The sequence below is a fragment of the Rhodanobacter terrae genome (assembly GCF_042657005.1).
Lineage (GTDB): Bacteria > Pseudomonadota > Gammaproteobacteria > Xanthomonadales > Rhodanobacteraceae > Rhodanobacter > Rhodanobacter terrae.
Genome location: NZ_JBHSNG010000003.1, coordinates 114,548 through 334,419 on the forward strand (window position 1 = coordinate 114,548; position 219,872 = coordinate 334,419).

At 65.1% G+C, this 219,872-nt stretch carries 198 protein-coding genes, 6 tRNA genes, 2 other RNA genes and 1 pseudogene; 128 read left to right on the forward strand and 79 right to left on the reverse strand.

Features of this window, described 5'->3' with window-relative positions:
* Window positions 1-143: 143 nt before the first annotated feature.
* The 4 genes from ACFPPB_RS04160 to cdd form a co-directional block, all read right to left on the reverse strand.
* Complete coding sequence (locus ACFPPB_RS04160) at window positions 144-977, reverse strand: AraC family transcriptional regulator (RefSeq protein WP_377324700.1); 834 nt, start codon at window positions 975-977, stop codon at window positions 144-146.
* 90 nt (window positions 978-1,067) lie between these two features.
* Window positions 1,068-1,979: a 5'-3' exonuclease gene (locus ACFPPB_RS04165; protein ID WP_377325044.1), complete on the reverse strand. Its 912-nt coding sequence runs from the start codon at window positions 1,977-1,979 to the stop codon at window positions 1,068-1,070.
* A complete protein-coding gene (locus ACFPPB_RS04170; RefSeq protein WP_377324702.1) occupies window positions 1,976-2,545 on the reverse strand; it encodes a nitroreductase family protein in 570 nt (189 codons plus the stop codon). The genes ACFPPB_RS04165 and ACFPPB_RS04170 overlap by 4 nt, the downstream gene beginning before the upstream one ends.
* 62 nt (window positions 2,546-2,607) lie before the next feature.
* Window positions 2,608-3,021, reverse strand: a complete 414-nt coding sequence (gene cdd / locus ACFPPB_RS04175) for a cytidine deaminase (protein WP_377324704.1) — start codon at window positions 3,019-3,021, stop codon at window positions 2,608-2,610.
* A 137-nt stretch (window positions 3,022-3,158) separates the two neighbouring features.
* Here cdd and ACFPPB_RS04180 point away from each other — a divergent pair, with 137 nt between their 5' ends.
* On the forward strand, window positions 3,159-4,259 hold the full coding sequence (locus ACFPPB_RS04180; RefSeq protein WP_377324707.1) for an NAD(P) transhydrogenase subunit alpha: 1,101 nt from the start codon (window positions 3,159-3,161) through the stop codon (window positions 4,257-4,259).
* Window positions 4,260-4,318: 59 nt separating this feature from the next.
* Here the strand turns inward: ACFPPB_RS04180 and ACFPPB_RS04185 are convergent, their stop codons facing one another.
* The 3 genes from ACFPPB_RS04185 to ACFPPB_RS04195 are packed head-to-tail and all read right to left on the reverse strand — an operon-like array spanning window position 4,319 to window position 5,820.
* Window positions 4,319-4,813, reverse strand: coding sequence for a DUF3106 domain-containing protein (locus ACFPPB_RS04185; protein WP_377324709.1), 495 nt, complete (start codon window positions 4,811-4,813; stop codon window positions 4,319-4,321).
* Between the two features lie 3 nt (window positions 4,814-4,816).
* Window positions 4,817-5,224, reverse strand: a complete 408-nt coding sequence (locus tag ACFPPB_RS04190) for a hypothetical protein (RefSeq protein WP_377324711.1) — start codon at window positions 5,222-5,224, stop codon at window positions 4,817-4,819.
* A complete protein-coding gene (locus ACFPPB_RS04195; protein ID WP_377325045.1) occupies window positions 5,221-5,820 on the reverse strand; it encodes an RNA polymerase sigma factor in 600 nt (199 codons plus the stop codon). Before ACFPPB_RS04195 ends, ACFPPB_RS04190 begins: the two co-directional genes overlap by 4 nt.
* Window positions 5,821-5,969: 149 nt before the next feature.
* Between ACFPPB_RS04195 and ACFPPB_RS04200 the strand changes: the two genes are divergently transcribed.
* Together ACFPPB_RS04200 and ACFPPB_RS04205 are read left to right on the forward strand one after the other, a co-directional pair.
* A complete protein-coding gene (locus ACFPPB_RS04200; RefSeq protein WP_377324713.1) occupies window positions 5,970-6,275 on the forward strand; it encodes an NAD(P) transhydrogenase subunit alpha part 2 in 306 nt (101 codons plus the stop codon).
* On the forward strand, window positions 6,275-7,753 hold the full coding sequence (locus tag ACFPPB_RS04205; protein WP_377324715.1) for an NAD(P)(+) transhydrogenase (Re/Si-specific) subunit beta: 1,479 nt from the start codon (window positions 6,275-6,277) through the stop codon (window positions 7,751-7,753). Before ACFPPB_RS04200 ends, ACFPPB_RS04205 begins: the two co-directional genes overlap by 1 nt.
* Window position 7,754: 1 nt before the next feature.
* Here ACFPPB_RS04205 and ACFPPB_RS04210 read toward each other — a convergent pair whose 3' ends face one another.
* Window positions 7,755-8,207 (reverse strand): hypothetical protein, encoded by a 453-nt coding sequence (locus ACFPPB_RS04210; RefSeq protein ID WP_377324717.1) that lies wholly within the window; start codon window positions 8,205-8,207, stop codon window positions 7,755-7,757.
* A 241-nt stretch (window positions 8,208-8,448) separates the two neighbouring features.
* Here ACFPPB_RS04210 and sufT point away from each other — a divergent pair, with 241 nt between their 5' ends.
* Window positions 8,449-9,006, forward strand: a complete 558-nt coding sequence (gene sufT / locus ACFPPB_RS04215) for a putative Fe-S cluster assembly protein SufT (protein ID WP_377324719.1) — start codon at window positions 8,449-8,451, stop codon at window positions 9,004-9,006.
* 42 nt (window positions 9,007-9,048) lie between these two features.
* Here sufT and ACFPPB_RS04220 read toward each other — a convergent pair whose 3' ends face one another.
* The 4 genes from ACFPPB_RS04220 to wrbA form a co-directional block, all read right to left on the reverse strand.
* On the reverse strand, window positions 9,049-9,537 hold the full coding sequence (locus tag ACFPPB_RS04220) for an asparaginase domain-containing protein (RefSeq protein WP_377324721.1): 489 nt from the start codon (window positions 9,535-9,537) through the stop codon (window positions 9,049-9,051).
* Window positions 9,538-9,822: 285 nt separating this feature from the next.
* Window positions 9,823-11,463 (reverse strand): acyl-CoA dehydrogenase family protein, encoded by a 1,641-nt coding sequence (locus tag ACFPPB_RS04225; RefSeq protein WP_377324723.1) that lies wholly within the window; start codon window positions 11,461-11,463, stop codon window positions 9,823-9,825.
* 60 nt (window positions 11,464-11,523) lie between these two features.
* Window positions 11,524-11,868 (reverse strand): DUF2069 domain-containing protein, encoded by a 345-nt coding sequence (locus tag ACFPPB_RS04230; protein WP_377324725.1) that lies wholly within the window; start codon window positions 11,866-11,868, stop codon window positions 11,524-11,526.
* Entirely contained in the window at window positions 11,865-12,467 is a 603-nt protein-coding gene (gene wrbA, locus ACFPPB_RS04235; RefSeq protein WP_377324727.1) for an NAD(P)H:quinone oxidoreductase, read from the reverse strand. Before wrbA ends, ACFPPB_RS04230 begins: the two co-directional genes overlap by 4 nt.
* A 121-nt stretch (window positions 12,468-12,588) precedes the next feature.
* On the opposite strand from wrbA, the gene ACFPPB_RS04240 reads away from it, so the two are divergent.
* The 3 genes from ACFPPB_RS04240 to ACFPPB_RS04250 are packed head-to-tail and all read left to right on the forward strand — an operon-like array spanning window position 12,589 to window position 14,640.
* On the forward strand, window positions 12,589-13,866 hold the full coding sequence (locus ACFPPB_RS04240; RefSeq protein WP_377324729.1) for a YihY family inner membrane protein: 1,278 nt from the start codon (window positions 12,589-12,591) through the stop codon (window positions 13,864-13,866).
* The gene (locus ACFPPB_RS04245) at window positions 13,863-14,345 is read left to right on the forward strand and encodes a TlpA family protein disulfide reductase (protein WP_377324731.1); all 483 of its coding nucleotides are present in this window, start codon (window positions 13,863-13,865) and stop codon (window positions 14,343-14,345) included. The genes ACFPPB_RS04240 and ACFPPB_RS04245 overlap by 4 nt, the downstream gene beginning before the upstream one ends.
* A 13-nt stretch (window positions 14,346-14,358) precedes the next feature.
* The gene (locus tag ACFPPB_RS04250) at window positions 14,359-14,640 is read left to right on the forward strand and encodes an acylphosphatase (protein WP_377324733.1); all 282 of its coding nucleotides are present in this window, start codon (window positions 14,359-14,361) and stop codon (window positions 14,638-14,640) included.
* A 3-nt stretch (window positions 14,641-14,643) separates the two neighbouring features.
* Here ACFPPB_RS04250 and ppk2 read toward each other — a convergent pair whose 3' ends face one another.
* From ppk2 to hemA, 4 genes are all read right to left on the reverse strand, one after another.
* Window positions 14,644-15,417, reverse strand: coding sequence for a polyphosphate kinase 2 (gene ppk2 / locus ACFPPB_RS04255; RefSeq protein WP_377324735.1), 774 nt, complete (start codon window positions 15,415-15,417; stop codon window positions 14,644-14,646).
* A 16-nt stretch (window positions 15,418-15,433) separates the two neighbouring features.
* A complete protein-coding gene (locus ACFPPB_RS04260; RefSeq protein ID WP_377324737.1) occupies window positions 15,434-17,539 on the reverse strand; it encodes an O-linked N-acetylglucosamine transferase, SPINDLY family protein in 2,106 nt (701 codons plus the stop codon).
* Between the two features lie 44 nt (window positions 17,540-17,583).
* Window positions 17,584-18,666, reverse strand: a complete 1,083-nt coding sequence (gene prfA, locus ACFPPB_RS04265) for a peptide chain release factor 1 (protein WP_377324739.1) — start codon at window positions 18,664-18,666, stop codon at window positions 17,584-17,586.
* Between the two features lie 65 nt (window positions 18,667-18,731).
* Window positions 18,732-20,003, reverse strand: coding sequence for a glutamyl-tRNA reductase (gene hemA / locus ACFPPB_RS04270; protein WP_377324741.1), 1,272 nt, complete (start codon window positions 20,001-20,003; stop codon window positions 18,732-18,734).
* A gap of 93 nt (window positions 20,004-20,096) precedes the next feature.
* On the opposite strand from hemA, the gene ACFPPB_RS04275 reads away from it, so the two are divergent.
* From ACFPPB_RS04275 to ychF, 8 genes are all read left to right on the forward strand, one after another.
* On the forward strand, window positions 20,097-21,854 hold the full coding sequence (locus tag ACFPPB_RS04275; protein ID WP_377324743.1) for a tetratricopeptide repeat protein: 1,758 nt from the start codon (window positions 20,097-20,099) through the stop codon (window positions 21,852-21,854).
* Window positions 21,851-22,456, forward strand: coding sequence for a lipoprotein insertase outer membrane protein LolB (lolB, locus tag ACFPPB_RS04280; protein WP_377324745.1), 606 nt, complete (start codon window positions 21,851-21,853; stop codon window positions 22,454-22,456). Before ACFPPB_RS04275 ends, lolB begins: the two co-directional genes overlap by 4 nt.
* Window positions 22,457-22,535: 79 nt before the next feature.
* Window positions 22,536-23,978: a 4-(cytidine 5'-diphospho)-2-C-methyl-D-erythritol kinase gene (ispE, locus tag ACFPPB_RS04285; RefSeq protein ID WP_377324747.1), complete on the forward strand. Its 1,443-nt coding sequence runs from the start codon at window positions 22,536-22,538 to the stop codon at window positions 23,976-23,978.
* A 46-nt stretch (window positions 23,979-24,024) separates the two neighbouring features.
* A tRNA-Gln gene (locus ACFPPB_RS04290) sits at window positions 24,025-24,101 on the forward strand.
* Between the two features lie 50 nt (window positions 24,102-24,151).
* Window positions 24,152-25,093 (forward strand): ribose-phosphate diphosphokinase, encoded by a 942-nt coding sequence (locus ACFPPB_RS04295; RefSeq protein WP_377325047.1) that lies wholly within the window; start codon window positions 24,152-24,154, stop codon window positions 25,091-25,093.
* 146 nt (window positions 25,094-25,239) lie between these two features.
* Window positions 25,240-25,932, forward strand: a complete 693-nt coding sequence (locus tag ACFPPB_RS04300) for a 50S ribosomal protein L25/general stress protein Ctc (RefSeq protein WP_377324749.1) — start codon at window positions 25,240-25,242, stop codon at window positions 25,930-25,932.
* Window positions 25,933-25,985: 53 nt separating this feature from the next.
* Window positions 25,986-26,591: an aminoacyl-tRNA hydrolase gene (gene pth / locus ACFPPB_RS04305; RefSeq protein WP_377324751.1), complete on the forward strand. Its 606-nt coding sequence runs from the start codon at window positions 25,986-25,988 to the stop codon at window positions 26,589-26,591.
* Window positions 26,592-26,650: 59 nt separating this feature from the next.
* Entirely contained in the window at window positions 26,651-27,739 is a 1,089-nt protein-coding gene (gene ychF / locus ACFPPB_RS04310) for a redox-regulated ATPase YchF (protein ID WP_377324753.1), read from the forward strand.
* A gap of 24 nt (window positions 27,740-27,763) precedes the next feature.
* On the opposite strand, the gene ACFPPB_RS04315 is transcribed toward ychF, so the two are convergent.
* On the reverse strand, window positions 27,764-28,153 hold the full coding sequence (locus ACFPPB_RS04315; protein ID WP_377324756.1) for an STAS domain-containing protein: 390 nt from the start codon (window positions 28,151-28,153) through the stop codon (window positions 27,764-27,766).
* Window positions 28,150-30,462 (reverse strand): SpoIIE family protein phosphatase, encoded by a 2,313-nt coding sequence (locus tag ACFPPB_RS04320; protein ID WP_377324758.1) that lies wholly within the window; start codon window positions 30,460-30,462, stop codon window positions 28,150-28,152. Before ACFPPB_RS04320 ends, ACFPPB_RS04315 begins: the two co-directional genes overlap by 4 nt.
* A gap of 135 nt (window positions 30,463-30,597) precedes the next feature.
* On the opposite strand from ACFPPB_RS04320, the gene ACFPPB_RS04325 reads away from it, so the two are divergent.
* From ACFPPB_RS04325 to ACFPPB_RS04565, 49 genes are all read left to right on the forward strand, one after another.
* The gene (locus ACFPPB_RS04325; RefSeq protein ID WP_377324760.1) at window positions 30,598-31,086 is read left to right on the forward strand and encodes an acyl-CoA thioesterase; all 489 of its coding nucleotides are present in this window, start codon (window positions 30,598-30,600) and stop codon (window positions 31,084-31,086) included.
* A gap of 103 nt (window positions 31,087-31,189) precedes the next feature.
* Window positions 31,190-31,275 (forward strand) — tRNA-Tyr (locus tag ACFPPB_RS04330).
* A 38-nt stretch (window positions 31,276-31,313) separates the two neighbouring features.
* A non-coding RNA gene (locus tag ACFPPB_RS04335) (RtT sRNA) lies at window positions 31,314-31,455 on the forward strand.
* 38 nt (window positions 31,456-31,493) lie between these two features.
* A non-coding RNA gene (locus tag ACFPPB_RS04340) (RtT sRNA) lies at window positions 31,494-31,636 on the forward strand.
* 18 nt (window positions 31,637-31,654) lie between these two features.
* Window positions 31,655-31,728, forward strand: a tRNA-Gly gene (locus ACFPPB_RS04345).
* 85 nt (window positions 31,729-31,813) lie between these two features.
* Window positions 31,814-31,889: transfer RNA gene (locus ACFPPB_RS04350), tRNA-Thr, on the forward strand.
* Window positions 31,890-31,967: 78 nt separating this feature from the next.
* Window positions 31,968-33,158 (forward strand): elongation factor Tu, encoded by a 1,191-nt coding sequence (tuf, locus tag ACFPPB_RS04355; RefSeq protein ID WP_377324762.1) that lies wholly within the window; start codon window positions 31,968-31,970, stop codon window positions 33,156-33,158.
* A 93-nt stretch (window positions 33,159-33,251) separates the two neighbouring features.
* Window positions 33,252-33,327, forward strand: a tRNA-Trp gene (locus tag ACFPPB_RS04360).
* 81 nt (window positions 33,328-33,408) lie between these two features.
* On the forward strand, window positions 33,409-33,804 hold the full coding sequence (gene secE, locus ACFPPB_RS04365) for a preprotein translocase subunit SecE (protein ID WP_377324764.1): 396 nt from the start codon (window positions 33,409-33,411) through the stop codon (window positions 33,802-33,804).
* A 7-nt stretch (window positions 33,805-33,811) separates the two neighbouring features.
* Complete coding sequence (nusG, locus tag ACFPPB_RS04370) at window positions 33,812-34,372, forward strand: transcription termination/antitermination protein NusG (RefSeq protein ID WP_377324766.1); 561 nt, start codon at window positions 33,812-33,814, stop codon at window positions 34,370-34,372.
* Window positions 34,373-34,568: 196 nt separating this feature from the next.
* Entirely contained in the window at window positions 34,569-34,997 is a 429-nt protein-coding gene (gene rplK / locus ACFPPB_RS04375) for a 50S ribosomal protein L11 (RefSeq protein WP_072759980.1), read from the forward strand.
* A 3-nt stretch (window positions 34,998-35,000) separates the two neighbouring features.
* Window positions 35,001-35,708 (forward strand): 50S ribosomal protein L1, encoded by a 708-nt coding sequence (gene rplA, locus ACFPPB_RS04380; RefSeq protein WP_377324769.1) that lies wholly within the window; start codon window positions 35,001-35,003, stop codon window positions 35,706-35,708.
* Window positions 35,709-36,055: 347 nt separating this feature from the next.
* On the forward strand, window positions 36,056-36,589 hold the full coding sequence (gene rplJ / locus ACFPPB_RS04385) for a 50S ribosomal protein L10 (protein WP_377324771.1): 534 nt from the start codon (window positions 36,056-36,058) through the stop codon (window positions 36,587-36,589).
* Window positions 36,590-36,634: 45 nt separating this feature from the next.
* Window positions 36,635-37,003 carry a 50S ribosomal protein L7/L12 gene (gene rplL, locus ACFPPB_RS04390; protein WP_072757775.1) on the forward strand — a complete coding sequence of 123 codons (369 nt, stop codon included), beginning with the start codon at window positions 36,635-36,637 and terminating at the stop codon, window positions 37,001-37,003.
* A gap of 231 nt (window positions 37,004-37,234) precedes the next feature.
* A complete protein-coding gene (rpoB, locus tag ACFPPB_RS04395) occupies window positions 37,235-41,398 on the forward strand; it encodes a DNA-directed RNA polymerase subunit beta (protein WP_465269346.1) in 4,164 nt (1,387 codons plus the stop codon).
* Between the two features lie 25 nt (window positions 41,399-41,423).
* Window positions 41,424-45,638, forward strand: coding sequence for a DNA-directed RNA polymerase subunit beta' (gene rpoC, locus ACFPPB_RS04400; protein WP_377324775.1), 4,215 nt, complete (start codon window positions 41,424-41,426; stop codon window positions 45,636-45,638).
* Window positions 45,639-45,815: 177 nt separating this feature from the next.
* Window positions 45,816-46,190 carry a 30S ribosomal protein S12 gene (rpsL, locus tag ACFPPB_RS04405; RefSeq protein WP_056386848.1) on the forward strand — a complete coding sequence of 125 codons (375 nt, stop codon included), beginning with the start codon at window positions 45,816-45,818 and terminating at the stop codon, window positions 46,188-46,190.
* 78 nt (window positions 46,191-46,268) lie between these two features.
* Window positions 46,269-46,736, forward strand: a complete 468-nt coding sequence (rpsG, locus tag ACFPPB_RS04410; RefSeq protein ID WP_072757771.1) for a 30S ribosomal protein S7 — start codon at window positions 46,269-46,271, stop codon at window positions 46,734-46,736.
* A gap of 182 nt (window positions 46,737-46,918) precedes the next feature.
* On the forward strand, window positions 46,919-49,036 hold the full coding sequence (gene fusA / locus ACFPPB_RS04415) for an elongation factor G (protein ID WP_377324778.1): 2,118 nt from the start codon (window positions 46,919-46,921) through the stop codon (window positions 49,034-49,036).
* A gap of 113 nt (window positions 49,037-49,149) precedes the next feature.
* Entirely contained in the window at window positions 49,150-50,340 is a 1,191-nt protein-coding gene (gene tuf / locus ACFPPB_RS04420; protein WP_377324762.1) for an elongation factor Tu, read from the forward strand.
* Between the two features lie 441 nt (window positions 50,341-50,781).
* Window positions 50,782-51,093: a 30S ribosomal protein S10 gene (rpsJ, locus tag ACFPPB_RS04425; protein WP_007082173.1), complete on the forward strand. Its 312-nt coding sequence runs from the start codon at window positions 50,782-50,784 to the stop codon at window positions 51,091-51,093.
* Between the two features lie 20 nt (window positions 51,094-51,113).
* Window positions 51,114-51,755, forward strand: a complete 642-nt coding sequence (gene rplC, locus ACFPPB_RS04430; RefSeq protein WP_377324781.1) for a 50S ribosomal protein L3 — start codon at window positions 51,114-51,116, stop codon at window positions 51,753-51,755.
* Between the two features lie 11 nt (window positions 51,756-51,766).
* On the forward strand, window positions 51,767-52,384 hold the full coding sequence (gene rplD, locus ACFPPB_RS04435) for a 50S ribosomal protein L4 (protein WP_377324783.1): 618 nt from the start codon (window positions 51,767-51,769) through the stop codon (window positions 52,382-52,384).
* Window positions 52,381-52,674 carry a 50S ribosomal protein L23 gene (gene rplW / locus ACFPPB_RS04440; RefSeq protein WP_007082176.1) on the forward strand — a complete coding sequence of 98 codons (294 nt, stop codon included), beginning with the start codon at window positions 52,381-52,383 and terminating at the stop codon, window positions 52,672-52,674. The genes rplD and rplW overlap by 4 nt, the downstream gene beginning before the upstream one ends.
* A gap of 17 nt (window positions 52,675-52,691) precedes the next feature.
* Window positions 52,692-53,516 (forward strand): 50S ribosomal protein L2, encoded by an 825-nt coding sequence (rplB, locus tag ACFPPB_RS04445; RefSeq protein WP_007808200.1) that lies wholly within the window; start codon window positions 52,692-52,694, stop codon window positions 53,514-53,516.
* A gap of 12 nt (window positions 53,517-53,528) precedes the next feature.
* Window positions 53,529-53,801 (forward strand): 30S ribosomal protein S19, encoded by a 273-nt coding sequence (gene rpsS, locus ACFPPB_RS04450; RefSeq protein ID WP_056386835.1) that lies wholly within the window; start codon window positions 53,529-53,531, stop codon window positions 53,799-53,801.
* A complete protein-coding gene (gene rplV / locus ACFPPB_RS04455; RefSeq protein ID WP_072757742.1) occupies window positions 53,801-54,136 on the forward strand; it encodes a 50S ribosomal protein L22 in 336 nt (111 codons plus the stop codon). The genes rpsS and rplV overlap by 1 nt, the downstream gene beginning before the upstream one ends.
* 15 nt (window positions 54,137-54,151) lie before the next feature.
* Window positions 54,152-54,904 (forward strand): 30S ribosomal protein S3, encoded by a 753-nt coding sequence (rpsC, locus tag ACFPPB_RS04460; RefSeq protein WP_377324785.1) that lies wholly within the window; start codon window positions 54,152-54,154, stop codon window positions 54,902-54,904.
* An 11-nt stretch (window positions 54,905-54,915) separates the two neighbouring features.
* Window positions 54,916-55,329: a 50S ribosomal protein L16 gene (gene rplP / locus ACFPPB_RS04465; RefSeq protein ID WP_072757738.1), complete on the forward strand. Its 414-nt coding sequence runs from the start codon at window positions 54,916-54,918 to the stop codon at window positions 55,327-55,329.
* On the forward strand, window positions 55,329-55,514 hold the full coding sequence (rpmC, locus tag ACFPPB_RS04470; protein WP_377324787.1) for a 50S ribosomal protein L29: 186 nt from the start codon (window positions 55,329-55,331) through the stop codon (window positions 55,512-55,514). Before rplP ends, rpmC begins: the two co-directional genes overlap by 1 nt.
* Before the next feature lie 12 nt (window positions 55,515-55,526).
* The gene (gene rpsQ / locus ACFPPB_RS04475) at window positions 55,527-55,817 is read left to right on the forward strand and encodes a 30S ribosomal protein S17 (RefSeq protein WP_377324789.1); all 291 of its coding nucleotides are present in this window, start codon (window positions 55,527-55,529) and stop codon (window positions 55,815-55,817) included.
* Window positions 55,818-55,831: 14 nt separating this feature from the next.
* Window positions 55,832-56,200 (forward strand): 50S ribosomal protein L14, encoded by a 369-nt coding sequence (gene rplN / locus ACFPPB_RS04480; protein ID WP_007513359.1) that lies wholly within the window; start codon window positions 55,832-55,834, stop codon window positions 56,198-56,200.
* A 14-nt stretch (window positions 56,201-56,214) separates the two neighbouring features.
* Window positions 56,215-56,529 carry a 50S ribosomal protein L24 gene (rplX, locus tag ACFPPB_RS04485; protein WP_056386827.1) on the forward strand — a complete coding sequence of 105 codons (315 nt, stop codon included), beginning with the start codon at window positions 56,215-56,217 and terminating at the stop codon, window positions 56,527-56,529.
* Window positions 56,530-56,537: 8 nt separating this feature from the next.
* A complete protein-coding gene (gene rplE / locus ACFPPB_RS04490; RefSeq protein WP_377325049.1) occupies window positions 56,538-57,080 on the forward strand; it encodes a 50S ribosomal protein L5 in 543 nt (180 codons plus the stop codon).
* 14 nt (window positions 57,081-57,094) lie between these two features.
* Window positions 57,095-57,400 (forward strand): 30S ribosomal protein S14, encoded by a 306-nt coding sequence (gene rpsN / locus ACFPPB_RS04495; RefSeq protein WP_377324791.1) that lies wholly within the window; start codon window positions 57,095-57,097, stop codon window positions 57,398-57,400.
* 225 nt (window positions 57,401-57,625) lie between these two features.
* Window positions 57,626-58,021: a 30S ribosomal protein S8 gene (gene rpsH / locus ACFPPB_RS04500; RefSeq protein WP_072757730.1), complete on the forward strand. Its 396-nt coding sequence runs from the start codon at window positions 57,626-57,628 to the stop codon at window positions 58,019-58,021.
* An 11-nt stretch (window positions 58,022-58,032) separates the two neighbouring features.
* On the forward strand, window positions 58,033-58,560 hold the full coding sequence (rplF, locus tag ACFPPB_RS04505) for a 50S ribosomal protein L6 (RefSeq protein WP_377324793.1): 528 nt from the start codon (window positions 58,033-58,035) through the stop codon (window positions 58,558-58,560).
* A gap of 91 nt (window positions 58,561-58,651) precedes the next feature.
* Window positions 58,652-59,005, forward strand: coding sequence for a 50S ribosomal protein L18 (rplR, locus tag ACFPPB_RS04510; protein ID WP_377324795.1), 354 nt, complete (start codon window positions 58,652-58,654; stop codon window positions 59,003-59,005).
* Window positions 59,006-59,114: 109 nt separating this feature from the next.
* Window positions 59,115-59,624: a 30S ribosomal protein S5 gene (gene rpsE / locus ACFPPB_RS04515; RefSeq protein ID WP_072759978.1), complete on the forward strand. Its 510-nt coding sequence runs from the start codon at window positions 59,115-59,117 to the stop codon at window positions 59,622-59,624.
* Entirely contained in the window at window positions 59,617-59,814 is a 198-nt protein-coding gene (rpmD, locus tag ACFPPB_RS04520) for a 50S ribosomal protein L30 (RefSeq protein WP_377324797.1), read from the forward strand. Before rpsE ends, rpmD begins: the two co-directional genes overlap by 8 nt.
* 5 nt (window positions 59,815-59,819) lie before the next feature.
* Window positions 59,820-60,251, forward strand: coding sequence for a 50S ribosomal protein L15 (rplO, locus tag ACFPPB_RS04525; RefSeq protein WP_377324799.1), 432 nt, complete (start codon window positions 59,820-59,822; stop codon window positions 60,249-60,251).
* Window positions 60,252-60,257: 6 nt separating this feature from the next.
* On the forward strand, window positions 60,258-61,571 hold the full coding sequence (gene secY, locus ACFPPB_RS04530) for a preprotein translocase subunit SecY (RefSeq protein ID WP_377324801.1): 1,314 nt from the start codon (window positions 60,258-60,260) through the stop codon (window positions 61,569-61,571).
* Window positions 61,572-61,697: 126 nt separating this feature from the next.
* Window positions 61,698-62,054, forward strand: coding sequence for a 30S ribosomal protein S13 (gene rpsM / locus ACFPPB_RS04535; RefSeq protein WP_149364222.1), 357 nt, complete (start codon window positions 61,698-61,700; stop codon window positions 62,052-62,054).
* Between the two features lie 84 nt (window positions 62,055-62,138).
* Window positions 62,139-62,525 carry a 30S ribosomal protein S11 gene (rpsK, locus tag ACFPPB_RS04540; protein ID WP_007513384.1) on the forward strand — a complete coding sequence of 129 codons (387 nt, stop codon included), beginning with the start codon at window positions 62,139-62,141 and terminating at the stop codon, window positions 62,523-62,525.
* Between the two features lie 11 nt (window positions 62,526-62,536).
* Entirely contained in the window at window positions 62,537-63,163 is a 627-nt protein-coding gene (gene rpsD / locus ACFPPB_RS04545; protein WP_072757720.1) for a 30S ribosomal protein S4, read from the forward strand.
* A 15-nt stretch (window positions 63,164-63,178) separates the two neighbouring features.
* The gene (locus ACFPPB_RS04550; RefSeq protein ID WP_056714883.1) at window positions 63,179-64,177 is read left to right on the forward strand and encodes a DNA-directed RNA polymerase subunit alpha; all 999 of its coding nucleotides are present in this window, start codon (window positions 63,179-63,181) and stop codon (window positions 64,175-64,177) included.
* Between the two features lie 255 nt (window positions 64,178-64,432).
* The gene (rplQ, locus tag ACFPPB_RS04555; protein ID WP_377324804.1) at window positions 64,433-64,816 is read left to right on the forward strand and encodes a 50S ribosomal protein L17; all 384 of its coding nucleotides are present in this window, start codon (window positions 64,433-64,435) and stop codon (window positions 64,814-64,816) included.
* Window positions 64,817-65,001: 185 nt separating this feature from the next.
* Window positions 65,002-65,505, forward strand: a complete 504-nt coding sequence (locus ACFPPB_RS04560) for a disulfide bond formation protein B (protein ID WP_377324806.1) — start codon at window positions 65,002-65,004, stop codon at window positions 65,503-65,505.
* Between the two features lie 29 nt (window positions 65,506-65,534).
* Window positions 65,535-66,905, forward strand: a complete 1,371-nt coding sequence (locus ACFPPB_RS04565) for a class II 3-deoxy-7-phosphoheptulonate synthase (protein ID WP_377325051.1) — start codon at window positions 65,535-65,537, stop codon at window positions 66,903-66,905.
* 79 nt (window positions 66,906-66,984) lie between these two features.
* On the opposite strand, the gene ACFPPB_RS04570 is transcribed toward ACFPPB_RS04565, so the two are convergent.
* Window positions 66,985-67,113 carry a hypothetical protein gene (locus tag ACFPPB_RS04570; RefSeq protein WP_377324808.1) on the reverse strand — a complete coding sequence of 43 codons (129 nt, stop codon included), beginning with the start codon at window positions 67,111-67,113 and terminating at the stop codon, window positions 66,985-66,987.
* A 221-nt stretch (window positions 67,114-67,334) separates the two neighbouring features.
* On the opposite strand from ACFPPB_RS04570, the gene ACFPPB_RS04575 reads away from it, so the two are divergent.
* Together ACFPPB_RS04575 and ACFPPB_RS04580 are read left to right on the forward strand one after the other, a co-directional pair.
* On the forward strand, window positions 67,335-68,096 hold the full coding sequence (locus tag ACFPPB_RS04575; RefSeq protein WP_377324810.1) for a c-type cytochrome: 762 nt from the start codon (window positions 67,335-67,337) through the stop codon (window positions 68,094-68,096).
* The gene (locus tag ACFPPB_RS04580; RefSeq protein WP_377324812.1) at window positions 68,093-69,382 is read left to right on the forward strand and encodes a c-type cytochrome; all 1,290 of its coding nucleotides are present in this window, start codon (window positions 68,093-68,095) and stop codon (window positions 69,380-69,382) included. The genes ACFPPB_RS04575 and ACFPPB_RS04580 overlap by 4 nt, the downstream gene beginning before the upstream one ends.
* A 150-nt stretch (window positions 69,383-69,532) precedes the next feature.
* On the opposite strand, the gene ACFPPB_RS04585 is transcribed toward ACFPPB_RS04580, so the two are convergent.
* Window positions 69,533-70,054 carry a mismatch-specific DNA-glycosylase gene (locus ACFPPB_RS04585; RefSeq protein WP_377324814.1) on the reverse strand — a complete coding sequence of 174 codons (522 nt, stop codon included), beginning with the start codon at window positions 70,052-70,054 and terminating at the stop codon, window positions 69,533-69,535.
* Entirely contained in the window at window positions 70,038-70,745 is a 708-nt protein-coding gene (locus tag ACFPPB_RS04590) for a Dph6-related ATP pyrophosphatase (RefSeq protein ID WP_377324815.1), read from the reverse strand. Before ACFPPB_RS04590 ends, ACFPPB_RS04585 begins: the two co-directional genes overlap by 17 nt.
* Before the next feature lie 135 nt (window positions 70,746-70,880).
* Between ACFPPB_RS04590 and rng the strand changes: the two genes are divergently transcribed.
* Together rng and ACFPPB_RS04600 are read left to right on the forward strand one after the other, a co-directional pair.
* Window positions 70,881-72,359: a ribonuclease G gene (gene rng, locus ACFPPB_RS04595; RefSeq protein WP_377324817.1), complete on the forward strand. Its 1,479-nt coding sequence runs from the start codon at window positions 70,881-70,883 to the stop codon at window positions 72,357-72,359.
* Between the two features lie 21 nt (window positions 72,360-72,380).
* Window positions 72,381-76,280 carry a YhdP family protein gene (locus ACFPPB_RS04600; RefSeq protein ID WP_377324819.1) on the forward strand — a complete coding sequence of 1,300 codons (3,900 nt, stop codon included), beginning with the start codon at window positions 72,381-72,383 and terminating at the stop codon, window positions 76,278-76,280.
* A 24-nt stretch (window positions 76,281-76,304) separates the two neighbouring features.
* Here the strand turns inward: ACFPPB_RS04600 and ACFPPB_RS04605 are convergent, their stop codons facing one another.
* A complete protein-coding gene (locus tag ACFPPB_RS04605) occupies window positions 76,305-77,510 on the reverse strand; it encodes a sterol desaturase family protein (protein WP_377324821.1) in 1,206 nt (401 codons plus the stop codon).
* Between the two features lie 132 nt (window positions 77,511-77,642).
* Here ACFPPB_RS04605 and tldD point away from each other — a divergent pair, with 132 nt between their 5' ends.
* On the forward strand, window positions 77,643-79,082 hold the full coding sequence (gene tldD / locus ACFPPB_RS04610) for a metalloprotease TldD (protein WP_377324823.1): 1,440 nt from the start codon (window positions 77,643-77,645) through the stop codon (window positions 79,080-79,082).
* Between the two features lie 592 nt (window positions 79,083-79,674).
* Here tldD and ACFPPB_RS04615 read toward each other — a convergent pair.
* The 3 genes from ACFPPB_RS04615 to ACFPPB_RS04625 form a co-directional block, all read right to left on the reverse strand.
* Window positions 79,675-81,258 (reverse strand): HNH endonuclease, encoded by a 1,584-nt coding sequence (locus ACFPPB_RS04615; RefSeq protein WP_377324825.1) that lies wholly within the window; start codon window positions 81,256-81,258, stop codon window positions 79,675-79,677.
* 604 nt (window positions 81,259-81,862) lie between these two features.
* Entirely contained in the window at window positions 81,863-82,417 is a 555-nt protein-coding gene (gene yjgA / locus ACFPPB_RS04620; RefSeq protein WP_377324827.1) for a ribosome biogenesis factor YjgA, read from the reverse strand.
* A 29-nt stretch (window positions 82,418-82,446) separates the two neighbouring features.
* Window positions 82,447-82,689 (reverse strand): DUF1653 domain-containing protein, encoded by a 243-nt coding sequence (locus ACFPPB_RS04625; RefSeq protein ID WP_377324829.1) that lies wholly within the window; start codon window positions 82,687-82,689, stop codon window positions 82,447-82,449.
* Between the two features lie 106 nt (window positions 82,690-82,795).
* Here ACFPPB_RS04625 and pmbA point away from each other — a divergent pair, with 106 nt between their 5' ends.
* The 3 genes from pmbA (at window position 82,796) to ACFPPB_RS04640 (ending at window position 85,008) form a co-directional block, all read left to right on the forward strand.
* A complete protein-coding gene (gene pmbA / locus ACFPPB_RS04630; protein ID WP_377324831.1) occupies window positions 82,796-84,178 on the forward strand; it encodes a metalloprotease PmbA in 1,383 nt (460 codons plus the stop codon).
* A 142-nt stretch (window positions 84,179-84,320) separates the two neighbouring features.
* A complete protein-coding gene (locus ACFPPB_RS04635) occupies window positions 84,321-84,725 on the forward strand; it encodes a DUF4870 domain-containing protein (protein ID WP_377324833.1) in 405 nt (134 codons plus the stop codon).
* A 127-nt stretch (window positions 84,726-84,852) separates the two neighbouring features.
* Window positions 84,853-85,008 (forward strand): DUF805 domain-containing protein, encoded by a 156-nt coding sequence (locus ACFPPB_RS04640; RefSeq protein WP_377324835.1) that lies wholly within the window; start codon window positions 84,853-84,855, stop codon window positions 85,006-85,008.
* 51 nt (window positions 85,009-85,059) lie between these two features.
* On the opposite strand, the gene ACFPPB_RS04645 is transcribed toward ACFPPB_RS04640, so the two are convergent.
* The 5 genes from ACFPPB_RS04645 to ACFPPB_RS04665 all read right to left on the reverse strand — a co-directional run bounded on the left by ACFPPB_RS04645 (window position 85,060) and on the right by ACFPPB_RS04665 (window position 89,428).
* On the reverse strand, window positions 85,060-85,959 hold the full coding sequence (locus ACFPPB_RS04645; protein ID WP_377324837.1) for a polyprenyl synthetase family protein: 900 nt from the start codon (window positions 85,957-85,959) through the stop codon (window positions 85,060-85,062).
* Window positions 85,943-86,200: an exodeoxyribonuclease VII small subunit gene (locus tag ACFPPB_RS04650; RefSeq protein WP_377324839.1), complete on the reverse strand. Its 258-nt coding sequence runs from the start codon at window positions 86,198-86,200 to the stop codon at window positions 85,943-85,945. The genes ACFPPB_RS04645 and ACFPPB_RS04650 overlap by 17 nt, the downstream gene beginning before the upstream one ends.
* 76 nt (window positions 86,201-86,276) lie before the next feature.
* Window positions 86,277-87,578 carry a tRNA lysidine(34) synthetase TilS gene (gene tilS / locus ACFPPB_RS04655; RefSeq protein ID WP_377324841.1) on the reverse strand — a complete coding sequence of 434 codons (1,302 nt, stop codon included), beginning with the start codon at window positions 87,576-87,578 and terminating at the stop codon, window positions 86,277-86,279.
* A 10-nt stretch (window positions 87,579-87,588) separates the two neighbouring features.
* Window positions 87,589-88,329 carry an NYN domain-containing protein gene (locus ACFPPB_RS04660; protein ID WP_377324843.1) on the reverse strand — a complete coding sequence of 247 codons (741 nt, stop codon included), beginning with the start codon at window positions 88,327-88,329 and terminating at the stop codon, window positions 87,589-87,591.
* 142 nt (window positions 88,330-88,471) lie between these two features.
* Entirely contained in the window at window positions 88,472-89,428 is a 957-nt protein-coding gene (locus tag ACFPPB_RS04665; RefSeq protein ID WP_377324845.1) for an acetyl-CoA carboxylase carboxyltransferase subunit alpha, read from the reverse strand.
* A 157-nt stretch (window positions 89,429-89,585) separates the two neighbouring features.
* On the opposite strand from ACFPPB_RS04665, the gene ACFPPB_RS04670 reads away from it, so the two are divergent.
* Window positions 89,586-89,963: a YajD family HNH nuclease gene (locus ACFPPB_RS04670; protein WP_377324847.1), complete on the forward strand. Its 378-nt coding sequence runs from the start codon at window positions 89,586-89,588 to the stop codon at window positions 89,961-89,963.
* 11 nt (window positions 89,964-89,974) lie between these two features.
* Here ACFPPB_RS04670 and dnaE read toward each other — a convergent pair whose 3' ends face one another.
* The 15 genes from dnaE to rpsB all read right to left on the reverse strand — a co-directional run bounded on the left by dnaE (window position 89,975) and on the right by rpsB (window position 108,761).
* Window positions 89,975-93,547 carry a DNA polymerase III subunit alpha gene (gene dnaE, locus ACFPPB_RS04675; protein WP_377324849.1) on the reverse strand — a complete coding sequence of 1,191 codons (3,573 nt, stop codon included), beginning with the start codon at window positions 93,545-93,547 and terminating at the stop codon, window positions 89,975-89,977.
* A gap of 385 nt (window positions 93,548-93,932) precedes the next feature.
* Window positions 93,933-94,613: a ribonuclease HII gene (rnhB, locus tag ACFPPB_RS04680; protein ID WP_377324851.1), complete on the reverse strand. Its 681-nt coding sequence runs from the start codon at window positions 94,611-94,613 to the stop codon at window positions 93,933-93,935.
* Window positions 94,606-95,868, reverse strand: a complete 1,263-nt coding sequence (lpxB, locus tag ACFPPB_RS04685; protein ID WP_377324853.1) for a lipid-A-disaccharide synthase — start codon at window positions 95,866-95,868, stop codon at window positions 94,606-94,608. The genes rnhB and lpxB overlap by 8 nt, the downstream gene beginning before the upstream one ends.
* A gap of 93 nt (window positions 95,869-95,961) precedes the next feature.
* Window positions 95,962-96,735 carry an acyl-ACP--UDP-N-acetylglucosamine O-acyltransferase gene (gene lpxA, locus ACFPPB_RS04690; RefSeq protein ID WP_377324855.1) on the reverse strand — a complete coding sequence of 258 codons (774 nt, stop codon included), beginning with the start codon at window positions 96,733-96,735 and terminating at the stop codon, window positions 95,962-95,964.
* The gene (fabZ, locus tag ACFPPB_RS04695) at window positions 96,732-97,205 is read right to left on the reverse strand and encodes a 3-hydroxyacyl-ACP dehydratase FabZ (protein ID WP_377324857.1); all 474 of its coding nucleotides are present in this window, start codon (window positions 97,203-97,205) and stop codon (window positions 96,732-96,734) included. The genes lpxA and fabZ overlap by 4 nt, the downstream gene beginning before the upstream one ends.
* The gene (lpxD, locus tag ACFPPB_RS04700; RefSeq protein WP_377324859.1) at window positions 97,198-98,232 is read right to left on the reverse strand and encodes a UDP-3-O-(3-hydroxymyristoyl)glucosamine N-acyltransferase; all 1,035 of its coding nucleotides are present in this window, start codon (window positions 98,230-98,232) and stop codon (window positions 97,198-97,200) included. The genes fabZ and lpxD overlap by 8 nt, the downstream gene beginning before the upstream one ends.
* A gap of 120 nt (window positions 98,233-98,352) precedes the next feature.
* A complete protein-coding gene (gene bamA, locus ACFPPB_RS04705) occupies window positions 98,353-100,770 on the reverse strand; it encodes an outer membrane protein assembly factor BamA (protein ID WP_377324861.1) in 2,418 nt (805 codons plus the stop codon).
* A 198-nt stretch (window positions 100,771-100,968) separates the two neighbouring features.
* Window positions 100,969-102,315, reverse strand: coding sequence for an RIP metalloprotease RseP (gene rseP / locus ACFPPB_RS04710; RefSeq protein ID WP_377324863.1), 1,347 nt, complete (start codon window positions 102,313-102,315; stop codon window positions 100,969-100,971).
* A 36-nt stretch (window positions 102,316-102,351) separates the two neighbouring features.
* On the reverse strand, window positions 102,352-103,527 hold the full coding sequence (locus ACFPPB_RS04715) for a 1-deoxy-D-xylulose-5-phosphate reductoisomerase (protein WP_377324865.1): 1,176 nt from the start codon (window positions 103,525-103,527) through the stop codon (window positions 102,352-102,354).
* Window positions 103,528-103,543: 16 nt separating this feature from the next.
* Window positions 103,544-104,359: a phosphatidate cytidylyltransferase gene (locus tag ACFPPB_RS04720; RefSeq protein ID WP_377324867.1), complete on the reverse strand. Its 816-nt coding sequence runs from the start codon at window positions 104,357-104,359 to the stop codon at window positions 103,544-103,546.
* A gap of 8 nt (window positions 104,360-104,367) precedes the next feature.
* Window positions 104,368-105,111 (reverse strand): polyprenyl diphosphate synthase, encoded by a 744-nt coding sequence (gene uppS, locus ACFPPB_RS04725; protein ID WP_377324869.1) that lies wholly within the window; start codon window positions 105,109-105,111, stop codon window positions 104,368-104,370.
* A 132-nt stretch (window positions 105,112-105,243) separates the two neighbouring features.
* A complete protein-coding gene (gene frr / locus ACFPPB_RS04730) occupies window positions 105,244-105,801 on the reverse strand; it encodes a ribosome recycling factor (RefSeq protein WP_377324871.1) in 558 nt (185 codons plus the stop codon).
* Window positions 105,802-105,882: 81 nt separating this feature from the next.
* Window positions 105,883-106,605 (reverse strand): UMP kinase, encoded by a 723-nt coding sequence (pyrH, locus tag ACFPPB_RS04735; RefSeq protein WP_377324873.1) that lies wholly within the window; start codon window positions 106,603-106,605, stop codon window positions 105,883-105,885.
* 300 nt (window positions 106,606-106,905) lie between these two features.
* Window positions 106,906-107,790 carry a translation elongation factor Ts gene (gene tsf, locus ACFPPB_RS04740; RefSeq protein WP_377324875.1) on the reverse strand — a complete coding sequence of 295 codons (885 nt, stop codon included), beginning with the start codon at window positions 107,788-107,790 and terminating at the stop codon, window positions 106,906-106,908.
* Window positions 107,791-107,888: 98 nt separating this feature from the next.
* Window positions 107,889-108,761, reverse strand: a complete 873-nt coding sequence (gene rpsB, locus ACFPPB_RS04745) for a 30S ribosomal protein S2 (protein ID WP_377324877.1) — start codon at window positions 108,759-108,761, stop codon at window positions 107,889-107,891.
* Window positions 108,762-109,085: 324 nt separating this feature from the next.
* Here rpsB and map point away from each other — a divergent pair, with 324 nt between their 5' ends.
* From map to ACFPPB_RS04805, 12 genes are all read left to right on the forward strand, one after another.
* Window positions 109,086-109,850: a type I methionyl aminopeptidase gene (map, locus tag ACFPPB_RS04750; protein ID WP_377324879.1), complete on the forward strand. Its 765-nt coding sequence runs from the start codon at window positions 109,086-109,088 to the stop codon at window positions 109,848-109,850.
* Window positions 109,851-110,002: 152 nt separating this feature from the next.
* Window positions 110,003-112,648 (forward strand): [protein-PII] uridylyltransferase, encoded by a 2,646-nt coding sequence (gene glnD / locus ACFPPB_RS04755; RefSeq protein ID WP_377324881.1) that lies wholly within the window; start codon window positions 110,003-110,005, stop codon window positions 112,646-112,648.
* Window positions 112,649-112,727: 79 nt separating this feature from the next.
* Window positions 112,728-113,177 (forward strand): CopD family protein, encoded by a 450-nt coding sequence (locus ACFPPB_RS04760; protein WP_377324883.1) that lies wholly within the window; start codon window positions 112,728-112,730, stop codon window positions 113,175-113,177.
* A gap of 264 nt (window positions 113,178-113,441) precedes the next feature.
* Window positions 113,442-115,343 carry a threonine--tRNA ligase gene (gene thrS, locus ACFPPB_RS04765; RefSeq protein WP_377324885.1) on the forward strand — a complete coding sequence of 634 codons (1,902 nt, stop codon included), beginning with the start codon at window positions 113,442-113,444 and terminating at the stop codon, window positions 115,341-115,343.
* A 44-nt stretch (window positions 115,344-115,387) separates the two neighbouring features.
* Complete coding sequence (infC, locus tag ACFPPB_RS04770; protein ID WP_072757647.1) at window positions 115,388-115,912, forward strand: translation initiation factor IF-3; 525 nt, start codon at window positions 115,388-115,390, stop codon at window positions 115,910-115,912.
* Between the two features lie 267 nt (window positions 115,913-116,179).
* A complete protein-coding gene (gene rpmI / locus ACFPPB_RS04775; RefSeq protein WP_072757646.1) occupies window positions 116,180-116,377 on the forward strand; it encodes a 50S ribosomal protein L35 in 198 nt (65 codons plus the stop codon).
* A gap of 16 nt (window positions 116,378-116,393) precedes the next feature.
* Entirely contained in the window at window positions 116,394-116,753 is a 360-nt protein-coding gene (gene rplT / locus ACFPPB_RS04780) for a 50S ribosomal protein L20 (RefSeq protein ID WP_072757645.1), read from the forward strand.
* Between the two features lie 189 nt (window positions 116,754-116,942).
* Window positions 116,943-117,938 carry a phenylalanine--tRNA ligase subunit alpha gene (pheS, locus tag ACFPPB_RS04785; RefSeq protein ID WP_377324887.1) on the forward strand — a complete coding sequence of 332 codons (996 nt, stop codon included), beginning with the start codon at window positions 116,943-116,945 and terminating at the stop codon, window positions 117,936-117,938.
* A 21-nt stretch (window positions 117,939-117,959) separates the two neighbouring features.
* Complete coding sequence (gene pheT, locus ACFPPB_RS04790; RefSeq protein WP_377324889.1) at window positions 117,960-120,389, forward strand: phenylalanine--tRNA ligase subunit beta; 2,430 nt, start codon at window positions 117,960-117,962, stop codon at window positions 120,387-120,389.
* Between the two features lies 1 nt (window position 120,390).
* Window positions 120,391-120,690 carry an integration host factor subunit alpha gene (gene ihfA / locus ACFPPB_RS04795; protein WP_007804491.1) on the forward strand — a complete coding sequence of 100 codons (300 nt, stop codon included), beginning with the start codon at window positions 120,391-120,393 and terminating at the stop codon, window positions 120,688-120,690.
* Window positions 120,671-121,027, forward strand: a complete 357-nt coding sequence (locus ACFPPB_RS04800; protein WP_056386704.1) for a MerR family transcriptional regulator — start codon at window positions 120,671-120,673, stop codon at window positions 121,025-121,027. Before ihfA ends, ACFPPB_RS04800 begins: the two co-directional genes overlap by 20 nt.
* Before the next feature lie 71 nt (window positions 121,028-121,098).
* Window positions 121,099-121,175, forward strand: a tRNA-Pro gene (locus ACFPPB_RS04805).
* Window positions 121,176-121,327: 152 nt separating this feature from the next.
* On the opposite strand, the gene serA is transcribed toward ACFPPB_RS04805, so the two are convergent.
* On the reverse strand, window positions 121,328-122,560 hold the full coding sequence (gene serA / locus ACFPPB_RS04810) for a phosphoglycerate dehydrogenase (protein ID WP_377324891.1): 1,233 nt from the start codon (window positions 122,558-122,560) through the stop codon (window positions 121,328-121,330).
* A 121-nt stretch (window positions 122,561-122,681) separates the two neighbouring features.
* Here serA and ACFPPB_RS04815 point away from each other — a divergent pair, with 121 nt between their 5' ends.
* Both ACFPPB_RS04815 and pip read left to right on the forward strand, forming a co-directional pair.
* Entirely contained in the window at window positions 122,682-124,073 is a 1,392-nt protein-coding gene (locus tag ACFPPB_RS04815) for an FAD-binding oxidoreductase (protein ID WP_377324893.1), read from the forward strand.
* A 62-nt stretch (window positions 124,074-124,135) separates the two neighbouring features.
* Window positions 124,136-125,092 (forward strand): prolyl aminopeptidase, encoded by a 957-nt coding sequence (gene pip / locus ACFPPB_RS04820; protein WP_377324895.1) that lies wholly within the window; start codon window positions 124,136-124,138, stop codon window positions 125,090-125,092.
* A 119-nt stretch (window positions 125,093-125,211) separates the two neighbouring features.
* Here pip and upp read toward each other — a convergent pair whose 3' ends face one another.
* From upp to ACFPPB_RS04835, 3 genes are all read right to left on the reverse strand, one after another.
* Window positions 125,212-125,856, reverse strand: a complete 645-nt coding sequence (gene upp, locus ACFPPB_RS04825) for a uracil phosphoribosyltransferase (protein ID WP_377324897.1) — start codon at window positions 125,854-125,856, stop codon at window positions 125,212-125,214.
* Window positions 125,857-125,973: 117 nt separating this feature from the next.
* Window positions 125,974-126,342, reverse strand: coding sequence for a PsiF family protein (locus ACFPPB_RS04830; RefSeq protein WP_377324899.1), 369 nt, complete (start codon window positions 126,340-126,342; stop codon window positions 125,974-125,976).
* Between the two features lie 155 nt (window positions 126,343-126,497).
* Window positions 126,498-128,015, reverse strand: coding sequence for an aminotransferase class III-fold pyridoxal phosphate-dependent enzyme (locus tag ACFPPB_RS04835; RefSeq protein WP_377324901.1), 1,518 nt, complete (start codon window positions 128,013-128,015; stop codon window positions 126,498-126,500).
* A gap of 295 nt (window positions 128,016-128,310) precedes the next feature.
* Here ACFPPB_RS04835 and ACFPPB_RS04840 point away from each other — a divergent pair, with 295 nt between their 5' ends.
* The 9 genes from ACFPPB_RS04840 to secF all read left to right on the forward strand — a co-directional run bounded on the left by ACFPPB_RS04840 (window position 128,311) and on the right by secF (window position 137,707).
* Window positions 128,311-129,240 (forward strand): ABC transporter ATP-binding protein, encoded by a 930-nt coding sequence (locus ACFPPB_RS04840; protein ID WP_377324903.1) that lies wholly within the window; start codon window positions 128,311-128,313, stop codon window positions 129,238-129,240.
* 1 nt (window position 129,241) lies between these two features.
* On the forward strand, window positions 129,242-130,030 hold the full coding sequence (locus tag ACFPPB_RS04845) for an ABC transporter permease (RefSeq protein ID WP_377324905.1): 789 nt from the start codon (window positions 129,242-129,244) through the stop codon (window positions 130,028-130,030).
* 19 nt (window positions 130,031-130,049) lie between these two features.
* Entirely contained in the window at window positions 130,050-131,276 is a 1,227-nt protein-coding gene (locus ACFPPB_RS04850) for a sensor histidine kinase (protein ID WP_377324907.1), read from the forward strand.
* Between the two features lie 52 nt (window positions 131,277-131,328).
* Window positions 131,329-131,931 (forward strand): response regulator transcription factor, encoded by a 603-nt coding sequence (locus ACFPPB_RS04855; RefSeq protein ID WP_377324909.1) that lies wholly within the window; start codon window positions 131,329-131,331, stop codon window positions 131,929-131,931.
* A gap of 66 nt (window positions 131,932-131,997) precedes the next feature.
* Complete coding sequence (gene queA / locus ACFPPB_RS04860; protein WP_377324911.1) at window positions 131,998-133,029, forward strand: tRNA preQ1(34) S-adenosylmethionine ribosyltransferase-isomerase QueA; 1,032 nt, start codon at window positions 131,998-132,000, stop codon at window positions 133,027-133,029.
* 50 nt (window positions 133,030-133,079) lie between these two features.
* A complete protein-coding gene (gene tgt, locus ACFPPB_RS04865) occupies window positions 133,080-134,234 on the forward strand; it encodes a tRNA guanosine(34) transglycosylase Tgt (RefSeq protein WP_377324913.1) in 1,155 nt (384 codons plus the stop codon).
* Window positions 134,235-134,412: 178 nt separating this feature from the next.
* Window positions 134,413-134,748, forward strand: coding sequence for a preprotein translocase subunit YajC (gene yajC, locus ACFPPB_RS04870; RefSeq protein WP_377324915.1), 336 nt, complete (start codon window positions 134,413-134,415; stop codon window positions 134,746-134,748).
* 103 nt (window positions 134,749-134,851) lie between these two features.
* Complete coding sequence (gene secD, locus ACFPPB_RS04875; protein WP_377324917.1) at window positions 134,852-136,735, forward strand: protein translocase subunit SecD; 1,884 nt, start codon at window positions 134,852-134,854, stop codon at window positions 136,733-136,735.
* Between the two features lie 9 nt (window positions 136,736-136,744).
* Window positions 136,745-137,707, forward strand: a complete 963-nt coding sequence (gene secF / locus ACFPPB_RS04880) for a protein translocase subunit SecF (RefSeq protein WP_377324919.1) — start codon at window positions 136,745-136,747, stop codon at window positions 137,705-137,707.
* Window positions 137,708-137,882: 175 nt separating this feature from the next.
* Here the strand turns inward: secF and murU are convergent, their stop codons facing one another.
* The 3 genes from murU to ACFPPB_RS04895 all read right to left on the reverse strand — a co-directional run bounded on the left by murU (window position 137,883) and on the right by ACFPPB_RS04895 (window position 140,056).
* A complete protein-coding gene (gene murU, locus ACFPPB_RS04885) occupies window positions 137,883-138,587 on the reverse strand; it encodes an N-acetylmuramate alpha-1-phosphate uridylyltransferase MurU (protein ID WP_377324921.1) in 705 nt (234 codons plus the stop codon).
* Window positions 138,584-139,627: an aminoglycoside phosphotransferase family protein gene (locus tag ACFPPB_RS04890; RefSeq protein WP_377324923.1), complete on the reverse strand. Its 1,044-nt coding sequence runs from the start codon at window positions 139,625-139,627 to the stop codon at window positions 138,584-138,586. The genes murU and ACFPPB_RS04890 overlap by 4 nt, the downstream gene beginning before the upstream one ends.
* 90 nt (window positions 139,628-139,717) lie before the next feature.
* A complete protein-coding gene (locus ACFPPB_RS04895) occupies window positions 139,718-140,056 on the reverse strand; it encodes a P-II family nitrogen regulator (protein ID WP_377324925.1) in 339 nt (112 codons plus the stop codon).
* Window positions 140,057-140,298: 242 nt separating this feature from the next.
* Between ACFPPB_RS04895 and ACFPPB_RS04900 the strand changes: the two genes are divergently transcribed.
* The 10 genes from ACFPPB_RS04900 (at window position 140,299) to ACFPPB_RS04945 (ending at window position 149,043) form a co-directional block, all read left to right on the forward strand.
* Entirely contained in the window at window positions 140,299-140,760 is a 462-nt protein-coding gene (locus tag ACFPPB_RS04900) for an SUF system Fe-S cluster assembly regulator (RefSeq protein WP_377324927.1), read from the forward strand.
* Window positions 140,761-140,768: 8 nt separating this feature from the next.
* The gene (gene sufB / locus ACFPPB_RS04905) at window positions 140,769-142,235 is read left to right on the forward strand and encodes a Fe-S cluster assembly protein SufB (protein ID WP_377324929.1); all 1,467 of its coding nucleotides are present in this window, start codon (window positions 140,769-140,771) and stop codon (window positions 142,233-142,235) included.
* A complete protein-coding gene (locus ACFPPB_RS04910) occupies window positions 142,232-142,738 on the forward strand; it encodes a transthyretin-like family protein (protein ID WP_377324931.1) in 507 nt (168 codons plus the stop codon). The genes sufB and ACFPPB_RS04910 overlap by 4 nt, the downstream gene beginning before the upstream one ends.
* Window positions 142,739-142,740: 2 nt before the next feature.
* Complete coding sequence (gene sufC / locus ACFPPB_RS04915) at window positions 142,741-143,493, forward strand: Fe-S cluster assembly ATPase SufC (RefSeq protein ID WP_377325053.1); 753 nt, start codon at window positions 142,741-142,743, stop codon at window positions 143,491-143,493.
* Window positions 143,490-144,812 carry a Fe-S cluster assembly protein SufD gene (sufD, locus tag ACFPPB_RS04920; RefSeq protein WP_377324933.1) on the forward strand — a complete coding sequence of 441 codons (1,323 nt, stop codon included), beginning with the start codon at window positions 143,490-143,492 and terminating at the stop codon, window positions 144,810-144,812. Before sufC ends, sufD begins: the two co-directional genes overlap by 4 nt.
* A 124-nt stretch (window positions 144,813-144,936) precedes the next feature.
* Window positions 144,937-146,181: a cysteine desulfurase gene (locus ACFPPB_RS04925; RefSeq protein WP_377324935.1), complete on the forward strand. Its 1,245-nt coding sequence runs from the start codon at window positions 144,937-144,939 to the stop codon at window positions 146,179-146,181.
* Between the two features lie 83 nt (window positions 146,182-146,264).
* On the forward strand, window positions 146,265-147,179 hold the full coding sequence (locus ACFPPB_RS04930) for an acyltransferase (protein WP_377324937.1): 915 nt from the start codon (window positions 146,265-146,267) through the stop codon (window positions 147,177-147,179).
* A gap of 3 nt (window positions 147,180-147,182) precedes the next feature.
* On the forward strand, window positions 147,183-148,118 hold the full coding sequence (gene panE, locus ACFPPB_RS04935) for a 2-dehydropantoate 2-reductase (protein ID WP_377324939.1): 936 nt from the start codon (window positions 147,183-147,185) through the stop codon (window positions 148,116-148,118).
* A 65-nt stretch (window positions 148,119-148,183) separates the two neighbouring features.
* Complete coding sequence (locus tag ACFPPB_RS04940; RefSeq protein ID WP_377324941.1) at window positions 148,184-148,732, forward strand: GNAT family N-acetyltransferase; 549 nt, start codon at window positions 148,184-148,186, stop codon at window positions 148,730-148,732.
* Complete coding sequence (locus tag ACFPPB_RS04945; RefSeq protein ID WP_377324943.1) at window positions 148,729-149,043, forward strand: non-heme iron oxygenase ferredoxin subunit; 315 nt, start codon at window positions 148,729-148,731, stop codon at window positions 149,041-149,043. Before ACFPPB_RS04940 ends, ACFPPB_RS04945 begins: the two co-directional genes overlap by 4 nt.
* Window positions 149,044-149,071: 28 nt before the next feature.
* Here the strand turns inward: ACFPPB_RS04945 and ACFPPB_RS04950 are convergent, their stop codons facing one another.
* Both ACFPPB_RS04950 and uvrA read right to left on the reverse strand, forming a co-directional pair.
* Window positions 149,072-149,560 carry an acyl-CoA thioesterase gene (locus ACFPPB_RS04950; protein WP_377324945.1) on the reverse strand — a complete coding sequence of 163 codons (489 nt, stop codon included), beginning with the start codon at window positions 149,558-149,560 and terminating at the stop codon, window positions 149,072-149,074.
* Entirely contained in the window at window positions 149,557-152,499 is a 2,943-nt protein-coding gene (uvrA, locus tag ACFPPB_RS04955; RefSeq protein WP_377324947.1) for an excinuclease ABC subunit UvrA, read from the reverse strand. Before uvrA ends, ACFPPB_RS04950 begins: the two co-directional genes overlap by 4 nt.
* Before the next feature lie 328 nt (window positions 152,500-152,827).
* On the opposite strand from uvrA, the gene rplU reads away from it, so the two are divergent.
* The 3 genes from rplU to cgtA all read left to right on the forward strand — a co-directional run bounded on the left by rplU (window position 152,828) and on the right by cgtA (window position 154,763).
* Window positions 152,828-153,142 carry a 50S ribosomal protein L21 gene (rplU, locus tag ACFPPB_RS04960; RefSeq protein WP_377324949.1) on the forward strand — a complete coding sequence of 105 codons (315 nt, stop codon included), beginning with the start codon at window positions 152,828-152,830 and terminating at the stop codon, window positions 153,140-153,142.
* An 18-nt stretch (window positions 153,143-153,160) separates the two neighbouring features.
* Window positions 153,161-153,418 carry a 50S ribosomal protein L27 gene (gene rpmA / locus ACFPPB_RS04965; protein ID WP_377324951.1) on the forward strand — a complete coding sequence of 86 codons (258 nt, stop codon included), beginning with the start codon at window positions 153,161-153,163 and terminating at the stop codon, window positions 153,416-153,418.
* Window positions 153,419-153,683: 265 nt separating this feature from the next.
* Complete coding sequence (gene cgtA / locus ACFPPB_RS04970; protein ID WP_377324953.1) at window positions 153,684-154,763, forward strand: Obg family GTPase CgtA; 1,080 nt, start codon at window positions 153,684-153,686, stop codon at window positions 154,761-154,763.
* Window positions 154,764-154,774: 11 nt separating this feature from the next.
* On the opposite strand, the gene ACFPPB_RS04975 is transcribed toward cgtA, so the two are convergent.
* The 3 genes and pseudogenes from ACFPPB_RS04975 to ACFPPB_RS04985 all read right to left on the reverse strand — a co-directional run bounded on the left by ACFPPB_RS04975 (window position 154,775) and on the right by ACFPPB_RS04985 (window position 158,172).
* The gene (locus ACFPPB_RS04975) at window positions 154,775-156,382 is read right to left on the reverse strand and encodes a carboxyl transferase domain-containing protein (protein WP_377324955.1); all 1,608 of its coding nucleotides are present in this window, start codon (window positions 156,380-156,382) and stop codon (window positions 154,775-154,777) included.
* 172 nt (window positions 156,383-156,554) lie between these two features.
* Window positions 156,555-156,824 (reverse strand): annotated as a pseudogene (locus tag ACFPPB_RS04980) (hypothetical protein); the annotation flags it as partial.
* Between the two features lie 163 nt (window positions 156,825-156,987).
* Window positions 156,988-158,172 carry a thiolase family protein gene (locus ACFPPB_RS04985; protein ID WP_377324957.1) on the reverse strand — a complete coding sequence of 395 codons (1,185 nt, stop codon included), beginning with the start codon at window positions 158,170-158,172 and terminating at the stop codon, window positions 156,988-156,990.
* A gap of 269 nt (window positions 158,173-158,441) precedes the next feature.
* On the opposite strand from ACFPPB_RS04985, the gene ACFPPB_RS04990 reads away from it, so the two are divergent.
* A complete protein-coding gene (locus ACFPPB_RS04990; protein ID WP_377324959.1) occupies window positions 158,442-161,183 on the forward strand; it encodes a S8 family serine peptidase in 2,742 nt (913 codons plus the stop codon).
* A gap of 67 nt (window positions 161,184-161,250) precedes the next feature.
* Here ACFPPB_RS04990 and agaR read toward each other — a convergent pair whose 3' ends face one another.
* From agaR to ACFPPB_RS05005, 3 genes are read right to left on the reverse strand one after another with little or no spacing between them, the layout of a single operon-like run.
* Window positions 161,251-162,048: a transcriptional repressor AgaR gene (gene agaR / locus ACFPPB_RS04995; protein ID WP_377324961.1), complete on the reverse strand. Its 798-nt coding sequence runs from the start codon at window positions 162,046-162,048 to the stop codon at window positions 161,251-161,253.
* 12 nt (window positions 162,049-162,060) lie between these two features.
* Window positions 162,061-163,302: an amidohydrolase family protein gene (locus ACFPPB_RS05000; RefSeq protein ID WP_377324963.1), complete on the reverse strand. Its 1,242-nt coding sequence runs from the start codon at window positions 163,300-163,302 to the stop codon at window positions 162,061-162,063.
* 21 nt (window positions 163,303-163,323) lie between these two features.
* Window positions 163,324-164,241 (reverse strand): class I fructose-bisphosphate aldolase, encoded by a 918-nt coding sequence (locus ACFPPB_RS05005; protein WP_377324965.1) that lies wholly within the window; start codon window positions 164,239-164,241, stop codon window positions 163,324-163,326.
* A 57-nt stretch (window positions 164,242-164,298) separates the two neighbouring features.
* On the opposite strand from ACFPPB_RS05005, the gene ACFPPB_RS05010 reads away from it, so the two are divergent.
* The 10 genes from ACFPPB_RS05010 to ACFPPB_RS05055 all read left to right on the forward strand — a co-directional run bounded on the left by ACFPPB_RS05010 (window position 164,299) and on the right by ACFPPB_RS05055 (window position 182,762).
* A complete protein-coding gene (locus ACFPPB_RS05010; protein ID WP_377324967.1) occupies window positions 164,299-165,498 on the forward strand; it encodes an SIS domain-containing protein in 1,200 nt (399 codons plus the stop codon).
* A complete protein-coding gene (locus tag ACFPPB_RS05015; RefSeq protein ID WP_377324969.1) occupies window positions 165,495-166,418 on the forward strand; it encodes a carbohydrate kinase family protein in 924 nt (307 codons plus the stop codon). The genes ACFPPB_RS05010 and ACFPPB_RS05015 overlap by 4 nt, the downstream gene beginning before the upstream one ends.
* Window positions 166,415-167,344, forward strand: a complete 930-nt coding sequence (locus ACFPPB_RS05020; RefSeq protein WP_377324971.1) for a 1-phosphofructokinase family hexose kinase — start codon at window positions 166,415-166,417, stop codon at window positions 167,342-167,344. Before ACFPPB_RS05015 ends, ACFPPB_RS05020 begins: the two co-directional genes overlap by 4 nt.
* Window positions 167,345-167,529: 185 nt before the next feature.
* Window positions 167,530-170,613, forward strand: coding sequence for a TonB-dependent receptor (locus ACFPPB_RS05025; protein ID WP_377324973.1), 3,084 nt, complete (start codon window positions 167,530-167,532; stop codon window positions 170,611-170,613).
* A gap of 137 nt (window positions 170,614-170,750) precedes the next feature.
* On the forward strand, window positions 170,751-171,995 hold the full coding sequence (locus tag ACFPPB_RS05030; protein ID WP_377324975.1) for an RICIN domain-containing protein: 1,245 nt from the start codon (window positions 170,751-170,753) through the stop codon (window positions 171,993-171,995).
* A gap of 345 nt (window positions 171,996-172,340) precedes the next feature.
* Window positions 172,341-174,404: an alpha-galactosidase gene (locus ACFPPB_RS05035; protein WP_377324977.1), complete on the forward strand. Its 2,064-nt coding sequence runs from the start codon at window positions 172,341-172,343 to the stop codon at window positions 174,402-174,404.
* Between the two features lie 83 nt (window positions 174,405-174,487).
* Window positions 174,488-176,251 carry an alpha-L-fucosidase gene (locus ACFPPB_RS05040; protein WP_377324979.1) on the forward strand — a complete coding sequence of 588 codons (1,764 nt, stop codon included), beginning with the start codon at window positions 174,488-174,490 and terminating at the stop codon, window positions 176,249-176,251.
* 464 nt (window positions 176,252-176,715) lie between these two features.
* Window positions 176,716-178,413, forward strand: a complete 1,698-nt coding sequence (locus ACFPPB_RS05045) for an RICIN domain-containing protein (RefSeq protein WP_377324981.1) — start codon at window positions 176,716-176,718, stop codon at window positions 178,411-178,413.
* Between the two features lie 193 nt (window positions 178,414-178,606).
* A complete protein-coding gene (locus tag ACFPPB_RS05050; RefSeq protein WP_377324983.1) occupies window positions 178,607-180,835 on the forward strand; it encodes an alpha-N-acetylglucosaminidase in 2,229 nt (742 codons plus the stop codon).
* A gap of 61 nt (window positions 180,836-180,896) precedes the next feature.
* On the forward strand, window positions 180,897-182,762 hold the full coding sequence (locus ACFPPB_RS05055) for a beta-galactosidase (protein ID WP_377324985.1): 1,866 nt from the start codon (window positions 180,897-180,899) through the stop codon (window positions 182,760-182,762).
* Between the two features lie 84 nt (window positions 182,763-182,846).
* Here the strand turns inward: ACFPPB_RS05055 and ACFPPB_RS05060 are convergent, their stop codons facing one another.
* From ACFPPB_RS05060 to ACFPPB_RS05135, 16 genes are all read right to left on the reverse strand, one after another.
* Entirely contained in the window at window positions 182,847-184,004 is a 1,158-nt protein-coding gene (locus tag ACFPPB_RS05060; protein WP_377324987.1) for an isovaleryl-CoA dehydrogenase, read from the reverse strand.
* Window positions 184,005-184,130: 126 nt separating this feature from the next.
* Window positions 184,131-185,234, reverse strand: a complete 1,104-nt coding sequence (locus ACFPPB_RS05065; protein ID WP_377324989.1) for a Glu/Leu/Phe/Val dehydrogenase dimerization domain-containing protein — start codon at window positions 185,232-185,234, stop codon at window positions 184,131-184,133.
* Between the two features lie 328 nt (window positions 185,235-185,562).
* The gene (locus ACFPPB_RS05070) at window positions 185,563-188,385 is read right to left on the reverse strand and encodes a TonB-dependent receptor domain-containing protein (protein WP_377325055.1); all 2,823 of its coding nucleotides are present in this window, start codon (window positions 188,383-188,385) and stop codon (window positions 185,563-185,565) included.
* A 740-nt stretch (window positions 188,386-189,125) separates the two neighbouring features.
* Entirely contained in the window at window positions 189,126-192,035 is a 2,910-nt protein-coding gene (locus tag ACFPPB_RS05075) for a TonB-dependent receptor (protein WP_377324991.1), read from the reverse strand.
* 231 nt (window positions 192,036-192,266) lie between these two features.
* Window positions 192,267-194,228, reverse strand: a complete 1,962-nt coding sequence (locus ACFPPB_RS05080; protein ID WP_377324993.1) for a glycoside hydrolase family 127 protein — start codon at window positions 194,226-194,228, stop codon at window positions 192,267-192,269.
* Between the two features lie 371 nt (window positions 194,229-194,599).
* Entirely contained in the window at window positions 194,600-195,799 is a 1,200-nt protein-coding gene (locus ACFPPB_RS05085; protein WP_377324995.1) for a glycoside hydrolase family 27 protein, read from the reverse strand.
* A 36-nt stretch (window positions 195,800-195,835) separates the two neighbouring features.
* A complete protein-coding gene (locus ACFPPB_RS05090; protein WP_377324997.1) occupies window positions 195,836-198,199 on the reverse strand; it encodes a twin-arginine translocation signal domain-containing protein in 2,364 nt (787 codons plus the stop codon).
* Window positions 198,200-198,445: 246 nt separating this feature from the next.
* Window positions 198,446-200,032, reverse strand: coding sequence for an APC family permease (locus ACFPPB_RS05095; RefSeq protein WP_377324999.1), 1,587 nt, complete (start codon window positions 200,030-200,032; stop codon window positions 198,446-198,448).
* Window positions 200,033-200,218: 186 nt separating this feature from the next.
* Complete coding sequence (locus ACFPPB_RS05100) at window positions 200,219-201,982, reverse strand: DUF885 domain-containing protein (RefSeq protein WP_377325001.1); 1,764 nt, start codon at window positions 201,980-201,982, stop codon at window positions 200,219-200,221.
* A 24-nt stretch (window positions 201,983-202,006) separates the two neighbouring features.
* Window positions 202,007-203,227, reverse strand: coding sequence for a M24 family metallopeptidase (locus tag ACFPPB_RS05105; protein ID WP_377325003.1), 1,221 nt, complete (start codon window positions 203,225-203,227; stop codon window positions 202,007-202,009).
* Window positions 203,224-204,819, reverse strand: coding sequence for an aldehyde dehydrogenase family protein (locus ACFPPB_RS05110; RefSeq protein ID WP_377325005.1), 1,596 nt, complete (start codon window positions 204,817-204,819; stop codon window positions 203,224-203,226). Before ACFPPB_RS05110 ends, ACFPPB_RS05105 begins: the two co-directional genes overlap by 4 nt.
* A 3-nt stretch (window positions 204,820-204,822) precedes the next feature.
* On the reverse strand, window positions 204,823-205,728 hold the full coding sequence (locus ACFPPB_RS05115; RefSeq protein WP_377325007.1) for a dihydrodipicolinate synthase family protein: 906 nt from the start codon (window positions 205,726-205,728) through the stop codon (window positions 204,823-204,825).
* Window positions 205,725-207,020 carry an FAD-dependent oxidoreductase gene (locus ACFPPB_RS05120; RefSeq protein WP_417715089.1) on the reverse strand — a complete coding sequence of 432 codons (1,296 nt, stop codon included), beginning with the start codon at window positions 207,018-207,020 and terminating at the stop codon, window positions 205,725-205,727. The genes ACFPPB_RS05115 and ACFPPB_RS05120 overlap by 4 nt, the downstream gene beginning before the upstream one ends.
* A gap of 4 nt (window positions 207,021-207,024) precedes the next feature.
* A complete protein-coding gene (locus tag ACFPPB_RS05125; protein WP_377325011.1) occupies window positions 207,025-207,276 on the reverse strand; it encodes a (2Fe-2S)-binding protein in 252 nt (83 codons plus the stop codon).
* Window positions 207,273-208,379: an NAD(P)/FAD-dependent oxidoreductase gene (locus ACFPPB_RS05130; RefSeq protein ID WP_377325013.1), complete on the reverse strand. Its 1,107-nt coding sequence runs from the start codon at window positions 208,377-208,379 to the stop codon at window positions 207,273-207,275. The genes ACFPPB_RS05125 and ACFPPB_RS05130 overlap by 4 nt, the downstream gene beginning before the upstream one ends.
* A 19-nt stretch (window positions 208,380-208,398) precedes the next feature.
* Window positions 208,399-209,346: a proline racemase family protein gene (locus tag ACFPPB_RS05135; RefSeq protein WP_377325014.1), complete on the reverse strand. Its 948-nt coding sequence runs from the start codon at window positions 209,344-209,346 to the stop codon at window positions 208,399-208,401.
* Between the two features lie 148 nt (window positions 209,347-209,494).
* Here ACFPPB_RS05135 and ACFPPB_RS05140 point away from each other — a divergent pair, with 148 nt between their 5' ends.
* On the forward strand, window positions 209,495-210,235 hold the full coding sequence (locus tag ACFPPB_RS05140) for an AraC family transcriptional regulator (RefSeq protein ID WP_377325016.1): 741 nt from the start codon (window positions 209,495-209,497) through the stop codon (window positions 210,233-210,235).
* Between the two features lie 25 nt (window positions 210,236-210,260).
* On the opposite strand, the gene ACFPPB_RS05145 is transcribed toward ACFPPB_RS05140, so the two are convergent.
* The 3 genes from ACFPPB_RS05145 to ACFPPB_RS05155 form a co-directional block, all read right to left on the reverse strand.
* Window positions 210,261-210,620, reverse strand: a complete 360-nt coding sequence (locus ACFPPB_RS05145; protein ID WP_377325018.1) for a YXWGXW repeat-containing protein — start codon at window positions 210,618-210,620, stop codon at window positions 210,261-210,263.
* 122 nt (window positions 210,621-210,742) lie between these two features.
* Window positions 210,743-211,066: a YXWGXW repeat-containing protein gene (locus ACFPPB_RS05150; protein WP_377325020.1), complete on the reverse strand. Its 324-nt coding sequence runs from the start codon at window positions 211,064-211,066 to the stop codon at window positions 210,743-210,745.
* Window positions 211,067-211,180: 114 nt separating this feature from the next.
* Window positions 211,181-211,978, reverse strand: a complete 798-nt coding sequence (locus tag ACFPPB_RS05155; RefSeq protein WP_377325022.1) for a M48 family metallopeptidase — start codon at window positions 211,976-211,978, stop codon at window positions 211,181-211,183.
* Between the two features lie 107 nt (window positions 211,979-212,085).
* Between ACFPPB_RS05155 and ACFPPB_RS05160 the strand changes: the two genes are divergently transcribed.
* From ACFPPB_RS05160 to ACFPPB_RS05190, 7 genes are all read left to right on the forward strand, one after another.
* The gene (locus tag ACFPPB_RS05160) at window positions 212,086-212,700 is read left to right on the forward strand and encodes a TetR/AcrR family transcriptional regulator (protein WP_377325024.1); all 615 of its coding nucleotides are present in this window, start codon (window positions 212,086-212,088) and stop codon (window positions 212,698-212,700) included.
* 11 nt (window positions 212,701-212,711) lie between these two features.
* Window positions 212,712-213,644 (forward strand): alpha/beta hydrolase, encoded by a 933-nt coding sequence (locus tag ACFPPB_RS05165; RefSeq protein WP_377325026.1) that lies wholly within the window; start codon window positions 212,712-212,714, stop codon window positions 213,642-213,644.
* A gap of 218 nt (window positions 213,645-213,862) precedes the next feature.
* The gene (locus tag ACFPPB_RS05170; RefSeq protein ID WP_377325028.1) at window positions 213,863-217,561 is read left to right on the forward strand and encodes a methylmalonyl-CoA mutase family protein; all 3,699 of its coding nucleotides are present in this window, start codon (window positions 213,863-213,865) and stop codon (window positions 217,559-217,561) included.
* A gap of 187 nt (window positions 217,562-217,748) precedes the next feature.
* Window positions 217,749-218,030 (forward strand): type II toxin-antitoxin system RelE/ParE family toxin, encoded by a 282-nt coding sequence (locus ACFPPB_RS05175; RefSeq protein ID WP_377325030.1) that lies wholly within the window; start codon window positions 217,749-217,751, stop codon window positions 218,028-218,030.
* Between the two features lie 16 nt (window positions 218,031-218,046).
* Entirely contained in the window at window positions 218,047-218,337 is a 291-nt protein-coding gene (locus tag ACFPPB_RS05180; protein WP_377325032.1) for a HigA family addiction module antitoxin, read from the forward strand.
* 222 nt (window positions 218,338-218,559) lie between these two features.
* On the forward strand, window positions 218,560-218,763 hold the full coding sequence (locus ACFPPB_RS05185) for a 2-oxoisovalerate dehydrogenase E1 subunit beta (protein ID WP_377325034.1): 204 nt from the start codon (window positions 218,560-218,562) through the stop codon (window positions 218,761-218,763).
* Window positions 218,764-219,102: 339 nt separating this feature from the next.
* The gene (locus tag ACFPPB_RS05190; RefSeq protein WP_377325036.1) at window positions 219,103-219,786 is read left to right on the forward strand and encodes an RDD family protein; all 684 of its coding nucleotides are present in this window, start codon (window positions 219,103-219,105) and stop codon (window positions 219,784-219,786) included.
* The last annotated feature ends 86 nt before the right edge of the window (window positions 219,787-219,872 follow it).

Below are 219,872 nucleotides of genomic sequence, written 5' to 3' on the forward strand. Positions count from 1 at the left end.
ACGTCCCAGGGCGGCCCCGGCGAGCGTAGCGAGGCATTCAGTGACTTTCACTCTGGCGTGTATCGTCAGCGCCACAGGCGAGCCCGGTCGCGTAAACCTTCAAAGGGGCGAAAGGCACCGGGCCCCAATCCCCCCCCGGCGAACTACCCCCGCAATGCACGCTGATACGCCGCCGGCGTCACCCCATAACGACGCGCGAACGCCCGCGTGAGATGCGCCTGGTCAGCGAGCCCCACTGCGGCCGCCACCTGGGCGGGCCGTTCGTTGCGGGAGAGTTGCCGTTTCGCCTCGGCCAGCCGGAACGCCATCAACATCTGCTGGGGCGTGGCGTGATGTTGCGCCTGGAACCGGCGCAGGAAATGGAACGGACTGAGCCCCGCTACCGCGGCCAGTTCACCCAATGTAAGTCGCTGCGAGAGATGAGCGTGCAAATACTCCACCACTGTTGCGAAACGCGCGGCGCGTTCGCCAGGGGCGGCGCGCGGCGTGCGTGCATGGCGACGGAACTGCGTCAGCAGCTCGAACAGCAGGCTGTCGAAGGCCAGCGGCTCACGCGACTGCCACAGCGCATCCAGCAGCGAGGTGACGCGCCGTGCGCTCGGCGGGTCTTTGCGCACCACCTCGCCGAACCACCAGCCCGGCTCGCCGGTGACCTCGGCCACCGCCGACGGTTCGATGTACACCATGCGGTAGTGCCAGCCACCCTCGGTTTCAGCGCGTCCGGTATGCAACTCATCGGGATTCATCATCACGATGGAATCGGGTGGCGCGAGATGGTCGGCGCCGCGATAGCGGAAACGCTCCACACCCGACTCGATCGCACCCAAGCCGAAGCCATCATGCGTGTGTGGCTGGAACGCATGGCGCACGATATGCGCGCGATACAGCTCCACGCCCGGACGATGCGCTGCCAGCCGGAACTCCGCGGTGTCGCGTTGGGATGAAAGCTGGGAGGGGACGCCTTGCATGTTGGTCATGCTACCGCGCACCGGTCGCGCATAGAGTGCATCCCTACAAAAAAGCGTGCTCTTCCGTAGGAGCGCACCCCGTGCGCAACGCGCTTCGTCTCAGTCCTGAACCAGCAACGCTTTCAAGCGCGTCCGCGTCAACGGTCCGAACCGCAGCCGCTCGCACAACGCATCCAGCGCTGCGGCCTCGCCGCGAAGACGGCGCAAGGCATCAGCCTCTGTGGCCACCGGTGCGTCCAGCGCAATGCGCGTAAGCCGCCGGTAGAGCCGGGCCTGCTCCCCGTGCTCGCGCAACTTCGCCGCGCAACTGGCTGCGCCACGCAGGCGCAGGAAGGGCACCTCGTCGACGCGATCCAGCAAGGCATCCAGACTACCGAAATGCGTCAGCAGGGCGGCGGCGGTTTTCGCGCCGATGCCGGGCACGCCGGGAATGTTGTCCACCGCATCGCCGCACAGCGCGAGATAGTCGGCTACCTGGTGCGGATGCACGCCGAGTTTTTCGTGCACGCCGGCCGGACCCCAGCGCAGGCCGCGGGCATAATCCCACTGCTCGTCGTGCTCACCCAGCAACTGGCCGAAATCCTTGTCGGCGGACACGATCACGCTGCGCCGGCCATGCGCGCGCAGGTTCCATACGGTGCTGCCGATCAGGTCGTCGGCCTCGAAGCTGTGGTCGATCATCAGATGGATGCCGAGCGCCTCGGTGATTGCGCGGCACTGCACGAACTGGCGCTCCAGATCCGGCGGCGGCAGCTCGCGGTTGGCTTTGTACGGCGGGTAGATCGCATTGCGGAACGAACTGGTCAGCGAGGCATCGAACGCCACCGCGATGTGCTCGGGTTGCGCGCGCTCCAGCAGCTCGCACAGGAAGCGGGTGTAGCCGTGCACGGCGTTGACCGCATGGCCGTCCGTATCGAAGAATTCGTTCGGCATCGAATGCCAGGCGCGGAATACGTACAGGCTGCCGTCGACCAGATGGACAGCTGGAAGTCCGTTCGCCGGCGTGTTCACGGCGTCCATGTGCCGAGCAGGTCGGCCAGCGCCGGGCGATCGCGATCGGGCACCTCGATCTGCGGCGTACCCAGGTGCACGAAACCGACCACGTGTTCGTGTTCGGCCAGTCCGAGTATCGCCGCCGCCTCGCGGTCATAGGCCGCCCAGCCGGTCAGCCATTGCCCGCCGTAGCCCAGTGCGTGCGCGCCGAGCAGGATGTTGTAGGCGACGTTGCCGGCGCACAGCTTCTGCTCGATCTCCGGCACCTTGCTGTCGGCATGCAGGCGGGCCACGACCACCATGACCAGCGGCGCGAAGGTGTAGCGAAGGCGCTCCTTCTCCTGCTTGGCCTCGGACATTTCCGGACTGTTGCGTATCGCGATCGCGGCCAGCCGTTCGCCGAAGCGCAGCTTCGCCGTGCCTTCCAGCCGGATCAGCCGGAACGGCACCAGCTTGCCGTGGTCGGGCACGCGGATCGCCGCTTCGAGCAACATCTGCAACGTGGCCTCGTCCGGTGCCGGCTCGCCCAACTGGCGCGAAGGGACGGAATGGCGTTGCTGGAGCAGGGACAGGGCAGCGGGCATGAATCAATTCTTCGGACGCGGAGACGCCCATGCTAACCGGCGGGTCGACGGCGCGCGAACGGTCACGTCGGCGGCAGCTTGAACGAGTCGGGCAGCAGTGCGGCCACGGTGGCCTGCTGCGTGTCGCCGCGCAGATTGGCCATCAGCACCGGCATGGCGCCGTCGCACAGCTCGGCCATTACCTGGCGGCAGGCGCCGCAGGGGCTGACCGGACTGTCGCCATCGGCGATGACGGCGAGTGCGGCAAAGTCGCCGGGCCGGCAACCGGCGGCAACCGCGCTGAACAGCGCGGTTCGTTCGGCACAGTTGCACAGGCCGTAGGACGCGTTCTCCACGTTGCACCCGCCGAACCGGCGGCCGTCGCGAGTCAGCAGTGCGGCACCGACCCGGAAGTGCGAATACGGCGCGTAAGCGTGATCGCGCGCGCTGCGCGCCAGTGCCAGCAAGTCGGTGAACATGTTGGTGGATACGGGCATCGGAGTCTCCGGCGAGGACCCCGGGTGGCACGAGCCGCGTGCGCCGGCGGGCCAGCTTACCCTTTTCGGCCGATACGGATCAAAACCGGCACGGCAAGCCGCTAAGATGTGGCAATCATTGTCGAGGGGACTGCACCATGCCGATCACCGTAGCCGCTTTGCGTGAGACCGCCGCCGGGGAGCGCCGCGTGGCGATCACGCCCGAGATGGCGAAGAAGCTGCGCGGCAAGGGCTTGCGCGTCCTGCTGGAACACGATGCGGGTCGCGCCGCCGGGTTTCCGGACAGCTCCTATGCAGAGGCCGAGTTCGCCGACGCTGCCGGCGTGCTGGCGCAGGCCGATCTGCTGGCTTGCGTGCTGCCGCCGGACAACGCGGTGTTCGCCGGCTTGCGCGAGGGAAGTGTGGTGGTCGGTCAACTGCGGCCCTACGGTGCGGCCGATCGGGTGGCCGCGCTGGCTGCGCACAAGCTGACCGCGTTTTCTCTGGAGCTGCTGCCGCGCACCACGCGGGCGCAGGCGATGGATGTGCTGAGTTCGCAGGCGGCGGTGGCGGGTTATCGCGCCATGCTGATCGCCGCCGAGGCCTCGCCGAAGTTTTTCCCCATGCTGACCACCGCCGCCGGCACGATCCGGCCTTCCAAGGTGCTGGTGATCGGTGCCGGCGTGGCCGGGCTGCAGGCGATCGCCACCGCGCGTCGTCTGGGTGCGCAGACAGAAGGCTACGATGTGCGCCCGGAAACCCGCGAACAGGTCGAATCGCTGGGCGCGAAGTTTCTCGAACTCGGCGTCAGTGCGGCCGGCAGCGGCGGCTATGCGCGCGAGCTGTCGGCGGAGGAGCGCGCGGCGCAGCAGCAGGCGCTGGCCGAGCATCTGAAATCGATCGACGTGATCGTCACCACCGCGGCGGTACCGGGACGGCCGGCACCGAAGATACTCACGGCAGCGATGGTCGATGGCATGAAACCGGGTGCGCTGATCGTCGATCTGGCCGCCGAGGGCGGCGGCAACTGCGAACTGACCCGGCCGGGCGAGCGGGTCGAGCATGGCGGGGTGGTGATCCTGGGGCCGCTGAACCTGCCGGCGGGCGCACCGCTGCATGCGTCGGAGATGTATGCGCGCAACGTCTTCAACTTCGTCGAGCTGCTGGTGCACGACGGCGCGTTGCAGCCGGATTTCAACGACGAGCTGGTCGCCAGGAGCTGCCTCAGCCACGCCGGCGAAACCCGCTTCAGCGCGTAAGCGGCCGAATCACTTTCTTCCGGAACAAGCCGTCCCGCGCAAGGCGGGGCGGCGCCGGGTCATGGCTGGCCGAAAGGCGGGTGGCCGTGGCCGGGGCGACCCCATTGCAGGCGCTGCGCGGGGGGCAGGGCATGCCATTCACGTATCAGTTTTTCGCGCTGTGCCGGCGGCAGTTGCTGAAAGCGTTCGAAGGTCTTGTGCAACTGTCGGCGCTGCTCCGGCGGCAGCTGATTGAACTTGCGGATGTTTTCGCGCGCCTGCTGGCGCTCTTGCGGCGTCATCTGTTGCCAGCGGGCAATGCGCTGACGAACTTCCTCGCGTTTTTCCGGCGGCAAGGTGACCCAGTGCTCGGACCGCTTCAGCATGTGCGCCTGCTTGCGTGGCGGCATGCTGTCCCACTCCTGCCGCAACGGCGCCAGCACCTCGCGCTGGGCCGGATCGAGGCTGCTCCACGGGTGCGCCGGCGCATTCTGCGCATGCAGCGGCATGACCGCGACAGCGCCAAGCAGCGCGGCCAGCAGCGGAAGGAGGAGCGGACGTAGCGGTCTGGTCATGGCTCAGCGGTTTGCCGGATGGCTGTCGGCGGTAGCCAGCCAGCCATAGAAGTCGAGGTTCTGATAGAGGTTCGGATCGGCCTTGTCGGCATCCGGCGGCAGATCGCTGTCGAGGTCGGCCGTCGAGTCGGCGCTGCCGTTGAGGGCTGGTGCGGACGCTGCTTCATGATGCTGCGGCAATGGATGCCACACCATCATCGCGGCCAGTGCGATCACGGCGAAGGCGCCGGTCGGGATCAGCCAGCGAACGGGGTGGTGTGCCGGTGCCTGCGCCGCCTCCAGTGCCTGCCGCCGTGCCGCGCGCAGACGTCCGGCGGTGGCCGGGTCGATGCGCTGTGCGGCTTCGTGCCAAAGCTCGCGGGCACGCTGTTCGACGTGTTTGTCGGGGCGGTTCTTTTTGGACGAGGTCATCGCCAGTCCTCCAGTAGATCGCGCAGATGATGCATCGCTCGTGACAAATGCGTTTTCACGCTGCCTTCGGAACAGCCCATGGCCCGGGCGGTTTCCGCCACGTCCAGCCCTTCCAGCACGCGCAGCATGAAGGCTTCGCGCTGGCGTTGCGGCAGTTGGCGGACGGCCGCCGCCATGTCGGCGTAGGACTGCGTGTCATGCAGCCGGTCGAGCGGCCCCGGGCCCTGGTCCGCGGGTTCCCACGAAGGCAGTTCGTCGCCGTCGTCGTCGCGCCCGCCGCCGAGCCAGCCCACCACGATCGAGCGCACCTTGCGACGGCGCTGCAGATCGACGATGCGCCGGCGCAGAATGCCCCAGAACAGCGGCGACCATTCCAGCGCGGGTTTGTCGCGGTAATGCTTGACCAGCCGCAGCATGGCGTCCTGCACCGCGTCCATGGCGTCCTCGCGCTGGCGCAGTTGCAATTCGGCCATGCGGAACGCGCGCCGTTCGACCTGCGCCAGAAAAGCATCCAGCGTGGCGGGCGTCTCGCGGGTATCGCTCAGCAGGCCTTCGGCCAGCATGTCCGCGTCGAGCGTACCGGCCACGCTGCTCATGGCCGTCTCGTCCGCATCGTCGAATGGCGCATCCTCGGGCTCCATCGGTTCGGTTCCCGTAATCAACGCAGCAGGCTCGCACGGGTTGACCTGCACCCGTATGATGCGAAGACAACGTCCTGGCGGGCGGTTCTCATAGGGGATGGGTCATGATCGATGGTTTCCTGGCGCTGTATATCTTCATGCTGGCCGCGTTTACCGGCTACGAAATCATCGCGCGGGTGCCGGTGATCCTGCACACGCCGCTGATGTCCGGTTCCAATTTCGTGCATGGCATTGTGCTGGTTGGGGCGATGATCGCGCTAGGCCATGCGCAGACGCGGTTCGAGATCGTGATCGGCTTCATCGGCGTCCTGCTGGGGGCTGGCAACGCCGCAGGCGGCTACGTGGTGACCGAGCGGATGCTGGAGATGTTCAAGCCCAGCAAGCCGGGCACCGGCAAGGGAGCTCACTGATGAGCTGGCTGCCGATCGCGATCAAGGCTTGTTACTTCCTTGCCGCACTGCTGTTCATCCTGGGCCTGAAACGCATGAGTTCGCCGCGTACGGCGCGCGGCGGCATCGTCTGGGCCGGTTACGGCATGTTGCTGGCGGTGCTGGCCACGTTCTTCCTGCCGGACATGCAGCATCGCGGGCTGATCGTCGCCGCCGTGCTGATCGGTGTCAGCGCCGCCTGGTGGAGCGGCAAGCGCGTGGCGATGACCGCGATGCCGCAGATGGTGGCGCTGTACAACGGCATGGGCGGCGGCGCGGCGGCGGCGATCGGCGCGGTCGAGCTGATCGGTTACGTACGCACGCTGGCGATCCTGCATCCGGCGGGCATTCCGGATACCTCGCCGTTGCGCCCGGAGAGCTGGGCGATCAATGCGCTGCCGCCGATATCGGCGCTGGTTGCGCTGTCGCCGGTCGAACTGGCGCTGGGCGTGCTCGGTGCGCTGATCGGCGCGGTGAGTTTCTCCGGTTCGTTGATCGCGTTCGCCAAGCTGCAGGGCTGGCTGGACAAGCGCTTCGTGTTTCCGGGCCAGCGCGCGGTCAACCTGTTGCTGCTCGCCGCGGCGGTGCTGATCGGCGTCCTGCTGGCTTGCGGCCACGCCAGTTTGCCCTTGATCGTGGTGTTCTTCGCGCTGGCGCTGCTGTTCGGGCTGATGATGACGTTGCCGATCGGCGGCGCGGACATGCCGGTGGTGATCTCGCTGTACAACGCGTTCACCGGTCTGGCGGTGGCGTTCGAGGGTTTCGTGCTGGGCAACGAGGCGATGATCATCGCCGGCATGGTGGTCGGCGCCGCCGGCACGCTGCTGACCCAGTTGATGGCCAAGGCGATGAACCGTTCGCTCGGCAACGTGCTGTTCGGCAGCTTCGGCGCCGCCGGCGGCGAGGCGCAGGCGATCGAGGGCGCACAGAAGCCGATCGACGCGGCCGATGCGGCGGTGATGATGGCGTACGCCGAGCGCGTGGTGATCGTGCCCGGCTACGGTCTTGCCGTGGCGCAGGCGCAGCACAAGGTGTGGGAGTTCGCCCAGCTGCTGCTCAAGCGCGGGGTGAAGGTAAAATTCGCGATTCACCCGGTGGCCGGCCGCATGCCCGGCCACATGAACGTGCTGTTGGCCGAGGCCGGCGTGCCATACGACCTGATCGCCGACATGGACGACATCAATCCGGAGTTTCCGGCCACCGACGTGGCGCTGGTGATCGGGGCGAACGACGTGGTGAATCCGCTGGCCAAGACCGACCCGGCTTCACCGATCTACGGCATGCCGATTCTCGACGTGAGTGCGGCCAAGCACGTGATCGTGATCAAGCGCGGCAAGGGCACCGGCTTTGCCGGTATCGAGAATGCGCTGTTCTACGCCGACAATACCCGCATGCTGTACGGCGACGGACAGGCGGCGGTGGGCGAACTGGTGACGGAGCTGAAGGCGATCGACGCCTGAGTCACTTGCCGCTCGCCATGGCGCGCGCGGGCTTGCGTGGCGCGCGCCACGCAAGCCACGCCGCCAGCAGCGTGGCCAGTGCGGTCCAGCCGACATCCGCCGGCGACCAGGCCATGCGCGCCAGTTGCCACAGCATGCCGGTGCCGGCCGTACGCAAGGTCGCGATCAGATCCATCCCCATGTTGCCGGCGATCAGTACGCCGGCGATCAGCATGTTCACGTAGATTGCCGCCAGCACCGTGGCCCACGCGGCCAGCAGCCCGGCACCGATGCCCGCCGATCGCACATAGCCGCGGATGGCCCAGGCCAGCAGCGCACCGATCGGAACGGCCAGCCACGGCAGCGGCTGACGCAGATACAGCGTGGCGACCATCCATACCGCACCGGCGGCCAGCCCCAGCATGGCGGCGCTGAACAGCGCGAACGCGAACATCAATACGTTGCGCACACTCATCGGTGACGGCACGGCGGGGTGGCTGGGAACATGCGTTTGTCCATCAGGCAAAGCAGTCATCATAACGTGATGCCGGCAGCCGACGCCGGCAACTGCATTCCGGCATCCCCTTGAGTTCAACGATTCCGGCCTGATCTGGGACAAGCGGAGCCGCGCGGCGGACGGCATAATGGACAACCTGGGTTCGACGCGTGGTCGCGCCCGCAGGTACAAGCCCACAAATACAGGATTGGCGAGTGGCATGAGTGGTTTCAGTCTGAGCAGCGAACCCTTCACCTTGTTGCGCGATTGCAGCGCCGTCATGGTGCCGCAAGGCGACGTGGTGAGCCTTCCTGCCGGCCAGATCGGCTACATCACCCAGGCGTTGGGCGGCAGTTTCACCGTGTACGTGGAAGGCAACCTGTTCCGCGTCGCCGGCAACGACGCCGACGCGCTGGGCAAGGAACCGCCGGCTCCGATCGAGGTGCCCGATGACGCCACCAATGCCGATGTGGAAAAACTGGCGTGGGATCAGCTGCGCACCGTGTTCGATCCGGAGATTCCGGTCAATGTGGTCGAGCTGGGGTTGGTCTACGACCTCAGCCTGGAGCAGACCGAGTCGGGCGAGCGCAAGGTCTACGTGAAGCTCACCTTGACTGCGCCCGGCTGCGGCATGGGCGACATCCTGGTGGACGACGCGCGCACCAAGCTGGAAATGATTCCCACCGTGGCCGAAGCGGACGTGGATCTGGTGTTCGATCCGCCGTGGACCCATTCGATGATGTCCGATGCCGCCAAACTCGAGACCGGCATGCTGTGAGCTTTTGCCCGCCCTCCCCGCGGTGAGGGCGGGCGGCTGCGCTCAGCCCGCTTCCTCGAAGCGGTTGGCGTCGCGGTTCTTGCGCACCTTCGCCGGATCCCATACGCGGCCGTTCATGGTGATGTAGACGCCGTCGGGCAGGGTCTGCACCGCGGCCACGGCGCAGCCGATGTTGAACACGGCATCGGAACCCTGGAAGCGTGCGGGGTTCAACGCGCCGGTCAACACGATCACCTTGCCCTTGATGGTGGCCAGTTCCTTGGCCGTCTCCACCATGGTGTCGGTGCCGTGGGTGACCAGCACATGGCGATGCGGCTGGGCCTCGATCGTCGAGCGCACCAGCGCACGGTCCTCGGCACCCATGTGCAGGCTGTCCTTGCGCAGGATCGGAATCACGTCGAACTGAAACGCCACGCCGAGCTGGCCGAGGATCTCGCCGATCTGCGGCGCACCGATCTTGTAGTCCGACTTGTCGTCGAAATAGATCTTGTCGATCGTGCCGCCGGTGGTGACGATGGTGAGATGCTGCATGCGCGTGGCCGAGGAGGGGGACGGGGCATTTTAGCCTGTGCCCACCTGGAGCGCTCGCCGCCCCGGTTTATCGTTGTTGTTGCTGTTGCTGTTGCTGTTGCTGTTGCTGTTGCTGTTGCTGTTGCTGTTGCTGTTGCTGTTGTTGCTGTTGTTGCTGTTGCTGTTGTAGGAGCTCGCTCGCGGGCGATGCGGTTGCTTTGATGTCGGATAGGAAAAATCAGAACAACCGCATCGCCCGCGAGCGGGCTCCTACAACAGCAACAACAAGAACGATCAGCGAAAAGGTCATCCCAGCAACAGGGCGGTGTCGCCGGCATCCGGCGTCACCAGCCGGTCGAGGCCGTGGCCGACGAAGCGCCGCAGCGCTGCCGCCGGACGTTGCTCGCCGTGCCGGCGCGACCAGCTGGCTTGGCGCGCCAGCAGCGCGGCGCTCGCACAGCGGGCCAGGGTGAAGGCGAGGCCGCGTGCGCCGGCCTCCCGCGTGTCGCGCGCGATCGCGTGCTGGTCGAGCCAGCGCGCGGCGGCGTCCAGCGTCTGCCGGATCGCGCTGGTCGCGTGCATGTCGTCGTTGCCGTCCAGCCAAATGGCGCTGGATGCGCGCAGAGCTGCGAAACTGTCGCCAGTCAGCGCGCGCAGGCTGTCCAGCGACAGCACATTGGTGGTGCCTTCCCAGATGGCATACACCTGTGCGTCGCGCAGCAGCTGGGGCAGACCGGTATCCTCGATGTAGCCGGCGCCGCCGAAACACTCCAGCGCCTCGGAGCACAGCTTCACCGCCAGCTTGCCGGTCCACAGCTTGGCCAGCGGCGTGAGCAGGCGCAGCAGTGCGGCTTCCTGCGGAGTGGCGGCGTCATGCTCGACGCGGCCGAGCAGGTGGGCGATCTCGAACGCCAGCGCGAACGCGGCCTCGAACTCGGCCTGCATGTCGGCCAGCGTCTGCGCATGCAGCGGCTGCTCGATCAATGGATGGCCAAACGCCTGCCGACGCATCGCGTAATCGCGCGCCAGGCCGATCGCGCGCGCCATGCTCGCGACCGCGCAGACCGCGTTCCAGGTGCGGGTGACATTGAGCATCGACGCCACCTGGCGCACGCCGTGGGCGAGCTCGCCCAGCGGCCAGGCAGGCAGCCCCTCCAGATGGATTTCCGCGGTGGGCAGTTCGTGCGTGCCGAGTTTGTCCTTCAGGCGATCGATCACGAGTTCCGGCTTGCGCCGCTCACCGTCCATCGTCTCGACATAGAACAAGGCCAGCGCCGCGGCGCCGACCGCTGCGCCTTCCGGCCGCCCCAGCGCCAGCGCGGCCTCGCCGACCACCGCCGAGCTGAACCACTTGCGCCCGTACAGTCGCCATTGGCCGCTGGCGTCCTCTCGTGCAACGGTTTCGGTGTTGCCCACGTCGGAGCCGCCGGTGTTCTCGGTCATCCACTGGCCGCTGAGCCAGAAGGTCGAAGCGTCGCGGCTGAGGAAATGCGGCAGCGCGCGTTCGATCAGCCAGCGATTGCCGGAGGCCTTGAGCGCGGTGGCGGCGCCGTCGGTCATCGCCAGCGGGCAGGTATAGAACTCGCTGGCGAGGTGATACAGGTAGACGCGGGCGAACTCTTCCAGCCGCGCATGTTCGCTGTCGCCATGGCCGGCGGCGAGCACGGCATGCCGAGTCGTTATCGCCGCGCCTTCCTGCCAGGCTGGCGTGAGCTCGACGCGGTCGACCCGCTGCCCCCACGCATCCCACTGCGTCAGCACCGGCTTGCGCCGCGTCGTCGTGCTCGCGCGCCGCCATGCCATCTGCGCGTAATCGCCCAGCGCGTCGAGGTCGGCATCCAGCGCGGCTCGCCGGTCGGCCGGAAGCGCGCGATCGAGCAAGGCCAGCAGCGAGCGATCGTTGCGATACGGGTGCGGCAGTTGCGGCGCGTCCTGCAGGAATCCCATGAGAAGCTCTCCCCCGCTGCGATTCTCCCGAGTATAGGCAACCGGGCTATACAGGATTGGTTAACTGTGTTGTTTGCGCTTCACGCCGGCTCCCAGCGTGCCGATCAACAACAGGGTGAGCGCGATCTCGGCCAGCGCCAGCCCGCGTTCGGCGGACGAACTCCAGCCTTCGGCGATACCGTGGCAGAAATAGAACAGGCTGAGGATGCCGACCCATAGCAGGGCGCGGCGTGGACCGCGGATCGCCAGCAGCGGCAGCAGCAGCGGAATGACAGTGATCGCCAGCACCAGCCACAGGGGAGTGGTTGGCGGCGGGAACAGCCAGCCGTGCCACAGCAGCTGCAGCACGACCAGCGCGGCCCAGGCGAGCAGGCCCAGTCGTTGTTCTGTCGGCAGCGTGCTCATGCGGTGCCGGCCAATTTGCGTGCCGTGACGGCGAGCCGGCGACCCAGCGCGCGGGCCAATTCGCGTTCATGTTCGGTGATCGGGTTGTCGCCCTTGGCGCCGGCTACATGGCTGGCGCCGTAAGGGGTGCCGCCGCTTTGCGTGGCGGTCAGCGCCGGTTCGGTGTACGGCACGCCCAGCACCAGCATGCCGTGATGCAGCAGCGGCAGCGCCATCGTCAGCAAGGTGGATTCCTGGCCGCCGTGCATGGTGCTGGTCGAGGTGAACAGGGCGGCCGGTTTGCCGACCAGCGCGCCGCTGGCCCATTCGGCGCCGGTCGAGTCGAGAAAATATTTCAGCGGCGCGGCCATGTTGCCGAAACGGGTGGGGCTGCCCATCGCCAGTCCGATGCAGTCGAGCAGATCCTGTTTCTGCGCGTAGGGTGCACCGTCCTCGGGTTCGGGAGGTTGTGCCGTTTCGGTCACCGGCGCCACCGGCGGCACCTGGCGCAGGCGCGCACGCATGCCGGGGACCTCCTCGATGCCGCGCGCTATCAGTCGCGCCATCTGCGCGGTGTGGCCGCTGCGGCTGTAGTACAGGACCAGGATTTCGTGGCTCATGCGCTGGAGCTCATGGAGATGGGGCTCATGTGTTTGGGAGATTCATCGGCGGTACGCTAGTGTAACGACCGATACCCACGATGGTTGGCCGCGGCACAGTGCCGCCCGCGCAAGGATACCGATGGTCCGTCGTTTCAATCGCGATCGTACGGCGAGTTTCAGCCGCTTCATCTGGCAACGCTTTGTCGACGACAAGTGTTTCGAGACGGCGGGCGCGCTGTCGTACACCACGCTGGTGTCGCTGGTGCCGCTGACGGTGGCGGTGTTCGCGATGTTCTCGGTGTTTCCGGTTTTCCAGGCGGCGCGCGATACGCTGATCGACTTCGTGTTCGACAATTTCGTGCCGTCGGCGGGCGAGGCGGTGCAGAACACCATGCTCGGCTTCGCGGCCAATGCCAGCAAGCTCACCGGCATCAGCATCCTGGTGATGCTGTTCAGTGCGGTGTCGATGATGATCAGCATCGAGGATAGGCTGAACCGGATCTGGCGCGTGCATCAGCCGCGCAACTGGGGATCGCGCCTGCTGCTGTACTGGGCGGCGTTGACGCTGGGGCCGATTCTGGTGGTCGGCGGCATCGCGGTGACGTCCTATGTGACTGCGGCGCCGCTGCTGCATGGCGCCGCGGACCAGCTGGGCGGCATCGCCCGCGGCCTGCTGGGCATACTGCCGTTCCTGGTGACATTTTTCACGTTGTGGCTGATGTATTCGGTGATCCCGAACTGCAAGGTGTCGCGCCGCGACGCGGCGATCGGCGCGCTACTCGGCGCGGTGCTGTTCGAGATCGCGCGCTGGGGTTTCACCGTGTTCGTGCAGCACGCGCAGACCTACCAGCAGATTTACGGCGTGCTGGCGGCCATCCCGATCTTCCTGCTGTGGATTTACCTGTCATGGGTGATCGTGATCCTGGCCGCGTCGGTCGCGGCCTCCGCGTCCGCGTTCGAATATCACGCGCCGATGGAGACGTTGCCCGAAGGTTCCGAGTTCCTGGGACTGCTGGTGGTGCTGCGGCATTTCGTGGAAGCCCAGCGGGCCGGCGGCTGTGTGGACCCCGCCGACGTGCATGCCAAGGAACCGTACCTGCGCAGCGCGCTGATCGCGGCCTATTTCGAGGACCTGCGCGAGGCCGACCTGATCCGGCGCGGCGAGGCCGGCGGCTGGCTGCTCTGCCGCAGCCTAGATTGCACCGACCTGCTGCGCGTATACCGGCATATCGACTATCCCCTGCCGTTGCAGCCGGTGCAGGAGGCCAGGGCACTGGGCATCGAACTGCCGGCGGAATTGCTGACCATGCTGGCCGAACTGGCCGAAGTACTGGCAGCGAAGCTGGGCCTACGGCTCGACCAGATCTACCCCGTGAGGACCGGCCCCACGGCCGACACCGAGGAACTACCCGCATGACCTTGTTCTCACTCATCGCCACCCCGGTGGTCGCGCTGGCCGCGGCATTGGCGTTCGCTGCACCTGCGCAGGCCGCCATGCCCGCGCGGCCGGCACTGCATGTCACCACCCTGGACGGCAAGACGTTCGACCTGGCCGCGCAGCGCGGCAAGTGGGTGATCGTCAACTACTGGGCGACCTGGTGCGTACCTTGCATCAAGGAAATGCCGGACATCTCGCATTTCGTCGCCACGCACAAGAACGTCGCGGCGATCGGCCTGGCCTACGACGACAGCGAACCAGCCGACATCAAGGCATTTCTCGCCAAGCATCCGGTGGTCTACCCGGTCGCGCAGGTCACGCTGGACAAGCCGCTGAAAGATTTCGACGAACCGCGCGGTCTGCCCACCACCTATCTGATTCGCCCGGACGGCACGGTCGCCAAACATATTGTTGGTCCGGTCACCGCGGCAGCGCTGGCGGCTATGATCGGGCCCTGATCGGAGCGAGGCGATGCCGAGCGCGAGATTCATCGTCAGCGGCAGGGTGCAGGGCGTGTTCTACCGCGCCAGCACCCGCGAACAGGCGTTGCGCCTCGGCGTGGCCGGGCATGCGAAGAACCGGTTCGATGGAAGCGTCGAAGTGCTGGCCAGCGGCGACGCGGAGGCGCTCGATGCGCTGGAGCGCTGGCTGCAGCAGGGGCCGCCGGCGGCACGCGTCGAGACGGTCGATCGCGAGGACCTGCCCGAGCATGATCCGTCTGGGCGCGATCTGCGCGGATTCCATACCGGCTGAGGATCAGAACGTATCCGGCACCAGCACGGCCTTGTCCGTGATGTGCTCGGTTTTCGGCTTGCCCTTGAGCCTGGGCAGCTTCACGTCGGCGATCGGCTTGTCTTCGAACGGCACCTGCTGCAGCAGGTGCCGGATCAGGTTGATGCGGCCGCGCTTCTGGTCGTTGAAATCGACGACGAACCATGGCGCGTTGACCGTGTGCGTGCGTTCGATCATCGCGTCGCGCAGCTTGCCCATCTCGGCGTATTTCTGCCGCGCGGCCAGATCGACAGGCGAGAGTTTCCAGCGCTTGAGCGGATCATCGGCGCGCTCGGCGAAGCGCGTTTCCTGCTCGGCCTGATCCACCGCCAGCCAGTACTTGAGCAGGATGATGCCGTCGTCGGTGAGCAGCTTCTCGAACGCCGGCACCGCCTTGAGGAAGGTTTCGTATTCCGGCTGGCTGCAGAAGCCCATCGCCGGTTCCACCACGGCGCGGTTGTACCAGCTGCGATCGAATAGCACGAACTCGCCGGCGCAGGGCAGGTGGGCGACGTAGCGCTGGAAATACCACTGCGTGGCCTCCCGCTCGCCCGGTTTGGGCAACGCGGCGACGCGATAATCGCGGGTATCCAGGCTCTCGGTGATGGCCTTGATGGTGCCGCCCTTGCCTGCGGCATCACGGCCTTCGAAGATCACCAGCAACCGCTTTCCGCAGGTGCCCAGGCCGCGTTGCAGCCGTATCAATTCGAGCTGCAGTTTTCCCAATTCCTTGCGGTAATGCTTGGCGTGCTCACCCATTGCGGCACCTGATAGTTTATTGAATATCTATATCGGCCGCCGGGCGCCCGATCCGTCGCCTAGTTGCCATCGCCTGTACCGCGCGTCGGAAATCCGAGCTGTAGCCGTCCATGTCGAACAGGCTGCCGCTGGTCCGTTGCTGCTCTAGATGTTGCCGCAATAGCTGCAAGGCTTCGTGATTTCCGCCCAGGCTCACTGCCAGCGTAACGAACGCGGTTTCATCCGCGGCCACCAATTCGGGCAGGCCCGCGTGTCGCAGCAGGCTGGCGGCTACACGACCGGCAAAGGTTTCGCCAGCGCAGGTAAGCACTGGGCAACCTGCCCATAGTGCATCGGAAGCGGTGGTATGGGCATTGTAAGGCAGCGTGTCGAGAAACAAGTCGACGTGCTGGTAACGGGATAAGTACTCGGCATGCGGCAGCTTGGGCATGAAGATTAGTCGCTCTGCAGCGATGCCAACCTGCAACGCCTGGTCACGCAAGCGCTGATTGGCGCCTTCGGGGCTGCTCAGAAGCCACAGCACGCTGCCCCTGGTTTGCGCAAGGATGCTCGTGAAACGGCTGAATGCCTGCGGGTTGATCTTATAGCTGGCGTTGAAGCAGGCGAATACCGTGCCTTGTGCGGGCAGGCCGCAGTGCTCGCGCGCGGGCGCCGGCACGAGCGCCCGACTGGTGTCGCTGGGTTGGAAGCAGCGCGGCAGCCGCACCAGTTTTTCGCTGCTTGTTGCGCGCAGGTGGTCTGGCTGGACTACGGCATCGGCGAGCATGTAATCCATCCAGGCGGCCCCGGAAGTGCCCGGGTAGCCCAACCAGTTGACTTGTAATGGTGCCGGGCGCAGGGCAAACAGCTTTGGATTGGCGCCTTCACAATAAACACTTAGATCGATCAATACCTCGATGCTGTCGGCGTGGATACGCTGCGCCTGCGCTGCGTGATTCATGCCGGCGACCTCGTGCACGGTGCAAGCGGCTTCCAGGCGTTGACGGATTGCGCCGCCGTCATTTGGAGCGGTAGCGTAGAGATGAATCTCGAGGTCGCTGGATTTGAGCGCCTCAAGCATGGCCACGATGAGCAAGCCGGTCGCGTGTTCGCCAAACCCGTTGGACACGAAGCCGACCCGAATGGGAGCATTGGCTGCGGGCACGGCATGAGTGAAGGCCAACTGCCGGCGCAGTGACGCCATCTGCGCGTCAATGGCAGTGGCAAAGGTCTTGGCGCAGTGACATTGTTCCTCCGCCGAGGCATCTTCGGCCAGAAGGCCGAACGGGGTGATCCCGCTCGCGTCCCGGGCCACGGCCGCCCGCAGACGTGCGCTCAGGAGGTCGAGCTCGCTCCAGTCGCACAGTCGGCGCAAAGTGAAGACGCGCTGGCTGAGTGCGGCGCCGTTGTTGTTATTCAGCTGAAGCGCACGTGCATAAGCTTTCTGGGCATCGTCCAGCCGATCCAGGTCATCCAGCGCGAGTGCGGCATGGTAGGGATGTTCGCTCTCTGCGGGCTCCAACTGCTCCGCGCGCAGGAAAGCCTGTGCCGCTTCCGCATACCGGCCGCGCCGGCGATAGGAATGTCCCAGCATGGCATGAGCGCCACCCATAGCTGGTGCAATCTGCAGCGCCTCTTTGGCGTGAATGGCGCATTGTTCGGGATGGCCGATTTCGAGTTCGGCCGCGGCGAGATTGAGGCGCAGTCCCGGATGGTTGGGGGCGCCATGGGTTGCCATGGAATAGGACTCGCGCGCATGTGCGTAGCGTGCGGCTGCCATCAGTGCGTTGCCAAGGATCAGCAGGATCATCGGACTGCCGGGTGCACGTCGCAGCGCAGCGCGCATACGCTCGATCGCCTCGTCAGCATGGCCTTCGGCAATTTCCAGGCTGGCCAGATTGCACTGCACCTGCAGGTTATCGGGGCTGAGCTTTTCGGCCCGATAAAGCACCCCGAGGGCATCTTCGCGGCGGTCGATCTGGTGCAGCGCGATGGCATATATCCGCAGCAGTTCGGCCGAGTCGGGAAAACGCGGCAACGCATCTTCAGCCAGTTCGGCGGCCTCTGCGTAGGCGGTGGTTTCGATCAGGCTGGTCAGGCGCTCCAGCAGGACGTCGAGCGAGAGGTGGGATGCGGCATTCATCCGCCCACGCTAGCGTATGGCCGCAGCGTCGCCAAGCACCGGCGTCAGCCGCCGACCGTCAGCGATCTCAGTTCGTCGGCCTGGTGCTCGCGGGTCAGCGCGTCGATCAGTTCGGCCATGTCGCCCTGCATGATCTCGGGCAACCGGTACAGCGTGAGGTTGATGCGGTGGTCGGTGATCCGGCCTTGCGGGTAGTTGTAGGTTCGGATGCGCTGGCTGCGGTCGCCGGAGCCGACCTGCAGCCGGCGCGCCTCGGCCTGTTCGGCATTCTGCTTGCTGCGTTCGGTGTCGAGCAGGCGGGCCTTCAGCAGGCTCATCGCGCGGGCGCGGTTCTTGTGCTGGCTGCGTTCTTCCTGGCACTCCACCACCGTGCCGGTCGGCAGATGGGTAATGCGGATCGCCGAGTCGGTCTTGTTGACGTGCTGGCCGCCCGCACCCGACGCGCGAAACGTGTCGGTCTTCAGGTCGGCCGGATTGATCTCGATCTCGTCGATCTCGTCGAGTTCCGGCAGGATCGCCACGGTCGCGGCCGAGGTATGGATGCGGCCTTGCGATTCGGTCTCCGGCACCCGTTGCACACGGTGGGTGCCGGACTCGAACTTCAGCTGCGAGTACGCGCCGGCACCTTCGACGCGGGCCACGATTTCCTTGTAACCGCCATGTTCGCCGGCGTGCTCGCTGAGGATCTCGACGTGCCAGCGACGCGCTTCGGCGTAGCGCAGGTACATGCGGAACAGGTCGCCGGCGAAGATCGCGGCCTCGTCGCCGCCGGTACCGGCGCGCACTTCCAGATACAGATTCGCCTGGTCGCGAGGGTCCTTCGGGAGCAGCAGCAGCTGCAGTTCGCCGTCGAGGTCGAGCAGGCGCTGCTCCAGCCGGCGCACGTCTTCGAGCGCCATCTCGCGCAGCTCGGGATCGTCCAGCATGGCGCGCGTTTCGGCCAGTTCGCGTTCGGCCTGGTCGTGCTCGCGCAGCGAAGCGGTGACTGGATCGAGCTGGGCATATTCCAGCGAGAGCTCGCGGAAGCGGGTGTTGTCGGCGTGCACGCCGGGCTGCGACAGCAACAGGCCGATTTCCTCGTGGCGTTCAGCCAGTGCTTCGAGCTTGCGACGGATCGATGGAGTCATGGTCGAGGAGTGAGTGGAGAGGAGTGAGAAAAGAGTAAAGACAGAGCGATGCTTTCTCTAACTTCTCACTCCTCTTCACTCACTTCTTGATCCGGTCCGTACAGCCGGCTCGCCGCGTGCAGCAGATCCAGATCGCCGCTCAGCGCCGCCTCGCGCAGGCGCGCGCTGGGGTGGTGCAGCAGCTTGTTGGTCAACGTGTTGGCGAGAAACGCCAGCGCCTCGTCGGCCGGCTTGCCGTTGGCCAGCATCGCGCGGGCCTTGCCCAGCACTTCGTCACGGTAGATTTCCGCGTGATGGCGCATGTCCATCGCGGGATTCTTCAGGGTCAGCGCCCGGCGCCAGGCCATGTAGCGGTCCACCTGTAGATCGATGATCGCTTCGGCGTCTTGCGCGGCGGCGGCGCGCGAGCGCAGGTTCTCATCGATCACCTGGCGCAGGTCGTCGATGCCGTACAGATAGACGTCGGACAGCTCGCCCACGCCGGCCTCGATGTCGCGCGGCACGGCGATGTCAACCATGAACATGGGCTTGCGCCGGCGCGCCGCCATCGCCTGCTCGACCATCGGGCGAGTCACGACAGGCTGCCGCGCGGCGGTGGAGGAAATCACGATGTCGACTTCGGCCAGATGCTGCGGCAGGTCGGCCAGCGCGATCGCGTAACCGCCGTAGCGGCCGGCGAGCTCCTGCGCGGTTTCCAGGGTGCGGTTGGCCACGATGATGCGGCGCGCCTGTTTCTCGGCCAGGTGCCGCGCGGCCAGCTCGATGGTGTCGCCGGCACCGATCAGCAACACACAGGCCTGCCGGAGATCGGCGAATACCTGCTCGGCCAGCCGTACCGCGGTGAACGCGACCGAGACCGTATGCGCGCCGATGCGGGTGTCGGTGCGCACGCGCTTGGCCACGGCGAAGGTTTGCTGCATCAGCCGGTCCAGCGGTGCCTTCAAAGTCTGCGCGCCGCGCGCCTGCTGGTAAGCCTCCTTCACCTGGCCGAGGATCTGCGGCTCGCCCAGCACCATCGAGTCGAGCCCCGTAGCGACGCGGAACACGTGGCGCACGGCGTCGTCTTCATCGTGCCGGTACAGGAACTCATCCAGTTTGCCGGGAGTCAGACGATGATGACGACTCAGCCATGCCAGCGGAATGTCCTCGGCACCGGCCACCACGCCGACATAAAGTTCGGTGCGGTTGCAGGTGGACAGAATCATCGCCTCTTCCACGCCGGGTTCGCGGGTCAGCTCGAGCAGGGCTACGCCCGCGGCGCCCGTATCGAACGCCACCTGTTCGCGCAGGCTGACCGGCGCGGTGAGGTGATTGAGCCCGAGGGCGATCAGCGGCATGGTGGGGAGAACATCTCGGCGGCAGGAATCCGGCGGCGTAGGCTAAGCTTGCAGAATTGTCGTCATGCGATGGGCAGTGCGATCGGAACAGGCATGTGGATGGAGAGTAGTGTGCGGAGCGGGGCGAGCAAGTTCAAGCAACTGCGGCATTTTACGGCACCTGCGCTGCTGGCGCTGGGTCTGGCCGCCTGCGCCGGTACGCCGCTGCGGCCTGTGCAGAAAGCCGCCGGCGCAGCCCAGCCGCTGGCGCACCTGGTGGTGGCCACGCCGGACGCCGAACATGACGTAATGGCGCAATTGCTGGCCGGCGAGATGGCGCTGGGCCATGCCGACCTGAAGGAGGCATCGGGCCATTACCAGAAGGCGATGGCGCTGAGTAACGATCCGGCGGTGGCTGAACGGGCTGCCGGCCTGGCGATCGCGGTGAATGACGATGCGGCCGCCCAGCGCGCACTGGACCGTTGGCAGGCACTGGGTGCGAAGCCGGCCGGAATGGCGCAGGCGCGCGCCGAGCTGGCGCTGAATCGTGGCAATGCCGGTGAGGCACGGCGCCAGTTGGAGCTGCTGACCGACAGCGGCGACAAAGATGCCTGGCGTCAGTTCGGCCGGGTGCTGGTGGGTGCTCGCGATCAGGCCCAGGCCGCGCGTCTGCTCGAGGCTCTGGCGACCCCGCAGCGCCTGCCGGGCGAGACACAGGCCTGGCTGGCGATGAGCGAACTGGGTGAGAAGTTCGGCCGGCATGCTTATGCCGTGAAGATCGCCGACGCGGCGGTGCAGCGTTTCAGGAATGCCGAAACCTACGCCTGGGCGGCGCAGATGAAGTTCAAGGACGGCGATCGCGCAGGTGCCCGCGTACTGTTGCAGAAGGCGCTCGCCAAGACACCGAAGGATGCCAGGCTGCGGCTGGCCTATGCCGGCTTGCTCAGCCAGGCCGGTGACTACGCCGGCGCGGCCGGACTGCTCGAACAGGGGCCGCAGAACGCCGACATCTACGCGATGCGCGCGGGCCTGGCGGCGCACGAAAAGAACGCCAAGGCACTGGCGGCGCTGTATCAGGAGTTGCAGAAGGCGGCGCCTGCCGTACGTACGGCCAATGCCTATCTGCTGGGGCAACTGGCCGAGATGCAGCATCGCGACGGCGAGGCCCTGGCCTGGTACGAGCAGGTGGGCGACGACGACATCCACGCATTCGATGCCGACCTGCGCAGCGCGCTGCTGCTTCATTCGCAGGGCCGGGTGGCCGAGGCGCATCAGATGCTGGAGCAGATGCAGCTGAGCTACCTCAATCAGCCGGCACAGCTGCGTCAGGCCTGGCAGGCCGATGCCGAGCTGTATCTGCGTGAACAGAAATATGCGAAGGCCGAGGCTGCCTTCAGCCACGCCCTGCAGGTGGTGCCGGATGATCCGGGGCTGCTGTACGACCGCGGCCTGACCTATGCCCAGGCGGGCCAGATCGATCAGGCGGTGCAGGATTTCCAGCGCCTGCTGAAGATCAAGCCGGGCGATGTCGACGCCAGCAACGCGCTCGGCTACACCCTCGCCGACGCGAACCGCGACCTGCCCGAAGCCAAGCGCTTGCTCAGTGCCGCCCGCGCCGCCAAACCGGACGATCCCGCCATTGCCGATTCGTGGGGCTGGCTGCAATACCGCATGGGCAATCTGGATCAGGCGGCGCAGACCCTGCGCGGCGCGTGGCTGGCCCGCAAGGACGCCGACGTCGGCGTGCATCTGGGCGAAGTGTTGTGGAAGCTGGGACGTACGCAGGACGCGCAGCGCGTCTTCGACGAAGTGCGCAAGCTCGATCCGCACAGCAGCAGCCTGCAGGAAACCTTGAAGCGGTTGCATCCATGAAGCGAAATCTGCGTTTTCTCGCAGCCGCGCTGCCGCTGCTGCTCGCCGCCTGCGTGCCTGCAGTGCGCATAAAGGGCGACGCCGGACTGCTCAACGCCCAGGTTCAGCGCGAGCAGGCGCTGGCGCATGCCGATCACTGGACGCTGGAAGGCCGGCTCGGTGTTTCCGATGGCAAAACCGGCGGCAGCGGCAGTTTCAGCTGGACCCAGAATGGCGACCGATACGAGTTTGTGCTGCGCGGGCCCGCGATCTCGGGCATGAATTTTCGCCTCAGCGGTGGTCCCGCCAGCGCGTTGCTGGAGGGGTTGAACGGCGGTCCGTTGCGTGGGCCGGATGCCGAGGCGCTGATGCACAAGGCGCTGGGCTGGGAAGTGCCGCTGCACGACCTGCGCGCCTGGGTGCTGGGCCTGCGCGCCGACAGTGGCCCGGCCGAACTGAGTTTCGGCGCGGATCGGCTGCCTTCGCTGCTGCAGCAGGATGGCTGGGCGGTCGACTATCGCGAATGGGATGCCGCGCGCCAACCGCCGCTGCCGAAGAAGGTGTACGCCGAGAAATTGCCCTACAAGGTGAAGCTGTCGATCGAGTCGTGGCAGTTCCAGTAGGCGCCGGCGTCGTACCGGTTGGGTTAGGCTTTGCGCCCTCTGACGGCAAAGCAGTCGTTGCGCGGATGGCGGGACCACGATGTCATTCCTGATCGAACGTGCCGACCCGAGCCAGATCGATGCCTTGTGCGCGATCGAGCGCAAGGCGGTGCAGCTGTTCCGCGGTCATCCGGCGTGGGCGAGTTACTCGGCCATCTCGATTCCGCCGGAACTGCTGCAGCAGGCGATCGGTCGCGGCCTGGTCTGGGTGGCCTTGAACGAGGCGGCGGTACCGGTCGGCTTTGTGTGGCTGGATACGGATGCCGGCGATTCCGTCGCCGGTATCGCCGAAATCGACGTACTGCCGGATCACGGCCAGCGCGGCATCGGTGCGGCCCTGCTGGAGCATGCCTGCGCGTGGGCGGGCGCCGCCGGCTACCGGCGGGTCGATCTGGGTACGCTGGCCGACGTGCGCTGGAATGCGCCGTTCTACGCGAAACATGGTTTCGCCGTGGTCGACAAGGACGGTCCGGCGTTTGCGTACGCGCGTGAGCGGGACCGCGAGAATGGGTTTCCCGATCATTTGCGCGTGTTCATGAGCCGGCCTCTTTCGGCACCGGGCCGCGGCGAATGGACGGTGTGGCCGGCACCGGCCAAGTTGAACCTTTTCCTGCGCATCACCGGGCGGCGGCCCGATGGTTATCACGAACTGCAGACCGTGTTCCGCCTGCTCGACTGGGGCGACGAGGTCCGCCTGCGCCTGCGTGACGACGGTGAGGTTCGGCGGCTGGGCGGGATACCCGGCGTGCCCCCGCCCACCGACCTGGCAGTGCGCGCGGCGCAGTTGCTGCAGCGGCACGCCCGCGCCGCGACCGGCGTGAATATCGAGCGCGCAGGCGTTCCGCCCGGGGTGGATATCGAGGTGACCAAGCGCATTCCGATGGGCGGCGGGCTGGGCGGCGGCAGTTCCGACGCGGCGACCGTGCTGGTGGCGCTGAACCAGCTGTGGCGGCTGGACCTGACCGAAGACGTGCTGGCCGAACTGGGCCGCCAGCTCGGCGCCGACGTGCCGGTGTTCGTGCGCGGCCGCTCGGCCTGGGCCGAAGGCATCGGCGAGCAGCTCACCCCGCTGAGCCTGCCATCGCGGCACTACGTGGTGCTCGACCCGCACGAGCCGGTGCCGACCGTCGCGCTTTTTCAAGCGCCTGAATTGACACGAAATGCGCCGCGGGCGACAATTTCATCCTTTGTTTCCGGTGAAACGACAGAAAACGCCTTCGCACCGGTAGTACGTGCGCGGCATCCGCGGGTCGCTGCAGCGCTGGACTGGCTGGGCGGTTTCGGTCAGGCGCGGCTTTCCGGCAGCGGTGGCTGCGTGTTTCTGGAAGCGAAGTCATTCGATCGGGCGACGGCGATTGCCGCGCGATGTCCGGTGGCATTCACGGCGCAGGTAGCCATGGGTGTCGACGTTTCGCCCCTGCGCGATGCATTGGCGCGCCATCGCGGCGCGGAGCGGGCGACACGGACAACAGGCGGCCGCTGACGGTCAGGCAAGGACAGCGGCAGATACAAGCGAACACAAATATTACTGGGGCGTCGCCAAGCTGGTTAAGGCACGGGATTTTGATTCCCGCATACGCAGGTTCGAATCCTGCCGCCCCAGCCATTTCATGATGGTCTTTGTTTCGAGGAAGCACCGTGGACACGTCCACCCCGATGATGTTGTTTACCGGTAACGCGCACCGTGCGTTGTCCGAGGATGTCGCCCATCGTCTGGGCGTGCCGCTGGGCAAGGCCCAGGTCGGCACGTTCAGCGACGGCGAAGTGCAGATCGAGATCGAGGAAAACGTCCGCAAGCAGGAAGTGTTCGTGCTGCAGCCGACCGGCGCGCCGAGCGCGGTCAATCTGTTCGAGCTGCTGGCCCTCGCCGATGCGCTCAAGCGCGCCTCGGCGACCAGCGTCACCGCGGTGATCCCGTATTTCGGTTACGCCCGGCAGGATCGCCGGCCGCGCTCGGCGCGGGTGCCGATCACCGCCAAGCTGGCCGCCCGGATGATCGGCGCCGCCGGCGTCGACCGGGTGCTGACGGTGGATCTGCATGCCGACCAGATCCAGGGTTTCTTCGATATCCCGGTCGACAACGTGTATGCCTCGCCGGTGCTGCTGGCCGATATCTGGCGCAGCCACAGCATGGACGACCTGATCGTGGTCAGTCCGGACGTGGGTGGCGTGGTGCGTGCCCGTGCCATCGCCAAGCGGCTGGACGACGCCGATCTGGCGATCATCGACAAGCGCCGGCCGCGTGCGAACGTGTCCACCGTGATGAACATCATCGGTGACGTGGAAGGCAAGACCTGCGTGATGGTCGACGACATCGTCGACACGGCCGGCACATTGTGCGCGGCCGCTGCGGCTCTCAAGGAGCGCGGCGCCCGCAAGGTGGTGGCCTACTGCGTGCACCCGGTGCTGTCGGGTGCGGCGATCAGCAATATCGAAGGCTCCCAGCTCGACCAGTTGGTGGTCACCAATACCTTGCCGCTGCGCCCGGAAGTGCAGGCCTGCGCCAAGATCCGCCAGCTTTCGGTCGCCGAGCTGCTGGCGGAAACCATTCGCCGCATCGCCTTTGGCGAGTCGGTGAGTTCGTTGTACGTGGATTGATAGTTGAAAGTCCGCCCAGGATGGGCGGTTTTGATGTCCAGCTTTTCGCGGCACGGATGCCGCGTGGAAGTAACCGGCTTTTCTGGTCGCGGAAAAGTCACGAAACCGCCGCGAGGCGGTTCTTCAAAACCCAAGGTAATACTGAAATGGCCAAGACTCATGAAATCAAGGCGCAGAGCCGCAAGGACGAGGGGAAAGGTGCGAGCCGCCGCCTGCGTCATGCCGGCTTCGTGCCTGCCGTCGTATACGGCACCGGACAGGATCCGCAGAGCATCCAGATCGAGCACAACACCATCCTGCTCGCCGCCAAGCACGAGTGGTTCTTCTCCTCGGTGCTCGACCTCAACGTCGACGGCAAGGTAGAGAAGGTGCTGGTGCGCGACTGGCAGAAGCATCCATACAAGCAGCTGATGATGCACATGGATTTCCTGCGCATCGACGAGAACGCCAAGGTCCGTGTGAACGTGCCGCTGCACTTCCTGAACCAGGAATCGTCGACCGCCGGCAAGACCTCCGGTGTGGTGATCTCGCACAACCTGACCGAAGTGGAAATCAGCTGCCTGCCGAAGGACCTGCCCGAGTTCATCGAGCTGGATCTGGGCAAGCTCGAAGCGGGCGAGATCATTCACCTGTCACAGCTGAAGTTGCCGCCCAACGTCGAGCTGCCGGCGCTGCAGCTCGGTGAGGCGCATGACATCCCGGTGGTCACGGTGAATATGGTCAAGGAAAGTGCCGAGGACGCGGCCGAAGACGCCGCTGCCGAAGCCGAGGCCGAGGCCGCCAAGGCCGCCGCTGCCAAGCCCGCCAAGGCCGCTGCCAAGCCTGCAGACAAGAAGTAAGTCATGCCGACCCGCGCTCGCGTCGAGCGCGGGACTCGCATGGCTGGCTGACCATGGCTGGACTGCAACTCATTGTCGGACTGGGCAATCCCGGTGCCGAATATCTCCGAACCCGGCACAACGCCGGGTTCTGGTTTGTTGATGCTCTGGCCGCCGGGCAGGGCGAGCGTTTCGGTTTCGACGGCAAGCTGCACGGCGAAACCTGCCGGGTGCGCATCGGTGGCCAGCAGGTATGGCTGCTCAAGCCCGCCACTTTCATGAACAAGAGCGGCATCGCTGTGGTTTCGGCGTTGCGCTACTACAAGATCGAGCCGGAACAGTGCCTGGTTGCGCACGACGATCTGGACCTGCCCGCCGGTACCGCGCGGATGAAATTCGACGGCGGCCACGGTGGCCAGAACGGTCTGCGCGACCTCATGGCGCATCTGGGTCACGGCAGGTTTCATCGCCTGCGCGTGGGCATTGGTCATCCCGGCCATCGCGATCAGGTCACGCCGTGGGTGCTGGGCCGACCCTCGGCGCAGGACGAGGACGCGATCCTCGACGGCATCGCCCGCGCGCTGGACGTGCTGCCGCTGGCAGTCGACGGCCAGTTCGACAAGGCGATGCAACAGTTGCATACATCCGGGAATCGGGAATCGGGAATCGGGAATCGCTGAGCGTTCCTCGACCTGCTTTTCCGAATCCCGATTCTCTATTCCCGATTCCCGGAGTTCACATGGGTATCAAATGCGGCATCGTCGGTCTGCCCAACGTCGGCAAGTCCACCCTGTTCAACGCGCTGACCAAGGCAGGCATCGCTGCGGCGAACTTTCCGTTCTGTACGATCGAGCCGAACGTAGGCGTGGTGCCGGTGCCGGATCCACGTCTCAATGCGCTGTCCGCCATCGTCAATCCGCAGAAGGTGATCCCGACCGCGGTGGAATTCGTCGATATCGCCGGCCTGGTTGCGGGCGCGTCGAAGGGCGAAGGTCTCGGCAACAAGTTTCTCGCGCATATCCGCGAAGTGGATGCGATTGCCCATGTGGTGCGCTGTTTCGAGGGCGATGTGATCCATGTCGCCGGCAAGGTCGATCCGATTTCCGACATCGAGACCATCGACACCGAACTGGCGCTGGCCGACCTGGAATCGGTCGACAAGGCGCTGAACCGCGCCGAACGCGCGGCCAAGGCGAACGACAAGGAAGCGCTGGCGAAGAAGCCGGTGCTGCAGAAACTGTCGGCTGGCCTCAATGAAGGCAAATCCGCACGCAGCCTGGGCCTGGACGAGGAAGAGAAGGCGCTGGTGCGCGACCTGTTCCTGCTTACCTTGAAGCCGCTGATGTACATCGCCAACGTGGCCGATGATGGCTTCGAGAACAACCCAATGCTGGATGCGGTACGCGCTCGCGCCGTCACCGAGGGTGCCGAGGTGGTGCCGGTGTGCGCGGCGATCGAGGAGGAAATGGCGCAGTTGGAAGACGCCGATCGCGACGAGTTCCTGAAGGACATGGGCCTGGACGAGCCGGGTCTGAACCGGGTGATCCGCGCCGGTTACAAGCTGCTCGACCTGCAGACCTACTTCACCGCGGGCGTGAAGGAGGTGCGCGCGTGGCAGGTGAAACGTGGTGCCACCGCGCCGCAGGCGGCCGGGGTGATCCATACCGATTTCGAACGCGGTTTCATCCGCGCCGAGACGATCGGTTACGACGACTTCATCCAGTACAAGGGCGAAGCCGGCGCCGGCGCGGCCGGCCGGCTGCGCAAGGAAGGCAAGGATTACATCGTCAAGGACGGCGACGTGCTGCACTTCCTGTTCAACGTGTGAAACGCCGGCGGCGTGCTGAGCTGATCAGGCCTCGCTATCGCCTTCGGTGATCTGCCGCTGCATGCGGTCAAGGTAGGCGTCGAGCTCCTGCGTACTGGTGAAGACTTCGCTCACCGGCACCGCCTTGACGATGTCGAATACCTTGCGCACCTGCGGCTGCGGGTTGAGCAGCAAAGTGTGGCCGCCGCGGGCACGCATGCTCTTGCGGATCTTGGCGAAACTGCGCAGTCCGGCGCTGCTGACGTATTCGAGGCCGGCCAGGTCGATCACCACGGTGCCGCCATCGTCGAGTCGCCGGAGCAGGGCCAGTGCGGCTTCGTCGAGTTCGCCGAAGGTGATCGCATCGAGGCGACCACCGACTTGCAGGATGGCACGATCGGGCGCAGGGAATTCACTGTGCAGACGGAGTGTCATGGCGATGCGTCCTGGTTCGGGTAGATGAAGCGAAGCAATAGACGGTTGCGGTGCGCTTCCCGCGTGTAGCGCATCTCGCTGGTCAGGGTGCGGGCGAGGTGAATGCCTAGGCCGCCGACTTCCTCGCGGTCGGCGAGGTCGCCGGGAAGGTCCGGGTGGGCGGATTGCAATGGGTCGAATGCGATGCCGTCATCGATCAGCTCGATCGTGACCGCGTCCGGACCGGGGTGCAGCAGGATACGGATCTGGCCGTGTCCCCCCTCGGGATAGCCATACTCGACCGTGTTGACCATGAGTTCTTCCAGCACGAGACGCATATCGCTGCGCAGCGAGGGTGGGACTTCGGCTTCGCGCAGCAGGTGCTCACAGCGATCGAGTGCGTCGAATACCTCCGGCAGTTGGATGCCGATGCACATATCGGTACCCGGCGGCATGGCGCCGTGCCAGGTCAGCGCCAGCAAGGTGATGTCATCGGCTTGCGCGGCGTCCGCCACGAATCGATCCACATCCCCCAGCAATCGTTCGATATAGCCTGCCGTAGGGGTCGTCGGCGAGACCTGCCCGAGGCTTTCCATGGTGCGCTCGATGCCGTACATCTGCTGCCCCTGATCGCTGGCCTCGGTGATACCGTCCGTATACATCAGCAGAGTCTCGCCCCGGCGCAGACGCAGGCGATGTTCCGGATAGTCGGAGTCCTCGTACAGCCCCAGTACCGCCCCGGTAGGGAAGTCCAGCAGTTGCGGCGCGTCGCGGCCGCACAGGACGGGCGGTTCGTGTCCGGCGCTGGCCAGCACCAGGGTGCCGTTGCCGGTGTCCAGCAGGCCGCATAGCAAGGTGACGAACATGCAGCTGTCGTTGCCGCGGCAGAGCTCCAGGTTGAGCAATCGCAACAGGTTCTGTGGCGTCTGCGCGCGCGGCGCCAGTGCCTTGGCCAGGGTGATGGTCTGCGCCATGAACAGGGCGGCCGGGATGCCCTTGTCGGAGACGTCGCCGACCATGACGAAGAAACGTTCAGGATCGAGCATGAAGTAGCTGTAGAGGTCGCCGCCGACCGCCCTGGCCGGACGCAGCGCAACGTGCAGCTCGAAGTGGGCGCAGACGGCATCGAGGTAGTGTTCGCTGGGGAGAAGGCCGATCTGGATCTGGTGGGCGATTTCCAGCTCACTGGCCAGCCGCTGCTTTTCCCGCGCCCCTCGTGCCAGATCCTCCAGATGTAACGCGAGTTCATGGCGCATCTGGTCGAAGGACTGGGTGAGGCGTCCCACCTCGTCCTGGCGAGTGGTCGGCGGCAGTTCGAAATCCAGTTCGCCGCGGGCGACATGTTCGGCACGGTCGGCCAGCACGCCTAGCGGCGCCATCGTGCGACGGATAGTCAGCAACGTGAGCAGGGCCACCGTCAGCAATGCCAGCATGCCCAGCGCCAGGCTCCACAAGAAGACACGGCGCACCCCGGCATAGATCTGGATCTCCGGTACTTCCAGGCCGAGCCGCCAGTGGGTGCCTTCGATCGGCACGGAATAAATCCACACCGCACCCCGTACCCGGGAATTCTGTGCAACCGGCAGGCGCACCGACACGGCGCGGTCGCCGGCCAGCGCGTCAAGCAGCGCCGGCGCGCCGCGCTTGCCTACCAGAGCGGGATCGTCGTGCGCCAGGTAGTCGCCATCGCTGTCGAGCACGAAGGCATAGGTACCTTCCGGTTTGTTCAGATGCCCCAGGATCTGATGCAGCCAGTCGAGCGTCACGTCGGCGTTGATGATGCCGACAGGATGTCCCTCGCGGCTGATGGCGACCGAATAGTTGACCAGCTGGCGCCGCCGCGACAGCGAAAGGAACGGCCGCTGCCAGCATCCGGACGAACAGCCCAGCCCGCCCAGGAACCAGTTGCTGTCCCCATAGGGATTGGTGTCGTATGAGAGGTCGCGACTGACCAATGTGCCGTTATCCAGGCGGCGGACGAATGGCGAGTAGGGGCGGCCATCGCCCGGCGCTGACGGAGGCTTAAAGGCGGCAGCCAGCCCGTCCATGTCTCGATCGGCCTGCAATGCGTCGCGCAACAACGGCTCGGTGCTGTCCTGGCGGGTAGCGACGATCGTCGCGAGCATCTGCGCCGAAACCGCGACGCGGTCGATACGGGCCTGGATCTGGCTGCCTGCGCTGGCGGCGAGGGCGGCGGCTTCGCGATGGGTGTGCTGCAGGATCTGGGCGCGAGTGAGGCTGAATAACAGGGCGCCGACGGCTGCGAGCACAAGGGTCGAGCCAGTCAGGACCCACAGCGCCATTCGGGATGCAATGCTGCGCACGACCATGCCGGTCTCCCCTCTGTTCCGCATCTAGCCACGAAGCCCTGCCGTCCGCAAGGCGGCAGGTGCGGCGACTGCGACGTAGTCGGCAGTCGAGGCATAATCATGTTTCCGGACTTTCACGCAGGCAGCTACAGACCCATGTCAGGACAACAGCAAGAAGTCACTTTCCGTTTTCTCGCCGAGCCCACCGATGTCAATTTCGGCGGCAAGGTGCATGGCGGGATGGTGATGAAATGGATCGACCAGGCCGGTTATGCCTGTGCGGTGGGTTGGAGCGGGGCGTATTGCGTCACCGCCTCGGTCAGCGGGATCCAGTTTGTCGCGCCGATCCTGATCGGCGACATGGTCACGGTGCGGGCGCGCCTGATCCATACCGGCACCTCCAGCATGCATTTGGCCGTGGACGTCCTGGCACGTGACCTGCGCACGGACGAACACCGGCTGGCGACCAGTTGCGTGATGGTATTCGTGGCGCTGGACCGCCCCGACGGAAAGCCCACGCCGGTGCCGTACTGGGAGCCGCATGACGACAACGAACGTCGCCTGCAGGCGCAGGCGAAACAATTGCTGGAGTTGTCCAAGGGAATGGAGAAACTGGTCGACCTGCGGGCCGCTTCGCTGAGCTGAGACGGGTATCGAATTTCGCGGGAAATTCAGTCCCGCATTCGAATTTGGCGCCGCAAGGTGTTGACAGTTTGGGGCCCGGTCCACACAATACGCGTTCTTTGTTGGAGGGATACCCAAGCGGCCAACGGGGGCAGACTGTAAATCTGCTGGCTTACGCCTTCGGTGGTTCGAATCCACCTCCCTCCACCAGCTTGAGTGCCGACGGTAGTCAAGTTGCGGAGATCTGACAAGCAGGGCTGCGGAGGTGGATGAGATCCACCGTCGTGGTTCGACAAAATCGCCTGGAGCGATTTTGAACGCGACGCGAAAGCGGCGCGGCCCGGAGGGGCGGAGGGCAGGATGCCCGGAGTAATCCACCTCCCTCCACCAGCTTGAGTGCCGACGGTAGTCAAGTTGCGGAGATCTGACAAGCAGGGCTGCGGAGGTGGATGAGATCCACCGTCGTGGTTCGACAAAATCGCCTGGAGCGATTTTGAACGCGACGCGAAAGCGGCGCGGCCTCGGAGGGGCGGAGGGCAGGATGCCCGGAGTAATCCACCTCCCTCCACCAGCAAGAGTTCCGCGCAGGGCGGGAGTAGTTCAATGGTAGAACATCAGTTTTCCAAACTGATTACGCGGGTTCGATTCCCGCCTTCCGCTCCATTGCTCTGCTTTGATTTGAAGAGTCCGGCGGGAAGCTGGTCTTGATTTTTCCATCATGGAGGATGGCTGAAGTACACCCATACACGCTCATGTAGCTCAGTCGGTAGAGCACTTCCTTGGTAAGGAAGAGGTCACAGGTTCGATTCCTGTTATGAGCACCATCTTTTCGACCGTTACGGTTACCGCCCCGAAAGGGCTAGTTCCTTCCAACTCATTGACTCCATCGGGGTTTAGCGCGCATGGCAAAGGGTAAATTCGAACGCACCAAGCCGCACGTCAACGTCGGCACGATTGGTCACGTGGATCACGGCAAGACGACGCTGACGGCAGCGCTGACGAAGGTCGGTGCGGAACGTTTCGGTGGCGAGTTCAAGGATTACAGCTCGATCGACGCGGCGCCGGAAGAGAAGGCGCGCGGTATCACGATCTCGACCGCCCACGTGGAATACGAGTCGCCGCTGCGCCATTACGCGCACGTGGACTGCCCGGGGCATGCGGATTATGTGAAGAACATGATCACGGGTGCGGCGCAGATGGACGGCGCGATCCTGGTGTGCTCGGCCGCGGACGGCCCGATGCCGCAGACGCGCGAACACATCCTGCTGAGCCGTCAGGTCGGCGTGCCGTACATCATCGTGTACCTGAACAAGGCGGACATGGTGGACGACGCCGAGCTGCTGGAACTGGTCGAGATGGAAGTGCGCGAGCTGCTGACCAAGTACGACTTCCCGGGCGACGACACGCCGATGATCCACGGTTCGGCCAAGCTGGCGCTGGAAGGTGATCAGAGCGAGATCGGCGTGCCGTCGATCATCAAGCTGGTGGACGCGCTGGACAGCTACATCCCGGAGCCGGTGCGCACGATCGACAAGCCGTTCCTGATGCCGGTGGAAGACGTGTTCTCGATCTCGGGCCGCGGCACGGTGGTGACCGGCCGTATCGAGCGGGGCATCATCAAGGTGGGCGACGAAATCGAAGTGGTCGGCATCCGCGACACACAGAAGACCACGGTGACTGGCGTGGAGATGTTCCGCAAGCTGCTGGACCAGGGTCAGGCGGGCGACAACGCCGGTCTGCTGCTGCGCGGCCTGAAGCGCGACGACGTGGAGCGCGGCCAGGTGCTGGCCAAGCCGGGCACGATCACCCCGCATACGGACTTCGAGGCCGAGGTGTATGTGCTGTCCAAGGACGAGGGTGGCCGTCATACGCCGTTCTTCAAGGGCTACCGTCCGCAGTTCTACTTCCGCACGACGGACGTGACCGGTGCGGTGACGCTGCCGGAGGGCGTGGAGATGGTGATGCCGGGCGACAACGTGAAGATGGTGGTGAGCCTGATCCACCCGATCGCGATGGACGAAGGCCTGCGTTTCGCGATTCGCGAAGGCGGCCGTACCGTGGGCGCCGGTGTGGTGGCCAAGGTCATCAAGTAAGATACGAGTGGTGCGCTTCGGTGCACCGCTCGAAGTTCACGGAGGCGAGCGGATTCAAGCCGCTCGCCGTCGTGTTTCAAGTTCAAGCCATGTACGCCAGTAGCTCAATTGGCAGAGCAGCGGTCTCCAAAACCGCAGGTTGGGGGTTCAAGTCCCTCCTGGCGTGCCACTTCCCCGAGGATCGAGACGGGTGACGATGGCAAGGTCGGCCGCAAGGCACGGCATGCTGCTGGCACCTGGTCATTAGTGCATGAATACCAAGGCAGAACAGCCCAAGGGCACGAACGCCGCCGACATCGGCAAGCTGGTACTGGCGGTGCTGGTGCTGGCTGCCGGCATCTTTGCCTATTCCTGGCTGGGCAGAGACGGCAACATTTCCTCTTCGGTACGCCTGCTGGGCGTTCTGGCCGCGCTGGTGCTGGCGCTGGCGATCGCCGCGTTCACCGCGCCGGGTCGGCGCATGCGGAATTTCATCGCCGAGTCGCAGTTCGAAATGCGCAAGGTGGTCTGGCCGACTCGCGACGAGACGATCAAGACGACCGGCGTCATTATGTTGGTGGTGGTGGTCTTGTCGCTGCTGCTGGGTCTGATCGACCTGGTCCTGAAGTCGGTCATTCTCGACTGGCTGCTGAAGTTGGGTGGCTGAGGTGAGCATGAGCAAGCGCTGGTATGTGGTGCACGCCTATTCGGGCTTCGAGAATCAGGTGAAACGTTCTCTCGAGGAACGCATCAAGCGTGCCGAGATGGAAGAGAAGTTCGGCGAAGTGCTGGTGCCGACCGAGGAAGTGATCGAAATGCGCAGCGGCCAGAAACGGCGCAGCGAGCGCAAGTTCTTCCCCGGCTACGTGCTGGTGCAGATCGAGACGAATACCGAGGGCAAGGCGCCGCGGATCGACGACGAGTGCTGGCATCTGATCAAGGAAACCCCGAAAGTGATGGGTTTCATCGGCGGTACCGCCGATCGCCCGCTGCCGATCAAGGACAGCGAGGCCGATGCCATCCTCAGTCGCGTGCGCGAAGGCGTCGAGAAGCCCAGGCCCAAGGTGCTGTTCGAGCCGGGCGAGATGGTTCGCGTCACCGAAGGCCCGTTCAACGATTTCAATGGCGTGGTCGAGGAAGTCAACTACGAGAAGAGTCGCCTGCGCGTCGCGGTGCTGATCTTCGGTCGTTCGACCCCGGTCGAGCTGGAATTCGGTCAGGTCGAGAAGGCCTGATTCGGCTGGTTGCTTCATCTTGGCACGGGGCTTGCTGAAAGCCTGACCAATCTCTATACTGCGCGGTTCACGCTGGATCTTTTTGATCCGGCGTGCCCGCGTTTCGGGATCCGCACGAGGCGGATCCGTTCCTTTCATCCACGGATCGGTGCACAGCGAGGAGCCGCAAGGCGCCTGGACTCGCGAGGAAAATCCCATGGCAAAGAAAGTTGTCGGTTACATCAAGTTGCAGGTCAAGGCCGGCCAGGCCAACCCGTCGCCGCCGGTGGGCCCGGCCCTCGGTCAGCGCGGTCTGAACATCATGGAGTTCTGCAAGGCGTTCAATGCCGCCACGCAGAAGCTGGAGCCGGGTCTGCCGATTCCCTGCATCATCACCGCGTACTCCGACCGCAGCTTCACCTTCATCACCAAGACCCCGCCCGCCACGATTCTTCTGAAGAAGATCACCGGCGTCGCCAAGGGTTCGCCCAAGCCGAATACCGACAAGGTCGGCAAGGTCACCCGCAAGCAGCTGGAAGACGTTGCGAAGCAGAAGGAGCCGGATCTGACGGCTGCCGATCTCGACGCCGCGGTGCGCACCATTGCCGGTAGCGCCCGCAGCATGGGTCTTGTGGTGGAGGGTTAAGACATGGCAAAGCTCACGAAGCGTATGAAGACGGCTACGGCCGCCGTGCAGCCGGGCAAGTTCTACGGCCTGGAAGAAGCACTGAAGATCGTCAAGGACAACGCCACGGCGAAGTTCGCCGAGTCGGTGGATGTGGCCGTGCGTCTGGGCATCGACGCCAAGAAGTCCGACCAGGGCGTACGCGGTTCCTCGCTGCTGCCGCACGGCACCGGCAAGACCGTCAAGGTTGCCGTGTTCTGCCCGCCGGGCGAGAAGGCCGAGGCCGCCAAGGCCGCCGGTGCCGATGCCGTCGGCATGGACGACCTGGCTGAGCGCATGCAGGCCGGCGATCTCGACTTCGGTCGCGTGATCGCCACGCCGGACGCAATGCGCGTGGTCGGCAAGCTCGGTCAGCTGCTCGGTCCGCGCGGCCTGATGCCGAACCCGAAGGATGGCTCGGTCACCGCCGACGTCGCCACCGCGGTCAAGAATGCCAAGGCCGGCCAGGTGAAGTTCCGTAACGACAAGGCGGGCATCATCCACGCCACCATCGGCAAGGCCAGCTTCGATGCGGCCCAGCTGGCGGACAACCTCAACACGCTGATCGCCGACCTGCTGAAGGCCAAGCCTTCCACGGCGAAGGGTCAGTTCCTGCAGAAAGTGGCCTTGTCCAGCACGATGGGCGTCGGCGTCGCCGTCGATACCTCGTCGCTGAACATCGCTGCCAAGTAAGACTCAAGTCCTGCATCGGCGGTTTCGTCGATGCAGGCAAGTTTTTGAAGGCAGCCCCGGCCGCGTAGGCCGGAGCAGCCGTCAAAGACCGCAGGCGCGATCAGCGCGCGATGACGACGGGCAGGAAGCTCGCACTGGCAAGGAATCGCCGTCGTCGCCAGCGGGATCGCTTAATCGGGTTTCTCGCGAATCCGGCCTGCGCAGATGGTGCTGCCCGATCTGGAATTGTTCGATCTGTTCTGGAAAGGCCAACACCCGGGACACCCAGTGTCCCCGACGTCAAGGACGGCGTCGCCCAGGACCGCAAGCGGCAGGAGCCGTGAGCGGAGTTCATTTGGAGGAGTGCAATGGCTCTAAATCTGTCTCAGAAGCATGAAGTAGTCGCCGAACTGGCAGAAGTTGCCGCGAAGGCTCACTCCTTGATCGCTGTCGAGTACGCGGGCACCACGGTCGAGCAGATGACCGCGATGCGCAAGAAGGCTCGCGAATCCAAGGTGTTCCTGAAAGTCGTCAAGAACACGCTTGCTTCGCGCGCCGTGGTCGGTACCGAATTCGAGGTCGTCAAGGACGTCCTGGTCGGTCCGCTGCTGTACGCGTTCTCGATGGAAGAACCCGGCGCCGCCGGGCGTCTGATCAAGGAATTCGCCAAGAGCAACGACAAGCTGAAGGCGAAAATCGTCTCGGTGGAAGGCAAGTTGCTGCCGGCTGAGCACGTCGACGTGCTGGCCTCGTTGCCGACCCGCGAACAGGCTCTGGCCATGCTGGCACGTTTGCTGGCCGAACCGGCCTCGATGTTCGCCCGCGCCGTCAAGGCTGTGGCCGACAAGCAGGGTGGTGGCGAAGTCGCCGCCGAAGCCCCGGCCGAAGCCGAGCCCGCCTAAGTTCGTCGTCTATCAAAACTGAATCCATTTCCAGAGGTAAATCAAATGTCCCTGTCCAACGAACAAATCGTTGAAGCCGTAGCCGCCAAGTCACTGATGGAAGTGATGGACCTGGTCAAGGCCATCGAAGAGAAGTTTGGCGTCTCCGCTGCCGCTCCGGTCGCCGCTGCCGGCCCGGCTGCTGCTGCCCCGGTTGCCGAAGCGCAGACCGAATTCGACGTCATCCTGAAGAACGCCGGCGCCAAGAAGGTCGACGTGATCAAGGCCGTTCGCGCGATCACCGGCCTGGGCCTGAAGGAAGCCAAGGACCTCACCGAGGCCGGCGGCGTCCTGAAGGAAGCCGTGTCGAAGGAAGATGCCGAGAAGTTCAAGAAGGACCTCGAAGCTGCCGGCGCAACGGTCGAACTGAAGTAATCGGCGCCCTTGCGCGCTGTCAGTTTGATCTAGCGTCAAGCAAGCCTGGGGGCGCGAGCCCCCGGGCTTTGCCTGCTTTAAGCGGGAATGGGGAATGGAGAATCGGGAATCGTCAGAAAGCACGTGCCTGCCGCTCTGGACGATTCCCGATTCTCGATTCCCAAATCCCCGATTTTTTTCATTCAGCCGGTGTGTGCACCACCGGCGTCACTGCGAACCGAGGCGCTACCGATCATGGCCTACTCGTTTACCGAGAAGAAACGCATCCGCAAGGATTTTGGCAAGCGTCCGCCCGTACTGGGCGTGCCGAACCTGCTGACCATCCAGACCGATTCCTACCGGGAGTTTCTGCAGGAGCACGTCGCGCCCAAACAGCGCGGCGAGAAGGGTTTGCATGCGGCACTGAAATCGGTCTTTCCGATCACCAGTTATTCGGGCAATGCCGCACTGGAATACGTCGATTACCGGCTCGGCGAGCCGGCGTTCGACGAGCGCGAATGCCGCAACCGTGGCATGACCTACGGTGCGCCGCTGCGCACCACCGTGCGCCTGGTCATCTATGACAAGGACAGCCCGGCCTCGAAGAAGGTGGTCAAGTACATCAAGGAGCAGGAGGTCTACATGGGCGAGATTCCGCTCATGACCGAGACCGGCACCTTCATCATCAACGGCACCGAGCGCGTTATCGTCTCGCAGTTGCACCGTTCGCCGGGCGTGTTCTTCGATCACGACCGCGGCAAGACGCACAGCTCGGGCAAGCTGCTGTTCTCGGCTCGCGTGATCCCCTACCGCGGCTCCTGGCTGGACTTCGAGTTCGACCCGAAGGATGCGCTGTTCACCCGCATCGACCGTCGCCGCAAGCTGCCGGTGACCGTGCTGCTGCGTGCGCTGGGCTACAACAACCAGGAGATGCTGGGCATCTTCTTCGAGCACAACGTGTTCCACCTCGGCAAGAAGGGCGGCACCACGCTGGAGCTGGTGGCCGAGCGTCTGCGCGGCGAAACGCTGAGCTTCGATCTGGCGATCGGCGGCAAGGTGCTGGTGGAAGCCGGCAAGCGCATCACTGCGCGTCACGTGCGCCAGCTGGCGGCCGAGAACATCACCGCGCTGGAAGTGCCGGACGACTACCCGGTCGGCCGCATCGTGGCCACCGACATCGTCGACAGCAAGACCGGCGAGCTGCTGGCCTCGGCGAATGACGAGATCACCGCCGAGCAGTTGGATAACTTCCGCAAGGCCGGTATCGAAGTCGTGCCGACGCTGTACGTCAACGACCTCGACCGCGGCGCCTACATTTCGCATACCCTGCGCATCGACAACACCAAGACGCCGCTGGAAGCGCTGGTGGAAATCTATCGCATGATGCGTCCGGGCGAGCCGCCGACCAAGGATGCCGCGCAGAATCTGTTCTTCAACCTGTTCTTCACCTTCGATCGCTACGACCTGTCGGGCGTGGGTCGCATGAAGTTCAACCGTCGCGTGGGCCGCAAGGAAATCCTCGGTCCGGGCGTGCTGTACGACCACAAGTATTTCAGCGAGCGCAAGGAAGAAGAATCGCAGCGACTGGTCAAGGAGCAGGGCGAGACGTCCGACATCCTCGACGTGCTGAAGGTGCTGATCGACATCAAGAACGGTCACGGTACCGTCGATGACATCGATCACCTGGGCAACCGCCGCGTGCGTTCGGTCGGCGAGATGGCCGAGAACACCTTCCGCATCGGTCTGGTGCGCGTCGAGCGTGCGGTGCGCGAGCGCCTGTCGCTGGCCGAGGCCGATGGCCTGACTCCGCAGGACCTGATCAACGCCAAGCCGGTCGCGGCGGCGGTGAAGGAGTTCTTCGGCTCGTCGCAGCTGTCGCAGTTCATGGATCAGAACAACCCGCTATCCGAAGTGACGCACAAGCGCCGTGTCTCCGCGCTCGGGCCGGGCGGCCTGACCCGCGAGCGCGCAGGCTTCGAAGTGCGCGACGTGCATCCGACCCATTACGGCCGTGTCTGCACCATCGAAACGCCGGAAGGTCCGAACATCGGCCTGATCAACTCGCTGGCCGTGTACGCGCGCACCAACTCGTATGGCTTCCTCGAGACGCCGTACCGCAAGGTGGCGAACAGCAAGGTGACCGACAAGGTCGACTACCTGTCCGCGATCGAGGAAGGCGACCACGTGATCGCGCAGGCGAACTCGCCGCTGGACAAGCACGGCGGTTTCGTCGAGGACTTCGTGTCCTGCCGTTTCCGTGGCGAGTCCGAGCTGCGTCCGGCCGCTGAAGTCGACTACATGGACGTCTCGCCGATGCAGACCGTATCGGTCGCGGCGGCGCTGGTGCCGTTCCTGGAGCACGACGATGCGAACCGAGCCCTGATGGGTGCGAACATGCAGCGTCAGGCCGTGCCGACGCTGCGTTCGCAGACTCCGCTGGTGGGTACCGGCATCGAGCGCGCCGTGGCGCGCGACTCCGGCGTCATCGTTTCCGCCAAGCGCGGCGGCGTGATCGATCAGGTCGATGCGGCCCGTATCGTGGTGCGCGTGAACGAGGAAGAGGTCGGCGACAACGATGCCGGCGTCGATATCTACACGCTGACCAAGTACACCCGCTCCAACCAGAACACCAACCTCAACCAGCGTCCGCTGGTCAACGTGGGTGACGTGGTGGCGGTGGGCGACACGCTGGCCGACGGTTCGTCGACCGATCTGGGCGAGCTCGCGCTCGGCCAGAACATGCTGATCGCCTTCATGCCGTGGAACGGCTACAACTTCGAAGACTCGATCCTGCTGTCCGAGCGCGTCGTGCAGGAAGACCGCTATACCTCGATCCACATCGAAGAGCTGTCCTGCATCGCGCGCGACACCAAGCTGGGCGCCGAGGAAATCACCGCCGACATCCCGAACGTGGGCGAACAGGCGCTGGCGCGTCTGGACGAGTCGGGCATCGTCTACATCGGTGCCGAGGTGAAGGCCGGCGACATCATGGTCGGCAAGGTCACGCCGAAGGGCGAGAGCCAGCTGACCCCGGAAGAGAAGCTGCTGCGCGCGATCTTCGGCGAGAAGGCGTCCGACGTGAAGGACAGCTCGCTGCGCGTGCCGCCGGGCATGGACGGCACCGTCATCGACGTGCAGGTGTTCACCCGGGACGGCATCGAGAAGGACAAGCGCGCCAAGCAGATCGAGGAGACCGAGGTCAAGCGGATCCGCAAGGATCTGGACGATCAGTTCCGCATCCTCGAAGGCGCGATCTACAGCCGCATGCGTACCCAACTCGTCGGCAAGTCCGCGATGAGCGGTCCGGGCGGTCTGAAGCGCGGCGCCGAAATCACCGACGCCTATCTGGACGGCCTGAAGAAGGACGACTGGTTCAAGATCAACGTCAAGGACGAGGAAGTCACCGAGTTCCTCGAGCGCGCGGCCGATCAGGTCAAGCGCCACAAGGAGGAGTTCGACAAGCGCTTCAAGGAGAAGCAGGGCAAGATCACCCAGGGTGACGATCTGGCGCCGGGCGTGCTGAAGATGGTCAAGGTGTTCCTGGCCGTCAAGCGCCGCATCCAGCCGGGCGACAAGATGGCCGGCCGTCACGGCAACAAGGGCGTGGTCTCCAACGTGGTGCCGGTCGAGGACATGCCGTACTCCGCCGACGGCGTGCCGGTCGACATCGTGCTGAACCCGCTGGGCGTGCCGTCGCGCATGAACATCGGCCAGATTCTGGAAGTCCATCTGGGCTGGGCAGCCAAGGGCCTGGGCAAGAAGATCCAGAAGATGCTCGAGGCGCAGGAGAAGGTCGGCAAGATCCGCGAGTTCCTCGACCAGATCTACAACACCCATGTGGCAGGTGCCGTGCAGCACGTCGACCTGAAGTCGCTCACCGACAAGGAGATCTTCGCGCTCGCCACCAATCTGCAGGAAGGCGTGCCGATGGCGACGCCGGTGTTCGACGGTGCGGAAGAGACCGAGATCAAGGCGATGCTGAAGCTTGCCGACCTGCCGGAATCCGGTCAGACCATGTTGTTCGACGGTCGCACCGGCGAGTCGTTCGATCGCCCGGTCACCGTCGGCTACATGCATTACCTCAAGCTCAACCATCTGGTCGACGACAAGATGCACGCCCGCTCCACCGGCCCGTACTCGCTGGTCACCCAGCAACCGCTGGGCGGCAAGGCACAGTTCGGCGGTCAGCGCTTCGGCGAGATGGAAGTGTGGGCTCTGGAAGCCTACGGCGCGGCCTACACCTTGCAGGAAATGCTGACGGTGAAGTCCGACGACGTGCAGGGCCGTAACCAGATGTACAAGAACATTGTCGACGGTAACCACGAGATGACCGCAGGCATGCCGGAATCCTTCAACGTGCTGGTGAAGGAAATCCGCTCGCTTGCCATCGACATCGATCTGGAAGAGATCAAGTGATCCGCGCAGTCACCGGAGATTTCGAATGAAAGACTTGCTCAATCTGTTCAACCAGCAGCGCGCGACGCCGGATTTCGACGCGATCAAGATCGCGCTGGCCTCGCCGGAGCTGATCCGTTCATGGTCGTACGGCGAAGTGAAAAAGCCGGAAACCATCAACTACCGCACCTTCAAGCCGGAGCGTGACGGCCTGTTCTGCGCCGCCATCTTCGGTCCGGTGAAGGACTACGAGTGCCTGTGCGGCAAGTACAAGCGCATGAAGCATCGTGGCGTGGTCTGCGAGAAGTGCGGCACGGAAGTGACACTGGCCAAGGTGCGCCGCGAGCGCATGGGCCACATCGAGCTGGCCAGCCCGACGGCGCACATCTGGTTCCTCAAGTCGCTGCCCTCGCGCATCGGCCTGATGCTGGACATGACGCTGCGCGACATCGAGCGCATCCTGTACTTCGAGGCCTTCGTGGTGATCGATCCGGGCATGACCGCGCTCGAGCGCGGTCAGCTGCTCAGCGAAGATCAGTACCTGGAAGCGACCGAAGAGCACGGCGACGAGTTCGACGCGCGCATGGGCGCAGAAGCGGTGTTCCACCTGCTGAAGTCGCTCGACCTGCCGGGCGAAGTGATACGCCTGAAGGAAGAGATCACCTCCACCAACTCCGAGACCAAGCTGAAGCGGCTGACCAAGCGCGTCAAGCTGATCGAGGCGTTCCTGGAGTCCGGCAACAAGCCGGAGTGGATGGTGCTGACCGTTCTGCCCGTGCTGCCGCCGGACCTGCGTCCGCTGGTGCCGCTGGACGGTGGCCGTTTCGCCACCTCCGATCTGAACGATCTGTACCGTCGCGTGATCAACCGCAACAACCGACTGAAGCGTCTGCTCGAGCTCAATGCGCCCGACATCATCGTGCGCAACGAGAAGCGCATGCTGCAGGAATCGGTCGATGCGCTGCTCGACAACGGCCGCCGCGGCCGTGCCATCACCGGCACCAACAAGCGTGCGCTGAAGTCGCTCGCCGACATGATCAAGGGCAAGCAGGGCCGCTTCCGCCAGAACCTGCTCGGCAAGCGCGTGGACTATTCCGGTCGTTCGGTGATCGTGGTCGGTCCGACCCTGCGCCTGCACCAGTGCGGTCTGCCCAAGAAGATGGCGCTGGAGCTGTTCAAGCCGTTCATCTTCGCCAAGCTGCAGGCGCGTGGCGAAGCCACCACCATCAAGGCGGCCAAGAAGCTGGTCGAGCGCGAAGAGGCCCAGGTGTGGGACATCCTCGAAGAGGTGATCCGCGAGCATCCGGTGCTGCTGAACCGCGCACCGACGCTGCATCGTCTGGGCATCCAGGCGTTCGAGCCGAAGCTCATCGAAGGCAAGGCGATCCAGCTGCATCCGCTGGTGTGTACCGCGTTCAACGCCGACTTCGACGGTGATCAGATGGCCGTCCATGTGCCGCTGTCGATCGAGGCGCAGCTGGAAGCGCGCACGCTGATGATGTCGTCCAACAACATCCTCAGCCCGGCCAACGGCGAGCCGATCATCGTGCCGACCCAGGACGTGGTGCTGGGTCTGTACTACATGACCCGCGAGCTAATCAACGTCAAGGGCAGCGGCATGGTGTTCTCCGGCATTGCCGAGGCGCGGCGTGCCTACGACAACCGTGCGGTTGAACTGCACGCCAAGGTCAAGGTGCGCCTGAAGCTGGTGCACATCGCCGAGGACGGCACCCGCACGCACGAGACCAAGATCGTCGACACCACCGTCGGCCGCGCCCTGCTGGCGGAAATCCTGCCGGAAGGCCTGCCGTTCGAGCTGGCCAACACCGAGCTGACCAAGAAGAACATCTCGCGCCTGATCAACTCCAGCTACCGTTTGCTGGGCTTGAAAGAGACCGTGGTCTTCGCCGACAAGCTGATGTACACCGGCTACCGTTTCGCCACGCGTGCGGGCATCTCGATCGGCATCGACGACATGCTGATTCCGGCCGAGAAAAAGCCCATTCTGGAAGAAGCCGAGAAGGAAGTCGTCGAGATCCAGCAGCAGTATCAGTCGGGTCTGGTCACCGCCGGCGAGCGTTACAACAAGGTGGTCGACATCTGGTCGCGCACCAGCGAACTGGTCGCCAAGGCGATGATCGACGGCATCGGCACCGAGAAGGTGATGGATGCCGACGGCAAGATGGTCAACCAGAAGTCGATGAACTCGCTCTACATCATGGCCGACTCCGGCGCCCGCGGCTCGGTGGCGCAGATTCGTCAGCTGGCCGGCATGCGTGGCCTGATGGCGCGTCCGGACGGCTCGATCATCGAGACCCCGATCAAGGCCAACTTCCGCGAAGGCCTGAACGTGTTGCAGTACTTCAACTCGACCCATGGCGCTCGCAAGGGCCTGGCGGATACCGCGTTGAAGACTGCGAACTCCGGTTACCTGACCCGTCGACTGGTCGACGTGGCGCAGGACGTGGTCATCACGATGGACGACTGCGGTACCGAGGACGGCGTGATCATGCAGCCGATCGTCGAAGGCGGCGACGTGGTCGAGCCGTTGCGCGAGCGCGTGCTGGGCCGTGTGGTGGTCGAAGACGTCTACGCCCCCGGCGACGACGACCAGCCGATCGTCACCCGCGACACCTTGCTCAACGAGGCGCTGGTCGAGAAGCTCGACAAGGCCGGCGTGCAGATCATCAAGGTGCGTTCGCCGATTACCTGCGCCGCCGCCCATGGCGTGTGCAAGCTGTGCTACGGCCGCGATCTGGCCCGTGGCCACCTGGTCAACATGGGCGAGGCCGTGGGCGTGGTCGCCGCGCAGTCGATCGGTGAGCCGGGTACCCAGCTGACCATGCGTACGTTCCACATCGGTGGTGCGGCTTCGCGTGCGGCGGCGGTGGACAACGTGACGGTGAAGACCACTGGTTCGCTGAAATACAACAACCTCAAGTCCGTACAGCATAAACAGGGACACATGGTCGCTGTGTCACGCTCCGGCGAGCTCAGCGTGATCGATGCCAGCGGTCGCGAGCGCGAGCGCTACAAGGTGCCGTACGGTGCCATCATCGCAGTCAAGGATGGTGCATCGGTCAAGCCTGGCCAGACCGTCGCGAACTGGGACCCGCATACCCATCCGATCGTCACCGAAGTGGCCGGCGTGGTGCGCTTCATCGACTTCCTCGATGGCGTCACCGTGCAGAGCCAGACCGACGAACTGACCGGTCTGGAGTCGGCGGTGGTCACCGATCCGAAGCGTCGCGGCGCGCAGGCGAAGGACCTGCGTCCGATCGTGCGCCTGGAAGACGCCAAGGGCAGGGAGCTCAAGCTGCCGGGTACCGACATCGCGGCGCAGTACTTCCTGCCGGCCGGTGCGATCGTGTCGATCCAGAACGGTGCCGAAGTGGGCGTGGGCGACGTGGTTGCCCGTATTCCGCAGGAGACCTCGAAGACCCGCGACATCACCGGCGGTCTGCCGCGCGTGGCCGATCTGTTCGAGGCACGCAAGCCGAAGGAGCCGGCGATCCTCGCCGAGCGCTCCGGCATCATCAGCTTCGGCAAGGACACCAAGGGCAAGCAGCGCCTGATCATCAAGGACGTCGACGGCAACGAGCACGAGGAACTGATTCCGAAGTGGCGTCAGGTCATCGTGTTCGAGGGCGAGCATGTGGAGAAGGGCGAAACCGTCGTCGACGGCGAGCCGAGCCCGCATGACATCCTGCGTCTGCTGGGCGTGGAGCCGCTGGCCTCGTACCTGGTCAAGGAAATCCAGGACGTGTACCGCCTGCAGGGCGTGAAGATCAACGACAAGCACATCGAGGCGATCATTCGCCAGATGCTGCGCAAGGTCGAGATCGTCGAGCCGGGTGACAGCCATTATCTGCGCGGCGAGCAGATCGAGCGCGTACGCATCAATGGCGAAAACGACCGTGCGGTAGCCAAGGGCGAACGTCCGGCCGAGTACCAGTCGATCCTGCTGGGCATCACCAAGGCATCGCTGGCGACCGAGTCGTTCATTTCGGCGGCCTCGTTCCAGGAAACCACCCGCGTCCTTACCGAGGCGGCGGTTCGTGGCACGCGCGACACCTTGCGGGGCCTGAAGGAAAATGTTATTGTCGGCCGTCTTATTCCGGCAGGTACAGGTCTGGCGTACCACGCAGCGCGTCGTCGCCAGGGCGGTTTGTCCGCTTCGGATCTGGAGACTCTCTCCGGTTCCACGCCTGCAACCTCGTTCGCCGAGGCCCCGGTCGGTAGTGATAACGATGTCGAGTGAACCCGTTCAGGGTTCCATTCGCTGACATACGAAATGAGGTGCATGGACGCACCTCGTGTTCGGGTCATGGACGGCAGAGCGCTGGCTTGCCTCTGGCAGGCTGCTCATGTTAAATTCCCGCTTCTTGGCAGACCGAACTTGATCGGGCTGCCTTTATGTTTTCAGGAACAGCTTCGCATGACGACAGTCAACCAATTGGTGCGCAAATCCCGCAGCCCCAAGACCTACAAGAGCGGCTCGCCGGCACTGCAGAGCAGCCCGCAGCGTCGTGGTGTCTGCACGCGCGTTTATACGACCACCCCGAAAAAGCCGAACTCGGCGTTGCGCAAGGTCGCCAAGGTGCGCCTGACCAACGGTTTCGAGATCATCAGCTATATCGGCGGTGAAGGTCACAACCTGCAGGAGCACTCGGTGGTGCTGATCCGAGGCGGTCGCGTCAAGGATCTGCCCGGTGTGCGTTATCACACAGTACGCGGCAGCCTCGATTGCGCTGGTGTCACCAAGCGTCGTCAATCGCGCTCGAAGTACGGCGCCAAGCGCCCGAAGAAGTGATCTTATTGAAGAGTGCGGCCAGGATGGCCGCTTTTCTGGCGGGCAGGGATGCCCGCAAAAAAATAACGGACAAAAAACATGTCGCGTAAAGGTTCACATCCCGCCCGTCTGATCCTGCCGGATCCCAAGCATGGCAGCCAGCTGATTGCCCGCTTCATCAACATGGTGATGAAGAGCGGCAAGAAGTCCGTGGCCGAGAGCATCGTCTACGGTGCACTGCAGCACATCGGCGAGAAGAACGCCGAGCCGGTGGCTCTGGTCGAGAAGGCGCTCAACAACATCGCTCCGGCGGTCGAGGTGAAGTCCCGCCGGGTCGGCGGCGCCACTTACCAGGTGCCGGTCGAAGTGCGTCCGGGTCGCCGCATGGCGCTGGCCATGCGCTGGGTCATCGATGCCGCGCGCAAGCGTGGCGAGACGTCGATGCCGCGCAAGCTCGCAGCCGAACTGCTTGAAGCTTCGGAGAGCCGCGGCGGTGCGGCCAAGAAGCGCGAAGAGACCCATCGCATGGCGGAAGCCAACAAGGCCTTCTCGCACTACCGCTGGTAATTGTTTTGCCGTCCTCCGCGACGGCAAAGAAAAAGCCCGCCGTCCAAGGCGGGCCATTGAGGTTCAAGCCGTTGTTTCCGACGGCAAGAACGATCCGGCGCCCATGCCGGACTTTTCATTAGAAGCGCGGCCCGGACGGCTGTTTCGAAGCAGGGCAGGTAGCCCGACACAGGTATATACCCATGGCACGCACCACTCCAATCGACCGCTATCGCAACTTCGGCATCATGGCTCACATCGATGCCGGCAAGACCACGACCACGGAGCGCATCCTGTTCTACACGGGCGTCAGTCACAAGATTGGCGAAGTGCACGACGGTGCGGCCACGATGGACTGGATGGAGCAGGAGCAGGAGCGCGGCATCACCATCACGTCGGCGGCGACGACGGCGTTCTGGAAGGGCATGGATGGCTCGATGGAGCAGCATCGCTTCAACATCATCGACACCCCGGGACACGTCGACTTCACCATCGAAGTCGAGCGTTCGTTGCGCGTGCTCGATGGCGCCGTGTTCGTGTTGTGCGCGGTGGGTGGTGTGCAGCCGCAGTCCGAGACGGTTTGGCGCCAGGCCAACAAGTACAAGGTGCCGCGTCTGGCCTTCGTCAACAAGATGGACCGCACCGGCGCCAATTTCGACAAGGTGATTGCGCAGCTGAAGGCGCGCCTCGGCGCGCATCCGGTCCCGATGCAGGTGCCGATCGGTGCCGAAGACGGCTTCGAGGGCGTAGTCGACCTGCTCAAGATGAAGGCGATCATCTGGGACATGGAATCCCAGGGCATGAAGTTCGAGTACCGCGAGGTTCCGGCCGAGCTGGCCGACAAGGCTGCCGAGGCACGCAGCTACATGGTCGAGTCCGCCGCCGAAGCCACCGAAGAGCTGATGACCAAGTATCTCGAAGGGGGCGACCTCACCGAGAGCGAGATCATCGCCGGTCTTCGCATGCGCACGTTGGCGAACGAAGTCATCCCGACCTATTGCGGTACGGCGTTCAAGAACAAGGGCGTCCAGGCGATGCTCGACGCGGTGGTGCAGTTGCTGCCGTCGCCGTCCGACCGTCCGCCGGTCGCCGGTATCGACGAAGACGACAACGAGGCCACGCGCAAGGCTGACGACGCTGCGCCGTTCTCCGCGCTCGCGTTCAAGATCATGACCGATCCGTTCGTCGGGTCGCTGACGTTCTTCCGTGTCTATTCGGGCACGCTGAACTCGGGCGACGCCGTGTACAACCCGGTCAAGAGCAAGAAGGAGCGCATCGGCCGCATCCTGCAGATGCACGCGAACGAGCGTCAGGAGCTGAAGGAAGTCCGTGCCGGCGACATCGCCGCCGCGGTCGGCCTGAAGGACGTGACGACCGGTGACACGCTGTGCGCGCAGGATCACATCATCACTCTGGAGCGCATGACGTTCCCCGAGCCGGTGATCTCGATGGCGGTCGAACCGAAGACCAAGTCGGACCAGGAAAAGATGGGTGTCGCCCTCGGCCGTCTGGCCGCGGAAGACCCGTCGTTCCGCGTGCGTACGGACGAGGAGTCGGGCCAGACGATCATCTCCGGCATGGGCGAGCTTCACCTGGACATCCTGGTGGACCGCATGCGTCGCGAGTTCAACGTCGAGGCCAATGTCGGCAAGCCGCAGGTGGCTTACCGCGAGACGATCCGCTCGTCGGACGTCAAGTCGGATTACAAGCACGCCAAGCAGTCCGGCGGCAAGGGTCAGTACGGTCACGTCGTGATCGAGCTGTCCCCGATGACCGAGGCCGATCGTGCCGATCCGAACGTGAAGAACGATTTCCTCTTCGTCAACGACATCACCGGCGGCGTGATTCCGAAGGAATTCATCCCGTCGGTCGAAAAAGGCCTGCGCGAGACCATCACCAGCGGTCCACTGGCCGGCTTCCCGGTCGTGGGCGTGAAGGTAAAGCTCGTGTTCGGTTCCTATCACGACGTCGACTCGTCCGAAATGGCGTTCAAGCTCGCCGCGTCGATGGCGTTCAAGCAGGGCTTCGCGAAGGCATCGCCGGTGTTGCTCGAGCCGATCATGAAGATCGAAGTGGTGACGCCGGAAGATTACGTCGGCGATGTCATGGGCGACCTGAGCCGCCGTCGTGGTTTGCTGCAGGGCCAGGACGACACGCCGTCGGGCAAGACCATCGATGCGATGGTTCCGCTCGGCGAGATGTTCGGTTATGCGACGACCATTCGTTCGCTGACCCAGGGCCGCGCCACCTTCACGATGGAATTCGACCATTACGCCGAGGCGCCGAACAACGTTGCCGAGCAGGTCATAAAGAAGGCCTGATAAGGCCGACTTTTCCATGCTTAATTAGTGCGATCGTCCCTGATCGCGAAGATCAAAAGGCGGCCTTCCATGGCCGCACTAATTAACAAGTTCTTTTATAGAGGTTCAGAGTCATGGCAAAGGGTAAATTCGAACGCACCAAGCCGCACGTCAACGTCGGCACGATTGGTCACGTGGATCACGGCAAGACGACGCTGACGGCAGCGCTGACGAAGGTCGGTGCGGAACGTTTCGGTGGCGAGTTCAAGGATTACAGCTCGATCGACGCGGCGCCGGAAGAGAAGGCGCGCGGTATCACGATCTCGACCGCCCACGTGGAATACGAGTCGCCGCTGCGCCATTACGCGCACGTGGACTGCCCGGGGCATGCGGATTATGTGAAGAACATGATCACGGGTGCGGCGCAGATGGACGGCGCGATCCTGGTGTGCTCGGCCGCGGACGGCCCGATGCCGCAGACGCGCGAACACATCCTGCTGAGCCGTCAGGTCGGCGTGCCGTACATCATCGTGTACCTGAACAAGGCGGACATGGTGGACGACGCCGAGCTGCTGGAACTGGTCGAGATGGAAGTGCGCGAGCTGCTGACCAAGTACGACTTCCCGGGCGACGACACGCCGATGATCCACGGTTCGGCCAAGCTGGCGCTGGAAGGTGATCAGAGCGAGATCGGCGTGCCGTCGATCATCAAGCTGGTGGACGCGCTGGACAGCTACATCCCGGAGCCGGTGCGCACGATCGACAAGCCGTTCCTGATGCCGGTGGAAGACGTGTTCTCGATCTCGGGCCGCGGCACGGTGGTGACCGGCCGTATCGAGCGGGGCATCATCAAGGTGGGCGACGAAATCGAAGTGGTCGGCATCCGCGACACACAGAAGACCACGGTGACTGGCGTGGAGATGTTCCGCAAGCTGCTGGACCAGGGTCAGGCGGGCGACAACGCCGGTCTGCTGCTGCGCGGCCTGAAGCGCGACGACGTGGAGCGCGGCCAGGTGCTGGCCAAGCCGGGCACGATCACCCCGCATACGGACTTCGAGGCCGAGGTGTATGTGCTGTCCAAGGACGAGGGTGGCCGTCATACGCCGTTCTTCAAGGGCTACCGTCCGCAGTTCTACTTCCGCACGACGGACGTGACCGGTGCGGTGACGCTGCCGGAGGGCGTGGAGATGGTGATGCCGGGCGACAACGTGAAGATGGTGGTGAGCCTGATCCACCCGATCGCGATGGACGAAGGCCTGCGTTTCGCGATTCGCGAAGGCGGCCGTACCGTGGGCGCCGGTGTGGTGGCCAAGGTCATCAAGTAAGAACTGTCATCCCGGCAGCAAGCTGCCGGGATGACTTCCGCCGTTGATCCGGCCTGATGGTCGGATAACGCCGGAGGAGGATACGTGGTTTTGCCGCTGAACCACTTCCCTGTAGGGAAATTAGCAGATATACTTCGCAGCTCACTTGTCGATCAAAGCCTAGGCTCTGACCGATCTACCGCGAAATGAGGCGCAGGATGTGCTTCGAGTTCGCGGGCCGGGATGGCCCATCGCAATGGAATATTTCGCAGGCCCTGTCTGCCGACAATGTTTCGTTGCGCGATGCAGATTCTGTCCAGGCGAGCCGAATAGTGCTCGCCTGGCCTTTTCGAATTGGGGTCGGGGAATATTCACGGCTCCCGATGTGGTGCAAAAGGTTGTGCGAGGCGGTGAGAAGCCGTTTCGTTTCACATTACGTTCTTTCGACAACAGGACACGGTTATGGCGAACCAGAAGATTCGGATTCGGCTGAAGGCGTACGATCATCGTCTGATCGACCGCTCGGCCAGTGAGATCGTCGAGACGGCCAAGCGCACTGGCGCAACGGTACTCGGCCCGATTCCACTTCCGACGAAAATCGAGCGTTACACCATCCTGACGTCGCCGCACGTCGACAAGGATGCACGCGACCAGTACGAGACCCGTACGCACAAGCGTGTGCTCGACATCGTCGACCCGAACGACAAAACCGTGGACGCGCTCATGAAGCTTGATCTCGCCGCTGGCGTCGATGTTCAGATCAAGCTCGGTTGAGCGACAGACAGGATACGAAGATGAGTATCGGATTGGTTGGCCGCAAATGCGGCATGAGCCGACTCTTCACTGAAGATGGCCGCTCGATTCCGGTGACGCTGATTGAAGCGACGCCGAACCGCGTGACCCAGTTGAAGACGGACGACAACGATGGCTACAGCGCCGTCCAGGTTTCGGCGGGCAGCAAGCGCGCGAACCTGCTGGCGCAGCCGCTGAAGGGTCATTACGCGAAAGCGAAGGTCGAGCCGGGCCGCGGCTTGTGGGAATTCCGCGTGCCCGCCGAGGATCTCGGCAAGTACACCGTGGGTGGCGAGATCAAGGCTGACGACGTGTTCACCGTCGGCCAGATGGTCGACGTTGCGGGCGTGTCGAAAGGCAAGGGCTTCCAGGGCACGATCAAGCGCTGGCACTTCAAGATGGGTGACGCTACCCACGGTAACTCGCTGTCGCATCGCGCGCCGGGTTCCATCGGTCAGCGCCAGACCCCGGGCCGCGTGTTTCCGGGCAAGAAGATGTCCGGCCACATGGGTGCGGTGAATCGCACCCAGCAGGGTCTGGAAGTGGTCAAGGTGGACGCCGAGCGTCATCTGATCGCGGTGAAGGGTGCGGTGCCGGGTGCAACCGGTGGCGACGTCATCATCCGCCCGACGACGAAGAGCTGAGGAGAGACGCCATGGAACTCAATGTTATTGGCGCGTCATCGCCTACCAAGCAAGCGCTCAGCGTGTCGGACGAGGTGTTCGGCGGTGAGTACAAGAAGGCCCTGGTCCACCAGGTCGTGATCGCCTACCAGGCGGCCGGCCGTGCCGGCACCCAGTCGCAGCTGTCGCGCGGCGAAATGTCCGGCACCACCAAGAAGTTCAAGAAGCAGAAGGGCGGCGGCGCCCGTCACGGTGATTACCGTGCGCCGATCTTTGTCGGTGGTGGTCGCACCTTCGCGGCCAAGCCGCGCAGCTACGAGCAGAAGGTCAACCGCAAGGCCTATCGTGTCGCGATCCGCTCGATTTTTTCCGAGCTGGTTCGTCAGGGTCGCCTGAAGGTCGTCGAGAGCTTTGGCGTCGAGACGCCGAAGACCTCCGCGATGGTGGCCAAGCTGGCCGAGCTGGAAGTATCCGGTCGCGTGCTGCTGGTGTCGGAAGATGCTTCCGAGTCGGTGTTCCTGGCCGCACGCAACATTCCTTATATCCATGTGCTGGATGTGATGGGCCTGAATCCGGTCAGCCTGGTCGGTTCCGACCACGTGGTGGTCACGGTTGACGCGGTGAAGAAGATCGAGGAGTGGCTGGCATGAACAACGAACGCATTCTCGATACGCTGCGCGCGCCGCATATTTCCGAGAAATCGGCGCGTCTGGCCGAGCACAACCAGTACGTATTCGTGGTCGCCCCTGCGGCAACCAAGGCCGATGTCCGCGCTGCCGTGGAAAAGCTGTTCGACGTCAAGGTCGAGCAGGTGAACCTCGTCAATACCAAGGGCAAGGTCAAGTCCTTCCGTTTTCGTGCTGGCAGCCGCCAGGGCAAGCGTAAGGCCTACGTGCGTCTTGCCGATGGCCAGACCATCGACGTGTCCGCCAAGGCCTGAGCCAGGAGTTCTGTGAGATGGCACTAATCAACCACAAGCCGACCTCGCCGGGCCGCCGTGACGCAGTCAGCGTCAAGACGGAAGGTCTGTACAAGGGCGCGCCGTACGCGGCGTTGACCGAGTCGCAGTCCCGCACCGGTGGTCGCAATCATCATGGCCGCATCACCGTGCGTCATCGCGGCGGCGGTCACAAGCAGCATTACCGCATCATCGACTTCAAGCGTGACAAGGAAGGCATCGCCGCCCGCGTCGAGCGCATCGAGTACGATCCGAACCGCACCGCACATATCGCGTTGCTGTGCTATGCCGATGGCGAACGTCGTTACATCATCGCGCCGAAGGGCGTGCAGGTGGACGATCGCCTGGTGTCCGGCCGTGATGCGCCGATCAAGGCCGGAAACTGCCTGCAGTTGCGCAACATTCCGATGGGCAGCACGATCCATTGCATCGAGCTGCGTCCCGGCAAGGGTGCGCAGATCGCCCGCAGTGCCGGCGCTTCGGTGCAGCTGGTGGCGCGCGAGTCCGGTTACGCCACGCTGCGTCTGCGCTCCGGCGAGATGCGCCGCGTTTCGGTCGACTGCCGCGCTACCATCGGCGAAGTCGGCAACGGCGAGCACAGCCTGAAGAAGCTGGGCAAGGCCGGTGCGAAGCGCTGGCTGGGTATTCGTCCGACCGTTCGCGGTGTGGTGATGAACCCGGTCGACCATCCGCATGGTGGTGGTGAAGGCAAGACTTCAGGTGGTCGTCATCCGGTCAGCCCGTGGGGCACGCCGGCCAAGGGCTACAAGACCCGTAACAACAAGCGCACGCAGCAGTTCATCGTGCGTCGTCGTACCAAGTAACAGGAAGCCGACATGCCTCGCTCTTTGAAGAAAGGTCCGTTCGTCGACCTTCACCTCGTAAAGAAGGTGGAAGCTGCGGTTTCCGCCCACAACAAGCGTCCGATCAAGACCTGGTCGCGCCGCTCGATGATCCTGCCGGAAATGGTTGGCTTGACCATCGCTATCCACAATGGCCGTCAGCACGTACCCGTACTGATCAACGAGAACATGGTCGGGCACAAGCTCGGCGAGTTCGCGGTGACCCGTACGTTCAAGGGCCATGTCGGCGACAAGAAGGGCAAGTGATGAGCACTGAAGCCAAAGCGATCCTGCGTGGCGCCCGCATTTCGGCGCAAAAGGCACGCCTGGTGGCTGATCTGGTCCGCGGGCTTCCCGTCGGCCGGGCCAGCGACGTGCTCACCTTCACCAACAAGAAAGCCGCGCTCCTTGTCCGCAAGGTGCTGCTGTCGGCCGTCGCCAACGCCGAGAACAATCTCGGTGCCGACGTCGACGAGCTGAAAGTGGCCAGCATCTTCGTTGATGAAGGTCCGGCGATGAAACGCATGCACGCCCGCGCCAAAGGCCGCGGTTCGCGCATTCTCAAGCGCACCAGCCACATCACTGTGGTTGTTGGTAACTGACCGAGGATATAGACGATGGGTCATAAAGTTCATCCCACCGGTATCCGCCTCGGCATTGCCAAGGATTGGAACTCGAAGTGGTTCGCCAACAAGCGTGATTACGCGAAGTATCTCGTGGCCGACATCAAGGTCCGCGACATGCTGAAGAAGAAGCTGGCTGCTGCCGGCATCTCGAAAATCCAGATCGAGCGTCCGGCCAAGACCGCACGCGTGACGATCCACACGGCCCGTCCGGGCGTGGTGATCGGCAAGAAGGGCGAGGATATCGAGAAGCTGCGCAAGGAAGTCAGCGACATGATGGGCGTTCCGACGCACATCAACGTCAACGAAGTGCGCAAGCCCGAACTCGATGCGCAGCTGGTGGCCGAGTCCATCGCGCAGCAGCTCGAGCGTCGCATCATGTTCCGTCGTGCGATGAAGCGTTCGGTCGGCAACGCGATGCGTCTGGGCGCGCTGGGCATCAAGATCAACGTGTCCGGTCGTCTGAACGGTGCCGAGATCGCCCGTTCCGAGTGGAGCCGCGAAGGTCGGGTGCCGCTGCATACGCTGCGCGCCGACATCGACTACGGCTTTGCCGAGGCGCATACCACCTACGGCATCATCGGCATCAAGGTGTGGGTCTACAAGGGTGAGATTTTCGACCTGGCAGCGGCATCCCAGGAGTCGAAGGACGAACCGTCGCAGCCGCGCCGCGAAGGTGGCGAAGGTCGTCGTAACGATTCGCGTCGCGAGGCCGGTGACGGCCGCCGCGAGCGGTCTGCGAAGTAAGGAGAGTTGCCATGTTGCAACCGAAGCGAACCAAATACCGCAAGCAGTTCAAAGGCCGTAACGACGGTTTGGCCCAGTGTTCCAACCTCGTCAGCTTTGGCGAGTTCGGCCTGAAGGCCATCACGCATGGCTCGCTCACCGCGCGCCAGATCGAGGCGGCCCGCCGCTGCATCACCCGCTACGTCAAGCGCGGTGGCAAGCTGTGGATCCGCGTGTTCCCGGACAAGCCGATCACCAAGAAGCCGATCGAAGTCCGCATGGGTGCCGGCAAGGGCAGTGTGGAGTTCTGGGTCGCCCAGATCCAGCCCGGCCGCATGCTTTACGAGATCGAGGGCCTCGACGAGGTCACGGCACGTGAGGCGTTCCGTCTGGCGGCAGCGAAGCTGTCGGTGCAGACCCAGTTCGTGACCAGGGCGGTGATGTGATGGCCAGCAAAGATACCAATAACCAGTCGGCCGACGAGTTGAAGCAGCACCTGCTGGACCTGCGCAAGGAGCAGTTCAATCTGCGCATGCAGAAAGGGTCCGGCCAGCTCACTCAGCCGCACCAGCTTCGCCGCGTTCGGCGTGACATCGCCCGCACGAAGTTTGTGCTCGGCGGCAAGAAGTAAGGGACGGCCGATATGAGCGCTGACAAGATTCAAGAAGCACAGGTTCAAGCAGAAAAGAAGCAGGCGCGCACCCTCGAAGGTCGCGTTACCAGCAACAAGATGGACAAGACCGTGACCGTGCTGGTCGAGCGTCAGGTTCAGCATTGGCTGCTCGGCAAGATCATCCGCCGTTCGACCAAGCTGCACGCGCAGGACGACCTCGGAGCGAACGAGGGCGACCTCGTACGTATCGCCGAATGCCGTCCGTTGTCCAAGACCAAACATCACCGCGTGGTTGAAATCATCACGCGCGCCAACGTCTAAGGGAGGGTGCAGCCATGATCCAGATGCAGAGCACGCTTTCCGCAGCGGACAACAGCGGCGCGAAGGAATTGATGTGCATCAAGGTGCTCGGCGGCTCCAAGCGCCGTTACGCCGCGATCGGTGACGTCATCAAGGTCACCGTGAAGGATGCGATTCCCCGCGGCAAGGTAAAGAAGGGCGAGGTGTACAATGCCGTGGTGGTGCGTACCGCCAAGGGTGTACGCCGTCCCGATGGTTCGCTGATCCGTTTCGACGGCAATGCAGCGGTCCTCCTCAACAACAAGCTCGAGCCGATCGGTACCCGTATTTTCGGGCCGGTTACCCGCGAGCTGCGCAGCGAGAAGTTCATGAAGATCGTCTCGCTCGCGCCCGAAGTGCTCTGAGCGGAGATCACAAAATGAACCGTATCCGTAAGGGTGATCAAGTCCTCGTGATCACCGGCAAAAACAAGGGTCAACGCGGCGATGTGCTGCGTGTTGCAGACGATCGCGTGTTCGTCTCCAACGTGAATCTGGTCAAGCGTCACACCAAGCCGAATCCGCAGGCCAACCAGGCCGGCGGTATCGTCGAGCGTGAAGCCTCGATCCATCTCTCCAATGTGCAGCTGTTCAACCCCGCCACGAACAAGGGTGAACGCGTCGGCACCAAAACGCTCGAAGATGGGCGCAAGGTCCGCGTGTTCCGTTCGACTGGCGAGGTCGTGGACGCGTAAGGAACACGATCATGACGCGCCTTGAAACATTTTATAAAGAGCAGGTAGTTGCCAAGCTCACCGAGCAGTTCGGCTACCAGAACGTGATGCAGGTTCCCCGCATCACCAAGATCACGCTGAACATGGGCGTGGGCGAAGCTGCGGGCAACAAGAAAGTGCTCGAGAACGCCGTGGCCGATATGGCCAAGATCGCGGGCCAGAAGCCGATCACGACCAAGGCGCGCGTTTCCGTGGCCTCGTTCAAGATCCGCGACGGCTGGCCGATCGGCTGCAAGGTCACCTTGCGCCGGGCGCAGATGTTCGAGTTTCTCGACCGTCTGATCAACATCTCGCTGCCGCGCGTCCGCGATTTCCGCGGTGTGTCGGCCAAGGCGTTCGACGGTCGTGGCAACTACAACTTCGGCATCAAGGAACAGATCATCTTCCCGGAGATCGATTTCGACCAGGTCGATGCGTTGCGTGGCATGGATATCTCCATCACCACCACCGCCAAGACCGATGATGAAGCGAAAGCCCTGCTGGCAGCGTTCAGCTTCCCGTTCCGCAACTGATAGGCGCGTAATCCATGGCCAAGACATCAATGGTGAACCGCGATATCAAGCGGACCAAACTCGTCGAGAAGTTCGCCGCCAAGCGCGCTGGACTGAAGGCGATCGTGCTGAGCCCCACCGCCTCCTACGAGGAGAAGATGGAGGCACAGGCCAAGCTGCAGAAACTGCCGCGCGATGCCAGCCCGGTGCGCCAGCGCACGCGCTGCGCCTTGACCGGCCGCCCGCGTGCCGTCTACGCAAAGTTCGGCCTCGGCCGCAACAAGCTGCGTGAAGCGACCATGCGTGGTGATGTACCTGGCCTGCGCAAGGCCAGCTGGTAACAAACGACTTGCAGGGTCGGTCGATGACGCCAAGGCTTCATTGACCGATTCACCCGGCTGCACTGTCGCGCAGCCGCTGATGCGACTACCGCATCGAGATTCGCCAAAATTTGGAAATGCTGATATAGTCGGCGGTCTGCGCAAAGCAGGCCGACCTTACGTCGGCTCACAATCTGATTGATTTCCGGTTTTATCGGATATCGGTGCACTCTGAAGGATGTTTTCATGAGCATGACTGATCCCATCGCCGATCTGTTCACGCGCGTCCGCAATGCCCAGGCCATGGGCAAGCCGACCGTGCGTATGCCGTCGTCGAAACTGAAGTTGGCAATTGCCAACCTTCTCAAGAACGAGGGCTATATCCTCGACGCCAAAACTTCCGCCGAGGAAGGCAAGCCGGTGCTCGAGCTCAAGCTCAAGTATTTCGAGGGCCAGCCGGCCATCGAGACCATCTCCCGTGTCAGCCGGTCCGGCCTGCGTGTGTATCGCGGCAAGGACGAGCTGCCGAAGGTCCTCGGTGGCCTGGGTATCTCGATCATCTCGACTTCCGCCGGTCTGTTGACCGATGCGCAGGCCCGTGCCAAGGGTCTGGGCGGCGAAGTCATCGGCCAAGTGGCATAAGGAGTCTTTCGATGTCACGTGTTGCCAAGAAACCCATTTCCCTGCCCAAGGGCGTCGAGCTGACTGTCGGTACCGACAACATCTCCGTCAAGGGTCCCAAGGGCGCGCTGTCGGTGCACCACCTGCCGGGCGTCACCGTCGCCGTTGACAAAGGTGTCGCCACCATCAGTCTCGCCGAAGGCGTCGACGACAAGTTCGGCGGCACCGCTCGCGCGCTGCTGGCCAACATGGTCACCGGAGTTTCCACGGGTTACGAGCGCAAGCTCGAGCTGGTGGGCGTCGGTTACCGCGTCTCCATGCAGGGCAAGTCGCTGAACCTGAGCCTGGGCTTTTCCCACCCGGTGGTGTTCGATGCGCCGGAAGGCATCAGCATCGAAACCCCGACGCAGACCGAGGTCCTGATCAAGGGCAACGACAAGCAGGCTGTGGGCCAGGTAGCTGCCAAGATTCGTGGCTTCCGCCCGCCGGAGCCCTACAAGGGCAAGGGTGTGCGTTATGCCGGTGAGAAGATCACGCTGAAGGAAGCCAAGAAGGCCTAATGCGGGTCCCTCCACGGAGGACTGGCCATTCCATGACCAGACTCTTCAAGAGAGCCCTGATACAAGCCGATCCGCTTTCGAGGAATTAACGATGAACAAGAACGAAAATCGCCTGCGCCGTGCCAAGTCCACGCGTTGCCATATCCGCAAGCTGGCTGTTGCCCGCCTGTCGGTGCATCGCACCGGTCAACACATCTATGCGCAGGTGTTCGACGCTTCCGGCGTGAACGTGGTGGCTGCGGCTTCCACTGTGCAGAAGTCGGTCGCCGATGGTCTCAAGGGCACCAAGAACCTGACCGCCGCTGCTGCGGTGGGGAAGGCGGTCGCCGAACGTGCGATGGCTGCGGGTATCGAGTCGGTGGCATTCGACCGCTCCGGCTTTCGTTTCCATGGCCGCATCAAGGCGCTGGCCGATGCGGCGCGCGAAGCGGGCCTCAAGTTCTAAAAGCACTACCCGGAAATCAGGCTGTGCTTGATGTCCTCTGTGTCACCTACAACTCCAAGCGGCTCAGCCGCAAGCAAAGTCCCGGTTCGCCGGGCACATGGAAAAGAACATGTCTTCTACCGATCGCGAAAATTCCGACGGCCTGCTGGAAAAGTTGATTGCCGTCAACCGTGTGGCCAAGACCGTCAAGGGCGGCCGCCAGATGAGCTTCACCGCACTGACCGTGGTCGGTGACGGCGAGGGCAAGGTCGGCTTCGGCTATGGCAAGGCGCGTGAAGTGCCGGTTGCCATCTCCAAGGCGATGGAGCGTGCCCGCCGTCAGATGGTGAACATCGAATTGAATAACGGCACCTTGTGGTATGCCATCAAGGCCAACCACGGTGCGGCTCGCGTCTACATGCAGCCGGCTTCCGAAGGTACCGGCGTGATCGCCGGTGGCGCCATGCGCGCCGTGCTGGAAGTCGTCGGCGTCAAGAACGTGCTGGCCAAGGCCGTCGGTTCGCGCAACCCGATCAACCTGGTGCGCGCCACCATCAAGGGCCTGCAGGCGGTTGCCTCGCCCAAGAAGATCGCCGCCAAGCGTGGCAAGACCCTGGATGAGGTGCTCGGCAATGGCTAAGTCTCAACAAACCGACAAGACCGTGCGCGTACGCCTGGTCAAGGGCCTGCGCGGCGTGCAGGGGCGTCATCGCCTCAGCGTCAAGGCGCTGGGCCTGGGCAAGATCAACGACGTCCGTGAACTGAAGGACAGCCCGCAGGTTCGTGGCCTGATCAACACGGTCTATTACCTGGTCCGGGTCGAGGAGTAAGCATCATGCGTTTGAATGACATTCAGCCGGCCGCCGGTTCGCACAAGACGCGTCTGCGCGTCGCTCGCGGTATCGGTTCGGGCATGGGCAAGACCGCCGGTCGCGGCCACAAGGGTCAGCATGCCCGTGCGGGCGGCACCCACAAGTACGGCTTCGAGGGCGGCCAGATGCCGCTGCAGCGCCGGTTGCCGAAGGTCGGTTTCCGCTCGAAGACGAAAGCCGAGAGTCAGGAGGTATTCCTGTACCAGTTGGCCAACCTCAAGGTTGACGTGATCGACGCCGTCGTGCTGCATCAGGCTGGCCTGATCAACAGCCGCGCGAAGAAGGTCAAGGTGGTTCTGAAGGGTGAAATCGGTCGTGCGGTGAAGTTGTCGGGTCTGCTGGCTACCGCCGGCGCCAAGGCAGCCATCGAAGCGGCCGGCGGCAGCGTGGAGTAATTGACGGTGGCAGCAGCCAAGGGCATAGCACTCGGCAAGCTGACGGAGCTTCGTCAGCGCATCTTCTTCGTGATCGGTGCGCTGGTGGTGTTCCGGCTCGGGTCGTTCATCCCGGTTCCGGGCGTCAACCCGGAGGCGATGACCAGCCTGGTCAACGGCAACGGCCTGATGGACATGTTCAACATGTTCTCGGGTGGCGCACTGGCACGGTTCTCTGTGTTCGCGCTCGGCGTGATCCCGTACATCTCGGCGTCGATCGTGTTCCAGATGATGGGCTCGGTGGTGCCGAGCCTGCAGGGCCTGCGCAAGGAAGGCGAGGCCGGCAAGCGCAAGATGACGATGTATACGCGCTATGCCACGGTGGCACTGGCAGCGTTCCAGTCGTTCGGTATTGCGGTGGCGCTGCAGAACCAGGTTGCCGCCGGCGGCGCGCCGGTGGTCTACACGCCCGGTTTCGGTTTCATCATGTCATCCGTGGTCGGGCTTACTGCCGGCACGATGTTCCTGATGTGGCTGGGCGAGCAGATGACGGAGCGCGGTATCGGCAACGGCATTTCGCTGCTGATCTTTGCGGGCATCGTCGCGGGTCTCCCGGGTGCGGTAGTGCATACCCTTGGCATGGCCAGCAACGGCGAACTGTCGTTGATCAAGCTGCTGATGGTGCTTGGTTTGGTGCTGCTCACGACTGCCTTCGTGGTGTTCATGGAGCGCGCCCAGCGGCGCATCACGGTGAACTACGCAAGGCGTTCGGGTGGGCAGAAGGCCTATATGAACCAGAGTTCCAGCCTGCCGCTGAAGATCAATATGTCGGGCGTGATTCCGCCGATCTTCGCCTCCAGCCTGTTGATGTTCCCGGCTACTGCAATCAGCTGGTTCAGCACGGGCAAGCAGTCGCGCTGGCTGCAGGATCTGACCCAGTCGCTGAGTCCGGGCAATCCGTTGTACGAAATTGTATTTTCGGTGTTGGTAATCGTTTTTGCGTTCTTCTACACGGCGATCGTGTTCAACGCCGACGAGACCGCCGACAACCTCAAGCGGTCGGGTGCGCTGATTCCGGGGATTCGTCCGGGGCGGGCCACGTCCAGTTACATTGATGCGGTGATGACTCGTCTGACCGGTGTCGGTGCGTTGTATCTGGTGCTGGTGTGTCTGGTGCCGTCGTTCATGCAGCAGTCCTGGCATGTTCCGTTTTACTTCGGTGGCACGTCGCTGCTGATCGTGGTGGTGGTGGTGATGGATTTCACGGCTCAGGTGCAGGCGCATCTGGTCAGTCACCAGTACGAAAGTCTGCTCAAGAAGGCCAATCTGCGTCGCAGCTGAGGCTGCGGACGGGCGGTCAAAGTCGGGGAGTGGCGGCACCGCGGTGTCGCAGGGCTTTCCAGTTAGGGTAATTCAAGTTAGAATTGCGCGTTTACCGCGCACGAAACGCATCGGAGAAAGTACATCATGGCGCGCATCGCGGGTGTCAATTTGCCGGTCCAGAAGCACGTCTGGGTTGGTCTGCAGAGCATTTACGGTATCGGCCGCAGCCGGGCCAGGAAGGTCTGCGTGGATGCTGGCGTGGTTCCCACCACCCAGATCAAGTCCCTCAGTGAAGGCGAGGTGGAGAAAATCCGCCACGAGATCGGCAAGTACATTGTCGAAGGCGATCTGCGCCGCGAGGTGGGTATGGCCATCAAGCGTCTGATGGATCTGGGTTGCTATCGTGGCCTGCGCCACCGTCGCGGCCTGCCAGTGCGCGGCCAGCGCACGCGTACCAACGCACGTACCCGCAAGGGTCCCCGTCGCGCGATCAAGAAGTGATTGCACCAGTGCGATCTTCCCTGATCGCGAAGATCAAAAAGCGGCCGTCCGTGGCCGCACTGATTAACAAAGAGCCTCTAAACCATGGCTAAGCCGGTCAAGACCAAGAAGAAGATCAAGCGCGTTGTCACGGATGCCGTGGCGCACGTGCAGGCCTCCTTCAACAATACCATCGTCACCATCACCGATCGCCAGGGCAACGCCTTGTCGTGGGCTACTGCCGGCGGCGCCGGTTTCCGTGGCTCGCGCAAGTCGACCCCGTTCGCTGCCCAGGTTGCCGCCGAAAAGGCTGGCCGTGCTGCAGGCGACTACGGCGTGAAGACGGTGGAAGTACGCATCAAGGGCCCCGGCCCGGGCCGCGAGTCGGCGGTGCGTTCACTGAACGCGTTGGGCTACAAGGTGCTCAACATCATCGACGTCACGCCGATTCCGCACAACGGCTGCCGTCCCCCCAAGAAGCGTCGAGTCTAAGGAGCATACCCATGGCCCGTTATCGTGGAGCTACCTGCAAACTCGCCCGTCGTGAGGGTGCAGATCTCAGCCTGAAGAGCCCGGCCCGCGCGCTGGACTCCAAGTGCAAGCTGGAAAACAAGCCCGGCCAGCATGGCGCGAACAAGCGCATGCGCATGTCCGACTATGCCGTGCAGTTGCGTGAGAAGCAGAAGGTCAAGCGCATCTACGGTGTGCTCGAGCGTCAGTTCAGCAACTACTACGCCAAGGCGTCGACGATCAAGGGCAACACCGGTGAAAACCTGTTGCGTCTGCTCGAAAGCCGTCTGGACAACGTCGTCTATCGCATGGGTTTCGCGGTCACCCGCGCCCAGGCTCGCCAGCTGGTAGCCCACAAGGCGATCCTGGTGAATGGGAAGAAGGTGAACATTCCTTCGTACCAGGTTCGTGCCGGCGACGCGATTGCGTTGACCGAGCGGGCCCGCGCCCAGTTGCGCGTACAGGAAGCGGCGACCATTTTCGACACCATGGATCTGCGTCCGGTCTGGGTCGAAGTCGACGCCAAGAAATTTGAAGGTACGTTCAAGTCGGTGCCGGATCGCGGTGACCTGCCGTCCGACATCAATGAAGCATTGATCGTCGAGCTTTACTCGAAGTAATTACCGGAGCTCTGCATGGCAGTTTCGTCAACTAGTGTGCTGCGGCCTCGGGGCCTCAGCGTCGAACAGCTCGGAGCCAACCGCGCCAAGGTGGTGGTCGAGCCGCTCGAGCGTGGCTTCGGCCATACCCTGGGCAACGCGCTGCGTCGCGTGCTGCTCTCCTCGATCCCTGGCAGTGCCATCGTCGAGGTTGAAATCGATGGCGTGCTGCACGAATACACCACCCTGGAAGGCCTGCAGGAGGACGTCATCGAAGTCCTGCTCAACCTCAAGGACGTGGCGATCCGTCAGCATACGGGTGATGAAGTCACCCTGACCCTGTCCAAGAAGGGCAAGGGCGTGGTCACGGCCGGCGACATCGTGGTCGACCACTCGGTGGAAATCATCAACCCCGAGCACGTGATCTGCCACTTGACCAAGGACATCGCGCTCAACATGCGCCTGAAGGTGCGTCGCGGCGTCGGCTACCAGCCGGCCAGCACGCGCCAGCATCCGGATGACGAGGCGCGCCCGATCGGTCGCCTGCAGCTGGATGCGTCGTTTGCGCCCGTGTTGCGCGTGGCTTACGAAGTGGACGCCGCTCGTGTCGAGCAGCGCACCAACCTCGACAAGCTGGTTCTCGACATCGAGACCAATGGAACGATCGGTGCGGAAGACGCGGTTCGCAAGGCCGCCGAGATCATCAACGACCAGCTGTCGGTGTTCGGCGATTTCTCGCGTCGCGAGAGCGCTACCGACAAGGCGGAGAAGAGCGGTTTCGATCCGCTGCTGCTGCGTCCGATCGACGATCTCGAGCTCACCGTGCGTTCGGCGAACTGCCTGAAGGCCGAGAGCATCTACTACATCGGCGATCTGGTACAGAAGACCGAAGTCGAGCTGCTCAAGACGCCGAACCTGGGCAAGAAGTCGCTGACCGAGATCAAGGATGTGCTGGGCGGTCGCGGTCTCGCACTGGGCATGAAGCTCGAGAACTGGCCGCCGCCGGGCTTGTCGCACGGCATGCAGCTGGGTTGACGAGGTATTTTTGCGAACGAATGTTCGTGCGATCGTCTTTGATCGCTGTGTAGCTAGATGCAGTCAGGGTGTGCGTAGCGCCCTGACTGTGCGCCAGAAGCGGCCACCCATGGCCGCACTCCTCACAAGAGCGTTTGCTCCGATGGGGTTTTCAAGACAGAGCCTCGGATTCAACAAGGCCATATAAGCGGGTAACCGCGGGAAGCCGGACACAGGTGCCGGCTTTTCATAACAACAGACATAGAGACTTTTGCCATGCGCCACCAAAAATCCGGTCGCAAACTCAACCGCACCAGCTCGCACCGCGAGGCCATGTTCAAGAACATGGCGTCCTCGTTGATCAAGCATGAGCTGATCCGTACCACCTTGCCCAAGGCGAAGGAACTTCGCCGCGTGGCCGAGCCGCTGATCACGCTGGCCAAGGTCGACGGCGTCGCCAACCGCCGCCTAGCGTTCTCGCGCATGCGCGACAAGGAGGCGGTCGGCAAGCTGTTCGTCGAGCTGGGTCCGCGCTACCGCGAGCGTGCCGGCGGCTACCTGCGCATCCTCAAGTGCGGCTTCCGCCCGGGCGACAACGCGCCGATGGCGTATGTCGAGCTGGTCGGTCGCCCCCAGGTCGAGGCTGTCGACGCCGAATAAGCCGGCCGGGCGTTGCCTGATCGGGTGGGCGTTCAGAAGTCCATATCCAGAAACCCGGCCGGGCAACCCGCCGGGTTTCTGCTTTCTGGGGTGGCAAATCGCGAATTTCCGCTGAATTTCGCCGCGCTGCTGACAGCGCGCTGGCGAACAGGTAATGTCGTTGTTCCGCAACGCAGCAAAGTGCCATGAATCCATTCCGCTGGTCGTACCGTGTCAGTTTCATCGTCGGTTTCCTGATCTGCGCCGGCCTGCTCGGGTTCGCGCTCTTCACAGAAAAATACTGGGGCCTGTTCCCCTGTCCGCTGTGCATCTTCCAGCGGGTCGGCTTCATCGTGATGGGCTTGTTTTTCCTGCTCGGTGCATTGCATGCACCACGCGGCGGCGCACGTTGGGTCTATACCGGCGGCGTGCTGCTGGGGTCGCTGTTCGGCATCGCCGTGGCGGCTCGCCATCTGTGGATTCAGTCGCTGCCGGCTGACCAGATTCCGTCGTGCGGGCCGCCGCTGGACTATATGTTCAGCGCGTTCCCGTTCGCCAGGGTGCTGCAACTGGTATTCACCGGCTCCGGCGAGTGCGCCAAGGTCGAGCCGATCCTGGGCCTGCCGATGCCGGCCTGGACCCTGCTGTGGTTTATCGCGCTGGCCGTATTGGCGGTCGTCGCCACGCGCCGGCGAAGCTCTCTGAAATGAATGCTCCTACCGTGATCAAGGCCGTACCGATGAATGCCGGTTTGCCCGACGCTTCCGTGCCCAGCTACTGGGTTCCCGACTCATGGCAGCAGCGCGAGGCGCTGCAGCAGCCGCAGTATGACGATGCGATCGAGTTGGCGGCAGCCGGCGCCCAGTTGGCCAGGCTGCCCCCTCTGGTGACGTCGTGGGAGGTGCTCGCGCTGAAGCAGTCACTGGCCGAGGCGCAGGACGGCAAGCGCTTCCTGCTGCAAGGCGGCGACTGTGCGGAAAGCTTCGCCGATTGCACCAGTCCGATCATTTCCAACCGGCTGAAAGTGCTGCTGCAGATGAGCCTGGTGCTGGTGCACGGGCTGAAGAAGCCGGTGCTGCGGGTGGGCCGTTTTGCCGGCCAGTACGCGAAGCCGCGCTCGACCGATCTGGAAGTTCGTGACGGAGTGAGCCTGCCGAGTTTCCGAGGCGACCTGGTCAACGGCCCGGAATTCACCGCCGCCGCGCGCAGGCCCGATCCCCAGCGGATGATCCAGGCGCATGCGCATTCGGCGCTGACCATGAACTTCGTGCGTGCCCTGATCGACGGCGGCTTCGCCGATCTGCATCACCCGGAATACTGGGACCTGGCCTGGGTCGAGCATTCGCCGCTGGCGGCCGAGTACCGGCGGATGGTCGCCGGCATCGGCGACTCGCTGCGCTTCATGGAGACATTGGCTGGCCCGATTGCCGGCTTCTCCAAGGTCGACTTCTTCACCTCGCACGAAGCCTTGCTGCTGCACTACGAGCAGGCGCTGACCCGGCAAGTGCCGCGCCATCCCGGCTTCTTCAATCTCTCCACGCATTTCCCGTGGATCGGCATGCGTACCGCAGCGCTGGATGGTGCGCATGTGGAATATTTCCGCGGCATTCGCAATCCGATTGCCGTGAAAGTCGGCCCCACGGTAACCCCGGCCCAACTGCTGCCGCTGATCGACGCGCTGAACCCGGATGATGAGCCGGGGCGACTGACCCTGATCCATCGCATGGGCAATGCGAAGATCGCCACGGCGCTGCCGACGTTGCTGGAAGCGGTGAAGCGCGAAGGGCGCCGCGTGCTGTGGGTAGCCGATCCGATGCATGGCAATACCGAGAGCACCTCGAACGGCTACAAGACCCGCCGCTTCGACAATATCCGCGGCGAGCTGGATCAGGCGTTCGACATTCACGCGGCGGTCGGCACCCGGCTGGGCGGTGTGCATCTGGAGCTGACTGGCGAGGATGTCACCGAGTGCATGGGCGGCGCGCGCGATCTGTCCGAGACCGACCTCGATCGGGCCTACAAGTCGATGGTCGACCCGCGCCTCAACTACGAGCAGTCGCTGGAGCTGGCGATGCTGATCGTGCGCAAGTCGGTCGGCGGCAACAGCTGACGGCAGCTGAGTGATTTCCATGGCAGCCGTCATGGCATGGACTTGCATGGCACGCCGGTAAGCCTGCATCAAGGGAACACTAACGTTTCATCGCGGCAACCGGCTTGCCGCCGACCGTGGCTAGAAACTGCAGCGACTGCGAGGTGGCGCAGATGATCGACCCATCAGTTCCGCTGCCGATAGCCAACGTGGCCGGATCCGTCGCCATGTGCGCGATCGGCGCATAAGCGGAGGCGGGTGTCGCGGAGTCCGTTGCGATGGCCGGAACTGCGAGCAATGCGGTGACGAGTGCGGCAAGATCGGCGGCTGGACGGCTAACGTAACCTCCGGGGTTCGATGAATGCGGCATGTTGTCGCGATGGCGCAGCTTAGCGCCATGCCTCAGCCGATCGGTGCTGCGCACGCCGGCTACGCCCCTATAATTGGCCGATGAACCCGAACGCCAGTCTGCGCATTGCCAAGCCGTTCGGTGTCGCAGTCCTGTTTGCGGTCGCCATGCTGTCCGGCGCCGCCAGCCGCGCCGCCGATGCGCCACCGTTACATCCGGTACCGCCCGACACCTTGCAGCAGCGCATCGCGGCCTGCACCACATGTCATGGTGTGCACGGCGAAGGGACTCCGGGCAGCGGATATTTTCCACGCCTGGCCGGCAAGCCGGCCGCCTATCTGGCGCGGCAGATGCAGGATTTCCGGAACGGCCTGCGCAAGTACGCGCCGATGGAATACACCGTCCGCCAGCTGAGTCCGGCCTACATGCGGGAAATCGCCGAGTATTTTTCCGCGCAGCAGGTGCCCTACAGCCACTCGCCGGTGCCGTCGGTTTCTGCGGCGACCCTGCAGCGTGGCGATCAGCTGATCAGCAAGGGTGACCCCACACGCAAGATCCCCGCCTGCACCAGCTGCCACGGCAGCCAGCTGACCGGCGTAGAACCGTCCACGCCAGGACTGGTCGGCCTGCCGTACGACTACCTCAGTGCGCAGCTGGGCTCCTGGCGCACGCACACCCGCGCCACGGTTGCGCCGGACTGCATGGCGCTGGTGGCCAACCGGCTGAGCAACTCGGACATCACCGCGGTGGCCGCCTCGCTGGCCAGCCGCCCGTTGCCGGCCGACACGCATGCGCAGGCGGCCGGTTCGGTGACGCCGCCGCTGCGCTGCGGCGTCCTTGGTGCGACCGGAGACGGCGCATGAAATGGCTGCGTCGATGCTTGCTGCTGATCGTTGTACTGATCGCGCTGTTGCTGGGCTGGTTGTTTTTCGGTGGCGGTCGTCGACCGACGTCAGTGGCCATGAGCGCCGTGACCGCAGCGACGTTGCATGATCCCGCCCTGATCGCGCGGGGCGAATACCTGGCCACGCTCGGCGACTGCGCCGGCTGTCATACTGCCCAAGGCGGTGCGCGCCTCGCCGGGGGACGATCGCTGCCGACGCCGTTCGGCAACATTCCGGTGCCGAACATCACGCCCGATCGCAGCACCGGCCTGGGTGACTGGAGTTTCGAGGATTTCTGGCAGGCCTTGCACGTCGGCAAGGGCAGGCACGGCGAACTGCTGTATCCGGCGTTCTCGTATACCTCGTACACCAAGGTGACGCGCGACGATGCGCTGGCGATCTTTGCCTGGCTGCAATCGCTGCCGCCGGTGCACCAGTCGGCTCCCTCATCGACGCTGGATTTCCCGTACAGCGTGCGCAAGAGCCTGGCCGCCTGGCGTGCGCTGTATTTCAGGGAGGGTGTGTTCAAGCCTGACCCGGCGCAGTCGGCGCAATGGAATCGCGGCGCCTACCTGGTGCAGGGATTGGGCCACTGCAATGAATGCCACGCGGCGCGCGATTCGCTGGGCGGGACGTCCGGCGATCAACATCTGACCGGCGGCCAGATTCCCATGCAGAACTGGTACGCGCCGGATCTGAGCACGCGGCAGAACGGTGGCCTGCAGGGCTGGAACGCGCAGGACATCGTCGACCTGCTGAAGACCGGTCAATCGGCCAGGGGCGCGGCGTTCGGCCCGATGGCCGACGTGGTCGCGACCAGCACCCAGCACATGAGCGACGACGACCTGCACGCGGTCGCCACCTATCTGCAGTCGTTGCCGCCGCGCGCGCTTTCGCCGGAAGAACCGCAGCTGTTCAATGCCAGGGCGATCGTGCAGCAGGGCGAGAAGGTCTACACGCAGCACTGTGCGGATTGTCATGGCAAGGACGGCAGCGGCGTCGCCAGCGTGTATCCGCCACTGGACGGCAACTCCTCGGTGACCGAGCCGACCGGTCTCAATGCGACCCGGATGGTCTTGCTGGGAGGTTTTGCGCCGGCGACTGCTGCCAATCCACGGCCGTATTCGATGCCGTCATTCGCCCAGCAGCTGAGCGACAGCGAGGTGTCGGCCGTGGTCAGCTACATGAGGCGCTCGTGGACAAACAAGGCATCGGTGGTTCGGCCCGAGGATGTCAGCCGGTATCGGCACACGCCCATCGATTGATCTTGGTATGGCTCTTTTGTAATCGATCCTGGTGCGGCACTTTCGATCCTGGTGCGGCTCTTTGTGTAGGAGCCCGCTCGCGGGCGATGCCCTTGCTCTTCGCTTCGAATCAACCATCCAGAGCCAAGAGCATCGCCCGCTGGCGGGCTCCTACGAGTTGGCGTTGAGTGCTCGGTAGAGCTCGCCCAGCGCCAGCCATGGACCGAGATCCCAATGCCCGCGCGCCTGTCCCGAAGGCGACGGCAGCACGAACAGGCGCGTATCGCCGAAGGTCTCATCCTGCAGGCCGTAGGGCGCGGCATGATCGAGGGCGGCGCGTGCCGCGTTCTTGCTGGTGAACGCGAGCAGGCGCGGTTGATGGCGTTCGATCTTGCCGATCAGGCCCGGCACGTCGAACGCGTCGCGCGGCAGCTCGCTATCGTTGCCGCTATGGCGCTTGGCCAGGTCGGTGAGGCCGATGCCGTAGTCGGGCAGTCGAGGAAACTCCGGCGGCGCCAGTTGACGCGGGGTCAGCCCGGCCTCGAACAGCGCACGCCAGAACAGGTTGCCGGGGTGGGCGTAATAGGCCCGCTCGGCGGCCGAGCGCTTGCCGGCGGCGGTGCCGCAGAACACCAGCGCGAGGTCGGGCTGCAGCACATCGGGCAGGATGTGGCGGTCAGCTTTTTGCGGCATGGCCGTCGAGTCGGCTGTTGTCCAGCAGGAAATCGGTGAACTGGAAACGCCCATCGCGCAGCACCGATTCGCCGCGGCGCAGCTTGAGTGGCTGGCGGAACAGCGGGCCGGCATAACTCAGGGTGTGGAATTCGCCGCGCTCGCCGCAGGGATCGACCCCGGCCGGCAACGTATCGAGCAAGGCGGCATCGAAAGCGCGGCCGCAATACCCCGCGTCAAGCTGCTGGGTGTCGACGCAGCACAGCATCGCGCAATGGCCCTCGGCGACGAAGCGCCGCGACAGCGCGGCGGTGTCCTCGCCCCACAATGGAAATACCGCGCGCCAGTTCTCGCGGCCCAACTGGCGCACGCGGTAGTCGCGCACGTCCTCCAGGAACAGGTCGCCGAATGCGCAATGGCGGATGCCCGGCCAGCGCATGCGCGCCTCGACCAGCCCTTGCGCATGGGCCTGCTCGTAGGCTTCGTTGCTGCCGGGCCAGTCCAGCAGCACCTCGACCAGCGGCAGGCCCAGCGCGGCGGTCTGCGCCCGCAGCACTTCGTGCTGTACCCCGTGCATCGCCACGCGCTGGTAGTTGCGGTTGACCGTGGTGAGCAGGCCGGCCACCTGCCACTGCGGATCGGCAAGCAGGCGTTGCAGCGCCAGCAGGCAGTCCTTGCCGCCGCTCCAGGCCAGCAGAATCGGGGTACTCATGTTGCGAACTCCTGCCGGGGCGGCAATCAGCGACATTTTGCGATATCGGGAGCCGGAATGCAGTTCCCATGAAATGGCTCATCGACAGGCCGCGCCTGCAGCCGTTATAAAGATGGTCAATTCGGGGAGTATGCGGTGAGTGAAGAAATCCTGATCAACGTGACCCCGCGAGAAACGCGGGTGGGCGTGGTCGAGAACGGCATGCTGCAGGAGGTACATGTCGAACGTGCCTCCCGGCGTGGTTATGTCGGCAATGTCTACAAGGGCCGGGTGCAGCGGGTGATGCCGGGCATGCAGGCGGTGTTCGTGGAGATCGGGCTGGAGCGCGCCGCGTTTCTGCATGCCTCGGACATCGTTCGCCCGCAGCCGGCGTCTGTCGACGGCGTGGAATCGAACGGCAACGGCCACGTCCCCTCGATCAGCGAACTGGTCCACGAAGGCCAGGAGATCGTGGTGCAGGTGGTCAAGGATCCGATCAGCACCAAGGGTGCGCGGCTGTCGGCGCACCTGTCGATTCCCTCGCGCTACCTGGTGCTGTTGCCGTACGCGCGCACTCTTGGCATCTCGGCCCGGATCGAGGATGAGGCTGAACGCCAACGGCTGCGCGACGTGCTGACGCCGCTGATCGGCGAACATCCCATGGGCTACATCGTGCGCACCAATGCCGAGGGGCAGAGCGCCGAGTCGCTGGCGTTCGACGTTGCCTACCTCACCAAGGTGTGGCGGGTGGTGCAGGAGAACATCGCCAAGGCCAAGGTGGGCGAGCGCGTCTACGAGGAGCTGTCGCTGCCGCTGCGCAGCTTGCGCGACATGCTCAACGACGACATCGAGAAGGTGCGGATCGATTCGCGCGCCACCTTCGAGAAGGTGGTCAAGTTCGTGCACAAGTTCATGCCGAGCCTGGACGACCGCATCGAGCATTACGACGGCGAGCGGCCGATCTTCGACCTGTACGGGGTCGAGGACGAGATGCAGCGTGCGCTGAAGAAGGAGGTGCCGCTGAAATCCGGCGGCTACCTGATCGTCGACCAGACCGAGGCGATGACCACGATCGACGTCAACACCGGTGCCTATCTGGGCTCGCGCAACCTGGAGGAGACGGTCTACCGCACCAACCTGGAGGCGGCGCAGGCTGCGGCGCGCCAGCTGCGGCTGCGCAACCTGGGCGGCATCATCATCATCGACTTCATCGACATGAACGATGAGGAGCACAAGCGCCAGGTGCTGCGCATGCTGAACAAGGGGCTGGCGCGCGACTACGCCAAGACCACGGTGTATCCGATGTCGGCGCTGGGCCTGGTCGAGATGACCCGCAAGCGCACCACCGAAAGCCTGGCGCGCCAGCTGTGCGAACCGTGTGCGACCTGCAACGGCCGTGGCGTGCTGAAGACCGCCGAAACGGTGACCTACGAGATCTTCCGCGAGATCACCCGGGCGGTGCGCCAGTTCAACGCGCAGAAGCTGCTGGTGATGGCGAACCCCGCCGTGGTCAACCGCATCCTGGAGGAAGAGTCCGGCGCGGTGGCCGAACTGGAAGAGTTCATCTCCAAAAGCATACGCTTTCAGGCTGAAGAACATTATTCGCAGGAACAGTTTGATGTTGTTTTGCTGTAAATCCGGCCCGGATTGCCGCGCGTGAACGCGCTGTGGCAGCGGAGGCTGCATCGTTGCGCCCGCGCGCTGGGCTGGACCGCCGGGGTGACGGTGATCCTGTTCGCCGTGCTGGTGGCGCTGACCCAGTTGCTGCTGCCATTGCTGGCGCGGCATCCGGCATGGGTGGCCGCCCAGCTCAGCCAGCGGTTGCAGCGGCCGGTCAGCTTCGCCTCGATGGAAGGTCGCTGGACGCCGTCCGGCCCGCTGTTCGTGATGCACGGCGTGACGATCGGCGCGGCGGCAGGCGAGAGCGGTGCGGCGTTGCAGCTGCCCGAGTCCGAGCTGAAACTCGATTTCGGCGGCTGGCTGCTGCCGTCTCGGCACCTGCTCAACCTGTATGTACGTGGCCTGCAACTGGACCTGCTGCACGATGCCGGCGGCTGGCACGTCAACGGCATCGGCGTCGCCGGCGGTGGCAACCGGCAGCCGATTTCGTTGGGTCAGATGTCGGTGGACCTGTGGCTGGAAGACCTTCGCGTGGTGGTCACCGACGCGTTGCTGAACAAGCAGTACACCTTGCTGTCCCGACAATTGCGCCTGAGTCACCAAGGCGGCCAGATCCGCTTCGGCGGCGTGCTGCAGCGCAGTGGCGTGAATGCCGCCGTGCACACGGCCGGTCGCTTCGGCGAGGACGGTCGCGCCGGTCAGGTGTGGGTGGGCTTCGATGATGTCGATCTGAAGCCGCTGTTGAACGGCATCGATCCGGGTGGTTATACGGCCAACCAGGGCCATGGCAAGTTGAGCGCATGGCTGGACTGGCGCGAGGGCACGCTGACCAGCAGCCTGATCCGCTTCGACCTGGATACGCTGACGGTGACTGCGCCCACCGGGGGCGCCGCCAGTGTGGCGGCCCTGCACGGGCTGGTCGGCGTGCGCCAGAGCGGCGATGGCTACGACGTGCGTTGGGCTGGCGACGACGGCAGCGCCCTGGCGCTGAGCCTGCATCAGCCTGGCAGCGCTCGGGCCAGCGCGGGTGTCGCTGCACGCAAGCTGCAACTGGCGCCGCTGCTGCCATGGCTGGCGTTGAAACCGGATCTGGCGCCCGCCCTGGCGCAGTGGCTGGGCAGTGGACACCCCCGCGGCGACCTCAGCCGCGTAGCACTGCGCTGGAATCGTGCCGGCGGGCTGCAAGCCGTTGCGGTGGCCTTCAACGACCTGGGCATCGACGCGGTAGGCAAATTGCCGGGCCTGAGCAGCCTGCATGGCGAGCTGCGCGGCGACGCCGAGGCGCTGTCGCTGGAGCTGCCGGCACAGGCCGCCACGCTGCAGTTTTCACACGAATTCCGGCAGCCCTTCGTGATGTCGCAACTGGCCGGCACGCTGGCATTCTGGCCGCAGGACGGTGATTGGCATATCGGCGTCGACACGCTGGATTTCGCCGGCACCGGATATGCCGGGCAGGCCCGTGGCGAAGTGATCCTGCCGGCGCAGGGCCGCCCGTTCCTCGACCTCTACGCCACGCTGGACCACGCCGACGTGCTTGCGGCCAAACTGTTCTGGCCGCTGGACTCGATGTCGCCCGGCACCATCGCCTGGCTGGATCGGGGCTTGCTGGCCGGCAACATCGACCAGGCGCAGGTGCTGGTGCGCGGCGACCTCGCGGACTGGCCATTCCGCCACAACGAAGGGCGCTTCGAGGCGCGTGCGGTGATCAGCAACCTCACCCTCGACTACGGCAAGGAGTGGCCGCACGCCGAAGGTATCAACGCCGTGGCCAACTTCATCAACAACGGCATGCTGGTCGAGGCCAGCAGCGGCCAGTCGTTGGGTGTGAAGGCGGACAAGGCGGTGGCGCTGATCCCGGATTTCGGCGAAGGCCTGCTCGATCTGAGCGTGCAAGGCAACGGCAGCGGCGCCAGCCTGATGGAGTTCGTGCGCAAGAGCCCGATCGGCATGCGTCAGGCCGATACGCTGGCCAAGCTGAATCTGGGCGGCAGCGGCACCTTCGATTTTCACCTGAGCCTGCCGCTGAAGAAGGCCGAGGATGCTCAGCTGGACGGCAACGCCCAGCTGAAGGATGCCGACCTCAGCGCACCGGACTGGAACCTCAAGCTGGACAAACTCAACGGGCCGTTGCGCTTCAACTTGCACGGCATGCAGGCCGGCCCGCTGGATGCCGGCTTTCGCGGCCAGCCGTCGAAACTGCAACTGGCGATCGCAGCGGCCAACAGCGACCCGGCCACCGTGTTGTCGGCGCAATTGCAGGGCAGTTACCGCATGTCCGAGCTGGTGCAGGACTATCCGTCGCTCAACTGGCTCGGCGAACTGGCCGACGGTCGCAGCGACTTCGATATCGGCTTCACGATCGCGCATGTGCCGGGCAGCGATGCGCTGGCGCAGACTCTCAGCGTCGATTCGCCACTGAACGGGATAACGTTGGGCCTGCCGGCGCCGCTGGACAAGCCGGCGGCGGCGAGCCTGCCGCTGCACATGACCATGAGCCTGCCGGTCGGCGGCAGCGACCTGCAATTCGGACTGGGCGATGTGGCACGTGGGCACCTGCGCCTGTCCGACGGCGCGCAGCATCCACTGGCAGGTACGCTGGCATTCGGCAACCAGATGCCGGATGCGCTGCCCACCAGCGGCCTGCGCATCCGTGGGCACGCCAGCCGGCTGGACATCACCGGCTGGGTGCAGCAGACGGTGGCAGGCAGCGGTAGCGGTGGCCCGGGACTGGAGAGCCTCGACGTCAGCACCGATCAGGCCGGTTGGTTCGGCCGTCCGATGGGGGCGCTGAAACTGCGTGCCACGCCGCAACCCGATGTGCTCAGCGTGGATGTGGATGGCGCCACGATGGCGGGCAATTTCAGTGTGCCCACCCAGGAGCTGGACAAGCGCGGCGTCACGGCGCGCTTGCAGCGGCTGTATTGGCCGGCCGCAAACTCGCCGGCCGCCGGCACCAAGGCTGCAGTCGTGCCGCCGTCCGATCCCGCCAACACCGGCATCAATCCGGCAGCGCTGCCGCCGTTCCATCTCTGGATCGGCGACCTGCGCCTGGGTGACTCGAAGCTGGGCGAAGCACGGCTGGAAACCTGGCCGACGGCGGCCGGCATGCATATCGAGCAGCTGCGCGCGCTGTCCAGCCGCGTGCAGATCAACGCCAGCGGCGACTGGAACGGCAACGCCAGCAACAGCCACACTCACATGCGCATCAATTTTTCGGCCGAGGATCTCGGCGCGATGCTGGGCGCGTTGGGCTTTGACGGGCTCGTCAACGGCGGCAAGACGCACGACCAGCTCGACGCCACCTGGCCAGGCAGCCCCAGCGCGCTGTCGCTGGCCACGATGGACGGCACCCTCAGCATCCACGTCAACGACGGCCGCATTCCCGAGGCGACATCGCCGGGCGTGGGGCGCCTGCTGGGACTGGTCTCGCTGGCCGAAGTGCCGCGCCGGCTCACCCTGGATTTCGGCGACGTGTTCGGCAAGGGGTTGGCATTTGACTCGATCGCCGGCGACTTTCATCTGGCGAACGGCAATGCCACCACCGACAACCTGCTGATCGCCGGCCCGGCGGCGAACATCAGCATCACCGGCCGCACCGGTTTGCGCGCCAAGGATTACGACCAGGAAATGCGGGTGGTGCCGCATGTCGGCAACAGCCTGCCGCTGGTCGGTGCGATGGTCGGCGGCCCGATCGGTGCGGCAGCGGGCTTCGCCGTGCAGGGCCTGCTCGGCAGGGGGCTGAATCAGGCGGCCAGCGCGCGTTACAAGGTCACCGGAACCTGGGACAAGCCGGTGATGACCTTGATCGAGAAGCGTGGCGCCACGAACACGCCGCCGCTGCTGCTCAATCCCGCCACCAGTCTGCCCGCCGCCGGCCTGCCCGCCGCGACGGGCAGCGTGCGGCCACCCGCCGCGGCCAGCTCGATCCATCCCTGACCCGCAGGACTGCAACCCGCGTGATTACGCCAGCGGCTCGGCCGGCGTCTGCTTGCCGTGGAACGGAAACAGCTGCTGTTTGACGAAGCCGTCCGGCATGTAATCGCCGACCACGCCGTAGCGCTCCGGAAACTTGTTGCGCGACTTCACCGCCGTGCCGAACAGGTAATCGAGAAACGCGTAGTGGGCGGCGTAGTTCCTGTCGATCGCCTCGTCGTCGGAGGCGTGGTGCCAGTGGTGGAAATTCGGCGTCACGACCAGGTACTTCAGCGGTCCCCACGGCAGGTGCACGTTGGCGTGGTTGAACACCGCCTGGAAACCCACGATCAGGATGTAACCGTTCATCGCCGCTTCGCTGAAGCCGAGGATGTACAGCGGGGCCAGCACGCATACGCGGGTGAAGATCAGCTCCAGCATATGCTGGCGCGAGCCGGCCAGCCAGTCCATCGTCTTCACGCTGTGGTGCACCGCGTGAAAGCGCCACAGGAAAGGCACCTCGTGATACGCGCGGTGCGTCCAGTACTGCGCCAGGTCGGCGACCAGCACGCACAGCAGCAACTGCGGCACGAACACGATGTGCTGCACGGTCTGCTGGAAATGGCTGCTGACCAGCCAGCCGAACATGTGGTGCAGCAGGAAATTCACCGTCAGCAGCGCCAGCCCCACGATGAAATGGTTCACCGCGAAATGCTTCAGGTCGGTCTGCCATTCCCTGCGGAAGATCGCCTGGCCCTTGTACAGCGGAAACAGCTTCTCGATCACCACGAAGATCAAGGTCGAGCCAAGCAGGTCCAGGATGAACCAGTCCAGCCCGATGTAAGGGGTGTGATCCGGGAAATTGCCCACCGGCACGCGCGAGCCGCCCAGTGCCACCGCCGCGATCACCAGCACGAACGCCACGATATTGAGATTGCGCTGGCGATCGAGGATGAGATTGCCCAGCGAGATGCCGCCGGCCGCCAGCAAGCCGACCAGCAGCAACTGGCGGATCACGTCGACCGAATACTTGTGGCGCAGATCCGGCGTGGTCAGGTATTGCGGAAAATGGAACGCCAGCACTGCCAGCAGGCACAGGAAGCCCAGCGACAGCGCGATGATGCTGGTGATCATGCCGCGGCCGGGCGTCAGCCCGCCGTCGGCGTGCAGCAGTTCGCGGGTCTGCGCGACCGGCGCCTTCACGGCGCGGCCCAGGGCTTCGCGCGCAGCCTCGCGTTTGGAGTGTTCGCTCATGGTGATCCTTCACGTCAGACGCCGGCCGGCGTTGCCCCGCATGGTAGCGCAGCGCCCGCGCCGAGGCTTTAAAGCGGCCGGCGGCAGCCCCATGTGGGATAGTTACCGATCGACCGCAGACGAACAAAGCCCATGGATTCCCTGATCACGCTAGCCGAAAGCAAATTGTTGTCCCCCGGCGGCATCGCCACCGGCGACCTCGACCGTGTATTCACCCAGCTGATGGGCCCGTCGATCGACGCGGCCGACCTGTACTTCCAGCATTCGCGCAGCGAGTCGTGGCTGCTGGAGGAGGGCATCGTCAAGGACGGCAGCCATTCGATCGAGCAGGGCGTGGGCGTGCGCGCGATCAGCGGCGAGAAGACCGGCTTCGCCTACTCCGACGAGATCGTGCTGCCGCAATTGCTGGAAGCCTCGAAAGCCGCGCGCGCGATCGCGCACGACGGCAACGGTGCCGGCAAGCCGCTGGCATTGAACGGCGCGCGCCAGCTGTATCCGGCGATCGATCCGGTCGAGAGCCTGCCCAACCCCGACAAGATCGCGCTGCTGCGCGAGGTCGATGCGTACGCTCGCTCGCGCGACCCGCGCGTCAAGCAGGTCATCGTCAGCCTCGCCGCCACCATCGACACCATCCTCATCGCCGCCTCCGACGGCACGCTCGCCGCCGACGTGCGTCCGCTGGTGCGCCTCAGCGTGCAGGTGATCGCCGAGCAGAACGGCCGGCGCGAGCAGGGCAATTCCGGCGGCGGCGGCCGTTACGGCTATCGCGAGCTGATCGAAAACGGCCGGGCGCTGGCGTTCGCCGATGAAGCGGTGCGCCAGGCGCTGGTGAATCTCGATTCCGTCGATGCACCCGCCGGGCAGATGACGGTAGTGCTCGGCCCAGGCTGGCCCGGCGTGTTGCTGCACGAGGCGATCGGCCACGGCCTGGAAGGCGACTTCAACCGCAAAGGCAGCTCCGCCTTCTCCGGCCGCATCGGCCAGCGCGTCGCCGCCAAGGGCGTCACCATCGTCGACGACGGCACGTTGCCGGGTCGCCGCGGTTCGCTCAGCATCGACGACGAAGGCACGCCGACGGAGTGCACCACCTTGATCGAGGATGGCATCCTCAGAGGCTACATGCAGGACAAGCTCAACGCGCGCCTGATGGGCATGGCACCTACCGGCAATGGCCGCCGCGAGTCGTTCACCGCGCTGCCGATGCCGCGCATGACCAACACCTACATGCTGGCCGGCCAGCACGATCCGGCCGAGATCATCCGCTCGGTGAAGAAGGGTCTGTACGCACCGAATTTCGGCGGCGGCCAGGTCGACATCACCAATGGCAAGTTCACCTTCTCCGCGTCTGAGGCGTACTTGATCGAGGACGGCAAGATCACTCGCCCGGTCAAGGGCGCCACGTTGATCGGCTCAGGCCCGGACGTGCTCAATCGCGTCTCGATGATCGGCAACGATCTGGCGCTGGATGAAGGTGTCGGCGTGTGCGGAAAGGATGGGCAGAGCGTGCCGGTCGGCGTGGGTCAGCCGACGTTGAAGATTGATTCGATGACGGTGGGTGGGACGGCCTCGTAACCTTTCTGCTCCCTCTCCCACGGCTCCGCCGGGGGAGAGGGTTGGGGTGAGGTGGCTATTGCTTTTTTGTTCCGAGAACCGATTCGCGCGCGATGTTCTTGCTCGCTCTGGTATCCAGAGCGAAGAGCCTTCATCTGCCTGCGATAGCCGAGTTAACTCGCGTCGCGGGTTCTACATGTAGGAGCCCGCTAGCGGGCGATGCTCTTGCTTGTTTTTGCTGATTTAGTGCAGAGCTTTCGTTTGCCTATGGCGCCCGAGTTACTTTCTCTTTGTGTGGCCAAAGAGAAAGGTAACCAAAGAGAAAGGCCACCCCGCTTGGCGCTTGCCGGGCTCCTGCCCGGCAAGTCCGTGAGCCAGGGCCGGGCTTTTCGACAGGACTCCTGTCCTGGCGAAAAGGAATCGACATCCTTGTCGATTCCCCTGCGGGGCCTGTCGACCCCGCCTCACCGCCGCATAGGGGCCCCGGGTAGAGCAGCGTGCCATCCTGGCCCGCACTCGGTGCGCAACCGCTGCGCGGTTGCGAGAGCCGAAGAGCCGAAATGCCAAGTCCTTGAATTAAGTGGTTGCTCGTCAGCCTGCTAGCCCCGACGCGCTATTTACGACCGCGTATCCTTGCAAGTTCGCGTTCCGCTGCGTCGCGGTATTCGCCGAACTTGCGTCCGCGCCAGGCCTGTGCCGACAGCTTCCCATAGTGGCCTAACTCGCCGTTGATGGGGAGCATTTCAGAGATCAAGGTGTTCTTTCGCATTCCGGATATTCTCGTCGCATCGAACAGGGGCACCACGTGCACAGTCGACCATCCGTCGGGAATCGGCAGCGGAACATTGCCAATCAAATACCCCGGTCCTTCGTGGCTCTCCGATCGCCTGAGCTTGTGATCCGTGATGGTGAACTCGTGTTCCTGCCGGATGCGCTTCCCTAGCAAAGGTTCGAAGCGTCCCCACGCCAGCTCATAGAAAACGTGCATGTTTTTGCGTCGCAAGTCCATTTCACACCGGTCCAACGCGTTGAGCACCCCGGCGTCGGAAGCATTGATCCTGCAAAACTGCGTGATCGCATCATCCAGCTGGCTCTCCTTCCATTGGCCTGCAGTCACCTTTTCACGGGTCTCGTCGAAGTGCAGCACCGTGCAGCACTTGGAGCAGACACACCTGATACTTTGAAGTCGTGCCGTCGCAGGCCTCGCGATATGGGCATAGACCCATTCCTCATACGCTAGAAGGCTATGTGCCTCTTCCTCACATACCTGATGCCGGCAAATCGAACACGTATATGCGGCCGCACGCATCACTGCGGTTGCCAGGTTCTCCCAGCGCTTGGGCCCTATGCGATAACGTAGGTTGTCTCCTACGAGCTGAAACGGCACAAAGTCCAAGCTCAGTTTCAGGTGTGGCTCGGGCGAAGCATGATTGGCTGATAACGACGGTCCATGCCCGTCTATTGCCAGAGCCTTATCCCACGCAAGGGCGTTAGGTCTCCGCGTTGGGAGATGGCTTTTCCATTCCGCGACCTGGCGGTGTATCGCAATCAGCGTATTTTGATCGCTAGCCAATACACGTTGCATGCGGCGCGAGAGAAAGGAGTCCCAGTCCTCCTGGCCTTTGTCCATGTTGCAGGCGGCACACGTCAGGACGATGTTACCGATATTATCCGTGCCGCCGCCTGCCAGTGGCTGCATGTGATCACGGTGAAAATGGTAGCCGCCTTCGCCATTTTCACCGAAGGGCGTGAAGCAGTAGTAGCAGCGATGCTGTTGGGACTTCAGTAGCTCACACACGTCCTTGACCGTGTACGAGCCGCCGTTTCTGGCACGGCGATAGGCACGCGTGCTGCGCTGACGGTCCTGCCACCCCCGATCATAGACTGGGCTGAATTGCTCTCTATAGGTCTCCCTTGGGATTAAGAAACCTAGCTTTCCTGCGGCTCGCGTGAACGCGACACCTCGACGGTAGTCGGTGATGGGATCCAGATCTCGAACGCAGGCGCGGTGGTGCTCAAGCGCTTCAGTTCGCTCACCGCAAACCACGCAGGTTGAGAGTTTGCAGAGCAAAACATAGATCTCATCCGATAAGCCAAAAGCTCCGGCCAGATCAATAGGGTCCACACCAACGATCCAGCCATCCGGTGTGGGCGACTGTTCGATGATTTCAAACTTGTGGTAGATATTTCTGCTCATCGAATTGATTGTTGCAGTTCGGAACTGGCCCGTTCGCATCGATGAATAGTACTGAGTGGGTGGTCTAAGCCCAAACCCCTGATCACGACCAGCAAACTGATCAGTAATTACCGGAAAGAGATGCGAGCATTACCTGAATACGCAGGTTGCTATCAACCGCCGGCTGAGTGGTTGGTCCGGCTCAAATTCTTCAGCTGTTGCTCAGTGAGCTCTTGATCGGGTTCTTCTGAAAAGTGCGGGCCACGACGGCCCGCTGCTCTACCGGGGCCCCTGTGCGCCAAGCGGGGTGGCCTTTCTCTTTGGTTACCTTTCTCTTTGGTTACCTTTCTCTTTGGTTACCTTTCTCTTTGGCCACACAAAGAGAAAGTAACTCGGGCGCCGAAGGCGCACGAAAGCTCTTCGCGCCAGATGCAGAAACAGGCAAGAGCATCGCCCGCGAGCGGGCTCCTACAAGAACCCACGACCTAAAGTAACCCGGTTGTCGAAAGCGGACGAAAGCTCTCTGCCCAAATGCTTTTGGGGTTCAAGAGAAACAACAAGCAACGGCATCGCGACTGAAGTCGCTCGCACAAAAGCTTGTCGCGTGGGGAGGCGCGGTCGTCGCTCAACCCTCGGCCGAATCGTCCGCCTTGCCCAGATCCTTCAGCAACTGAAAAATCTCCCGATATGCTCGCGGCGGCTTGTTCGGCGCTTCTTTTTCCAGGCGCGCCTGCCGCACCAGCGAACGCAGATGCTGACGATCGACCTGCGGATGTTCGGCGATCAGCTCGGAGAGCGCACTTTCGTCCTCGGCGATCAGGCGATCGCGCATCGCTTCTAGGCGATGCATCGCGGCATTTTCCTGGCGCTGCTTCTCGCGATTCTCGCCGAGTTCGGCGCGCACGGCGGCGAAGTCTTCTTCGCCGTAGCGGCGCATCACCTTGGCGAGGAACGCGAGCTGGCGCTTCTTCGCGCCATGGGAGGTGATGCGGCGGGTGACGTCGATCTCGTGGCGCACGTCGTCCGGCAGCGCGAGCTTGGCCAGCCGGCTCGGTTGCAGGTCGACCAGCTGCTGCGCCAAGACCAGTACGGCGAGTGCATCGCGGCGCTGCTGGGTGCGGCTGGGGCCGTAATCCACTTCGTCGAGTTCGTTCTGGTTGCGGCTGCGGCTCGGGCTCACGGGTTTCAATTCCAGTTGTGGTGCATGGGTCAGCTGTGCGTTCCGCCATCGCTGGTCGTTTCGGCTTGCTCCAGCGCGAAGCGGGCGATCGGTTCGCCGTCCAGCTCGATGGTCTCGCTGAACATCGCGGCCGGGCGCACCCACAGGCCGTGATCGCCGTAGAGCGCCTGATAGACCACCAGGGGCTCCAGCGTTTCGCTGTGATGTGCGGTGCCCAGCACGCGATAGCGCTGACCCTTGTAGTGACGATAGATGCCGGCGGTGGGTTGCATGGGCGTTCTCCGCAGCTCTTTTCATTTCGTCGCCGTGACCCCATTTTGGATGGTCAGCGGTCGCGAACCGCTTATTCTACCCGCCTACATCCCAGGAAAGCCCAACGTGAGCGAAGTTGCCACCAGCCAGGACCGCAGTCAGACGGATCGAAGTGAGGCCGAACTTGACCGGCTGGCCGAACTGGCCGAGGACGTGATCCGCCGCGCCCGCACCGCCGGCGCCAGCCAGGCCGAGGTGGCGGCCAGCATCGACACGGGGCTGAGCGTCAACGTGCGGCTGGGCGAGGTGGAGACGGTCGAGCACACGCGCGATCGCGGCTTCAGCCTCACCGTGTACTTCGGCCAGCGCAAGGGTTCGGCCAGTACGGCCGATCTGCATCCGGACTCGATCCAGGCCACGCTGGACCAGGCCTGCGCGATCGCGCGCTTTACCGAGGCCGACCCGGCCGCGGGCCTGGCCGACGCTTCGCGCATGGCAACCTCGTTTCCCGACCTCGACCTGTGGCATCCGTGGGATATCGACACCACGCGCGCGATCGAGCTGGGCCTCGAGATCGAGGATGCCGGTCGTGCGCACGCCGGCATCAGCAACTCCGACGGTGCCAGCGTGCAGGCCGGGCAGGGCGTGTCGGTTTACGCGAATTCGCACGGCTTCGTCGGGCGCGAGCGCGGCACGCGGCATTCGCTGTCGCTGGCCTTGATCGCCGGCGACGAGGACGGCATGCAGCGTGATTACTGGTACGACAGCGTGCGTGCTGCCGGTGACTTCATGAGTGCGAAAGCGCTGGGCGACAAGGCTGCAGAGCGCACGTTGGCGCGGATGGGCGCGCGCAGCCTGTCGACGCGGCAATGCCCGGTGCTGTTCGTACCGGAACTGGCGCGCGGGCTGATCGGGCATCTGCTGGGCGCGGTCAGCGGCGGCGCGTTGTATCGCCGCGCCAGTTTCCTGCTCGATCACGTCGGCAAGCCGGTGATGCCCGCGTGGCTCAATATCAACGAGCGGCCCCAGCTGTTGCGCGGACAAGGGTCGGGCAGTTTCGATGCCGAAGGCGTGGCGACCCGCGACAGTGCGCTGATCGAAGGCGGCGTGCTGGCGCGCTATGTGCTGGGCAGCTATTCGGCGCGCAAGCTGGGGCTGGAATCGACCGGCAATGCCGGCGGCATCCATAACCTGATCGTCGATTCGGGCAGCGCGGACCACTCGCAGGACAACTTCGCAGGTCTGCTGCAGCGCATGGGCACCGGGTTGCTGGTGACCGAGGTGATGGGGCAGGGTGTGTCCACTGTCACCGGCGATTACTCGCGTGGTGCATCCGGGTTCTGGGTCGAGAACGGGCAGATCGCGTATCCGGTGGAAGGCATCACCATCGCGGCGAATCTGCGCGAAATGCTCGCCGGGATCCTTGCCGTAGGCACCGATGTAGACCGACGTTCGCACATTCTCAGTGGCTCGATCCTGCTGGAGCGGATGACCGTGGCCGGCGAGTAGCCGGCTGCGGGTTTTCATAGGTCGAAAGTTCACTCGGCAAAGTGGCCAGGGCTTGCTAGCATCGATGCACCCGGCACGGCCGGCCAGCTGTCAACAGCCCAGCTGGCGACGCCAGTTCTCACTTGACTTCAAGGAGATACGCATGAGCGTTCCACCCGAGTCCGTCACTCCGCCACCGCCACCGCCAAGCGATCCGGTGATCGCGGTTCCGTCCGCCGAAGAGCGTCAGTGGGCGACGTTTGCGCATCTGTCGGCATTGGCCGGCCTGGTCATGCCGTTCGGCAGCATCATCGGTCCGCTGGTGATCTGGCTGATCAAGAAAGACACCATGCCGTTCGTCGACGACCAGGGCAAAGAGGCGCTGAACTTCAACATCACCGTGGCGCTTGCCGCGGTCGTGTGCGGACTGCTGTGCATCGTGCTGATCGGATTCCTGCTGTTGCCGGTACTGGTGATCCTCTGGCTGGTGTTCGTGATCGTCGGCACGATCAAGGCCAACGAGGGGACTCTGTATCGCTACCCGTTCGCGCTGCGGCTGGTCAATTGAATCGGGTTCGGTGCCGCCGACGCACATGGCGGCATGCGGCATATTTCCCATAGACTCGCGCAGTCTCCGATCGGGTGAGTGGATCGGCGACACGGGGCCGTCCTGTTCGCAGGGGTGAGCGGTAGGCGTGCGCCGGCTGCATGACACCGGCCGCAGCGGCTGGTGGTGGCTGGTTACGGTGATCCCGGTCGCCGGCATAGTCTGGATCATCGTGCTGTTTGCGCTTCCCGGCGACCAGGGCACCAGCCAGTACGGCGCCGACCCGAAGGAAGGCGTGGCCTGATCGGGAACGGCGTTCCGGCGGATTGAACGAGGGCGGCGCAAGCCGCCCTTTTCAATGCACGCGACAGGCGGTGTAGCGTGCCAGCTCGGCCAGTAGCGAGGCAGGGTCGCCCAGGGTCGCGATCGCGGCCAGTGCGGACTCGGTCAATTCCGCCAGCCGTGCGCGCGAGGCGTCGAGGCCGATGATCGAGGGGAAGGTGGGCTTGTCGGCGGCGGCGTCCTTGCCGGCGGTCTTGCCGATCACCGCCGATTCGCCTTCCACATCGAGGATGTCGTCGCGCACCTGGAACGCCAGGCCGACGGCATGGGCGTAACGATCGAGTGCATCCAGCGTGCCGGCATCGGCGCCGGCCATCAGCGCACCGAGCTGTACCGAGGCGCGGATCAGCGCGCCGGTCTTGCAGGCGTGCATGTGTTCCAGTTCGATGAGTGTCAGCGGGCGGCCGACCGCGGCGAGGTCGAGTGCCTGGCCGCCGGCCATGCCCTCGGCGCCGCAGGCGCGGCCCAGCGCGCGCAGCATCGCCATGCCGGTGTTCGCGTCGATCCGCCGGGTGGGGTCATCGGCGAGAAGCTCGAACGCCAGTGCCTGCAACGCGTCGCCGGCGAGGATCGCCATCGCTTCGCCGAACACGACATGGCAGGTCGGCCGGCCGCGGCGCAGCGCGTCGTCGTCCATCGCCGGCAGATCGTCGTGCACCAGCGAGTAGGCGTGGATCAGCTCCACCGCGCAGGCCGCCGCGTCGAGTTGCGGACCATCTTCGCCAAGCGCATGCGCACTGGCGTAGACCAGCAGCGGACGCAGCCGCTTGCCGCCGCCAAGCACGGCGTAGCGCATCGCGCGATGGAGTTCTGCAGGGGATTGTTCGGCCGGCGGCAGGCTACGGCTCAGTGCCTGTTCGGCACGGACGGTCAGCGCTCGCAGTGCAGGGCCCAGCTCAGAGTTCGGGTTCAAACGGTTCGGCGCTGTCGGGGGCATCGGGATCGAGCAGCAGGCGCACGCGCAATTCGGCTTGCTGCAGCGACTGCTGGCAATGACGGAACAGGCCGATGCCGCGCTCGAACGAGGCCAGCGATTCGTCCAGGCTCAGCTCGCCGCCTTCCATCCGTGCGACCAACTGCTCCAGTTCATCCAGGGAGTGCTCGAAGTCGACGCCGGGCGGGGTTTTGACAGATGCGGGTGCGGTCTTGGCCATGGCCCGCAACGCTAACGCAGCGGCCGTCCGGAATCAATCTGCGCGAGGGTCGGCAACGCTGATTGCGTGACCGGAATCAGCGTGCCGGCTGCCAGTGTGGCCGGGCACGGGCTTGCTGGAAAATCGCCGCGCCGCGTGCGCTGACCCAGCGGTCGGCCACCGCGACCAGTTCGCCGCCGGCATACAGCAGCGGGCAGGCTGCGCGCTGCCACGGCGGCACCAGCCCTTGCTGGAACAGGTCGCGCAGCTCGCGTGTATGCGCATCGCCGGCGGGCTTGATGCGTTCGCCGCCGCGGCGCAGGCGCAAGCTCAGCGGTTCGGCGAGGCGGGCGCCGGCATCGGTCAGCGATAACTTGCCGCCGTCGGGTAGCGCTACCGGTTCGCCGTGCCAGGACAACTCCCGGCCGGTGTCGACGACGACTTCGGGCGTCAATGCCCACAGCCGACCCTTCCAGATATGCAGTTCGGCGCCGTCCCAGCGAATGCACGGCAACTGGCCGGCGCGTGCGCCGCACTGGCGCTCGATCTGCCGCCGCTGCGCGGTGGTGGGCGCCGGCAAGCCGCGGGCATGCAGCCAGTGGTCGAGCAGCGGCTCGCGCAGTGCGGGATTCAGCGCAAGCCAGCCAGCGGCGTGCAGACTGCCATTGGCCGGATCGTGCAGCACATCGAACGCGGCCAGCCATTGCACCTGCAGCGCATCGGCGGCGGCACGGCTGAGCGCGGCGCTATGCACGATTGAATCGACCGCCTGCGGCCAGTGCTGCGTCAACCGTGGCAGGATTTCGCGGCGCAGCTGGTTGCGCGCCATGCGGGTGTCGCTGTTGGAGGGGTCGTCGATGCAATCCAGCCGATGCGTCGCGACGTAGTCACGCAACTGCTGCCGCGACAGCGCCAGCAAAGGCCGCCACAACCGGCCGCGACCGAACGGGCGCAGCTCACGCATGCCACCCAGCCCCTCCGGCCCGGCACCGCGCAGCAGTTTCAGCAATACGGTCTCGGCCTGATCGTCGCGATGATGGGCGAGCAGCAGCCACTCGCCGTTGCGCAATTGCGTGGCGAGCGCGTCATAGCGCGCGCGGCGCGCGGCAGCTTCCAGTCCTTCGCCTCTGCTGCCGTCGAGCTGCACGCGGAGCACCTCGCACGGCAGCTCCAGCGTGGCGCAGAAGCGTTGGCAGTGCTCGGCCCATGCCGCGCTGTGGGCGTGCAGGCCATGGTCGACATGCAGCGCGCGCAGACCGCGCGCGCGCGCCTCGGGCAGTTGTGCCAGCGCATGCAGCAGCGCGGTGGAATCCGGGCCACCGCTGAACGCGACACCCAACGGCGCCGACGACGCGGCCGCCAGGGCGGCGAGCAGATGCTGGCGCAGCGGATCGTTCACTTCGAATCGCTCATTTCTTTGGGACGCGGGGCCGCACGTAGAGATGCTTGCCGTTGCCGATCTGGCGTTCCTCGGTATCGAACAAGCCGATGCCCTTGATCAGCCCGCTGAGCTTGCCGTAGCCGTAGTTGCGCGAGTCGAAATCGGGCGACTGCTTGTTGATGATGCTGCCGATCGCGCCCAGCCCGGCCCAGCCGGTGTCGTCCGAGGCAGCCTCGATCGCACCGCGCAGCAGGTTGAGCAGGTGTGTGTCGTTGCGCAGCTCCTTGGCCGAGCGCTGTTTCGGCGCGGCTTCGGCGGTGGCGGTAGTCGAACCGGCGAGCACTTCGGTATAGATGAATTTGTCGCAGGCGGTACGGAACGGCTCGGGCGTCTTCTTCTCGCCGAAGCCGTAGACGATACGGCCGGATTCGCGGATGCGCGAGGCGAGCCGGGTAAAGTCGCTGTCGCTGGAGACGATGCAGAAGCCGTCGAAGCGCTCGGCGTAGAGCAGGTCCATCGCGTCGATGATCATCGCCGAGTCGGTGGCGTTCTTGCCGACGGTGTAGCGGAACTGCTGGATCGGCTGGATCGAGTGGCGCAGCAGCACCTCCTTCCAGCCGTTGAGATCGGGCTTGGTCCAGTCGCCGTAGATGCGCTTGACGTGCGCGGTGCCGTATTTGGCGATCTCCGCAAGCAGGCCCTCGACGATCGCCGGGCGGGCGTTGTCGGCGTCGATCAGGACGGCGAGCTTGGTGGTGTCGTGGGCCATGGCGGTGATCCGTCGGAGAGGATGGGCCGATGGTAGCGCCGCAACGCTCCATTTGTAGGAGCCCACTTGTGGGCGATGCCTTTGTCCTGAATCCCGAGCGAAGAGCATCGCCCACAAGTTGGGCTCCTACAGTGGCCCCGGGTTATTCCTGATACGCACCGTAGCTACGCAGGCGCTTGTAGCGCTGCTCCAGCAGGTCGGTGACTGGCATGGCCTGCAGTTCATCGAGCTGCTTCAGCAGCACGGCTTTCAGGCGCACCGCCATCGAACGGGGATTGCGATGGGCGCCGCCCAGCGGCTCGCGTACCAGCTTGTCGATCAGGCCCAGCTCCAGCAGACGCGGAGCGGTCATGCCCAGCGCTTCGGCGGCGTCTTTCACCTTGTCAGGGCTCTTCCACAGGATCGAGGCGCAGCCTTCCGGCGAGATTACCGAATAGGTCGAGTACTGCAGCATCAAGGTGCGGTCGCCGACGCCGATCGCCAACGCGCCGCCGGAACCGCCTTCGCCGATCACGGTGCACACGATCGGCACCTTCAGTTCGGCCATTTCCAGCAGGTTGCGCGCGATCGCCTCGCTCTGGCCGCGTTCCTCCGCGCCGACGCCGGGATACGCTCCTGGCGTGTCGATCAGCGTCAGCAGCGGCAGGCCGAATCGCTCGGCCATCTTCATCAGGCGCAGCGCCTTGCGGTAACCCTCCGGGCGCGGCATGCCGAAGTTGCGGCGCACCTTGGTTTTGGTATCGCGCCCCTTCTGGTGACCGATGATCATCACCGGTCGGCCGTTGATGCGGCCGATGCCCCCAACGATGGCGGCATCGTCCGCATACATGCGGTCGCCGGCCAGTTCGTGGAATTCCTCGCAGATCACGCCGATGTAGTCGAGCGTGTACGGCCGGGCCGGATGGCGCGACAGCTGGGTGGTCTGCCACGAGTTGAGGTTGCGGAAGATGTCGGCGGTCTTGATCTTCAGCTTCTCGCGCAGACGCCCGACTTCCTCGTCGATGTTGAACGCCTGGCCACTGCTGGCATGGCGAAGTTCTTCGATCTTCGCTTCCAGTTCGGCGATCGGTTGTTCGAAATCGAGGAAGTTTGGGTTCATTCGTTGCATTTCGTGGCACAGAGCGGCTCAGTATACCGTCCCCCGTGAAAACGCGAGAACGCCGCCGTATGGCTGTGACGGGTTCGGCAGATGGCCGCCATGCCATGCCCGATTGCGTTATCGTCCACCCATTCCGTATGGATGAACCGGTCCGACCATGCCCAAATCGCCCATCGACAACGCCAAGCTGGACCGCATCGTGGCCGAGGCGCGCCGCAACGCCGAACAGCGCGAGCTGGGCTACCGCGAGCGAGCGCTGAAGATGTATCCGTGGGTGTGTGGCCGCTGCGCGCGCGAGTTCACTCGCGCGAACCTGCAGGAACTGACCGTGCACCACCGCAACCACGACCACGACTTCAACCCGCCGGACGGCAGCAATTGGGAGCTGCTGTGCGTGTACTGCCACGACAACGAGCACTCGCGGCACATCGACCACGTGCGGGGAGGCGTGATGGAAGTCGAGGAGGCGCCGCCGGCCACCGGCAACCCATTTGCCGACCTGAAGGCGATGATGGAGCGTGGCGGCAAACGGTAGAGGGCGGCCGTTCAATCCTGCTGCTTGATGATGCGCAGACGGGTTGCCTGCACGCCGGGCAGCGCGCGCACGGCGCGCAGCAGGTCGGGGATGGCGTCCACGCGCCATGCTTCGCCCAGTTCGATGTCGGCCTGGGCGTTGCGGTTGCGGTAGCCGTGCAGCATCACGCTGGCGCGGCCGCCGCGGTAGCCGGCCAGCACATGTTGCAGCTGGGCGATGAAGTCGGGGCCGACCCCGTTCAATTTCAGTTGCAGCAGTCGCGCATACCTGCGGCAGGCGTCGGCCAGCGAACAGGCGCTGCGCGCGCGCAGCTGGAAGCCGCCGCCGGAGAAGTCGTCGATGCGCAGCCCGCCGTCGACGATCAGCATCTGATCGCGGGTGAGCAGCGGCGCGACCTGCTGGTAAAGCTCGCCGAAGAAACTCACCTCGATGATGCCGCTGCCGTCTTCCAACCGCACGAACGCATCGCTGTCGCCGCGTTTGCGCACGGCGGTGACCATGCCGGCGACGGTCCAGGGCGTGTCCGGCCCGCGGCGGAAACGATTGTTGTCGCCGTCATCGTTCTTGCGCGGTTTCGGCGGCTGGTAGCGGTCGCCGATCTCGCCCAGCGGGCAGGTGGACAACTGAGCCAGCTCGTCCTTCCACGGATCGGTCGGATGGCCGGACAGGTAATGCCCCAGCGTGTCGCGCTCGCCTTGCAGCTTCTGCTCCAGCGGCCATTCCGGCACGATCGGCAGGTTGATGTGCACCACCGGTGTCAGGGCGCCCGTCGCGGCGCCAAACATGTCGTTCTGGCCGGACTGCCTGTCGCGCAGATGCTGCTCGGCGGCCTTGATCGCATCGGGCAGCTGCAGCATCAGGCTGGCGCGGTTCGGCGCCAGCGCGTCCAGTGCACCGGACAGGATCAACGCTTCTAGTACGCGGCGGTTGAGCTTGGTCGGATCGACCCGGCGGCAGAAGTCGGCCAGGTCGGTATAGGCGCCATGCGCGCGTTCGGCAACGATCGCCTCGCACGCACCCTGGCCGACACCTTTGATTGCACCGAGTCCGTACTGGATCACGTGGGCGCCCCGGCGCGAGGCAGCGGACGAAGCGTCCGGCTCGACCGCGACGAACATGTATTCCGACGCGTTGACGTCCGGCGGCTGCACGGTGATGCCTAGCGCGCGCGATTCGTCGAGGAAGGTCACCGCCTTGTCGGTGTTGTCCATGTCCGACGAAATCGTCGCGGCCATGAACTCGGCGGGGTAATGCGCTTTCAGCCAGGCGGTCTGGTAGGAGACCAGCGCATACGCGGCGGCGTGCGACTTGTTGAAGCCGTAGCCGGCGAATTTTTCCATCAGGTCGAAGATGGTATCGGCCTTGTCGCCGGCCAGGCCGTCCTTCGCAGCGCCCTCGCGGAACTTGGCGCGCTCCTTCGCCATCTTCTCGACGTCTTTCTTGCCCATCGCGCGGCGCAGCAGGTCGGCGCCGCCGAGCGAGTAGCCGCCGACGATCTGCGCCATCTGCATCACCTGCTCCTGGTAGACCATGATGCCGTAGGTCTCCTGCAGGATCGGCTCGACGCGCGGATCGGGATACTCCACCTCTTCGCGGCCGTGCTTGCGCGCGATGAAGCTGGGAATCAGGTCCATCGGGCCGGGACGATACAGCGCCACCAGCGCGATGATGTCCTCGAAGCGATCGGGCCTGGCGTCCTTCAGCATGCGCTGCATGCCGGACGATTCGAGCTGGAACACGGCGACGGTCTGCGCCTTTTTCAGAAGCTCGTAAGGCTTTGGATCGTCCAGCGGAAGTTGCGCGATATCCAGCGGCGCTTCGCCGGATGTCGCGCGGCGCGCGTTGATCGCTTTCACCGCCCAGTCGATGATGGTCAGCGTGCGCAGGCCGAGAAAGTCGAACTTCACGAGGCCGACCGCTTCCACGTCGTCCTTGTCGTACTGGGTCACTACCCCGCCCCCGCCCGCTTCGCAGTACAGCGGTGCGAAGTCGGTCAGCGGAGTCGGCGCGATCACCACGCCGCCGGCGTGCTTGCCGGCGTTGCGGGTGAGGTTTTCCAGCTTCAGCGCGAGGTCGATCAGCGCGCGGGCGTCTTCGTCGTGCTCGTAGGCCTCGCAGAACTCCTTGACGACGCGGTCGGTCTCCTTCTTCGATTTCTCCGAACGGCCGAGCGCGTCGGACAAGGTGAGATCGAGCGGCCGCGGCGGGATCAGCTTGGCCAGCTTGTCGACCTGGCTGTAACCCATGCCGAGCACGCGGCCGGAGTCGCGCAGCACCGCCTTGGCCGCCATCGAGCCGTAGGTGATGATCTGGCTGACGCGGTCGCGCCCGTACTTGCGCGACACGTAGTCGATCACCTCGTCGCGGCGATCCATGCAGAAGTCGATGTCGAAGTCGGGCATCGACACGCGTTCCGGATTGAGGAAGCGCTCGAACAGCAGGTTGAACTGCAATGGATCGAGGTCGGTGATCTTCAGCGCCCAGGCGACCAGCGAACCGGCGCCCGAGCCGCGGCCCGGGCCGACCGGAATGCCGTTATCCTTGCCCCAGCGGATGAAGTCCGAGACGATCAGGAAGTAGCCGGGGAAGCCCATCTTGATGATGACGTCCAGCTCGCGTTCCAGCCGCGCCTCGTAGTCGGCCAGCGTATGGCCGGCGGCGAGCGGCGCCAGGGCGAGGCGCTCCTTCAGGCCCTGGCGCGACAGTTCGCGGATGTAGCTGTCGAGGTCGTAGCCTTCGGGCACCGGAAAATCGGGCAGGTAGTACTTGCCGAATTCCAGTTCCAGCGTGCAGCGCCTGGCCAGTTCGACGGTGTTTTCCAGTGCTTCGGGAAGGTCGGCGAACAGCTCGGCCATCTCGTCGGGCGTTTTCAGGTATTGCTGATCGCTGTAGTCGCGCGGACGTTTCGGATCGGCCAGCACGCGGCCTTGATTGATGCACACGCGTGCCTCGTGCGCGCCGTAGTCGTCCTGCGTCAGGAAGCGCACGTCGTTGCTGGCGAGGACCGGCAAGCCGAGTTCGGCGGCGAGGGTCAGCGCGACGGCATTCCAGTTCTCCTCGCCGTCGCGGCCGCAGCGGGTCAGTTCCAGGTACAGCCGATCGGGGAACAGTCGGGTCAACGGGCGCAGCTTCGCCAGCGCCGCCTCGATGCCCTGGTTCACCGCGATGCGGCCGACCTCGCTGTCGCGCCCCAGCAGGGCGATCAGTCCGCCGCTGGCGTCGGCGCTCAGCCAGCCGGCTTCGACCAGGGCGCGGCCACCGTGCTGTCCTTCCTGCCATGCGCGTGAAACCAGTCGCGACAGGTTGAGATAGCCCGCGTGGTTCTGGCACAGCAAGGTAAGCCGCCACGGGCGCGGGTCGTCCGGCGCGCTGATCCACAGGTCGCAACCGCCGATCGGCTTGATGCCGGCCGCGTTGCACGCCTTGTAGAACTTCACCAGCGCGAACATGTTGCATTCGTCGGTCAGCGCCACCGCCGGGATGCCGTCGCGCACGCAGGCGGCGACCAGCGCCTTGATGCGGATGGTCGAGTCTACCAGCGAGTATTCGCTGTGCAGGTGCAGGTGGGTATAGCGGACGGTCATGCGGATTTGCGCGGTGAGTCCACGCAGGCTAACCGGCGCTCTGTCCAGCGGCAAGATTGACTTCTGTACGGTTTGCGCGAAGCCTGTCGGCGCCCGCAATCCGCCGGCAATAGGGTCATCTGCCATCCCGATGCAGCATCGCCATGACGGAGTGGTCGGCACCGTAGGGCTGGCCGATCGCACTCTCATCGTCCCGCGTGATAAGCAATCCCGGCAGAGTCCTTCTCGGCGCGCGCGGGAGCTGCACACGAAAGTCGCTCCTTTCCCAGGGATTGATCGAGACGACATTCAAGGGCAGGTTCGCCGGTAAGGGCATTTCCTTGGATGCCCGGTCGCGCAAGCGACGACCGGAGGCCGCGTCGGAACCGGCACACCGGTCGGCCGATCAGAACAGACTCGCCTGGTCCAGCAGCATGCGCACCGGCGCAAAGCTCCGGCGATGCTGCGCGCACGGCCCGAGCTGCCGCAACGCGGTCAGGTGCGCCGGGGTCGAATAGCCTTTGTGGATCGCGAAGCCGTAGCCGGGATGAATGGCATCGAGCGCTACCATCAGCCGGTCGCGGCTGACCTTGGCCAGGATCGAGGCGGCGCTGATCGCGGGCTCCAGCGCGTCGCCGCCGACAATCGCACGGCCGCGGCAGGGCAGGTCCTTCGGCAGCATGTTGCCGTCGATCATGGCTTCGTGGGCCGCCGGCGTGAGGCCGGCTACCGCACGGGTCATGCCGGCCATGGTGGCCTGGAAGATGTTCACGCGGTCGATCTCGTCCCGCTCGATCAACACGATGCAATAGGCTACCGCTCGTTCGATGATCTGCGGGTACAGCGCCTCGCGCTTCGCCTCGCTGAGTTTCTTGGAATCGTCGAGACCGGCGATCGGGCGATCCGGATCGAGAATGACGGCGGCTACCGCCAGGGGGCCGGCCAGCGGGCCGCGACCGGCCTCGTCCACCCCTGCGGTGAAAAAGCTTTTTGCTGTCTCCTCTCCCTGCCGGCGACCGAAGAGATTCTCCTTGCGGGCGAAACATGATGGGGGCGGAGGGTTGCTGGTCGCGGAAAGCTTACCCATCGGCTTGTTTCTCGTTGATCAATTCGGCAATGGCGGCGGCCGCGCGATCTCCCGCATGACCTTTCAGCCCGCCGCGCAACGCCTGGTGCAACTGCTCGAACGCGGCGACGATCAGGCCGCGCCGCTCGCTGTCGCGGAACAGCGCAAGGGTGGCGCCGGCCAGGTTTCCCGCGGTGCAGTCGTCCTGCATCAGTTCGGGTACCAGCCGATCGCCTATGCCAGTTGCGCGCGCCAGAATATTGGGCAGCGCGTAGACATCGGTCTTCAACATTTTCATGGCGCGGGCGATGCGGTAGCTCAGCGGTGCGACCCGGTAGCCGACCACCATCGGCCGCTTGGCCAGCATCGCCTCCAGCGTGGCGGTACCGGAAGCCAGCAGCACTACATCGGCGGCCAGCATGGCCTCATGCGCATGGCCATCCAGCAGCAGGGGCGCCGCTTCATCGAGCGGTCCGTTGCCCAGCAATTCCTTGAGCCTGGCGTGCACCTGCGGATTGGCAGCGGGAATCACGATGCGCAGCCCCGGCAACGCGGCGGCGACCTGGCTGGCGGCGTCGATGAAAATACGGCCGAGCCTCGCCACTTCGGACGGCCGGCTTCCCGGCAACACCGCCAGTACGGGCGCCTGTTGCGGCAACTGCAGGAAATCGCGCGCGCCGACGCGATCGGATACCAGCGCGAAACGATCGGCCAGCGGATGGCCGACGAAGCGGGCATCAATGCCGTGTTTGGCGTAGATCGCCGGTTCCATCGGAAACAGGCAGAGCACGCGTTGGGCGCTGCGACCGATCTTCTCGGCGCGTTTTTCGCGCCAGGCCCAGACCGACGGGCTGACGTAATGCACGGTCAACAGCCCCGCGTGTTTCAGCCGCTGCTCCACGCCGAGATTGAAATCGGGTGCGTCGATGCCGACCACCACGGCGGGCTTCGCCTGCCGCAGACGCGCGACGAGAGCCTTGCGCAGGCGCAGCAGTCGCGGCAGATGGCTGATCACCTCGCTGAAGCCGAACAGCGAAAGCTCTCGGATGTCGTACCACGACTCGAAACCCTGCGCCTGCATGCGCGCGCCGCCGATGCCGACGAATCGCGCCTGCGGATAACGTTGACGCAGCGCGATCACCAGGTCGGCGCCGAGCTGGTCGCCGGAGTCTTCGCCGGCGAGGATGGCGATGAGCGGGGCGCCGGGAATCGGGAATGGGGGATGGGGAATGGCTGGAGCCGGGCTTCCCGTGGGGGTTTGGTCAGTAGCTGTCATGATGTCAACAGGTACTGTGGCGCAGGGCGGGCATGAGGCTGCTTGTTGCTTCGGCTGCTGGCCATTCCCGATTCTCCATTCCCGATTCCCGCGCTAGCGGGCGAGCGACCGTTCGCTGTGATCGAGAAATTCGAGCATGGCCCGCACGTCGGCGCTCTGTTGCGCCTGTTCGATCAGCTTTTCGCGTGCCTCGGGCAGGGACAGGCCGGCCATGTACAAGGTTCGGTAGGCACGCTTGATCGCTGCGATGCGGGTAGCATCGAAGCCACGGCGCTTCAGGCCTTCGCTGTTGATTCCGCGCGGGCGCCCTTGCTGTTCGTTCGCCATCATCACGAACGGCGGCACGTCGTGGCCGACCAGGCATCCCATGCCGATGAAGGCGTGCGCACCGACCTTGCAGAACTGGTGTACGCCGGAATAGCCGGAGAGGATGGTCCAGTCGCCGATCGACACATGGCCGGCCAGTGCCGCGTAGTTGGAGAACACCACGTTGTTGCCGATCTGGCAGTCATGCGCCACGTGTACGTAGGCGAGCACCCAGTTGTCGTTGCCGATTCGGGTGGCGCCGCCGCCGTCACCGGTGCCGCGATTGATGGTGGCGAATTCGCGGATCAGGTTGCGGTCGCCGATCACCAGTTCGGTCCGCTCACCGGCAAACTTCTTGTCCTGCGGGGCGCCGCCGAGCGAGGCGAACTGGGTGATGCGATTGTCGCGGCCTATCCTGGTCGGGCCCTCGATCACCACATGCGGGCCGATCACCGTGCCGTCGCCGATTTCCACTTCGGCACCGATCACGCTGTAGGCGCCGATGCTGACGTTGACGCCGATGACGGCGGAGGGATCGATCAGCGCGGTGGGATGAATCACTTTTCGGTCCTCGCGGCGCACATCAGTTCGCAGCTGGCCACTTCCTTGCCGTCGACCAGGGTTCGCGCCACGAACAGACCCATGCCACGCACCAGGCGTTTCTGCGCAACCTCGAAGCGCAGCTGGTCGCCGGGGACCACCGGCGCGCTGAAACGCGCGTTGTCGATCTTGACCAGATAGAACAGCGGGCTGCTCCTGTCGCCATTGAGATGTCGGCTGATCTGGGTCAGCAATCCGGCGCTCTGTGCCATCGCCTCGACGATCAGTACGCCGGGCATCACCGGATGGCCGGGAAAGTGGCCCTGGAAGAACGGCTCGTTGATCGTCACGTTCTTGATCGCGACGACGCTGACATTGGGCACGATCTCGGTGACGCGGTCCACCAGCAGAAACGGGTAGCGATGCGGCAGCAGCGCCTGGATCTGCTCGACGTTGATCGGTAACGACAGGTGACTGGTTTTATCACTCATTGTTGCTGTCCTTCTCCAGCGCCGACAACCGGCGCGCGTACTCGTCCAGATGTTTGAAGCGCGCCGCGTTCCTGCGCCATTGGCGGTTGTCCTGCAGCGGCACGCCGGAAGAATATTCGCCGGGCTCGCGAATCGAATGGGTGACCAGGCTCTTGGCAGTAATGGTAACCCGGTCGGTCAGTTCCAGATGGCCGAGCACGCCGGCATTGCCGCCGATCATGCAATAACGGCCGATCTTCGCGCTGCCGGCGACCGCGGCGCAACCGGCCATGGCCGTGTGCGCACCGACGTGCACGTTGTGGGCGATCTGGATCTGGTTGTCGAGCCGCACATCTTCTTCCAGCACGGTATCGTCCAGCGCTCCGCGGTCGATCGTGGTGTTGGCGCCGATCTCGCAGTCGTCACCGATGCGCACGCCGCCGAGCTGCGGCAGCTTGATCCAACGGCCGCGATCGGAGTCGAACGCGAGGCCGAAGCCGTCCGAACCGATCACCGCGCCGGGATGTACCAGTACACGCTTGCCCAGCGTGACCCGGGTGACCAGGGTGACCCGCGCTATCAGCCGCGATTGGACACCGACCGTGCAGTGTTCGCCGATGATGCAGTGCGGGCCAAGGATGACGCCGTCCTCGATCACGGCACCGTCTCCGACCACGCAGCACGGACCGATGCTGGCGCTGGCGCTGATTCGCGCATCGGCGGCGACCACGGCGCTGGGGTGGATACCCGATGGCGTCGTCGGCAGCCGTTCGAACAAGGCGGCGATCTGTGCGTAGGCGACGTACGGATCCTTGGCGATCAGGGCCGAGGTCGGACAATCGGGGAGGTTTTCCTCGCGCAGCACCACCACGCCGGCGCCGGTCGCGGTCAACTGGGCGGTGTATTTGCTGTTGGAGAGAAAGCTCAACTGGCTGGGTCCGGCGCCGGCCAGCGTGCCGACGCCGTCGATGACGCGCTCGCCGTCGCCTTTGAACCTCAGCTCGAATCGCTCGGCCAGTGCGGCCACGGTGTGGTTGATCGCGCTCATGCTTGCTCCGGAACCTGCCCGCCATTGTAGGGGGTGACGCCCCGGCATGGCAGAAGAAAGCGCGGCATGGCCGCGCTTTCCGGGGTTGCCGATTTCCGGATCAGGTCAGACTGGGGCAGGTCAGAACTGGCTGCCGAACGTGAACTGGATCCGCTCCTCGTAGTGGCCGTCGTCGGCCTGTGTGCGGAAGGGCATGGCAAAACTGATGATCAGCGGGCCGATCGGGGCCTGCCAGTGCAGCGATACGCCGGTGGACGCGCGCAAGGTGCTGGCGCTGAAATTCTTGTAATCCTTGTAGGCGTTGCCGACATCCACGAACCACGATACGCGCGCGGTGTTGACGTCCTTCAGGCCCGGTATCGGTATGTACAACTCGGCGGTGCCGAGCACCTTGAATGCGCCGCCGACCGGTTGTGCGTAATAGCCTCCGCTGCAATTGCCGGTTTTGTCCGGCGTGCTGCCGTCGATGCAGATGCGCGGACCCAGCGTGTTGTCCTGGAAGCCGCGCACGTCGCGTACGCCGCCGGAATAGAAGTTCTGCCAGAACGGGAAATCCTGGCGCATGTCCGTCAGAACGTGCGTGGGATCCTGCGCGGCGCTGCTGGCTTTCAATGCCTCGAAAGCCGTATCGCTGATGCCGTTGCTGCCGTAAGTCTTGCCGTAGCCGACCTGGCCATCCAGATACAGCACGAAGCCTTTGCCGATCGGCCAGTAGTGGTTGAGCTCGGTGGTCAGCTTCCAGTACTGCACGGTCGAGCCGGGCAGGGCGACGTCGGTGGAGGCCGAGATCAGGCCGCCGCGGGTCGGTGCCCAGTAGCCGTTGCGGGTATCGTGATTCCAGCCCAGGGTGCCGGTCCACGAATGGACGGTCTTGTTGCCGATCTCGTTCTGGTAATCGATCAGCACGGCCGGGCTGTAGCCCTGGATCAGGTTGATCTTGTTGGTGCTGACGCCCATGCCTACGCGTAAGCCGTCGGTCTCGGTGATCGGAATGCCGAGAAAGCTGGAGAAGCTCTTGGCGCTGGTGGAGTAGTTCGCGAAATCGGTATTGCCGTAGTCGGTCTTCGAGTAGGCGGCGTTGTAGCCGATGCCGATGCCGTTATCGGTCAGATACGGGTTGTAGTAATTGACGCCGAAACTGGTCTGATAGGTGCTGCGCTGGCCGCTGACGGAGAAGCTGTCGCCGGTGCCGAACAGGTTGTTCTGCGACACCGAGGCGTTCAGGATGATGCCGGAGTACTGCGAGTAGCCCACGCCGAACTGCATGCTGCCCGCGGACTGCTCCTCGACCTTGACGCTGACGTCGACCTGGTCCTGCGTGCCCGGGACCAGCTTCTTGTCGATGTCGACCTTCTTGAAGTAACCGAGCCTCTGCAGTCGGATCTTGGAGCGGTCGATCGCTGCCTGCGAATACCAGGAGCCTTCGAGCTGGCGCATCTCGCGGCGCAGCACGTTGTCTTCGGTGCGCGTATTGCCCGCGAACACCACGCGGCGCACATACACGCGCTGGCCCGGTTCGACGTACAAAGTCAGGTCGACGGTGCGTTTTTCCTTGTCCAGCTTCGGGATGGGGGTGACCTTGGCATAGGCATAGCCGATATTGGCGAGGACGGCCTTGATCGCCTTCGAGCTTGCCTCGATGGCGCCGCGGTTGAAGGTGTCGCCTGCCTTGATGAAGACCAGCTGGCGCATGGTTTTTTCGGGCAGGATCAGTTCGCCGAGCAGCTTGACGTCGGCAACCTTGTAGATTTCGCCTTCCTTGATGCTCGCGTCGATGTACATCGCCCGCTTGTCCGGGGCGATCGCCACCTGCGTGGAATCGACACCGAAATCGGCGTAGCCGCGGTCCATGTAGTACGACTGCAGTTTTTCCAGGTCGCCGGAAAGTTTTTCGCGCGAGTACTGGTCGTCCTTCGAATACCACGACATCCAGTTGCTGGTATTGGATTCGAAACCGTCGCGTATCTGCCTGTCGGTGAACGCGTGGTTGCCGGTGATGTTCAGTTCCTTGATCTTGGCCGCCTTGCCCTCGCGGATCTCGATTTCGACGGCAACGCGGTTGCGGTCCAGCCGGGTCACGTGCGGAATCACCGACACGTTGTATTTGCCGCGGTTGTAATACTGCCGGATCAGCTCCTGCTGCACGTTGTCCAGTGCCAGCCGGTCGAAGGTCTCGCCCTCGCTGAGGCCGATTTCCTTCAAGCCTTTCTTGAGGTCTTCGGTCTTGATGTCCTTGTTGCCGCGCAGGGTCAACTTGGCGATCGACGGCCTTTCGACCACCTTGATCACCAGGATGTCGCCTTCGCGGTCGAATTCCACATCGCTGAAGAACTTCGTCTGGTACAGCGCACGAATCGCCCGCTGGGCCTCGTCGCTGGTCAGCCGGTCGCCCTTGTTCACCGGCAGGTAGTTGTAGACGGTACCTGCGGAGATGCGGCTGAGGCCGTCGATGCGTATGTCCGACACCACGAACGGGTCGAAGGCAAACGCATTGGCGGAGAGGGAGGCAAGCAGGATCAGCGCGGCGATACGCTTCATCGTCGGTTCCGTTGGGTTATTTCGATGGAGCGGCCAGCGCGGCCACCCCGATCAACGCATGAGGCAGGGACGAGCCCTGCCTCGAAAGAGAGTCCGCATTCCACCGGAGGAATGCATCGCTTGACACGCCGCCGCGCCGTACCGCGGCTGGCGCAGGCTGGCGTGTCGTCGACATGCTGCGGTCACCGGTCATGGGTGTCACGACAGCAGCATGCGGTGGATATCGTTGTAGAACGCCAGCCCCATCAGAGTGAACAACAACGCCAGGCCGATGTACTGGCCGACGATCATCGTCTGCTCGCTGACCGGGCTGCCCTTGATCAACTCCACAAGATAATACAGCAGGTGCCCGCCATCCAGGACCGGGATCGGCAGCAGGTTGAGAATCGCCAGGCTCAGCGACATCAACGCCAGGAAATTGAGGAACCAGGACAGCCCCATGTGCGCGGATTGATTGGCCACCGCGGCAATGCCGATGACGCCGGACAGGTTGTTGGTGGAAGCCTGTCCGCTGACCATCTTTCCGATCAGGTTGAAGGTCTGCGCGGTATTGCGCCAGGTGGCCTGCAACGAGGCGCCGAACGCCTTCACCGGACTGTAGCGCAAGGTCACCAGTTCGGGCCTCGGCCCGTTGACGCCGATTATCCAGTTGACCGGCTGGCCTTCCAGGGATTCCCGGCGCGCATCGACGGTCAGCAGCATCGGCTTGCCGTTGCGTTCGATGGCTAGCTTCAGCTGTGGCGATTTGGCGGCTTCGGCGGGTACCAGCTTCTGGAAAGCCGGGTAGTCGGCGACCGGTTGGCCATTGACCGCCATGATGCGGTCGCCGCCCTGCATGCCGGCAAGCGCGGCCGGTTTGCCCGCAAGGACAGTTGCCGCGATGGCCGGCGAGGGCGCCAGATCCAGGCCGAGTTTTTTCAGGTATTGATCGACGGGCTGGCCGGCAGGCAACTGATCCAGCGGCAGCACCATTTGCCGCGTGCGCCCGTCGTTGCCGCGTACGGTGAGCGGCAACGGCGCTCGCCCGAGCAGCGCATTGACCACCACGTCCATCGCATCGGTGTACGTGCTCACCGTCCGACCATCAATGCTGAGGATGCGATCACCGGCCCGGATGCCGGCCTCGGCGGCGATGCTCTGCGGTGCAGCGGTGACGACGGGCGCCACGTCCGGCCGCCCGAGCATGAACATCAGCCAGAACGCGGCAACGGTGAAGATCAGGTTGAAGCCCGGGCCGGCGGCGACGATGGCGATGCGCTTCCACACCGACTTGCCAGTGAACTCCTGGTCGCGCAAGGCGGGATCGACCTCGCCCTCGCGCGCGTCCAGCATCTTGACGTAGCCGCCCAGCGGGATCGCGGCAATCTGGTACTCGGTACCGTCGCGGCCCACGCGCTTCCAGATCGCGCCGCCGAAACCGATCGAGAAACGCAGTACCTTGACGCCACAGCGGCGTGCGACCCAGTAGTGGCCGAATTCATGAAAAGTGACCAGCACGCCGAGCGTGACCAGCAACCAGAACGCCGAGCCGAAGAAGGGAGTCATCAAGTACCGTACGGAAAAGTCATCGGAGCAAGAATATCAGCAAGCATTGCGCAGAACGCGACGGGCCGCTTCACGGGCGGCACGGTCTCGTTCACGCAAGGTCTGAACATCGACCACGGCTTGCGCCGGCAGTTCCGCAAGTACCGTTTCCACCACGTCGGCGATCGACAGGAACGGCAACGCGCCGGCCAGGAACGCCTCCACCGCGACCTCGTTGGCGGCGTTCAGCACGGCTGGGGCGTCGCCGCCGGCGTGCAATGCCTGAAACGCCAGTGCCAGACAGCGGAAGGTAGCCAGGTCCGGCGGCTCGAACTGCAGCGGGGCGCAGGCGGCCAGATTCAGCGGCGGCACACCGGCCTCGACCCGCTCCGGCCACGCCAGCGCATGGGCGATGGCGGTGCGCATGTCCGGATTGCCGAGCTGAGCCAGTACCGAGCTGTCGTCGTACTCGACCATCGAATGGATCAGGCTTTGCGGATGCACCACGACCTCGATCGACTCGGCCGGGGCACCGAACAGATGATGCGCCTCGATGACTTCCAGGCCCTTGTTCATCAAAGTGGCCGAATCGACCGAGATCTTGCGGCCCATCACCCAGTTCGGGTGCTTGCAGGCCTGCTCAGGCGTGATGCTGCTCAACTGTGCCCGCGTGCGGCCGCGGAACGGACCGCCGGAAGCGGTCAGGATCAGTCGGCGTACGCCGCTCTTGCGCAAGTCCGGCCGTCCGCCGGGCAGGCACTGGAAGATGGCGTTGTGCTCGGAGTCGATCGGGATCAGCGCGCCGCCGCCGGCGGCAACGGCGTCCAGCAGCAGCGGGCCGGCCATCACGATGGACTCCTTGTTGGCCAGCAGCAGGCGCTTGCCCGCGCGCGCGGCCGCAAGGGTGGATTCCAGCCCGGCGGCACCGACGATCGCCGCCACCACGGTGTCGCACAGGCTGCTGGCCGCGGCTGCGGCCAGCGCGGCGTGGCCGCTGGCCACCTCGCAGCGCACGCCGGCGTTGGTCAGCCGGCGCGACAGTTCAGCCCCGAGGCTCGGGTCGGCGATCACGGCCAGCTGCGGCCGATGCCGTACACACAAGGCGGCCAGCGCCTCGACCTGGCTGTACGCGGTCAGCACGGTGGCGCGAAAGCGATCCGGATGGCGCGCGATGACATCGAGCGTGCTGCCGCCGATCGAGCCGGTGGCGCCGAGAACGGCGACGTTGTTCATCTCAGCTGCCCGCATCTCAGATGTCCAGCAACAGCAGGCCGGCGGCAAACACCGGCAACGCGGCAAACACGCTGTCCAGCCTGTCCATCAGGCCGCCATGGCCGGGGAAAATGCTGCCCGAATCCTTCACCTGGGCATGCCGTTTCATCAGACTCTCGATCAGGTCGCCGACGATCGACACGGCCACCGTGACGGCCGCCAGCAAGGCGACGGCAACCAGCGACGCACCGCGCACATCGAGCAGCCGACTGCCGATCAACGCGACCAGCACGCCAGCCACCATCGCGCCATACGCGCCGGCCCAGGTCTTGCCGGGGCTGATCTGCGGTGCCAGCTTGCGCTTGCCGAACGTGAGGCCGCTGAAATACGCGCCGATGTCGGACGCCCACACGATCACCAGCGCGAGGAGGGTCCACCAGTGGCCGTTCGGCCGGGCGTGGATGCTGATCAGCGCGACCCAGGCCGGGACGATCACGAATGCTCCAGCCAGCAGTTTCAGTGCCAGATTCTCGCGGGTAGGCGCGGCGGCGAAGGCGAAATGGCGCAGCCACAGGCAGGCCAGCAGCCACCAGCCCACGCCTGCCGCCAGCAACAGCGGCGTCAGCGCGGTGGCACGCGCCCACCACAGCCAGGCGAATACGCATGCTGCCAGCAGCAGCAGGCCGACGCGCCATGGCTGGCTCTTCAGTCCGCTGAGCTGGCTCCATTCCCACAAGGCTGCCAGGAATGCCGCCGAGACGATGACCGCGAACACGGCGTCCGACGACAACAGGATGATCAGGATCACCAGCGGTGCGAGCACCAGGGCGGTGATGGTGCGCTGAAGCAGCATGGCAATCCTCAGGAAGCAGTGGCGACCTGCTCGCCGGTGCGGCCGTAACGGCGCTCGCGGCGGGCATAGTCTTCGATGGCCTGGCGCAGGCAAGCCTGGTCGAAATCGGGCCACAAGGTGTCGGTAAAGTACAGCTCGGCGTACGCGGCCTGCCACAACAGGAAATTGCTGATGCGGCATTCGCCGCCGGTGCGGATGAACAGGTCCAGCGGTGGCAGTTCGGCCAGGCTCATCCATTCGCCCAGCTTGGCCTCGTCGATCTCGTCGATGCGCAGTTCGCCGCGCGCCACGGCCGCGGCGGCCTGGCGGGCGGCCTGCACGATGTCCCAGCGGCCGCCGTAGCTCACCGCGATGTTCACTTGCAGCTTGCCGTTGCCAGCGGTGCGGGCCATCGCGGCCTGCATGCGCTGGAGCAAAGGTTCGTCGAACGCGCCGAGATCGCCGATGAAGCGCAGTCGCACGCCGTGGCCGTGCAGTTCGTCCACTTCCTTGTCCAGCGCGCGAACGAACAGAGTCATCAAGGCGCCTACTTCGTCCTGCGGGCGCTGCCAGTTTTCGCTGGAAAACGCGAACAAGGTCAGCGCCTGGATACCTTCGCGCAGGCAGGATTCGATGGTCGCTCGCACCGCCTTGCGGCCGGCGTTGTGGCCGAAGCTGCGCGGACGGTGACGGGCCCTGGCCCAGCGGCCGTTGCCATCCATCACGATGGCGATGTGGCGCGGTATCTGGGTGGTTTCAGACTTGACGGTCATGCGATCCGGCACCGGTTGTTCCTTCGCTCCGGCTCCCTCCCTGCCGGGGAGAGAGGGCGAATGAGCCGTGCAGGTTCGCCGCGATGGGTCGCGCGGAGGGGTATGCAGCGAGGGCTCCCGACGCTTTCATCGTCAAAGCGCCATCAGCTCCTCTTCCTTGGCCTTGACCACGGCATCGACGTCCTTGACGGCACGGTCGGTAAGCTTCTGGATATCGTCGTCGACGCGGCTTTCGTCGTCCTCGGTGATGAGCTTTTCCTTGAGCAGGTCCTTGACCTGCTGCAGGGCGTCGCGGCGCACATTGCGGATCGCGATCTTGGCGTTCTCGCCCTCATGGCCGACGTGCTTGGCCAGTTCCCTGCGGCGCTCTTCGGTGAGCGCGGGCATGTTCAGGCGGATCACGGTGCCGGCGGTGGTCGGCGTGATGCCGATGTCGGAGGCCATCAGCGCCTTCTCGATCGGCGCCACCATGGTCTTTTCCCACGGCGTGATGATGATCGTTCGCGCGTCGGACAGCGACACCGAGGCGACCTGGGTCAGCGGCATGTCGGCGCCGTAGTAGGACACCTTGATGTGGTCCACCAGGGCGGTGCTGGCGCGGCCGGTGCGAATACGGGTGAGGTCGTGCTTGAGCGAGTCGATGCTCTTGCCCATGCGGGTCTGGGCATCGTTCTTGATGTCATTGAGCATGTGGCGTTTCCCGTTAAATCTGTAACGTTCGATTATAGCAGCGGCGAAGTCCCGTCCTGGCGCGTCTCGGCGCGGGCCGGTTCAGCCGCCATCGACCATGGTGCCGATCGGCTCGCCTTGCATGATCCGCATCAGATTGCCCGGCACGGTCATGTCGTAGATGCGCAGCGGCATCTGGTGGTCGCGGCACAACGCGATCGCGGCGGTGTCCATCACGGCCAGCTTGCGCTCGATCACGTCGTCATAGCCAAGCCGGTCGTAGCGGGTGGCGCCATGATCCTTGGCCGGGTCGGCGGTGTACACGCCGTCGACCTTGGTCGCCTTCAGCAACAGGTCGGCGCCGATTTCCACCGCGCGCAGCGCGGCGGCCGAGTCGGTGGTGAAGAACGGGTTGCCGGTGCCGGCGGCAAACAGCACGATGCGGCCCTTCTCGATATGCCGGATGGCGCGGCGGCGGATGTAATCCTCGGCCACGTCGTGGATCTGGATGGCGCTGGTCACGCGCGCAAAGCCGCCGCGCTTCTCGATGGCGTCCTGCATCGCCAGCGCGTTCATCACGGTGGCCAGCATGCCCATGTGATCGCCGGTGACCCGATCCATGCCGGCAGCGGCCAGGCCGGCGCCCCGAAAGATGTTGCCGCCGCCGATCACGATGCCGATCTGCACGCCGGTGCGCTGCACCTCGATGATCTCGTCGGCCAGCCGGCCGATCACCTTCGGGTCGATGCCGTAGTCGGCGTCGCCCATCAGTGCCTCACCGGAGAGCTTCAGCAGGATGCGATGGTACTTGGGCTGGTCGCTCATGGGTTCTCCGGATTGTGTGGGGCAAAACAGACGCATTGTACCGTCTGCCGCAAGCGGCAGGGAGTCATTCGTGCCATCGGCGGAAACTTTGTTTACGCCGGCTCCCCATCGGGTGTAGGAGCCCGCTAGCGGGCGATGCTGTCGCTCTGAATTTCCCTACCAAACCAGACATCAAAGCGACGGCATCGCCCGCGAGCGGGCTCCTACCACAGAAAAAGCCGCGGTTTCCCGCGGCTTTCTCGAAGCATGGCTTTTTTGAAGAGTCCGGCCACTGAAGGCCGGTCTGCCAGTCAGAAATGACTATTGCCTCAGGCCAGCCTGCTTCATCACTTCGGCGGCGAAATCCTCTTCCACCTTCTCGATGCCTTCGCCGACCGCCAGGCGAGCGACCGAGACGACGTCGGCGCCTTCCTTCTTCAGTGCGTCGGCCACGGTCATGTTGGTGTCGATCACGTATGGCTGGCCGAGCAGGGTGACTTCGGACACGATCTTGTGGATCTTGCCGGCGATGATCTTCTCCAGAATCTCGGCTGGCTTGGCCTTTTCCTTGTCGGACATCAAGCTCAGCGCGATCTCTTTTTCCTTGGCCAGGAATTCGGCGGGTACGTCTTCGGCGCGGATATGCGCCGGGTTCATCGCGGCGACATGCATCGCGATGCCCTTGGCCAGATCCTCGGAGCCACCCTTGAGCGCTACCAGCACGCCGATGCGGCCGCCGTGGACATAGCTGCCGATCACGCCGTCGGTCTCGACGACGGCCAGGCGACGCACGTCGATCTTCTCGCCGATGGTGGCGATCAGGGTTTTGGCGGCTTCCTCGACGTTGCTGGCGCCCGGATAAGCGGCGGCCTTCAGCGCGTCGATGTCGGTCGCTCCGGAGTTCAGCGCGACGTCGGCGACGGTGTCGCTGAACTTCAGGAAGCTGGCGTCTTTGCCGACGAAATCGGTCTCGCAGTTGATCTCGACCAGCACGGCCTTGCCGATTTTCTGGGCGACGACGATGCGGCCCTCGGCGGCGATGCGGCTGGCCTTCTTGTCGGCCTTGGCCAGGCCGGACTTGCGCAGCCATTCCATCGCAGCGTCGATGTCGCCGTTGTTCTCGACCAGCGCCTTCTTGCATTCCATCATGCCGGCGCCGGACCGCTCACGCAGTTCCTTGACCAGTTGGGCGGAAATATTGCTCATCGGTAGTCCTCTAATGCTTTGGTTGCGTGGCGGCGCCCGAGCGCCGCCACGCGGTTATCGCTTGCGGATGCGGCGGCGGGCGAACGCCGCCGTGACGCTTACTTGGCGGCGGGCGCGCCGTCGTTGCGCGGACCGCGGCCACCATCACGGCTGCCTTCGCGGCGCGGGGCGCTCTTGCGCGGAGCGGCGTCGCGGCGCGGGGCCGGCTTGCGGTCGATCTTGGCGACCGGGTTGCCTTCCTCGTCCAGTTCGACGAAATCGTTCGCGTCGCCCTGGGCGGCGGCCGGCGCGGCAGCCTTGCCTTCGAGGATCGAGTCGGCGGCGGCGCGGGCGTACAGCTGGATCGCGCGGATCGCGTCGTCGTTGCCCGGGATGGCGTAGTCGACCAGTTCCGGGTTGTAGTTGGTGTCGACCACGGCGATCACCGGGATGCCGAGCTTCTTGGCTTCCTGTACGGCGATGTCTTCGTGGCCGATGTCGATCACGAACAGCGCATCGGGCAGGCGGTTCATTTCCTTGATGCCGCCCAGCGAGGCCTGCAGCTTGTCGCGCTCACGGCGACGGGCCAGCACTTCGTGCTTGACCAGCTTCTCGAAGCTGCCGTCGGTCTCGGCCGCTTCCAGCTCCTTCAGCCGCGACACAGACTGCTTGACGGTGCGGAAGTTGGTCAGCATGCCGCCGAGCCAGCGCGAGGTGACGAACGGCATGCCGGCACGTGCGGCCTCTTCGGCCAGCGGCTCACGGGCCGAACGCTTGGTGCCGACGAACAGCACGGTGCCGCGCTTCTGCGCCAGCGCCGACAGGAAATTCATCGCGTCGGTGAACAGCGGCAGGGTCTTTTCGAGATTGATGATGTGGATCTTGCCGCGCGCACCGAAGATGTACGGGGCCATCTTGGGGTTCCAGTAACGGGTCTGGTGACCGAAATGGACGCCGGCTTCGAGCATCTGACGCATGGTGACTTGTGCCATGGGTGTAACTCCTTGCATGGGCCTTGAAAGGCCTGGGGGTTGGGACCTCCACGCATCCCCGGCTTCGACCGCGACTCGCCCGATTCTCCTGGTGGGCGTGCCGCAGCACCCCGAAGGCGGTGCCGATGCGTGTGTGGCGTTGGTTTGGGTGTTGTACCGCTGAGGGTTACAATCCCGGTTCGCTTTGCGCTGGCCGTCCGTCAAAACGGGTAGGTCAGATCAGCAAAACTCCGAAATTATAGCCGGTGCGCCGGCGGCGCGGCAAGTTGCCGGTGGATTCTGCGTTGAACCGCCGGGCCTCTGCCGCCATATGAAGTGGAATCCATGGCCATTACCCTGAAATCCCCCGAAGACCTCGAAGGCATGCGCGTCGCCGGCAAGCTGGCGGCCGAAGTGCTGGCCATGCTCAAGGAATACGTCAAACCCGGCGTCACCACTGAAGAGCTGGACCGGCGCGCCTACGAGCACATCGTCAATGTGCAGAAGGCGATCCCGGCGAACATCGGCTACCACGGGTTTCCCAAGACGCTGTGCACCTCGGTCAACCATGTGATCTGCCATGGCATTCCGAACGAGGGCAAGGTGCTGAAGGACGGCGACATCGTCAATCTGGACGTCACCGTGATCAAGGACGGCTGGCACGGCGACACCAGCCGCATGTACATCGCCGGCACCCCGTCGGTGCTGGCCAGGCGGCTGGTGGACACCACGTTCGAGGCGATGATGCGCGGCATCCAGGCGGTTCGCCCCGGCGCTACCCTGGGCGATGTCGGCCATGCCATCCAGCAGCACGCCGAGGCGGCCGGTTTCAGCGTCGTGCGCGAGTACTGCGGCCATGGCATCGGCAAGGTTTATCACGACGAACCGCAGGTGCTGCACTACGGCAAGCCCGGTACCGGCGTCGAGCTGAAGAAGGGCATGACTTTCACCATCGAGCCGATGATCAATGCCGGCAAGCCGCAGACCAAGCAATTGCCCGATGGCTGGACCGTGGTGACCAAAGACCATTCGTTGTCGGCGCAGTGGGAGCACACCATCGCGGTGACCGACGACGGCTACGAGATACTCACGGCGTGGCCGGATGCCTGATCGTGCGAGGATAAGCCGCCCCTTTCTCTTGCCGGTAGGAGCCCGCTGGCGGGCGATGCTCTTGCTTTAAAATGGTTGGGTAGGGGAGATTCAAAGCAAAAGCATCGCCCGCCAGCGGGCTCCTACCGGCGTGTTCGGAGAGTCGCTCAGTCATGTCGTCGACCCACTCTGTCACCTTGCCGCCGCTGCCGCGCCTGCCTGTGGCGGTGCCGCGTTCGGGTGTTTCCACTGAGGCGCGCCGTGCCTTGCGGCAATTGCTGGGCGATGTCGACCGCGCGCTGGCCACCGCATTTCGCGATGGCGTCGATGCCAGCGCGTTGGCTCGGCGGCGCGGCGAGTCGGTCGAGCGGGTGGTGGCGCATGTATGGACCGCCTGCCTGGGCGAAGTCGTCGAGACGACGCTGTTCGCCGTCGGCGGCTTTGGTCGCGGCCTGCTGTTTCCTTATTCCGATGTGGACCTGCTGGCGCTGGTGAAGGCACCCGAGCCGACGCGGCTGCGCGCGCTGGAACAGTTCTTTGCCACCTTGTGGGACATCGGCCTGAAGGTCGGCCATGCCGTGCGCGATCCGGCGCAATGCCGGGCGCTGGCGGCGCAGGACGCCAGCGTGTTCACCAGCTTGCTGGATGCGCGGCGGCTCGCGGGCGATCCGGCGTTCGATGCCCGCCTGCGTGCGATTGTCGATGATCCCGAGTTATGGCCGCCGCAGAAATACCTGGCCGCACGGCTGGCCGAACGCGATGCCCGGCACGCCCGCTACGACGACACGGCCTACAACCTCGAACCCAACCTCAAAGACGGCCCCGGCGGTCTGCGCACGCTCGATTCGCTGCGCTGGATGGCGCGGCGCCTGGCGCATGTGGACGATCTGCCCGGCATGGTGGCCGAAGGGCTGCTCGATCCGGCCGAGCTGGCCGCGCTGGAGCAGTCCGAAGCCACCTTGCGGCGTTATCGCTACGCGCTGCATCTGGAGGCCGGCCGGCCCGAGGAGCGGCTGCTGTTCGACTATCAGCGGGCGTTGGCCGCCCGCCTGGGTTTCGAGGACGAGCACGAGAAAAACCTCGGCGTCGAGCAATTCATGCAGGGTTATTACCGCGCGGCCAGTCAGGTCGAGCGGCTCGGCGTGCAGGTGGCCGAGCGCTTCGTGGAAATGCTGGAGGCGCCGGGCGAGGCCCGGCCGGTCGGGACCGAGTTCCTGCGCTACGGCTCGCGCCTGGCGGCGCGCGATCCGCAGCTGTTCATGCGGCGGCCGGCCGCGCTGGTGGAGATCTTCATCACACGGCTGGATCAACCGGGCGTAGTCGGCTTCAGTGCCGAGACGATGCGGCGTATCCATCAGGCCACGGCCGTACACGGCGACGCGCTGGCGGATGACGATGCTGTGCTGGCAGCCTTCCTGCGGCTGCTGCGCCGCGGGGCGCCCGCGGTCGAGGCGTTGTGGCGAATGAACCGGCACGGCCTGCTGGCGGCGATCCTGCCCGCGTTCGGCAAGGTGTTCGGGCGCATGCAATACGACCTGTTCCATGTCTACACGGTCGACGAACACACCTTGCGCGTACTGCGCAACATGGCGCGCTTTGCCGACCCGGCGGCGCAGCGCGAATTCCCGCTGGGCTGCGAAGTCTGGGCCAGTCTGCCCAAGCCCGAGGTGCTGCTGCTGGCGGCGCTGTTCCATGACATCGCGAAAGGCCGTGGTGGCGATCACTCGATGCTGGGCGAGCAGGATGCGCGCATATTCTGCGCGCGGTTGGGCTTGCCGCCGGGCGACGTCGAGCGGGTCGCCTGGCTGGTGCGCTGGCATCTGCTGATGAGCACCACCGCGCAGCGTCAGGACATCACCGACCCCGACGTGGTGCATCGGTTCGCCGAAGTGGTCGGTGAGCGCGAGCGGCTCGGCCAGCTGTACCTGTTGACCATCGCCGACATCATCGGCACCAGTCCGCGGCTGTGGAATGGCTGGAAGGATCGGCTGCTGTCCGATCTTTGTGTCGCCACCCGCTACGCGTTGCGCAGCGACGTGGAGCTGCCGCGCGATATCGGCGTGCGCGTGCATGAGTGCTCCGAATACGCGCTGGCCCTGCTGATGAACGAAGGCTACGCGGAGGCCGATGTGGTGCGACTCTGGGCCGAGTTCCCGCAGCTCAGTTTCCTGCGCCACCGGCCCGAGCAGATCGCCTGGCAGACCAGTGCGATCCTGCGTGCGAACGGTGCGGTGCCATTAGTTGTGGTGCACCCATTGTCGGTACGCGGCAGTACCGAGCTGTTCGTCTACACGCCTGATCGGGATGGCTTGTTCGCCACCGTCACGGCGGTGCTGGATCGTTTGCGCTTTTCGGTGATGGAGGCGCGCATCCTCAGCTCGTCGACCGGCATGGCTTTCGATACGTTCCTGCTGCTGGACGCGGACAGCCAGCAGCCGGTCGGCGCGGGGCGCGCGGAAGAGCTGCAGCAGCGACTGCAACGTGCGCTGACGCAGTCCGCCGGCGTGCAGCCGAGCAAGCGCGGCATGTCGCGTCATCAGAAGCATTTCCAGATGACGCCGAAGATCAGTTTCCATGCCGCCGGCGATCGTACCCAGCTGGCCCTGGTCGGCACGGATCGCCCCGGCCTGCTGGCTGCGGTGGCACAGATCATGTTGCACGCAGGGGTACGTGTGCATGACGCGCGCATCGCGACGTTCGGCGAGCGCGTGGAGGATTTCTTCCAGCTGACCGATCGCCACGATGCGCCGCTCGACGCGGCACTCCAGGAGCGCCTGCTCGGGGCGCTGCTGGAGCGCATGGGTGTCGTGAAGGACTGAACGTCGCAGCGTCGTGCGAACCGCCGGGAGCGGGTTATCATGGAACTGCTGCGTGCCGCAGCGGCCGCGTGTGGTCGCCATGACTTATCTGTTGATCAAATCCTTGCATCTGGTGTTCGTCATCGCCTGGATGGCCACGGTGTTCTATCTGCCGCGGATCCTGGTGAATATGGCCGAGACGGCGAACGAGCCCGCGGTACAAGCGCGGCTGCAATTGATGGGACGGCGGTTGTACAAATTCGGCCACAACATGTTCGGCATCGCGTTCGTATTCGGGCTGGTGCTGTGGCAGGGCTGGCGGGTGTTTCCCGCAACGTTGCCGAACGTGGCCGCAGGCATGCACTGGATCGACGCCAAGCTCACCCTGGTCGCCGTGCTGCTCGCGTATTTCATCTGGTGCGGCCGTCTGCTCAAGCGCAAGGCCGCTGGCGGTACGTTGCCGTCGTCGCGGGCCTTGCGTTGGATCAATGAACTGCCGGTGCTGTTGCTGCTTGCGGTGGTCTTTCTGGTGATTGCCAAGCCATTCTGAAGTCGCGATGCCACGCCGTGAATGTTTCGCAGCGGGTTTCATTTCGCTGACGACTTGCCCGCACGGCTGTATTGGCGAGGATTGACAGCCGATCTGGGCTAAACTAGCGTTTCGACATCATCCACAAGACCCAGGTGGCTCGCGCTCCGCGCCGGCCGAGCGTGCGACATGGCAACTACCGTCCTCCACTGCTGATCCCACCACGCCTTGGTATTTTTCGAAGAAGGGCGGATGCCCTTTTTTGCTTTTCAGAGAATGGTTCCCATGATTGAAATCACGCTACCCGACGGCAGCAAGCGGCCGTTCGATCATCCCGTTACCGTGCAGGACGTGGCCGCCTCGATTGGCGCCGGTCTGGCCAAGGCGACCCTGGCCGGCAAGGTCGACGGCAAGCTGGTCGATGCCGGTTTTTCGATCGCGCACAATGCCAGCCTGCAGATCGTCACCGACAAGAGCCCGGAGGCGCTGGAAATCCTGCGCCACTCCACCGCGCATCTGATGGGTCAGGCCGTGCAGCGCCTGTATCCAGGCGCCCAGGTCACGATCGGCCCGGTGATCGACAACGGTTTCTATTACGACTTCGCCTACGAGCGGCCGTTCACGCCGGATGATCTGCCCAAGATCGAGGCGGAGATGGAGAAGATCGTCGCCGAACAACTGCCGGTGACGCGCAGCGTGAAATCGCGCGATGAGGCCGTGGCGTTCTTCCGCGGCATAGGCGAGAACTACAAGGCCGAAATCATCGAGTCGATTCCGTCCGACGAGCCGCTGTCGCTGTATTCGCAGGGCGAGTTCACCGATCTGTGCCGAGGTCCGCATGTGCCCAACACCGGCAAGCTGCGTGCGTTCAAGCTGATGAAAGTGGCGGGCGCCTATTGGCGTGGCGATTCCGACAACGCCATGCTGAGCCGCATCTACGGTACGGCGTGGCTCAACGACAAGGACCTGAAGGCCTACCTGTACCAGCTCGAAGAGGCCGAGAAGCGCGACCATCGCAAGATCGGCAAGCAGCTCGACCTGTTCCATCAGCAGGAAGAGAGTCCGGGCATGGTGTTCTGGCACCCGAACGGCTGGGCGATCTGGCAGCAGGTCGAGCAATACATGCGTGGCGTGTACCGCAAGAGCGGTTATCAGGAAGTGCGCTGTCCGATGGTGCTGGATGTGTCGCTGTGGAAGAAGTCCGGGCATTGGGACAACTACGCCGAGAACATGTTCTTCACCGAGTCGGAGAAGCACACCTACGCGCTGAAGCCTATGAACTGTCCCGGTCACGTGCAGGTGTTCAACACCGGCCTGCACAGCTACCGCGAGCTGCCGATACGCTACGGCGAATTCGGCGGCTGCCACCGCAACGAACCGTCCGGTGCGCTGCACGGCATTATGCGCGTACGTGCGTTCACCCAGGACGACGGCCACATTTTCTGCACGCCCGAGCAGGTCGAGGCCGAAGTCACGGCATTCCATCTGCAGGCGATGAAGGTCTATGCCGACTTCGGCTTCACGGATCTGGCGATCAAGCTGGCGCTGCGGCCGGACAAGCGCATCGGCTCGGACGAGTTCTGGGACCGCACCGAGGAAATGCTGCGCCGCGCATTGCGTGCGGCCGGCGTGGAGTGGGAGGAGTTGCCGGGCGAGGGCGCGTTCTACGCGCCCAAGATCGAGTACCACCTCAAGGATTCGATCGGCCGTGCCTGGCAGGTCGGTACCATGCAGGTCGACTTCATGATGCCCGAGCGCCTCGACGCCGAGTACGTGGACGAGCACTCGCATAAACAGCATCCGGTGATGCTGCACCGGGCGATCGTGGGCTCGATGGAGCGTTTCATCGGCATTCTGATCGAGCATCATGCCGGTCTGCTGCCGGCGTGGCTGGCTCCGATACAGGCGGTGGTGCTCAATATCACCGACGCTCAGGCCGATTACGTCGCCCAGGTGACGCAAACCCTTGTCGACAAAGGTTTCCGGGTACAATCGGATTTGCGCAACGAGAAAGTCGGCTATAAAATCCGCGAGCATACGATGCAGAAAGTGCCTTATCTGCTTGTGGTCGGCGATCGCGAGAAAGAGACCGGTGCGGTTTCCGTGCGTACCCGCTCGGGCGAGGATCTGGGCAGCATGCCGTTGGCCGATTTCGTTGAGCGACTGGTGACCGAAACCCGGCGCTGAGCGCCGAGCGGTCAGTTTCATTACTTCTTCTGGAGGATCGTGGTATCGCTACCACCGACAACAAGGGCAACCGTCGTAACCTGGAAATCCGCGTTCCGCGGGTTCGTGTGATTGGCGCCGAGGCGGAACAGCTCGGCATCCTGACCCGTGACGAGGCACTGGCACTGGCCCAGGAAGCCGGCATGGACCTGGTCGAGATTCAGCCGAACGGCGATCCGCCGGTCTGCCGCATCATGGATTACGGCAAGTTCAAGTTCGAAGCCCAGAAGAAGGCGCAAGCCGCCAAGAAGAAGCAGAAGCAGGTCGAGATCAAGGAAGTGAAATTCCGTCCGGTCACGGACGTGGGCGACTACCAGATCAAGCTGCGCAACATGCTTCGCTTCCTGGAAGAGGGCGACAAGGTCAAGGTCACCATCCGTTTCCGCGGTCGCGAGATGTCGCATCAGGACCTTGGTCAGAACCTGGCCAAGAAGATCCAGGAGGACGTCGGCGAGAACGGCCAGATCGAGTCGTTTCCCCGGCTGGAAGGGCGCCAAATGGTCATGATGATCGGCCCCAAGAAGAAATAGGCACCACGGCGCCGCAGGCGCCGGTTGCTCCCGGCAGGAGCGCACCCTGTGCGCGATGTCCCTGTGTTTTGGTCTCGGAGCAATCGCGCACAGGGTGCGCTCCTACTGGTATCCGGGTGGTGAACTCCGTATAATCATCGGTTCGACCCGCAGGATGGGTCGTGCACCGATCGTGGCAGGACGGAAAGCGTGACCCCCCGGGGTTGCCGCCAGATCAGTCAGAAACCGGGGCCGCCGTGCTGGCGGGCCCCATACAAGGAGCATTCCATGCCCAAGATCAAGACCAACCGGGCGGCGGCGAAGCGTTTTCGCAAGACCGCGTCGGGCAAGATCAAGTGCGGCCACGCATTCAAGTCGCACATTCTGACCAAGAAGTCGACCAAGATGAAGCGTGGCCTGCGTGCCAAGAACCACCTCAAAGCGTGCGACACCCCCGGTGTAGCGCGCATGCTGCCGTACTTGTAAGGCGAGGAGATAAACCATGGCTCGTGTAAAGCGTGGCGTTACCGCCCGTCGTCGTCACAAGAAAGTTATCGGTCGTGCCAAGGGCTATTACAACGCCCGCCGCAAGGTCTTCCGCGTTGCCAACCAGGCCGTTATCAAGGCTGGTCAGTACGCTTATATCGGCCGCAAGCAGCGCAAGCGTCAGTTCCGTGCGCTGTGGATCGTCCGTATCAACGCCGCGGCTCGCATGTTCGGTCTGTCCTACAGCCGCCTGATCAATGGCCTGAGCAAGGCCGGCATCACGGTCGACCGCAAGGTGCTGGCAGACATCGCCGTGCACGACATCAAGGCGTTTGAAGTGATCGCCGAGAAAGCGAAGGCCAGTCTGGCCGCTTGATCGTCGGGCGCTGCTGCGTCAGCACGCTATGATGTGGAGCAAGCGGGGAGAAGGCCACAGCCTTCTCCCCGTTTTTGTTGGTGGGGAATGGAGAATGGGGAATGGGGAATGGCAACGCGTGTGAGCGCCGCTGTTCCGATTCCCGATTCCCGATTCCCGATTCCCCTGGAACAAACCGGAATCGCATCGATGGATGACCTGGACAGCCGCGCCGCGCAGGCGCTGACTGATATCGACAAGGCCGACACGCTGGAAGCGCTTGACGCGTTGCGCGTCGGCCTGCTGGGCAAGAGCGGCATCGTCACCGCGGCGCTGAAGGCGCTCGGCGCGCTGGCGCCGGACGAACGCAAGGCGCGTGGCGCCGAGGTGAACCGGGTCAAGGACCGTCTCGCCGATGCGCTGGCGGCGCGCAAGCAGGTGCTGGAGCAGGCCGAGATGGATAGCCGCCTCGCCTCCGAGCGGCTCGACGTCACCCTGCCTGGTCGCGACGGCGAGCGCGGAGGCATTCATCCGATCACGCGTGCGCTCGAGCGTATCTCCGCGATCTTCGCGCGGCTCGGTTACCAGCGTGCCGACGGCCCGGAGATCGAGGACGACTGGCACAACTTCGAGGCGCTGAATTTCCCGCCGCACCATCCTGCGCGTGCGATGCACGACACCTTCTATTTCGGCGACGGGCGCCTGCTGCGTACGCATACGTCGCCGGTGCAGATTCGCGCCATGAAAGGACGGCAGCCGCCGATACGCATCATCGCGCCGGGCAAGGTCTACCGCAGCGATTCGGACCAGACCCATTCGCCGATGTTCCACCAGATCGAGGGCCTGCTGGTCGACGAGACCTCCAGCATGGCCGACCTGAAAGGCACGCTGGCCGAATTCATCCGTGCCTTCTTCGAGCGCGATTTCGAGATGCGCTTTCGCCCCAGCTATTTCCCGTTCACCGAGCCCTCGGCCGAGGTGGACATCCGCTGGGACGCAGAGGACGGCTCCACTCGCTGGTTGGAGGTACTCGGCTGCGGCATGGTGCATCCGAACGTGCTCGAGAACTGCGGCATCGATCCGGAGCGCTACAGCGGCTTCGCCTTCGGTCTGGGCGTGGAGCGTTTCGCGATGCTGCGTTACGGCGTCTCCGACCTGCGCGCGTTCTTCGAGAACGATCTGCGCTTCTTGAAGCAGTTCGCGTAACCGAAGGCAGGAACGAGACCGATGAAATTTTCAGAGAACTGGCTGCGCGAACTGGTCGAGATCAAGGCCGACCGTGCCGCACTGGCCCATGCGTTGACCATGGCCGGACTGGAAGTTGAAGAGCTCACTGCGCTGGGCGAAGGCCTTGCCGGCGTGGTGGTGGCCGAGATAGTCGCCGCCGAAAAGCATCCCGAAGCCGATCGTCTCCAAGTGTGCATGGTCGACGCGGGGCAAGCCGGGCTGCTGCAGATCGTCTGCGGCGCACCGAATGCGCGCGTCGGCATCAAGGTGCCGCTGGCCATGGTGGGTGCGAGCCTGCCTGGTGGCCCCTCCCGGCCATCCATGGCCTCCGGGGCACTTGGGCTCCTGCCCGGCGGCATGTCGATCAAGGCGGCGAAACTGCGTGGCGTCGAGTCGTTCGGCATGCTGTGCTCGGCCAAGGAGCTGGGCATCGACACCGATGCTTCCGGCTTGCTCGAACTGCCGCCCGATGCGCTGGTGGGCCTGTCGCTGGCCGACTATATGGGGCTGCCCGATGCAAGCATCGAGCTGAAGCTCACCCCGAACCGTCCCGATTGCCTGGGCCTGGTCGGTCTCGCGCATGACGTCGCGGCGCTGTTCGGCAGTGCGGTCAAAGTGCCGGCACAGGTCGCTGCAGCGGTAACCAGCGAAGCATGCCGCGGCATCCGGCTGGAAGCCGGCAAGGACGCGCCGCGTTACCTCGGTCGCGTCGTCGAAGGTATCGACCCGGCTGCGCGGACCCCGCTGTGGCTGGCCGAGCGGCTGCGTCGTTCCGGCCTGCGCCCGATCAGCGCGATGGTCGACATCGCCAACTACGTCATGCTGGAGCTGGGTCAGCCGCTGCATGCGTTCGACAACGACACGTTGCAAGGCGACATCGTGGTGCGCCATGCGCGCGCGGGCGAGACGTTGAAGCTGCTGGACGGCAGCACGGCAAAGCTGGACGAGGGCTTCGTGCTGATTGCCGACGAGCACAAGCCACTCGCCGTGGCCGGCGTGATGGGCGGCTTCGACTCGCGCGTCACCGACGCCACCCGCAATATTTTCCTGGAGTCGGCGCATTTCGCGCCGTCGGCGATCATGGGACGCGCGCGCAAGCTGGGCCTGCACACCGATGCCTCGCACCGCTTCGAGCGCGGCGTCGATCCGGAACTGCCGCGCCGCGCGCTGGAGCGCGCTACCGAACTGGTGCTGGCGATTGCCGGCGGCCACGCCGGTCCGGTGCTGGTTGCGGAACACGTCGCGGATCTGCCGAGGCCGGCCGCCGTGACGCTGCGTCGCGCGCGTCTCAAGCGCGTGCTGGGGGCGGACGTTGCCGATGCGGAAGTGGCGCGCATCTTCACTGCGCTGGGCATGCGGGTGGAAGTGATCGCCGACGGTTGGCAGATCACCGCGCCGAGCAGTCGTTTCGACATCGAGCGCGAGGAAGACCTGATCGAGGAAGTCGCGCGCATCTTCGGTTACGACAACATTCCCACGCATTCGCCGGCCGGCGCGCTGGCGCTGGCCATCGAGCCGGAGGCGCGCATCAACGAGCTGGCGTTGCGCGAGCAACTGGCCGCACGCGGCTACCACGAGGCGGTGAACCTGTCGTTCTTGTCCGCCGAGTTGCTGGCGCGCTGGGGTTTCACCGAACGGCTGGTACCGCTGGCCAATCCGTTGTCCGCCGATCTGGCCATCATGCGTCCTTCGCTGCTGCCGGGTCTGATCGAGGCCTTGCGTCACAACCGTGCCCGCCAGCAGGAACGGGTGAGGATGTTCGAGCTGGCGCGAGTATTTGCGGCGGGCGATCCACCGGTCGAAACGCCGAGCGTCGCGGTCGTTGCCTGTGGCGACGCGCGCGCCGAGCAATGGGGCGAGCCGTCCCGCCAGCTGGATTTCCACGATCTCAAGGGTGACCTGGATGCGCTGATCGCCTGGGGCGGCGAGCCGCAGCGCTGGTCGGTGCATGCCGATGGCCTACCGGCCTGGTTGCATCCGGGGCGCGGGGCGCGCGTCGTCCGCGATGGCGAAACCGTGGGTTATCTCGGTGCGGTGCATCCGCAATTGGCCAGGACGCTGGATCTTGGTGCCGACGTGCATGTGCTGGAGCTGACGCTGGAGCCGCTGTTGGCGCGCCGCCTGCCGCTGGCGCGCCCGGTGCCCCGATTCCCGGCGGTGCGGCGGGACATCGCGATGGATCTGCCGGAAGGGGTCAACTGGTCACAGATTGAGCAGGCCGTTCGCGGCAGTCTCGGCCCGTGGCTGCAGGAATTGCGGCTGTTCGACCGCTACAGCGGCAAGGGGGTCGACGCCGGCCGAAAAAGCCTCGCTATGGGCTTGATTTTACAGGACGCTTCACGCACGCTTACTGACGACGACGCGGACCGCTGCGTACGCGAAGCGGTCGCTGCGTTGGAGCAAACATGCAAGGCAAAGCTGCGAGGATGAAATGGCGCTGACCAAGGCGGAAATGGCCGAGCGGCTTTTCCTCGACGTGGGCCTCAACAAGCGTGAGGCCAAGGAATTCGTGGACGCCTATTTCGAGGTCGTCAGGGGAGCACTGGAAAACGGTGAACAGGTGAAGTTGTCGGGTTTCGGCAACTTCGATCTGCGGCTGAAGAACCAGCGGCCGGGACGCAACCCGAAGACCGGTGAGGAGATTCCGATCTCCGCTCGCCGCGTGGTGACGTTCCGACCGGGACAAAAACTCAAGGTAAGAGTCGAAGGTTATGCTGGATCAAGGGAATAACACCGAACTGCCTGCCATTCCGGCCAAGCGCTACTTCACCATCGGTGAGGTGGGCGAGTTGTGCGGTGTGAAGCCCCACGTATTGCGCTACTGGGAGCAGGAATTTCCCGCGCTCAATCCGGTCAAGCGCCGCGGCAACCGCCGCTACTATCAGCGCCACGACGTGCTGATGATCCGCCAGATCCGCTCGCTGCTGTACGACGAGGGCTTCACCATCACCGGCGCGCGTGCGCGGCTGGAAGGCCCGCAGGCCCGGATGGAGGCCAGCATCTCGCACCAGATCGTGCGTCAGGTGCGGATGGAACTGGAAGAAGTGCTGACTCTTCTGCGCCGCTGAGCACCGCGTGCTCGAGCATGGCTTCCGGCATGGCCCGGTGAGCTGCTAGACTAGTCGTCTTGCCGGACAGTCGGGGCGTAGCGCAGCCTGGTAGCGCATCTGCCTGGGGGGCAGAGGGTCGTCGGTTCAAATCCGGCCGCCCCGACCAATTCGGTAATGCAATCGTGACGGCACCCTCGGGTGCCGTTGTCGTTTTTTTATGTCAGACCTTTCGTAGGAGCCCGCTGGCGGGCGATGCTCTTGCTTGTTTTTTCAGAGCAGAAGCATCGCCCGCCAGCGGGCTCCTACATGTCTTGCCGCTCAATACAGCACGCGGCTGCGCAAGGTGCCCGGAATCGCCGCCAGCTGTTCTTTCAGCCCGTTGGCCTGCTGCGTATCGGCGCTCACGTCGATCACCACGTAACCCACTTCGCTGTCGGTCTGCAGGAACTGCGCGTCGACGTTGATGTTGCCGGCCGAGAACAGGTCGTTGATGCGCGACAGCGTGCCAGGCACGTTGCGATGGATATGCAGCAGGCGACGGCTGTTCGGATGCTCGGGCAGGGTGACTTCGGGGAAATTCACCGCCGACAAGGTGGATCCGTTGTCGCTGTAGCGGATCAGCTTGCTGGCGACTTCGATGCCGATATTGTCCTGCGCCTCCAGCGTGCTGCCGCCGATGTGCGGCGTGAGGATCACGTTGTCCATGCCAATCAGCGGGGAGACGAAGGCATCGTCGTTGCCCTTCGGCTCGACCGGGAAAACGTCCACCGCGGCACCGGCCAGATGGCCGTCGCGCAGCGCCGCGGCCAGCGCCCCGATATCCACCACACTGCCGCGCGAGGCGTTGATCAGCATCGCGCCCGTGCGCATCCTGGCGAGCTGCTCGCGCTTGATCATCATCTGTGTGGCGGGGGTTTCCGGCACGTGCAAGGTGACCACGTCGGCGCGCTCCAGCAGCTCGTTCAGGCTGGAAACCGCACGGGCATTGCCCAGCGACAGCTTGGTTTCGATGTCGTGGAAGATCACCCGCATGCCCAGGCTCTCCGCCAGCACGCCGACCTGGGTGCCGATGTGGCCGTAACCGACGATGCCGAGCACCTTGTCGCGCGTCTCGTAGCTGCCGCTGGCCGACTTGGTCCAGCCGCCGCGATGGCATAGCGCGTTCTTCTGCGGGATGCCGCGTAACAGCATGATCGCCTCGGCGATCACCAGTTCGGCCACGCTGCGGGTATTGGAGTAGGGCGCATTGAATACCGGCACGCCGAGTTTTCTCGCGGCGTTCAGATCCACCTGGTTGGTGCCGATGCAGAAGCAGCCCACCGCGATCAGGCGTTTGGCCTGTGCCAGCACATCCTCGTTGAGCTGGGTGCGCGAGCGGATGCCGACGATGTGCGCGTCGGCGATGCGTGCCTTCAGCTCGGCTTCCGGCAGCGATTTGGCATGCAGCTCGACCTGGCTGTATCCGGCGTGATGAAAGTTCTCGACCGCGCTGGCGCTGACGCCCTCCAGCAGCAATACCTTGATGTCTCGGCGGGGGTAGGAGGTTTGCATGCGGCGGTCCGGGCAGGGAGGGACGCCTACTATGCCAGAGCCGGAGACGATTTGCGGCGTTGCAACACTGGACGCGAGGCGACGCGGCTGGCAGGCTTGCCGGGATATCCCGGAGCCCAGCATGTCCGACCCCCGTCTTGCCGAACTGTCCCGTCGACTGCCCGACCTGCGCCTGCTCACCGCGCCGGGCGACCTGGAACATTACGGTCGCGACTGGACCCGCCGCTGGACGCCGGCGCCGCTGGCGGTTGCGCTGCCGGCCGGCGTGGACGAAGTGCAGGCGATCGTGCGCTGGGCGAACGAGCAACAGGTCGCCATCGTGCCGTCCGGCGGCCGGACCGGCCTCTCTGGCGGTGCGGTCGCGGCCAATGGCGAACTGGTACTGAGCCTGGAGCGGATGAACCGCGTGCTGGATTTCGACGCGGTCGATCGCACGCTCACCGTGCAGCCGGGCATCGTCCTGCAGAACGTGCATGAAGCTGCCCGCAGCCATGGCCTGCTCTATCCGGTCGATTTCGCCGCCCGTGGTTCGTGTTCGCTCGGCGGCAATATCGCCACCAATGCCGGCGGCATCCGGGTGATCCGTTACGGCAACACGCGCGAGTGGATCGCCGGGCTGAAGGTAGTCACCGGCAACGGCGAGCTGCTCGAACTCAATCGCGGCCTGATCAAGAACTCCAGCGGCTACGATTTCCGCCAGCTGATGATCGGCTCGGAGGGTACGCTGGGCATCATGGTGGAAGCCACGTTGAGGCTGACCGATCTGCCGCCGCCGTCGCAGGTCATGCTGTTGGCGCTGCCGGACATGGATGCGCTGATGCAGGTGTTCGCCCTGTTTCGCGCGCGCCTGACGTTGCAGGCGTTCGAGTTCTTTACCGATCGCGCGCTGGAGCACGTGCTTGTGCATGGAGCGCAGCGCGCCATCGACGGCGATTATCCGTATTACGTGGTGACCGAGTTCGACGCCGCCGACGGGGCGGCGCAGGACGCCGCCCTGGCCGCGTTCGAGCATGCGCTGGAGCAGGGCTGGGTCAGCGACGGCGTGATCGCGCAAAGCGAAGCGCAGGCGGCTGCGCTGTGGCGGCTGCGCGAAGGCATTACCGAGAGTCTGGCGCCGCGGCGACCCTACAAGAATGACGTGTCGGTGCGGATCAGCGCGGTGCCGGCGTTCCTGCACGAGATGCAGGCACTGCTGGCGCGCGAATATCCGCAGGTCGAGGTGGTCTGGTTCGGCCATATCGGCGACGGCAACCTGCACATCAACGTGCTGCGTCCGGATGATCTGGCCGAGGAGGCCTTCATCGCGCAATGCGAGCACGTCACCAAGTTGCTGGCGGCCACCTTGCAGCGCCACGGCGGCAGCATTTCGGCCGAGCACGGAATCGGCCTGGTCAAGCGCGCCTATCTGGAAAGCACCCGCAGCGAGGCCGAGATTGCGCTGATGCGGGGCGTGCGGCGGGTGTTCGACCCGAACGGGATCCTCAATCCGGGCAAGCTGTTCGAGGCCGACTGAAGGTCGCCAGACCGTCCTCGTGCTAGCCTCGTCGGCTCGTCCGCTGGCCTTGAGGAGCCGTCATGTCGCCGCCGCTTCGTTCGCTGTACCCCGAGATCGAGCCCTTCGATCGTGGGTTTCTCAAGGTGTCCGCGCTGCACACGCTGTACTACGAGCAGAGCGGCAACCCGTACGGCAAGCCGGTGGTGTTCCTGCACGGCGGCCCGGGTGGCGGCACCAACCCGAAGTGCCGGCGCTTCTTCGATCCGGCCGTGTACCGCATCGTGCTGTTCGATCAGCGCGGTTGCGGCAAGTCCACGCCGCATGCGGAGCTGACTGACAACACCACCTGGGACCTGGTCGCCGACATCGAGCGCGTGCGCGGTCACCTGGGCATCGGGCGCTGGCAGGTATTCGGCGGTTCATGGGGCTCCACGCTGGCGCTGGCCTACGCGCAGACGCATCCGGACAAGGTCACCGAGCTGGTCTTGCGCGGCATCTTCATGCTGCGTCGCTGGGAGCTGGAATGGTTCTACCAGAAGGGCTGCGATGCACTGTATCCGGACGCCTGGGAGACCTATCTCAACGCGATTCCCGAAGTCGAGCGCGGCGACCTGATGAGCGCCTACCACCGCCGCCTGACCAGCGCCGATGCCAAGACGCGTACCGATGCCGCCCGCGCCTGGTCGGTGTGGGAAGGCGCCACCAGCTTCTTGTGGCAGGACAAGTCGTACATCGAATCCAGCGCCCAGGACGAGTTCGCGCTGGCATTCGCGCGCATCGAATGCCACTACTTCGTCAACGGAGGCTTCTTCGAACACGACGACCAGCTGCTGCGCAACATCGATCGCATCCGCCATATTCCCGCGGTGATCGTGCAAGGCCGTTACGACGTGGTCTGCCCGCTGCGCAGCGCGTGGGACCTCCATCGCGCGTGGCCGGAGGCCGATCTGCGCATCGTGCAGGACGCCGGCCATTCCGCGTTCGAGCCGGGCAACGTGCACGAGTTGCTGGAGGCGACCGACCGCTTCGGCCGGTGAAGCGAACCATGGCGGATAGGGGCTCGCTCGCGGGCGATGCTGTTGTTTTGATTTTTTCTATCCAATCATCAGAGCAAAGGCATCGCCCGCGAGCGGGCTCCTACGTTGCCGACGTTGGGTCAGTCGGTTGCCGGCAACTGCTTGGTGCCGAAGATCTTGTCGCCGGCGTCCCCGAGGCCGGGCAGGATGTAGCCGTGCTCGTTCAGGCGTTCATCGATCGACGCGGCGTAGATCTCGATATCCGGATGCGTCGCCTCGATGCGCTCGAGGCCTTCCGGCGCCGCGACCAGGAACAGACCCTTGATGCGCTTGCAGCCCGCGGCTTTCAGCATGTCTACGGCGGCGATCAAGGTGCCGGCGGTAGCCAGCATCGGATCGACGATCAGCGCGATGCGTTCGTCCATGCGGCCGCTGAGTTTTTCGTAGTAGGCGATCGGTTGCAGCGTGTGTTCGTCCCGCTGCACGCCGACCACGCTGACCTTCGCCGACGGGATCATGCCGAGCACGCCGGGCAGCATGCCCAGGCCTGCGCGCAGGATAGGCACGATGGTGATCTTCTTGCCCTTGATCCGGTGCACCCGCAGCGGGCCGGCCCAGCCGAGAATCTGTTCCTCGACGGTTTCCAGGTCCTTGGTGGCTTCGTAGGTGAGCAGCGCGGCGACTTCGGAGGCCAGCTCGCGGAATTCCTTGGTACTGATGCCGGCACGGCGCATCAGGCCGAGCTTGTGCTGGATCAGCGGATGACCGACTTCGACGATCTTCATGCGACTGTCTTCAACGATGGCGCAGCGCGCGCGACAGTCATGGAGCTTAGCGAAGCGGCCCTGCACACGCACGCATGATCCACGCGGGCGCGTGCAGGGCCGGTACAGCCGGCGAGGTTACGGCATCGCGGCAGCGCCGCCCTTCAGACAGCTGCTCATGAACGTCTTGCGCTCGGCGCCTTTGAGCGCCTTGGTCTTGGCGTCGGCGTTGCAGCTCTTCATTTTTTCCTGCTGGGTCTGCTTGGCCGTTGGCGCGGCAGCGGCCGGCGCCATGCCTTCACCCTTCAGGCAGGAGCTCATGAAGGTCTTGCGCTCCTCGCCTTTCTTGCCGGTGGCCTGCTTGCTGCAGTCGACCATGCGCTGCTGCTGCGCCGTATGCGCCTTGGCGGCCGGTGCCGTGGTGGCGGCCTGCGGCGTTGCCGCGAAGGTGGCGCCGGCGAAGGCGAAAGCGGCGCTGACGGCAAGCAGACGTAGTGACATCGACATCGTTGAGTCCTCCCTAGGTGACCGGCAGCTGCCGGCAGCGCCAGTCTATGCCGGCCGGCAACTCCACGGGAGTGGGCAAACCCTGACGTGCAAGAAGTATTCAGCTGCGGAAACGTGTCGAGCGCCGCCGCAGCCGGGAACTGTCAAGCGGGTGCTCAGGCGGCCTCGGCCTTGGCGGTGGCCTTGCGCGGGCCTTCCAGCAAGGCCTTGCGCACATGGGCCACGACCAGGTCGATTTCGGCGCTGGTGACGTTGAAGTGCGGCGTGAAGCGCAGCGAGTTCACCCCGCCATGGATCACGCCGACGCCGTGCTCGCGCATGTACTCCTCGGTGGAGTCGGCGCCGTAGCATTTGTACTCCGGAGCCAGCTCGCAGGAGAACAGCAGACCGGTGCCCTGCACCTTGGTGATCAGGCCGCCCAGCTCGTTTTTCAGCGCGTTGAGCTTGTCGACGAATTCCTTGCCGCGCTCACGGATGTTGTCGCGTACGCCATCGCTTAGCTGATCGAGCGTGGCCAGCGCCACGTCCAGCGCGCGGGGGTTCGCGGTCATGGTGTTGCCGTAGATACCCTTGCGGTACAGGCCCGCAGTGCGCTCGCTGACCGCCAGCACCGACAGCGGATACTGGCCGGCGTTGAGCGCCTTGGAGAAGGCTTCCATGTCCGGCGCCGGCAGCTTCTCGAAGCCCGGGTAGTCGGTGATCGACAGCACGCCGTGTGCGCGCAGGCCAGCCTGGATCGAGTCGATCAGCAGCAAGGTGCCGTGTGCCTCGGTCAGCGCGCGCGCCGCCTTGTAGAACTCCGGCGTCACCGCGCGGCCCGGATCGCCTTCGCCCATCACCGGCTCCAGGAACATCGCCTCGATGAACCAGCCGTGCTTGTCGGCTTCGGCGAATGTCGCCTCCAACTGCGCGATGTCATACGGGGCGATGGTGAGCACGCTGTCTTCGTGGCGGTAACTGGCCAGGTGCTGCTGGTAGGTCTTGCGGCTGGAATCGGAATACAGCGCCGGCTTGTCGGTGCGGCCGTGGAATGCACCCTTTACCGCGAGCCGCTTGATCGTGCGTCCGGCGTAGCGGCCATCGGCATCGGTCATCAGCTTGGCATTGACGTCGGCGATGCGGCAGGCCAGCGAGACCGACTCGGAACCGGAGTTCAGGCACATGTAACGTGCGTACGGGTTGCTGCCCCGGTTGCGGCCGAGCTCCTTGTCGAGCGCTGCGGTAAAGCGCAGCTGCGACACGCTGGGTGCCATCACGTTGGCCATGACCTGCGGACGGCTCAGCGCCGCGAGGATCGCCGGATCATTGTGGCCGAAGCCGAGCATGCCGTAGCCGCCGTTGTCGTGCACCACGGCGCCTTTCAGCGTGACGATCCACGGACCGCGGGCGGCGGCCGGCAGGTACGGGCTGATCGCGTCGTCCGGGTAGAAGTTGACGAAACCGGCCTGCGCCTGGGCGAGCTGCTCGGCTTCGTCCAGTTTCAGGAAGTCACTCATACCAGCCGCACTCAAGTCAGCCCGCAGCTCGCGATGGCGCGCCACGGCATCGGCAATCGCCTGGCCCAGCAGCGGATCGTTCGCTGCCATGCGTTCGATGCTGGCATCGTCCAGACCGGTGGTCCGCGGCTTGCCGCCGAATTCGCGCAGTTCGCGCAGCTGGTTGATCATACCCATGATGAATCCTCCGTAGCTCCGCCGATCGGCGTGCGATGCCGGAGACGGACGCTACATTAGTGAATGCGTGACGGAAAACGCAGGTGAACGGCGCTTTCTCAACGTTTTCAGACATTTCACGCCGCCATCGCAATGCCAGTCGGGCGGCTTCAGTCCTCACAGGATACCTTGCGCTGCCGGCGGCCGTAACCCCGTACCCGAGCTGTGGTGACGGCTGTCACCCCCGATGACTGACGTCGGCGACTGCCTGCGGAGGCCCGCAACGTGGAGGATGGGCGGCACGGGAGGATTACCCATGCCGCATACCCACGATCCAATTGCCCGCCTTGGCGGTGCCATCAAACGTTATGCTCGACTCATCGCGCTGGACGGTGCCGACCTGCGCTTGCAACGCGGTGAGCTGCTGGCCCTGCTTGGCCCCAACGGCGCTGGCAAGACCACGGCGATCGGCCTGCTGCTGGGGTTGATCCGGGCCGATGCCGGCACGGTTGAACTGTTCGGGCGGGATCCGCAGCGGATCGAGGCGCGCCGGCGGATCGGCGTGATGCTGCAGAACGCCGAGCTGCCACCCACGCTGCGGGTGGGTGAGCTGCTGCGGTTGACCGCCAGTTATTACCCGGCACCGCGCACGCTGGCGGAAACCGCCGAACTGGCCGGCGTCGGCGATCTGCTCAAGCGTCCCTACGCGAAGCTCTCCGGCGGCCAGCAGCGGCGCGTGCAATTCGCGCTGGCGCTGTGCGGCCGGCCCGAGCTGCTGTTTCTGGATGAGCCCACCGTGGGCATGGATATCGAGGCACGGCAGAAGCTGTGGGCGGCGATCCGTCAACTGCTCGCCGAAGGCTGCTCGGTACTGCTGACCACGCATTATCTGGAGGAGGCCGAGGCACTGGCCGACCGCGTCTGCGTGATGGCGCAAGGCCGCATGATCCACGAAGGCACGGTCGAAGAGCTGCGGGCGCGGGTGGCGCTCAAGCGCATTCGCTGCCTCAGTACGCTACCAATCGATACGGTGCGCGGCTGGTCCGAGGTCAGCGAGGTGCGCCGGGACAACGAGCGTCTGCACATCACGTCGGACGAAGCCGAAATCGTGGTGCGCCGTCTGCTCGCCGCCGACCTGCAGCTGCGCGAACTGGAAGTGCAGCGCGCCGGCCTGGCCGAGGCATTCACCGAACTCACCCGCGATGCCGGCGAGGCAGCGGACACCGACCAGCGCGAGGCCGCCTGAGATGGAGACCGTCATGTCTGTCAGAGAATCGATTTCACTGCCGATGCCGCGCCGTCGCGTCATCGGCGCCTATCTGGAAGAGGCGCGCAGCGAATGCCTGCGCTATATGCGGGCGCCGGGTTTCATGCTGCCGGTCATGCTGTTCCCGGCGATGTTCTACCTTCTGTTCGGCGTCTTGATGGCGAAATCGAACGGCGCCGACGCAGCGCGCTACCTGCTGGCCAGCTACGGCGTGTTCGGCGTGATGAGTCCAGGCCTGTTCGGTTTCGGCGTGTCGCTGGCGCTGGAGCGCGATGGTGGGCTGCTGACCTTCAAGCGCGTGCTGCCGATGCCGCCGGGCGCCTATCTGCTGGGCAAGATGCTGATGGCGATGGCCGCTGCCGCGGTAGTCATCCTGTTGCTGCTGGTGATGGCGCTGACGCTGGGACACCTGACGCTGAGCCTGACCCAGGCCGGCGCGCTGCTGTTCACCGGCATCCTCGGCGTGCTGCCGTTCTGTGCGCTGGGCATGTTCGTCGGCACCTTGATCAAGGGGCAGGGCGCGCCCGGCATGCTGCAGCTGATCTATCTGCCGATGTCGTTCCTCTCCGGTCTGTGGATGCCGCTGCCGATGCTGCCGAAGTTGCTGCAGCAGATCGCACCGGTATGGCCGAGCTATCACCTCGACAGGCTGGCGCTGGCAGCGGTGGGGCTCAACGAGGAATCGTTGCTGCCACATGTGCTGATGCTGATCGGTTTCGCCGTCGGTTTCCTGCTGCTCGCGGCGCGACGGCTGCGCCGGTTCGGCTGAGGCGCAGTAGCATGCCGGCATGAACAGCGCGAACTCTTTCCGCATGCGGTTGGCCGCCTGGCTGCGGCCGGCGCCGAGCTCCATGGCGGCCGGCATGCGTGCCGCCGGGCATTCGCCTCGCATGCACGCGCTCAATCTGTTGTGGTCGTTCTGGCTGTTCCTCGGGCCGATCTTCACGCACGTCGGCCCCGGGTTCTGGTGGTCCTTGACACTGGGCTACCCGACCTTCCTGCTGGTCTTCCTGTGGTCCTGCATAAGACCGAGCACCGAGGCCAACGGGTACGTCGGAGCGATGGTGATGCTGGCCGGCGTGTCGATGCCGTGGAATCCCGCCGCGTGGACGTATGGAGTATTCGCCTGTGCGATGGTGCCGTACCAGGGCTCGCTGTACGCGAGCATGGCCAAGATCGCACTCATCCAGTTGGTGCTGGTGCTGGAGGGGATATCCCTGCACTGGCCATGGTTCACGTACCTGATCCTGGTCGGTGTCTGCACCAGCACGGGTGTCGGTGCGCAGATGGGACGCATCAACTGGGACAAGACCCTCAAGCTGCGCATGTCGCACGACCAGATCCGCCGGCTCGCGGCCACCGCCGAGCGCGAACGCATCGGCCGCGACCTGCACGACCTGCTCGGCCACACACTATCGCTGATCACGCTGAAGCTGGAACTGTCGCGCAAGCTGTTCGACCGCGACCACGCGGCGGCCCGGCGCGAGCTGGAGGAAGCCGAGCAGGTGGCACGCCACGCGCTGGCCGAAGTGCGCAGCGCGGTCACCGGCATCCGCGCTACCGATCTTGCCGCCGAGCTGGCTTCGGCGCGGCTATTGCTGGAATCCTCCCGGGTGCATCTGGATTACGGCGATCTGCCCACCGACCTGCCGGGCGACGTCGAGCGTGCCCTGTCGCTTATATTGCGCGAGGCGGTGACCAACGTTGCGCGCCATGCCGATGCCAGCCAGGCCCGGATCGAGATGACGCGCGAGCGGGGCGCCATCTGCATGCTGATCAGCGACAATGGTCGCGGCGGGATCGGCCAGGACGGCAATGGTTTGTGCGGCATGCGCGAGCGCGTACGTGCGTTGGCTGGAACGTTGACGATCGAATCGCCGCGTGGTCGGGGCACCCGGCTGAAGGTGACTGCGCCGCTGCCGATCCTGCGGCTGGTCGAAACATCGCATTCGCCAGCGGGCATGCCCGTTGATGCAGCGCTGGCCGCAACGGATTCAGGACAACCGGCAGCATGAAAAGGTCACCGCTATCTTCCGCACACGGCGATGCCAACCGAAGGACCGCCGGATGATCCGCATCCTGCTGGCCGAGGATCAGGCGATGGTTCGCGGCGCCTTGTCCGCGCTGCTGAATCTGGAATCCGACATCGAGGTGCTCGGTTCGTCCGCGGACGGCGAAGCGGCGTGGCGAGACGTTCAAAGGCTGAAGCCCGACGTGCTGGTCACCGACATCGAGATGCCCGGCCTGACCGGGCTGGAGCTGGCCCAGCGCATCCAGCGGCAGGCATTGCCGATCAAGGTGGTCATCGTCACCACCTTCGCGCGGCCCGGCTTCCTGCGCCGTGCGCTGGATGCCGGCGTATCCGGTTACCTGTTGAAGGATGCGCCCGCCGAGAACCTCGCCGAGGCGTTGCGCATCGTGCATCGCGGCGGTCGCGCGATCGACCCGCAGCTGGCGCTGGAAGCCTGGTCCGAAGCCGATCCGCTGAACGATCGTGAGCGCCAGGTATTGCGGCTGGCCGGCGAAGGCCTGTCCGCCGGCGACATCGCCGCGCAATTGAACCTGTCGCACGGCACCGTGCGCAATTATCTTTCCGAGGCGATCGGCAAACTCGGCGTCGCCAATCGCATCGAGGCGCATCGGCTGGCGCGGCAGAAGGGTTGGTTGTAAATCGACACGCAACGGCCCCGCGCTTGCAGGATAATGCCTCGTTACCGCACGCTGGCCGAGTGACTCTTGAAGAAGTCCGATTTCGATTTTGAGCTGCCGCCCGAGCTGATCGCGCAGGCCCCGCTACCCGAGCGTTCGGCCAGCCGCATGCTGTTGCTCGACGTGGCGGCGCAGTCGCGCCAGGACCGCATGTTCCGCGAACTGCCGGACCTCCTGCGGCGGGGTGATCTGCTGGTGTTCAACGACACTCGCGTGCTGCCGGCGCGGTTGTACGGGCGCAAGGATACCGGCGGCGCGGTGGAGATCCTGATCGAGCGGGTTACCGGCGCCCACGAGGCGACCGTGCAGCTCGGGGTCAGCAAGAAACCGAAGGAAGGCGGCCGGATCGAACTGGCCGATGGCAGCCATGCCGTGGTGCTGGGCCGCGAAGAGGGTTTCTTCCGGCTGCATTTCGAGGCGCCCGAGCCGCTGGAGAAGCTGCTGCTGAAGCTGGGCGAGATGCCGCTGCCGCCGTACATCGAGCGGCACGCCGACGCCAGCGACATGGAACGCTATCAGACCGTGTTCGCGCGCGAGCCCGGTGCGGTGGCCGCGCCCACCGCGGGGCTGCATTTCGACGAGGCGATGCTGGCGACGCTGAGCGAACGTGGCGTCGAGTTCGGCTACATCACCTTGCATGTCGGTGCCGGCACGTTCCAGCCGGTGCGCGCGGATGATTTGAGGAATCATCAGATGCACCGCGAGTGGCTGAATGTCGGTGCGCACCTGATCGGGCAGATCCGCCGCACGCGGGCCAACGGCGGCCGGATCATCGCCGTGGGCACCACCGTGGTGCGCGCGTTGGAGAGCGCCAGCAAGAACGGCGAGCTGCATCCGTTCGCCGGCGAAACACAGATATTCATCTTCCCCGGTTACCGCTTCAGCAGCATCGACGGGCTGCTCACCAACTTCCATCTGCCGCAGTCGACCCTGCTGATGCTGGTGTCGGCGCTGGCCGGGCGCGAGGCGATCCTCGACGCCTACCGGCATGCGGTCGAACAGCACTATCGCTTCTTTTCGTATGGCGATGCGATGCTGATCCTGCCGCGGGGCGCGTGATCGGCACACCAGTTTGCGCGGGGGTTGACCAAACCCGCGATAATGGCGGGATGACTTCCCTCCAGTTCGCGATCCACGCCACCGACGGCCCCGCCCGCCGTGGCCGCCTGACCTTTGCCCGCGGTACCGTGGAAACGCCGGCGTTCATGCCGGTGGGCACGTATGGCTCGGTCAAGGCGATGACGCCGCGCGACGTCACCGAGATCGGCGCCGAGATCATTCTCGGCAACACGTTCCATCTGTTCCTGCGGCCCGGACTGGAGATCGTCGAGAAGTTCGGCGGGTTGCACAGGTTCATCGGCTGGGACAAGCCGATCCTCACCGACTCCGGCGGCTTCCAGGTGTTTTCGCTGGCGCACAAGCGGAGGATCACCGAGGAAGGGGTGACGTTCGCATCGCCAGTCGATGGTTCGAAAGTGTTCCTGTCGCCGGAAATGTCGATGCGGATCCAGAAGACGCTGGATTCGGACATCGCGATGATCTTCGACGAGTGCACGCCGTACCCGGCCACCGAGAAGGTGGCCGGCGATTCGATGGAGCTCTCGCTGCGCTGGGCCGAGCGCTCGCGCCGGGCGTTCGACGACCTGCAAGGTGCCGATTCAAAGCGGCCGAACGCGCTGTTCGGCATCGTGCAGGGCGGCGTGCACGAGAACCTGCGCCAGCGTTCCGCCGCGGGACTGGTGAACATCGGTTTCGACGGTTACGCGGTCGGCGGCCTGGCGGTGGGCGAGCCGGAGACCGAACGCAATCACGCGCTGGATTTCACCGTGCCGCTGCTGCCGGCGGACAAGCCGCGCTACCTGATGGGCGTGGGCCGGCCGGAAGACATCGTGGAGGCCGTACGCCGCGGCATCGACATGTTCGACTGCGTGATGCCGACCCGCAACGCGCGCAACGGTTTCCTGTTCACCGCCGAGGGCACGCTGCGCATCCGCAACGCGAAGTTCGCCACCGATACGCGGGTGATCGAGGAGGACTGCGACTGCTACGCCTGCAGCAACGGCTTCAGCCGGGCCTATCTGCGCCATCTCGACCGCTGCAACGAGATCCTGGGCAGCCAGCTGGCCACCATCCACAACCTGCGCTACTACCAGCGGCTGATGGCCGGACTGCGCGAAGCGATCGCCAACCGCACCCTGGACGCGTTCACCACCACGTTCTACGCCCGTCGCCAAGGTGCGGCGACCGCTGTAGGAGCCCGCTAGCGGGCGATTCGCCGAGGTTTAGGCTCAGGGCCGCGTGCTTGCAACCCCCCGGACCGCCGCCATAACCCTGGGCCAGACGCGCCAGTGCACGGCTCCGGGGTGCATGGCATAATCAGCGATCTTTTATCAGGCGTTCAGCTGAAATCCTTGGCTGCGCCATAACTTGCGAGACAAGCCGATGAGTTTTCCGATCTCCCCCGTGATCGCCCAGGCCGCTGCTGCGCAGCCCGCCGCCGGTGGCGGCCTGCAGATGATCATCATGATGGTGGTGCTGTTCGGCCTGATGTATTTCATGATGATCCGCCCGCAGATGAAGCGCCAGAAGGAGCATCGCGCCTTGATCGCCGCTCTGGCCAAGGGCGACGAAGTTGTCACCAACGGCGGCATCGCCGGACGCGTGGAAGAGGTGGGCGAGACGTTCATCACGGTCGAGATCGCGACCAATGTGAAGGTCAAGGTGCAGAAGGGCGCGGTCCAGCAGGTGCTGCCCAAGGGCTCGCTGAAGTCCGTCTGACCGATGGCTTCGAGGCGCTGCCCCGCGGTTGCCTCTCACACGATTATTCCTCGATTGTTGCTTCCGCCGCGGCCTGTCGCCGCGGCTTTGATGGATTCAGGGCATGAGTGATTTTCCCCGCTGGAAGTACGCGCTGGTCGCGCTGGTGATGCTGTTCGGCGTCATTTACGCCTTGCCGAATGCATTTGTCCCGTTGCCGGCGGTGCAGGTCACTGCCAACCGCGACGCTCCGCCGATCGATCAGTCGGTGCAGCAGAAGGTGACGGCGGCGCTGACCGCCAAGCGCATCGCGGTCGGAAGCGTGGCGGTGGAAGGCGACCATCTGCTGGCGACATTTGCCAACTCGGACGTGCAGAAGAGCGGCGCCGACGTCATCAAGTCGGCACTGGGCGACGGCTACACGGTGGCGTTCAAGCTGCAGTCCAATGTGCCCGGCTGGTTGCGCGCGATCGGCGCGCGTTCGATGCCGCTGGGCCTGGACCTGCAGGGCGGCGTGCACTTCCTGATGCAGGTCGATCAGAACGATGCGATCGACAAGCAGGAAAACAGCTACGCCGACGATATCCGCACGCTGCTGCGGCAGAAGAACATCCGCTATGAGTCGGTCACCCGCAATACCGCTCGTGATCAGGGCATCGCCGTGGTCCTGCGTTCGGCCGCCGATCGCTCCACGGCCGCCGACGCGATCGCCAACGAGTACACCGACCTCAACGTGGCAAACGGCGCCAACACCGGCGACCGTTTCGTGCTGAATGTGGTGATCAAGCCGGAAAAGCTGCGCGAGCTGTCGCGTAGCGCGATCACCCAGAACCTGGGCACGCTGCGCAACCGCATCAATGCGCTGGGCGTATCCGAGCCGCTGATCCAGCAGCAAGGCGAAAGCCGCATCGTGGTCGAACTGGCCGGTGTGCAGGATCCGACCGAGGCCAAGAAGCTGATCGGTGCCGTGGCCACGCTGCAGTACCGCCCGGGTATCGGCCAGGCGGGAGATGCGCAGGCACAGGAAGCGGCGCGGACCGGCAACATCCCACCGGACGCCAACTTGTACCGCATGCGCGGCAGCAATTTGCCGGTGCTGGTGAGCAAGCAGATCATCGTGACCGGCAACCAGCTGGTGGACGCTTCCTCGGGCATCGACCAGCAGAGCGGCACGCCCAAGGTCGACGTCACCTTGAACGCGGCCGGCGCCAAGAAGATGGGCGATTTCACCAACGCCAACGTCGGCAAGCCGATGGCGGTGGTGTACGTCGAACAGGTTTACGAGACCAAGATCGTCGACGGCAAGGAAGTGCGTGTTCCCAAGGTCACCGAGACGGTGATCAACGACGCCTCGATCGCCAGTCCCTTCAGCAGGCAGTTCCAGACCACCGGCCTGGGCAGCCCGAAGGAAGCCTCCGACCTTGCGTTGCTGCTCAAGGGCGGCGCGCTGGCCGCGCCGATGGACATCGTCGCGGAAGGCGTGATCGGCGCCAGCCTAGGCCAGGACAACATCGCCAAGGGTTTCAAGGCAGTGATGCTGGGCCTGGCGCTGGTGCTGCTGGCGGCGGCGGTCTACTACAAACTGTTCGGCCTGGTCGCGGATATCGCGCTGTTCTTCAACCTGGTGATCCTGCTGGCGGTGATGTCGCTGATCGGCGTCACCCTGACCATGCCGGGTGTGGCTGGTATCGTGCTGACCCTCGGCATGGCGATCGACGCGAACGTGCTGATCTGCGAACGCATACGTGAGGAACTGCGCAACGGCTCCACGCCGCATGCATCGATCCGCGCCGGCTACGAGAAGGCCTGGTCGACCATTCTGGACGCCAACGTCACCCACCTGATCGCCGCACTGGCGCTGACCACGATGGGCAGCGGCGCGATCAAGGGCTTCGGCGTGACGCTGATGATCGGCATCCTGACCTCGCTGTTCACCTCGGTGACGCTGACTCACGCGTTCACCGCGCTGATCCACGGCCACCGCAAGCTCAAGACGCTGTCGGTCTAAGGAATCACCATGGAAATTTTCAATCACGACAGCAACATCCCGTTCCTCGGCATGCGCAAGTACAGCATCGCCATAGCCATCTTTCTGATGGTCGCATCAATCGCGCTGATCGCGACCAGGGGCCTCAACTATGGCCTGGATTTCACCGGTGGTGTGTCGGTGGTGGCCGACTATGGGGACTCGGTGGAGATTTCCGGAGTGCGCGCCGCGCTAGAGAAAGGCGGCATCCATAACGCCATGGTGCAGAGCCTTGGCGGCACCCGCGAAGTGTCGATCCGGATGCAGACCAAGGACATTCCAGGAGCTGCGGATGTTGGCGGCAAGGTCAATCTGGAGCGGGTCGCTGCCAACGTGGCCAAGATCCTGCAGGCCTCGCGTCCGGATGCCAAGCTGAAAAATCCAGACTTCATCAGTGCCGAAGTAGGTGCGGAACTGCGCAGCGACGGCACCGTGGCTGCGGTGTTCGTGATCCTCGGCATCATGGCGTACCTGTGGATCCGCTTCGAGCGCCGTTTCGCGATCGCGGCGGTGGCCACCGAGGTACATGACGTGCTGGTGACGCTGGGCATCCTGGCGCTGGTCCAGCGCGAGTTCGACATGACCGTGCTGGCCTCGGTGCTGGCGGTGATCGGTTACTCGATCAACGACAAGGTGGTGGTGTTCGACCGTATCCGCGAGCTGTTCCGGCTGGCGCGCAAGGCCGAGCCGGAGGAGATCCTCAACCGCTCGATCAACAATACGCTTTCGCGAACCATCATCACCTCGCTGTTCACGGCGATCACCATGGGCGCCCTGTATTTCTTCGGCGGCCCGGCCGTGCATGGTTTTGCCGTGACGATGCTGATCGGCATCGTGGTCGGTACGCTGTCGTCGATCTTCGTCGCCAGCCCGATCCTGCTGTGGCTGGGCGTGTCGAAGAAGGACCTGATGCCGGTCACCAAGGAAAATCCGGAACTGGCGCGCCGCCCGTAAGCGCGCAGGTTCCGTCGAAACGCGACGGCCCGGTTGGTACCGGGCCGTTTTTCGTCGGCTATGCGTTGTGGGAGCGGCTTCAGCCGCGACAGCTCCACAGCAGTTCGCCCGCAAAGCATCGCGGCTAAAGCCGCTCCCACAAGTTTGATGGTTGTTGCATGCGTGCGCGTTGGCATTACCCGCGCAGTTCCGATTCCAACTGTGCCAGCCGCTCCAGCGTCCCAACGTCAGTCCATTCGCCGCGATGGTGCGAGCCGTCGACCTTTCCGCGCGTGATCGCTTTTTCCAGCAGGGGCCGCAGCTTGAAGCGCGGCGGTTTCGCGTCGGCGCTTGACACATCGCCGACGGCTTCGGGCCAGCCGTCCAGCAGCTCGCGGCGGAACACGCCGATGCCGCTGTAGGTGAGCCGGGGTTCGCCGCCGTCGTGGAGCCGGTTTTGTGCGTCCAGCCGGAAATCGCCGTGCGGGTGGTGCGCGGGGTTGTCTGCCATCAGCAGATGCGCGAGGCCCTGGGGCTCAGCGGGAAGAACGGTGAAATCCGCGTCGCACCATACGTCGCCGCTCACCACGAGAAATGGTTGTGGACCCAGCAGCGGTAGCGCGTTCAACATGCCGCCGCCGGTTTCCAGTGGCGTCGGGCCTTCGTAGGCGTAGCGGATACGCAAGCCCCAGCGTGAGCCGTCGCCCAGCGCATCGGGGAACTGTTCGGCCAGGTGCGAGGTGTTGATCACCACGTAATGCACGCCCGCCGCGGCGAGCTTTTCCAGATGCCATACGATCAGCGGCTTGCCGTTCACCGGCAGCAGCGGTTTGGGCATGCGATCGGTCAGCGGCCGCATGCGCTCACCGAGGCCGGCGGCGAAGATCAGCGCGTGCCTCATGCGGCCACCGGCAAGTGCAGATCGCGTTCACCCACGCACCGCCGGAGCAGCGCCACGAATTCGGCCAGCTCGGGATAACGAGAGGCCACCTCGATCACGTAGCCGTATACGCGCGGCAGGTCGTCGAGATAACCGGGCTTGCCATCGCGGTAGCACAACCGGCAGAAGAGGCCGAGCACCTTGATGTGCCGCTGCAGACCGATCAGGTCGAACCAGTGCAGGAAGCGTTCGGAGGTGACATCCGCAGCAATCAGCCGTGCCGCCTGCAGGCGGTGCCGATAGCTCTCGACCCAGGCTTCGACACGTACGCGATCCCACACGATGTAGCAGTCGCGCAGCAGCGAGGCGAGGTCGTAGGTGATCGGGCCGACCAGTGCGCCCTGGAAATCGATGATGCCGGGGTTCCACAACTTCGGCGCGCTGGTTCCCGGATTGTCGGCTCCGACGATCAGCAGGTTGCGGCTGTGGTAGTCGCGGTGCACGAAGCAGCGTGGCTGTTCCATTGCGTTGCGCAGCAGCACGGTGAATGCGGACTCCAGCACGTCCCATTCCTCGCACTCGGGCGTGTGGCCGAGGTGCCGACCGAGCAGCCACTCCGGCATGATCTCCAGCTCGCGCTGCAGGAACGCATGATCGTACGGCTGCATGCCGGTCACGTCCGCATCGCGCTGCATGCACAGCAGCGCGTCCATGGCGTCGCCGTACAGTGCATCCACCGTGCTGTCGTTCAAGGCCGGCAGGTACAGCTGCGATCCGAGATCTTCGATCAGCAGGAAGCCTAGCGCGAGATCACGCGCATGCACCGCCGGCACGTGCAGGCCGGCCGCGGACAGTCGCGCGCCGATTTCCAGCCAGGGTTGCGGATCCTCCTGCGCCGGTGGCGAGTCCATCACGATCCAGCTGCGGCCGTCGTGGCGGGTCCGCCAGTAACTGCGGAAACTGGCGTCGGCCGAGGCGGATGCCAGGGTCAGCGCGTTGTCGCCCAGTACCTGGCGAGTCCAGGCGAGGCGGGCGACGGCGCGGTCGGGCGTTTGAGTCATGGCAACAAGAAATGGGAAGACCGCGCCAGCTTAGCGAGCCGCCGGCGCAGTGGCGAGATGCTCTCGCTCAGCACAGCTGCGACGATGGCTTCACAGCGCGTCGGCGTCGAGCTCCTGCGTACGGATGCGGATGACCTGGTCCAGCGTGCCGACAAAAATCTTCCCGTCGCCGATCCTGCCGGTGCGGGCCGCCGTGCTGATCGCCTCGATCGCATGGTCGAGACGATCGTCGCTCACCGCCACTTCGATCTTCAGCTTGGGCAGGAAATCGACCACGTATTCGGCGCCGCGGTACAGCTCGCTATGTCCGTGCTGGCGACCGAAGCCTTTTACTTCGGTCACCGTCATCCCCTGTACGCCGGCTTCGGCCAGTGCTTCGCGCACGTCGTCCAGCGTGAACGGCTTGATGATGGCCGTGATCCTTTTCATGTCGCGCTCCCGCGCCGTGAGTCTTATTGCTACGTGGCAGCACGATGCATGCCAGTGCCCAAACGCGGGGGCGGGGCAGCGTTTCTACGGACGGGTATTGCATCGATGGCTTTGCATGCACGACCCGCGGGCAACCGATTAATGGACGTTGCCCGATCATGGTGCATGGCGCTGATTGACCGCGCCGCGCCAAATCAGTACCATTTTAGTCCCGATTCAGGCGTCCAGGCCCGAGCGTACCCATGCTTCGCGTCAGCCGACTTACCGATTACGCCACCGTAGTGATGACCTGCATCGCCGCGCATCCGGCCGACGTGCTCAGCACGGCGCAGATCGCCGACGAAACGCATCTGGAGCTGCCGACGGTGAGCAAGCTGCTGAAGGCGCTGAGCCATGCCGCCCTGGTCGAGTCGTTCCGCGGCGTCAACGGCGGCTACCGGTTGGCCAGGCCGGCCAGCGAGATATCGCTGGCCGAGATCGTCGAGGCGCTGGAGGGCCCGATCGGCATGACCGAGTGCAGCGCAGGCGAGGGCCAGTGCGATCGCGAATCGCAATGCGGCGTGCGCGGCAGCTGGCAGCGGATCAACAGCGTGCTGGACAACGCGCTGCGCGCGGTCAGCCTGGCCGAGATGCTCAGGCCGTTGCCGCCGCATACCCGAAAGATCGCGGTCACCGTGAAAACCGGCGAGACCATCACCGAATGAACAGCAGCATGAACAACGAGAGCAGCACCGCCGCCACGCTTCGTGGCAACGCCGGCGTTGCCGAGGCCCTTGGCCGCGGCTATGCGGCCGGCTTCGTCACCGATATCGAGATGACCGGCTTGCCGCCGGGCCTGAACGAAGAAACCGTCCGCCAGATTTCCGCGATCAAGCAGGAGCCGGCATGGATGACCGAGTGGCGGCTCGAGGCCTATCGTCACTGGCTGACCATGCCGAAGCCGGACTGGGCCAAGCTCAACATCGATCCGATCGACTACCAGGCGATCAGCTACTACGCCGCGCCCAAGGCCGGACCGAAGTCGCTGGCCGAGGTCGACCCGGCATTGCTGGAAACCTACGAGAAGCTGGGCATCCCGCTGCACGAGCGCGCCGCGCTGGCCGGTGTGGCGGTGGATGCGGTGTTCGACTCGGTCTCGGTCGGCACCACCTTCCGCAAGCAGCTGGCCGAGGCCGGCGTACTGTTCTGCTCGATGAGCGAGGCGATCCGCGAATACCCGGAACTGGTGAGGAAATACCTGGGCAGCGTGGTGCCCACCGGCGACAACTTCTTCGCCGCGCTGAACTCGGCGGTGTTCTCCGACGGCAGCTTCGTGTTCATCCCGAAGGGTGTGCGTTGCCCGATGGAGCTGTCCACCTATTTCCGCATCAACGCGCAGAACACCGGTCAGTTCGAACGCACCCTGATCGTGGCCGAGGAAGGCAGCCACGTGTCCTATCTGGAAGGCTGCACCGCGCCGAAGCGCGACGAGAACCAGCTGCATGCGGCGGTGGTGGAACTCGTGGCGCTGGAGAAGGCGCAGATCAAGTACTCCACCGTGCAGAACTGGTATCCGGGCGACGAGAACGGCGTCGGCGGCATCTACAACTTCGTCACCAAGCGCGGCGACTGCCGCGGCGACGATTCGAAGATCAGCTGGACCCAGGTCGAAACCGGTTCGGCGATCACCTGGAAATACCCCAGCGTGGTGCTGCGCGGCGACCGCTCGGTGGGCGAGTTCTACTCGGTGGCACTGACCCATCACTTCCAGCAGGCCGACACCGGCACCAAGATGATCCACCTGGGCAAGCACACCAAGTCGAAGATCGTCGCCAAGGGCATCAGCGCCGGGCGCAGCTCCAACAGCTATCGTGGCCTGGTCAAGATGGAGAAGGGCGCGGAGGGTGCGCGCAACTACACCCAGTGTGATTCGCTGCTGATCGGCAAGAAATGCGGCGCGCACACCTTCCCATACATAGAAGTGAAGAATCCGACGGCCATCGTCGAGCACGAAGCCACCACCTCGAAGATCTCCGACGACCAGATGTTCTACTGCCGCTCGCGCGGCATCGGCGAGGAAGATGCCGTGTCGATGATCGTCGACGGCTTCTGCAAGCAGGTGTTCCGCGAACTGCCGATGGAGTTCGCGGTGGAGGCGAAGAAGCTGCTCGAGGTATCGCTGGAAGGGGCAGTGGGATGAAACCGTTCCATCGATCCTTGATGTGCGTCATGTACGCGGGACTGGCCGGCTGCGTACCCTGGCCGCATCACTACCTGACCGCACCGCGGATTACCGGCACGGTCGTCGAGGCGGGCCAGCCCGTGGCCGGCGCGCACATACAGCTGGCCGATGTGCTGGATGAGTCCGGCGAGCCTGCACCCGGCGCAAGGAAGCAGGAGGTCGTCGCCGATGCGCAAGGGCATTTCACGGTGGGTCCGATCCGGCGGTTCGCGTGGAGCGCCCACGTACCGGTTCTGACCGTCACGCAAAACACCGTGCCGTGGGGGTTGCGGCTGTCGACGGATGGCCGGTCCTTTCGGGCCGGCTGGCTGTCGGATCCGTCGCTGTTCGGTGAAGTATTGGAAGTTCCCATCGTGGCCACGTGCGATTTGAGTGCGGCAGGCAAATCCAGCGTCATCGAGGGTTACAAGTCTCTGGTAGGCAACGGGCCGTGCGAGCTGGCGGCGGAATCGAAGAAATGAACATGCTGAAAATCGAAAACCTGCACGCCCGCGTCGAAGGCAGGGAAATCCTCAAAGGCCTCAGCCTCAGCGTGAATGCGGGCGAAGTGCACGCGATCATGGGGCCGAACGGCGCCGGCAAATCGACCCTGGGCAACGTACTGTCCGGCCGCGAAGGTTACGAGGTGACCGCCGGCAGCGTGACCTACGACGGCACCGATCTGCTGGCGCTGGAGCCGGAGGCGCGCGCCGCCGCCGGCGTATTCCTGGCGTTCCAGTACCCGGTGGAGATTCCCGGCGTCAACAACACCTATTTCCTGCGCGCTGCCTTCAACGCGCAGCGCAAGGCGCGCGGCGAGAAGGAATTCGATTCGATGCAGTTCCTCAAGCTGGTGCGCGAGAAGCTGAAGGTGATGCAGATCTCCGACGAGCTATTGCACCGCGCGGTCAACGAAGGCTTTTCCGGCGGCGAGAAAAAGCGCAACGAGATCTTCCAGATGGCGGTGCTGGAACCGCGGCTGGCGATCCTCGACGAGACCGATTCGGGGCTGGACATCGACGCGCTCAAGCATGTCGCCGACGGCGTCAACGCACTGCGCTCGCCCGATCGCGCGTTCCTGATGATCACCCACTATCAGCGGCTGCTCGACTACGTGGTGCCGGATTTCGTGCACGTGCTGGCCGATGGACGCATCGTCGAAAGCGGCGACAAGTCGCTGGCCTTGAAGCTGGAAGAACACGGCTACGCCGGCCTCGGCGCGGGAGCCCCGGCATGAGTCAGCCGGTACCGCTGCCGTTGGTCGAGTCCCTGCTCGATGCACCGCTGCCGGCCAGCGGCATCGCCTGGCTGGATGCGGCGCGGCAGCAGAATCGTGAGGCATTCGCCGCCGCCGGCTTGCCCGACACGCGGGTGGAGGCGTGGAAATACACCGCGCTGCGGGCGCTGGGTCAGCGCCGCTTTACCCATGGCGATGCCGCCGCCGCGACGCGTACGGTGGATGCGTCGACGTTCGCGCTGCCTGGCGTCGATGGGCCGCGGCTGGTGTTCGTCAACGGCGTGTTTCGTGCGGATCTGTCGGCGGTCGACACGTTGCCGGCCGGGTTGACCCTGCAGCCATTGTCCCACGCGTTGCGCGGCGATGCGGAACCGTTGCGTTTCGCGCTCTCACGGCCGGCTTTGATCGGGGATGTCCGCGAGGCAGGCGATGCGTTTGCCCGGGTCAACGCCGCCAGTGCGGCCGACGGCGTGGTGTTGCGTGTCGCCGCCAACGTGAAGGTCGCTGCACCGGTACAGCTGGTGTTCGTCGGCGCGGCGGCCGACATCGAACTCGCCTGGCATCTGCGCAACGTGATCGAGCTGGGCGAGGCCGCCGAGCTGAGCCTGATCGAGCAGCACGTTTCCGGCGACGGGCCGGCGCAGCTGGCCACCCTGGTGAGCGACATCGACGTGCGCGAAGGTGCGCGGCTGCATCACACGGTGTTGCAGAACGTCGCCGTCGACACCAGCCTGATTCGTCGCAGCAGCGTGCGCCTGCACGCGCGTGCCCATGCGATGCTGCATGTGCTCGAGCTGGGCGGCGCATTGGTGCGCCATGACCTGCGCGCCGAGCTGATCGGTGACGGGGCGCGGTTCGATACCCGCGGCGTGTTCATGCCGCGCGGCCGCCAGCATATCGACACCCAGCTGGCGATCCGCCATCAGGCGCTGAATACCGCGTCCACCTCGAACTGGCGCGGCGTCGCCAACGACCGCGCCCGCGGCGTATTCCGCGGTGCGATCATGGTGGCGCCCGGTGCCGACGGCAGTGACGCCAGCCTCGGCAACAAGAACCTGCTGCTGTCGCCCGGCGCCGAGATCGATACCAAGCCGGAACTGGAGATCCACGCCGACGAGGTGAAGGCCGCGCACGGTGCCACCGTCGGCCAGCTCGACGAGCGCTCGCTGTTCTATCTGCGCTCGCGCGGCATTCCGCTGGCTGAAGCGCGCGCGCTGTTGACCGCCGCCTTCTGCCGCGCGGTGCTGGACGATTTGCCTAACGAGGCGTTGCGCGAGCATCTGTCGGTCATGCTGGTCGCGCAATTGCCGAATGCCTGATCCTCACTTCCCATGCTTTCAGTGATGCTGGATGCTGGGAGACGCCGTAAAACCCTCCCCCCGCGGGGAGAGGGCAGGGGTGAGGGGCCACTCTCGCGCCGAACCACATCGAAGCGAACACGCCATGACGAATGCCCCAGCCACCCCCACCGTCTTCGACGTCCAGCGCATCCGCGCGGATTTTCCGCTGCTTGCGCGCAGCGTGCACGGCAAGCCGCTGGTATATCTCGACAACGCCAATACCAGCCAGAAACCGGCGTCGGTGATCGAGGCGGTGAATGCGCACTATCGCGAGCACAACGCGAACGTGGCGCGTGCGGTGCATCAGCTCGGCGAGGAGGCCACCGCCGCTTACGAAGGCGCACGCGACAAGCTGGCGCGTTTCATCAACGCGACGTCGCGCAACGAGTTGATCCTCACCTCCGGCACCACCCAGTCGATCAATCTGGTCGCCTACAGCTATGCGTTGCCGCGGCTGAAGGCCGGCGATGCGATCCTCACCACGGTGATGGAACACCACGCGAACATCGTGCCGTGGCAGCTGGTCGCCGCGCGCAGCGGCGCCACGGTCAAGGCGGCGCCGATCGACGAGCGCGGCGAGCTGATCGTCGAGAAGTACATCGAGATGCTGACGCCGGAGGTGAAGCTGGCCTGCGTCACCCATGTCTCGAATGTGCTGGGCACGGTCAATCCGGTGCGCGAGATCGCCCGCGAATGCAGGAAGCGCGGCATCGCGCTGCTGGTCGACGGCTCGCAGGCCGCGCCGCATCGGCCGGTCGACGTGCAGGCGCTGGGCTGCGATTTTTACGCGATCACCGGCCACAAGATGCTCGGTCCCACCGGCACCGGCGCGCTGTGGGCCAGGCGCGAACATCTCGAAGCGATGCCGCCGTTCTTCGGCGGCGGCGAGATGATCCGCGAAGTCAGCTTCAGCGGCACCACGTTTGCCGCGCCGCCGCACAAGTTCGAGGCCGGCACGCCGAACATCGCCGGTTTCGTCGGCCTGGCGGCGGCCATCGACTACTACGAATCGGTGGGCTTCGGCGCGATCCACGCGTGGGAGCAGAACCTGCTCGCCTACGCCACCGAACGTCTGCGCGAGATTCCCGGCCTGCGCATCTTCGGCGAGGCCAGGGAAAAGGAGCCGGTGGTCTCCTTCCTGCTGGAAGGCGCGCAGGCCACCGACATGGCCACCCTGCTCGACCTGCAGGGCGTCGCCGTGCGCTCGGGCCATCACTGCGCGCATCCGCTGATGCAGTTCTACGGCGTACCCGCCACGCTGCGCGCGTCGCTGGCGTTCTACAACACGCGCGAGGAAATCGACACGTTCATCGTCGCGCTGCTCAAGGTGCGCAAGCTGCTGATGTAAGGCTGCGGCGGAAGTTCGAATGGTTCCGTCATCGCCGACAGGGCATTATCCTGCCGTATCCCCCGACCGATCCCACCGATCCCATGTTCGCCAAGCTCCCCGGCCTGATCCGCATTCCGCTCGCGTCGCTGCTGCTGGCGGTCAATATCGTGCTGCACGTGACGGCGTTGTTCGTGTTTACGCTGTTCAAGGTGATCGTGCCGATCCGCGCGATACGGCTGGCCTGCTCGCGCGTGCTGGTCGTCATCGCGGAAAGCTGGATCGGCGTCAACAACCGGCTGTTCGACGGCTTCACCCGCATCCGCTGGCAGATCGACGGACTCGCCGGCCTGCGTCGCGACGGCAATTACCTGGTGTTGTGCAATCACCAGAGCTGGGTGGACATCCCGGTGTTGCAGAAGGTATTCAACCGGCGCATCCCGTTCCTGCGTTTCTTCCTCAAGCAGCAGCTGATCTGGGTGCCGCTGCTGGGGCCGGCCTGGTGGGCGCTGGATTTCCCTTTCATGAAGCGCTATTCGAGGGAAACCCTGCTCAGGCATCCCGAGCTGCAGGGCAAGGACAGGGAGGCGACCCGGCTCGCCTGCGAGAAATTCCGCCACATGCCGGTGTCGGTGATGAACTTTGCCGAAGGAACCCGTTTCACGCCGGCCAAGCATGACGCGCAGTCCTCGCCTTACCGGTACCTGCTGCGGCCCAAGGCCGGCGGCCTGGCGTTCGTGCTGGACGCGATGGGCGATGCTCTGCACGCGATCCTCGACGTCACCATCGTCTATCCGGAAGGCCCGTGCACGATGATGGATCTGATCGCCGGACGCGTGCACGACATCCGTGTACATGTGCGCGAGCTTCCGATCGAGGCCGGGTTGACCGGCGATTACGACGAAGACACGGCGTTTCGCGGGCGCGTCAAACTGTGGGTGAACACCTTGTGGCGCGAAAAAGATGCCCAGGCGGCGCGCATGCACACGGCGGCAAACCCCGTACTGAAAGGAGCTTGATCCATGCGTATCCTGGTTGTTGGCGCGGGTGCCACCGGTGGCTATTTTGGCGGACGTCTGAGGCAGCATGGGCGCGACGTGACGTTCCTGGTGCGCGAGCGGCGTGCGGCGCAGCTGGCGCGGCACGGCCTGGCGATCCGAAGCGCGACCGGAGACGCGGATCTGCCGGCACCGCCGACCGTACTGGCCGCCGATCTGCATGCGACGTACGACCTGATCGTGCTGAGCTGCAAGGCCTACGGCCTAGAACAGGCGATGGCCGACATCGCGCCGGCGGTAGGCCCGGATACGGCGATCCTGCCGCTGCTCAACGGCATGCGCCAGCTGGATCTGCTCGAGGCGCGGTTCGGCGCGCAATGCGTGCTGGGCGGCCAGTGCGTGATCGCCGCCACGCTGGACAAGGACGGCGCGGTGCGGCATCTCAATACCTCGCACAGCCTGACTTTCGGCGAGCGCGACGGCAGCGCCTCCGGGCGCATGCGCGCGATCACCTCGACATTGTCGGAGGCGGGCTTCGATGCGCGCCCCAGCCACACGATCCTGCAGGACATGTGGGACAAATGGGTGTTCCTGGCTTCGCTGGCCGGCATCACCTGCCTGCTCCGCGGATCGGTCGGTGCCATCGTGGCGGCGCCCGGCGGCCGCGCCGCGGCACTCAGCCTGCTGGAAGAATGCCGGGCGGTGGCGGAACGTTGCGGCCACGCGCCGGGCGAGGCGACCATGCAACGTGCCCGCAGTGTGCTGACCGAAGCCGGTTCGAGTCTGACCGCATCGATGCTGCGCGACCTGCAGCACGGGCATGCGATCGAGGCCGACCATGTGATCGGCGACATGCTGGCCCGCGCCGATCGGCAGCGCGACGAACACTCCTTGCTGGCGGTGGCCTATGCGCATCTGAAGATCTACGAAGCCGGCAGGACGCGAGCACCGGCGTCCTGACGGCGTACGCTGGGAGCTGCTGCAGATCATGGTGACGCCGGCCGCAGGGGCATTATCATCGGCCGATGAGCGAACCTACTTTCCCCGCATTCCGCGCAGCCGGGGCTGCCGATATCCCCGCCATCGTGGCGCTGGTCGAATCCGCTTATCGTGGCGATTCGGGCCGGCGCGGCTGGACCACCGAATCGGAATTGCTCGATGGCCGGCGTACCGATGTGCAAGCCGTCGGCGAGCTCGTGAGCCGGCCCGGCAGCTGCGTGCTGCTGGCCGAGCGCGATGGCCGGTTGATCGCCAGCGCGCATGTGGAGCGCCAGGGCGAGTCCGGTTATTTCGGCATGTTCGCGGTCGATCCCGACCGGCAGGGCGGCGGCCTGGGCAAGGCCGTGCTCGCCGAAGCCGAACGCATCGCGCGCGAGCAGTGGCGGTGCCGCGCGATGCGCATGACGGTGATCGAACAGCGCGCCGAACTGATCGCCTGGTATGAGCGCCGCGGCTATCGGCGCAGCGGCGAATACCAGCCGTTTCCCTACGGCGACGAGCGCTTCGGCATTCCGCGCCGCGACGATCTGCGCTTCGAGGTGCTGGTGAAGGATCTGATCGGGCAGCCGGCATGAACGGCTGGGTCAAAGTCGGCACGCGCAGCGAATTGCTGCCGGGTGAATTCAAGGTGGTGTGGGACGGCGACACGCCGATCGCGGTCTACAACATCGATGGCGCACTGTATGCGGTCGAGGATACCTGCACGCACGACGGCGGGGACCTGGCCGGTGGCGAGGTGTTCGGCTTCGAGGTGGAATGTCCACGGCATGGCGCGCGCTTCGACCTGCGTACCGGTGCCGTGACGAAACCGCCGGCATACGAACCGATCGCGAGTTTTCCGGTGCGCGAAGAGGATGGCGCGATCTGGGTGCGGGACGATCGGTGAGGTCGTGCGTCCCAGCAACCGGACGCATCTAGCCGACGGAGCCGCGGATGGCGTCGGGTAGCGGCACCGATTTGCCGCTGGCAGGATTCATCCACACCAGCACCACCTGGCCGTCGCTGTACAGCCGGTCTGCGTCACCCGCATCGACAATGCGGTGCGCGACCGTCATCGAGCTGTTGCCCAGTCGCGTGCAACGCAGCTCCACGTGCAGCCGCGCCGGCCATGCGATCGATTGCCGGTAGTTGACTTCACAGGCGGCCAGCACGGGCATCGACAGCTCGTCGAACCACGGGCCCGGTACGTGCTTGAGCCACTGCAGGCGCGCCTCTTCCAGGTAGGTGAGGTAGGTGGCGTTGTTGACGTGGTTGAACGCATCCAGGTCGCTCCAGCGCACCTCGATCGACGCGACGATGAGGGGCTTGACGACGGTCGCCGTCGGCACCGCCTCGACGGTTTCGGGCACGGCGGCGAGCTCGCCGTCGTTCTTCGGTTGCCGGACCGATTTGCGCGGACTCATGAACGTTTCTTCCTTGGCATCGGCTTGTACTTGTCGGCCGAGGCGATGTGCTTGGTCGCCGCCTTGACCCGCTTTTCCGCGCCCGGAGCCCGAGCGCCCTTGTTCGCCTTGGCGGTCTTCAGGTGCGGTGCGAGGAAATGCCCGGTGTGCGATTCGGGCGTGGCCGCCACCGTCTCAGGCGTGCCGGCGACCAGGATGCGGCCGCCGCCGGCGCCGCCTTCGGGGCCGAGGTCGACCACCCAGTCGGCGGTCTTGATCACGTCGAGGTTGTGTTCGATCACCACCACGGTGTTGCCCTGGTCGACCAGCTGGTGCAGCACGTCGAGCAGTTGCTCGATGTCGTGGAAGTGCAGGCCGGTGGTGGGTTCGTCGAGGATGTACAAGGTGCTTCCGGTGTCGCGCTTGGACAGTTCCTTGGACAGCTTAACGCGCTGCGCTTCGCCGCCGGACAGCGTGGTCGCGCTCTGGCCGAGCTTGATGTAGTCGAGGCCCACGGCACGCAGCGTGTCGAGCTTGCGCGCGATGGTCGGTACGTTCTCGAACAGCTTCAGTGCGTCTTCCACCGTCATGTCGAGCACGTCGGCAATGGTGTGGCCCTTGTACAGGATCTCCAGCGTCTCGCGGTTGTAGCGCTTGCCGTGGCAGACGTCGCAAGGCACGTAGACATCCGGCAGGAAGTGCATCTCCACCTTGATCATGCCGTCGCCCTCGCAAGCCTCGCAGCGGCCGCCGCGCACATTGAAGCTGAAGCGGCCGGGCGTGTAGCCGCGTGAACGCGCTTCCGGCACCTGCGCGAACATCTCGCGCAGCGGAGTGAACAGGCCGGTGTAAGTGGCCGGATTGGAGCGCGGCGTGCGGCCGATCGGTGACTGGTCGATGTCGACCACCTTGTCGAACAGATCCATGCCGGCGACGGATTTGTACGGCGCCGGCTGGGTGCCGGCGCCATGCAGTTCGGTGGCAGCCAGGCGGAACAAGGTGTCGTTGATCAGGGTCGACTTGCCCGAGCCGGAAACACCGGTGACACAGGTGAACAAGCCGGCCGGAATCGCCAGGTCGACGTGCTTGAGGTTGTTGCCGCTGGCGCCCTTCAGGTGCAGCCAGGAGTCGCCGTCGATCGGCTGGCGCCGTTCCTTGGGCACCTCGACCGCGCGCGCGCCGGACAGGAACTGGCCAGTGACCGAGCGCGGCGAATCGAGCATGTCCTGCACCGTGCCCTGCGCCACGATCTCGCCGCCATGCACGCCGGCACCCGGGCCGATATCGAGCACGTGATCGGCCATGCGGATCGCATCCTCGTCGTGCTCGACCACGATCACGGTGTTGCCGAGGTCGCGCAGGCGCGTGAGCGTGCCGAGCAGGCGTTCGTTGTCGCGCTGATGCAAGCCGATCGAAGGTTCGTCCAGCACGTACATCACGCCGACCAGGCCGGCACCGATCTGCGAGGCCAGACGGATGCGCTGCGCCTCGCCACCGGAGAGGCTGTCCGCCTGCCGGTCCAGGGTGAGGTAGTTGAGGCCCACATCGTTGAGGAAGGTCAGCCGCTCGCGGATCTCCTTGATGATCTTCACCGCGATCTCGCCGCGCCAGCCGGCCAGCTTGAGGTCGGCGAAGAACGCCAATGCGTCGTCGATCGAGCGATGGGTCAGCGACGGCAGCGCATGGTCGGCGACGAACACGTTGCGCGCCGAGCGGTTCAGGCGCTGACCTTCGCAGGCCGGGCAGGGCTGGTCGCTGATGTATTTCGCCAGCTCCTCGCGCACGGCGGCGGATTCGGTCTCCTTGTAGCGCCGCTCCAGGTTCGGCAGGATGCCTTCGAAGGGATGCTCGCGGGTGACCTTGCCGCCCCGCTCGGTGATGTAGCGGAACGCGATCTTGTCGTTGCCGCTGCCATACAGAATGGCCTTCTGGACGTTCGCGGGAAGCTTGTGCCATGGTGTGTCGACATCGAAGCCGTAATGCGCCGCCAGCGACAGGATCAGCTGGAAATAGTGCGCGTTGCGCCGGTCCCAGCCGCGCACGGCGCCGTTGGACAACGGCAGCTCGGGATGGCCCACCACGCGCGCCGCGTCGAATACCTGAGTCACGCCCAGGCCGTCGCAGGACGGGCAGGCGCCGACCGGCGAGTTGAACGAGAACAGCCGCGGTTCCAGCTCCGGCAGCGAATAGTCGCAGACCGGGCAGGAATAGCGCGAGGACAGCAGCTGCTCGGCTGCCTTTCCATCATCCATGTTTACCACGATCACCAGGCCATCGCCGAGTCGCAATGCGGTCTCGAACGATTCGGCCAGCCGCTGCTTGATATCATCGCGCGGGCGGAAACGGTCGATCACCACTTCGATCGTGTGCTTCTGGCGCAATGTCAGCGGCGGCACGGCATCCAGATCGAACACGGTGCCGTCGACGCGGGCACGCACGAAGCCCTGCGCGCGCAGCTGGTCGAATACTTGTACGTGCTCGCCCTTGCGCTCGCGGATCACCGGTGCGAGCAGCATGAAGCGCTGCTCGGGATCCAGCGCCAGCATGGCGTCGACCATCTGGCTGACCGTCTGCGCCTCCAGCGGGATGCCGTGATCCGGGCAGCGCGGCGTGCCGACGCGGGCGTACAGCAGGCGCAGGTAGTCGTACACCTCGGTAATCGTGCCCACAGTGGACCGCGGGTTGTGCGAGGTGGATTTCTGCTCGATCGAAATGGCCGGCGACAAGCCTTCGATATGGTCGACGTCGGGCTTTTCCATCATCGACAGGAATTGCCGTGCATAGGCCGACAGCGATTCGACATAGCGTCGCTGGCCCTCGGCGTAGATCGTGTCGAACGCCAGCGACGACTTGCCGGAGCCGGATAGGCCGGTGATCACGATCAGTTTGTCGCGTGGCAGGTCGAGGTCGATGTTCTTGAGATTGTGCGTGCGTGCGCCGCGGATGCGAATGGTGTCCATGACGCCGTTATATGGGGGGGAACCTTTACTATACCAAGGAGTTTCGATAGTTCAGTGAAACCAGTGGGCTGAATCGGCGGACGGGGCCTTTTCCGCCGCCGATGACGCTGGTTTGCCGAAGCTCCAATCCCCCGGCAGGCGGCCGCCGACTGACTGGGCTGCGGAGCCTGCAGAGGGGCCGCCAGCGCGGTTCAGGCGAGGGTGGCCCGGTTTTTTTTGTGGTCAGTATTTGACCAGCGCGCAGGCAGGTCGTTATAATCCTCGGTTCGCCAGACCTGAATTTGGGTCATGGCGATACCCAAGAGAATAACGACAGAAGGGCATTCCCATGAGTTACGCAGTCATCAAGACCGGTGGCAAGCAGTACCGTGTGCAGCAGGGCGACGTGCTGCGCGTGGAGCTGTTGACCGCCGACGAAGGCGCCACCGTGAGCTTCGACCAGGTGTTGCTGGTCGGTTCCGGCGAGTCGGTCACCGTTGGTGCGCCGGTCGTCGAAGGCGCCAGCGTCAGCGCCACCGTTCGCAAGCACGGCCGTGCCGACAAGATCCGCATCATCAAATTCCGCCGCCGCAAGCATTACAAGCGTCAGCAGGGCCACCGTCAGCATTTCACCGAAATCGAGATCACAGGCATCAACGCCTGAGCACTGGAGCATTGAGTCATGGCACATAAAAAAGGCGTAGGTTCCAGCCGCAACGGTCGCGATTCGAACCCGAAATACCTGGGCGTGAAGATCTACGGTGGCCAGGCCATCGAAGCCGGCAACATCATCGTGCGTCAGCGCGGTACCCAGTTCCATCCGGGCACCGGCGTCGGTCTGGGTCGTGACCACACGCTGTTCGCGCTGGTCGACGGTACCGTCCAGTTTGCAGTTCGCGGCGAAAAGAACCGCCGTTTCGTCGACGTCGTCCCGGCATAAGCCTTGCGCGACGCGATAGCGAAGGCCCCGCTTCGGCGGGGCTTTTGTTTTGTACTGCCGGGAATCGGGAGTAGGGAATCGGGAAGGGTGAACGGCGGGCCTGTCGCAAGTCCCGTACCATGCACCCGATTGTCAGTATCTTCCGATTCCCGATTCCCGATTCCCGATTCCCGATTCCCGATTCCCGATTCCCGATTCCCGATTCCCGATTCCCGATTCCCGATTCCCGATTCCCGATTCCCGATTCTCCATTCACGGCACCCCAATGAAATTCGTCGACGAAGCCAATATCAAAGTCCAAGCCGGTGATGGCGGCAACGGCTGCATCAGCTTCCGCCGCGAGAAATTCATCCCGTTCGGCGGCCCCGACGGCGGGGATGGCGGCTATGGAGGTTCGGTCTGGCTGGTGGCGGACGAAGGCCTCAATACGCTGGTCGATTTCCGGCACCAGCGCAGCTTCAAGGCCCAGCGCGGCGAAAACGGCATGGGCAGCCAGATGTACGGCAAGGGCGGCGAAGACACCACGATTCGCGTACCGGTCGGCACCATGGTCACCAACGTCGATACCGACGAAGTGATCGGCGATCTCACCAGCCACGGCCAGCGTATGCTGGTGGCGCAAGGCGGTAAGGGCGGCCTGGGCAACATCCATTTCAAGACGTCGGTGAACCGCGCGCCGCGCAAGGCCACGCCGGGTACGCCTGGCGATGCGCGCGAGCTGAAGCTCGAATTGCGCTTGTTGGCCGACGTCGGCCTGCTCGGTTTTCCGAACGCCGGCAAGTCCACTTTCATCCGTGCGGTTTCCGCGGCCACGCCGCGGGTGGCGGATTATCCGTTCACCACATTGCATCCGAATCTCGGCGTGGTCAGCCTGGGCACCGATCAGAGCTTCGTGATCGCCGACATCCCCGGCCTGATCGAAGGCGCTTCCGAAGGTGCCGGACTGGGCATCCAGTTCCTGCGCCACGTGGCGCGCACCAGCCTGCTGCTGCACATCGTCGACATCGCGCCGATCGACGGCTCCGACGTGGTGGCCCAGGTACGCGCGATCGAACAGGAGCTGCAGAAGTTCAACCCGGAGCTGCTCGAACGCCCGTGCTGGCTGGTGCTGAACAAGGCCGACATGCTGCCCGAAGACGAGCGCGCCGCGGTCGCGCAGAAGATCATCGCCGAACTCGGCTGGACCCAGCCATGGTTCCTGGTCTCGGCGATCGCCCGCGAAAACACCATGGCCGTCTGCCAGCAGGTGCAGCGCTTCTTCGAGTCGCAGCGCGAGGAAAGCGTGGAGCGCACTGACATGCTGCCGAACGACGTGCGCCTGCGCGGGGAAGATCCGCCGCGCTGATCCTTTCGGGCTTACATCCGGAACACACCGTAGCGCTGCGGCTCGATCGGCGCGTTGAGCGAGGCGGAGATCGCCAGGCCGAGCACGCGGCGGGTGTCGGCCGGGTCGATGATGCCGTCGTCCCATAGCCGCGCGCTGGCGTAGTAGGGGTGGCCCTGGCGCTCGTACTGGTCGCGGATCGGAGCCTTGAAGGCCTCTTCTTCTTCGGCGCTCCATGTCTTGCCGGCGGCCTCGATGCCGTCGCGCTTGACCGTGGCCAGGACCGATGCGGCCTGCTCGCCGCCCATCACGCTGATCCGCGCATTCGGCCACATCCACAGGAAGCGGGCACCGTAGGCGCGGCCGCACATCGCGTAGTTGCCGGCGCCGAAGCTGCCGCCGATCACCACGGTGAACTTCGGTACGTGCGAGCAGGCCACGGCGGTGACCATCTTCGCGCCGTCCTTGGCGATGCCGGCCTGTTCGTATTTCTTGCCGACCATGAAGCCGGTGATGTTCTGCAGGAACACCAGCGGCACGTTGCGCTGGTTGCACAGCTCGATGAAGTGCGCGCCCTTGAGCGCGCTCTCGGCGAACAGGATGCCGTTGTTCGCGATGATGCCCACCGGGTAGCCGTGGATATGCGCGAAGCCGGTGACCAGCGTCTTGCCGTAGCGCGCTTTGAACTCGTGGAACTCCGAGCCGTCGACGATGCGCGCGATCACCTCGCGGATGTCGAACGGGCGGCGCGTGTCCTGCGGGATCACGCCGTACAGTTCCTCGGCCGCGTACTTCGGCTCGACCGGCGCGCGCAGCGCCAGCGGCATGTCCTTCCTGCGGTTGAGATGGGCCACGATGTCGCGGGCGATCGACAGCGCGTGAGCGTCATTCTCGGCGTAGTGGTCGGCCACGCCCGAGATGGAGGTATGCACGTCCGCGCCGCCCAGCGTCTCGGCATCGACCACTTCGCCGGTGGCGGCCTTCACCAGCGGCGGGCCGCCGAGGAAGATCGTGCCCTGTTCGCGCACGATGATGGTCTCGTCGCTCATCGCCGGCACGTAGGCGCCGCCGGCGGTGCACGAGCCCATCACCACCGCGATCTGCGGGATGTTCAGCGAGGACATCCGCGCCTGGTTGTAGAAGATCCGGCCGAAGTGCTCCTTGTCCGGGAACACCTCGTCCTGCAGCGGCAGGAACGCGCCGCCGGAATCGACCAGGTAGACGCAGGGCAGGCGATTCTCCAGCGCCACTTCCTGCGCGCGAAGATGCTTTTTCACCGTGATCGGGAAATAGGTGCCGCCCTTGACGGTGGCGTCGTTCGCAACGACCACCACCTCGATGCCGTTGACCCGGCCGATGCCGGTGATCAGGCCGGCGGCGGGGGCGGCATCGTCGTACATGCCGTGTGCGGCCAGCGGCGACAGTTCGAGAAACGGCGAACCGGGATCCAGCAGCGCGCGGATACGTTCGCGCGGCGGCAATTTGCCGCGGGCCACGTGTTTCTCGCGCGCCGCGGCGCCGCCGCCTTCGGCGCTGCGTATCAATTCGCGCTGCAGGTCATCGACCAGCTCGCGCAACTGCGCGCTGCTGGCCTGAAAGTCGGGCGAACGAGGGTCGATCTGCGAAGCGATGACGCTCATGGATTGAGGCTCACGGGGACGCCGGCACGGCGAAACCAGTGATGATAGCGGGCGTTGGCCGGCGACGAAAATTGCCGGATAAAATCGCCCAGAGGAAAGGGCAAACGCAGGGCAAAAAAACGGCCGCACAAGGCGGCCGCTTTTCTGGAAACCACTAAAGAGCTCAGTGCCCTGCGGTGGAAGCCGCTGCCGGTGCTGCAGGAGCGGTCGAAGCCGGAGCTGCGGCAGGTGCCGTGCCCGCAGCGGCCGGGGCTGCTGCCGGAGCTGCCGTTGTGGCCGCCGTGGTCGGAGCCTGAGCCGCAGCCTTCTGCGCGGTATCGGCAGCTTGCTGAGCGGTATCAGCCGACTTCTGGGCGTCCTGCGCGGAATCCTGCGCGCCATTGCTGCATGCCGCCAACAGCGCGACGAGCGCGGCGGCGAGTAGGGTACGCGTAAACTTCATGATGAATCTCCTTTGCCGTGGAATGCCGTTTGGCCGTGTATTAATAACGCTTTCGTGGAAATTGCGCCACATTTTTATAGTAGCGCTTCGGAACACATTAAAAACCGATTTAGCCGACCGTCATGTGAAAGACATGAAATGATCATGCGACTCCGGGCGGAAATCAGTCGATGCACTCCACGGCGATAGCCGTTGCCTCGCCGCCCCCGATGCACAGGCTGGCAACACCGCGCTTGAGGCCGCGTGTTTTCAAGGCGTTGAGCAAGGTCACCACCAGCCGGGCGCCGCTGGCGCCGATCGGGTGGCCCAGTGCACAGGCGCCGCCGTTGACGTTGAGCTTGTCGTGCGTGATGCCGAGTTCCTTCATCGGGGTCATCGCCACCACCGCGAACGCCTCGTTGATTTCGAACAGGTCGACGTCGGCCACCTTCCAGCCGGCCTTGTCCAGCACCTTCTGGATCGCACCCACCGGGGCGGTGGTGAACCACTCGGGCTCCTGCGAATGCGTGGCGTGCGCGACGATGCGCGCCAGCGGCTTCAGCCCCCGCTTGTTGGCGTCGTCGGCGGACAGCAGCACCAGCGCGGCAGCGCCATCGGAGATGCTCGACGAGCTGGCGGCGGTAATGGTGCCGTTCTCCTTGCGGAAGGCGGCCTTCAAGGTGGGGATCTTGGCAATGTCGGAACGACCCGGCTGCTCGTCGGTATCCACCAGCACGTCGCCCTTGCGGCCGCTCACGGTGACCGGAACGATCTCGCCGGCAAACGCGCCGTTCTGCTGCGCTGCCTGCGCGCGCTTGACCGACTCGATCGCGAACGCGTCCTGATCCTCGCGGGTGAAATGGTATTTGTCGGCGCACAGCTCGCCGAACACGCCCATGGCCTTGCCGTCGTACGGGTTGGTGAGGCCGTCCCATGCCATGTGGTCGACCAGGGTGCCGTCGCCGTAGCGGATGCCGGTACGTGCATTGACCATGTGCGGCGCATTGGTCATCGACTCCATGCCGCCGCTCACCACGACGGTGGCCGAACCGGCCTTGATCAGGTCGTGGCCCAGCATGATGGCCTTCATGCCCGAACCGCACACCTTGTTGATCGTGGTGCAACCCGTGCTGGCCGGCAGATCGGCCCCCAGCGAGGCCTGGCGCGCCGGTGCCTGGCCAAGGTTGGCCGGCAACACGCAGCCCATGATCACCTCGCTGACATCGGCGGGAGCCACACCGGACTGGTCCAGGGCGGCGCGGATGGCCGTGGCACCGAGCTTGGTGGTGGGAACGCCGGTGAACTGGCCGAGGAAGGAGCCGATGGCCGTCCGCTTGGCGCCGACAATGACTACGCTGACATCCGACATGGGTAACTCCGCTGGAAGACTGAAGGCGCGAGCGCCTGACCGATAACCGGCGAATTATCGCAGCCCGCCACGGGCCTGGGCAAACGATGGCCATGCCGTGCTGGGTTGCGACCTGCGCCCTGTTTCATTGGATTTTCGTTGTGCCAAGATGGTCGGTGGGGGCATCGCGTCGCATCGGGGCGGGTCGGCGATGCGGAAATCGAATGCGGTCGGGGTGCATCATGAAAGCGCTTGGACAGGATGGACTTTTGGGGTTGCGGCATCGTGAGATGGCGTGGGTGATAGCCCTGGCGCTGGGTCTCAGCGCTTGCGGTGGCGGCGGCAGCAACGTCAGGCCGACCACGCTGCCGCCGACCACGCCGACCACGCCGGCATCGCCCCCTCCGCCGACGACGCCCCAGCCACAACTGGACGCCCAGCTCGCGATCACCAATGCCTATGCGGCGCACAGTCAGGGCTATACCGGCGCCGGGGTGACCATCGGCGTGGTCGACAGCGGCATCATGCGCACCAACCCGACTGTGGCCGGGCGGGTCACGCAGGAGTTGATCTACGTCGACCCGACCACCAACAACACGACGATCGATGACGTGGTCGGCCATGGCACCTGGGTCTCGGAAATCGCCGCCGGCACCTCGTTCGCGCAGTTCCCTGGCGGCATCGCGCCCGGCGTCGACCTGGTTTCGGCGCGCATCATCAGTGACAACGCGCCGTCCGACAACGGCTCCACTGCGCCGTCCACGGTCAGCTCCAGCGACGCGCTGCCGTTCGGCCAGATCAACCAGGACCTGATCGACGCCAACGTGAAGGTGATGAATAACTCCTGGGGCGGCATCACCTGGAGTTCCACCGACACCGCCACGACCAAGGGCTTCCACGACGCCTACAACACCTTCGTCAACACCTGGGGCGGGCTAGTGGTGTTCGCCGCGGGCAACGACTCGCAGGCCAATCCCAGCACCATCGCCGCGCTGCCCAGCTCGGCGCCGGACCTGGAGAAAGGCTGGCTGACCGTGGTGGCGGTCAACAGCAACAGCCCGACCCAGCTGGATGGCTACTCCGACAAGTGCGGCATCGCGATGAACTACTGCCTGGCCGCGCCAGGCGATGTGATCGTGCTGGACAAGAACACCACCGCGAGCACCACCAATCCGAGCTATTACATCGTGGAGGGGACGTCGTTTGCCGCGCCGCAGGTGTCGGGCGCAGCGGCGCTGGTGTGGCAGGCCTATCCGTATTTCACCAACGATCTTGTGCGGCAGACGCTGCTGGGCACCGCCGACCCGCTCGGCGGATCGCAACCGAACCCGACCTTCGGCTACGGCGAGCTGGATGTGGGCAAGGCGGTCAACGGACCCATGCAATTCAACTGGGGCGACGTCACGGTCAGCTTCAGCGGCAGTTCGAGCTGGAACAATCCGATCTCCGGTGCCGGCGGTCTGATCAAGCAGGGCACCGGCACGCTTACGTTGACCCAGCCATCGACGTATACCGGCGCCACCAATGTGGAGGGGGGCACGCTCATGGCCAAGTCTCTCGCGGGCAATCTCACGGTCGGCGCGCAAGGCGCGCTGGCTCTGGGCAGCGGCGACACCACCGTGGCGGGCAATTACACTCAGCAGGGCCGTCTGGCGGTGTCGCTCGGCTCGGTACTACGCGTCACCGGCACCGCAACGATCAGCGGCGATCTTTACGTCACCGGCACCAATTCGGGTTACGTGATGAATTCGCATACCGATGTGCTTGATACCAACGGTGGCCTTGCGGGCACGTTCAGCAGCCCGACCCCGGGCACCGCGTCCAACGTCATGCTCACTGCCACGATCGGCTATGACGCCAAGAACGCATGGCTCAATGTGCAGCAGGTGCAGGTCACGGCAGTCCAGGGCCTGTCGTATACCGCCGCTTCGTTTGGTGCCGCACAGCGTGTGCAGAGTGCGTTCGGGCAGATCGACACCCAGCTCGCGGCAAGCGGGCCGTCGGGCGCCGCCACTCCAGTCAGTGCTGGCTTCATCCGGGGCGCCGCCAGCCTGCAGCAGTCGACCAGCATTGCCGCCGTGCAGAGCTCGCTGGAAAGCCTGTCCGGCCAACTGCATGCGGCCAGCGCCGCGATGACGTTCGAGGCGATCGACGCCGGCACGCGCGCGCTGTCCGATCGTTTCGATCATCTGCTCGATGCACCACTGGCAGGTGGCTGGACGCAGAGCATCGGTTATCACGGTGACATGTCACGCAGCGGCTACAGCAATGTCGGCTATGACCTCAGCGGCGTGATGGTCGGTATGGACCAGCGTGTCGGCGGTGATGGTTTTGCCGGTTATGCGTTGAGCCAGAGCCAGGGCCTGGGTCAGCTCAACGGAAGCGCAGACCATGGCTACAGCCATGCGCTGGAAGGCATGCTGTATGGCGGCGTGATCCGCGGCTCGTGGTACACGATGGGTCGCTTCGGGTTCGGCGATTACCGCGAGAACATGCGCCGCCAGCTGCAATTGGGTGGCCAGTCCGCCGGTGTCGGCAGCGACAGCAACGGGCGCTACGGTGTGGCCTATGGAGAAAGCGGTTACCGCCTGGCGCTGGGCCGCACCCAGGTCACCCCCTACATGAATCTGCAGTATGCGCAGATCCGGCGCGACGGCTTCGACGAACTGGGGGGCGGCGGTTTTGGCCTGAAGTCGGGCGCACAAACCGTTTCGCGCTGGCAGGCCGGCGCGGGCCTGCGTGCCACGCGCGAATGGACGCTGGCGGGCGGCGGAACCCTCAGCCTGCAGACGCGAGCGCTGTGGCAGCAATCGTTCGGCCTGCGCGGCGACGTGTTCGATGCCAGCTTCAGCGGGACCAACCAGTACGCCCCGCTCGGCGGCATCGGCTTGTCGCGCTATGGCGGAGTGGTCGGTACCTCGCTGGGCTGGAGCATGACGCCACGTGCCAACCTGCGGCTTGGCTATGATCAGTACTTCGGCCAGAACCGGCGGGCAAAGATGGCTACCGTGAATTTCAGCTGGGCATTCTGATCGCGAGCGGATTGCGACGTCGTGCCTCGTCGCGACGTCGCCGATCACGTGACGCGCGGTCTGCAGGTCAGACCAGCACGACCTCCACGCCGGCGCCGCGCAGCGCCTCGACGGTTTCGGGCGGGGCGCTGCGGTCGCTGATCACGATGTCGAGGTTCCTTACCGGCGTGATCACCGACAGGCTGCGCTGACCCAGCTTGCTGGCGTCGAGCACGGCGATGGTCTGCCGCGAGACGCGGATCATCAGCGCGTTCAACGCGGCCTCCAGCGGGTCCGGCGTGGTCACGCCCACTTCGGGATCGAGTCCGTCGACGCCGAGAAACAGGCGATCGGCGGAAAGCTTCGCCAGTGCCTGCTCGGCATCGGGGCCCACCAGCGAATAAGACGTCTGCCGCAGCAGGCCGCCCAGCATCATCACGCGGATCTGCGGCATGCCGGTCAATTCCATCGCGATGTTGAGCGCGTTGGTGATCACCGTCAGCGATTCGAATTTCATCTGGCGGATCTGCCGGGCGATCTCCACCGTGGTCGAGCCGGAATCGAGAATGATGGTTTCACCGTCCTGGATCATCTTCGCCGCGGCCTGGCCGATGCGCAGCTTCTGCGCGTGCCAGCGGGTTTCCTTGATGTTGAGCGGCGTGTCGTTGGTTGCCGGGGCAACCGGCAGCGCACCGCCGTGCGAGCGGGCGATCGCCGAGCTGCGCGCCAGCGCGTCCAGGTCGGCGCGGATGGTGACGGCGGAGGTGCCGAAGCGGGTCGCCAGTTCTTCCACGGTGGCGCGGCCCTGCTGTTCGACCAGATCGACGATCAGGCGGCGGCGTTCTTCGACGAGCAGGCGGCGGGAGGCGGTCGGAGCTTCACTCACGGGTCGTTTCGCTCATGGGTCGATATTCAGAAGCCGGGCGGCGTTGTCATGGTAAACCTTGCGCAGCACTTCGTCCGACAAGCCCAGCCCGTAGATCGACCAGCGTCCCTGTGGCGGCGTCGGCGCCGGCGCGTAGTCGAAGTATTCGTCTTCGGTTTCCAGAAAGCGATAGTAGATCTCGTAGAGCTCGTCGCCGAACAGCTGCTGCGGTACATCGTCGCCGTACGGTGACGGCACCGCGTCGGTGCCGAACAGGATGCGGTCCTGGTAACGGTCGAAGAAGCGTTGCGCGATGCGCGGCTGGCGGCCCAGTTCGCCGATGCGTGCGCTGATGTCGATCACCGTGTTCGGGTAGCGATCCAGGCAGGCGGCGACCGCGGCCAGGTTCTCCGCGTTGTTGCCCACATGCAGCAAGGCGAAGGTGGTTTTCGGGTGGCGCGCGATCAGTCGGTCGCGCGCGGCGAGCAGCTCCGCATTGCTGGGGAACTGCGGACCGTAGAACGACCAGTCGGGGTGATTGCTCAGTTCCTCGTAGCGCTCGTTGCTCGCATCGGTGGGCAGGAAGAACGCCTCCGGATCGGAGACGTGCAGGAACACCGGCATGTCGTACGCCGCACAGGCCTCCCACATCGGATCGAAGCGGCGGTCGTCCACGGCGACCAGCGGACCCTCGTCGATCCGCTCGCGCAGGTACAGGCCCAGCGTCTTCAGCAGTTTCAGTCCACGCGCGCCGACCCGTTTGGCATGCGCGATCGCGTCGCCCTGCAACTGCGCGTAGTTCGGTTCCGGGAAGTGTTCGTACGACGGCTCGGTAAGGGTGATGAAGCGTCCCGGTGCGGTCTGGTCGAAGCTGCGGATACTCTTTTCCAGCCCGGCACCAACGCCGCCGGTGAGATTCACCAGCGTACGCACGCCCTTGCGATCCATCACCGGCAACAGGTCCTCGGGCTGGGCGAACAGGGTGACCTCTTCGCCCACCGAGATGCCGTTGCGCACGTTGCTGGACCAGGTCAGGTGCGTGTGTACGTCGATCACCGGAAAGCGCGGACGTTCGACACGTGTCCGCGGCACCTGCAGCATGCTGCGCGGACGGAAGTCCTTCAGTCGCAGCTCGTTCTTGCCCGTATCCGGCTGGGTCTGCAGCGGATTCTTGCTGCCTTCGATCTTGACCGTGCCGACGCCGGAGGGCGGCGCGCAGCAGAGGCAGCCGGCCTGCATCAGCTGCTGCGGTGACTTGGAGGAGCTGTGACTCATCGAACGGTCTGCCTCACCTGCTCAGCGCGGATATTTCGCCATGATGTCGTGGACGGAGCGAACCAGCGACACCGCCTGATCGAACGGGCGCAGCCACATGTTGCGGCCGAACATCACGCCGTTGGCGCCGGACTGCATGTAGAACTCGACCTTGCGCAACACCGCTGCGTCATCGTCGTTCTTCTCGCCGCCGGAGAACAGCACCATCGTGCGGCCGGCCGAGCGCACCACGCGCGCGCAGCGGGCCCCGGCATCTTCCTGCAGCTTGTCGTAAGGCGCCGGCACATTGGCCACGCTGTCGGTTGGCTCGTGCAGCTTGACGATATCGGCACCCAGCTCCAGCGCCACCCGTGCAGCGTAATCCTGCGCGTACAAGGTATTCGTGCCGCCCCTGGCATTGACGGCGCTGCCGCGGGGATACGCCCACATCACCAGCGGCATGCCGAAGCGTTCGCAATCCTGGCGCACCTTCTCGAACTGGCGGAACTCGTCGTGCTGGCGCGGCGAACCCACATACATGGTGTAGCCGACCGCATCGGCACCGAGCCGGACCGCGTCTTCGACCGAGGCGAACAGCGGCGAGGTGGCTTCGGCGTCGCTGGCGATGTTGGTCTTGCCGTTGAGCTTGAGGATCAGCGGCACCCGGCCGCAATACTCGGTCATGTACTTCTCGGCCAGGCCGATGCCCAGCGCGATGGCGGAAAAGCCGCCGGCCACGGCGAGCTCGAACTGATAGCTCGGATCGACCGCCGGCGGATGGGGAAAGAAGTCGGTGGGGCCGTGTTCCAGCCCCTGATCCAGCGGCAGCACCAGCAGGCTGCCGTTGCGCGGACCGTGGCCGTAAAGCAGCCGCCACAGGCGGGTACGCTTGCCATGGGAAAGGGCGAGCCGGGAAAGTTGGCTGCCAGTGTTCGAAACCTCTTGTAAGTTTTGTTTCATTTCGAATACTCTCAGTTCAAGGGGTACATACTTTCACATTCGATTATATTTGGCAAAATGTCAAAATTAAACAAGAAAACGAAAGATTCGATAATACTGGATGCGCTACGCATAGCCTCGTCGGCGGAGCAACGGACGCAAGGCTACGCCGATACTTTGCGCGAGATCCTGCAACAGCCGGCGACTTGGCTGGGCACCGCCGATCTGCTGAGCCAGCCGCTGTTGCGCGAGCAGCTGCGGGCAGCGCTGGAGCCGCGACCGAGCCATATCGTGCTGACCGGCTCGGGCAGCTCGATGTATATCGGCGAATGCCTGGCGCCCAGCCTGCAGCTCGGCCTGGGCATCCCGGTGCAGGCGATCGCCGCAGGCAGCTTGCTCACGCATTGGCGCAGCGTGCTGCCGCCCGGCGCGGGTTTGCTGATTTCGCTGGCGCGCTCGGGCGACAGCCCGGAAAGCTGCGGCGTGGTCGATCGCCTGCTGGCCGATGCTCCCGACTATCGCCATCTGGTGATCACCTGCAATGCCGGCGGCAGGCTCGCCACCCGTTATCGCGACGATCCGCGGGTGACCGTACTGGTGCTCGACGAACGCACCAATGACCGCAGCCTGGTGATGACCAGCAGCTTCACCAACCTGCTGCTGGCCGGCTTCTGTCTGGTTGGGCGCGAAGGCAGCGACGCGATCGCCCCGGTGAAACGGCTGGCAGGCAGCGTCCAGCGGGTTTTCGACGAACAGACCGATGCGCTCGCGGCGATAGCCGGCGGCGAGTTCAGCAACGTGGTCTATCTCGGCAGCGGCGGCGCGCTGGGCGCGGCCCACGAGTGTGCGTTGAAGATGCTGGAGATGACCGGCGGCGCCGTGGTCACGATGGCGGAGACCTACCTCGGCCTGCGTCATGGCCCGATGTCCAGCCTCGACGAAAAGACCCTGGTGGTCGGTTTCCTGTCGCCGGATCCGGCGGTGCGCGCCTACGAAATCGACCTGCTGCGCGAACTGTCGCGCAAGCAACTCGGCATGACCCGGGTGCTGGTGGGCGAGGGCATTCCCGCCGATGTGCCGGGTCCGAACGACGTGGCAGTGGAACTGGCAGGCCTGGATGCGACGGACGATGCGCTGCCGCTGCTGGCGGACGTGGCGGTGGGGCAGCTGCTCGCGTTTTTCCGTTGCCTGGTCCTGGGCGGCCAGCCCGATACGCCTTCGCAAGGTGTGCTCACGCGCGTGGTGGAACATTTCCCGATGCACTCGGGGGACGCATGAAGCGCATCCTGGTCATCGGCGAAATCAACGTCGACCTGGTCTTCAAGAATTGCCAGGCGTTGCCGTCGCCGGGCCGTGAGGTGCTGGCCGAAGACTTCATCATGGCGCCGGGCAGCTCCTCGATGATCTGCGCGATGGGGCTGGCCCGTCTGGGCGACCCCGTCGCGTTCCACGGCAAGCTCGGTGCGGACAGCTGGGGTGGCTATTGCCTCGATGCGCTGCATGCCGCCGGCATCGATATTGCTTCGGTGCGCCCCGACGCCGCGCTGCGCACCGGCGCCACCGTCTCGCTGTCGACGCCGCAGGATCGCGCACTGGTGACGTTCCCCGGCGCGATCGACGCGCTGCGCGCGGACGAGGTGAGCGACGCGCTGCTGGCCGGCGCCGATCACCTGCACGTTTCCTCGTACTACCTGCAGCGCACCCTGCGGCCCGACTGTCGCCAGCTGTTCGCGCGGGCGCGCGGCGCCGGCCTGACGACCTCGCTCGACCCCGGCTTCGATCCGCAGCAGGCATGGGCTGTCGACCTGCTCGATACGCTGACCGAGGTCGACCTGTTCCTGCCCAACGAGCTGGAACTGGCGGCCATCACCGGACGCGACGAGGTGCTTGCCGGTCTGCGCGCGCTCGACAACGGGCATACGCAAACCGTGGTGAAGCGCGGGCAGCTCGGCTGCGCCAGCCTGGAGCGGGGGCACCTGCTTCAGGTGCCGGCTTTCGCTGTCGACCCGATCGACAGTACCGGCGCCGGCGATTCGTTCGACGCCGGTTTCCTGCACGCATGGCTGCATGGCCTGCCGTTATTCGATTGCCTGCGCTGGGGCAGCGCCTGCGGCAGTCTCTCCACCCGAAGCATCGGCGGCACGGCAGGGCAGGCGAGTGCGTCGGAAGTGCAGACTCTGCTGGCCGCCACCCGATGATTACGGTCATCGGCTTCAATACGGCGATCGACCGTTTCATCCGGCTCGACACGCTGCGCCCAGGCGAAGTCAGTCGCGCGCTCGACGAACAGGCGTATCCCGGCGGCAAGGGCTTGCACGTGGCGCAGACCATCGCCGCGCTGGGCGAGCGTGTGCAGCTGGTCGGCCTGGTCGATGCGGCCCATCGCAACATGATCGGCCGGCAGATGTGCGAGCGGGGCGTGCTGTTCCACGGCATCGAGATCGCCGACAACCTGCGCACCTGCATCGCGCTGCAGGATGCGGATGGCCAGATCACCGAGATTCTCGGACAGGGACCGCTGCTGGACGGCGCACAGCAGGAGGCTCTGTTGCGGGCGTTCCGGCGTGGCGTCGATGACAGCGACCTGATCGTGCTGTCCGGCAGCCTGCCGCGCGGATTTCAGCCGACCACCTATGCCGAGCTCGCTGCGGACGTGCGCGACGCCGGCAAACGTTGCCTGGTCGACGCCGGCGGCGAACTGCTGCTGCACGCCGTGAAGGCCCGGCCTTTTCTGGTCAAACCCAATCGCGACGAGATCAGCGAGCTGCTCGGACATCCGGTCGGCGATCTCGCCGCCGCGGTGGACGCGGTTCGCGAACTGCGTAGCCGTGGCGTCGCCATGCCGGTGGTGACGATGGGCGCGCTGGGCGCGGTCGCCGCCGACGCGAACGGCATCTGGCATGCCGCGATCGAGCTGACGCAAGTGCGCAACACCGTGGGTTCAGGCGACTGCCTGCTGGCCGGCCTGACGGTAGGCATGACGCGAAACATGAATCTGGAAGAAACCTTGCGCCTGGGTGTGGCCTGCGGGGCAGCCAATGCGCAAGGTGAGGAGACCGGTTTCGTCGAACGGCGGGCGGTGGAGGCGTTGCTCTTTCAGGTTCGAGTGCACCGTCTGGCTTGATTGAAAAGCGGGGAGTCAAACGGACCATCAACCGGTCCGCAGGGGGCGCTTGCGCTCGAAATTTGAAGAAGAAGCAAACCAATTTCGTGGGCAGGAGGCGCTTCCACGAGCAATCACAACCGTCTGCGCAGAGGGGAGAGGTCATTTCTGCGCTGGGCGATAACAAACCTGGTGAGGGGCAAACAATGCGTGCTGAAAAGAAAGATGGTTTTACCGTCGATGGCAAGGACATGAAGTTGCCGGTCGCTGTCGTGCATGAAGAAACCGGAAGCAAGGCAAGCGCAGTAGGCAAGGCGGGTGGTTTCAGGCGAACCATGTTCGCCGTGGCGTTACTGAGTGCATTTGGCGCGAATGTCGCGATGGCGCAATCGATCACCGGCGGCCTGTACGGCAACGAACCCACTGCGGCTGGCAGTACCGTCGTGGTGACGAACGGCGCGACGGGCTATCGCAAGGTGGTGCAGGTCGACAAGTCGGGGTATTACAAACTCGACGGCCTCAATCCAGGCCTCTACACGGTGGCGATCCTGCGCGACGGCAACACGGCAGGCTCGCGCAAGGTGTCGGTCACGACGAACACCAATGCCCCCGTGGCGACGATCGCCCCCGCGGCAGGAGCGGGGGCTGGCAATGTGAACGAATTGGGCGCAGTCCAAGTGAGCGCCACGACGGCGATGCTCGACATTGCACCGATCGACGTGAGCACGCCTACCTACCTCAACCACTACGACATGAAGATCGTCAACGACCTGCCGACCGGCCGCAGCATGGAAAGCATCGCGCTGCTGCGCTCGAGTGCCGTCTACGACGACCAGGCCACGCATCTGGCCGTGCTCGGCGGCGCGAGCCCGGCCGAGAACCGCTATTTCTACAACGGCTTCGACACGACCAACGACTTTACCGGCATCGGCGCGAACCGCCTGCCGGCGGAGGCGTTGCAGGGCACGGACATTATCGAGAGCGCGGGTGGCGCCAGCTGGACCAACGTCACCGGTGGCCTGATGGCGGCCACGGTGCGCCAGGGCACGAATGAATTCCAGGGCGGCTATTCGCTCTACCTCACTCCGGCCACGTCAAGCCTGCAGCCGGCGTCGCCCAATGCCTACTACATCGATGGCAATGGCAACCGGCAGTACTTCTCGTACGCTTCGGACAACCGGCACAACGCCGAAGCCACGCAGTACCTCTGGGGTTCGGGTCCGCTGATCAAGGACAAGCTGTTCCTCTTCGCCATGATCGGCAATGCGCCGAACTGGCAGAGCACGTCGTACTCGATCAACCGCCGCTACGACACCACCAATCGCGACAAGAACGGCTTGTTCAACCTGACGTGGGACATCAGCGCCGACCAGAGCCTCGACGTGGTCGGCTCGAAAGACGTCAGCACTTCTTTTTCGAACCAGTACGCCTTGACGAAAAACTACACGCCGAGTTCGGCAGGCGCCTACAAGGGCTGGAGCTCCAACGACACGACCGACAAGTTCCTGATCGGCAACTACAACTGGCACATCAATGACACGATGAGCTTCGTCCTCATGGGCGGCTATCTGAGTCAGGACTCGATTTCGCCGACGTCCAGCAGCGGAAGCGGCCTGCCCTATGTCGCCGAAGTCGATCCGGTCACTCAACAGACGTCCAACATCGGCATCACGAATACCGCCAACCAGTTGTTCCCGACGGACTACTCGAAGCGCGGTTTCAACGCCAAGTTCAATTGGGAGCTGGGCGATCATCGGATCACGCTCGGCGCCGAGCACTACAGCATCAACATCGACAGCGCCTCGTTGACGACGCAGGGCGGCGACTGGACGTATCACACCGCGCCGGGAACCATCCTGCCGAACGGCACGGCCGTCCCGGGCAACGGCCAGTATGTCGCGCAGTATTTTCTGCAGAACGGCGGCAACTTCAATACCGTCAACAAGGGCGTGTATCTCGAAGACTACTGGCAGGCAGCCGATCGCTGGGTGGTTTACCTGGGTTCGCGCTTTGACGTGTACACCAACAAGAACGTCAACGGCGCGAATTTCATGCGCATGCCGTTGCTCACGCCGCGCATCGGAGTGGCCTGGGACGTGAATGGCGACAGCTCGACCAAGATCGGCGCAAACCTCGGCAAGTACGGCCTTTCGGTTCCGACGAGCGTGAACCAGGGGGCAGCGAGCGCAGTCTATGCATGGCAGCGCTGGTACACCTACACCGGCCGCGACCCGGTGACCCAGGCGCCGACGGGCCTGACCCAGATTGGCCCGCAATTTACCGCCATCAATGGCCTGGCGCCCGCGTCCTACAACGTGGCCTCGTCCAACATCAAGGCGCCTTATCAGTACGAGCTGCAGGTGTACTGGCAGCAGGCGCTGAAGAACAACTGGTCGTTCAATCTGGAAACGGGGTTCAGCAAGCTCAAGCGCATCATCGACGACGAGTGCTGGAACGATGGCATCACCGCCTACGCCAATGCGCATGGCTACCCGGGCTACGTCGATGAGAGCGGCTGCACGGAAATCAATCCGGGGTATGCGCAAGTGTTCACGCGCGACTACGCCGGCAATGGCCAGCTCTCGTCGCTGACGCTGCCGGCCGGATTCTTCGGCCCGAGGGCCAAGCGCAACTACGCGCATGCCACCTTCGAGTTGATGCACGCGCGCACCGAGGATCAGCCCTACGTCCTCGACCTGAGCTACACCTGGGCGCACCTCTACGGCAACGACGACGGCTACCTGAGCCTGAGCGAGCGCTACAACGGCGGCGCGGGCGAGCAGCCGTTGTGGGATTTCCCGGGCCTGATGGAGTACAGCAACGGCAATCTGGCAGCGGACGTCCGTGGCAAGGCCAACCTCAACGGCATCTACTACTTCCCTTGGGGATTGCACGTCGGAACCATTCTGAGGATGCAGACCGGCAAACCCTTGAGCTGCTTCGGCAGCCATCCCAAACCGGATCTACTCGAGGGCAACTACGACGGTGCGCTCAACCACTACTGCAACAACGTGCCTGCGCCGGCTGGCACGGCAGGACGTCTGCCGTTCTTCTGGCAATGGGATCTTGGCGTCGGCTACGACTGGCAGGTTGGAGCCAAAAACCATTTCAGCATCGACTTGCAGATGCAGAACGTCACCAACCGCAAGGGCGTGATCGACCGCAGCCAGACGTTCGACACCGGCGATCAACTCAGTAGCGGCTATTGGCAGCCCAACTATCAATACGGTGCTCAGACCTACCAGGCTCCCCGCACGACCACGCTGGTGTTCCGCTACAGCTTCCAGTGACCGACAGGCGTCGGTATTGCGCCGACGCCGCAGCACCCGGTCGGTTTCGGCCGGCCTTGCGGGTCACTCGCGACCGCCAGCGATATACAAACGACAAACACGAGCTTCTTATCTTGCCCGTACACGGAGCCTTAGCCATGAAGATTTCAGCATCCCGCTTCATCTGTCTCCTCATTGCCTTGTTTTTGGTCGCCAGCCCGGCCTACGCCGTGATCGCCGGAGGCATGGTTGCAAACCACTACTACTATCCTGCATCGACCACCGCGAATGCCGACGGCATGTACGGCTACAACGGATTCGATGCCTCCATCAGGGTGACCCACGAGCCGGGTACTGGCGGCAATACGTATTACGCCAGTCAGTTTTTCTGGACGGTCAACGTCAACCAGGGCGGTTATACCGGAATCCAGCAAAACTCGAAAAAGACCAAGACCGTTCTCTTTTCGATCTTCGGCCAAACCTACGATCCAGGCGTCGACAAGCCGGGAGCCGCCTCCGGCGCGGTATGCCAGGGGTTCGGCGGCGAGGGCACCGGCACTCAATGCCTGTTCACTACAAAAGGCACCGAGGCGCCAGCATGGAAAGAGGGGGGTATGTACACCTTCCACTTGACGTACGTGGGAACGACAACGATCCCCGCCGGAACGGCCGATGCCGGCAAGAACTACCTGTGGCAGGCGTCGATCACCGATACGAGTACAGGCACGACCACGGTTATCGGAACGATTCACTCGCCTGCGAGCAACGGCATACTGCAAGGCGTCGTGCCGCAGTTCGTCGAGAACTTCACGCAAGGATCTCAGCAGTATTCCTCTTGCTCTCAGGTGCCGCCCACGACCGCGGTGTTCTATGCCCCGATCATGTACGACCCGGCGAACACCGCCGCGCAAACCAACAACGCCTCGACACAAACCTATGGCAATTGCGCGTCCATTGCCAGTTCGATGATGAACCCGGACCACACGGCCATTGCCACCATCAACCAGTCTTCTGGCGCGTCTTTCATTGCCAGGAATCTCGTCCAGAACTACTGCGCGGATACGCTGGGTGGCAACCATATGGGCCTCAACACCTGTGTAGGCAGCGGCAGCTCACCCTGGGCTGTTGCCAACCAGCTGTTGGCGAACGATGTCGACAACCGGCTGGATCTGATCGATCAGAACGTTTGTCTGCAGGCAAATGGCAGCAGTGCCGTACTCACCGCCAGTTGCACTGCCGACAGCAGCCAGGAATGGCTGTACATGCCGGGCTCGGAGGCTTGGTTCAACGTAGGCTCCAGTCAATGCCTCGACGCTGCCGGCGATGCGGGACAGAACAGCACGGTCAATTTGGCAGATTGCAATTCGTCCAACTATCAACAGTGGATTTCAACGCAGCCGTAAAGCCTGCTCATTGCAGGGCAACCTGTCGTTCAGTGCCGCAACGGGGCCTCAGCACTCCCGTCGGCACTGAACGGCGAGGATGTGTGCGGTACCGAACGCTTTACCAACGACAGCAGATCGCCCACCCTCTTCCAAGCTACGCGAGCACGAGGCGTTGAGCGTAATCAGGCTGGTTCGTCCCCGGACGATTGGCCGCAGTGCCGGATCAGATTCAGCGGCGGACGTTTCCGGGCAACATCCTATGTCGCCCGGTCACATCGGGCGGCGTTTTACTTCGAGTCGCATCGACGGGTTTGCCCACGCACCGGGCTTGTCGATGCCAATGGATCAACACGAGAGGCAACCATGGCAACGTCGCATCCGCACACCCTCCGTTCGTCGCGCGTGAAACTGCTGGCTTCCTGGCTGCTGGCCATGTTGGCGGGCCTCGGCTCGGCACATGCCGAGGACAGCGTCGCCACCGGCAAGCTGGTGCTCGACCCGGGCGGTGCGGCATTTGCCGACCGGCAGGGTGCGGAGAGCTTCGGCAATGCCGCCATCGAGGCGCGCTGGAAGCTGGACGGCAAGCATCTCGTCGACATGGCGGTGACCGACCGCGTGCACCAGCGCACGTTCGCCGTACCTGCGCCGTTCGCGCTGGTGATGGCCGACGGCAGCACGATCAAGGTCTCCGACATGAACCTGCAGTCGCCGCCGCATGTGGTGGCGCTGCCGGTAGACGCTCAGGCATCGCAGCTCGCCGCGCGGCTTCGCGGCGAGGCGGTGGAGGCCAGCTTCGGCGATGCGGATGGCCGTTTCCGCGTGGACTGGAAACTCGTGCAGCGCGACGGTTCGTCCTACCTGCGCGAGGAGGTGAGCATTACCGCGCTGAAGCAGGACGAGAAGATCGCCAAGGTATCGCTGCTGCAATCGCAGGTGGGCGATGCCGAGGTGATGGGCACGGCGAACGGTTCGCCGGTGGTGGCCGGAGACGTCTACCTCGGCTTCGAGAATCCGTTGTCCGACAGCGCGGCCTACCGCCGCGAAGCGACGCTCACGCTGTCGCGCACGCTGCCGCTGGAGCAGGGCAAGACCGTGGTCTATTCGGCGGTGGTCGGCGTGGTGCGCGACGGCCAGCTGCGGCGCGACTTCAACAGCTACGTCGAGCGCGAGCGCGCCCATCCTTACCGCACCTTCCTGCACTACAACTCGTGGTACGACATCGGCTACTTCACCCCGTACACCGAGGCGGAAGCGCTTGACCGCATCAACACCTTCGGCCAGGAACTCACCGTCAAGCGCGGCGTGAAGCTCGACTCCTTCCTGTTCGATGACGGCTGGGACGACCGCAGCGGCAGCTGGAACTTCAGCAAGGACTTCCCGCGCGGCTTCGTGCCGCTGCGCGAGGCCGCCGCGAAGTACGGCGCCGCGCCGGGCATCTGGCTGTCGCCGTGGGGCGGCTACTCCAAGCCGCACGACGAGCGCATCAAGAACGGCAGGGCGGCCGGCTACGAGATCATCAACGACGGTTTCGCGCTGTCCGGACCGAAGTACTACCAGCGCTTCCATGACGTGGTGATGGACCTGCTGAACAAGGACGGCGTCAACCAGTTCAAGTTCGACGGCACCGGCAACGTCAGCAGCGTGTTCCCCGGCAGCCGCTTCGACAGCGACTTCGCCGCGGCGATCCAGCTGATCGGCGACATCCGCAAGGACAAGCCCGACACCTTCATCAACCTCACCACCGGCACCTGGGCCTCGCCGTTCTGGCTGCGCTACGCCGACACCATCTGGCGCGACGGCGAGGACGACTGGTACACCGGCGTGGGCACGATGCGCGAAAAGTGGATCACCTACCGCGACCAGCAGACCTACCAGAACATCGTGCTGAAGGGGCCGCTGTTCCCGATCGACTCGCTGATGCTCCACGGCATCATCTACGCGCAGAAGAACCTGCGCCTCAACACCGATCCCGGCCACGATTTCGCCAACGAGGTGCGTTCGTACTTCGCCACCGGCACCGAGCTGCAGGAGATGTACATCACGCCATCGCTGCTCAGCACGCAGGACTGGGACACGCTGGCCGACGCGGCGAAATGGTCGCGGGCGAATGCCGATGTGCTGCGCGACACGCACTGGATCGGCGGCAACCCCGGCCGGCTCGACGTGTACGGATGGGCCGCGTGGACGCCGGGCAAGGCGATCGTCACGCTGCGCAATCCGGGTGCGCAGGTGCAGGCCGCCGTGATCGACCTGCAGCGCCAGCTGGAATTGCCGCCAGGCGCCACGCGCCGCTTCAGCGTGCGCGATGTCTGGAAGACCGGTGGCAGCGCGTTGCCGCAGCAGTTGGATGCCGACCACGCCAGCACGCTGCAGCTGGCGCCGTTCGAAGTGCTGACCCTGGAGCTGACGCCGCTGACGGAGCATTGAGCCAAGATGCCTGCGCGAGGAGGGATGCGGAGAGACGACGAAGGGCTCGCAGGTTTTATCCGGACAACAGGAGCGATGCGAACGTGAGCAAGCGAGAGTCGGTGAACACGAAGAAGTGGTGCCTGCTGGCTCTCACCGCGTTCGCCGGCGCGGCGCAGGCGAACGGTGTGCCGCCGCCCGACCAGCCGCTGCCGCTCGCCGGACCGCGGCCCGACGCGGCGACGGTCGAGGCCTGGCAGGCGCGCCGGTTCGGCATGTTCATCCACTTCGGACTGTTTTCGGTGCCGGGCGGCGTGTGGGACGGGAAAAAGATCGCCGACGGCTACAGCGAGCAGATCCAGTCGCATGCGCCGGTGCCGATGGCCCAGTACGAGGCACTGGCGAAACGCTTCGATCCGCAGAAGTGGGACTCCGGCGCCATCGTGGCGCTGGCGAAGGCGGCGGGCATGAAGTTCATCGTGCTGACCGCCAAGCACCACGACGGCTTCGCGATGTTCCATACCGCGCAGAACCGCTACAACATCGTCGATGCCACAGCTTACGGGCGCGACGTGGTGAAGGAGCTGGCTGACGCCTGCGCACGCGCGCACATGCCGTTCGGCGTGTACTACTCCACCATCGACTGGCACTGGATGCACGGCCAGTACCTGGACACCAATTCCAATCCGATCACGCCGGCCCAGGCCGACTTCAACGTGGCGCAGATCAGGGAATTGCTCGGCCACTACGGTCCGATCGCCGAGATCTGGTTCGACATGGGCAAGCCCACGCCGGCGCAGAGCGCACGCTTCACCCGCGCGGTGCACGATCTGCAGCCGCAGACGATGGTGTCCGGACGCGTGTGGAACTATCAGGGCGACTTCACCGTGATGGGCGACAACCAGGAGCCCGACGTGGCGGTGGAGGAGCCGTGGCAGTCTCCCGCGTCGATTTTCCCGCAGACCTGGGGCTACCGTTCGTGGCAGCAGCGCGACGACCTGCCCGGCAAGATCCGCGAGAACATCGCGCGGCTGGTGCGCGTGGCCAGCGCGGGCGGCAACTACCTGCTCAACATCGGCCCCGAGGGCGACGGCTCGGTGGTGCCGTACGAGGCGGACGTGCTGCGCGGTATCGGGGACTGGCTCAGGCCGCGCGGCGAGGCGATCTACGCCACGCGGGCTTCGCCATTCAAGAAGCTCGACTTCGGCCATGCCACGCTCGGTGCGCACACGCTCTACCTGTTCGTGGAAAAGCCGCCGGCAGACGGCGTGCTGCGCCTGCCCGGCGTGATCGACACGCGCTTCGGTCCGGCGCGACTGCTTGCCGATACGGGCGCCAAGGCGGGCAGCGTGACGCTGGACGCCCAGGGCGCCACAGTCAGCATCGCGGGGCTGGATCGTGCCGGTTACATGCCGGTCGTGGCGCTGCCGTTCGACGGAACGCTGCATGTGCGGCCCGATGCCGTATCGCCGGACGCCGACGGCACGATGCATCTCGCGGCGAAGCACGCGCAGCATTTCCTGAACTACAACGGCTACGGCTACGAGGATCCCTCGACGGTCTACAAGCTGCGCTGGTACGCCGCCGTCGGGGCAGGCCATTATCGGCTCACCGTTCGCTATCACGGGGCGGCATCGCCGGCCAAGCCACCGATCGAGTTAGACGTACGCGTGGATGGAAAGCGGCAGACGCTGTCGCTGGGCACGGACAACGATGCCGGCGCCAGCCTTCGCGTGCAGCGCGACCTGCGCGCCCAACCCTACGCCATGCAGGTGGAGCTGACTCCAGTCGAGCCGTTCCACAAGGGCGATCACCTGCCGGTGACCATCGATGCCGTCGACATCGTTCCCGACAGCAGTTCGCCTTGACGGTTGTTGAATCGCAAAGGCCACTTAGCCGAAGCCCTGTCTGGTCGAAACACAGCCGGCGTCAGCTCGCAACTGCGGTTCGCTCTTCGGCGTTGTTGTGCGCGAGGTGCGTCTCTGCATTCGCTGCACTTGTCGGCAAGACAATCGCACGACATGGACAAGCGCTCGATTGCGTCACACATCGATACATGCGGATCATGTTATTGATAAAACGTAGGCGCTCGATAGCGCTACTGCGATGGAAAGGGCAGCTCAGGTAAGGACGCTGCTCCAGCATGTGCACGATGTGCGTGTCCCCTTCGCATCTGATGCCCCATGCGCCGCGATATCGGGCTTGCTCGCGCGGCACGACACATCCCATGCACGCTCCCCGCTCATGCGTTCAAGCGGGGAGGATCAACGCGTGCTTGCGGCGTGCAAGTCGATGGGCCCCATTACCCCAATTTAGCGAAAGGTTCATCATCATGAAAACAGGCCGCCCAACATGGGCCCACCTCTGCGCATTACTCGTCGCCGTCGCCATCGGTGCCGTCGGCAACGCCCACGCATCCGGTGCGAACTCCACCGAAGTGAACTCGTCCTCGCAGACCCGGACGACCCCATCGGACCACACGGGGCAGTTCCGTTCCCTTTCCGCCACGGCAGCGACCAGCGGCGTGATTCCCCGCTACGACCACGTCGTGATCGTGGTCATGGAAAACAAAAGCATCGGCAGCATCGTCGGCAATACCACCGACGCGCCTTATGTCAATTCGCTACTTTCCAGCGGCGTGAACTTCACCCAGTCCTACGCGGTGACGCATCCGAGCGAGCCGAATTACCTGGCCTTGTTTTCCGGATCCACCCAAGGCGTCACCGATGACAGTTGCCCGCACACATTCGGTACGGACAATCTCGGCCACCAGCTGATTGCTGCCGGCTATACCTTCGCCGGCTACTCGGAAACGATGCCGTCGATCGGATACACCGGTTGCGCGTACGGAACCTCCGGATATGTCCGCCGGCACAACCCGTGGGCGGACTTCAGCAATCTTTCGCCGTCGACGAATCTGCCTTACACCTCGTTCCCGACCGACTTCACTCAATTGCCGACGCTGTCGTTCGTGATTCCGAACCTGTGCAACGACATGCACGACTGCTCCGTATCGATCGGCGACAGCTGGCTGAGCTCCCATATCGACAACTACATCGACTGGGCCAAGACTCACAACAGCCTGCTGATCCTGACCTGGGACGAGGACGACGACACCACCACGGGCAACCACATCATCACGCTGTTCGACGGCGCGAACATCAAGCCCGGTGCCTACGGAGAGTGGATCAATCACTACAGCGTGCTGCGGACACTGGAGGACATGTATGGCCTGGCCGCACTCGGCAACGCCTCCGTCGCCGCCCCGATCACCGATGTCTGGAGCATGAGCACGAGCGTGCCCGACTTCGGCATCGTCACATCGCCGACTTCGGTCGGCGTGAGCCAGGGATCGCAAAGCACCGACACGGTCTCCGTCTCCGGCCTCAACGGCTTCAATTCGTCGGTCAATCTGTCCGTCTCCGGACTCCCGAGCGGCGTGACGGCGACGTTTTCCCCGACGTCGCTGGTGCCCCCGGGCACATCGACGCTGACGCTGTCCGCGGGGCCCACGGCCGCGATCGGCAGTGCGACGGTTACCGTGACCGGTGTGGCCGGCTCGCTCACTCACAACAGCCCCATCTATCTCACCGTCAATGCGCCTGCCGGCGTGGCGTACTGGGTCAAGAGCGTCAACTCCGGCCTGGTCGTGGATGACCCGGAAAGTTCGACCGCCAGCAATACGCAGGTGATCCAGTGGCCGCAAACCGGTTACAACAACCAGAAATGGATGTTTGCGAAGAATGCCGATGGCTCGTGGACTGCCAAGAACGTGTCGAGCGGGCTGTGCCTGGCCGCAGAGAACGCCTCGACATCCATTCGCGCAGCGGTGGTCCAGGCGACCTGCACGGGCGGAGCCGAGCAGAAATGGCAGCTCAAGCCTCAGGGTAGCGGCTACGAACTGGTCGACCAGCACAGTGGCCTGTGTCTCGACGTGCCCGAGTCCTCGCTCACCAAAGGTACTGCGCTCATGCAGTACACCTGCCACGGCACCAGCAATCAGCAGTGGACGCTGACGCAGGCGAACTGAAGGCACGCGTCACCCGGTGCAGCCGATCCGGTGGATCGGCTGCACATGGCGCCTCGGCGCTCGATGCACGCAGGCAGGTACGCGTTGACGGTAACCGCCTCGCCTGGTAATTGACGTCGGAGGCGGAGTTTTTCCGGATTGACCGTCGCGGTCGCTGCCCGCCAGTTTTTCGAGGACCTGCAGAGGACGCTGCATGCAGCACAGACTTGTGTCGAAGCGGGTGGCGGTGTGGGGGTGGCTGCTTTGTGTCGTCATCGCGCCGGCCCTCGCGGCGGCGACGAAGCCGGCGTTCGACGCGGCTCCGGCGCGCGCCGCGCTGCAGCGCCTGCTGCCGCGACAGCAGGCGCAGTTCCAGCTGGTGGCGCTGGAACAGGGACAGGGCGGCGATCGCTTCGAGATCCATGGCACGGCAGGCCATGTCGTGGTGGCCGGTACCTCGCCCGCCGTGCTGCTGACCGGCGTGGAGACTTATCTGCAGCAGGTGGCGCGGGTGGACATCGGCTGGCCGGGCGACAGCCTGGCGCACCTGCCGACCTCGCTGCCGGCACCGCCGTCGACGATCCGTCGCAAGGCCCAGGTGCCGGACCGCTTCGCGCTCAACGATGTCGACGACGGCTATTCCGATGCTTATCTCGACTGGCCAGGCTGGGAGCGCAAGCTCGATCTGCTGGCGCTGCACGGCATCAACGAAGTGTTCATGCCGATCGGCACGGAGGAGGTGTACCGGCGCACGTTCCGCGACTTCGGCTACGGCGACGCGCAGATCCGCGCGTGGATTCCCGCCGCCGCACACCAGCCGTGGTGGCTGCTGCAGAACATGTCGGCGCAGAACCTGTCGGCATCTGGCGGTCCAATGTCGCCGGCGCAGTTCGCGCGCCGCGCCGCCTTGGCGCGGAAAATCGTCGCGCGCCTGCGCGAGCTGGGCATGACGCCGGTGTTCCCCGGCTACTTCGGCACCGTGCCGCCGCAGTTCGGGGCGAAACATCCCGGCGTGAACGTGGTGCCGCAGGGCGAGTGGGCGGGCTTCATCCGGCCGGACTGGCTCGATCCGCGCGAGCCGCTGTACGCGAAGATTTCCGCCGCGTTTTACCGGCATCAGCGCGATCTGTTCGGCGACACCTCGATGTACAAGATGGACCTGCTGCACGAAGGCGGCCGCGCCGGCAACGTGCCGGTGGCCGCCGCCGCGAAGCAGGTGATGGCCGCGCTGCAGACGGCGCATCCGGGCGCGCGCTGGGTGATGCTGGGCTGGCAGCACAATCCGCAGGTCGCCGTGGTCGATGCGCTGGATCATCGCCAGCTGCTGATCGTCGACGGGCTTTCCGACCGCTACGACGGCATCGACCGCGAAAAGGACTGGTATGGTGCGCCGTATGCCTTCGGCAGCATCAACAACTTCGGCGGCCACACCACGCTGGGCGCCAACGCCGGCGTGTGGCTGGCGCGCTTTGCGTCGTGGCGCGGCAAGCCCGGCGGCGCCTTGCGCGGCATCGCCTGGATACCCGAAGGCAGCGGAGCCGACCCGGCCGCGTTCGCGTTGTTCACGGCGCTGGCATGGCAGCCGACGCCGATCGATGCGGAGGAGTGGTTTGCCGATTACGCGACCTACCGCTATGGCGGTATCGACCCGCATGCGACCGCCGCGTGGCGCATTCTCGCGCACACCGCCTACGCGATGCCGGCCGGCGAATGGTCCGAGCCGCAGGACAGCTTGTTCAACGCGCGGCCGAGCCTGGATGCGCGCACCGCCGCCCACTGGTCGCCCCCGGCGATGCGCTACGACGCCGCGCGCTTCGAGACGGCCGTGTGCGAGCTTCTGCAGGTGGCGCCCGCGCGGCGCGACAGCGGTGCGTACCGCTACGACCTGGTCGACGTGACGCGGCAGGCCTTGAGCAACCGGGCACGCGGACTGCTGCCGCAGATCAAGGCGGCCTACGAAGCGAAGGACGTGGCTGGCTTCCATGCACTCACCACGCAATGGCTGGACGACATGGCATGGCTGGACCGGCTGCTGGCCAGCGATCCCCATTTCCTGCTGGGCCGCTGGCTGGCGCATGCGCGAACCGGCACCGCCGAAGCGGCGCGGCAGGAATACGACCAGCGCTCCATCATCACGCACTGGGGCGACCGCTCCGGTGCCGATCGCGGCGGCCTGCACGATTACGCCAACCGCGAACTGTCCGGCCTGGTGAGCGGACTGTATGCGCCGCGCTGGCAGCGCTATTTCGCTTCGCTGGAGCAGGCGTTGACCACGAACGCGACGCCGCGACCGATCGACTGGTTCGCGCTGGAGCAGGCGTGGTCGCATGCGCACCAAACCCTGCCCACCACGGCGCAAGGCGATGCCTGGCAACTCGCCGCCGAAGTCGCGAAACGACTCGGCGGCTGCAACGGTGCGACCATGGCCTCGGATCCGCATTGAACGCACGGCAGCACCCACAAGCCCACGATCACCAGCCCGATTTACACCCCAAGGAACCCCCATGCAGCGACGAGATTTTCTGCGCCTGACCGTCCTGACGCCGCTGGCCGCGCTCAGTTCGCGCCTCGTGGCGGGCACCGCCGCGCCGCCGGGCATGCCGGTCGAGCGGATGCCGGACGGCCAGCCGCATCGGTTCGAACTGTCCCCGCGGCACTTCCTGCTCGATGGCCGTCCGTTCCAGATCCGCAGCGGCGAGATGCATCCGATCCGGATTCCGGCCGACTACTGGCGCCACCGCATCCGCATGGCGAAGGCGATGGGGCTCAACACCATCGCGATCTATCTGATGTGGAACGCACTGGAATCCGCGCCCGGCGTATTCGACCTGAAGAGCGGCAATCGCGATTTCGTCCGCTTCATCAAGCTATGCCAGGAAGAGGGCATGTGGGTATACCTGCGGCCCGGCCCGTACGTCTGTGGCGAATGGGATTTCGGCGGACTGCCGCCGTATCTGCTGCGCCATCCCGACGTCCGCGTGCGCGACAAGAGCGACCCCGACTACATGGCCGCGGTACGGCGCTACCTGGATGCGATCGCGCCGCATATCGCGCCGCTGATGACCGGGCGAGGCGGCCCCATCCTGATGCTGCAGGTCGAGAACGAGTACGCCTCGTTCGGGCATGACCTGGACTATCTCGAGCTGCTGCGCTCGATGTGGCGGGAGCGCGGCATCGAGGGTCCGTTCTCGATCTCCGACGGACTGGGACAGATCCAGAAGCAGCGGACGTATCTTCCCGGCGCCGCGCTGGGCCTGGACGGCGACACGGATTTCGCGGCCGCGCAGAAGATCGCCGGCGAAGCGCCGGTATGGATAGGCGAGGGTTATCCGGGCTGGCTCACGCACTGGGGCGACCAGGACTTCGCGCGCGGCGATTACGCCGGCACCTTGCGCCAGCTGCTGGAGCAGGGGCGATCGTTCAATCTCTATGTCGCGCATGGCGGCACCAACTTCGGCTTCGGCGCCGGTGCCAACGCGAACGGCGACTACTCGCAGTTCGAGCCGGTGATCACCAGCTACGACTATGGCGCGCCGATCGACGAGCATGGCGCGCCCACGGCGGACTACCACACGTTCCGCAAGATGCTCGCAGCGCATACGAAGCAGCCGCTGCCCGAGGTGCCGGCCACACCGCCGATGACGCGCTTCGCGCCGTTCACCCCGCAGCCGCACGCCGCGCTGTGGGACAACCTGCCCACCGCGAAGCAGGTGCAGCAGCCGCAGCCCTACGAGCTGCTGTTCGGCCAGGATCACGGCCTGGTGCTGTACCGCCGACCGGTACAGGGCGGCGGCGAGTTGGCCGTCGACGGCGTGCGCGACTACGCCACGGTGTTCCACGGTGGCCGCTACGTCGACTGCCTCTCGCGCGTGCAGCATCCGCAGCTGCGCGCCGGCAACCGGTTGCAGCTGCCGACGCGCCGCGGCGACGCGCTGCTGGAAATCCTCGTCGACAGCTTCGGCCACGTGGGCTACGGCCAGGCGACGGCCGACCGCAAGGGCATCGTCGGCGAAGTGCGACTGGACGGCCGGCCGCTGCAAGGCTGGGAGGCGGTGAGCCTGCCGCTGGACGGCCGCTGGCTGGCGTCGCTGCGGCCGCTGCGCGGCAAGCCGGCGCGGCCGGGCGTGTTCTTCAAGGCCAGCCTGTCGCTGCAGCAATCGGGCGATTGCTATTTCGACGTGGCGGACTGGGCCAAGGGCTACCTGTGGGTCAACGGCCAGCTGCTCGGCCGCTACTGGAACCTCGGCCCGCAGCAGCGGCTGTACTGCCCCGCCTCGTGGCTGCGCGCGGGCGACAACGAGGTGCTGGTGTTCGACCTGCATCGCACCGAGGCGGCGGCGATACGCTGCGCGAATTCGCTACACGCTTGATCCGCCGCTTGCGTCTGCACGGTACCGCTGCTTGCATCTGCACTGTAGGAGCGCACCCTGTGCGCTCCTACGCAAGCGGTGTCGCTACGCCTTGCCGTGGAACAGCTCGCGGCCGATCAGCATGCGGCGGATCTCGTTCGTGCCGGCGCCGATCTCGTAAAGCTTCGCATCGCGCAGCAGGCGGCCGGCGGGGAATTCGTTGATGTAGCCGTTGCCGCCTAGCGACTGGATCGCCTCCAGCGCCACCTTGACCGCGTTGACCGAGGCATTGAGCAGGCAGGCGGCCGGGTCGATGCGCGACTTCACGCCGTTGTCGAACTGCTGCGCCACCATGTAGGCAAAGCCGCGCGAGCTCTGCAGCGCCGTGTACATGTCGGCGACTTTTGCCTGCATGATCTCGAACGTACCGATCGGCGCGTTGAACTGCTTGCGCTCGCGCACGTACGGCATGGTGATGTCCAGCGCCGCCTGCATCAGGCCGATCGGGCCGCCGGACAGCACCAGCCGTTCGGTGTCCAGCCCGTTCATCAGCACGCGCACGCCTTCGTTGACTTCGCCGACGATATTCCCGGCCGGGATCTCGCAGTTCTCGAACACCAGCTCGCAGGTGTTGGAACCGCGCATGCCGAGCTTGTCCAGCTTCTGCGCGGTGCTGAAACCCTGCATGCCTTTTTCGACGATGAAGGCGGTCATGCAGCGGCTGCCGGCGGTGCGCGGGGCCGTGCGCATGTAGACCAGCAGCACGTCGGCGTCCGGACCGTTGGTGATCCACATCTTGGTGCCGTTGGCGACCCACACGTCGCCGCGCAGCTCGGCCTTGCAGCTCATCGAGCCGACCACGTCGGAGCCAGCGCCGGGTTCGCTCATCGCCAGCGCGCCGACGTGCTCGCCGCTGCACAGTTTGGGCAGGTACTTCTGCCGCTGCGCCTCGTTGCCATTGTGGTAGATGTTGTTGAGGCACAGGTTGGAGTGCGCGCCGTAGGACAAGCCGACCGAGCCGGATGCGCGCGAGATTTCCTCCATCGCCACCATGTGCGCCAGGAAACCCAGGCCGCTGCCGCCGTATTCCTCCGGCACGGTGACGCCGAGCAGCCCCATCTCGCCGAACTTGCGCCACAGGTCGGCCGGAAACAGGTTGTCGCGGTCGATGCGGTCGGCGCGCGGAGCGATTTCCTTTTCCGCGAACGCATGCACGGACTTGCGCAGCAGGTCGATATCTTCACCGAGCGGAAACGGGCGCATCACGAACTCCTGGGGTGCAGAGTGCCGATTTTAGCCTACGCGCGGGGGCAATGCCGGCCGAGGCCCGGCACCGACAAAAAAAGCCGCCCATCGACCGGGCGGCTTTTTTTGTGACAGGCGTGTCGCCTACTGACCGCGCATGCGGCCCTGGAAGCGGGTGCCGTTGTTGCCCATGTGCGCCAGCTTGATCTTGCCGATCGCGCTGATGCGCTCTTCGGCCAGACGGTCGGCGGCCTTGTAGGTCGGGATGTTCTCGTTCCTGGAGATCTCGAAGATGCGGCCGAGGTTGTAATAAATCGTGCGCATCATGCGCATCGCGCGCTCGCGGTTGTAGCCGTCGATTTCCAGCGACACGTTCATCACGCCGCCGGCATTGACCGCGTAGTCGGGTGCATACAGCACGCCGCGGCGCTGCAGCTCGTCGCCGATCTCGTCGGTGGCCAGCTGGTTGTTGGCCGGGCCGCAGATGATCTTCGCCTTGATGCGGTCGATGGTCTGCTCGTTGACGGTGCCGCCCAGCGCGCACGGCGAGTACACGTCGGCGTCGACGTCGTAGATCTCGTCCAGGCCCACCGCCTCGCAACCCAGCTCGTCGACGCAGCGCTGCACGGCTTCCTTGTTGATGTCGGTGACGAACACCTTGGCGCCCTGTTCGCGCAGCAGCTTGATGAACTCGCCGCCGACGTGGCCGCAGCCCTGCACGGCGTAGCTGTACTTGCCCACGTCCTCGTTGCCGTGCTTGAACTGCAACGCGGCCATCAGGCCCTGCAGCGAACCGTAAGCGGTGAACGGCGACGGATCGCCCGAACCGCCGTGCACCTGGTGCACGCCGGTGACGTATTCGGTTTCGCGGAACACGTATTCCATGTCGTTGACATCGATGCCGACGTCCTCGGCCGTGATGTAGCGGCCGTTGAGCGAATTGACGAAGCGGCCGAACGCGCGGAACAGCGCCTCGGACTTGTCCTTGCTCGGATCGCCGATGATCACCGCCTTGCCGCCGCCCAGGTTCAGGCCGGCCACGGCGTTCTTGAACGTCATGCCGCGCGACAGGCGCAGCACGTCGTTCACTGCCTCTTGCTCGGTCTTGTACGGCCACATGCGCAGACCGCCGAGCGCGGGGCCCAGCACCGTGTTGTGAATGGCGATGATGGCCTTCAGGCCGGCGTCCTTGTTGTGGCAGAAGACGACTTCTTCGTGACCCGTGTTGGCGATGGTTTCGAAAATCATGGAACGCTTGACTCCGTGGGAAGGATGCCGGTCCGTTGGGGAATGGTCCGGCCAAGGCACTGAAAAACCTGAAAAATCATCGCCCCGAAGCGAGGTCGGGGCGATGATCGGACGGCGTAGTCTAGTACCTCGCACAAGGCAGCCGCACTGCGACGCAGCAATCGCCGCTGCGGCGGGCTCGGTCTGGATGCGTTCAATAACGGCCCACGGCGGCCTGCAATACCCGCGGGAGCAGGCCGTGCCCGCACTCCACGGGTCAGGCCAGCGGCCGGGCTCCGGGTTTCCCGACGGCCGGCCTGCCGGCCGGCCGTCTTCCATCCCGATGGCTTCAGAACGTTACCGTGGCGCGTGCCCAGTAGTAGCGGCCCATCACGTCATAGGTGGCCACATCGGTGTTCGAGTTGGTCACGTTGTTCTGATAGAACAGCGGCGGCTGCTTGTCGGCGATGTTGTCCATGCCCACGTCCAGCCGGGTGTGCCACTTATCGAAGTTGTAGCCGGCCTGCACGCTGTTGTACGTGTAGGCGCCGATCTTGCGCACCACCGCCGACTGGTCCGTATCGGCCGACAGCTGCTGGCGTTCGTCGGCGCTGCCGATCTGGGTGCGGCCGATGTAGCGGATGCGCCAGCTGGCGCTCCACGGACCGCGGCTCCAGTTCAGCATGGCCAGGCTGCGCCAGCGCGGGAAGTCGCCGTAGGCGTAGGTGTACTTGCCGGCATTGTGGATGGTGACCGAGGTGGGGTCGCCGGGTACCGGGTTGATGTCGTAACGGGCGATGTAGGTGTTGTTGAGGCTGACATTGAAGCGGCCGAAGCGGCTCTCGTCGAAGCGGTAGGCGATGCTGCTGTCCACGCCTTTGGTCGACAGCGCACCCATGTTCACCGTGGGCTCGGCCACATAGTTGATCTCGCCGGTGTCGAGGCGGTGGATGAAGCTGCAGAACGGACTGGCGCCGTTGCCGTAGCACTGGTTGAGTACGGTCTGCGCGGAAATCGAGGTGATCGTGTCGTTGAGGTTGATGCGCCACACGTCGGCGCTCAGCGACAGGCCGTTGAGCCACTGCGGGTCGTATACCAGGCCGAAATCGAACGACTTGCCCTTTTCCGGTTTCAGCTGGTAGCCGGCAGCGACCGCGCCGGAGGTCTTGGCGCCGATCTGCGGGTTGGACTGCTGGTAGCTGCCGTCGGTGGGCACGTTGGCGCACGCCGCGGCATGGCCGCCGGTGTAGAAGTTGCACGGATCGTTGACCGTGGGCGAGTCGCCACCGATGCCGGCATACAGTTCGCCGATGTTCGGTGCGCGGAACACCTGCGACACGGTGCCGCGCAGCAGCAGGTTTTCCAGAGGCCGCCATTCCAGCGCGACCTTGCTGTTGGTGGTGCTGCCGGCGGTGCTGTAGTCGGAGAAGCGCGTGCCGACGGTGAGGTTCAGCGAATGGACGAACGGCTTGTCGGCCAAGAGCGGGACCAGCGTTTCGGCGTAGGCCTCTTTCACGTCGAAGCTGCCCGACAGTACCGTGGTGCAGAACTCCACCACGCCGCACAGGCCGTCCAGGTCGGCCACCGCATTGGGGTCGGTGCGGGTCGAGGTGCTTTCCTTGCGATAGGACACGCCGGCGGCCAGATTGACCGTGCCCGCGGGCAGGGCGAACAGATCGCCGTTGGCGTTGGCCTCGAACTGCTTCACCGTGTAGTCGGTGGTGGCGACCGGGTTGACCTGCACCGCCTTGAGCGCGGCGATGGTGGCCGGGTCGCTGACGTTGAAGAGATTGATCGGCGTGCAGCCGGCGATCGGGTTGGCCGCGGTGCCGCAGGTCACCGTGCCGCTGCCGCTGAGGAACGACGGCCCCAGTCCCTGTTCCAGCTTGGCGTAGTCGAGGAAACCGTAGTTGATCGACTTCTGCCGCACCTTGCCGTAGTTGACGTCCGCATCCCACTGCCAGGAGCTGTCGCCGAAGCTGCCGCGCAGGCCCGGATTGAACTGGGTGTTGTACGTGTTGTAGACGTAGCGGCGATGGCCCAGCGTGGTGATGCGGGTGTTGTACGAACCGTAGCTGTCGCCCGTCGTGCGGTCCGTGCCGAAATTGACCCCGAACGGGTTGTAGTAGTTGTTGGCGGAAACCAGGAAGTTGTCGCCGTTGGCGAAGATCGGGATCGGCGCTATCTCGGAGTCCGAGTGCGTCTTGGTGTAGTAGAAGTTGGCGTAGGCCTCGACGTGATCGGCCAGCTTGTACTTGCCGAGCGCGAAGAAACTGTTGCGCTCCTGCGGCGTCTGCAGAATGTTGTCGCGTTGATAGTTGTAGGTATCGGCGCGCGAATAGCAATGGTAGTCGTTGAGCGAAGTGGCGCCGCTGACGCCCTTGTCGAGCGACACGCGCGAGGTGCAGCCGAGCTGGGCGGCCAGCGAACCGGGCAGGGTGATCGAGCCAGCCGGATTGGCCGAGGAGCCGCTGTAGACGACCTGGCCGTCGGACAGGTTCAGCGCATCCCTGGAGAAGTCGCGATTGGCGGCCTGCACGGGATCGATGGTGTGATGGGCCACGCCTGCCACGATGCTGCCTTTTTCCCCGGTATGGCCGGCCGTCAGCGTGAAGCTGCGGCGAAAGCCGTCGCCATGCCGGCTCTCGCCGAAGTCGGTGGTGAACTGCACGCCGTCGTAACGGTCGCGCAGGATGAAGTTGACCACGCCGCCGATCGCGTCGGAACCGTAGATCGCTGACGCACCGTCGCTGAGCACCTCGATGCGGTCGATCATGTTGGCGGGGATGCTGTTGACGTCGTTGTAGGCCAGGCGCACGCCGTTGACCAGGATCAGCGTGCGCTTGTCGCCCAGGCCGCGCAGCGAAATGGTCGCCGCGCCGGTGCCGCCGCCGTTGTTGGTGCTGGCATTGGTGGCGCTGCCGGCGATGGAGGGCAGGTCCTGCACCAGGTCGCCCAGGGTCGCCTTGCCGGTGGCGGTGATCTGCGCGCGGTCGAGGGTCACTACCGGATTGGCCGTCTCTACGTCCACACGCCGGATGCGCGAACCGGTGACGACGACGGCCTCCAGGGTCTTGCTCTTCGCCGGTGTCGTCGCATCGGCCGCCGTCGCATCGTTGCTTGCGGCGGCAGCGGCGTCCTGCGCGTGTACCTGCGCGGTGCCGAGCAGCATGGCGGCGAGGGCGAGCTTCACCGTGCGGCTGAGCAGGCGCTGGGTGAGGACGGCATGGGGGTGGCAGGGGGGATGAGTGTGCTTGCTGGCGTGCGTCATGAACATGGAGATTCCTCGCGTGGCTTGGCGGCGTGATCGGAGCATGGAGGATGGAGCAGGCGAACCGCGTCCGGGCGATGGGCCTGATCCGTGGGCGGATACTTTTCTTGGGCAGCGACCAGCCGTGCCGGGCATGAGCCCGACCTGTTCCGGTTGCCGGTTGGCAGGTGACCGGCAAGTGTTCGCCGGACCCGCCACGATGACCGCCCCTCGCAGCGGCGATGGGCAGTGCGCGCGTTCAGCCGCTGCTGGACGCGCCTTGCTCGGTTTTGCCGGTACACCCCGTGGCGCTTGCCGGATACCTGGTTCAGCGGTGCCGCTGCGATCTTGCCGTCGCGGGTGACGGCTTCGAAGCGCAGAGCGCGCGCAAACCATGGGCAGCCAAGAGGTGTCCTGCATCCCCTCCCCCGTCACCCTGGACGGCGGTGTTGCATGCGCACCTGTCGATGCACGGTTTCATCGTGCCGTCACATTCGCGGCCCGTCTTGTGTCATTTGCCGATTAGAAATGCGGAATCGAGCATAGTCCTGCTGCGAGGCGTGTGGCAGGCGCTCCATCGCGTGTTGCCAGGGTGCGACGGCGAATGGACGTCCATGACAAGGACGTCCATTCGTGGAGGCGTGGCCGTACGGGTCCGGACTTCAGAACGATACCGTGGCGCGCATCCAGTAGTAGCGGCCGATCTGGTCGTACGTGTAGGCGTCGGTATTGGAGTTGCTGCCCCACTGGTAGAACATCGGCGGCTTCTTGTCGGCGATGTTGTCGACACCGATCGACAGGTTGGTGTGGTACTTCTCGAAGTCGTAGCCGGCCGAGAGGTTGTTGTAAGCGTAGGCGCCGATCTTGTGCACGACACCGCCGATGGCTTCGTCCGCCGAGTAGCCTTGCGAAACGTCCGCGTTGCCGACCCGGGTGCGACCGACATAGCGAAGAGTCCAGCTGGCGGTCCACGGGCCCAGTTTCCAGTTCAGCATGCCCAGCCCGCGCCAACGCGGGAACTCGCCATACACCGGGCAGTAGGAGCCTGCACAATGCGTCGTCTTCACGTCGGCATCGCCGGGTGCGGTGTTGACGTCATAGCGGGCCATGTAGGTGCCGTTGAGGCTGGCGCTGAACTTGCCGTAGCGGTCGGTGGCGAAGCTGTACTGGACGGTGGTATCGACGCCTTTGGCCGCGGTCTGGCCCAGGTTCACCGTCGGCAGGTTGATGTAGCTGATCTGCCCGTTGCCGGAGCGATGAATGAGGCTGCACAGCCTGTTGCTGTAATAGCATTCGTTCATGATCGTGGTCGGGTCGAGGCCGTCGACGATCGTGTCGCTGAGATTGATGCGCCATACGTCGGCACTGAACGACAGTCCGGGCAGCCAGTGGGGATCGTAGACCAGGCCGAAATCGAACGACTTGCCGTATTCGGGCTTGAGGGCGTAGCCCGCCGCGACCGAGCCGGACCCGCGCACGCCTAGCTGCGGATTGTTCTGCGCGAAGCTGCCGTCGGTGGGCACGTTGGCGCAGGCCTGGGGGTGACCGCCGGTGTAGCCGTTGCAGATATCCGTCGCGGCGTAGGCGCCGCCCGCGGTGCCGGCAAAAAGCTCGCTGATGTTAGGCGCGCGAAATACCTGGGAGACCGTTCCGCGCAACAGCAGATCCTGGATTGGACGCCACTCCAGCGCGACCTTGCTGTTGGTCGTGTTGCCGGACAGGCTGTAATCGGAGTAGCGCGAACCGATGTCCAGGTTGAGCGAATAGAAAAACGGCCGGTTGGCGAGGATGGGGATAAGCGTTTCCGCGTAAGCCTCCTTCACGCTGTAGCTGCCGCTGAGCGTCGTTCCGCAATTCTCCACTACCCCGCACAGGCCGGCGTAATCGCCTTCGGAGATGGCCGTGGCGATCGGCGTGTCGGTGCCATCGGTCTGCGATTCCTTGCGATAGGAGAGGCCCGCTGCGAGGTTGATCGGTCCTGCGGGAAGGTCGAACAGCTCGCCGTTGGCGCTGACTTCGAACTGCTTCATGGTGTAGTGGTAATAGGTCACCGGGTTGACGATGATTTTTTTCAGCGCGGCGACCGTGCCGGGATCGTTGACATTGAAGATGTTGACCGGAGTGCAGTTGCCGATCGGATTGGCTGGCGTGCCGCAGGTGACCACGCCGGTGGCGGCATCGAGAAAGGATGGCCCGAGGGCTTGCTGGAAGGCGGCATAGTCGAGGAACCCGTAGTTCTCGGTCTTCTGCTTGACCTTGCCGTAGTTGAAGTCGGCATTCCACTGCCAGCTGCTGCCGTCGAATCTGCCACGGATGCCCGGCGTGAACTGCAGGTCGTAGGTCTTGTTGGCGAAGTTGCGATTGCCCAGCGAGGTGAGTCGCGTGTTGAAATCGTTGTAGCTTCCGCCGGTGCTGCGGTCGGTGCCGAAATTGACCCCGAACGGGTTGTAGTAATTGTCCTTGGAGATGAAGAAGTCGTCGCCGTTGGAGAAGATCGGTACCGGGGCGATCACCGAGGCAGCCGAGGTCCGCGTGTAGAACAGGTTGGCATAGGCATCGATATTCGGCGTGACCTTGAAAGTGCCGATCAGGGAGAGATGGGTGCGGTCCTGCGGCGTCTCCACCAGATTGAAGGGCTGATAGTTGAACGAGTCGGCCGAGGTGTAGGTGTGGTAGTCGGCAAGCGTCGTGGTCCCGCTGACGCCGCTGTTCAGCGTCACGTAGGTACCGTCGGCATTCTCGACCAGGCCGGTGGGCGTGGCCGAGGAACCGAGATGAATCACGTTGCCGTTTTTCAGCGCGAGCGCATACCGGGAGAAGTCGCGTGCGCCGGAGGAGATCTCGTTCTGGGTCTGATGGGAGGCGGCAACCACGACGTCGTAGCGGTCGCCCGAAAGTCCGGCCAGCGCGCTGAAGCCGCGTCGATTGCCGTCGCCGTGGGAGCTGATGCCGTAGTCGCCGCTCAGCTGCACGCCCTTGTAATGATCCTTCAGGATGAAATTCACGACGCCGCCAATGGCGTCCGACCCATACACCGAGGATGCGCCGTCACTGAGCACTTCGATGCGCTCGATCATGTTGGCAGGAATGCTGTTGACGTCTTCGTAGGCCAGGCGCCGGCCGTTGACCAGCACCAGCGTGCGGTTGTCGCCGAGGCCGCGCAGCGAGACGGTCGATGCGCCGGTACCGCCGCCATTGTCGATCCCCGGATTGGTGGCATTGCCGGCGATGGAGGGCAGCTGCTGCACCAGGTCGCCGACGGTGGGCTTGCCGCTGGCGGCGATCTGCTGGCTGTCGATGGTGACCACGGGGTTGGATGTCTCGGTATCGACACGGCGAATCAGCGAGCCGGTGACGACGACCCCGCTGAGGGTCTTGGCCTTTTCCGGGTTCGACGCGTCGGTGTTCGTGGCAGCGCTGCTGTCCTGAGCGTGCACCTGAGCGGCACTGAACAACGCTGCGGCAAGGGCAAAAGTCACCGTGCGGCTGAGCAGGCGCCGGGCGAGAACGCGCTGGGTGAGGACCGGACGGGAGCGGCAGGACCGAAGACTGGTGGCGGGGTGGCTTGGCATGGAGATTCCTCGCGTGGCTTGGCGGCGTGGTCGGGGCTTGACGGGCGGAACATGCGAACCGCGTCCGTGCGATGGGCGTGGTCCATGGGTGAGATCCATTCGTGGGCGACAACCGTCCGTGCCGGGCAAAAGCCCCGCCTGTTCCGGTCGCCGGATGGCAGGTGACCGGCAAGCATTTGCCGGGCCTGCCACGATCACTGCACGTCGCAGCGGCGACGGGCAGTCACGCGTTCAGCCGCTGCTGGACGCGTCTTGTTCGGCCTGCCAGTACACCGCGTAGCGCTCGCCGAATACCTGGTTCAGCGGCGCCACTGCGAGGTGCACACCGCGGGTGACGGATTCGAAGCGCAGCTCGCGCGCATCGACCACGTGCAGCCACGAGGTGTCGCGTATCTGCTTCGCGGCCACCCGCGGCGCCGGCATGAGCTCGGGTTCCGGTTTCGGGCTGGCGTCGTAGCCGCAGTACTGCATGGCATGGGTCAGGCCGTGGCTGCCCAGCCGCGCGGCCAGCACCAGCGGGCCGTACAGCACCGCACGCTGACTGTCGTCGCCGGGCAGCGCCTCGCTGTGCAGCTGCATCGGCAGCTCCAGTTCGAGGCGGTCGCCGTCATGCCATTCGCGCTGCAAGGTGAGGTAGCTGCCGGGCGAGGCGAACACGTCGAGCGCGGCGCCGTTGAGGCGCACTCTGGCGTCGGGTCCGATCCAGGCCGGCACGCGCAGGTTGAGCGCGAAATGCGCCGGTGCGGCCAGCTGGAGGCGGAAGCGGGTGCGCGGCTCGCGCGGGAAAGCGGTTTCCTGGCGCAGCCGCAACTGCTTTTGCGGCCAGTCGAGTTCGGAAGGAATGAACAGGTTGACGTAGAGGTCCTGCCCGTCGTGGAAGTAGATGCTGTCGTTGAAGCGGGCGAATTCTTCCGCGCCGGTGCCGGTACAGCACCAGAACGAATCCATCGGCGAGTTGTAGAACTTCGCCGCGCCCGGCCGCAGCGGGTAGTAGTAGAGCTTCATGCCGTCGCCGTCCTGGGAGCCCAGGCGCGCGTTGTAGAGCGTGCGTTCGTAGTAGTCGAAGGCGCGCGGGTCGCCGCTCCACGCGTAGACGTGTCGGGTCAGCTTGAGCAGGTTGTAGGCCACGCAGGACTCGGCGCTGTACAGCCCGAGCTGTCCCTTGAGATCGCCCGGGCCGGTCTTCCAGAACTCGTCGTTGCTGGAACCGCCGGTGGCGTAGGTGCGATTCTGGGTGACGGTTTCCCAGAAGAACTCGGCGATGCGCCGGTAGCGCGGTTCGCCGGTGAGCTCGTAGCGGCGCGCGGCGCCGATGATCTTGGGAACCTGCGTGTTGCTGTGCAGCCCCTGCAGTTCGTCGCGGTGCGCGGCCAGCGGATCGAACAGCGAAGCCTGGTCGAAACGGTGGGCCGCCTCGCGATAGCGTTCGTTGCCGGTGATCGCATACAGCTCGTACAGCGAGTCGTTCATGCCGCCGTACTCGGTCTTCAGGATGTGCGCGATCTCGTTGTCCGAGAAGCCGTTGAGCCAGCGCACGGTCCAGTTGCCGATGCCGGTGGCGACCTGCAGCGCCTGCGCATTGCCGGCGTGCATGTACATGTCGAGCATGCCGGCGAAGATCTTGTGGATGGTATAGAACGGCGCCCACACTTTCTGCCCGCTGCTGAGACGGTCGAAGAAGCTTTCCGGGAATGCGCTGAGGTAGCCGTTCGGTTGCTGGCAGGCGGCGAGCGCGGCGACCAGCTGGTCGCCGCGCTGCTTGAGCACCTCGTCGCCCAGGCTGGCATGGGCCAGCGCCACCGCCGACAGATAGTGGCCGCCGCTGAAATGGCCGCGCAGCTCGCAATCGGGTTTCTCCCAGCCGCCGAGTGGTGCCGCTGCCGATGCGATGCCGGCCTGCATGCGGAAACTGTGTGCCAGCCGGTCCACCGGCAAGCTGTGCAGGTAACGCAGGTTGGTGGCGGCTGCCGTGGCGAAGTCGCCGTCCAGCAGGCGCACCTGGTTCAGCGCGAAAGACTGCATGCGCCGGACCGGCTGTTCGCGGGATCCCGCGTCCGGCACCGCGCCGGACGCTGCCGCCGGAGCGGCCACATCGGGACCTAAGGCAAAGGCCCTGGGCGCCAGCACGGCGGTTGCCAGCGTGGTCGCCGCACCTTTGAGAAATCGCCTGCGCCAGGCTGTGTCGTACGGCATGCCAACTCCCCGAATTCCAGACATTGCCACGTGCAAAATCCGCAGTGTGGATGACGTGCATCCCCCCGAATACACGCTTTCATCGTGCAGTCACACAAGCAGCCCGTCTTGTCTCATTTGCCGAATTGCCGTGCGGAATTCTGCACAAATGGCAGCGGATGACGCGCACTCGCGGGTCCGCGCCGGACGAACGGACGTCCATGCCTTGGACGTCCGTTCGTGGACTGCCCCATGCCGAACCCCAGCCATGCGGGACGAGAAGAAAAAAACGCTGGCCGAGGTTCGACATCCATCAGATCAGGCATGCCGCCGCCACGTCACGCCACGCCGCGCGCGTGGGCGGTGCGGGTCGCCGGCGATCGGCAGCGATCTCAGTGCGGCTTGCCCACGCGCACCAGCAAGACGTCGTGATGGCGCAGCGCTATCGGCATGTTCGCGTCCAGCGTCAGTTCGTGGCCACTCCACAGATCGGTGCCGTGCTGCGGTCCGTGCAGGCCGAGACGGGCCAGGTCGAGATGGAACGGATGCGTGCCGGCATGGCGGTCGCTGCCCACGTTGAATATCGCGATGGCCAGCGCGCCGCCCTGCAGCGGCCGGGTCCACACTTCGGTCTCGCCTTCGGCATAGGCGCGGGTGGCCTGCCTGCCCAGCGGATCCTGGTCGATCGCGATGACCGCGCGGTTGGTCAGCACGGCCTTGACGTTGCGCGGCATGTGAGCGAGGTCATTGCCGGCCAGCAGCGGCGCGGCCAGCATCGCCCACCAGCTGAAGTGCGCACGGTTTTCCTCGGCGGTGAGCTTGCCGTTGCCGACTTCGAGCATGTCCGGGTCGTTCCAGTGGCCCGGGCCGGCATAGCTGGACAGGCCGGCCTGCTGCGAGGCGATCGCATAGATGCGGTCCCATTCCGGCGTGATGTCGCCCGTGGTTCGCCAGAGATTGCCGCCGATCTCCGGGCTGCCCGCCCATTCCCACGCGGCGTCCCAGCCGTACTGGCAGAGCGAGAACACGATAGGCCGTCCGGCGGCGCGCAACGCGTCATGCATGGTCCGGTAGGCGCCAATCATCAGCCGCATCTGCTGGTCGGGGTCGTGTGGCGCCTGTGCCTGCATCACGTCCTCGATATAGCTGCACAGATCGTATTTGAGATAGTCGACGCCCCAGGCTGCGTAGGTGCGCGCATCCTGCGCCTCGTGCCCCAGCGAGCCGGTGTAGCCGGCGCAGGTCTTGCTGCCCGGCGAAGTGTAGATGCCGAGCTTCAGTCCTTTGGCATGAACGTAGTCGGCCAGCGCCTTCATGTCGGGAAAGCGGGCGTTGGGATGGATCGCGCCGCCGACATCGCGCTGGCCCTGCCAGCCATCGTCGATATTCACGTAGACGTAGCCGGCATCGCGCATGCCGCTGCTGACCAGGGCATCGGCTGCCGCGCGCACATCGGCATCGCTGACTTTCGCGGCGAAGAAGTTCCAGCTGTTCCAGCCCATCGGCGGCGTGGCCGCGATCGGTGTCGTGGCGAGCGCGGCGCCGCCAGTCAGCAGGACGGCGAAGATCAATGCGATGCAGGGAAGGCGCATGGAAGTTTCCTTGGTGGCGGATACGACATGGCTGGATCAGGCGTAGCGCGCATGTACCTCGATGGACTGGCCCGGGACGCCGCGCAGGCGCACGGCATCGTCGCGGCGATCATCGGCGGCTATCGGATGGCCGTCCAACGTCGCTTCGATCAGGCGCTTGCCGGCCGGTGCGCGCAGGCTTAGCCAGACGGCGGTGGGCGTATCGCGATCGGGCAGGCTGACCGAACCGCGTATCGTGCCGTCCTTCGCCGCCTGCAGCTCGAAGCCGGTGCGGCCCCAGCGGGTCGGCGCGGTGCTTATGCCCAGCGGCTCGCCGCTGGCCAGCCACGCGCGCGGGACGGCACGGCCGAGGTACAGGCTCTGCCCGGCGCTGTCCTCGAACACCAGCATCCAGCGTAGCAGCAGCGGTATGGTCAGCTGCGCCGGCATGCAGAACAGCGGCATGCCGCCGCCGATGTCCGTGACTTCGCCGGCGGTCCAGCTGCCCGGCGTATGCGCGTGATGGCGATGGGCGTAGAGAAACAGCAGGTATTCGTCGATGCGGTTCAGCCGCAGCAACTGCTGCGCGTAACCGTACGAAATGAAGCCGAGGATGTCGCGGCTCTTGTCGTCGGGCGGCCCGATGTTTGCCACCACGCCGATGCTGGTGGCGCCATGGCCGCGCATGCAGTCGATCACCAGATGAGCCAGGTCGTCGGGCAATACGTCGGCCTGCAGCAGTTCGGCGTAGGCACGATGCGGCCATTGCTGCTCACTGGGTTTTTCCCGCGTCAGCGATTCGCGGAAGGTCAGCTTCACGCCAGGCAGCGGCCCCACGTAAGGCGGCTTGAGATCATGGCGCACATTGGCGCGCAGGCTGCGTACGATTTGTCGACGCAAGCTATCGGCCCGCTGCTGCCAATGGCCGGACGTGCCACTGCCGGACGGCGCGATCTGCGGCCACACGGCGGCGATATCGCTCAGCCCGCGCGAGGCCAGGGCGCTGTTGGCGTAGTAGGGCTTCCACCACAGTCGGGGATCGGGAAACAGGCAGGCATCGGACTCGTTCCAGCCGTGGATCAGGCCATAGCCGGGATTCTCGCGCGGCAGGCGCAGACTTTCGTCGTGCAGCTCCAGCAGGATCTGCGCGGTCGCCTCGATCTTGTCGCGGTGCTTGACCAGCAAGGCGCGATCGCCGGTGTAGTGCAGGTAGCGCGCCAGCAGCGACAAGGTCAGGCCGAACTGTCCGGTCTCGGCGCCGCGCATGTTGATCATGCCGTCGGGCTGCACGAAGTCGGTGAAATAGCCGTCCAGAACCGCAGCGGCCTGCGCGAAGCGGCCCCATTCCAGGTTCGCGTACAGCGAGCTGGTGAAGGTGTCCTGGAAGCCGTCGTACTCGTTGCCGTAATAGTCGCGATCCACCGCGCCGTACTTCGGGTAGGTGCCGCCGGGGCGCACCACCAGCTCGCGGGCGAAGGCGTAGCAGGCCATGTCGCTCCAGCCCGCCGCGGGCAGCACGGCCGGGCTGGCGTCGGCCAGTTCGCGCTGCCAGTAGTCGTGGAAGCGCAGCAGCGCGCGATAGAACGCCGCCGCGTCCGGCGCCACCCGGCGCGGCGGATAGCTGGGATAGCTGTGTCCGTAGACGACCTTGCTGATGCGGCCATGCTCGACCAGCGCGGTGCGGTGCCAGGTCTGCACCACGAAACGGTCGGTGGCGTCGACGTCGGCGAACACCAGCACGTCGTACCAGCGCCCCGGTTCGAGCGGCACCACCTTGTGCACCGCCGGCAACCAGCCGCCGAGCAGGCCTTCGCGGCGACGCGCCACCCGCTTGGGATCGTGCAGCTCGGCGAATACCTGGTCGGAGTGATACGTCCGCGTGCTGCCCGAGGTATACACCGCCGCGGTATCGGCGCACTGGCGGGTGCCGACAAACGTGGTCCACGGCAAGCGGCCGTAGTGGTTCTCCGGATCGAGCCGCGAGGCCACCGGCGGCGCCGCGTCGCGCACCGCCAGCTCGTCCGGTTCGCCGTGGCGCAGCAGGCGGTCGGCCAGCAGGTCGGCGTCGGCCAGGGCGACCTGGGCCAGCGTCATGCCCAGGTAAGGCGGCTGGCCGGAGGCGTCGCAGGGCTCGGTGCGCTTGCCCAGCACGCAGCCGCCGTGCGGGCCTTGCAAGGTGATCGCGCCGTCGTGGTCGCGCAGGTCCTCGTGGACGCTCCAGTCGCCGTCCTCGAACCGGAAAGCGCCCAGGCGCGTATGGCCGGCGATCGATAGCGCGGATGCCGGCAGGCGGGGCGGGGGCGGCAGCGCGGCGGCGGTGCCCGGGTTGGAAGCGGTGGCGGCATCCAGCGGCGACAGCCCGGCCAGGCCGGCGGCGGCGCCGGTGGCGGCAAGGCCTTGCAGGAATCGGCGTCGGTCCATCGGTGTCAGCTACCCGGGCAGTGGCGGCGCGCCAGGCGCCAGGGCCGCGGCAGCCCGCCGCAGGTGAAGAAGGCGGCCCGCATACGCGCCGTGGACGCGGCAGGGAGAGGGGGAGGAGCTTTCCGTATGCGGGCCTGGCTATCAGGTTCGCATGCTCCTTTCACGCGGTCTTGTATCGATCGCGCGATCACCATGCGGATTCGCGCACAGGTGGCTATCCCGGCCGGCGTATGGACATCCAGACGGCTAGTCATCCTCCTCGGTCCCCAGTTCCAGCAGGGCGGGCGGCAGGCCGGTATGAGCGCCCCAGTAGTAGATGGCCAGGGCGATGGCGGCGACCAGCAAGGTGTCCCATGGATGCGCGATGAGGCCGATGCCGCCGAACGTCCCCAGCCAGGAGACGACCATGACCAGCGCATAGAAGGCGATTAGCCACAGCGAGGAATACACCTCCTGGACAAGCTTCGCGCGCCCACCGGGTAATGCCGCATGGGGCGAAGCCAATTTGCACAGGATGTAGACGAAGAACATGACGATCTGCAGCCCCAGCAGCCACGACACGGTCTGCCAGTCGGACCAGTAGACGATCAGCGCCGCCACGATGAAGGACAGCGGACCGAGCAAGGCGAAGCCGCGCACATAGAACGGCCGGGGCAGTTCGGGTGCGCTGCGCCGCAACGCGGCCACCGTGATCGGAGCGACCGCATAGCTGAGCACCAGCGCGGCCGAGACGACCCGGATCATGGCGCTCCACGAGGGAAAGGGCAGGGTCCAGAACACCGAGAGCCCCAGGGTCAGCCAGAGCGCGAGGCGAGGTATGCCCGAGGTGTCGTCGATCCTGGTGAACAGCTTGAAGAAACTGCCATTGCGGGCCCAGCCATAGACGACTCTCGGCGTGGCGTTCATGTAGATGTTGCCGGTGCCGCTGGGCGAAATCACCGCGTCGGACACCACCAGCACGGCCAGCCAGCCGAGTCCCAGCGCCAGGGCGATGTCGTGGTACGGCAGCGAGAATTTCGCGCCGATGCTGCTCCATCCGCCGGCCAGCATGTCGGCGGGGATGCTGCCGAGAAACGCGATCTGCAGCAGCAGGTAGATCACGGTCGACAACGCCACCGACAGGATCAGCGCGATGGGAATGGTGCGCTGGGGATCGCGCACCTCGCTGGCTACCGAAATGATCGGGGTCAGCCCCAGGTAGGCGAAGATGATGCCGCCGGCGGATACCGCGCCTTCCACGCCGGCGAAGCCGAACGGCGCGAAGCCGTGCAGTTGCATGTTCTGCGGCTGAAAATGGGCCAGCAGCACGACGATGACCAGCAGCGGTACGACGAACTTGAAAATGCTGATGACGTTGTTCGCCTTGGCGAACGTCTTCACGCTGAAATAGTTGAGCAGGAAGAAACAGCCCAGCAGCGCCAGCTGCGCGAACCAGCCGAGCAGGGTCGGATCGCTGGAGCCGGCCTTGGTCAACGCTGGCAGCCAGGCCGAAGCGTATTGCCGCGAGGCGACGGTTTCGATCGCGATCAGGCTGGAAAACGCGATGAGCGTGATGAAGCCCATCAGGTAGCCCAACAGGTTACCGTGGGAAAATTCCGGGTAGCGGACCACGCCGCCTGCCCGTGGCAGCGCGGCGCCCAGCTCGCAGTAGACCAGGCCGAGCAACAGCACCGCGGCGCCTCCGATCAGCCAGGACAGGATGCCCGCGGGCCCGGCGATGGCGGACACCTGGCTGGCCGAAAACAGCCAGCCCGAACCGAAGATGGCGCCCAGGCCGATAAAGGTGAGATCGACCAGACTGAGCTGTTTGTGGAACTTTCCCTGACGGGCCATAAGGAATCATCCGGTTGATGCGTGATGCTGCCTGGTTGTGGAATAGCTCATGAATCGAAGGTGCAGGCTTTTCCGCACGGGGACCTCGAACAACCCGCTCTTGCCCGTCATCCCAGCGCATGCCGGGATGACGGGTCTTCGCGGTTCCCGCGTGGATTCGCACCCGAGCGCGATGCCGCATGTCGATCATTTCGATGAGCTCGCATAAGGCGACTTGCCTCCATCGGCGATGAACTGGTCGATCCGCTGCTGCAGCACTGGCAGCGGTACCGAGCCCAGCGACAGCACGGTGTCGTGGAAGGCGCGCAGGTCGAACTTCGGTCCCAGCGCCTTTTCCGCCTTGGCGCGCGCGTCCACGATGGCCATTTCGCCGAGGTAGTAGGACAGCGCCTGCGCCGGCCAGGCGATGTAGCGGTCCACCTCGGTGTCGATCTCGTGCTCGCTCAGCGCGGTGTTGTCGCGCATGAAGGCCCGCGCCTGTTCGCGTGTCCAGCCCAGGTGATGGATGCCGGTATCCACCACCAGCCGGCAGGCGCGCCACATCTGGTAGCTCAGGTAGCCGAAGCGGTCGTACGGCGTGTCGTACAAACCCATCTCCACGCCAAGCCGCTCCGAATAGAGCGCCCAGCCTTCGCCGTAGGCGGAGATGTAGGTGTAGCGGCGGAAATCCGGCAGGCCTTCATGCTCCGCCGCCAGCGGCATCTGCAGCGCGTGGCCCGGCGAGGATTCGTGCAAGGTCAGCGCGGTCAGCGAATACAGCGGACGCGAGGGCAGGTCGTAGGTGTTGACCAGATAGATGCCGGGGCCACCGCGGCCACCGGTGTAGAATGGCGCGAGGTCCGCCGGCACGGGCTCGATCGCGAAGCGCTGGCGCGGCAGGCGGCCGATGTACTGGCCGATTTTCCCGTCCACCCGCTTGGCGATCCACGCCGCATCCTTGAGCAGTTCGTCCGCGCTCTTCGGGTAGAACTTCGGGTCGGTACGGAGGTAGTACAGGAACTCGGCGAAGCTGCCCTTGAAGCCGCTGTCGCGGATGGCCTGTTCCATCTGCGCATGAATCTTCGCCACTTCCTTCAGGCCCAGCGCATGGATCGCGTCGGGACTCATGTCCAGCGTGGTGAACTCGCGGATCTGCGACTGGTAGAACGCCTTGCCGTCCGGCATGGCTTCGGCGGCCAGCGTGGTGCGTGCCTGCTTCATGTAGACGTTGCGCATGAAGTCGAGCAGCCTGGCGTAGGCGGGGATCACCGACTGCTGGATCGCCCGTCTGCCGGCGGCGCGCAGCGCGGCCTGCTCGGCGGCGGGGATGCTGTCCGGCATGTGCTTGAACGGCGTGTAGAACAGATTGTCGTCGCCCTTGGCGTCGGCCACGTCGGCGATCGATTGGTCGCGGCCGGTCAAGGTCACCCGCGGCACGCTGAAGCCGCGAGCGAGGCCGGCGCGCATGTTGACGGTCTCTTCGGCGAAGTAGCGCGGGATGTCGTTGAGCAGGGCGATGTAGCGCCGATAGCCTTCGGCATTCCTCAGCGGCCGCCGCGCGGTGAAACCGGGATTGCTCCAGAACGCCGTGTCGCTGTTGAACGGCATTTCCCAGGTGCGGAAATGCTGGTCGGCCAGCAGCGTCTCGATCTGGTATCGGTAGACCGCGTAGTTGACCGGGTCGTCGCCGTGCAGCTGGCCGGTCGGAATCGTGTCGAGCTGCTTCAGCACGCCGGTCCAGTAGCGCTCGCGCATCGACTGCGTGGCGGCGTCGACCTTGGGGAAATGATCGGCCGGCTCGCCCGCCGAATGATCCTCGTCGTCTTCGCCGCGGAACTGCGCCTGACGCCACGTCCATTCCTGCGTGTAGATCTTGTGGAAGGCCGCGTCGGCATTTTCCGTCGCCGACACATGCAGCGAGGCGGCGGCAAGGCAGGCGGCGCAACTCAGGCTCACGATCAACTTGTGCATGGCGCTACTCCGGCAACACGGCGATCAGGCGAAGGGCTGGTCGATGGCGGGCGACGGTTGCGTGAACCATGCCGCGCCATCTTCGGTAACGTGAAAGTGGTCTTCGAGACGGATGCCGAAACGCCCGGGCACCACGATCATCGGCTCATCGCTGCAGCACATGCCGGGCGCCAGCGGCGTCTGGTCGCCGCGCACCAGATAAGGCGTTTCGTGGATGCTGAGGCCACAGCCGTGACCGGTGCGGTGCGGCAGGCCGGGCAGCCGGTAGTCCGGCCCCAGTCCGCCCGCCTCGAGCACGCGACGGGCCGCCGCATCCACCTCGGCGCAGTGCACGCCCGGCCGCACCGCGTCGAAGGCGGCCTGCTGCGCCGCGCGTTCCAGCGCCCAGATACGCGCCTGCTCCGCGCTCGGCGTGCCGAAGACATAGCTGCGGGTGATGTCCGACTGGTAGCCGCCGACGCTGCAGCCGGTGTCGATCAGCACCAGCTCGTTCGGCTGCAGCGCCTGCTCGCCGGGAATCCCGTGCGGGTAGGCGGTGGCATGGCCGAACTGCACGATGCAGAAGGTCGAGCCGCCGTCGGCGCCCAGCGCGCGATGCGCCTGGTCGATGAATCGCTTCACCTCGCCGGTGGCGATGCCTTCGTGCAGCAGGCCGGCGGCCAGCTGCTGCACGTGCAAGGTCATCGCGGTGGCCTGCTGCATCAAGGCCAGTTCGGCCGGCGACTTGCACATGCGGCAGCCGTCGACGATGGCGCTGGCGTCGACGATGCTGCAATGCTCCGCCGCCGTGCGCAGCCGCTCATGCACCAGGAACGATGCGGCCGGATCCAGCGCCAGCCGGCCGATGCCGTGCTCGCGCAGCAGATTCGCCACCAGCGCGTGCGGATTCTCGTGTTCCTCCCAAAACCACGCCTGCACCGGGATCTTCAATTCATGGGCCAGCGAGCCCTCCTCGAAGGCGGGGCACAGCATGACGGGATCGCCTTGCAAGGTCAGCAGCATCGCGACCAGGCGCTCGCTGGCGCCCCAGGAAATGCCGGTGAAGTAGCGCAGCGAACTGCCCGCGGTGATCAGCAGCGCCTCGTCGCCGCGCGCGCGCATCAGCCGACGCGCGTGTTCCAGGCGCTGCTGGTATTCCGCGTCGCCGATCGGGGCGGCGCGCTGCGTCCACGGTTTCAGCGCGGCCTGTGCCTGGGCGAGGCCGAGGCCACCGATCTGTGCATGCGGCGACGAAACCTTGCTCATGAATTGCCGCCGATGTCGCCCTCGCTCCAGCGATCGTCGACCAGCCGCTGCACGCCGCCGGGATTGCGGTCGCGCAATTCGACCGGCAGCAGTGCCTCGGGCACGCCGTCGTAGCTGTGCAAGGCAGTGAAGCGATGGATCGCCGCAGGCATGCCGACCGCGGTGAAGCCGGGATGGCCGGTGCTCGGGTAGGGGCCGCCGTGGTTCATGGCCGGGCTCACCGCCACGCCGGTCGGCATCTTGTTGGCGATCAGCCGGCCCACCTTGCTGCGCAGCACGGCGGCCACCGACGACCAGGCCGCATCGTCGCTGCCGTCGGCGGCGCGGTACAGCGTGCCGGTGAGGTTGCCCTCGAAAACGCCGGCCACGCGGGCCATGTCCTCGGCGTCGGCGACCCGCACCAGCAGGCTGGCCGGGCCGAACGCCTCGGTCTGCAGCGCATCGGGCCGGGCGAGGAAGGCCTCGGCGTCGACGGCGAGCAAGGTGGGCTGATGGCGATAACCTTCGCCGTCGCCCACCGCGCCGCCGGCGAGTACCTTGGCTCCCGCATCGCGCAAGGTAGCGACCGCGCGCACCAGGCCGTCCTGCACGCCGTGCGAGAACAGCACCTTAGTCGTGGCGGCGGCGAAATGCTCCATTGCCGCAAGGACGAAGGCATCGCCGTGCGCCCCTTCGGGCACGATCACGATGCCGGGGTTGGTGCAGAACTGGCCGCTGCCCATCGTGCAGGAGGCGAAGAATTCCTGCGCCAGCGCGTCGCCGCGTTCGGCCAGTACGCCGGGCAGCAGGAATACCGGATTGACGCTGGACATCTCGACGTAGATCGGCACGCCGGCCTTGTCCGCGGCAGCCTTCAACGCGAGGCCGCCGGCACGGCTGCCGGTGAAACCGATCGCGCCCAGCCGCGCGTCGCCGGCCAGCTTCAGGCCCAGCGCATTGTCGAAGTGATAAAGCAGTTGCACGGCGGCGCCCGGCAGGCCGGCCTTGCCCAGCGCGCCGTGCGCCAGCTGCGCCAGCCGCTGGCTGGTGGCCGGATGCGACGGATGCGCCTTGGCGATGACCGGATTGCGCGCGGCGATCGCGGAAGCGAAATCGCTGCCGGCGATGGCGTTGAAGGCGAACGGGAAATTGTTCGGGCCGAACACCAGCACCGGCTTGGCCAGCGGAGCACGATGCGCGCGCAGGCCGAGCCGGGTGTCGATGGTGGGCGCGGTCCAACTGTAGCTGCGCACGGCCTTGGCCGCCTGGCGCAACTGGCCGCTGGTCCGCGGCAGTTCCACCGCGCGCAGCCGCGGCTCGGCGGGCAGCGCGGTCTCCGCATGCGCCAGCGCCACCAAGGTGTCGGCATCGGCGTCGATGGCGTCGGCGTAGGCCTCGAGAAAATCGGCGATGCGCCCGGCAGGAGCGGCGGCCAGCTCGGCGGCGACGGCCGCGGCGGCACACACAGCCGCTTCGACATCGTCCGGCCCGCTGATCGGAAAATGCGGCCCGATCGGCGTGGCGCGAGCCGGATCCTCAGCCTGGAAACTCCCTTGCGCATCTTTCGGTGCGCGCCAGTCGCCGTCGATGAGCAGGGGTTCGAGCGCGGCCATGGCTCAGAGCTCCGGGCGGGTGGCGATGGCGTGGTCGATCACCTTGAGCGCGGCCTCGCGCTCGGCGCCGGCCACCGGCAGGCGCGGCGCGCGCACCTGTTCGCTGCCCATCCCGACCTTCGCCTGCACCAGCTTGATCAGCTGCACGAAGGTCGGCACGGTGTCCAGCCGCAGCAGCGGCAGAAACCACGCATACAGCGACTCGGCCGCCTTGGGACCGCCGTCGCGGGCCAGCTCGAACAGCTTCACCGATTCCTTCGGATACGCATTGACCAGTCCGGCGATCCAGCCCACCGCGCCCATGCTCACGCCTTCGACGATGGCGTCGTCCATACCGACCAGCAACTGCACGCGATCGCCCAGCAGCGCACGGATGCCGGCGAAGCGGCGCACGTCGCCGGAAGATTCCTTCACCGCCTGCACCTGCGGGAATTCGTTCGCCAGCTCGGCGATCTGCGCCGGCGAGAAATCGGTCTTGTAGGCCACCGGATTGTTGTAGAGCATGCACGGCAGGTCGGTGGCGGCGATCACCGCACGCACGTGCGCGCCCATCTCGCGCCAGTCGGTGGAGTACACGTACGGCGGCAGCACCATCAGGCCGCCGCAGCCGATGGCCTTGGCTTCGCGCGCCAGGCGCACCGCCTCGTCGGTGGACAGCGAGGCGATGCCGGGGATCACCGGCGCGCGCCCCTTCAGCGCCTGCACCAGCGTGCGCAGGATCGCCAGCTTCTCCTCGAAACTCAGGGTGGCCGCTTCGCCCAGCGAACCCAGCGGCACGATGCCCCTGCAGCCGGCGTCGATCAGCTGGTTCGCGTGGCTGGCGAGAAAGGCGTGGTCGACCTGACCATCGGCGGTGAACGGCGTGGTGATGGCGGGAATGACGCCATGCCAGAGAGATGGGTTGCTCATGTTCGGTTGCCTCGATAGTTGTCAGGAAGAAAAGATTCCGCTTCGGCCACGGCCAGCGTGGCCAGCCGTGCGGGGAACAGGGGTGGGCGGCTGCCGCTGCGCGGAAACCGGCCGAGTTCGGCCAGCGCGGTGCCGCAGATGCGGCCCTGGCAGGCGCCCATGCCGCAGCGTGTCGCCAACCTGGCGTCGCGGGCATTGCCGAAGCCGTCGAGCGCGGCGAGCGTCACGTCTTCGCAGCGGCAGATCAGCGTCTGCGGCGTGGCCAGTGCATGCAGGCGCGGGTCCAGCGCGAAGTGCTGCGCCAGCAACGCGGCGAAGCGGCGCTCGCGGGTGCGGTGCGGCAGCAAGGCCGCGGCGATCCTATGAGCGCCCGCGGCGGCGTGGCCGGCGATGCTGCCCTCGATGCGCGCGGCGGCAAGTCCGCCGATGCCGCAAAGCTCGCCGGCGGCATGGATGCCGGGCACGCTGGTGTGCAGCAGCGAGTCCACGCGCACGCAGGGATGCGCGCCGGCATGCTCGAGTTCGCAGCCGAGCAGGCCGGCCAGTTCGACATTCGGCACCAGTCCGTAGCCGACCGCGAGCTGGTCGCAATCGATCCGCCGCACGCCGCGCGGACCTTCCACCTCGATGGAGCCCAGCGTCTGTTCGCCATGGGCCGCGCGCACGAAGGTGCCGAAGTAATAAGGCACGCCGGCCAGCCGCGCGCGCAGGCCGGCCGCCTGCACGGCGCGCGCCGGCCAGCGTCGCAGCCGCCACGCAAACGCGCGGACCGCGGATGCCGTGGCCTGTTCATAGATGCCCAGCACATGGGCGCCGTGCGCACGCAAGGTCGCCGCGGCGGCCAGCAGCAGCGGGCCGCTGCCGGCGACCATCACGCGCTTGCCCGCGATCGGCCAGCCCTGCTTGACCAGCGCCTGCAAGCCGCCGGCACCAGTGACGCCGGGCAGGGTCCAGCCCGGAAACGGCAGCAGCAGCTCGCGTGCGCCGGTGGCCAGCACCAGCGAGCCGTAGCGAAGTTGCCTGGCGCCATCCGGCGTCTCGACCAGCAAGCTGTGCGATGCGGCGGCGACCACGCTGTGCCGGGCGAGAACCTGTACGTTTTCCAGCGCCGCCAGCGCCCGGCGTGCCGCGCGAGGCGTCGCGCGCCGCACGTCGTGCCGCCATACCTGGCCGCCCGCCTGCGCCTGGGCGTCGAGCAGGCCGACCCGCGCGCCGTGCGTGGCGGCTGCCTGTGCCGCCGCCAGCCCGGCCGGCCCGGCGCCCACGACCAGCACGTCGTAATGTTCGGTCATCGGCTCAGTCATCGGTCCGCACCTGCATGCCTTCGCTGACCGGCGTCATGCACGCGCGCACATGGGCGACACCATCGACCTGCACGCGGCATTCGAAACACACGCCCATGCCGCACAACGGAGCGCGCGGTTCGCCGCGCACCGACCGGCGCACATGCGCGGCGACCCGCGCCACCGCGGCGGCCACGCTGCTGCCGGCCGGTACCTCGACCGGCTGGCCGTTCACCGTGACGCGGATCGGCTTCAAGGCAGTCATGCGGACATCCTTGCCGGCGCATACGGCGCCGGGTCGATCGCGGGCATGCGGCCCAGCAGCAGATCCAGCAGCAGTCGCGCACTGCCCGGCGCCGTGGTGACGCCCAGCCCTTCGTGGCCGGCCGCGACCCACAGGTCGGTTCGCCCCGGCACGGCGCCGAGATAAGGCAGGCCGTCGGGCGTGGTGGGGCGGAAACCGGTCCAGATGCGCAGCGCCTGCAGGCCGCGCAGCACCGGCATGAAACCGAAGGCGCGTTCGAGCATGCGCTGCACCATCGCCGGCGACACGGCCGTGCCGCCGGCGCCGAATTCGCGCGAGGAGCCGATCAGGATCTGCCCGGTCGGCCGCGGCTGCACATTGAACGCGACGCTGCTGTCGGCGTCGCCGTGGGCGCTGTCGGCATAACCCAGTTCCAGCAGCTGATGGCGCAGCAGGCCGGGATAGCGATCGGTGATGACCAGATGTCCCCGGCGCGGCCGCAGCGGCAATTGCGGCAGCAGCTCGGGCAGGGCGCAGCCGGTGGCGAGCAGCGTCGGCCCGTGCAGTGGCGTGCCGTCATCCAGCATCACGCCGCCATGGGTAAGCCGTTGCACGGACCGGCCCGCGTACAGCCGCGCGTGGCGCGTCTGCGCACGCTGCACCAGATAGCGTGCCACCCGGGGCGGATAGACCACCGCCTCGCGCGGCACCAGCATGCCGCCGTACATGCCGGGCGCCAGCTGCGGCTCCAGTTCGTACAGGTTCTGCGCATCGATCGCCTGCGCTTCGACGCCGCCGGCGGCCAGGCGGGCCATCCGCGTGGCGATGGCGGCACCCTCGGTTTCGCCACGCGCCACCCACAAGGTGCCGCAGCGGCTGAATTCGGCTTCGGGCAGATCGGCAAAACCTTCCCACTGGCGCAGCGAGTAGCGGGCCAGCGCCAGTTCGGCCGGATCGTCGTCCATCGCCACCAGATGCCCCATCGCGGCGGCCGTGGCGCCGCCGCCGATCGGGCCGGGCTCCACGATCGCCACGCGCAGCCCTTCGGCCGCGGCCGCGTCCGCACAGCTCGCGCCGACGATGCCGGCGCCGACCACGATCAAGTCGTAGCTGCCGGCATTCATGACCTGGCGGGCTCCCGGCTCATTCCGCGCCGCTGCCCCAGGTGAACGGATCGGCTTCGTCGATCAGCAAGGTGGACTGGGCGATCACGTGAGCCGTACCGGTAATGCGCGGCAGCACGCCCCGCGCCCCGGGCGTGTAAGACCCTTCGAACACGCTGCCGCTGCCGAGGATGCTTTCCTGGCGCCACGTCTCGCCCGGGGCGAGCTTGCCGTCGGCCGCCAGGCAGGCCAGCTTGGCGCTGGTGCCGGTGCCGCAGGGCGAGCGGTCATAGGCCAGCCCGGGACACAGCACGAAGTTGCGTCCGTCCATGCCCGGCGTGGGCGAGGCGGCGTTGATCTCGATATGGTCGATCTCGCCGCCGTCGGCGCCGGTGATGCCGGCCGCCTCCAGCGCACCGCGGATCGCCTCGGTGTACTGGGTGAGTTCGCGCTGCCGCCGTATCTCCAGCGGCAGCGGCGTGTCCTTGGTGATGAAGAACCAGTTGCCGCCCCAGGCGATATCGCCGTGCACGCTGCCGTAGCCGGGGACGTCGATGCGCACATCCGCCGCATGCCGATAGCTTTCCACGTTGTCGACGGCGACGCGCCCGTCCTCGAACAGTTCGGTGCCGACCGTACCCACCGGCGTATCCAGCCGGTGCTTGCCGGGCGCGATCCGGCCCAGATGGGCCAGCGTGCGTATCACGCCGATGGTGCCGTGCCCGCACATGCCGAGATAGCCGACATTGTTGAAGTAGATGGCTCCGGCGCAGGAGCCCTCGTGCTGCGGCGGCAGCAGCAACGCGCCCACCACGGTGCTCGACCCGCGCGGTTCGCAGGCGATCGCGCTGCGCCAGCGGTCGTAGCGGTCGCGGAACTGCCGGCGCTGGTCGGCCAGTGTGCCGCCGCCCAGGTCGGGGAAGCCGGCGATGACGACGCGGGTTGGCTCGCCGCCGGTATGCGAATCGATGACGTCTATGGTATCCATGAGTCCATGTTCGCTTCGAGGCGGCTCAAACGTCTAGGGACGCTTGCTGCCGGTGGATGCGGAAATCAGCACAATAGCGTTTCCGTACGTGAGGGCCGTTCGGACACTGGCGATGGTGGACGTGGGCGGCTGCGCGGGAGACGGAAAAATGGGCGTGAAAATTTCAGCTGACGAGTTGCAAGTATTGTTCGATGCGTTGCCGGACGTGGTGTTTTTCGTCAAGGATCAGGCCGGCCGCTACACGCATGCCAATCTCACCCTGGTGCGCCGGTTGGGGCTCAAGCGCCGCGAGGACGTGATCGGCCACAGCGTGATGGAGTTGTTCCCCAGCGCACTGAGCAGTTCCTATGCCTCGCAGGATAGGCGGGTATTGGCCGGCGAGGTGATCGAGAACCAGCTCGAAGTGCACATCTTTTCCAACCGCTCGCCCGGGTGGTGCCTGACCTGCAAGCGGCCGCTGGACATACGCGGCAAGGTCGCCGGCGTCGTCGGCATATCGCGCGACCTGGGACAGCCCGACGGCCGTCATCCCACCTACGTGCGCCTGCGCCGGGTGATCGCCCATCTGCAGGAGCACTACGCGGAAAGCGTGCGCGTGCAGACATTGGCCGATCTGGCCGATCTTTCGGTGGCGCAGCTGGAGCGGCATTTCCGCCGCGTGTTCCAGCTCACCCCGCAGCAGGTGCTGACCAAGTTGCGCATCGAGGCCGCCATGCGGCTGCTGCGCGGCGACGAAAGCGTGGCGGCCATCGGCCTGGCCTGCGGCTTTGCCGATCAGAGCGCGTTCGCCCGCCAGTTCAAGGCGACCGCGGGCATGACGCCGCGCGACTACCGGGCCGTGGTCGCCACGCAGGCCGAGAAGAGGGAGCCCGGCGCGACGTCCCTGTAAGTCTGCTTGGTCGGCCTGGCATGTTTCAGCCGGCGATCCAGACGCCCGCGCGCCAGTGCCAGCCATCGCGGCGCTGCTCCCAATGCGCGTGCGAGTAATGATAGCCGCGCCGTACCGGCTCCCAGTGGCCGCGCTCCATCACGTAGTCGCGGCCGTCCCAGCGCCAGTAGCCGCGCGCCCAGATATAGCCGGGCCGGGGTTCCACCTGCTCCACGACGATCGTCGGCGGCGGCCGCGGCGCCACCACTTCCACGTACTCGCGCTGCACGACGGGGCGCTCGATGACGACCGGGCGCTGGCGGTGGACGGGCTCTTCCTCCACACAGCCGCCGGCCAGTGCGGTCGCGGCGACAAGGGAAACGAGGGCAACAAGACGAATGGACATGGTCGGTCTATTCCAGATCGGGTTGATGGAAAGTGATCGGGTTGATGGGAAGTCGCGTTGTCAGTGCCGCGGGGACAAAAGCCGCTGCGGCGGCCGTCGATGATGCGCAGATGGCCGCACGATCAGCGGCCCCAATAACCCTCATGGAAGCGCCAGCCGCGATGGCCGTGCACCCAGTAAGCCGGGCGATAGCGATAGCCCGGACGTGCGCGCACCCAGTAGCCGTGCGCCCACACGTGGCGACGGCCGTCCCAGCGCCAGTAGCCCGGCGCCCACACGTAGCCCACCCGCGGCGGCGGTACGCGTTCGAAGCGCGGCGGTGGCGGTCCGACCCGGATGCCCACGCCGATCGAGACCTGGGCGGCGGCGGGCGGCGCGTAGGTCACGCCCGCGAAGAAGCTGAGGCCGAGTCCCGCGAGCAGGGCCAGCTTGAGTGATCGGTTCACGGTGCTCTCCTTCATCGCCGCGTGGCGCGGCATGCAGGACGGAGAACGACGGAGCGCGCAGTCAGTTGACCGCACGCTCCGTCCTGTTCAGCCGGCGATTACCTCGGTACCTGCTTACAGCCGGCAGTCCGGCGCGCGGCCGCGGCTGCGCGCTTGCTGATACACCGGCAGCAACTGCTGCGCCTGCTGGCTCAGCACCTGCGCGCGATTGCCGGAAGACGGATGAGTGGACAGAAACGCCGGTGGCTTGCTGCCGCCCTGCGCCGCCATCTTCTGCCACAGCGTCACCGCCGCGCGCGGATCGAAGCCGGCCTGCGCCATGTAGCGCTGGCCCAGCGTATCGGCCTCGCTTTCCTGCGTGCGCGAGAACGGCAGCAGGATGCCCACTTCCGCACCCAGCCCCAGCGCCGCGGCGGCATAGCCGGTATCGGTGCCGCGGCTGCCGGCGTAGAGCGTGCCCGCCGCCACCGCCGCCTGGGTGACCATGTTGTCCGACACGCGCTCGGCGCCATGCCGCGCCACCACGTGCGACAGCTCATGCCCCAGCACCGTCGCGAGCTGGTCCTGATCGGTGGCGACCTTGAACATGCCCTTGTTCACGCCGATGCGGCCGCCGGGCAGGGCGAACGCATTGGCGCTGTCGTCGCCCACGATCTGCACCTCCCACGGCTGGGTGTTCCACGGAGCAGGCAGTACCGCGATCAATGCGTTGGCGACGCAGGTCGCGTAGGCCCGTTCGCGCGGCGCGTCGACGAACTTGCCCTGCTTGCGCATGTCGTCGAACGCGGTCAGGCCTATCTGGTTCATCTGGCTGTCCGGCACCATCATCAGCTGCGAGCGGCCGGTGGGCGACGTGACGCAGCCGCTCAGCAGCGTGGCGGTCAGAGATACGAGCAGATGCCGACATTTCATGGGGGATACGGTCCTCGTGAAGGTGATCTCGATGCGAGCATACCCGCAAGAAATCACGTTGAGGATGGCTGGTGAAATGTACGAACGATCGTGCTATTTTGCCCAACATGACCACCGAAGCCCTCCCGGCAGTCCCTTCCGGCAAGCGCGCTACCACCCGCGACCTGATCCTCGACCACGCCTATGACCTGGCCCGCCACGACGGGCTGGAAGGCTTGTCGATCGGCACCCTGGCGGCGGACGTGGGCATGTCCAAGAGCGGCGTGTTCGCCCATTTCGGCTCTCGCGAAGACCTGCAGCTGGCCGTGCTCGATGCCGGCTCGCGCCGTTTCATGGCCAATGTGCTGCTGCCCGCGCTGAAGCAGCCGCGCGGCCTGCCGCGCCTGCGCGCCATCGTGGCGAACTGGTTCGAATGGAGCCGCGAGCACCAGAGCGGCTGCGTGCTGCTGTCCGCCGCCAGCGAATACGACGGCCGCGACGGCGCGCTGCACGACGGCGTGGTGCAGCAGCAATCGGGCTGGCGCGGCGAGCTGCAGAAGGCGATCGGCCAGGCCGTGCAGCAAGGCCATCTGCACGCCGATACCGACGTCGATCAGCTCGCTTTCGAGATCTACGCCTTGATGCTCGGCCTGCACCACGACGCCGGGCTGTTCGGATTCGACAAAGCCGGTCGCCTCACCACGGCGGCCTTAGAGCGCCTGTGGCGCAGCTGGCAACCCTGAGGAAACCTCCCATGTCCTCCAAATCCACCACCACGATGAATCGTCCCGGGTTCGCCGCCCGCCTAAAGCTCGGCAGCGTGCGTGCCGGCTTCGCGCTGGGCAGCCGGCTGGCCCCTGCGCGCACCGTGAACCGTGCAGCGCGCCTGTTCGCCACCCCGTTCGCCAGCAGCCGCAGCCGCGCGCAGGCGGTGCAGGGCGACGCCGAGATGCGGCGCGGCGAGCTGACGGTGAACGGCGAGACCATCGCCACCTACGTATGGGGCGATCCGTCGACGCAGCCTTATGCCTTGCTTGCGCACGGCTGGTCCAGCTTCGGCCTGCGCTTCCTGCCGTGGGTGGCGAAGTTGCGAGCGCTGGGCTACGCCGTGGTCACGTTCGACCAGCCCGGCCACGGCCGCAGCAGCGGCAAGCTGTGCACGCTGCCGGAATTCACCGCCACGATCCGCGCGATCGGCCGGCACTACGGCGAAGCCGCGCTGGCGATCGGCCACTCGCTGGGCGGCGCCGCGGTGACGCTGGCGCAGGACGAAACCTGGCGCGCCCGCAAGCTGATCCTGGTGGCCCCCGCCGCCGACATGGCCGCGGCGGCCGGCCGCTTCTTCCGCTTCGTGCGGCTGGGCGAATACCTGCGCCAGCCGTTCTACGCCTGGCTGCTGCGCCGTACCGGCGTCAGCGTCGAGCAGTTGCAAGTGCACCGCCATCTGCCCGCGCTGAGCCAGCCCGCACTGATCGCGCACGACCTCGACGACGAAGACGTGCCCTGGGGCGAAGGCGAGCGCTACGCCCAGTTCTGGCCCGGCGCGCGGCTGTTCACCACGCAGGGGCTAGGCCACCGCCGCGTACTCGATGCCCCCGAAGTGATCGAGGCCGCACTGGCCTTCCTGCGCGGCGAACAAGTCGGCACCCGCGTGGTCGGCAGCCCGAATCTCTCGCTCTGCCTGTGACGGCGCGATGCCCCTCCCGTGTAGGAGCCCGCTAGCGGGCGATGCTTTTGCTCTGATTTTTCCTACCCAGGCATCAAGGCAAAGGCATCGCCCGCTAGCGGGCTCCTACACATACGGGTAAACACAAGGGTTGCGGCCCGGTACGCGGCCCGATTCCGCGCGCTTGACCCCCGATCAACTAGAATCGTGAGGTTCAAGCACACGATGTCGGAGTTGCCATGAGTTCCCCCGCCAAGCACGTTCCCGCCGGCGCCACGCAGGCTGAAGCCACGCCGCTGCGCTTCGTCACCGCCGCCAGCCTGTTCGATGGCCACGATGCGGCGATCAACATCATGCGGCGCATCATCCAGTCGCAAGGTGCGGAGGTGATCCACCTGGGCCACAACCGCTCGGTGGAAGACGTGGTGCGTGCCGCGCTGCAGGAAGACGCCGACGCGATCGCACTGTCGTCCTACCAGGGCGGCCACGTCGAGTACTTCAAGTACATGGTGGACATGCTGCGCGAGCGTGGCGCCGGCCACATCCGCGTGTTCGGCGGCGGCGGCGGCACCATCACGCCGGAAGAAATCAAGGAGCTGCAGGCCTACGGCGTCGAGCGCATCTACCACCCCAACGACGGCATGAAGCTCGGCCTCACCGAGATGATCGAGGACGTGATGCAGCGCGCGGGCACCGCCGCCGCGAAGCGCGCGGAGTCCGAGGCCCATACGCTGCCCAAAGTCGACATCGACGACGAGATCTCGATCGGCCACATGCTCTCGGCGATCGAGGAGGGCAAGCTCACCGACGCCGAGCTCGAACACCAGCGCAAGCAGTGGAAACTCGCCGGCAAGCACACGCCCGTGCTCGGCCTCACCGGCACCGGCGGCGCCGGCAAGTCGTCGGTGGTAGACGAACTGCTGCTGCGCTTCCTGCACGCGTTCCCCAAGATGCGCATCGCCGTGCTCGCGGTCGATCCCACGCGCCGCCGTTCCGGTGGCGCACTGTTGGGCGATCGCATCCGCATGAACTCGCTGCGTAGCCATCGCGTCTACATGCGCTCGATGGCCACGCGCCGCCAGCACGCCGCCACCAGCATCGTGCTGCACGACTGCATCGATTTCCTGAAGAGCCAGCCGTACGACCTGGTCATCGTCGAGACCGCCGGCATCGGCCAGAGCGATTCGGAGATCGTCGACCTGGTCGATTTCCCGGTCTACGTGATGACCAGCGAATACGGCGCCGCCAGCCAGCTCGAGAAGATCGACATGATCGACTTCGCCGAGCTCGTGGTGCTCAACAAGTTCGACAAGCGCGGCGCCGAAGACGCATTGCGCGACGTGCGCAAGCAGTGGAAGCGCAACCGCACCGCCTTCGCCCTGAAAGACGAAGACGTGCCGGTGTACCCCACCATCGCCAGCCAGTTCAACGATCCGGGCGTGACCTGGATGTTCGTCAACCTGTGCCGCCTGATGCGCGAGAAGCTCCACCTCGGCAGCGATGTCGTAGGAGCGCACCCTGTGCGCGATCACGGCATGCCGGATGCATCGATCGCCCCCACAGGGGGCTCCTACAAAGGCGGCAAGGTCGACTGGAAACCGCAGCTCGACACTACCTTGAAGTCGCCGCGCGCCACCGTGCTGATCCCCGGCAGCCGGGTGCGCTACCTCGCTGAAATCGCCGAGCAGGGCCGCAGCATCAACCGCAGCATCGAGACCCAGGCCGAGTTCGCCAGCAAGGCGCAGCACTACTACGAGTCGCTGAAGGAGCTGGGCGATCCGCGGCTGCCGCGCGCGCTGGAGCTGTACCGCAACGCCGACCTGCACCCCGAGCTACCCACTGTGGGAGCGACTTCAGTCGCGAACGGGCAGAGCGTCGCGGCTGAAGCCGCTCCCACAAGTGCTACTGCCACAGGTGCTGCTCCCACGAGTGCTGCTCCCACAGGTGCCGCCCAGGCGGGAGGAGTGGTCGACCGCTCCGTGCTCCTCCTCCGCCAGCGCTACAACGCCGCCCTCAAAGAACTCAGCCACGAAGCCATCCACCAGTTGCGCGAGTGGCCGGCGCTGTACAAGTCGGTCACTGCCGACGTCAACGAATACAAGGTGCGCGACAAGGTCATCCGCGTCGACAACTACCGCGACTCGCTCAGCCACCAGAAGATCCCGAAGGTGGCGCCGCCCAAATCCAAGGACTGGGGCGAACTGGTCAGCTTCCTGGGCCGCGAGAACCTGCCGGGCCATTACCCGTACACCGGCGGCGTGTATCCGTACCGCCGCAGCGGCGAGGATCCCACCCGCATGTTCGCGGGCGAGGGCACGCCCGAGCGCACCAACCGCCGCTTCCATTACCTCAGCCAGGGCGGCGCCGCCACGCGCCTGTCCACCGCGTTCGACTCGGTCACCTTGTATGGCGAAGATCCCGCGCCGCGCCCGGACATCTACGGCAAGATCGGCAACTCCGGCGTCAACATCGCCACCCTGGACGACATGAAGAAGCTGTACTCCGGCTTCGACCTCAGCGCGCCCAGCACCTCCGTCTCCATGACCATCAACGGCCCCGCGCCGATGATCCTGGCGATGTTCATGAACACCGCGATCGACCAGAATGTAGAGAAGTACCTGCGCGAAGACGACGCCCGCTGGGCCGCCGCCGAAAAGAAGATCGCCGCGATCTACCGGAACGTGCCGCGCCCGCAGTACCACGGCGAGCTGCCGCGCTCCAATCAAGGAAGGGGTAACGAAGGCCTGGGCCTGGGTCTGCTCGGCGTCTCCGGCGACGAGCTGGTCGATGCGCAAACCTACGCCCGCATCAAGCAGTACACCTTGCAGAACGTGCGCGGCACCGTGCAGGCCGACATCTTCAAGGAAGACCAGGCGCAGAACACCTGCATCTTCAGCACCGAATTCGCGCTGCGCATGATGGGCGACATCCAGCAGTACTTCGTCGACCACAAGGTGCGCAACTTCTACTCGGTGTCGATCTCCGGCTATCACATCGCCGAAGCGGGCGCCAACCCGATCAGCCAGCTCGCCTTCACCCTCAGCAACGGCTTCACCATCGTCGAGTACTACCTCGCGCGCGGCATGAGCGTGGACGACTTCGCGCCCAACCTCAGCTTCTTCTTCTCCAACGGCATGGACCCGGAGTACACCGTGATCGGCCGGGTCGCCCGCCGCATCTGGGCCCGCGCCATGCGTGAGCGCTACGGCGCCAGCAGCCGCAGCCAGATGATGAAGTACCACATCCAGACAAGTGGCCGTTCGCTGCACGCGCAGGAGATCCAGTTCAACGACATCCGCACCACGCTGCAGGCGATGTACGCGCTGTTCGACAACTGCAACAGCCTGCACACCAACGCCTACGACGAAGCCATCACCACGCCCACCGAAGAAAGCGTGCGTCGCGCCGTGGCGATCCAGATGATCATCAACAAGGAACTGGGCCTCAACTTCAACGAGAATCCCTGGCAGGGCAGCTACGTCGTCGACGTGCTCACCGACCTGGTGGAAGAAGCCGTGTACAAGGAGTTCGAGGCGATCAGCGAGCGCGGCGGCGTGCTCGGCGCGATGGACACCATGTACCAGCGCGGCAAGATCCAGGAGGAGTCGATGTACTACGAGCACAAGAAGCACGATGGCTCGTTGCCGCTGATTGGCGTCAACACCTTCCTGCCGAAAGACCACGGCGGCGAGATCGCCACCGAGATCGAGCTGATCCGCTCCACCGAAGAAGAGAAGGGCCAGCAGATCGCCAACGTGAAGCGCTACGGCGAAGCGCGCAACGCGCTGGCCTCGGACAGCCTCAAGGTGCTGCAGCAGACGGCGCGCGACCGACGCAACGTGTTCGAGCAGCTGATCGAGGCGGTGAAGTACAACTCGCTGGGGCAGATCAGCCACGCGTTGTATGACGTAGGCGGTGAATACCGTCGCAACATGTGATACCACGTGCCCCCTCTCCCCCGGCATCGCCGGGGGAGAGGGTTGGGGTGAGGGGGCGCTCTTCGCGCGATCCGCCTTTTTTCACCCAAGCTCAAGCGCAATATCAGTGGCTTGAATCTGACCGCCGCCTGGTTGATCTTTCCCATGACGACTTGCGTTATATGACGGCACGCGTTATGGTTTCTCTGTGATCAGGAACTTTGCCGATAAGGAAGCGGAAAAGATCTGGGGCGGAGTGTCTTCCCGGCGACTGCCTGCAGATATCCAGTCCGTGTCCCGTCGCAAACTGCGCATGCTCAACAATGCGGCTTCGCTAGAGGATCTTCGAATCCCGCCGGCCAACCGTCTTGAGGCGCTCAAAGGTAGCCGAAGGGGCCAGTACAGCATCCGCATCAACGATCAATGGCGCATCTGCTTTCGTTGGATCGACAGCGATGCCCACAACGTGGAGATCGTCGATTACCACTGACGCAAACGAGTCGACCATGAATACCCTACCCAACATCCATCCCGGTGAAGTGCTGCTCGAGGAGTTCCTCGCTCCCATGGGCATCAGCCAGAACGCGCTGGCGCGCGCCGCCGGTGTGCCGCCGCGCCGTATCAACGAGATCGTGCTGGGCAAGCGCGGTGTCACGGCGGATACGGCGGTGCGCCTGGCCGCTGCCCTGGGCACCAGCGAGCGATTCTGGCTCGGCCTGCAGGCGGACTACGATCTGGAAGAGGCACATCGCGTGCTGGGCAAGGCCGTCGGAAAAATCGAACGGCTTGCGGCCTAAGCCGTTGATCGACGCGGTGTACTACTCGCGGGGGCAGATTTCGCGCTGTATGACGTCGGCGACGCCGCAACCGGTGAGCAGCCCGCGTCGCTCCCTCTCCCCCGGCTCAGCCGGGGGAGAGGGTTGGGGTGAGGGGCGGGTGCTCGCGAGGTTCCTGGGTATGAGACGGCTTGGGTGGTTCTGCCTTTGGCCGCACCATCGACGCAAAGCTGAGGTCGCCCCATGAACGAAATCGTATTCCTTGTTGAGGATGCCGAAGGCGGTCTGGTGGCGCGCGTCCTCGGGCATTCCATCCATACCGATGCCGACAGCTACGATGAGTTGCGCAAACAGGCGCGCGATGCGGTGCGATGCCATTTCGACGCCAGCGAACACCCGGCCACGATCCGGTTGCACTACGTCAAGGATGAAGTCCTCGCCGCATGAAACTTCCCCGCGACATGGATGCCGCCGGAACATGCGACGCCGCCTGAGACTCCCTCTCCCCCGGCCTCGCCGGGGGAGAGGGTTGGGGTGAGGGGGCGCTCTGTTCGCGCGATCCATCTTTCTTCGCCCGCCATTTCATCGAACCTGATGCGCAAGTGCGGACGAAGGGCCGCGCTTCAGCGCAGAGTCTCCGCATGTAATACGCGCGGAGTTCTCTAGTCTCCCGCAAGAGCCCGCCTGCAAGAGCCTGTTGAACACCTGAATTCCCCCATTTGCCACCGCACCCCTCGCCTCCCGACCATTCTTGCGGCAAGATGTCCCGACTTCAGGGGGAAGTACATGGACGCATCGCACGGGGAAGTGCCGGATCGCAAGATCGCCGGCTTCTGGCGCCGCCTAGGCGCCTTGGCGATCGACCTGATCCTGCTCGGCATCGCCGGCTTGATCCTGGGCGCGCTGTTCTTCGATCCGCTCGCGCGCATGGGGGCTTATGCACGGCTGATCGGCTTTGCGATCGCACTGGCTTATTTCGGACTCTGCAACAGCCGCATCGGTGGCGGGCAGACGCTGGGCAAGCGCTGGCTCGGCGTGCGTGTCGTCGATGCCCACGACCAGCTGCTGTCGTTGCCGCGCTCGCTGCTGCGCTACGCGGTGCTGGGGATTCCGTTCTTCGCCAACGGCCTGCCGCTCGATCCGACGCTGGCGATGTCGACGCCGCTGGGATACCTGCTCGCCCTCGTCGTCTTCGGCGGCATGTTCGCCATCGTCTATCTCTACATCTTCAATCGCCGCACGCGGCAGTCCCTGCACGATCTGGTGGTGGGCTCTTACGTGGAGCGTTTCGACGGTGCGGCGCGACCCGTGCCATTCCCCGTCATGTGGCGTGGACACCTCGCCGTGGCGGCTCTGCTCGCCGCCCTCGCCCTGAGCGCGCCGGTGATAGCGAGCCGATTCGCGCAGACCCAGACTTTCGCGGGCATCCCCCGCGGCGTCAGACTAGTTGTCGCCTCTGAAATTTCTTAATCAAGAAGCTCAGAGGTGTAAGTTGAAGATCAAACAAACGTATTCGTTGGCGTTTCGTGAGCAGGCGCTGGCCAAGGTATTTAGCC

Excerpts from the sequence above, each read along its gene's own strand:
- ACFPPB_RS04840 (WP_377324903.1), top strand. The coding sequence starts at position 128,311 with ATGCCGCATACCCACGATCCAATTGCCCGCCTTGGCGGTGCCATCAAA.
- rplQ (WP_377324804.1), top strand. The coding sequence starts at position 64,433 with ATGCGCCACCAAAAATCCGGTCGCAAACTCAACCGCACCAGCTCGCAC.
- yajC (WP_377324915.1), top strand. The coding sequence starts at position 134,413 with ATGAGTTTTCCGATCTCCCCCGTGATCGCCCAGGCCGCTGCTGCGCAG.
- ACFPPB_RS04985 (WP_377324957.1), bottom strand. The coding sequence starts at position 158,172 with ATGTCGGATGTCAGCGTAGTCATTGTCGGCGCCAAGCGGACGGCCATC.
- ACFPPB_RS04575 (WP_377324810.1), top strand. The coding sequence starts at position 67,335 with ATGAACCCGAACGCCAGTCTGCGCATTGCCAAGCCGTTCGGTGTCGCA.
- ACFPPB_RS05085 (WP_377324995.1), bottom strand. The coding sequence starts at position 195,799 with ATGCGCCTTCCCTGCATCGCATTGATCTTCGCCGTCCTGCTGACTGGC.
- fabZ (WP_377324857.1), bottom strand. The coding sequence starts at position 97,205 with ATGAGTGATAAAACCAGTCACCTGTCGTTACCGATCAACGTCGAGCAG.
- rplJ (WP_377324771.1), top strand. The coding sequence starts at position 36,056 with ATGGCTCTAAATCTGTCTCAGAAGCATGAAGTAGTCGCCGAACTGGCA.
- ACFPPB_RS04715 (WP_377324865.1), bottom strand. The coding sequence starts at position 103,527 with ATGAACAACGTCGCCGTTCTCGGCGCCACCGGCTCGATCGGCGGCAGC.
- rpoC (WP_377324775.1), top strand. The coding sequence starts at position 41,424 with ATGAAAGACTTGCTCAATCTGTTCAACCAGCAGCGCGCGACGCCGGAT.
- rpsN (WP_377324791.1), top strand. The coding sequence starts at position 57,095 with ATGGCCAAGACATCAATGGTGAACCGCGATATCAAGCGGACCAAACTC.
- ACFPPB_RS05010 (WP_377324967.1), top strand. The coding sequence starts at position 164,299 with ATGTCAAAATTAAACAAGAAAACGAAAGATTCGATAATACTGGATGCG.
- ACFPPB_RS04295 (WP_377325047.1), top strand. The coding sequence starts at position 24,152 with ATGATGTTGTTTACCGGTAACGCGCACCGTGCGTTGTCCGAGGATGTC.
- ACFPPB_RS04910 (WP_377324931.1), top strand. The coding sequence starts at position 142,232 with ATGAAACCGTTCCATCGATCCTTGATGTGCGTCATGTACGCGGGACTG.
- panE (WP_377324939.1), top strand. The coding sequence starts at position 147,183 with ATGCGTATCCTGGTTGTTGGCGCGGGTGCCACCGGTGGCTATTTTGGC.
- ACFPPB_RS05030 (WP_377324975.1), top strand. The coding sequence starts at position 170,751 with ATGAAGATTTCAGCATCCCGCTTCATCTGTCTCCTCATTGCCTTGTTT.
- ACFPPB_RS04315 (WP_377324756.1), bottom strand. The coding sequence starts at position 28,153 with ATGACACTCCGTCTGCACAGTGAATTCCCTGCGCCCGATCGTGCCATC.
- ACFPPB_RS04240 (WP_377324729.1), top strand. The coding sequence starts at position 12,589 with ATGGTCCGTCGTTTCAATCGCGATCGTACGGCGAGTTTCAGCCGCTTC.
- ACFPPB_RS04300 (WP_377324749.1), top strand. The coding sequence starts at position 25,240 with ATGGCCAAGACTCATGAAATCAAGGCGCAGAGCCGCAAGGACGAGGGG.
- ACFPPB_RS04975 (WP_377324955.1), bottom strand. The coding sequence starts at position 156,382 with ATGAGCGTCATCGCTTCGCAGATCGACCCTCGTTCGCCCGACTTTCAG.
- rplP (WP_072757738.1), top strand. The coding sequence starts at position 54,916 with ATGTTGCAACCGAAGCGAACCAAATACCGCAAGCAGTTCAAAGGCCGT.
- ACFPPB_RS04615 (WP_377324825.1), bottom strand. The coding sequence starts at position 81,258 with ATGAGCAGAAATATCTACCACAAGTTTGAAATCATCGAACAGTCGCCC.
- rpmC (WP_377324787.1), top strand. The coding sequence starts at position 55,329 with ATGGCCAGCAAAGATACCAATAACCAGTCGGCCGACGAGTTGAAGCAG.
- ACFPPB_RS04185 (WP_377324709.1), bottom strand. The coding sequence starts at position 4,813 with ATGACCAGACCGCTACGTCCGCTCCTCCTTCCGCTGCTGGCCGCGCTG.
- rplO (WP_377324799.1), top strand. The coding sequence starts at position 59,820 with ATGCGTTTGAATGACATTCAGCCGGCCGCCGGTTCGCACAAGACGCGT.
- ACFPPB_RS05110 (WP_377325005.1), bottom strand. The coding sequence starts at position 204,819 with ATGGCCGCGCTCGAACCCCTGCTCATCGACGGCGACTGGCGCGCACCG.
- ACFPPB_RS05045 (WP_377324981.1), top strand. The coding sequence starts at position 176,716 with ATGAAAACAGGCCGCCCAACATGGGCCCACCTCTGCGCATTACTCGTC.
- ACFPPB_RS04200 (WP_377324713.1), top strand. The coding sequence starts at position 5,970 with ATGATCGATGGTTTCCTGGCGCTGTATATCTTCATGCTGGCCGCGTTT.
- rpsB (WP_377324877.1), bottom strand. The coding sequence starts at position 108,761 with ATGGCACAAGTCACCATGCGTCAGATGCTCGAAGCCGGCGTCCATTTC.
- sufD (WP_377324933.1), top strand. The coding sequence starts at position 143,490 with ATGAGTCAGCCGGTACCGCTGCCGTTGGTCGAGTCCCTGCTCGATGCA.
- ACFPPB_RS04190 (WP_377324711.1), bottom strand. The coding sequence starts at position 5,224 with ATGACCTCGTCCAAAAAGAACCGCCCCGACAAACACGTCGAACAGCGT.
- sufC (WP_377325053.1), top strand. The coding sequence starts at position 142,741 with ATGCTGAAAATCGAAAACCTGCACGCCCGCGTCGAAGGCAGGGAAATC.
- ACFPPB_RS04565 (WP_377325051.1), top strand. The coding sequence starts at position 65,535 with ATGAATGCCGGTTTGCCCGACGCTTCCGTGCCCAGCTACTGGGTTCCC.
- ACFPPB_RS04580 (WP_377324812.1), top strand. The coding sequence starts at position 68,093 with ATGAAATGGCTGCGTCGATGCTTGCTGCTGATCGTTGTACTGATCGCG.
- ACFPPB_RS04195 (WP_377325045.1), bottom strand. The coding sequence starts at position 5,820 with ATGAGCAGCGTGGCCGGTACGCTCGACGCGGACATGCTGGCCGAAGGC.
- prfA (WP_377324739.1), bottom strand. The coding sequence starts at position 18,666 with ATGACTCCATCGATCCGTCGCAAGCTCGAAGCACTGGCTGAACGCCAC.
- rpsK (WP_007513384.1), top strand. The coding sequence starts at position 62,139 with ATGGCTAAGCCGGTCAAGACCAAGAAGAAGATCAAGCGCGTTGTCACG.
- ACFPPB_RS04590 (WP_377324815.1), bottom strand. The coding sequence starts at position 70,745 with ATGAGTACCCCGATTCTGCTGGCCTGGAGCGGCGGCAAGGACTGCCTG.
- ACFPPB_RS05115 (WP_377325007.1), bottom strand. The coding sequence starts at position 205,728 with ATGAGCAACCCATCTCTCTGGCATGGCGTCATTCCCGCCATCACCACG.
- tgt (WP_377324913.1), top strand. The coding sequence starts at position 133,080 with ATGACTTCCCTCCAGTTCGCGATCCACGCCACCGACGGCCCCGCCCGC.
- rpsL (WP_056386848.1), top strand. The coding sequence starts at position 45,816 with ATGACGACAGTCAACCAATTGGTGCGCAAATCCCGCAGCCCCAAGACC.
- fusA (WP_377324778.1), top strand. The coding sequence starts at position 46,919 with ATGGCACGCACCACTCCAATCGACCGCTATCGCAACTTCGGCATCATG.
- ACFPPB_RS04670 (WP_377324847.1), top strand. The coding sequence starts at position 89,586 with ATGCCCAAATCGCCCATCGACAACGCCAAGCTGGACCGCATCGTGGCC.
- pheT (WP_377324889.1), top strand. The coding sequence starts at position 117,960 with ATGAAATTTTCAGAGAACTGGCTGCGCGAACTGGTCGAGATCAAGGCC.
- ACFPPB_RS05020 (WP_377324971.1), top strand. The coding sequence starts at position 166,415 with ATGATTACGGTCATCGGCTTCAATACGGCGATCGACCGTTTCATCCGG.
- secD (WP_377324917.1), top strand. The coding sequence starts at position 134,852 with ATGAGTGATTTTCCCCGCTGGAAGTACGCGCTGGTCGCGCTGGTGATG.
- ACFPPB_RS05190 (WP_377325036.1), top strand. The coding sequence starts at position 219,103 with ATGGACGCATCGCACGGGGAAGTGCCGGATCGCAAGATCGCCGGCTTC.
- rseP (WP_377324863.1), bottom strand. The coding sequence starts at position 102,315 with ATGACTCCCTTCTTCGGCTCGGCGTTCTGGTTGCTGGTCACGCTCGGC.
- ACFPPB_RS04325 (WP_377324760.1), top strand. The coding sequence starts at position 30,598 with ATGTCAGGACAACAGCAAGAAGTCACTTTCCGTTTTCTCGCCGAGCCC.
- uppS (WP_377324869.1), bottom strand. The coding sequence starts at position 105,111 with ATGACCGTCAAGTCTGAAACCACCCAGATACCGCGCCACATCGCCATC.
- rplL (WP_072757775.1), top strand. The coding sequence starts at position 36,635 with ATGTCCCTGTCCAACGAACAAATCGTTGAAGCCGTAGCCGCCAAGTCA.
- ACFPPB_RS05100 (WP_377325001.1), bottom strand. The coding sequence starts at position 201,982 with ATGCACAAGTTGATCGTGAGCCTGAGTTGCGCCGCCTGCCTTGCCGCC.
- ACFPPB_RS04900 (WP_377324927.1), top strand. The coding sequence starts at position 140,299 with ATGCTTCGCGTCAGCCGACTTACCGATTACGCCACCGTAGTGATGACC.
- rnhB (WP_377324851.1), bottom strand. The coding sequence starts at position 94,613 with ATGGGTAAGCTTTCCGCGACCAGCAACCCTCCGCCCCCATCATGTTTC.
- rplK (WP_072759980.1), top strand. The coding sequence starts at position 34,569 with ATGGCAAAGAAAGTTGTCGGTTACATCAAGTTGCAGGTCAAGGCCGGC.
- ACFPPB_RS04650 (WP_377324839.1), bottom strand. The coding sequence starts at position 86,200 with ATGGCCAAGACCGCACCCGCATCTGTCAAAACCCCGCCCGGCGTCGAC.
- ACFPPB_RS04210 (WP_377324717.1), bottom strand. The coding sequence starts at position 8,207 with ATGAGTGTGCGCAACGTATTGATGTTCGCGTTCGCGCTGTTCAGCGCC.
- rplF (WP_377324793.1), top strand. The coding sequence starts at position 58,033 with ATGTCACGTGTTGCCAAGAAACCCATTTCCCTGCCCAAGGGCGTCGAG.
- ACFPPB_RS04835 (WP_377324901.1), bottom strand. The coding sequence starts at position 128,015 with ATGGGTATGATCAACCAGCTGCGCGAACTGCGCGAATTCGGCGGCAAG.
- murU (WP_377324921.1), bottom strand. The coding sequence starts at position 138,587 with ATGAGGCACGCGCTGATCTTCGCCGCCGGCCTCGGTGAGCGCATGCGG.
- ACFPPB_RS04850 (WP_377324907.1), top strand. The coding sequence starts at position 130,050 with ATGAACAGCGCGAACTCTTTCCGCATGCGGTTGGCCGCCTGGCTGCGG.
- ACFPPB_RS05090 (WP_377324997.1), bottom strand. The coding sequence starts at position 198,199 with ATGGACCGACGCCGATTCCTGCAAGGCCTTGCCGCCACCGGCGCCGCC.
- ychF (WP_377324753.1), top strand. The coding sequence starts at position 26,651 with ATGGGTATCAAATGCGGCATCGTCGGTCTGCCCAACGTCGGCAAGTCC.
- ACFPPB_RS04170 (WP_377324702.1), bottom strand. The coding sequence starts at position 2,545 with ATGCCCGCTGCCCTGTCCCTGCTCCAGCAACGCCATTCCGTCCCTTCG.
- glnD (WP_377324881.1), top strand. The coding sequence starts at position 110,003 with ATGTCGTCGACCCACTCTGTCACCTTGCCGCCGCTGCCGCGCCTGCCT.
- lpxB (WP_377324853.1), bottom strand. The coding sequence starts at position 95,868 with ATGACAGCTACTGACCAAACCCCCACGGGAAGCCCGGCTCCAGCCATT.
- ACFPPB_RS05015 (WP_377324969.1), top strand. The coding sequence starts at position 165,495 with ATGAAGCGCATCCTGGTCATCGGCGAAATCAACGTCGACCTGGTCTTC.
- ACFPPB_RS04945 (WP_377324943.1), top strand. The coding sequence starts at position 148,729 with ATGAACGGCTGGGTCAAAGTCGGCACGCGCAGCGAATTGCTGCCGGGT.
- rplX (WP_056386827.1), top strand. The coding sequence starts at position 56,215 with ATGAACCGTATCCGTAAGGGTGATCAAGTCCTCGTGATCACCGGCAAA.
- ACFPPB_RS05160 (WP_377325024.1), top strand. The coding sequence starts at position 212,086 with ATGACCACCGAAGCCCTCCCGGCAGTCCCTTCCGGCAAGCGCGCTACC.
- ACFPPB_RS04560 (WP_377324806.1), top strand. The coding sequence starts at position 65,002 with ATGAATCCATTCCGCTGGTCGTACCGTGTCAGTTTCATCGTCGGTTTC.
- ACFPPB_RS04855 (WP_377324909.1), top strand. The coding sequence starts at position 131,329 with ATGATCCGCATCCTGCTGGCCGAGGATCAGGCGATGGTTCGCGGCGCC.
- ACFPPB_RS04205 (WP_377324715.1), top strand. The coding sequence starts at position 6,275 with ATGAGCTGGCTGCCGATCGCGATCAAGGCTTGTTACTTCCTTGCCGCA.
- rpsD (WP_072757720.1), top strand. The coding sequence starts at position 62,537 with ATGGCCCGTTATCGTGGAGCTACCTGCAAACTCGCCCGTCGTGAGGGT.
- rpmI (WP_072757646.1), top strand. The coding sequence starts at position 116,180 with ATGCCCAAGATCAAGACCAACCGGGCGGCGGCGAAGCGTTTTCGCAAG.
- serA (WP_377324891.1), bottom strand. The coding sequence starts at position 122,560 with ATGCAAACCTCCTACCCCCGCCGAGACATCAAGGTATTGCTGCTGGAG.
- ACFPPB_RS05050 (WP_377324983.1), top strand. The coding sequence starts at position 178,607 with ATGCAGCACAGACTTGTGTCGAAGCGGGTGGCGGTGTGGGGGTGGCTG.
- cdd (WP_377324704.1), bottom strand. The coding sequence starts at position 3,021 with ATGCCCGTATCCACCAACATGTTCACCGACTTGCTGGCACTGGCGCGC.
- thrS (WP_377324885.1), top strand. The coding sequence starts at position 113,442 with ATGATTGAAATCACGCTACCCGACGGCAGCAAGCGGCCGTTCGATCAT.
- rplR (WP_377324795.1), top strand. The coding sequence starts at position 58,652 with ATGAACAAGAACGAAAATCGCCTGCGCCGTGCCAAGTCCACGCGTTGC.
- lolB (WP_377324745.1), top strand. The coding sequence starts at position 21,851 with ATGAAGCGAAATCTGCGTTTTCTCGCAGCCGCGCTGCCGCTGCTGCTC.
- ACFPPB_RS04550 (WP_056714883.1), top strand. The coding sequence starts at position 63,179 with ATGGCAGTTTCGTCAACTAGTGTGCTGCGGCCTCGGGGCCTCAGCGTC.
- ispE (WP_377324747.1), top strand. The coding sequence starts at position 22,536 with ATGTCATTCCTGATCGAACGTGCCGACCCGAGCCAGATCGATGCCTTG.
- frr (WP_377324871.1), bottom strand. The coding sequence starts at position 105,801 with ATGCTCAATGACATCAAGAACGATGCCCAGACCCGCATGGGCAAGAGC.
- ACFPPB_RS04760 (WP_377324883.1), top strand. The coding sequence starts at position 112,728 with ATGACTTATCTGTTGATCAAATCCTTGCATCTGGTGTTCGTCATCGCC.
- rpsH (WP_072757730.1), top strand. The coding sequence starts at position 57,626 with ATGAGCATGACTGATCCCATCGCCGATCTGTTCACGCGCGTCCGCAAT.
- ACFPPB_RS04635 (WP_377324833.1), top strand. The coding sequence starts at position 84,321 with ATGAGCGTTCCACCCGAGTCCGTCACTCCGCCACCGCCACCGCCAAGC.
- ACFPPB_RS04940 (WP_377324941.1), top strand. The coding sequence starts at position 148,184 with ATGAGCGAACCTACTTTCCCCGCATTCCGCGCAGCCGGGGCTGCCGAT.
- ACFPPB_RS04250 (WP_377324733.1), top strand. The coding sequence starts at position 14,359 with ATGCCGAGCGCGAGATTCATCGTCAGCGGCAGGGTGCAGGGCGTGTTC.
- rplD (WP_377324783.1), top strand. The coding sequence starts at position 51,767 with ATGGAACTCAATGTTATTGGCGCGTCATCGCCTACCAAGCAAGCGCTC.
- ACFPPB_RS04950 (WP_377324945.1), bottom strand. The coding sequence starts at position 149,560 with ATGAGTCCGCGCAAATCGGTCCGGCAACCGAAGAACGACGGCGAGCTC.
- ACFPPB_RS05035 (WP_377324977.1), top strand. The coding sequence starts at position 172,341 with ATGGCAACGTCGCATCCGCACACCCTCCGTTCGTCGCGCGTGAAACTG.
- pheS (WP_377324887.1), top strand. The coding sequence starts at position 116,943 with ATGGATGACCTGGACAGCCGCGCCGCGCAGGCGCTGACTGATATCGAC.
- upp (WP_377324897.1), bottom strand. The coding sequence starts at position 125,856 with ATGAAGATCGTCGAAGTCGGTCATCCGCTGATCCAGCACAAGCTCGGC.
- ACFPPB_RS05000 (WP_377324963.1), bottom strand. The coding sequence starts at position 163,302 with ATGAGTCACAGCTCCTCCAAGTCACCGCAGCAGCTGATGCAGGCCGGC.
- rplA (WP_377324769.1), top strand. The coding sequence starts at position 35,001 with ATGGCAAAGCTCACGAAGCGTATGAAGACGGCTACGGCCGCCGTGCAG.
- rplV (WP_072757742.1), top strand. The coding sequence starts at position 53,801 with ATGAGCACTGAAGCCAAAGCGATCCTGCGTGGCGCCCGCATTTCGGCG.
- ACFPPB_RS04990 (WP_377324959.1), top strand. The coding sequence starts at position 158,442 with ATGGCGTGGGTGATAGCCCTGGCGCTGGGTCTCAGCGCTTGCGGTGGC.
- rplN (WP_007513359.1), top strand. The coding sequence starts at position 55,832 with ATGATCCAGATGCAGAGCACGCTTTCCGCAGCGGACAACAGCGGCGCG.
- ACFPPB_RS04605 (WP_377324821.1), bottom strand. The coding sequence starts at position 77,510 with ATGAGCGAACACTCCAAACGCGAGGCTGCGCGCGAAGCCCTGGGCCGC.
- ACFPPB_RS05025 (WP_377324973.1), top strand. The coding sequence starts at position 167,530 with ATGCGTGCTGAAAAGAAAGATGGTTTTACCGTCGATGGCAAGGACATG.
- uvrA (WP_377324947.1), bottom strand. The coding sequence starts at position 152,499 with ATGGACACCATTCGCATCCGCGGCGCACGCACGCACAATCTCAAGAAC.
- ACFPPB_RS05070 (WP_377325055.1), bottom strand. The coding sequence starts at position 188,385 with ATGCTGCTCGGCACCGCGCAGGTACACGCGCAGGACGCCGCTGCCGCC.
- ACFPPB_RS05005 (WP_377324965.1), bottom strand. The coding sequence starts at position 164,241 with ATGAAACAAAACTTACAAGAGGTTTCGAACACTGGCAGCCAACTTTCC.
- rplU (WP_377324949.1), top strand. The coding sequence starts at position 152,828 with ATGAGTTACGCAGTCATCAAGACCGGTGGCAAGCAGTACCGTGTGCAG.
- ACFPPB_RS04230 (WP_377324725.1), bottom strand. The coding sequence starts at position 11,868 with ATGAGCACGCTGCCGACAGAACAACGACTGGGCCTGCTCGCCTGGGCC.
- rplT (WP_072757645.1), top strand. The coding sequence starts at position 116,394 with ATGGCTCGTGTAAAGCGTGGCGTTACCGCCCGTCGTCGTCACAAGAAA.
- ACFPPB_RS04570 (WP_377324808.1), bottom strand. The coding sequence starts at position 67,113 with ATGGCGACGGATCCGGCCACGTTGGCTATCGGCAGCGGAACTGATGGG.
- ACFPPB_RS05105 (WP_377325003.1), bottom strand. The coding sequence starts at position 203,227 with ATGAGCAAGGTTTCGTCGCCGCATGCACAGATCGGTGGCCTCGGCCTC.
- ACFPPB_RS05055 (WP_377324985.1), top strand. The coding sequence starts at position 180,897 with ATGCAGCGACGAGATTTTCTGCGCCTGACCGTCCTGACGCCGCTGGCC.
- nusG (WP_377324766.1), top strand. The coding sequence starts at position 33,812 with ATGAGCAAGCGCTGGTATGTGGTGCACGCCTATTCGGGCTTCGAGAAT.
- cgtA (WP_377324953.1), top strand. The coding sequence starts at position 153,684 with ATGAAATTCGTCGACGAAGCCAATATCAAAGTCCAAGCCGGTGATGGC.
- ppk2 (WP_377324735.1), bottom strand. The coding sequence starts at position 15,417 with ATGGGTGAGCACGCCAAGCATTACCGCAAGGAATTGGGAAAACTGCAG.
- ACFPPB_RS04245 (WP_377324731.1), top strand. The coding sequence starts at position 13,863 with ATGACCTTGTTCTCACTCATCGCCACCCCGGTGGTCGCGCTGGCCGCG.
- rpsJ (WP_007082173.1), top strand. The coding sequence starts at position 50,782 with ATGGCGAACCAGAAGATTCGGATTCGGCTGAAGGCGTACGATCATCGT.
- ACFPPB_RS04845 (WP_377324905.1), top strand. The coding sequence starts at position 129,242 with ATGGAGACCGTCATGTCTGTCAGAGAATCGATTTCACTGCCGATGCCG.
- sufT (WP_377324719.1), top strand. The coding sequence starts at position 8,449 with ATGAGTGGTTTCAGTCTGAGCAGCGAACCCTTCACCTTGTTGCGCGAT.
- bamA (WP_377324861.1), bottom strand. The coding sequence starts at position 100,770 with ATGAAGCGTATCGCCGCGCTGATCCTGCTTGCCTCCCTCTCCGCCAAT.
- ACFPPB_RS04720 (WP_377324867.1), bottom strand. The coding sequence starts at position 104,359 with ATGCTGCTTCAGCGCACCATCACCGCCCTGGTGCTCGCACCGCTGGTG.
- tuf (WP_377324762.1), top strand. The coding sequence starts at position 31,968 with ATGGCAAAGGGTAAATTCGAACGCACCAAGCCGCACGTCAACGTCGGC.
- ACFPPB_RS04895 (WP_377324925.1), bottom strand. The coding sequence starts at position 140,056 with ATGAAAAGGATCACGGCCATCATCAAGCCGTTCACGCTGGACGACGTG.
- ACFPPB_RS05170 (WP_377325028.1), top strand. The coding sequence starts at position 213,863 with ATGAGTTCCCCCGCCAAGCACGTTCCCGCCGGCGCCACGCAGGCTGAA.
- ACFPPB_RS05145 (WP_377325018.1), bottom strand. The coding sequence starts at position 210,620 with ATGTCCATTCGTCTTGTTGCCCTCGTTTCCCTTGTCGCCGCGACCGCA.
- ACFPPB_RS04160 (WP_377324700.1), bottom strand. The coding sequence starts at position 977 with ATGACCAACATGCAAGGCGTCCCCTCCCAGCTTTCATCCCAACGCGAC.
- ACFPPB_RS04220 (WP_377324721.1), bottom strand. The coding sequence starts at position 9,537 with ATGCAGCATCTCACCATCGTCACCACCGGCGGCACGATCGACAAGATC.
- ACFPPB_RS04585 (WP_377324814.1), bottom strand. The coding sequence starts at position 70,054 with ATGCCGCAAAAAGCTGACCGCCACATCCTGCCCGATGTGCTGCAGCCC.
- ACFPPB_RS05080 (WP_377324993.1), bottom strand. The coding sequence starts at position 194,228 with ATGCCGTACGACACAGCCTGGCGCAGGCGATTTCTCAAAGGTGCGGCG.
- tldD (WP_377324823.1), top strand. The coding sequence starts at position 77,643 with ATGGATTCCCTGATCACGCTAGCCGAAAGCAAATTGTTGTCCCCCGGC.
- rpmA (WP_377324951.1), top strand. The coding sequence starts at position 153,161 with ATGGCACATAAAAAAGGCGTAGGTTCCAGCCGCAACGGTCGCGATTCG.
- wrbA (WP_377324727.1), bottom strand. The coding sequence starts at position 12,467 with ATGAGCCACGAAATCCTGGTCCTGTACTACAGCCGCAGCGGCCACACC.
- ACFPPB_RS05060 (WP_377324987.1), bottom strand. The coding sequence starts at position 184,004 with ATGCGCCCGTTTCCGCTCGGTGAAGATATCGACCTGCTGCGCAAGTCC.
- map (WP_377324879.1), top strand. The coding sequence starts at position 109,086 with ATGGCCATTACCCTGAAATCCCCCGAAGACCTCGAAGGCATGCGCGTC.
- rpsQ (WP_377324789.1), top strand. The coding sequence starts at position 55,527 with ATGAGCGCTGACAAGATTCAAGAAGCACAGGTTCAAGCAGAAAAGAAG.
- ACFPPB_RS05075 (WP_377324991.1), bottom strand. The coding sequence starts at position 192,035 with ATGCCAAGCCACCCCGCCACCAGTCTTCGGTCCTGCCGCTCCCGTCCG.
- ACFPPB_RS04225 (WP_377324723.1), bottom strand. The coding sequence starts at position 11,463 with ATGGGATTCCTGCAGGACGCGCCGCAACTGCCGCACCCGTATCGCAAC.
- ACFPPB_RS04665 (WP_377324845.1), bottom strand. The coding sequence starts at position 89,428 with ATGAACCCAAACTTCCTCGATTTCGAACAACCGATCGCCGAACTGGAA.
- tuf (WP_377324762.1), top strand. The coding sequence starts at position 49,150 with ATGGCAAAGGGTAAATTCGAACGCACCAAGCCGCACGTCAACGTCGGC.
- rpsE (WP_072759978.1), top strand. The coding sequence starts at position 59,115 with ATGTCTTCTACCGATCGCGAAAATTCCGACGGCCTGCTGGAAAAGTTG.
- rplC (WP_377324781.1), top strand. The coding sequence starts at position 51,114 with ATGAGTATCGGATTGGTTGGCCGCAAATGCGGCATGAGCCGACTCTTC.
- ACFPPB_RS04660 (WP_377324843.1), bottom strand. The coding sequence starts at position 88,329 with ATGGCCCACGACACCACCAAGCTCGCCGTCCTGATCGACGCCGACAAC.
- pip (WP_377324895.1), top strand. The coding sequence starts at position 124,136 with ATGTCGCCGCCGCTTCGTTCGCTGTACCCCGAGATCGAGCCCTTCGAT.
- ACFPPB_RS05155 (WP_377325022.1), bottom strand. The coding sequence starts at position 211,978 with ATGAAATGTCGGCATCTGCTCGTATCTCTGACCGCCACGCTGCTGAGC.
- ACFPPB_RS04830 (WP_377324899.1), bottom strand. The coding sequence starts at position 126,342 with ATGTCGATGTCACTACGTCTGCTTGCCGTCAGCGCCGCTTTCGCCTTC.
- sufB (WP_377324929.1), top strand. The coding sequence starts at position 140,769 with ATGAACAACGAGAGCAGCACCGCCGCCACGCTTCGTGGCAACGCCGGC.
- rpmD (WP_377324797.1), top strand. The coding sequence starts at position 59,617 with ATGGCTAAGTCTCAACAAACCGACAAGACCGTGCGCGTACGCCTGGTC.
- ACFPPB_RS05165 (WP_377325026.1), top strand. The coding sequence starts at position 212,712 with ATGTCCTCCAAATCCACCACCACGATGAATCGTCCCGGGTTCGCCGCC.
- secF (WP_377324919.1), top strand. The coding sequence starts at position 136,745 with ATGGAAATTTTCAATCACGACAGCAACATCCCGTTCCTCGGCATGCGC.
- ACFPPB_RS05130 (WP_377325013.1), bottom strand. The coding sequence starts at position 208,379 with ATGAATGCCGGCAGCTACGACTTGATCGTGGTCGGCGCCGGCATCGTC.
- dnaE (WP_377324849.1), bottom strand. The coding sequence starts at position 93,547 with ATGACCGTCCGCTATACCCACCTGCACCTGCACAGCGAATACTCGCTG.
- ACFPPB_RS05135 (WP_377325014.1), bottom strand. The coding sequence starts at position 209,346 with ATGGATACCATAGACGTCATCGATTCGCATACCGGCGGCGAGCCAACC.
- pth (WP_377324751.1), top strand. The coding sequence starts at position 25,986 with ATGGCTGGACTGCAACTCATTGTCGGACTGGGCAATCCCGGTGCCGAA.
- ACFPPB_RS05125 (WP_377325011.1), bottom strand. The coding sequence starts at position 207,276 with ATGACTGCCTTGAAGCCGATCCGCGTCACGGTGAACGGCCAGCCGGTC.
- rplW (WP_007082176.1), top strand. The coding sequence starts at position 52,381 with ATGAACAACGAACGCATTCTCGATACGCTGCGCGCGCCGCATATTTCC.
- ACFPPB_RS04930 (WP_377324937.1), top strand. The coding sequence starts at position 146,265 with ATGTTCGCCAAGCTCCCCGGCCTGATCCGCATTCCGCTCGCGTCGCTG.
- rpsM (WP_149364222.1), top strand. The coding sequence starts at position 61,698 with ATGGCGCGCATCGCGGGTGTCAATTTGCCGGTCCAGAAGCACGTCTGG.
- ACFPPB_RS05185 (WP_377325034.1), top strand. The coding sequence starts at position 218,560 with ATGAACGAAATCGTATTCCTTGTTGAGGATGCCGAAGGCGGTCTGGTG.
- ACFPPB_RS05140 (WP_377325016.1), top strand. The coding sequence starts at position 209,495 with ATGGGCGTGAAAATTTCAGCTGACGAGTTGCAAGTATTGTTCGATGCG.
- pyrH (WP_377324873.1), bottom strand. The coding sequence starts at position 106,605 with ATGAGCGACCAGCCCAAGTACCATCGCATCCTGCTGAAGCTCTCCGGT.
- ACFPPB_RS04260 (WP_377324737.1), bottom strand. The coding sequence starts at position 17,539 with ATGAATGCCGCATCCCACCTCTCGCTCGACGTCCTGCTGGAGCGCCTG.
- rpsG (WP_072757771.1), top strand. The coding sequence starts at position 46,269 with ATGTCGCGTAAAGGTTCACATCCCGCCCGTCTGATCCTGCCGGATCCC.
- ACFPPB_RS04800 (WP_056386704.1), top strand. The coding sequence starts at position 120,671 with ATGCTGGATCAAGGGAATAACACCGAACTGCCTGCCATTCCGGCCAAG.
- ACFPPB_RS04180 (WP_377324707.1), top strand. The coding sequence starts at position 3,159 with ATGCCGATCACCGTAGCCGCTTTGCGTGAGACCGCCGCCGGGGAGCGC.
- tsf (WP_377324875.1), bottom strand. The coding sequence starts at position 107,790 with ATGAGCAATATTTCCGCCCAACTGGTCAAGGAACTGCGTGAGCGGTCC.
- ACFPPB_RS05180 (WP_377325032.1), top strand. The coding sequence starts at position 218,047 with ATGAATACCCTACCCAACATCCATCCCGGTGAAGTGCTGCTCGAGGAG.
- rpsC (WP_377324785.1), top strand. The coding sequence starts at position 54,152 with ATGGGTCATAAAGTTCATCCCACCGGTATCCGCCTCGGCATTGCCAAG.
- ihfA (WP_007804491.1), top strand. The coding sequence starts at position 120,391 with ATGGCGCTGACCAAGGCGGAAATGGCCGAGCGGCTTTTCCTCGACGTG.
- rplB (WP_007808200.1), top strand. The coding sequence starts at position 52,692 with ATGGCACTAATCAACCACAAGCCGACCTCGCCGGGCCGCCGTGACGCA.
- ACFPPB_RS04275 (WP_377324743.1), top strand. The coding sequence starts at position 20,097 with ATGTGGATGGAGAGTAGTGTGCGGAGCGGGGCGAGCAAGTTCAAGCAA.
- hemA (WP_377324741.1), bottom strand. The coding sequence starts at position 20,003 with ATGCCGCTGATCGCCCTCGGGCTCAATCACCTCACCGCGCCGGTCAGC.
- ACFPPB_RS05120 (WP_417715089.1), bottom strand. The coding sequence starts at position 207,020 with ATGACCGAACATTACGACGTGCTGGTCGTGGGCGCCGGGCCGGCCGGG.
- ACFPPB_RS04815 (WP_377324893.1), top strand. The coding sequence starts at position 122,682 with ATGTCCGACCCCCGTCTTGCCGAACTGTCCCGTCGACTGCCCGACCTG.
- ACFPPB_RS04890 (WP_377324923.1), bottom strand. The coding sequence starts at position 139,627 with ATGACTCAAACGCCCGACCGCGCCGTCGCCCGCCTCGCCTGGACTCGC.
- ACFPPB_RS05095 (WP_377324999.1), bottom strand. The coding sequence starts at position 200,032 with ATGGCCCGTCAGGGAAAGTTCCACAAACAGCTCAGTCTGGTCGATCTC.
- ACFPPB_RS05065 (WP_377324989.1), bottom strand. The coding sequence starts at position 185,234 with ATGATTTTCGAAACCATCGCCAACACGGGTCACGAAGAAGTCGTCTTC.
- ACFPPB_RS04625 (WP_377324829.1), bottom strand. The coding sequence starts at position 82,689 with ATGCAACCCACCGCCGGCATCTATCGTCACTACAAGGGTCAGCGCTAT.
- ACFPPB_RS04320 (WP_377324758.1), bottom strand. The coding sequence starts at position 30,462 with ATGGTCGTGCGCAGCATTGCATCCCGAATGGCGCTGTGGGTCCTGACT.
- secE (WP_377324764.1), top strand. The coding sequence starts at position 33,409 with ATGAATACCAAGGCAGAACAGCCCAAGGGCACGAACGCCGCCGACATC.
- rpsS (WP_056386835.1), top strand. The coding sequence starts at position 53,529 with ATGCCTCGCTCTTTGAAGAAAGGTCCGTTCGTCGACCTTCACCTCGTA.
- ACFPPB_RS04925 (WP_377324935.1), top strand. The coding sequence starts at position 144,937 with ATGACGAATGCCCCAGCCACCCCCACCGTCTTCGACGTCCAGCGCATC.
- lpxD (WP_377324859.1), bottom strand. The coding sequence starts at position 98,232 with ATGAGCGCGATCAACCACACCGTGGCCGCACTGGCCGAGCGATTCGAG.